At 30.0% G+C, this 228,445-nt stretch carries 193 protein-coding genes and 3 tRNA genes (1 of these 196 only partly in view); 104 read left to right on the top strand and 92 right to left on the bottom strand.

Translation table 11 applies throughout. The features are described from left to right. Positions 1 to 113 precede the first annotated feature (113 nt). Positions 114 to 740 carry a hypothetical protein gene (locus tag DAD81_RS14860; protein WP_157961149.1) on the top strand — a complete coding sequence of 209 codons (627 nt, stop codon included), beginning with the start codon at positions 114 to 116 and terminating at the stop codon, positions 738 to 740. On the opposite strand, the gene DAD81_RS14855 is transcribed toward DAD81_RS14860, so the two are convergent. Next, positions 724 to 1,965: a pyridoxal phosphate-dependent decarboxylase family protein gene (locus DAD81_RS14855; protein ID WP_111709062.1), complete on the bottom strand. Its 1,242-nt coding sequence runs from the start codon at positions 1,963 to 1,965 to the stop codon at positions 724 to 726. The genes DAD81_RS14860 and DAD81_RS14855 overlap by 17 nt on opposite strands. A gap of 171 nt (positions 1,966 to 2,136) precedes the next feature. Between DAD81_RS14855 and uvrC the strand changes: the two genes are divergently transcribed. After that, complete coding sequence (uvrC, locus tag DAD81_RS14850) at positions 2,137 to 3,930, top strand: excinuclease ABC subunit UvrC (RefSeq protein WP_111709061.1); 1,794 nt, start codon at positions 2,137 to 2,139, stop codon at positions 3,928 to 3,930. Then, the gene (locus DAD81_RS14845) at positions 3,927 to 6,143 is read left to right on the top strand and encodes a patatin-like phospholipase family protein (protein ID WP_111709060.1); all 2,217 of its coding nucleotides are present in this window, start codon (positions 3,927 to 3,929) and stop codon (positions 6,141 to 6,143) included. Before uvrC ends, DAD81_RS14845 begins: the two co-directional genes overlap by 4 nt. Before the next feature lie 47 nt (positions 6,144 to 6,190). Here DAD81_RS14845 and DAD81_RS14840 read toward each other — a convergent pair whose 3' ends face one another. Together DAD81_RS14840 and DAD81_RS14835 are read right to left on the bottom strand one after the other, a co-directional pair. Continuing rightward, positions 6,191 to 7,747 (bottom strand): Rne/Rng family ribonuclease, encoded by a 1,557-nt coding sequence (locus DAD81_RS14840; protein ID WP_111709059.1) that lies wholly within the window; start codon positions 7,745 to 7,747, stop codon positions 6,191 to 6,193. A gap of 282 nt (positions 7,748 to 8,029) precedes the next feature. Next, entirely contained in the window at positions 8,030 to 8,320 is a 291-nt protein-coding gene (locus DAD81_RS14835; RefSeq protein WP_111709058.1) for an HU family DNA-binding protein, read from the bottom strand. A gap of 132 nt (positions 8,321 to 8,452) precedes the next feature. Between DAD81_RS14835 and mutY the strand changes: the two genes are divergently transcribed. Genes mutY through DAD81_RS14810 form a run of 5 tightly spaced genes read left to right on the top strand, consistent with a single transcriptional unit; the run spans position 8,453 to position 12,925 of the window. After that, entirely contained in the window at positions 8,453 to 9,493 is a 1,041-nt protein-coding gene (gene mutY, locus DAD81_RS14830) for an A/G-specific adenine glycosylase (protein ID WP_111709057.1), read from the top strand. 34 nt (positions 9,494 to 9,527) lie between these two features. After that, positions 9,528 to 9,968, top strand: coding sequence for a single-stranded DNA-binding protein (locus DAD81_RS14825; protein WP_111709056.1), 441 nt, complete (start codon positions 9,528 to 9,530; stop codon positions 9,966 to 9,968). A 21-nt stretch (positions 9,969 to 9,989) separates the two neighbouring features. Then, positions 9,990 to 11,306 carry a gliding motility-associated protein GldE gene (gldE, locus tag DAD81_RS14820; protein ID WP_179950061.1) on the top strand — a complete coding sequence of 439 codons (1,317 nt, stop codon included), beginning with the start codon at positions 9,990 to 9,992 and terminating at the stop codon, positions 11,304 to 11,306. A gap of 9 nt (positions 11,307 to 11,315) precedes the next feature. After that, on the top strand, positions 11,316 to 11,870 hold the full coding sequence (gene gldD, locus DAD81_RS14815; RefSeq protein ID WP_111709055.1) for a gliding motility lipoprotein GldD: 555 nt from the start codon (positions 11,316 to 11,318) through the stop codon (positions 11,868 to 11,870). Between the two features lie 2 nt (positions 11,871 to 11,872). Then, positions 11,873 to 12,925, top strand: a complete 1,053-nt coding sequence (locus DAD81_RS14810) for a COX15/CtaA family protein (RefSeq protein ID WP_157961148.1) — start codon at positions 11,873 to 11,875, stop codon at positions 12,923 to 12,925. Positions 12,926 to 13,001: 76 nt separating this feature from the next. Here the strand turns inward: DAD81_RS14810 and DAD81_RS14805 are convergent, their stop codons facing one another. Then, positions 13,002 to 13,412 carry a hypothetical protein gene (locus tag DAD81_RS14805; RefSeq protein ID WP_111709053.1) on the bottom strand — a complete coding sequence of 137 codons (411 nt, stop codon included), beginning with the start codon at positions 13,410 to 13,412 and terminating at the stop codon, positions 13,002 to 13,004. Between the two features lie 72 nt (positions 13,413 to 13,484). Beyond that, entirely contained in the window at positions 13,485 to 13,868 is a 384-nt protein-coding gene (locus tag DAD81_RS14800; RefSeq protein WP_111709052.1) for a heavy-metal-associated domain-containing protein, read from the bottom strand. An 88-nt stretch (positions 13,869 to 13,956) separates the two neighbouring features. On the opposite strand from DAD81_RS14800, the gene DAD81_RS14795 reads away from it, so the two are divergent. From DAD81_RS14795 to DAD81_RS14730, 14 genes are all read left to right on the top strand, one after another. Beyond that, positions 13,957 to 14,829 (top strand): DMT family transporter, encoded by an 873-nt coding sequence (locus DAD81_RS14795; RefSeq protein WP_111709051.1) that lies wholly within the window; start codon positions 13,957 to 13,959, stop codon positions 14,827 to 14,829. A 221-nt stretch (positions 14,830 to 15,050) separates the two neighbouring features. Further along, positions 15,051 to 15,695, top strand: coding sequence for a 50S ribosomal protein L21 (gene rplU / locus DAD81_RS14790; protein WP_111709050.1), 645 nt, complete (start codon positions 15,051 to 15,053; stop codon positions 15,693 to 15,695). A 34-nt stretch (positions 15,696 to 15,729) separates the two neighbouring features. Beyond that, positions 15,730 to 15,990, top strand: a complete 261-nt coding sequence (rpmA, locus tag DAD81_RS14785; protein ID WP_111709049.1) for a 50S ribosomal protein L27 — start codon at positions 15,730 to 15,732, stop codon at positions 15,988 to 15,990. Between the two features lie 82 nt (positions 15,991 to 16,072). After that, positions 16,073 to 17,305, top strand: coding sequence for a 3-deoxy-D-manno-octulosonic acid transferase (locus DAD81_RS14780; RefSeq protein ID WP_111709048.1), 1,233 nt, complete (start codon positions 16,073 to 16,075; stop codon positions 17,303 to 17,305). Then, positions 17,302 to 17,937: a Crp/Fnr family transcriptional regulator gene (locus DAD81_RS14775; RefSeq protein ID WP_111709047.1), complete on the top strand. Its 636-nt coding sequence runs from the start codon at positions 17,302 to 17,304 to the stop codon at positions 17,935 to 17,937. Before DAD81_RS14780 ends, DAD81_RS14775 begins: the two co-directional genes overlap by 4 nt. 71 nt (positions 17,938 to 18,008) lie before the next feature. Beyond that, on the top strand, positions 18,009 to 18,566 hold the full coding sequence (locus DAD81_RS14770) for a YeeE/YedE family protein (RefSeq protein ID WP_111709046.1): 558 nt from the start codon (positions 18,009 to 18,011) through the stop codon (positions 18,564 to 18,566). Positions 18,567 to 18,568: 2 nt separating this feature from the next. Beyond that, positions 18,569 to 18,982: a DUF6691 family protein gene (locus DAD81_RS14765; RefSeq protein ID WP_111709081.1), complete on the top strand. Its 414-nt coding sequence runs from the start codon at positions 18,569 to 18,571 to the stop codon at positions 18,980 to 18,982. Positions 18,983 to 18,993: 11 nt separating this feature from the next. Then, positions 18,994 to 19,644, top strand: a complete 651-nt coding sequence (locus DAD81_RS14760; RefSeq protein ID WP_111709045.1) for a Crp/Fnr family transcriptional regulator — start codon at positions 18,994 to 18,996, stop codon at positions 19,642 to 19,644. Next, positions 19,628 to 20,614: a GTP 3',8-cyclase MoaA gene (moaA, locus tag DAD81_RS14755; protein WP_111709044.1), complete on the top strand. Its 987-nt coding sequence runs from the start codon at positions 19,628 to 19,630 to the stop codon at positions 20,612 to 20,614. The genes DAD81_RS14760 and moaA overlap by 17 nt, the downstream gene beginning before the upstream one ends. A gap of 175 nt (positions 20,615 to 20,789) precedes the next feature. Further along, the gene (locus DAD81_RS14750) at positions 20,790 to 21,986 is read left to right on the top strand and encodes a molybdopterin molybdotransferase MoeA (RefSeq protein WP_111709080.1); all 1,197 of its coding nucleotides are present in this window, start codon (positions 20,790 to 20,792) and stop codon (positions 21,984 to 21,986) included. A 90-nt stretch (positions 21,987 to 22,076) separates the two neighbouring features. Then, the gene (moaC, locus tag DAD81_RS14745; protein WP_111709043.1) at positions 22,077 to 22,553 is read left to right on the top strand and encodes a cyclic pyranopterin monophosphate synthase MoaC; all 477 of its coding nucleotides are present in this window, start codon (positions 22,077 to 22,079) and stop codon (positions 22,551 to 22,553) included. Next, positions 22,546 to 23,658, top strand: coding sequence for an NTP transferase domain-containing protein (locus DAD81_RS14740; RefSeq protein ID WP_111709042.1), 1,113 nt, complete (start codon positions 22,546 to 22,548; stop codon positions 23,656 to 23,658). Before moaC ends, DAD81_RS14740 begins: the two co-directional genes overlap by 8 nt. Positions 23,659 to 23,760: 102 nt before the next feature. After that, positions 23,761 to 24,840: a HesA/MoeB/ThiF family protein gene (locus DAD81_RS14735; protein WP_111709041.1), complete on the top strand. Its 1,080-nt coding sequence runs from the start codon at positions 23,761 to 23,763 to the stop codon at positions 24,838 to 24,840. After that, the gene (locus tag DAD81_RS14730; RefSeq protein ID WP_111709040.1) at positions 24,841 to 26,610 is read left to right on the top strand and encodes a MutS-related protein; all 1,770 of its coding nucleotides are present in this window, start codon (positions 24,841 to 24,843) and stop codon (positions 26,608 to 26,610) included. It abuts the gene before it with no gap. A 25-nt stretch (positions 26,611 to 26,635) separates the two neighbouring features. On the opposite strand, the gene DAD81_RS14725 is transcribed toward DAD81_RS14730, so the two are convergent. Beyond that, on the bottom strand, positions 26,636 to 27,061 hold the full coding sequence (locus DAD81_RS14725; protein ID WP_111709039.1) for a molybdenum cofactor biosynthesis protein MoaE: 426 nt from the start codon (positions 27,059 to 27,061) through the stop codon (positions 26,636 to 26,638). A 72-nt stretch (positions 27,062 to 27,133) separates the two neighbouring features. On the opposite strand from DAD81_RS14725, the gene DAD81_RS14720 reads away from it, so the two are divergent. Next, complete coding sequence (locus tag DAD81_RS14720) at positions 27,134 to 27,409, top strand: DUF3817 domain-containing protein (RefSeq protein WP_111709038.1); 276 nt, start codon at positions 27,134 to 27,136, stop codon at positions 27,407 to 27,409. Positions 27,410 to 27,422: 13 nt separating this feature from the next. Here the strand turns inward: DAD81_RS14720 and corA are convergent, their stop codons facing one another. From corA to moaD, 3 genes are all read right to left on the bottom strand, one after another. After that, on the bottom strand, positions 27,423 to 28,478 hold the full coding sequence (gene corA / locus DAD81_RS14715) for a magnesium/cobalt transporter CorA (RefSeq protein WP_157961147.1): 1,056 nt from the start codon (positions 28,476 to 28,478) through the stop codon (positions 27,423 to 27,425). Further along, positions 28,456 to 29,013 carry a mechanosensitive ion channel family protein gene (locus tag DAD81_RS14710; RefSeq protein ID WP_394340170.1) on the bottom strand — a complete coding sequence of 186 codons (558 nt, stop codon included), beginning with the start codon at positions 29,011 to 29,013 and terminating at the stop codon, positions 28,456 to 28,458. Before DAD81_RS14710 ends, corA begins: the two co-directional genes overlap by 23 nt. Before the next feature lie 332 nt (positions 29,014 to 29,345). Beyond that, the gene (gene moaD / locus DAD81_RS14705) at positions 29,346 to 29,588 is read right to left on the bottom strand and encodes a molybdopterin converting factor subunit 1 (protein ID WP_111709036.1); all 243 of its coding nucleotides are present in this window, start codon (positions 29,586 to 29,588) and stop codon (positions 29,346 to 29,348) included. A gap of 141 nt (positions 29,589 to 29,729) precedes the next feature. Here moaD and nrfD point away from each other — a divergent pair, with 141 nt between their 5' ends. From nrfD to DAD81_RS14635, 14 genes are all read left to right on the top strand, one after another. Then, a complete protein-coding gene (gene nrfD, locus DAD81_RS14700) occupies positions 29,730 to 31,346 on the top strand; it encodes an NrfD/PsrC family molybdoenzyme membrane anchor subunit (RefSeq protein ID WP_111709035.1) in 1,617 nt (538 codons plus the stop codon). 86 nt (positions 31,347 to 31,432) lie between these two features. Further along, positions 31,433 to 34,327 carry a molybdopterin-dependent oxidoreductase gene (locus DAD81_RS14695; RefSeq protein ID WP_111709034.1) on the top strand — a complete coding sequence of 965 codons (2,895 nt, stop codon included), beginning with the start codon at positions 31,433 to 31,435 and terminating at the stop codon, positions 34,325 to 34,327. A 313-nt stretch (positions 34,328 to 34,640) separates the two neighbouring features. Continuing rightward, positions 34,641 to 36,944 (top strand): NADP-dependent malic enzyme, encoded by a 2,304-nt coding sequence (locus DAD81_RS14690; RefSeq protein WP_111709033.1) that lies wholly within the window; start codon positions 34,641 to 34,643, stop codon positions 36,942 to 36,944. 14 nt (positions 36,945 to 36,958) lie between these two features. After that, on the top strand, positions 36,959 to 37,543 hold the full coding sequence (ruvA, locus tag DAD81_RS14685; protein ID WP_111709032.1) for a Holliday junction branch migration protein RuvA: 585 nt from the start codon (positions 36,959 to 36,961) through the stop codon (positions 37,541 to 37,543). A gap of 3 nt (positions 37,544 to 37,546) precedes the next feature. Then, a complete protein-coding gene (gene sov / locus DAD81_RS14680; RefSeq protein ID WP_245949294.1) occupies positions 37,547 to 44,593 on the top strand; it encodes a T9SS outer membrane translocon Sov/SprA in 7,047 nt (2,348 codons plus the stop codon). A 26-nt stretch (positions 44,594 to 44,619) separates the two neighbouring features. Next, positions 44,620 to 45,000 (top strand): glycine cleavage system protein GcvH, encoded by a 381-nt coding sequence (gene gcvH / locus DAD81_RS14675; RefSeq protein ID WP_111709031.1) that lies wholly within the window; start codon positions 44,620 to 44,622, stop codon positions 44,998 to 45,000. Further along, positions 44,990 to 45,358, top strand: coding sequence for a VanZ family protein (locus tag DAD81_RS21255; RefSeq protein ID WP_111709030.1), 369 nt, complete (start codon positions 44,990 to 44,992; stop codon positions 45,356 to 45,358). Before gcvH ends, DAD81_RS21255 begins: the two co-directional genes overlap by 11 nt. A gap of 64 nt (positions 45,359 to 45,422) precedes the next feature. Then, positions 45,423 to 46,142, top strand: a complete 720-nt coding sequence (locus tag DAD81_RS14665; RefSeq protein ID WP_111709029.1) for an energy transducer TonB — start codon at positions 45,423 to 45,425, stop codon at positions 46,140 to 46,142. A gap of 117 nt (positions 46,143 to 46,259) precedes the next feature. Beyond that, the gene (locus DAD81_RS14660) at positions 46,260 to 48,260 is read left to right on the top strand and encodes a PKD domain-containing protein (RefSeq protein ID WP_111709028.1); all 2,001 of its coding nucleotides are present in this window, start codon (positions 46,260 to 46,262) and stop codon (positions 48,258 to 48,260) included. Between the two features lie 8 nt (positions 48,261 to 48,268). Next, on the top strand, positions 48,269 to 50,941 hold the full coding sequence (locus tag DAD81_RS14655) for a CHAT domain-containing protein (protein WP_157961146.1): 2,673 nt from the start codon (positions 48,269 to 48,271) through the stop codon (positions 50,939 to 50,941). Positions 50,942 to 51,069: 128 nt separating this feature from the next. Continuing rightward, positions 51,070 to 51,525, top strand: coding sequence for a retropepsin-like aspartic protease (locus DAD81_RS14650; protein WP_111709026.1), 456 nt, complete (start codon positions 51,070 to 51,072; stop codon positions 51,523 to 51,525). Positions 51,526 to 51,618: 93 nt separating this feature from the next. Further along, a complete protein-coding gene (locus DAD81_RS14645) occupies positions 51,619 to 52,182 on the top strand; it encodes an RNA polymerase sigma factor (protein ID WP_111709025.1) in 564 nt (187 codons plus the stop codon). After that, positions 52,169 to 52,936, top strand: coding sequence for a hypothetical protein (locus DAD81_RS14640; RefSeq protein ID WP_111709024.1), 768 nt, complete (start codon positions 52,169 to 52,171; stop codon positions 52,934 to 52,936). The genes DAD81_RS14645 and DAD81_RS14640 overlap by 14 nt, the downstream gene beginning before the upstream one ends. Positions 52,937 to 52,961: 25 nt before the next feature. After that, positions 52,962 to 54,026, top strand: a complete 1,065-nt coding sequence (locus DAD81_RS14635) for a hypothetical protein (RefSeq protein ID WP_111709023.1) — start codon at positions 52,962 to 52,964, stop codon at positions 54,024 to 54,026. Here DAD81_RS14635 and DAD81_RS20905 read toward each other — a convergent pair. From DAD81_RS20905 to DAD81_RS14620, 3 genes are all read right to left on the bottom strand, one after another. Continuing rightward, complete coding sequence (locus DAD81_RS20905; protein ID WP_111709022.1) at positions 54,007 to 54,231, bottom strand: hypothetical protein; 225 nt, start codon at positions 54,229 to 54,231, stop codon at positions 54,007 to 54,009. The genes DAD81_RS14635 and DAD81_RS20905 overlap by 20 nt on opposite strands. A gap of 253 nt (positions 54,232 to 54,484) precedes the next feature. After that, positions 54,485 to 54,910 carry a hypothetical protein gene (locus DAD81_RS14625; RefSeq protein WP_111709021.1) on the bottom strand — a complete coding sequence of 142 codons (426 nt, stop codon included), beginning with the start codon at positions 54,908 to 54,910 and terminating at the stop codon, positions 54,485 to 54,487. 43 nt (positions 54,911 to 54,953) lie between these two features. After that, positions 54,954 to 55,027 (bottom strand) — tRNA-Asn (locus DAD81_RS14620). Positions 55,028 to 55,346: 319 nt separating this feature from the next. Here DAD81_RS14620 and DAD81_RS14615 point away from each other — a divergent pair. From DAD81_RS14615 to DAD81_RS14580, 8 genes are all read left to right on the top strand, one after another. Then, positions 55,347 to 58,076 carry a 2-oxoglutarate dehydrogenase E1 component gene (locus DAD81_RS14615; protein WP_111709020.1) on the top strand — a complete coding sequence of 910 codons (2,730 nt, stop codon included), beginning with the start codon at positions 55,347 to 55,349 and terminating at the stop codon, positions 58,074 to 58,076. 36 nt (positions 58,077 to 58,112) lie between these two features. Next, positions 58,113 to 59,315 (top strand): 2-oxoglutarate dehydrogenase complex dihydrolipoyllysine-residue succinyltransferase, encoded by a 1,203-nt coding sequence (odhB, locus tag DAD81_RS14610; protein WP_111709019.1) that lies wholly within the window; start codon positions 58,113 to 58,115, stop codon positions 59,313 to 59,315. A gap of 204 nt (positions 59,316 to 59,519) precedes the next feature. After that, positions 59,520 to 59,990 (top strand): CYTH domain-containing protein, encoded by a 471-nt coding sequence (locus tag DAD81_RS14605; protein WP_111709018.1) that lies wholly within the window; start codon positions 59,520 to 59,522, stop codon positions 59,988 to 59,990. 33 nt (positions 59,991 to 60,023) lie between these two features. Then, positions 60,024 to 61,841 (top strand): cation:proton antiporter, encoded by a 1,818-nt coding sequence (locus tag DAD81_RS14600; protein WP_111709017.1) that lies wholly within the window; start codon positions 60,024 to 60,026, stop codon positions 61,839 to 61,841. Between the two features lie 26 nt (positions 61,842 to 61,867). Then, a complete protein-coding gene (locus tag DAD81_RS14595; protein ID WP_111709016.1) occupies positions 61,868 to 62,479 on the top strand; it encodes an alpha-ketoglutarate-dependent dioxygenase AlkB family protein in 612 nt (203 codons plus the stop codon). Between the two features lie 85 nt (positions 62,480 to 62,564). Continuing rightward, positions 62,565 to 63,428 carry a UDP-2,3-diacylglucosamine diphosphatase gene (locus tag DAD81_RS14590; RefSeq protein WP_394340169.1) on the top strand — a complete coding sequence of 288 codons (864 nt, stop codon included), beginning with the start codon at positions 62,565 to 62,567 and terminating at the stop codon, positions 63,426 to 63,428. Beyond that, on the top strand, positions 63,425 to 64,435 hold the full coding sequence (locus DAD81_RS14585; protein WP_111709015.1) for a glycosyltransferase family protein: 1,011 nt from the start codon (positions 63,425 to 63,427) through the stop codon (positions 64,433 to 64,435). The genes DAD81_RS14590 and DAD81_RS14585 overlap by 4 nt, the downstream gene beginning before the upstream one ends. Before the next feature lie 86 nt (positions 64,436 to 64,521). Beyond that, entirely contained in the window at positions 64,522 to 65,514 is a 993-nt protein-coding gene (locus tag DAD81_RS14580) for a Gfo/Idh/MocA family protein (protein WP_111709014.1), read from the top strand. 56 nt (positions 65,515 to 65,570) lie between these two features. On the opposite strand, the gene DAD81_RS14575 is transcribed toward DAD81_RS14580, so the two are convergent. From DAD81_RS14575 to DAD81_RS14510, 14 genes are all read right to left on the bottom strand, one after another. Beyond that, positions 65,571 to 65,897 carry a hypothetical protein gene (locus tag DAD81_RS14575; protein ID WP_111709013.1) on the bottom strand — a complete coding sequence of 109 codons (327 nt, stop codon included), beginning with the start codon at positions 65,895 to 65,897 and terminating at the stop codon, positions 65,571 to 65,573. A 6-nt stretch (positions 65,898 to 65,903) separates the two neighbouring features. Continuing rightward, positions 65,904 to 67,331 (bottom strand): NADH-quinone oxidoreductase subunit N, encoded by a 1,428-nt coding sequence (locus DAD81_RS14570; protein WP_111709012.1) that lies wholly within the window; start codon positions 67,329 to 67,331, stop codon positions 65,904 to 65,906. A 20-nt stretch (positions 67,332 to 67,351) separates the two neighbouring features. Then, entirely contained in the window at positions 67,352 to 68,839 is a 1,488-nt protein-coding gene (locus DAD81_RS14565; RefSeq protein ID WP_111709011.1) for a complex I subunit 4 family protein, read from the bottom strand. Positions 68,840 to 68,848: 9 nt separating this feature from the next. After that, positions 68,849 to 70,768: an NADH-quinone oxidoreductase subunit L gene (gene nuoL, locus DAD81_RS14560; protein WP_111709010.1), complete on the bottom strand. Its 1,920-nt coding sequence runs from the start codon at positions 70,766 to 70,768 to the stop codon at positions 68,849 to 68,851. A gap of 12 nt (positions 70,769 to 70,780) precedes the next feature. Beyond that, the gene (gene nuoK / locus DAD81_RS14555; protein WP_111709009.1) at positions 70,781 to 71,098 is read right to left on the bottom strand and encodes an NADH-quinone oxidoreductase subunit NuoK; all 318 of its coding nucleotides are present in this window, start codon (positions 71,096 to 71,098) and stop codon (positions 70,781 to 70,783) included. Next, entirely contained in the window at positions 71,095 to 71,616 is a 522-nt protein-coding gene (locus tag DAD81_RS14550) for an NADH-quinone oxidoreductase subunit J family protein (RefSeq protein ID WP_111709008.1), read from the bottom strand. The genes nuoK and DAD81_RS14550 overlap by 4 nt, the downstream gene beginning before the upstream one ends. Positions 71,617 to 71,620: 4 nt before the next feature. Continuing rightward, on the bottom strand, positions 71,621 to 72,097 hold the full coding sequence (locus DAD81_RS14545) for a 4Fe-4S binding protein (RefSeq protein ID WP_111709007.1): 477 nt from the start codon (positions 72,095 to 72,097) through the stop codon (positions 71,621 to 71,623). Positions 72,098 to 72,100: 3 nt separating this feature from the next. After that, positions 72,101 to 73,165 carry an NADH-quinone oxidoreductase subunit NuoH gene (gene nuoH, locus DAD81_RS14540; RefSeq protein ID WP_111709077.1) on the bottom strand — a complete coding sequence of 355 codons (1,065 nt, stop codon included), beginning with the start codon at positions 73,163 to 73,165 and terminating at the stop codon, positions 72,101 to 72,103. A 10-nt stretch (positions 73,166 to 73,175) separates the two neighbouring features. After that, positions 73,176 to 74,297: an NADH-quinone oxidoreductase subunit D gene (locus DAD81_RS14535; RefSeq protein WP_111709006.1), complete on the bottom strand. Its 1,122-nt coding sequence runs from the start codon at positions 74,295 to 74,297 to the stop codon at positions 73,176 to 73,178. Positions 74,298 to 74,303: 6 nt separating this feature from the next. Next, complete coding sequence (locus DAD81_RS14530) at positions 74,304 to 74,765, bottom strand: NADH-quinone oxidoreductase subunit C (RefSeq protein ID WP_111709005.1); 462 nt, start codon at positions 74,763 to 74,765, stop codon at positions 74,304 to 74,306. Between the two features lie 12 nt (positions 74,766 to 74,777). Continuing rightward, complete coding sequence (locus DAD81_RS14525) at positions 74,778 to 75,374, bottom strand: NADH-quinone oxidoreductase subunit B (RefSeq protein WP_245949292.1); 597 nt, start codon at positions 75,372 to 75,374, stop codon at positions 74,778 to 74,780. Further along, positions 75,365 to 75,715, bottom strand: a complete 351-nt coding sequence (locus DAD81_RS14520; protein ID WP_111709003.1) for an NADH-quinone oxidoreductase subunit A — start codon at positions 75,713 to 75,715, stop codon at positions 75,365 to 75,367. Before DAD81_RS14520 ends, DAD81_RS14525 begins: the two co-directional genes overlap by 10 nt. 143 nt (positions 75,716 to 75,858) lie before the next feature. Beyond that, positions 75,859 to 76,869, bottom strand: a complete 1,011-nt coding sequence (locus DAD81_RS14515; RefSeq protein ID WP_111709002.1) for a 2-oxoacid:ferredoxin oxidoreductase subunit beta — start codon at positions 76,867 to 76,869, stop codon at positions 75,859 to 75,861. Positions 76,870 to 76,871: 2 nt separating this feature from the next. Continuing rightward, positions 76,872 to 78,728: a 2-oxoacid:acceptor oxidoreductase subunit alpha gene (locus DAD81_RS14510; protein WP_111709001.1), complete on the bottom strand. Its 1,857-nt coding sequence runs from the start codon at positions 78,726 to 78,728 to the stop codon at positions 76,872 to 76,874. A gap of 168 nt (positions 78,729 to 78,896) precedes the next feature. On the opposite strand from DAD81_RS14510, the gene DAD81_RS14505 reads away from it, so the two are divergent. After that, positions 78,897 to 79,247 (top strand): 4Fe-4S dicluster domain-containing protein, encoded by a 351-nt coding sequence (locus tag DAD81_RS14505; RefSeq protein WP_111709000.1) that lies wholly within the window; start codon positions 78,897 to 78,899, stop codon positions 79,245 to 79,247. Positions 79,248 to 79,473: 226 nt separating this feature from the next. On the opposite strand, the gene lepA is transcribed toward DAD81_RS14505, so the two are convergent. The 3 genes from lepA to DAD81_RS14490 all read right to left on the bottom strand — a co-directional run bounded on the left by lepA (position 79,474) and on the right by DAD81_RS14490 (position 83,288). Further along, positions 79,474 to 81,270, bottom strand: a complete 1,797-nt coding sequence (lepA, locus tag DAD81_RS14500; RefSeq protein ID WP_111708999.1) for a translation elongation factor 4 — start codon at positions 81,268 to 81,270, stop codon at positions 79,474 to 79,476. A gap of 70 nt (positions 81,271 to 81,340) precedes the next feature. Further along, positions 81,341 to 82,318 carry a Gfo/Idh/MocA family protein gene (locus tag DAD81_RS14495; RefSeq protein WP_111708998.1) on the bottom strand — a complete coding sequence of 326 codons (978 nt, stop codon included), beginning with the start codon at positions 82,316 to 82,318 and terminating at the stop codon, positions 81,341 to 81,343. A gap of 172 nt (positions 82,319 to 82,490) precedes the next feature. Next, positions 82,491 to 83,288 (bottom strand): hypothetical protein, encoded by a 798-nt coding sequence (locus tag DAD81_RS14490; protein WP_157961145.1) that lies wholly within the window; start codon positions 83,286 to 83,288, stop codon positions 82,491 to 82,493. Between the two features lie 225 nt (positions 83,289 to 83,513). Here DAD81_RS14490 and dusB point away from each other — a divergent pair, with 225 nt between their 5' ends. Next, the gene (gene dusB / locus DAD81_RS14485) at positions 83,514 to 84,494 is read left to right on the top strand and encodes a tRNA dihydrouridine synthase DusB (RefSeq protein WP_111708996.1); all 981 of its coding nucleotides are present in this window, start codon (positions 83,514 to 83,516) and stop codon (positions 84,492 to 84,494) included. 9 nt (positions 84,495 to 84,503) lie between these two features. Further along, positions 84,504 to 85,217 (top strand): SdiA-regulated domain-containing protein, encoded by a 714-nt coding sequence (locus DAD81_RS14480; RefSeq protein WP_111708995.1) that lies wholly within the window; start codon positions 84,504 to 84,506, stop codon positions 85,215 to 85,217. 1 nt (position 85,218) lies between these two features. Here DAD81_RS14480 and DAD81_RS14475 read toward each other — a convergent pair whose 3' ends face one another. Both DAD81_RS14475 and rbfA read right to left on the bottom strand, forming a co-directional pair. Continuing rightward, positions 85,219 to 86,421, bottom strand: a complete 1,203-nt coding sequence (locus tag DAD81_RS14475; protein WP_111708994.1) for an ABC transporter permease — start codon at positions 86,419 to 86,421, stop codon at positions 85,219 to 85,221. A gap of 1 nt (position 86,422) precedes the next feature. Beyond that, positions 86,423 to 86,815, bottom strand: a complete 393-nt coding sequence (gene rbfA, locus DAD81_RS14470) for a 30S ribosome-binding factor RbfA (protein ID WP_111708993.1) — start codon at positions 86,813 to 86,815, stop codon at positions 86,423 to 86,425. A gap of 199 nt (positions 86,816 to 87,014) precedes the next feature. Between rbfA and DAD81_RS14465 the strand changes: the two genes are divergently transcribed. Genes DAD81_RS14465 through DAD81_RS14445 form a run of 5 tightly spaced genes read left to right on the top strand, consistent with a single transcriptional unit; the run spans position 87,015 to position 90,175 of the window. Beyond that, complete coding sequence (locus tag DAD81_RS14465) at positions 87,015 to 87,893, top strand: cell division protein FtsX (RefSeq protein ID WP_111708992.1); 879 nt, start codon at positions 87,015 to 87,017, stop codon at positions 87,891 to 87,893. 4 nt (positions 87,894 to 87,897) lie between these two features. Further along, the gene (locus DAD81_RS14460; protein ID WP_111708991.1) at positions 87,898 to 88,143 is read left to right on the top strand and encodes a DUF3098 domain-containing protein; all 246 of its coding nucleotides are present in this window, start codon (positions 87,898 to 87,900) and stop codon (positions 88,141 to 88,143) included. A gap of 3 nt (positions 88,144 to 88,146) precedes the next feature. Then, the gene (locus DAD81_RS14455; protein ID WP_111708990.1) at positions 88,147 to 88,944 is read left to right on the top strand and encodes an undecaprenyl-diphosphate phosphatase; all 798 of its coding nucleotides are present in this window, start codon (positions 88,147 to 88,149) and stop codon (positions 88,942 to 88,944) included. Beyond that, entirely contained in the window at positions 88,944 to 89,627 is a 684-nt protein-coding gene (truB, locus tag DAD81_RS14450; protein ID WP_111708989.1) for a tRNA pseudouridine(55) synthase TruB, read from the top strand. Before DAD81_RS14455 ends, truB begins: the two co-directional genes overlap by 1 nt. An 11-nt stretch (positions 89,628 to 89,638) precedes the next feature. Beyond that, complete coding sequence (locus DAD81_RS14445; RefSeq protein ID WP_111708988.1) at positions 89,639 to 90,175, top strand: hypothetical protein; 537 nt, start codon at positions 89,639 to 89,641, stop codon at positions 90,173 to 90,175. Here the strand turns inward: DAD81_RS14445 and DAD81_RS14440 are convergent. Together DAD81_RS14440 and DAD81_RS14435 are read right to left on the bottom strand one after the other, a co-directional pair. Then, on the bottom strand, positions 90,164 to 90,652 hold the full coding sequence (locus tag DAD81_RS14440; RefSeq protein WP_111708987.1) for an ABC transporter ATPase: 489 nt from the start codon (positions 90,650 to 90,652) through the stop codon (positions 90,164 to 90,166). The two genes, DAD81_RS14445 and DAD81_RS14440, sit on opposite strands and share 12 nt — an antisense overlap. 48 nt (positions 90,653 to 90,700) lie before the next feature. Next, positions 90,701 to 91,297 (bottom strand): thioredoxin family protein, encoded by a 597-nt coding sequence (locus DAD81_RS14435; protein WP_111708986.1) that lies wholly within the window; start codon positions 91,295 to 91,297, stop codon positions 90,701 to 90,703. A 260-nt stretch (positions 91,298 to 91,557) separates the two neighbouring features. Here DAD81_RS14435 and DAD81_RS14430 point away from each other — a divergent pair, with 260 nt between their 5' ends. After that, positions 91,558 to 92,271: a Bax inhibitor-1/YccA family protein gene (locus tag DAD81_RS14430; protein WP_111708985.1), complete on the top strand. Its 714-nt coding sequence runs from the start codon at positions 91,558 to 91,560 to the stop codon at positions 92,269 to 92,271. Positions 92,272 to 92,400: 129 nt separating this feature from the next. Continuing rightward, a complete protein-coding gene (gene meaB / locus DAD81_RS14425; RefSeq protein WP_111708984.1) occupies positions 92,401 to 93,405 on the top strand; it encodes a methylmalonyl Co-A mutase-associated GTPase MeaB in 1,005 nt (334 codons plus the stop codon). A gap of 105 nt (positions 93,406 to 93,510) precedes the next feature. Here meaB and DAD81_RS14420 read toward each other — a convergent pair whose 3' ends face one another. The 16 genes from DAD81_RS14420 to DAD81_RS14360 all read right to left on the bottom strand — a co-directional run bounded on the left by DAD81_RS14420 (position 93,511) and on the right by DAD81_RS14360 (position 112,252). Continuing rightward, the gene (locus tag DAD81_RS14420; protein ID WP_111708983.1) at positions 93,511 to 94,320 is read right to left on the bottom strand and encodes an HAD family hydrolase; all 810 of its coding nucleotides are present in this window, start codon (positions 94,318 to 94,320) and stop codon (positions 93,511 to 93,513) included. A 97-nt stretch (positions 94,321 to 94,417) separates the two neighbouring features. Then, complete coding sequence (locus tag DAD81_RS20900; RefSeq protein ID WP_218939722.1) at positions 94,418 to 95,464, bottom strand: beta-xylosidase family glycoside hydrolase; 1,047 nt, start codon at positions 95,462 to 95,464, stop codon at positions 94,418 to 94,420. Beyond that, positions 95,367 to 96,071 (bottom strand): family 43 glycosylhydrolase, encoded by a 705-nt coding sequence (locus DAD81_RS20895; protein ID WP_218939721.1) that lies wholly within the window; start codon positions 96,069 to 96,071, stop codon positions 95,367 to 95,369. The genes DAD81_RS20900 and DAD81_RS20895 overlap by 98 nt, the downstream gene beginning before the upstream one ends. Positions 96,072 to 96,149: 78 nt before the next feature. Next, the gene (locus DAD81_RS14410) at positions 96,150 to 97,979 is read right to left on the bottom strand and encodes an arylsulfatase (protein ID WP_111708982.1); all 1,830 of its coding nucleotides are present in this window, start codon (positions 97,977 to 97,979) and stop codon (positions 96,150 to 96,152) included. A gap of 51 nt (positions 97,980 to 98,030) precedes the next feature. Then, positions 98,031 to 98,207, bottom strand: coding sequence for a hypothetical protein (locus DAD81_RS20735; RefSeq protein ID WP_157961144.1), 177 nt, complete (start codon positions 98,205 to 98,207; stop codon positions 98,031 to 98,033). Between the two features lie 168 nt (positions 98,208 to 98,375). Then, a complete protein-coding gene (locus DAD81_RS20730) occupies positions 98,376 to 98,552 on the bottom strand; it encodes a hypothetical protein (protein ID WP_157961143.1) in 177 nt (58 codons plus the stop codon). Continuing rightward, positions 98,549 to 100,078, bottom strand: coding sequence for a sulfatase family protein (locus tag DAD81_RS14405; RefSeq protein WP_262511281.1), 1,530 nt, complete (start codon positions 100,076 to 100,078; stop codon positions 98,549 to 98,551). Before DAD81_RS14405 ends, DAD81_RS20730 begins: the two co-directional genes overlap by 4 nt. Positions 100,079 to 100,149: 71 nt before the next feature. Continuing rightward, positions 100,150 to 101,265 carry a sialate O-acetylesterase gene (locus DAD81_RS14400; RefSeq protein WP_262511280.1) on the bottom strand — a complete coding sequence of 372 codons (1,116 nt, stop codon included), beginning with the start codon at positions 101,263 to 101,265 and terminating at the stop codon, positions 100,150 to 100,152. A 313-nt stretch (positions 101,266 to 101,578) separates the two neighbouring features. Beyond that, positions 101,579 to 104,641, bottom strand: coding sequence for a sugar-binding domain-containing protein (locus tag DAD81_RS14395; RefSeq protein WP_111708979.1), 3,063 nt, complete (start codon positions 104,639 to 104,641; stop codon positions 101,579 to 101,581). 265 nt (positions 104,642 to 104,906) lie between these two features. Further along, on the bottom strand, positions 104,907 to 106,433 hold the full coding sequence (locus tag DAD81_RS14390; RefSeq protein ID WP_111708978.1) for an alpha-L-fucosidase: 1,527 nt from the start codon (positions 106,431 to 106,433) through the stop codon (positions 104,907 to 104,909). Positions 106,434 to 106,466: 33 nt separating this feature from the next. Beyond that, positions 106,467 to 107,120 carry an L-rhamnose mutarotase gene (locus DAD81_RS14385; protein WP_111708977.1) on the bottom strand — a complete coding sequence of 218 codons (654 nt, stop codon included), beginning with the start codon at positions 107,118 to 107,120 and terminating at the stop codon, positions 106,467 to 106,469. A 5-nt stretch (positions 107,121 to 107,125) separates the two neighbouring features. Then, positions 107,126 to 108,412, bottom strand: coding sequence for an L-fucose:H+ symporter permease (fucP, locus tag DAD81_RS14380; protein ID WP_111708976.1), 1,287 nt, complete (start codon positions 108,410 to 108,412; stop codon positions 107,126 to 107,128). 20 nt (positions 108,413 to 108,432) lie between these two features. Continuing rightward, on the bottom strand, positions 108,433 to 109,449 hold the full coding sequence (locus DAD81_RS14375; protein ID WP_111708975.1) for a zinc-binding alcohol dehydrogenase family protein: 1,017 nt from the start codon (positions 109,447 to 109,449) through the stop codon (positions 108,433 to 108,435). Between the two features lie 5 nt (positions 109,450 to 109,454). Then, on the bottom strand, positions 109,455 to 110,396 hold the full coding sequence (locus tag DAD81_RS14370; RefSeq protein WP_111708974.1) for an aldo/keto reductase: 942 nt from the start codon (positions 110,394 to 110,396) through the stop codon (positions 109,455 to 109,457). Between the two features lie 10 nt (positions 110,397 to 110,406). Then, on the bottom strand, positions 110,407 to 111,168 hold the full coding sequence (locus tag DAD81_RS14365) for an SDR family NAD(P)-dependent oxidoreductase (protein ID WP_111708973.1): 762 nt from the start codon (positions 111,166 to 111,168) through the stop codon (positions 110,407 to 110,409). A 1-nt stretch (position 111,169) separates the two neighbouring features. Next, positions 111,170 to 112,252: a mandelate racemase/muconate lactonizing enzyme family protein gene (locus DAD81_RS14360; RefSeq protein WP_111708972.1), complete on the bottom strand. Its 1,083-nt coding sequence runs from the start codon at positions 112,250 to 112,252 to the stop codon at positions 111,170 to 111,172. 149 nt (positions 112,253 to 112,401) lie between these two features. On the opposite strand from DAD81_RS14360, the gene DAD81_RS14355 reads away from it, so the two are divergent. After that, on the top strand, positions 112,402 to 113,253 hold the full coding sequence (locus DAD81_RS14355) for an AraC family transcriptional regulator (protein ID WP_111708971.1): 852 nt from the start codon (positions 112,402 to 112,404) through the stop codon (positions 113,251 to 113,253). 13 nt (positions 113,254 to 113,266) lie between these two features. On the opposite strand, the gene DAD81_RS14350 is transcribed toward DAD81_RS14355, so the two are convergent. Both DAD81_RS14350 and DAD81_RS14345 read right to left on the bottom strand, forming a co-directional pair. Then, positions 113,267 to 113,764, bottom strand: a complete 498-nt coding sequence (locus DAD81_RS14350; RefSeq protein WP_111708970.1) for a MaoC family dehydratase — start codon at positions 113,762 to 113,764, stop codon at positions 113,267 to 113,269. A 54-nt stretch (positions 113,765 to 113,818) separates the two neighbouring features. Then, on the bottom strand, positions 113,819 to 115,300 hold the full coding sequence (locus tag DAD81_RS14345) for an alpha-L-fucosidase (RefSeq protein WP_111708969.1): 1,482 nt from the start codon (positions 115,298 to 115,300) through the stop codon (positions 113,819 to 113,821). A 159-nt stretch (positions 115,301 to 115,459) separates the two neighbouring features. On the opposite strand from DAD81_RS14345, the gene DAD81_RS14340 reads away from it, so the two are divergent. Beyond that, positions 115,460 to 116,323, top strand: a complete 864-nt coding sequence (locus tag DAD81_RS14340) for a helix-turn-helix domain-containing protein (protein WP_111708968.1) — start codon at positions 115,460 to 115,462, stop codon at positions 116,321 to 116,323. 57 nt (positions 116,324 to 116,380) lie between these two features. Here DAD81_RS14340 and scpA read toward each other — a convergent pair whose 3' ends face one another. From scpA to DAD81_RS14295, 9 genes are all read right to left on the bottom strand, one after another. Next, positions 116,381 to 118,513 carry a methylmalonyl-CoA mutase gene (scpA, locus tag DAD81_RS14335; protein ID WP_111708967.1) on the bottom strand — a complete coding sequence of 711 codons (2,133 nt, stop codon included), beginning with the start codon at positions 118,511 to 118,513 and terminating at the stop codon, positions 116,381 to 116,383. A 5-nt stretch (positions 118,514 to 118,518) separates the two neighbouring features. Continuing rightward, positions 118,519 to 120,309: a methylmalonyl-CoA mutase family protein gene (locus DAD81_RS14330; protein ID WP_111708966.1), complete on the bottom strand. Its 1,791-nt coding sequence runs from the start codon at positions 120,307 to 120,309 to the stop codon at positions 118,519 to 118,521. A 77-nt stretch (positions 120,310 to 120,386) separates the two neighbouring features. Beyond that, positions 120,387 to 121,676, bottom strand: a complete 1,290-nt coding sequence (locus tag DAD81_RS14325; protein WP_111708965.1) for an acetyl-CoA hydrolase/transferase family protein — start codon at positions 121,674 to 121,676, stop codon at positions 120,387 to 120,389. Positions 121,677 to 121,731: 55 nt separating this feature from the next. After that, a complete protein-coding gene (locus tag DAD81_RS14320; RefSeq protein ID WP_111708964.1) occupies positions 121,732 to 123,057 on the bottom strand; it encodes a sodium ion-translocating decarboxylase subunit beta in 1,326 nt (441 codons plus the stop codon). 10 nt (positions 123,058 to 123,067) lie between these two features. Further along, entirely contained in the window at positions 123,068 to 123,487 is a 420-nt protein-coding gene (locus tag DAD81_RS14315; protein WP_111708963.1) for a biotin/lipoyl-containing protein, read from the bottom strand. Positions 123,488 to 123,490: 3 nt separating this feature from the next. Next, positions 123,491 to 123,850 carry an OadG family protein gene (locus tag DAD81_RS14310; protein ID WP_111708962.1) on the bottom strand — a complete coding sequence of 120 codons (360 nt, stop codon included), beginning with the start codon at positions 123,848 to 123,850 and terminating at the stop codon, positions 123,491 to 123,493. After that, positions 123,850 to 125,409: an acyl-CoA carboxylase subunit beta gene (locus DAD81_RS14305; RefSeq protein WP_111708961.1), complete on the bottom strand. Its 1,560-nt coding sequence runs from the start codon at positions 125,407 to 125,409 to the stop codon at positions 123,850 to 123,852. Before DAD81_RS14305 ends, DAD81_RS14310 begins: the two co-directional genes overlap by 1 nt. A 26-nt stretch (positions 125,410 to 125,435) precedes the next feature. After that, positions 125,436 to 125,840 (bottom strand): methylmalonyl-CoA epimerase, encoded by a 405-nt coding sequence (mce, locus tag DAD81_RS14300; RefSeq protein WP_111708960.1) that lies wholly within the window; start codon positions 125,838 to 125,840, stop codon positions 125,436 to 125,438. A 254-nt stretch (positions 125,841 to 126,094) separates the two neighbouring features. Beyond that, positions 126,095 to 127,051 carry an NAD-dependent epimerase/dehydratase family protein gene (locus DAD81_RS14295; RefSeq protein ID WP_111708959.1) on the bottom strand — a complete coding sequence of 319 codons (957 nt, stop codon included), beginning with the start codon at positions 127,049 to 127,051 and terminating at the stop codon, positions 126,095 to 126,097. Between the two features lie 140 nt (positions 127,052 to 127,191). Between DAD81_RS14295 and DAD81_RS14290 the strand changes: the two genes are divergently transcribed. Then, a complete protein-coding gene (locus tag DAD81_RS14290) occupies positions 127,192 to 127,785 on the top strand; it encodes a hypothetical protein (protein ID WP_111708958.1) in 594 nt (197 codons plus the stop codon). A gap of 45 nt (positions 127,786 to 127,830) precedes the next feature. Here DAD81_RS14290 and DAD81_RS14285 read toward each other — a convergent pair whose 3' ends face one another. The 6 genes from DAD81_RS14285 to DAD81_RS14260 form a co-directional block, all read right to left on the bottom strand. Next, positions 127,831 to 128,190: a toxin-antitoxin system YwqK family antitoxin gene (locus DAD81_RS14285; protein ID WP_111708957.1), complete on the bottom strand. Its 360-nt coding sequence runs from the start codon at positions 128,188 to 128,190 to the stop codon at positions 127,831 to 127,833. 81 nt (positions 128,191 to 128,271) lie between these two features. Beyond that, the gene (locus tag DAD81_RS14280; protein ID WP_111708956.1) at positions 128,272 to 128,745 is read right to left on the bottom strand and encodes a regulatory protein RecX; all 474 of its coding nucleotides are present in this window, start codon (positions 128,743 to 128,745) and stop codon (positions 128,272 to 128,274) included. A 63-nt stretch (positions 128,746 to 128,808) separates the two neighbouring features. After that, on the bottom strand, positions 128,809 to 132,255 hold the full coding sequence (locus DAD81_RS14275) for an efflux RND transporter permease subunit (RefSeq protein WP_111708955.1): 3,447 nt from the start codon (positions 132,253 to 132,255) through the stop codon (positions 128,809 to 128,811). Positions 132,256 to 132,258: 3 nt separating this feature from the next. Next, the gene (locus DAD81_RS14270) at positions 132,259 to 133,437 is read right to left on the bottom strand and encodes an efflux RND transporter periplasmic adaptor subunit (protein WP_111708954.1); all 1,179 of its coding nucleotides are present in this window, start codon (positions 133,435 to 133,437) and stop codon (positions 132,259 to 132,261) included. Positions 133,438 to 133,454: 17 nt separating this feature from the next. Beyond that, positions 133,455 to 134,798 carry a TolC family protein gene (locus tag DAD81_RS14265; protein ID WP_111708953.1) on the bottom strand — a complete coding sequence of 448 codons (1,344 nt, stop codon included), beginning with the start codon at positions 134,796 to 134,798 and terminating at the stop codon, positions 133,455 to 133,457. Positions 134,799 to 134,804: 6 nt separating this feature from the next. Then, on the bottom strand, positions 134,805 to 135,410 hold the full coding sequence (locus DAD81_RS14260; RefSeq protein WP_111708952.1) for a TetR/AcrR family transcriptional regulator: 606 nt from the start codon (positions 135,408 to 135,410) through the stop codon (positions 134,805 to 134,807). 160 nt (positions 135,411 to 135,570) lie between these two features. Here DAD81_RS14260 and DAD81_RS14255 point away from each other — a divergent pair, with 160 nt between their 5' ends. Next, positions 135,571 to 136,542, top strand: a complete 972-nt coding sequence (locus tag DAD81_RS14255; RefSeq protein WP_111708951.1) for a polyprenyl synthetase family protein — start codon at positions 135,571 to 135,573, stop codon at positions 136,540 to 136,542. Beyond that, positions 136,542 to 136,889 carry a hypothetical protein gene (locus tag DAD81_RS14250; protein ID WP_111708950.1) on the top strand — a complete coding sequence of 116 codons (348 nt, stop codon included), beginning with the start codon at positions 136,542 to 136,544 and terminating at the stop codon, positions 136,887 to 136,889. The genes DAD81_RS14255 and DAD81_RS14250 overlap by 1 nt, the downstream gene beginning before the upstream one ends. Here the strand turns inward: DAD81_RS14250 and DAD81_RS14245 are convergent. Continuing rightward, entirely contained in the window at positions 136,873 to 137,391 is a 519-nt protein-coding gene (locus DAD81_RS14245; protein WP_157961142.1) for an alpha-ketoglutarate decarboxylase, read from the bottom strand. The genes DAD81_RS14250 and DAD81_RS14245 overlap by 17 nt on opposite strands. 100 nt (positions 137,392 to 137,491) lie before the next feature. On the opposite strand from DAD81_RS14245, the gene DAD81_RS14240 reads away from it, so the two are divergent. From DAD81_RS14240 to DAD81_RS14190, 11 genes are all read left to right on the top strand, one after another. Continuing rightward, positions 137,492 to 137,565: transfer RNA gene (locus DAD81_RS14240), tRNA-Ile, on the top strand. A gap of 169 nt (positions 137,566 to 137,734) precedes the next feature. Continuing rightward, the gene (locus DAD81_RS14235; RefSeq protein ID WP_111708948.1) at positions 137,735 to 138,622 is read left to right on the top strand and encodes a hypothetical protein; all 888 of its coding nucleotides are present in this window, start codon (positions 137,735 to 137,737) and stop codon (positions 138,620 to 138,622) included. Between the two features lie 25 nt (positions 138,623 to 138,647). Continuing rightward, positions 138,648 to 138,998, top strand: a complete 351-nt coding sequence (locus DAD81_RS14230; RefSeq protein WP_111708947.1) for an STAS-like domain-containing protein — start codon at positions 138,648 to 138,650, stop codon at positions 138,996 to 138,998. Further along, positions 138,985 to 139,527, top strand: a complete 543-nt coding sequence (locus DAD81_RS14225) for a PIN domain-containing protein (RefSeq protein ID WP_111708946.1) — start codon at positions 138,985 to 138,987, stop codon at positions 139,525 to 139,527. Before DAD81_RS14230 ends, DAD81_RS14225 begins: the two co-directional genes overlap by 14 nt. Before the next feature lie 460 nt (positions 139,528 to 139,987). Further along, positions 139,988 to 141,565 (top strand): type I restriction-modification system subunit M, encoded by a 1,578-nt coding sequence (locus DAD81_RS14220; RefSeq protein ID WP_111708945.1) that lies wholly within the window; start codon positions 139,988 to 139,990, stop codon positions 141,563 to 141,565. A gap of 3 nt (positions 141,566 to 141,568) precedes the next feature. Continuing rightward, positions 141,569 to 144,853, top strand: coding sequence for a P-loop NTPase fold protein (locus DAD81_RS14215; protein ID WP_111708944.1), 3,285 nt, complete (start codon positions 141,569 to 141,571; stop codon positions 144,851 to 144,853). A 3-nt stretch (positions 144,854 to 144,856) separates the two neighbouring features. Beyond that, a complete protein-coding gene (locus DAD81_RS14210; protein ID WP_111708943.1) occupies positions 144,857 to 146,038 on the top strand; it encodes a restriction endonuclease subunit S in 1,182 nt (393 codons plus the stop codon). Beyond that, the gene (locus tag DAD81_RS14205) at positions 146,035 to 149,037 is read left to right on the top strand and encodes a type I restriction endonuclease subunit R (protein ID WP_111708942.1); all 3,003 of its coding nucleotides are present in this window, start codon (positions 146,035 to 146,037) and stop codon (positions 149,035 to 149,037) included. Before DAD81_RS14210 ends, DAD81_RS14205 begins: the two co-directional genes overlap by 4 nt. 215 nt (positions 149,038 to 149,252) lie before the next feature. Further along, positions 149,253 to 149,390, top strand: a complete 138-nt coding sequence (locus DAD81_RS20725) for a hypothetical protein (RefSeq protein WP_157961141.1) — start codon at positions 149,253 to 149,255, stop codon at positions 149,388 to 149,390. Between the two features lie 140 nt (positions 149,391 to 149,530). Further along, positions 149,531 to 151,576, top strand: coding sequence for a hypothetical protein (locus tag DAD81_RS14195; RefSeq protein ID WP_157961140.1), 2,046 nt, complete (start codon positions 149,531 to 149,533; stop codon positions 151,574 to 151,576). A 33-nt stretch (positions 151,577 to 151,609) separates the two neighbouring features. Next, entirely contained in the window at positions 151,610 to 152,419 is an 810-nt protein-coding gene (locus DAD81_RS14190) for a trypsin-like serine peptidase (protein WP_111708939.1), read from the top strand. A gap of 10 nt (positions 152,420 to 152,429) precedes the next feature. Here the strand turns inward: DAD81_RS14190 and DAD81_RS14185 are convergent, their stop codons facing one another. From DAD81_RS14185 to DAD81_RS14145, 8 genes are all read right to left on the bottom strand, one after another. After that, positions 152,430 to 152,699 (bottom strand): hypothetical protein, encoded by a 270-nt coding sequence (locus DAD81_RS14185; protein WP_111708938.1) that lies wholly within the window; start codon positions 152,697 to 152,699, stop codon positions 152,430 to 152,432. A gap of 774 nt (positions 152,700 to 153,473) precedes the next feature. After that, on the bottom strand, positions 153,474 to 153,719 hold the full coding sequence (locus tag DAD81_RS14175) for a hypothetical protein (RefSeq protein ID WP_111708936.1): 246 nt from the start codon (positions 153,717 to 153,719) through the stop codon (positions 153,474 to 153,476). A gap of 97 nt (positions 153,720 to 153,816) precedes the next feature. Continuing rightward, positions 153,817 to 155,097: a DUF3987 domain-containing protein gene (locus DAD81_RS14170; protein ID WP_157961139.1), complete on the bottom strand. Its 1,281-nt coding sequence runs from the start codon at positions 155,095 to 155,097 to the stop codon at positions 153,817 to 153,819. Beyond that, the gene (locus DAD81_RS14165; protein WP_111708934.1) at positions 155,084 to 155,395 is read right to left on the bottom strand and encodes a hypothetical protein; all 312 of its coding nucleotides are present in this window, start codon (positions 155,393 to 155,395) and stop codon (positions 155,084 to 155,086) included. The genes DAD81_RS14170 and DAD81_RS14165 overlap by 14 nt, the downstream gene beginning before the upstream one ends. Positions 155,396 to 155,397: 2 nt before the next feature. Continuing rightward, positions 155,398 to 155,682, bottom strand: a complete 285-nt coding sequence (locus tag DAD81_RS14160; RefSeq protein ID WP_111708933.1) for a helix-turn-helix domain-containing protein — start codon at positions 155,680 to 155,682, stop codon at positions 155,398 to 155,400. 88 nt (positions 155,683 to 155,770) lie between these two features. After that, entirely contained in the window at positions 155,771 to 157,084 is a 1,314-nt protein-coding gene (locus tag DAD81_RS14155) for a hypothetical protein (protein ID WP_218939719.1), read from the bottom strand. A gap of 143 nt (positions 157,085 to 157,227) precedes the next feature. After that, positions 157,228 to 158,520 (bottom strand): tyrosine-type recombinase/integrase, encoded by a 1,293-nt coding sequence (locus DAD81_RS14150; RefSeq protein WP_111708931.1) that lies wholly within the window; start codon positions 158,518 to 158,520, stop codon positions 157,228 to 157,230. Positions 158,521 to 158,981: 461 nt separating this feature from the next. Further along, positions 158,982 to 159,566 (bottom strand): riboflavin synthase, encoded by a 585-nt coding sequence (locus tag DAD81_RS14145; RefSeq protein ID WP_111708930.1) that lies wholly within the window; start codon positions 159,564 to 159,566, stop codon positions 158,982 to 158,984. Between the two features lie 60 nt (positions 159,567 to 159,626). On the opposite strand from DAD81_RS14145, the gene pdxA reads away from it, so the two are divergent. The 6 genes from pdxA (at position 159,627) to accC (ending at position 164,591) form a co-directional block, all read left to right on the top strand. Continuing rightward, the gene (pdxA, locus tag DAD81_RS14140; protein ID WP_111708929.1) at positions 159,627 to 160,679 is read left to right on the top strand and encodes a 4-hydroxythreonine-4-phosphate dehydrogenase PdxA; all 1,053 of its coding nucleotides are present in this window, start codon (positions 159,627 to 159,629) and stop codon (positions 160,677 to 160,679) included. A 68-nt stretch (positions 160,680 to 160,747) separates the two neighbouring features. Further along, positions 160,748 to 161,317 (top strand): YceD family protein, encoded by a 570-nt coding sequence (locus tag DAD81_RS14135; RefSeq protein ID WP_111708928.1) that lies wholly within the window; start codon positions 160,748 to 160,750, stop codon positions 161,315 to 161,317. Further along, on the top strand, positions 161,304 to 161,501 hold the full coding sequence (gene rpmF, locus DAD81_RS14130; protein ID WP_111708927.1) for a 50S ribosomal protein L32: 198 nt from the start codon (positions 161,304 to 161,306) through the stop codon (positions 161,499 to 161,501). Before DAD81_RS14135 ends, rpmF begins: the two co-directional genes overlap by 14 nt. A 154-nt stretch (positions 161,502 to 161,655) precedes the next feature. Then, positions 161,656 to 162,651: a beta-ketoacyl-ACP synthase III gene (locus DAD81_RS14125; protein WP_111708926.1), complete on the top strand. Its 996-nt coding sequence runs from the start codon at positions 161,656 to 161,658 to the stop codon at positions 162,649 to 162,651. A gap of 29 nt (positions 162,652 to 162,680) precedes the next feature. Further along, entirely contained in the window at positions 162,681 to 163,157 is a 477-nt protein-coding gene (gene accB, locus DAD81_RS14120) for an acetyl-CoA carboxylase biotin carboxyl carrier protein (RefSeq protein WP_111709076.1), read from the top strand. Between the two features lie 81 nt (positions 163,158 to 163,238). Beyond that, complete coding sequence (gene accC / locus DAD81_RS14115; protein WP_111708925.1) at positions 163,239 to 164,591, top strand: acetyl-CoA carboxylase biotin carboxylase subunit; 1,353 nt, start codon at positions 163,239 to 163,241, stop codon at positions 164,589 to 164,591. Between the two features lie 285 nt (positions 164,592 to 164,876). Here accC and DAD81_RS14110 read toward each other — a convergent pair whose 3' ends face one another. Next, a complete protein-coding gene (locus tag DAD81_RS14110; protein ID WP_111708924.1) occupies positions 164,877 to 165,572 on the bottom strand; it encodes a zinc metallopeptidase in 696 nt (231 codons plus the stop codon). A 78-nt stretch (positions 165,573 to 165,650) separates the two neighbouring features. Here DAD81_RS14110 and DAD81_RS14105 point away from each other — a divergent pair, with 78 nt between their 5' ends. The 6 genes from DAD81_RS14105 to DAD81_RS14080 all read left to right on the top strand — a co-directional run bounded on the left by DAD81_RS14105 (position 165,651) and on the right by DAD81_RS14080 (position 170,068). Then, positions 165,651 to 166,679 (top strand): asparaginase, encoded by a 1,029-nt coding sequence (locus tag DAD81_RS14105; protein WP_111708923.1) that lies wholly within the window; start codon positions 165,651 to 165,653, stop codon positions 166,677 to 166,679. Positions 166,680 to 166,988: 309 nt separating this feature from the next. Next, positions 166,989 to 167,732 (top strand): MotA/TolQ/ExbB proton channel family protein, encoded by a 744-nt coding sequence (locus tag DAD81_RS14100; RefSeq protein ID WP_111708922.1) that lies wholly within the window; start codon positions 166,989 to 166,991, stop codon positions 167,730 to 167,732. Positions 167,733 to 167,740: 8 nt separating this feature from the next. After that, on the top strand, positions 167,741 to 168,202 hold the full coding sequence (locus DAD81_RS14095) for a hypothetical protein (protein ID WP_111708921.1): 462 nt from the start codon (positions 167,741 to 167,743) through the stop codon (positions 168,200 to 168,202). Positions 168,203 to 168,209: 7 nt separating this feature from the next. Continuing rightward, entirely contained in the window at positions 168,210 to 168,827 is a 618-nt protein-coding gene (locus DAD81_RS14090) for a biopolymer transporter ExbD (protein ID WP_111708920.1), read from the top strand. Between the two features lie 8 nt (positions 168,828 to 168,835). Continuing rightward, a complete protein-coding gene (locus DAD81_RS14085) occupies positions 168,836 to 169,312 on the top strand; it encodes an ExbD/TolR family protein (protein WP_111708919.1) in 477 nt (158 codons plus the stop codon). 129 nt (positions 169,313 to 169,441) lie between these two features. Continuing rightward, entirely contained in the window at positions 169,442 to 170,068 is a 627-nt protein-coding gene (locus tag DAD81_RS14080; RefSeq protein WP_157961138.1) for a porin family protein, read from the top strand. Here the strand turns inward: DAD81_RS14080 and DAD81_RS14075 are convergent. The 13 genes from DAD81_RS14075 to DAD81_RS14015 all read right to left on the bottom strand — a co-directional run bounded on the left by DAD81_RS14075 (position 170,056) and on the right by DAD81_RS14015 (position 187,015). Beyond that, positions 170,056 to 170,478 carry a hypothetical protein gene (locus tag DAD81_RS14075; RefSeq protein WP_157961137.1) on the bottom strand — a complete coding sequence of 141 codons (423 nt, stop codon included), beginning with the start codon at positions 170,476 to 170,478 and terminating at the stop codon, positions 170,056 to 170,058. The genes DAD81_RS14080 and DAD81_RS14075 overlap by 13 nt on opposite strands. 198 nt (positions 170,479 to 170,676) lie before the next feature. After that, positions 170,677 to 172,131 carry an RNA polymerase factor sigma-54 gene (rpoN, locus tag DAD81_RS14070; protein WP_111708916.1) on the bottom strand — a complete coding sequence of 485 codons (1,455 nt, stop codon included), beginning with the start codon at positions 172,129 to 172,131 and terminating at the stop codon, positions 170,677 to 170,679. A 76-nt stretch (positions 172,132 to 172,207) separates the two neighbouring features. After that, positions 172,208 to 173,641, bottom strand: coding sequence for an asparagine--tRNA ligase (gene asnS / locus DAD81_RS14065; protein WP_111708915.1), 1,434 nt, complete (start codon positions 173,639 to 173,641; stop codon positions 172,208 to 172,210). Positions 173,642 to 173,741: 100 nt separating this feature from the next. Continuing rightward, on the bottom strand, positions 173,742 to 176,123 hold the full coding sequence (locus DAD81_RS14060) for an efflux RND transporter permease subunit (RefSeq protein WP_111708914.1): 2,382 nt from the start codon (positions 176,121 to 176,123) through the stop codon (positions 173,742 to 173,744). Between the two features lie 53 nt (positions 176,124 to 176,176). Then, a complete protein-coding gene (locus DAD81_RS14055) occupies positions 176,177 to 178,690 on the bottom strand; it encodes a DUF5686 and carboxypeptidase-like regulatory domain-containing protein (RefSeq protein ID WP_111708913.1) in 2,514 nt (837 codons plus the stop codon). An 88-nt stretch (positions 178,691 to 178,778) separates the two neighbouring features. Then, a complete protein-coding gene (gene frr, locus DAD81_RS14050) occupies positions 178,779 to 179,333 on the bottom strand; it encodes a ribosome recycling factor (protein ID WP_111708912.1) in 555 nt (184 codons plus the stop codon). A 24-nt stretch (positions 179,334 to 179,357) separates the two neighbouring features. Next, positions 179,358 to 180,065 carry a UMP kinase gene (gene pyrH / locus DAD81_RS14045; protein ID WP_111708911.1) on the bottom strand — a complete coding sequence of 236 codons (708 nt, stop codon included), beginning with the start codon at positions 180,063 to 180,065 and terminating at the stop codon, positions 179,358 to 179,360. 263 nt (positions 180,066 to 180,328) lie between these two features. Beyond that, positions 180,329 to 181,294 carry a translation elongation factor Ts gene (gene tsf / locus DAD81_RS14040; RefSeq protein WP_111708910.1) on the bottom strand — a complete coding sequence of 322 codons (966 nt, stop codon included), beginning with the start codon at positions 181,292 to 181,294 and terminating at the stop codon, positions 180,329 to 180,331. 47 nt (positions 181,295 to 181,341) lie between these two features. Then, positions 181,342 to 182,100: a 30S ribosomal protein S2 gene (gene rpsB / locus DAD81_RS14035; RefSeq protein ID WP_111708909.1), complete on the bottom strand. Its 759-nt coding sequence runs from the start codon at positions 182,098 to 182,100 to the stop codon at positions 181,342 to 181,344. Between the two features lie 172 nt (positions 182,101 to 182,272). Beyond that, complete coding sequence (gene rpsI / locus DAD81_RS14030) at positions 182,273 to 182,659, bottom strand: 30S ribosomal protein S9 (RefSeq protein ID WP_111708908.1); 387 nt, start codon at positions 182,657 to 182,659, stop codon at positions 182,273 to 182,275. A gap of 2 nt (positions 182,660 to 182,661) precedes the next feature. Next, positions 182,662 to 183,120, bottom strand: a complete 459-nt coding sequence (rplM, locus tag DAD81_RS14025; protein WP_111708907.1) for a 50S ribosomal protein L13 — start codon at positions 183,118 to 183,120, stop codon at positions 182,662 to 182,664. Between the two features lie 208 nt (positions 183,121 to 183,328). Further along, positions 183,329 to 186,154: a DNA polymerase I gene (gene polA, locus DAD81_RS14020; protein WP_111708906.1), complete on the bottom strand. Its 2,826-nt coding sequence runs from the start codon at positions 186,152 to 186,154 to the stop codon at positions 183,329 to 183,331. 156 nt (positions 186,155 to 186,310) lie between these two features. After that, the gene (locus tag DAD81_RS14015) at positions 186,311 to 187,015 is read right to left on the bottom strand and encodes a T9SS type A sorting domain-containing protein (protein WP_111708905.1); all 705 of its coding nucleotides are present in this window, start codon (positions 187,013 to 187,015) and stop codon (positions 186,311 to 186,313) included. A gap of 285 nt (positions 187,016 to 187,300) precedes the next feature. Between DAD81_RS14015 and DAD81_RS14010 the strand changes: the two genes are divergently transcribed. Beyond that, positions 187,301 to 188,788, top strand: a complete 1,488-nt coding sequence (locus DAD81_RS14010; RefSeq protein WP_111708904.1) for a cell wall anchor protein — start codon at positions 187,301 to 187,303, stop codon at positions 188,786 to 188,788. Between the two features lie 126 nt (positions 188,789 to 188,914). Here the strand turns inward: DAD81_RS14010 and DAD81_RS14005 are convergent, their stop codons facing one another. Continuing rightward, complete coding sequence (locus tag DAD81_RS14005) at positions 188,915 to 189,682, bottom strand: hypothetical protein (protein WP_111708903.1); 768 nt, start codon at positions 189,680 to 189,682, stop codon at positions 188,915 to 188,917. A 177-nt stretch (positions 189,683 to 189,859) separates the two neighbouring features. Between DAD81_RS14005 and DAD81_RS14000 the strand changes: the two genes are divergently transcribed. Together DAD81_RS14000 and DAD81_RS13995 are read left to right on the top strand one after the other, a co-directional pair. Then, positions 189,860 to 191,071 (top strand): metallophosphoesterase, encoded by a 1,212-nt coding sequence (locus DAD81_RS14000; protein WP_111708902.1) that lies wholly within the window; start codon positions 189,860 to 189,862, stop codon positions 191,069 to 191,071. 86 nt (positions 191,072 to 191,157) lie between these two features. Beyond that, complete coding sequence (locus tag DAD81_RS13995) at positions 191,158 to 191,454, top strand: thioredoxin family protein (protein WP_111708901.1); 297 nt, start codon at positions 191,158 to 191,160, stop codon at positions 191,452 to 191,454. 6 nt (positions 191,455 to 191,460) lie between these two features. Here DAD81_RS13995 and DAD81_RS13990 read toward each other — a convergent pair whose 3' ends face one another. Then, a complete protein-coding gene (locus DAD81_RS13990) occupies positions 191,461 to 192,090 on the bottom strand; it encodes a polysaccharide deacetylase family protein (RefSeq protein ID WP_111708900.1) in 630 nt (209 codons plus the stop codon). Next, entirely contained in the window at positions 192,090 to 195,191 is a 3,102-nt protein-coding gene (locus DAD81_RS13985) for a glycosyltransferase family 117 protein (protein ID WP_111708899.1), read from the bottom strand. Before DAD81_RS13985 ends, DAD81_RS13990 begins: the two co-directional genes overlap by 1 nt. Positions 195,192 to 195,364: 173 nt before the next feature. Here DAD81_RS13985 and DAD81_RS13980 point away from each other — a divergent pair. The 18 genes from DAD81_RS13980 to DAD81_RS13895 all read left to right on the top strand — a co-directional run. After that, a tRNA-Gln gene (locus DAD81_RS13980) sits at positions 195,365 to 195,435 on the top strand. Between the two features lie 505 nt (positions 195,436 to 195,940). Continuing rightward, a complete protein-coding gene (locus DAD81_RS13975; protein ID WP_111708898.1) occupies positions 195,941 to 200,071 on the top strand; it encodes a hybrid sensor histidine kinase/response regulator transcription factor in 4,131 nt (1,376 codons plus the stop codon). Positions 200,072 to 200,179: 108 nt separating this feature from the next. Further along, positions 200,180 to 203,113, top strand: coding sequence for an outer membrane protein assembly factor BamB family protein (locus DAD81_RS13970; protein ID WP_111708897.1), 2,934 nt, complete (start codon positions 200,180 to 200,182; stop codon positions 203,111 to 203,113). A gap of 223 nt (positions 203,114 to 203,336) precedes the next feature. Next, positions 203,337 to 204,443, top strand: a complete 1,107-nt coding sequence (locus tag DAD81_RS13965) for a T9SS type A sorting domain-containing protein (protein WP_111708896.1) — start codon at positions 203,337 to 203,339, stop codon at positions 204,441 to 204,443. Positions 204,444 to 204,569: 126 nt separating this feature from the next. Beyond that, positions 204,570 to 205,880, top strand: a complete 1,311-nt coding sequence (locus DAD81_RS13960; RefSeq protein ID WP_111708895.1) for a T9SS type A sorting domain-containing protein — start codon at positions 204,570 to 204,572, stop codon at positions 205,878 to 205,880. A gap of 434 nt (positions 205,881 to 206,314) precedes the next feature. After that, positions 206,315 to 209,152 (top strand): PQQ-binding-like beta-propeller repeat protein, encoded by a 2,838-nt coding sequence (locus tag DAD81_RS13955; protein WP_111708894.1) that lies wholly within the window; start codon positions 206,315 to 206,317, stop codon positions 209,150 to 209,152. Positions 209,153 to 209,159: 7 nt separating this feature from the next. After that, positions 209,160 to 211,991, top strand: a complete 2,832-nt coding sequence (locus DAD81_RS13950) for a PQQ-binding-like beta-propeller repeat protein (RefSeq protein ID WP_111708893.1) — start codon at positions 209,160 to 209,162, stop codon at positions 211,989 to 211,991. A 2-nt stretch (positions 211,992 to 211,993) separates the two neighbouring features. Beyond that, positions 211,994 to 213,511 (top strand): T9SS type A sorting domain-containing protein, encoded by a 1,518-nt coding sequence (locus DAD81_RS13945; protein ID WP_111708892.1) that lies wholly within the window; start codon positions 211,994 to 211,996, stop codon positions 213,509 to 213,511. 70 nt (positions 213,512 to 213,581) lie between these two features. Continuing rightward, the gene (locus DAD81_RS13940; protein ID WP_111709075.1) at positions 213,582 to 215,045 is read left to right on the top strand and encodes a sulfatase family protein; all 1,464 of its coding nucleotides are present in this window, start codon (positions 213,582 to 213,584) and stop codon (positions 215,043 to 215,045) included. Between the two features lie 24 nt (positions 215,046 to 215,069). Next, entirely contained in the window at positions 215,070 to 216,890 is a 1,821-nt protein-coding gene (locus DAD81_RS13935; protein ID WP_111708891.1) for an alpha-1,3-galactosidase-related protein, read from the top strand. After that, positions 216,890 to 218,437 carry a sialate O-acetylesterase gene (locus tag DAD81_RS13930; protein WP_111708890.1) on the top strand — a complete coding sequence of 516 codons (1,548 nt, stop codon included), beginning with the start codon at positions 216,890 to 216,892 and terminating at the stop codon, positions 218,435 to 218,437. Before DAD81_RS13935 ends, DAD81_RS13930 begins: the two co-directional genes overlap by 1 nt. A 16-nt stretch (positions 218,438 to 218,453) precedes the next feature. Further along, the gene (locus DAD81_RS13925) at positions 218,454 to 219,836 is read left to right on the top strand and encodes a sialate O-acetylesterase (protein ID WP_111708889.1); all 1,383 of its coding nucleotides are present in this window, start codon (positions 218,454 to 218,456) and stop codon (positions 219,834 to 219,836) included. Between the two features lie 86 nt (positions 219,837 to 219,922). Then, positions 219,923 to 220,909: a ThuA domain-containing protein gene (locus tag DAD81_RS13920; RefSeq protein ID WP_111709074.1), complete on the top strand. Its 987-nt coding sequence runs from the start codon at positions 219,923 to 219,925 to the stop codon at positions 220,907 to 220,909. A gap of 12 nt (positions 220,910 to 220,921) precedes the next feature. Next, on the top strand, positions 220,922 to 221,794 hold the full coding sequence (locus DAD81_RS13915; protein WP_111708888.1) for a 3-keto-disaccharide hydrolase: 873 nt from the start codon (positions 220,922 to 220,924) through the stop codon (positions 221,792 to 221,794). Between the two features lie 171 nt (positions 221,795 to 221,965). Further along, on the top strand, positions 221,966 to 224,251 hold the full coding sequence (locus DAD81_RS13910) for a beta-galactosidase (protein WP_111708887.1): 2,286 nt from the start codon (positions 221,966 to 221,968) through the stop codon (positions 224,249 to 224,251). 80 nt (positions 224,252 to 224,331) lie between these two features. Next, the gene (locus DAD81_RS13905) at positions 224,332 to 225,795 is read left to right on the top strand and encodes a sulfatase (protein WP_245949287.1); all 1,464 of its coding nucleotides are present in this window, start codon (positions 224,332 to 224,334) and stop codon (positions 225,793 to 225,795) included. Between the two features lie 753 nt (positions 225,796 to 226,548). After that, a complete protein-coding gene (locus DAD81_RS13900; RefSeq protein ID WP_111708885.1) occupies positions 226,549 to 228,126 on the top strand; it encodes a sulfatase family protein in 1,578 nt (525 codons plus the stop codon). A gap of 123 nt (positions 228,127 to 228,249) precedes the next feature. Next, positions 228,250 to 228,445, top strand: the start of a protein-coding gene (locus tag DAD81_RS13895; RefSeq protein ID WP_111708884.1) for a glycoside hydrolase 5 family protein. It continues 2,330 nt past the right edge of the window; 196 of the gene's 2,526 nt are visible here — the first part of the coding sequence; it begins with the start codon at positions 228,250 to 228,252; its stop codon lies beyond the right edge, outside the window.

The following is a 228,445-nucleotide window of genomic DNA, read 5'->3' as shown; positions in this document are numbered from 1 at the left end:
AGCATCTACTGTTTTGTGATTTTTCAATACTTCTTTTACGCAACGAAGTTTAAAATCGTAACTATACTTGACTTTTCTACCCATAAATATACTCTCAAATAGTGTCTAACTTTTTGGGGGCAGTTCATTTTTCAGGAGGATTCTTTACAGGATATAATCGAGGACTGGGATTTCAAGCAAATTTAACAGCTCATAAACCTCTAGAATCTTCGAATGTTGATATCCGTTTTGGTATTGGTTATACAAGTTTAAACCCAGGAAATTCATCTGATGCTAGAAGAATATTTATAAATAATGCCACTAATGGAGTTCCTAAAGAAAAAGGAAAATCATTTGATTATAGGATAGATGTTTTGGTGCCTGCTTCAATTTTTAATTTTGAAGAATCGTATTTTATATTTGGACCCAGATATTCAAGTTTTAGGGCAAATTTTAAATATATAGGAGGTAATGAAGATTTTGATGTAACCTCTAAACAATTTGGATTGGGGATTGGTGCGGAGAGTCATTTTAAAATGAATGCTAAATTAGATTTTGTTTTAACAACTGGTTTAGATTATTATTTAAATGCAACATTAAATGGTCATGACACTTCTTATAGTGTGGATAATGATAATGTGAATCCAAGAAATGATAATCAAAATGGAAATGTATCTTTTAATTATAAGGATGCAGATAAAAGTATCAATCAACCTCAATTGATGCCTCGTTTTTTGATTGGGTTTAATTATAAACTCTAACTTTTTTAAGTTCTTTTATAAATTTCTTTAAGTCATCAATTTCTACATGGTCCATAATAATAACTTTATACCATTTATTTATGCCTTCATGATTTTGAGGAACTAAACCATAATTTTCGGCTAGTTTTTCGGTGACAAATTCGGATTTTAGAGTTATAATATTCATAAAAGGGTCTCTAAAAAATTCTATATCTAAAGCTTCTAATTGTTTTTCAAACCATTCTGTTCTTAATAATAGAGTGCTAATTTTTTCAAACCAACCATAATATCCATAGCTAAATAAAATCATCCAAACCGCAATTGCATTTGCTCCAGAGCGACTTCCAACCAAAGTTAAATCCATACCGTCAACATATTGCGCCTCTTTTGTTAATACATTCTCAATTAGTCCTTTTCGGCATAAAAACACACCTGTTCCGTAAGGGGCTTGTAACATCTTATGCGCATCAATAGTAATTGAAGAAACATGTGGGTTTTTAAAATTAATAGTTGATTTTTTATTTGAAATGGGATAAATAAACCCTCCAAAAGCACCATCCACATGAATTTTAAAAGGAACATTGTATTTGGATAAAATTTCAGCATATAAATCTGGATCATCTACAGAACCAAACATAGTGGTTGCCATATTTGAGATTACCATAAAATATTTTTTCCCTTCAGTTATAAGGTTTTTAATAATTTTCTCTAGTTCAGGTTTAATAATTTGTCTTGAATTAAAATCTACCGGTATGCTTACATTGTCTACACTTAATATATTAGATCCTTTATTTACAGAGTAATGAGTGTCTTCAGAAGATAAAATTGCCATTTCTTGCAAAGTAGCACCATATTCTTTTTTGTATAAATTTCTGTAAATCCACAATGCCTGTATATTTGACTCCGTTCCGCCAGTTGCTATATAACCATCGTAACTGTTTTTTTCTGCTTTAAAAATATCCACAGCTAATACTCTAATAACTTCTTTTTCTAACTTTTGAGAGCCTTTAAAAGCAGACTCGCTTTTCCCTAAGGTATGACAGCCAATATTATTTGGATTTGCTATAAAAGATTTTAATAATGGTGAATCATTCAAAAAGGGTCCATTTGTATTAAAAACATTCTCGTCTAAATTAGATACAGGATATCCTAAATATTTACTATTTTGAAAATCTACTGTAGATTTTAAGGCTTTATCTATTCTATTAATAAGTTTTTCTTTAGAATATTTTTTCCAATATTTCATTTTAATAAGGATTGAGAATTATTTTAATTTTATAGCTCATTATTTTTGAGAGCGGCACAAAATTAAAGATATAAACCACGTAACGTTTTATTAATTATAGATTTTTGTGGATAAACTAAAAACTATCTAAAAAGTAGTACTTTTATTCCCTTATTTAGAAAATTATTTTTTTTGGAACTAGAAATTCAAATCAAAACACTGCCAACGCAACCTGGAGTTTATCAATATTTTGATAAAAACGGGACAATCCTGTATATAGGAAAGGCAAAGAACTTAAAAAAAAGAGTAGCTTCTTATTTTAATAAAACGCACGATTATGGTAAAACCAATGTTCTTGTAAAGAAGATTGCAGATATTAAACACATAGTTGTAAATACTGAAACCGATGCGTTATTATTAGAAAATAATTTAATTAAAAAGTATCAGCCAAGGTATAATGTAATGCTTAAGGATGATAAAACCTATCCTTGGATTTGTATTAAAAATGAGCGTTTTCCTAGAATATTCTTAACTAGAAATGTAATTAAAGACGGTTCGGAATATTTTGGGCCATATACTTCTGTTAGAACTGCCAGGGCATTGTTAGATTTGATAAAAGAATTATATCAACTACGTTCTTGCAATTATTTTTTAAGTGAGAATAATATTAATGAGGGAAAGTATAAGGTGTGTCTTGATTTTCATATAGGAAATTGTAAAGGCGCATGTGAAGGACTTGAAAGGGAGGATGATTATAATAATAATATTACAGCAATTAGAAATATTATTAAAGGAAATTTTAAAGAATCAATAAAGTCTTTTCATAATTTAATGATGTGTTTTGCTGATAAAATGGAGTTTGAAGAGGCTCAAAAAATTAAAGAAAAAATAGATTTATTAGCCAATTACCAAGCAAAATCAACAGTTGTAAACCCATCAATTACTAATGTAGATGTGTTTTCTATTATTTCTGATGAAAGTTTTAGCTATGTAAATTTTTTCAAAATATCGAATGGAGCCATAATACAATCACATACAACTGAAATTAAGAAAAAATTAAATGAAACAGATAAGCACCTTTTGGAGCTTTTTATAGTTGAAATTAGACAACGATTTAATTCCCAATCTAATGAAATATATGTTCCATTTAAAGTTGATTTAGGCGAAAAAATAAAGGTAACTGTCCCCAAACTTGGAGATAAAAGAAGAATTGTTGAATTAAGTATTAGAAATGCTAAATATTTTAGACAAGAACAATTTAAACAAATAAAAATTGTTGATCCAGATCGTCATGTAAATCGGTTAATGGCTCAAATGAAAAAAGATTTAAGGTTAAGTGAAGAACCAAGACATGTAGAGTGTTTTGATAATTCAAACATTCAAGGAACACACCCGGTTGCAGCTTGTGTTGTGTTTAAAAATGGAAAGCCCAGTAAAAAAGATTATAGGAATTTTAATATAAAATCTGTAGAAGGTCCAGATGATTTTGCATCTATGGAAGAAGTTGTTTTTAGACGTTATAAGCGCTTATTAGAAGAAGACCTTCCATTACCTCAATTAATTGTTATTGATGGCGGAAAAGGTCAATTATCATCAGCATTAAAGAGTTTAGATGTGTTGGGGTTAAGAAATAAAATTGCAATAATAGGTATCGCTAAAAGATTAGAAGAAATTTATTATCCAGAAGATCCAATACCGTTGTACTTAGATAAAAAGTCTGAAAGTTTAAAAATTATCCAGCAATTAAGAAACGAGGCACATAGATTTGGTATTACGCATCATAGAAATAAAAGAAGTAAAAGCGCATTAGAAAATGAGCTTGAACAAATATCTGGGATAGGTAAGCAAACTGTTGTATCTTTATTAAGGAAATTTAAATCAGCAAAAAGAGTTTCATTAACTCCTTTTAAAGAATTAGAACAAGTTATTGGTTCAAACAGAGCGAAAATAATTTATGACCATTACAAAAATAAAAAAAATCAATGAAAAATAGTTTACTGCTAATTTTTTTACTTTCATTAACAGTTGTTTTTTCTCAAGAGGATATTAGCAAAAAAGACCTAAAGGTTGGAGTGGTTTTAAGTGGAGGAGGAGCAAAAGGGTTTGTGCATATTTCTGTTTTAAGAGAATTAGAAAAAGCAGGAGTTCGTGTAGATTTTATTGGAGGAACAAGTATGGGGGCTATTGTTGGAGCGTTATATGCTTCAGGGTATAATGCGAATCAGTTAGATTCTATTGTTAAAACCATAGATTTTTCAGAAACAATTTCTAACGGTTTGCCACGTAAATTTAAACCATATTATGAAAAAGAAAGTGGGGAGAAATATGCCTTACTTCTTCCTGTAGTAAACCGAAAAGTTGGAATTCCTTCAGCTTTAACTCAGGGGCAAAATGTAATGAATTTATTAACCAGATTAACCCAACATGTTAATAATATTGAAGATTTTAATGAGTTGCCAATTCCATTTTTATGTATTGGAACAGATTTAGAATCTGGAAAACAAAAGGTATTTAGAAAGGGTTTTTTACCTGAAGTTGTAAAAGCAAGTGGATCATTTCCTACGCTATTAGCTCCTGTGGAAATTGATGGTAGACTTTATTCAGATGGAGGAATTGTGAATAATTTTCCTGTAGAAGAAGTTAAAGCAATGGGTGCTGATATTATTATTGGAGTTGATATTCAAGATGGTTTGAAAGATAAATCAGAATTAAATTCTGCCCCAACAATTATTAATCAAATTGTTGGTTTTCAGATGTATAAAACCATAGAGGAGAAAAGAAAAACTGTAGATGTACTTATAAGGCCAAACCTACGGGATTACAATGTAATTTCTTTTAATGATATAGATCAAATCATGAAAATTGGAGATGAAGAAGTAAAAAAATATATTAATAAGTTTAAAGAAATTGCAGCAGAGCAAATAATAAAGCCAAAGAAGAAAATTAATTTTCATAAGGTTCAAAAATTTCACATAAAAAAAATAGAACTTGAAGGAAATGAAAATTATACAAGAGCTTATATTTTAGGTAATTTAAATATAAAAAAAAGAGATACTACAAGTTATAATGCATTAATTTCAAGTGTAAATAATTTATTTGGCACAGGTAATTTTACAAACGTACAATATAAAATTAAAAGTGAAGCTGATGGAGCTACAATTGCTTTAAAAGTAAAAGAAAACCCCATTTTTAACTATTTTCAACTTGGAGCACACTTTGATGATATATATAAAACTGGAATTATTATAAATGGTTTAACCAAACATTTATTGGTTAAGAATGATATATTATCAACCGATTTTATTTTAGGAGACAATATTAGATATAATTTACATTATTTTATAGATAATGGGTTTTATACCAGTTTTGGAATAAAATCTAGATATAATAGTTTTAATACTGATGTGAATTTTGATGAGGGTAACGTAAATAAAATTGATTTGGTTTATGAAGATTTTTCAAATGAAATATATTTCCAAACTGTATTTAATAGAAAATTTGCAATAGGAGTAGGAGGAGAATATAAACATTTAAAAGCTTTAACAGAGACTATTTCATCTATTGAAAACGAGGTTGTTGCCAATGGTGCTAATAAATTATATTTTGATAATTCTGATTATTTAAGTTTAATTGCATATTTAAAAATAGATACTTTTGATAAAAAGTATTTTCAAAAGAAAGGAGTCTTTTTAAATGTAGGCTTAAAATGGTATTTAGCCTCATCTGATTATAACCATAATTTCAATTCATTTTCACAATTAACAGGAAGGTTGGGATTGGCTCATACCTTCTATAATAAATTAACTTTTCATTTTAATTCTGAGGCTGGAATAACAATAGGAGAAAATGAAAATAGGATATTAGATTATAATGTAGGAGGTTATGGTGAAAATTTTATTAATACTTTTATCCCGTTTATTGGATATGAATTTGCAGAATTAAGTGCCAATGCATTTTTAAAATCTGGATTAACAATGAGATATGAGTTTTTACCTAAAAATTACTTTTCAGCAACTGCGAATTTTTCTAGAGTAGATCAAGATTTATTTAATGAAGGAAGAATATTTGAGAATACGTATTCTGGATATATGGTAGGTTATGGGTTAGATACTTTTTTAGGACCTATTGAAATTAATTACAGCTGGTCTCCAGATCATTCCCAAAAGAGTTGGTATTTTAATGTTGGGTATTGGTTTTAAAAAAAAGCCCTGCAAAAAGCAGGACTTTTGTAGATATTGTGTGTGCCTTATTTAATTAATTCACCAGTATTATTGGTGAATTCAAAATTTAAATATTGAAAAGCATCTCTTGGTAAAATTTTAATCCACTTTTTGTGTTTAGTAAACCATCTATGTTGTATTGATGGAATACCTTTTTTTAAGTAAGCAGCAATAAAAGGATGTACATTAAGTATAATCTTTTTATGCCCTTTCAAATTAATAAGTTTTTCTAGTTCAGCTTCAATTTTAGTTATTATAACTATTGGAGCTTCAACTTCAGATTCACCATTCCCACTTGGGTTTGGTTCTTTAGTTTTAATTACTAATTCAGGTCTTACTCTTTGTCTTGTAATTTGTACTAAGCCAAATTTAGTTGGAGGTAATATTTTATGCTTTGTTCTATCAAATGCCATTTCATTTCTTAGATGATCATAAAGTTTTTGTCTATGTTCAGCTGTGTGCATGTCAATAAAATCTACTACAATTATTCCTCCCATATCTCGTAATTGTAATTGTCTAGCAATTTCTGTTGCTGCAATTAAATTTACCTCTAACGCTGTGTCAGCTTGTGACATGGCTTTATTGGAGCGGTTTCCGCTATTTACATCAATTACATGAAGTGCTTCTGTATGCTCAATTACTAAATATGCTCCCTTACTCATTGAAACCGTTTTTCCAAATGATGTTTTTATTTGGCGTTCAATACCAAATTTCTCAAAAATTGGAACTTTAGATTTATATAAGGATACAATAGATTCTTTGTCAGGATCAATTTCTTCAAGATATTCTTTAGTCTCTAAATACATTGTTTCGTCATTTGTAACTATGCTTGTAAAGGAATCATTAAAAATATCTCTTAAAATTGAAGAAGCTCTGTTTAATTCACTTAATACTTTTACTGGGGTTTGTTGTGTCTTAGAATTTCTAATTTTCTTGCACATAACTACCCATCTTTCTAAAGAGTTTTGTAAATCTTTATCTAGTTCCGCTACTTTTTTATTTTCGGCAACGGTTCTAATAATAACTCCAAAACCTTTAGGTTTAATACTTTTTATTAGACGTTTTAATCTTTCTTTTTCGTCTGAATCCATTATTTTTTGAGAAACGGAAACTCTATCGGAAAAAGGAACCAAAACTAAATATCTACCAGCAATTGAAAGTTCGGAACTCATACGAGGACCTTTGGTAGAAATTGGTTCTTTTACAATTTGGACTAATAAGTTTTGACCTGTTTTTAATACATCAGCTATACTTCCATTTTTATCAATGTCTTTTTCTAGTTGAAAGTTTTTTAAAGTGTAATCTTTAATTTTACCTGTGCTTATTCCCTTAATAAATTTGTTTAAAGAGAGTAACTGTGCTCCTAAATCATGATAATGTAGAAAACCGTCTTTTTCGTAACCTACGTTAACAAACGAGGCGTTTAAACCGGATAATACTTTACCTATTTTGGCTAAAAAAACGTCTCCAACTGAAAATTTATTTCCGTTGCTTTCATTATTTAAAGCAGTTAATCTTCCATCTTTTAATAAGGCAAAATCAATATCAGAGGAATTTGATCTTATAATTAATTCTGTTTTCACTCTGAATTGTTTTATGTTCAATATACGTTTATACAACACGTACACTTGAACGATTTATAATAAGTTTTTCAGGAATTTTACCCAACAATATTTGCGATTTCGCAAATATTTATTTCAATGAACTTTGTGTATTCAAAGAAAAAGTAAGCTTAGCTTACTTTTTCTTTTTGTGTCTGTTTGCTCTTGCTCTTTTTTTACGTTTGTGAGTAGAGATTTTAGCTCTTTTTCTTTTTTTACCACTTGGCATAATAAAATGTTGTTATGTTAATAATTTCTTTTGATTTAAGCTACTTCAACGTTGCTTTTAACGCCTTCTACAAATATTTTTGCAGGTTTAAATGCAGGAATGTTGTGTGCAGGTATTTTAATTGTTGTATTTTTTGAAATGTTTCTACCTGTTTTTTCAGCTCTAGTTTTAATGATAAAACTTCCAAAACCTCTTAAGTAAACATTATCTCCTTTTTCTAAAGAATTTTTTACCTCGTCCATAAACGCTTCAACAGTTGCTAAAACATCTGCTTTCTCGATTCCAGATTTATCTGAAATATTCGATACGATTTCTGCTTTCGTCATTTTTAATATAGTTATAAATGTTATTATAAAATTAAGACGGCAAATATAGGATATATAAATCAATATCAAAAAGTTAATTCATTAAAATTTAATCAATTAAAACATGTATTATTGCATTTCTTAAATAAAGTGATGAATTTTTCTAACCGGTTAGTATTGTGGTATTTACAAAATAAAAGAAGTTTGCCATGGAGAACAACTAATAATCCTTATTACATATGGTTGTCAGAAATTATATTACAACAGACAAGAGTAGACCAAGGAACGGCGTATTATTTAAAGTTTGTTAAGCATTTTTCTACCGTTCAATTATTGGCAAATTCTTCCGAAGAACAAGTTTTAAAGCTTTGGCAAGGTTTGGGTTATTACTCCAGAGCACGGAATTTGCATTATTCTGCTAAATATATTGTAGAAGAGTTAGATGGTGTTTTTCCAGACACCTATAATAACCTTATTAAACTTAAAGGTGTAGGTGATTATACAGCCTCAGCAATTGCATCAATTTGTTTTAATGAAGCAACGGCTGTTGTTGATGGGAACGTTTATAGAGTTTTATCGCGTTATTTTGGAATTAGTACACCTATAAATTCAACAAAAGGAATAAAAGAGTTTAAAAGTTTAGCGCAAGAACTAATAAATAGTAAGGATCCGGGAACACACAACCAGGCTATAATGGAGTTTGGAGCTACAATGTGTAAACCCCAAAACCCAGATTGTAATATTTGCCCGCTTAATAATAGTTGTGAGGCATTAAGTAAAGGAATAATTAAAGATTTGCCGGTTAAGGAAAAGAAAATTAAAATTAGAAAGCGATTTTTTAATTATTTGGTAATTCACGCTCCTGATAATTTAACTAAAATGGAGAAGCGTAATAGTGGTATTTGGTTAAACATGTATGAATTTCCTCTTGTAGAATCTGAAAAACCAATAGATGAAAAGGAATTAATCAATACCGAAAGATTTAATGATATTTTTGGAAAAAGTAATGTGAATTTGAAACTTTATAAAAATAACCCAAAGACTCATAAATTATCTCATCAACATATTTATACTAAATTTTGGATTATTAATGTAGATTCAAATATTAAATTTGATCTATCTTGGGATGCTATAAAAAAATTACCTGTACCAGTTTTGATTGATAATTTTTTAAACGATTATAAATTCAACTAATTTTTAGTATTTTTGACTATTAAATTTATAAAAAATGGCTGGAACAGTAAATAAGGTAATTCTAATAGGACATTTAGGTGATGAGTTAAAAATGCATTATTTTGAAGGTGGTAACTCTATTGGGCGTTTTCCTTTGGCTACTAATGAAACTTACACTAATAAACAAACCGGAGAGAAAGTTACAACTACAGAATGGCACAATATTGTAGTAAGAAATAAATTGGCTGAAATTTGTGAAAAATATTTACATAAAGGCGATAAAGTTTATTGTGAAGGGAGAATTAAAACAAGACAGTGGGATGGTGAAGATGGAACAAAAAGATATACTACTGAGATTCATGTTGTGGATATGACTTTTTTATCTACAAAAAGTGAGTTAAATGCTCCGGCTCAAAATACAGCGGTAAAACCTGAAACTCCTAAAAAGGATGTTTCAGTAAACGAGGCTGGTGAAGATGATGATTTACCATTTTAAGTTTAATTAAATTAGAAGTAATTGGATCCTGAACCCACATTTTTATTAATTAATATTTTTAATAGTATAGATTTATGGCTAATAATGAGCATAATCATACTTTTTTTATTGTTAATACTTTCAGCTTTAATTTCTGGAGCAGAAGTTGCTTTTTTTTCACTCTCAAAAGAAAAAATTACCGAAGTAGCGCAGTCTAATTTTGGGAAACATAAAATTGTTGTAGAATTATTACAAGCTCCTCAAAGGCTTTTAGCTACTATATTAATATCAAATAATTTTATAAATATTTTAATTGTTTTAATCTTTGCTTATATAGGAGAACATTTATTTAGTCACATTTCATCAACATTATTAAAATTTTTAATAGAAGTTGTACTTGTTACTTTTTTAATTTTGCTTTTTGGAGAGGTTTTACCAAAGGTATATGCAACAAGAAACTCTTTGAAATTTGCAACATTTATGGCCTTTCCGTTAAAAATATTAGGAAAGCTTTTAATTGTTTTAAGCGCTCCTTTAATGAGTTTAACCAATGTTATTGAGAATAGACTAGGACAGCGACAATCTAGTTTGTCTGTTGAAAAATTGTCTCAAGCTTTAGAATTAACTTCAAATGAAGCTACAACTAAAGATGAGCAAAAGATTTTAGAAGGAATTGTGAATTTTGGAAATACAGAAACAGGTCAGATTATGACTCCAAGAATTGATGTTTTTGCCATTTCTAATATTGAAGAATATGATAAAGTACTTTCAAGAATAATTAATAAAGGGTTTTCAAGAAATCCTGTTTATAGTGAAAATACCGATGATATAATAGGTGTTTTATATGCAAAAGATTTATTGCCTCATTTAAATAAGACCAATTTTAAATGGCAAACGCTTATTAGAGAGCCGTATTTTGTGCCTGAAAATAAAAAATTGGACGATTTACTTAAAGAATTTCAAGAAAAGAAAAATCATTTAGCGATAGTTGTAGATGAGTACGGTGGTACTAGTGGTATAATAACTCTAGAAGATGTTATTGAAGAAATAGTTGGAGATATAAATGATGAATTTGATGAGGATGATATTTCTTACTCTAAATTAGATGCTAATAATTATGTTTTTGAAGGCAAAACAAATCTTAAAGATTTTTATAAAATTATAGAAATTCAGAATTCAGAATTATTTGATAATAATAAAGGCGAATCTGAAACTATTGCGGGTTTTATTTTAGAGATTTGCGGGAAATTTCCAAAGAAAAATGAGCTTATAAAATTTGGAAATTATTCGTTTAAGATTGAATCTATGGATAAAAAAAGAATTAAGCGAATAAAGGTTACAATACACCGAGAATTATAAGATTATAAGATGAAAAATTTAATTGTAATTTTAATTGGAACTTTTTTAATTTATTCTTGTACTAGTGATGCACTCCCTAAGCCCAAACCTTTTTTAAAATTAAAATATCCGGTTTCAACATATTCTAAAATAGATAGTAACTGCCCATATGTTTTTGAACATTCAAGTGAAGCTGAAATAAGTTTTAAGTCTAATTGTTGGGCAATTATTAAATACCCCAAATTAAAGGGAAGTATATATATTACTTATAGAAAAGTTTCTAATAATTTAAATGAAATCTTAAAAGAAGTTGAGAAACTTACATATGAACATACAATAAAAGCTGACGCGATTACTAATGCTCTTCCTTATGAAAATAATGAAAAAAGAGTATTCGCTAAAATATTTAATGTAGAAGGGAATGTGGCCTCTAATGTTCAGTTTGTGGCTACAGATAGTTTAAAGCATGTGTTGGCTGGATCACTTTATTTTTACGCAAAACCAAATTATGATTCAATTCTACCTGCAGTAAAATACATAGAGAAAGATTTAATTCATTTGGTAGAAACTTTAGAATGGAAATAAAAATGAAAACAGATTATAAATATTCAAAACTTATTAGAAACTGGTTAATTCTTGGTTTATTAATGCTAATTGGTCAAGTTGTTTTAGGAGGAATAACAAGGTTAACAGGCTCAGGTCTTTCAATTACTAGGTGGGATGTGATAACAGGTGTAATTCCGCCATTAAGTGCTCAAGAATGGAGTGATGCATTTGATTTATATAAGCAAACGCCTCAATTTCATAAATTAAATTCAGCATTTAATTTAGGGGATTTTAAGTTTATTTATTTTTGGGAGTATTTTCATAGACTTTGGGTAAGATCTTTAGGGTTTATATTTTTAATTCCTTTTATAATATTTCTTTTAAAGAGAAAAATTGATTTTTATTTGGTGAAACGTTTAATAATTGTAGTGCTTTTAACAATTTTAACTGCTTCGGCAGGTTGGATTATGGTACAAAGTGGCTTGGTTAATAGACCATGGGTAAATGCATATAAGCTTACAATTCATTTTATGTTGGCATTACTGGTAGTTGCTGCTATGGTAAAAACGGTTGCCGATGTTTATAATTTTGGAGGAAGTAAATCTTATAAATTAAGAAGTGTTGTTACGTTTATAATTGGTGTAACTTTTATTCAAATGATATTTGCCGGATTAATGTCTGGTATGAAAGCAGGTTTATATTACCCTAGTTGGCCAGATATGAATGGTGAATTAATGCCAGCTGTATTGTTAAATAAAGAGAATTGGACTTGGGCAAATATGGTTAATTATGATAGTTATTTATTTGCTCCAGCATTTATTCAGTTTACGCATCGAATTCTTGCCTATTTATTGGTTTTTTTAACGTTCTATATGTTTTTCGATTTAAGAAAAAAAATAAAAGTTCAGCCAAAAAAATGGCTAAATATGTCTTTGTTTTTAGTAATTGTACAGGTTGTATTGGGGATTTTAACAGTATTAAATGTTGAAGGTAAAATACCCTTATTTTTAGGTGTTAGTCACCAGTTAGTAGGTTTGTTGTACTTTATGAGTTTATTGTTCTTATCTTATAGTTTAAGGAAGAATATTGTATAAATAGTTAAAGATAGAATATTATAAAAAAAAACTCCAATTTTTCAATTGGAGTTTTTTATGTTTTAAAGACTAATTATTAATGTTTTGTAACATCTTTAATAGCGTCAGTACCTTTTTTAACTTCTGTTTTAACTTTATCTGCTCCTTCTTTCATAGCATCAGCACCATCTTTAACTCCTTTTTTAACAGCATCAGTTCCGTCTTTTAATACTTCTCCAGCAGCATCAGCTCCATCTTTTAATGCTTTTTCAGCAGCATTAGCACCTTCTTTTACATTACTAGAAATAGAGTCAATTACTTTTTCAGCACCTTCCTTAACTCCTTCAATAGTTTCTGCTCCTTTTTTAGTAGCTGCTTCAGTTGTGTTTTTAACATTTTCTACTCCGGTAGATACAGCGTCTTTTAATTCTTTCTTTTCAGATTCTTTACAAGAAATAGCGATAATGCTAATTAATGCAATTGCAATTAGTAATTTGATTGTTTTCATATTAGATTGATTTTTATTATTTTAACAAAGAAACAAAAAAATGTTAAATATTTCTTAAAAAAAATCAATTCATTAATTTTCAGGACTTTTAAGTATGATTTTATCTAGTTCAATAGTCTTTGAAACCGAATATAAATCACCACCTGCTATATTTTTAATCTTTTCCGATATGTCATTAGAGCTTAATTTGTTTAAATCAAAAGTAAAAACACCTTTTTTAGATTCAAAATCTACTTTTGTATATGTTACACCATCTACTTTAGAAAGTTTAGATTGAATTAAACGAGCACAACCAATTTCGCAAGTCATACCTTCAATATCAACCTCAATACTTTTTAAGTTTTCAGCTACTTCAGAAGTTGCTGTTGAATTGTTTCCGTTTACATTTGCTTTTTTTGAATCTTTACAAGAAACAAAGGCAATAGAGAAGATTAAAATAAAGAAAATATTTTTCATAAGAGTTTAAATAAATTATACTCAGCGAATTTATAAATAATAAGTTTAATTTCGAATTTTTAACCGATTTTTGCATTTTATTAAGAAAATGGAGCATAAAAATTTACGTTGGGTATTTTTGTTCACCTTAGCTATTATCTGGGGGAGTTCTTTTATTTTAATGAAATATGCTTTGGTGAGTCTGTCGCCTATTCAAGTTGGGGCTATTCGTATACTAATTACAGCAATATTTTTATTGATTATAGGTTTTAAAAAAATATTAACAATAAAACGAAGACATTGGTACTATTTAGCGCTAAATGGATTTATTGGAACTTTTTTTCCTGTTTTTTTGTTTGCCTACGCTATAGATAAAATAGATAGTTCCATTGCTTCAATATTAAATTCTTTTACGCCTCTTAATACTTTAATATTTGGAGCGTTATTTTTTGGGTTTGGTTTTAAAAAACGTCAACTCATAGGTGTTTTTGTGGGGCTTATTGGTACTGTTATGCTTATATTAAAAGGAGCAGAGATAAATCCAAGCCATGATTATTTTTATGCTAGTTTTATAATAATAGCCACCGTAGGTTATGCCTTTAATGTAAATATTTTAAAAAAGTATTTACATGATTTAGATGCTTTAAGTATTACTGTAGGGAATTTTTTATTAATGCTTATTCCAGCATTTTTGGTATTGTGGTTTACAGACTTTTTTATAACATTTAAATCTACACCAGAAAATTTAGAAGGAATTATGTATCTAACCATTCTGGCAATTATTGGAACCGGATTGGCTAAAATTATGTACAATAGGTTAATTCAAATATCTACGCCAATATTCTCGTCTTCAGTAACATATATAATTCCAATTGTGGCAATTACTTGGGGTGTGTTTGATGGTGAAAAAATTACACTGTTGCAAGTTTTATCTGGGTTTGTGATTCTTTTAGGAGTATATATTGTTAATAAAGCTAAATAAATTAAAAGTTTTTATGTTATTTTATTTTGAAATATTTTAAGCACTAATTACCCTAAAATAGTTTAAATTTTTAATACATTATTTAAATTGTAATAGATTAATAATGAGTAATTTCTATTATTGATTTTTGTTTTGTTAAATAGTAAAAAAAACTTTATATTTGCACCCGCCTTAATTGAAAAGGTAATTAATTAATAATAAAGCGAATAAAAACTATACGTATGTATGCAATTGTAGAAATAGCAGGGCAGCAGTTTAAAGTAGCAAAAGACCAAAAGGTTTATGTACACCGTTTACAAGGAGAAGAAGAAGCAAAAGTTTCTTTTGATAAAGTTCTTCTTTTAGATAATGAAGGTACTGTATCTATTGGCGCCCCAGCTATCGAAGGAGCCGAAGTAACGGCAAAAATTTTACGTCACTTACAAGGTGATAAATTAATCGTTTTCAAAAAGAAACGTAGAAAAGGATTCAGAAAAAAGAATGGTCATCGCCAAGCTTTAACTGAAATTCAAATTGAAGGAATTGTTGCAAATGGAGCTAAAAAAGCTACTCCAAAAGCGAAAGCTGTTGAAGAGCCAAAAGCAAAAGCAAAAGCAAAAAAATCTTCTAAAGGAGATGATTTAAAGAAAATTGAAGGAGTTGGACCAAAAGCTGCTGAAGCAATGGTTAACGCAGGGATTGATACTTTTGCAAAAGTAGCAAAAGCTGATCCTAAAAAATTAGCGGAAATCTTAACAGAAGCAAGTTCAAGATTAGCACATTTAGTAACTGATACTTGGCCAAAACAGGCTGATTTAGCTGCTAATGGTAAGTGGGATGAATTAAAAGAATTACAAGATAGATTAGACGGAGGCGTTGAAAAATAAATCTGTAAAGTTTAACTTATAAAAACTTAGTAAAATGGCACATAAAAAAGGAGTAGGTAGTTCGAAGAATGGTAGAGAATCAGAATCGAAACGACTAGGAGTAAAAATATTTGGTGGTCAAGCTGCAATTGCAGGGAACATTATTATCCGTCAAAGAGGAACTCAACACCACCCTGGTGAAAACGTATATATGGGAAAAGATCATACATTACACGCTAAAGTTGATGGTTTGGTAAAATTCCAAAAGAAAAGAAATAATAGATCGTATGTTTCTATTGAGCCTTTCGAAGCTTAAGATATACGCTATTTAAAATTTAAACTCCCTTACTGAAAAGTATGGGAGTTTTTTTATGCTTATTTTGTACATTTGCTTACTTATGTATTACCTATACAATATTGTTGTTTATATAGTTGGTCTTATCCTAAAATTAATTGTTCCTTTTAATAAAAAAATTGAACTTTTTGTAAATGGTAGGAAAGAATCTTTTTTAAAATTATCATCTAAAATATCTAAAAAAGACCAAGTAATTTGGATTCACAGTGCTTCTTTAGGAGAATTTGAGCAAGGACGTCCTATTGTTGAAAAGCTTCGGGAAATTTATCCTTCAAAAAAAATAGTTGTAACTTTTTTTTCTCCTTCAGGCTATGAAATAAGAAAAGATTATAACGGAGCAGATGTTGTTTGTTACCTTCCGCTAGATTCAATTTACAATGCTAAAAAATTTATGAATATTGTGCAGCCAGAATTAGCAATATTTGTTAAATATGAGTTTTGGCCAAATTTTTTAAATGAGTTAAAAAAGAGAGAAGTTAAAACAATATTGGTTTCTGGGATTTTTAGAGAAAGCCAAGCATTTTTTAAATGGTATGGTGGTTGGATGCGGAAATCTTTACAAACTTTTTCACATTTTTTTGTGCAAGAACCTGCCTCAAAAAAACTTTTGAATACAGCCGGATTTAAAAATGTAACAGTTAGTGGAGATACTCGTTTTGATAGAGTTTCAGAAATTTTAAAACAAGATAATAACTTAGCGTATATATCTAAATTTAAAAACAATTGTTATACTCTGGTTGCGGGAAGTACTTGGAAGGAAGATGAAGATTTGTTGGTTAATTACATTAATAATGAAGCTTCAGAAAAAGAAAAATTTATAATTGCTCCACATAATATAAAAACGGAAGATATTACGCATTTAAAAAACTCAATTAAAAAAACTGTTGTACTATTTTCAGAAAAGGATAATTCAGATTTAAAGAATGTTCAAGTTTTTATAGTAGATACAATAGGAATTTTAACAAAAATATACAGTTATGCAGATGTTGCTTATATTGGTGGAGGTTATACAAAATCTGGTGTTCATAATGTTTTAGAACCTGCAACATTTGGTATTCCTATAGTAATTGGACCTAATTATAGTAAATTTAATGAAGTAGTTGAGCTAGTTGATAATGAAGCTTGTTTTGTAGTTGATAATTCTAAAAAAATTACCGTACTTTTAAAAGAGTTTTTTCAGGAAGATGAAAAGAGAAAAAAAGCAGGTAGACGAGCGGGAGATTATGTGAAAAGTAAAATAGGTGCTACCAATACACTACTAAAATATTTAAGATGATTAGAGAAAAACTAGAGGAGTTTTATTCGTTTGTATTTGAAAAGGAATTATTAGATGAAATTGAGCAAGTAGGAGTCTATAAAAAATTAAGAGAAAATGAATTACTGGTTGATTTGGGTGATCAAATGAAAGGGGTTCCTTTGTTATTAGATGGTGCAATAAAAATTGTAAGAGAAGATAAAAAAGGTGAAGAAATACTATTATACTTTTTAGAAAGAGGTGATACTTGTGCCAGTTCTTTTGCTAGTGCAATTTCTAATGGAAAATGTGGTATAAGAGCCATTGCCGAAAAAGAATCAGAAATTATTTTTTTACCAAAAGAGAAATTAGATGATTGGTTGGTAAAATATAAATCTTGGAGAAATTTTGTAATTGATAGTTATAATATTCGTCTTAATGAAATGATGGAGACGATTGACACGTTGGCTTTTATGAAAATGGATGAACGTTTGTATAAATATCTTACAGATAAAGCTCAAATACTGCGAGAAACCACTTTAAAAACTACGCATCAAGACATAGCATATGATATGCATACTTCAAGAGTTGTGATTTCAAGATTGTTAAAGCAACTAGAGAATGAGGGTAAAATTAAGTTGAATAGAAATAGAATTGAAATATTACAATTTTAGAGTTTTGTAACATTGGTTACAGTGAATTTCAATTTAAAGAATACTTTGTAGAATAACTAATAAATTTAATTATGGAATTTATAACTCAACCATGGCCCTGGTATGTTGCCGGTCCTATTATTGCGTTTATCATGTTTTTACTTTATTATTTTGGTGAACGTTTTGGCGTTTCATCCAATTTAGAAACATTTTGTACAATAGGAGGTGCTGGAAAATTTATCGATTATTTTAAAATTGATTGGAAAAAGAATACGTGGAATTTAATATTTGTTTTAGGAGCAATATTGGGCGGTTTTATAGCAACGCATTGGTTGTCTTCAAGCGAAATTGTAGATTTAAATCCTCAAACTGTGCAAGATTTAGCAGCAATTGGAGTTAAAAATGCAGGTGATTCCTATTTGCCTGATGAAATTTTTAGTGTTGATGCAATGTTAAGCTTTAAAGGATTTCTAATACTTATACTTGGTGGAGTACTGGTAGGTTTTGGAGCTAGATGGGCTGGTGGTTGTACTTCTGGTCATGCCATTGTTGGTTTAAGTAATTTAGAGCTTCCTTCTTTAATTTCAGTAATTGGATTTTTTATAGGAGGTCTGATAATGATTTGGTTAATTTTACCTTTAATATTCTAATTATGAAGTATATAAAATTTTTATTTGTAGGGATTATTTTTGGGATAGTAATGACTAAAGCTGAGATAATTTCTTGGTATAGAATTTATGAAATGTTTAAGTTTCAATCATTTCATATGTATGGAGTTATAGGTTCAGCGGTAGTTCTAGGAACGGTTATTATGTTTTTATTTAAAAAAGGAATTGTTAAAACTTTTGACGGGAATCAGATTCTTGTAGCGCCTAAGAAAAAAGGATTTGCTAGAAATTTACTCGGTGGGACTCTTTTCGGTTTAGGTTGGGCATTAGTAGGAGCTTGTCCGGGGCCTATGTTTGTTCTATTAGGAAAGGGCGTAATATCTATATTAGTTGTTGTTTTTGGAGCAACTTTAGGTGCTTTTTTATACGGAGCATTTAAAAATAAATTGCCTCATTAAAAAAGGCTTTTATGATGGTATGTGAAATTGTTCTAAAACTTTTTTCAAATATATTAGAAAAGAAATTAATTGAAGAAATTGGTAGATATGGGATTTTAAAAAATGCTGAACCTGACCAAATATTACTTGAAATAAGAAGAGATGTACAATTTATTCCAATAATCGTTTCTGGAATTGCAAAAGTAATGAGAAGAGACGGTAAAGGAAATGGAATTTTATTGCATTATTTAAAAAAAGCAGAGTTAAGTACCATTGCAATTTCTTATGGTCTTCAAAATAAAAAGAGCGAAATAAGAATTAAGGCAGAAACGAATATTACCTATATTGCAGTTCCTATTAAAATTGTAAGTTTGTGGTTTGATAGTTATGATTTATGGAGAAAATACTATCTGAAAGTAAATCAATTACAAACCTCTTATTTAATTGAAAAGATTAATGATATTGCCTTTGAAGGTTTAGAATTTAGAGTTTTAAAATATATTAAAAATACAAGTTTAATACATAATAGTAAATTAATACCCAGAAAGCACTTTGATATAGCTCGCGATTTAAAAGTTTCAAGAGAGGCAATTTCTAGAACTCTTAAAAATCTCGAAAAAAGTGGAGTAATAACACTTGGTAGAAATAAAATTACCCTAAACAAAAATGGAGTTAACGGATAAGTTTGGTAGAAGAATAAGCTATTTGCGATTAGCAGTTACAGATAGGTGTAACTTGCGCTGCCAATATTGTATGCCTGCTCAGGGAATTAATATTGTTGATAAAAAAGAACTTCTTACATATAAAGAAATGTACCGTTTAACACGTGTGCTTTCTGAATTAGGAGTTAATAAAGTTAGGTTAACTGGTGGAGAGCCATTTGTAAGAAAAGATTTTGTAAAATTTTTAGAATCACTTTCATATAATGATAAATTGGATGAAATTAATATAACTACAAATGGAGCCTTAATTTCAAACCATATAGATAAACTTGAAGAATTAAAGATAAATTCTATTAATTTAAGTATTGATAGTCTTCAAAGAGAAAAATTTGCTCAAATTACAAGAAGAGATGTTTTTGTAAATGTTTATGATACTTTTGAAAAGCTAGATAAGAGTAATCTTAATTTAAAATTAAATGTAGTAATTCAATCTGGATTTAATACCGATGAAATTATTGATTTTATTGAGTTTACAAAGGATAAAAATATTGTAGTTCGTTTTATTGAAGAAATGCCTTTTAATGGAAAAGGACAGCGACAGATAGACGAAGAGTGGAATTATTCTAAAATCATTGATCATATTAAGAATCATTATCAAGAAATAGAAACATTACAATCTAAAAAATCTTCAACTTCAAAAAACTTCAAAATACCAAATTATAAAGGTAGTTTTGGAATAATACCTGCTTTTACAAGAACTATTTGTAATGATTGTAATAGAATTAGAATTACAGCTACAGGAATGTTTAAAAACTGTTTGTTTGATGGAGGCGTGTTTAATGTGAGAGATTTTATAAGAGAAGGAGCAAGTGATGATGATTTAAAAGCATTGTTTATTAAAACGGTTCATAAAAAGCCAGAAAACGGATTTGTTGCTGAAAAAAATAGGGGAAATGATGTTTCAGAAAGCATGTCTACAATAGGAGGGTGAAACCGATTAGCAATTGATAATTAAAAATTATTACCAGAGTCAACGTTCGTTAACCTAATCTTGTTTTAGGTTCTCATTAATAATAGTAGAAGCATTTATAAATGTTGAATATTATTTATCAAAACTATTAAAGTAATTAAAAATGTTATTCTTGCAAAGGCAGGAATCTTATGTTATGAATTTAACAACAGTAAAAGAAGCAGTTTCAATAATTTTAAATAAAACAGAAGATTTTGGGATTGAAGAAGTGAATTTTCTAGAATCTAACGGAAGAGTATTAAAAGAGGTTATAAAAGCAGATAGAGATTTTCCTCCTTTCAACCGAGTTAGTATGGATGGAATAGCCTTTAATTCTGATTCTTTTAATAAAGGCCAGCGATCTTTTAAGATTGAAGGTGTTCAAGGAGCAGGGAGTCCGCAATTAACGTTAAAAGACACTGCTAATTGTATAGAAGCAATGACAGGAGCTGTACTTCCTTTAAATACCAATGCAGTGATTCAATATGAATTACTTACAATTAAAAATGGTGTTGCAACAATAAATTTAGAAGAAGTCAGAGATTTTCAAAATATTCATAAAAAAGGACTAGATAGAAAAGTTAATGATGTTTTAATTGAACAAAATAAAGTAATTTCTTCAGCCGAAATAGGAGTGCTAGCAACAGTAGGAAAATTAATGGTGAAAGTTGCAAAACAACCTAAAGTAATGATAGTTTCAACTGGAAATGAACTGGTTGAGGTTAATGAAATTCCTGAAGAACATCAAATTAGAAGAAGTAATGTTTATACATTGGTTTCTGTATTAAAAAAATTAAATATTAATGCTGAAAGCACTCATATTTTAGACGATAAAAAGGTTTTAAAAGCAAAAATTGAAGGTTTTTTAAAAGAGTTTGATGTTTTAATTTTTAGCGGTGCTGTTTCAAAAGGTAAATTTGATTTTATTCCTGAAGTTTTAGATGAATTAGGAGTTGAGAAGCAATTTCACAAAGTGAAACAACGCCCTGGTAAACCTTTTTGGTTTGGGAAAAAAGGCCATAAAACAGTTTTTGCATTTCCAGGAAATCCAGTTTCAACATATGTTAGTTGTTTAAAATATTTTTATCCTTGGTTTTATAAATCAATGGGTTTAAATGCTGAAAACAATCAACAAGCTATTTTAAATGAAGATTTTATTTTTAAACCAAGTTTAACTTATTTTTTACAAGTAAAATTAATTCAAAAAGAAGGTAAATTATTAGCAACACCTATATCTGGAAAAGGATCTGGAGATTTGGCAAATTTAGTTGATGCTGATGCTTTTTTGGAATTGCCAGATGATAGAACTAATTTTACAAAAGGAGAAATTTTCCCTTTAATAACCTATAGATAATTTATTGGTTATTGAGTGGAGTAGAAGTGATAATAAAAAGATATAATGTGGTTTTAAATCCGGAAAACCACCAAAACTAAATTTTAGATTTTGAAAGAATTCACACATTTAGGAGATAAAGACCAGCCTAAAATGATAAACGTTGGTGACAAAAAAGTCACTAAACGTAAAGCAACAGCAATAGCTTCAATGTTTTTAGGTTCAGAAATAATTTCACATTTTAATAATGAAGATTTGGTAACCAAAAAAGGTCCAGTTTTTCAAACCGCAATTATTGCTGGAATTCAAGCAGTTAAAAAAACTTCAGAATTAATACCAATGTGCCATCCATTACTTATTAATGGAGTTGATATTGATATTGAAATAGTTGATGATACTCATATAGAAATTTTATGTACAGTTTCAATTGAAGGTAAAACAGGCGTTGAAATGGAAGCTTTAACAGGTGCAAATATAGCTGCATTAACAGTGTATGATATGTGTAAATCTATATCACAAAAAATGGTGATTAAAGAAGTTAAATTATTGAAGAAATCAGGAGGCAAAAGCGACATTAAAAATGAGTAAACATCAAAAACACGCAAAATTTAAATTAAAAGATAATGATAATTTTGCACCAAATGAAATTTCATTAGTTGGAACAAATTGTTCTAATATATCAAACTTGGTTACAAAAGTTTCTGAAAAATTAGAGAATTATAAATTGGCTTATTTTGATGCCTCTCATAGCAAAGATGTACAGGACTTAAAGCTTGATACTTTTACGTTTCACCATAAAGGAACCGCTCAAATTTCAATAAATTCAGAAGTTAATAAATTTAATCAACGGATTCAATTTTCTCAATACGATTACGTGTTTATTAATGGAAATCATTATGAAGGAGCAAAACAAATTTTAATATTGGATAATGAAAAAGAAGCTTCAGTTTTAAAACGTTTGGAACAGTTAAATAATATTCAGTTTGTTATAAAATTAAATGAAGAATCTAACTATTTTAACTTTTTAGAAGAACATAATCCGCAAATTAAAAATTTACAATGTTACTATATTTCTGAAGTTGATAAAATTTCAAAACATATAGATAGTTTAATTCAAGAAAAAATAGCACTTGTTCAAGGGCTGGTATTAGCTGGTGGGAAAAGCACAAGAATGGGAACTGACAAAGGTACTCTAGACTTTTTTGGAAAAAACCAGCGTGATGTTACTATTGACTTATTAGAAAATAATAACTTAAAAACATATTTATCAGTTAGAGAAGAACAAGAAGTTTCTATTGAAAATAAAATAACCGATAAGTTTCTTGGATTGGGACCGTTTGGAGCAATTTGTTCAGCATTTTTATTTAATCCTGATGTTGCTTGGCTTGTAATTGCTACAGATTTACCATTTGTGAATAATGAGGTAATTAAAAAGTTGTTGAAACATAGAAACCCTTCAAAAGTAGCAACTACAATTAAAGGGATAGGTAAACAATTTTCAGAACCTTTAATTACAATTTGGGAACCTAAAAGTTATAAGATTCTGTTGAATTATTTAGCGCAGGGATATTCCTGTCCTCGAAAAATATTAATAAATTCTGATGTGGAAATTGTTGAAATAGACGATAGTTTTATTAGAAATATTAATACACCAGAAGAGTTTAAAAAAGCACATAAAGAAATAAACGGTTAATATATTTTATAAAGCAAACATTAATAAAAACAAAAAAATGAAAAAGAACTATTTATTATTTTTGTTCATGTTGATTGGTATATGTTGTAATAATAATAAATAATGAAGATTTCTAAGACTGAATATTTTAAACGTCAAACTACTTTATCTGAAATAGGAGAAGAAGGACAAGAATTACTTCAAAATTCCAAAGTTTTAGTAATTGGTTGTGGGGGATTAGGAAGTCCAGTTGCAGTTTATTTAGCTGCAAGTGGAATTGGGCATTTACATTTAGTTGATTTTGATACTGTTTCAATTTCTAATTTACACCGACAAGTATTTTATAATGTTAAAGCTATAGAAAAACCAAAAGCAGAAACACTTGCAACTGAAATTTCAAAAAAAGCGCCATTCACAAAAGTTACTTTTACAAATAAAGCTGTTGATAAATCATTTATTTTAGATCTAATTTTAGATTTTGATATTGTTGTTGATGGGACGGATAATTTACATATAAAATATTTAATAAATGACGCTTGCGTTCTTGCTAAAAAGCCACTAGTTTACGGGTCTTTGTATAAGTTTGATGGTTATGTAGCTACTTTTAATGTTTTAAATGAAGATGGAACATACTCGTGTAACTTAAGAGATGCTTTTCCGGAAATTGCTATTGATATACCAAACTGTGAAGAAGCAGGAACAATGAATCCTATTGTTGGAATTATTGCTTTGTTACAAGTAAATGAAGTAATAAAAATTGTAACAAATAAGGGGAAGTTGTTGACTAATCAGTTATTAATATATAATGCTTTGGAGAATTCTCAATTTAAAATGAAATTAAAAAAGAATGAGTCTATTAATTTTGTAGAGATTTTTGAAACCAGCAAATATTCAGCTACTTCTTGTGAAACTCAAGAAAACTCATTATTGATTTCTTCAGAAGAATTAAAAGTGAAATTAACGGATGATGATTTAGAAATAATAAGTGTAATTAATAATAAAAATGAAAAATTACCATTTCAAGTTCAGTCTAAAATGCCAATTATTTCATTTAATGTAGAGGCATTTGAGCCAGATTTCGCTAAAAAATATGTAATTGTTTGTAATAAAGGAATTTCAAGTTACAAGGTTACAAAAGTGTTAAAAAGTAAATATCCAGATTTAAAAATATTCAGTTTAGCTGAAGGAATAGAAAAATATTAAATGCAACAACCATTAGAGTTTTATAAGGATCAAATACATACTTTTGAGAAAAAATCAAAAGAATTAAAAAAGAAATTAGCAGTTTCAAGCCTTATTCGTTTAGCAACTTTTATAGCTATAGTTTTAGGGATTTATGTTTTTTTTGGAAATATTCCATTAATAATTTCAATAATTGGAGTTGGAGTAGTGCTATTTATTTACTTGTTAAGTAAACATGGAAAATTGCAATACAATTTAAATTTAAATAAAGCATTAATTTCAATTAATAAAACCGAATTAAAGGCTTTAAATAGAGATTATTTAGATTTAGATGACGGAAGTGAATTTATAAATCCAAAACACCTATATAGCTACGATATAGATTTATTTGGAAGAGGTTCTTTTTATCAATATTGTAACAGAACTAAAACAGTTGAAGGACGAAATGAATTGGTTGCCGAGTTAACGTCAAACAATATAATTGGAATTGAAGATAAACAATCAGGGATAGATGAATTAAGTAAAATACCTATTTGGCGTCAGAATTTTTCTGCAATAGCTACTTTGGTTAAAGTGGAACATCCTGCAACTGAAATTGTGAATTGGATTTGTAATTATAAGCCCGTTTTTAAAGGTTATTTATCTTATTTGCCAAAGGTATTTTCTTTAATATCTATAGGGTTAATTGTGTTATATGGTTTTCAATTAATACCTGAAGTTTTATTATTGTTATGGCTTTTTATAGGTTTGGGGATTTCAGGAATACAATTGAAAAAAGTGAATGAACTTTACCAAAATACAAGTAATGCAAAAGACACATTTAAACAATATTCAAAATTATTAAATGAAATTGAGAATGCCACTTTTACTTCTGAAATTTTAAATAAAAGACAACAAGAAATTAAAACTGAATCTGAAAAGGCTTCTGCTATTTTTCAAAAATATTCAAAGTTGTTAGATGCTTTAGATCAACGAAACAATGTGGTTATTGCAATTTTCGGGAATGGTTTATTTTTAAGAGATTTACAACAATCTTATAAAATAGAAAAGTGGATTGTACAATATAAAGATAATGTTGAACAGTGGTTTAAAGTTATTTCCTTTTTTGATGCTCAAAATTCTTTGGCTAATTTTAAATTTAATCATCCAAACTATGTGTTTCCAAAAATTAACAATAATAAACAGGTTATTAAAGCTGAAAAACTAGGACATATTTTATTGAAAGAAAACAATAGAATTGATAATGATTTTAATATAGAAAATCAGCAGTTTTTTATTATTACTGGAGCAAATATGGCAGGGAAAAGTACTTTTTTAAGAACTGTTTCTTTATCAATTGTTATGGCTAATATGGGATTGCCTGTTTGTGCTAAAAACTTTCAATACAGCCCTATTAAATTAATAACAAGTATGCGAACTTCTGATTCATTAGCAGATGATGAATCTTATTTCTTTTCAGAATTAAAAAGACTGAAGTTTATTGTTGATGAAATAAAAGAGGATAATTATTTTATAATATTGGATGAAATATTAAAAGGTACAAATAGTACTGATAAAGCTATTGGTTCAAAGAAATTTGTACAGAAATTAGTAGCGTCTAATTCAACAGGTATTATTGCAACGCACGATTTGAGTTTGTGTGAAATTGAACATGAACTTCCACAAATTAAAAACTATTATTTTGATGCTGAAATTATAGATGATGAGCTAAATTTTGATTATCAACTAAAAGACGGGATTTGTAAAAATATGAATGCTTCCTTTCTTTTAAAAAAGATGGAAATAGTTTAACTCGAATTATGAAATGAATGCTAGTTTAAGGATGTGCATTCACCCAAACCTCACCATCTTCAAAATGTTCTTTTTTCCAGATTGGCACAGTTTCTTTTAAGGTGTCAATAGCAAATTCACAAGCTTCAAAAGCGGCTTTTCTGTGTGCAGAAGATACAGCAATAATTACAGGGATTTCACCAATTTTAAGTTTGCCAAGTGCGTGGTGAATTGCAATTTTATGAATGTCGAATTTTTCTAAAGCTAGGTTTGCAATTTTTTGCATTTCTTTAATTGCCATTGGCTCATAAGAACTGAAATCTAATAAGGTAACTTCTTTATTTTTAGTGGCATTTCTAACGGTGCCAACAAATAATGCAATTCCTCCACAAGATGCATCTTGCACAAAATTGTAACATTCATTTAAGTTTAATATTTCAGAAGTTACTATTATTGAGGTTCTACTTTTCATTTTTAACTAAATATATACAAATTTAAGAAATCTAAAATGTATTTTCGCGGCAACTACTAAATTATTGAAATAATGAAAAAAACATTTAGAATTGTAAGTATATTAGAAGGAATATCTTATTTATTATTACTTTTTATTGCAACACCTATAAAATATTTGGTTGGAAATGAATTATTTGTTAAAATTCTGGGAATGCCACATGGGCTATTGTTTTTAACGTATGTTGTTTTAGCTATTATATTAAAATACGAGCTAAATTGGAAACCCAAAACCTTCATCATTATTTTGCTAGCATCTGTAATTCCTTTTGGAACATTTTATATAGATAAAAAATACTTGAGAGATTAATTTTTGTAGTTATTTAAAACCAATTTTTTCTTTTAAAGTAAGATATCATTGTACCAAATATTACAATTATTACAGTCCAAACAATGTAGTAACCCCATTTAAATTGTAATTCGGGCATATTTACAAAGTTCATTCCGTAAATTCCAGCAATAAAAGTTAATGGAATAAAAATGGAAGACACCACAGTTAAGGTTTTCATAACTTGGTTCATTCTATGCCCTTGAACAGAGAAAAATAATTGAATACTACTTGCCAATCTGTTTTCAATTTTCTCACAATTATCAATAATAGTTAAGCATAAATCTTTTAATTCAAAAAAGTATTTAATGTGTCTTTTGTCAATTAGGGCAAAATCTTCACGTTCAATTTTTGTAATAAAGTCTTTTATTGGGTTTATTGTTTTTTTAAGATGATGTATTTGGGTTTTAAATATCTCAATTTCCCTTAAAATTTCGGGAGAGGGATCATTATTTATATCAATAAGACTAAATTTTTCAGAATCAGAATCAATAGTTTCAATTGTTTTAAAGTAATTATCTAAAATAGATTCAATAAGTAAATACAATAAATAATCGGCAGTTCTTTCGTGTAAAATTCCTATTTTCTCTCTTAATCTATGTCTAATATGGCTAAAATGATCGGCTTTTCTTTCTTGAAATGAAACTAAATAGTTTTTCCCCAGTATAAAACTAATTTGTTCCGAATTTATTTCATCGGTTTTTGAAGGTAATATAGATTGCATAGAAAAGAACCAATAACTTTCATATTCTTGAAATTTAGGACGTTGGTTTACATCTAAAATATCTTGAATAGCTAAATTATGAACTCCAACTTTTTTACAGATATTTTCAATTGTTTCAACTTCATGAATTCCGTGAACATTTAACCAATATTGTTTATTTTCGTTTGAAAAACTTTTAAAATCATTCGCTTTTAAATTAGGTGTTTCAAGACAATAGTCTTGAGAATATTCAAATAATTGGAGTTCAACTTTTTTTTCATATTGAAAACCAGTAAAAATAAAATTTAAAGGATTTTGGTTTTTTCTATTTAATCTTTTCTTCTTCATTTTTAATATCATTTTTATAAACAATAGTTCGGTAAGGGAAAGGTATTTCAATATTATTTTTATCGAATTCTTCTTTTACCGATTTCAGTAAATCACATTTTATTAAAAATCCTTCATCATTATTTGATGACCAAACGTACGCTTTTAAATCAATTGAAAAATCAGATAATTCAACTACGCGCACAATTACAATTGGTACATTATTTTCTTTTTCTTCTTCACTTCTATTGTCAATTAGAAGTGGGTGTTTAAGTGCTTCTTTTTTTATAATTTCAATAGCTTTATCAATATTGGAATCATAACTTATTGAAAAAATAATATGTTTTTTAATTTTCTCATCTTGAATATTACAATTTATAATAGTTTCTTCACTAATAATACTATTAGGAATTACAATTCTTCTGTTTTCATAATCTTTAATTAATGTGTGGCGTAGCGTAATGTCTTCAACAACTCCTTTTTGCCCATTATTAAACTCAATAATATCAGATATTTTAAATGGTTTAAAAATAAGTATAAAAATACCACTTATAATGTTCGAAAAAGCTTTTTGAGAAGCAAAACCAACAACAACAGCTATAACTCCTGCTCCTGCAAATAGAGCTTTTCCTATTGAATTTAGGTATGGAATTTTGTAAAAAATAAAAATAACTGCTAGCGTAAAAATAATAAAACTAACAGAGTTTTTTAAAAAAGCGAAATTAGTTTTATTATTTTTAAGTTTTCAGAGTATTTTTTTATAATTAGGCCTAATATTTTTTTTAAAATAAAACTTAAAATTACAGCAAAAAGTAATGCTCCAAAAATTAATATAAGGTATTGAATAATTGTTTTATCCATAGTTGTATGAGTTTATTAAACTAAAAATTATCCGCCGCTAACAGGTGGGATTATAGCAATAATATCATTATCTTTTAATAATAAATTATCATTTGCATATTCTTCATTTACGGCAATTGCAAAATCATTTAAGTTATTTAAGTTGGCATAATGAGATTGAAGAAACTTTTTTAAATCTTTAACAGAGGCGTGTTCTTCTAAAGAATAGGTTTTTTTAGTTTCCCCTACCAAATCTGTTGATATTCCAAAAAACAAAACTTGAATTTCCATAGGTTATTTGTTTAGTGTAAAAGTAATTCAATTTTATTTAGATTCATTTTAAATAAATCCTAAAAATTACTTGTGTGATGTTGGTTACAAAGTTAGCTTTTTGATTACCTAACTTTGATAGAACTCAAAATATTTTTCGAAATGAAATACGGTTTTATTATTGATAATCGGAAATGTATTGGTTGCCATGCTTGTACAACAGCTTGTAAATCTGAACATGATGTTCCCGTTGGTGTAAACAGAACATATGTAAAACAAGTTGAAAAAGGAGAGTTTCCCAATACCCGTCGTATATTTTCAGTGATGCGTTGTAATCATTGTACTGATGCTCCTTGTGTGGAGATTTGCCCTGTTGAAGCTTTACATATACGAGAAGATGGTATTGTAGATTTTGACAACAATCGTTGTATTGGATGTAAATCCTGTATGCAAGCCTGTCCTTATGATGCTTTATACATTGATCCTGATAATAATACTGCGGCAAAATGTAATTATTGTGCACATAGAATAGATGTTGGGCGTGAACCAGCCTGTGTAACTGTTTGTCCTGAGCATGCAATTATAGCAGGAGATATGGAGAACCCTGAAACTGAAATTTCTCAATTATTGGCAAGGCAAGCTGTAAAAGTTAGAAAACCAGAAAAAGGAACCAATCCAAACTTATTTTATATTGATGGTGATGATTCTTCATTAATTCCTGAAGCAACGGATAAATCTGGACCTGGTTTATGGAATTCGCAAGCAAGAGGTGTTGGTCATTTTGCAAAAGCAGCTGAAAAAATGATGCATACAAATAATGATATTGATTTATTACAAATGTCAATAGATAATGAAATTGAGGCGGCATATCAACGTAAAGAATCTGAAAACCCAAATTATATAGATGTTTTATCCGGAAAAGCACGTAGAGTTTACGATACGCCAGATAAAGGTATTTTATGGGGTTGGGAAGTTTCTGCATATGTGTTTACAAAAGCAATTGCGGCTGGAGCATTTTTAATTCCGTTTATAGCTATTGTTTTAGGATATGAAGTTTCTTCAACCGCAAAATTATGGTCAGCAGGAATTTCACTAGTAGGTTTAGCTTTAACAGGTTTATTCTTAGTAATGGATTTAGATAGACCAGATCGGTTTTTAAACGTTTTATTGCGTCCACAATGGAATTCTTGGTTAGTTAAAGGAGGTTATACAATTACAATTTTTGGATTATTAGTAACGGTTTGGGCAGCAATGACATTTTTTGAAATTAAAATAGGTGAAACTATATTATTATGGGTAACAGCATTTTTTGCCATTTTATTAGCGGTTTACACAGCATTTTTATTTGCTCAAGCAAAAGGACGTGATTTTTGGCAAAGCCCAACATTACCTCTACATATGTTAGTGCATAGTGTTATGGCTGGAACAGCCATTTTTGTATTAGCTTCTTTAATTTTTGGAACTGAAAATTGGATGAGTATTTTAAAAAACACAATGGTTATTGCATTGGTAGTTAATTTATTCACTTTAATTACAGAATTAACAATTACGCACCCAACTACTTCAGCAAAAAAAGTAGTGGAAATGATTACCAAAGGAAGATATAAAAATATGTTTTGGGTTATTTCTGTTATGGTTGGAAACATTATTCCTTTAGTATTTTTATTAGTAGGAAATTCAATGCCGCTATTAGTAGGGTCTTCAGTAATGGTTTTAATAGGGATAATTGCAACAGAGAAAATTTGGGTAGAAGCACCACAAAGAGTTCCTTTGGCATAAAGTACTGTTATTCTGAACAAAGTGAAGAATCTAAAAAAGATATTTTGTGATGTTCAGTATGATAAAAAAATATAAAAAATTTCAAAATGGGATATAAAAAACCATCATTTATCGAAAATATTGCAGAGAAATTAGGTTTAATTCCAGATCTTCATAAAGAAGGGTATCAAAAATTTGACAGCGATATGCGTCATTTTTCAGATGAAGAGGTGGCCAAAATGTATGAAAACTTTCCTCCACCAGAAAAGTGGGATAATTGGGTGGAATACAACCCGAAAGTTTGGCCTAAAAAGGAAAAGAAAACCTATCAAATAATACCTACAACTTGCTTTAATTGTGAAAGTGCTTGTGGTTTAACAGCTTTTATAGATAAGGAAACTCAAGAAGTTAAAAAATTTGAAGGGAATCCATACCATCCAGGAAGTAGAGGTAGAAATTGCGCAAAAGGTCCTGCTTCAATCAATCAAATTACAGATCCTGATAGAATATTATTTCCTTTAAAACGAAAAGGAAAACGTGGTGATGGGGAATGGGAACGTGTTTCTTGGGATGAAGTTTTAGATACTATTGCAAACAGAATAAGAAAAGCTATTTTAGAAGATAGACACAATGAAATTGCATATCATGTAGGAAGACCAGGGAAAGAAAAATTTATGAACTGGATATTACAAGGTTGGGGAATTGATGGTCATAATTCACATACCAATATTTGTTCTTCTGGAGCTCGTTTTGGTTATAATCTATGGTATGGTTACAACCGGCCATCACCAGATCACGCAGAGGCTAAGTTTATCTTGTTAGTATCTGCACATTTAGAGTCTGGCCATTATTTTAATCCACATGCACAACGTATTATTGAAGGAAAAATGAAAGGAGCCAAATTAGCAACTATGGATCCTCGTTTGTCTAATACAGCAAGTATGTCTGATTATTGGTTGCCTTCATACCCAGGAACTGAAGCTGCGGTTTTATTGGCAATGGCTTTAATAATTTTACAAGAAGGATTGTACAATAGAGATTATTTAGAAAACTGGACTAATTGGCAAGAGTATTTACAAGCAAGACATTCAGATAAAGATATAACTTTTGAGAATTATATTGCTGCGATGATTGATGAATACAAAGAGTTTACACCTGAATATGCGGAAGAAGAATCAGGTGTAAAAGCAGAAATGATCAAAGAAATTGCTGTGAAAATTGGTGAAGCTGGAGAACGATTTGCATCCCATAACTGGCGTGCAGCTGGAGCTTCAAACCTTGGTGGTTGGGCAGTTGCTAGATGTTTACATTTTTTAACTGTACTAACTGGTGCAGTTGGAGCAAAAGGAGGTACATCTCCAAATAGTTGGAATAAATTTAAACCTACACAACCAAATCCGCCAAAACCACAAAAAAAATGGAATGAATTACATTTTCCAAAAGAATATCCATTATCGTTTTTTGAAATGAGTCAATTACTGCCACATTTCTTAAAAGAAGGAAGAGGTAAAATGGATGTTTATTTTTCACGAGTGTTTAATCCAGTTTGGACTTATCCTGATGGATTTACTTGGATGGAAATGTATGCCGATGAATCTAAATTTGGCTTGCATGCTGCATTAACACCAACTTGGAACGAAACTGCTTTTTATGCCGATTTTGTTTTACCAATGGGTTTAGCTTCGGAGAGACATGATTTAAATAGTTATGCTACACATGGAGGAACTTGGGTTGCTTTCCGTCAACCAGTTTTACGCGAAGCAGCTAGAAGAAACGGTAAGCCTGTTAAGTTAACATATGAAACCAATCCAGGAGAAGTATGGGAAGAAGATGAATTTTTTATAGAATTGTCTTGGAGAATAGACCCTGATGGAAGTATGGGAATTCGTAAACATTTTGAATCGCCTTACAGACCAGGAGAAAAAATTACAATAGACGAATATTATCAATACATTTTTGAGCGTGTAAAAGGTTTACCTGAAAAAGCAAAAAAAGAAGGCTTAACAGAATTGCAGTATATGCAAAAATATGGTGCTTTTGAAATTGAAAAAGGAGAATCATATAAAGTAAATGAAAAAGAACTTTCAAAAGAACAATTAGAAGGTTCAAAAGTTGATTCAAAAACCAATGTCATTTCAAAAGAAGGAAAACCAATTGGTGTTATGGTAAAAGGAAAAGCCTGTATAGGGTTTCCTACACCATCTCGAAAAAATGAGTTTTATTCACAAACCATGGTAGATTGGAAATGGCCAGAATATGCAACACCAACGTATATTAAAAGTCATATTCATAATGATAAATTGGATAAATCAAAAGGAGAATATGTATTGGTTCCAACCTTTAGATTGCCAACATTAATTCATACGCGATCAGGAAATGCTAAGTGGTTGGTAGAAATTTCAAATAGAAATCCAATTTGGATGCATCCAAATGATGCTGCCAAATGGGGCTTTAAAACTGGGGATTTAGTGAAAATGAATACTGATATTGGTTATTTTATTGATAAAGTTTGGGTTACACAAAGTATGAAACCAGGTGTTGTGGCTTGTTCGCATCATATTGGGCGTTGGCGAAGACCACAAGATAAAATAGGAAATCGTTGGGCAACAAATACTGTAAAAATTGAAGGAGACGGAAAAGGTGCTTGGAAAATGAATACTATTTCGGGTATAAAACCTTTTGAATCTAGCGATAAGGATTCGAAACGAATTTTTTGGAAAGATGGAGGAGTGCACCAAAATATAACACATGCGGTACATCCAGATCCAATTAGTGGTATGCATTGCTGGCATCAAAAAGTTAGAATTGAAAAACCAAGAAAAGACGAAAATTATGGAGATATATTTGTAGATACAAATAAATCACATAAAATATTTAAGGAATGGTTAGCAATGACACGACCAGCTCCAGGACCAAATGGAGAACGAAGACCTTTATGGTTTGATAGAGCTTTTAGACCAGACGAATCAACTTATTATATTAAAAAAGAAGATGAAAAATAGTTAAAAAGCTTGCTTTCTATTGGTTTTTAGAGGATGTGAATATTTAAATTTAATGAGATAAGAGGTAAAATAAATTGTAAATAATTACTGAATATAATTTAAAGTTGTTTTAACAAAAGTCTGTAGTAAAACACAAAAATATTTGAGATTAAAAAAATACCATTTTTTAATCTCAAATATTTTTTTTTAATAATTAATGAAATTTATAGGTATGTTACAATTATTACATTTTTAAAATTATCTATATAATCAAAAGCATCTTATTTATAAAAAATTAGTAAATTTGGTTTCTTATCTCAAATATTTAGTCCAAATGAGTAAATCAAAAAAGAAAAGTGAAGCTTTACGCTATCACCAATACCCTACGCCGGGTAAAATACAAATTGTTCCAACTAAAAAATATGCAACCCAAAAAGATTTATCACTAGCTTATTCTCCTGGAGTAGCAGAACCTTGTTTAGCTATTGAAGAAAACCCAGAAGATGCATATAAGTATACTGCCAAAGGTAATTTGGTAGCTGTTATTTCTAATGGAACTGCGGTTTTAGGCTTGGGAGATATTGGAGCCTTAGCAGGAAAACCAGTGATGGAAGGAAAAGGATTGCTTTTTAAAATTTTCGCAGATATTGATGTTTTTGATATTGAAGTAGATACTAAGGATGTTGATAAATTTGTTGAAACAGTAAAAAATATTGCCCCAACTTTTGGAGGTATTAATTTAGAAGATATTAAAGCTCCAGAAGCTTTTGAAATTGAAAGAAGATTAAAAGAAGAATTGGATATTCCCGTAATGCATGATGATCAGCATGGAACTGCAATAATTTCAGCTGCAGCATTAAAAAATGCAATTGAAATTGCTGGGAAAAAAATATCAGAAGCCAAAATTGTTGTTAATGGAGCAGGTGCTGCGGCAGTTTCTTGCACGCGTATGTATTTAGCTTTAGGAGCTAAAATTGAAAATATTGTAATGTGCGATAGTAAAGGTGTAATTAGAAAAGACATTGAAAACTTATCGGAACAAAAAGCACAATTTGCAACTAGTAGAGACATTCACACTTTAGAGGAAGCAATGATTGATGCCGATGTTTTTATAGGATTATCAGTGGCTGACGTTTTTACACCAAAAATGTTACTGTCTATGTCTAAAGATCCAATTGTGTTTGCACTGGCAAATCCAAATGCCGAAATTGAATATAATTTAGCAATTTCAACAAGAAAAGATGTTATAATGGGAACAGGAAGATCTGATTATCCAAATCAGGTTAATAATATATTAGGTTTTCCATTTATTTTTAGAGGAGCTTTAGATGTTAGAGCTACTAAAATTAATGAAGAAATGAAAATGGCAGCGGTTCTTGCATTAGCTGAATTAGCTAAAGAATCTGTACCGGAGCAAGTGAATATTACCTATGGTAAGAAAAATATTCAATATGGTAGAGAGTATATTATTCCAAAACCTTTTGATCATAGATTAATTACTGAAATACCTCCAGCTGTTGCTAAGGCTGCAATGGATTCAGGAATTGCTAAAAACCCTATTAAAGATTGGGTAGCATACAAAGAAGAGTTAGCTGAAAGATTAGGAACAGGAAGTAAATTAATGCGTTTATTAACTTCTAGAGCGAAAGCAGATCCTAAAAGTGTTGTTTTTGCAGAAGCAGACCATTTAAATGTGTTGAAAGCAGCGCAAACTGTGTATGATGAAGGGATAGGGAAACCTATTTTACTAGGAGATAAAGAAATTATTAAGGAATTGATGCGAGAATTAAGTTTTGATGCAGATATACCTATAATTGACCCTAAATCTCCAGAGGAAGCAGAAAGAAGAAATAGATTTGCAAAAATTTACTGGGAAAAATGTAAACGTGATGGAATTCGTTTAATAGATGCAAAAAAATGGATGTTTGAGCGAAATTACTTTGCAGCTATGATGGTAAATGAAGGAGAGGCAGATTCATTAGTAACAGGTTATTCAAGAAGTTATCCCGCTGTTGCAAAACCAATGATTGAATTGGTTGGAATGGCTGAAGGTGTTGATAGAGTTGTAGCTACAAGTATTGTAATGACTGAAAGAGGACCTTATTTTTTCTCAGATACAGCATTTAATATTAATCCTAGTAAAGACGAATTGGTTCAAATATCTAGGATGACTGATAAAGTGATGAAGTTATTTGGTATTGATCCAGTTTTAGCGATGTTATCTTACTCAAATTTTGGGTCAGCTAAATCAAAATCAGCAAATAAAGCAGCTGAAGCTATTAAAATACTTCATAGGGATTATCCAGAAGTTAATATTGATGGGGAGATTCAGGCAGATTTTGCACTTAGTCGTACTTTAAGAAAGGAAAATTTCCCTTTTACTAAAATTCGTGATAAAAAAGTTAATGGATTAATTTTTCCAAATTTAAATTCATCTACTATAAGTCATAAATTAATTAAGAGTTTAAATAAAAGTGAAGTAATTGGCCCGATAGCACTTGGACTGAAAAAACCAGTACATATATTGCAATTAGGTTGTAGTGTTGATGAGATAGTAAATATGGTTTGTGTAGCTATGATTGATGCGCAAGAAAATGCTAATAATAATAAAGAATATTTTACTACATTTGGGGGGTAATTTACCCTCAAAAAATGATTACTCACTTAAAAGGAAAACTTGTAGAAAAAAATCCTACCTATGCTGTTGTAGAAGTTAACGGTGTTGGATATTTATTGCATATATCTTTAAATACATTTTCTAAATTATCAGATTCAGAAAATGTATTTTTATATACGCATTTTTATGTAAAGGAAGATTCACACACATTATTTGGTTTTATAGATAAAGTTGAAAGAGAAATATTTAGGTTGTTAATATCTGTTTCAGGTGTAGGACCAAGTATAGCTAGGACAATGCTTTCATCTATGGATACTATTGAAATTCAGCAGGCTATAGCTTCCGGAAATGTAGCTGTGATTCAATCAGTAAAAGGAATAGGAGCAAAAACTGCTCAAAGAGTAATTATAGATTTAAAAGATAAAATATCGAAAACTATTGTTGTAGATGGCGAAATATCAACCTTTCAAAGCAATACGAGTAGAGATGAAGCGTTAACTGCACTAGAAGTATTAGGTTTTAATAAAAAGCTTAGTGAGAAAGTTTTAGATAAAATTTTATTAGAAGATTCAGCCGCTAGTGTTGAGGTTTTAATAAAAAAAGCGCTTAAAAATTTATAAGATTTGAAAAAGGAACCATTTATATTTAATGTATATATTTCATTTTTTTTATTGTTGTTTGTTTGTACAACAGTAAATTCTCAAACTTCACCTATTGGAATTCAGAGTGATTCTTTAAAAGTTGAAAAACAAAAAGATTCAACAAAATTAAAGTATCCATTTAAAAAAGATCAAGAAGGAAGTTTATTTTTATCCGATCCTGCAGAATCAGAAATAATTTATGATACTGAACTAGGTAAGTATATTATTGTAGAGCAAATAGGAAATTATTCTTTAAAGCGTCCTGTTTATATGTCTCAAGAGGAATATAAAAAGTATAAGCTTAAAAAGGACATGTTGCAATACTATAAGGATAAGATTAGTGCAACAAATAGTAAAAAATTAGGAAGTGTTGATGCCCAAAAGAATTTATTACCAACTTATTATGTAGAATCCGATTTTTTTCAATCAATATTTGGAGGGAATACAATAGAAGTAAATCCTCAAGGATCTGTTTTGGTGAAAATGGGAATGTTATATCAAAATGTTGACAATCCTCAATTATCCGAGAGAAATAGAAGTAGTCTTACTTTTGACTTTGATCAAGAAATTAGTGCTAGTATTCAAGCTAAAGTTGGAACACGTTTAAAAGTAGGAGCTCAATATGATACTCAATCTACTTTTAACTTTCAAAACCAAATTAAATTAGAATATTCACCTACGGAAGATGATATTTTACAAAAAATTGAAGTTGGTAATGTAAGTATGCCTTTGAAAAACTCATTAATTGTTGGTGCACAAAGTTTATTTGGTGTTAAAACCCAATTGCAATTTGGAAGAACAACGGTTACGGGAGTATTTGCAGAACAAAAATCTCAAACAAGATCGGTGGCTGCGGAAGGTGGTTCTACAATTCAAGAGTTTGAGTTGCAGGCTACAGATTATGATGCAAACAGACACTTTTTTCTTTCTCAATACTTTAGAGATGCTTATAGTAATGCGTTAAAAGATTATCCATTAATAAATAGCCCAATTAATATTACAAAAATTGAGGTTTGGGTAACAAATAGAAATGCAACAACTGAAGATATTAGAAATATTGTTGCTTTATCAGATATTGGAGAAGGTGATGTAACTAATATTGGTCCCGCCAATGTTACTCCAGTTTCAGGTTTTAAATATCCAGAGAACGAGGCGAATGATTTAAATTCAATACTTGTAGCATCTAATCCGGTAAGAAAAATTTCAACAGTTGGTAATGGGTTATCTCCTTATGCAATGCAACAGGGAAGAGATTATTCTGTTTTAGAAAATGCAATTAAATTGAGACCAGATGAATTTGTACTGCATCCACAATTAGGATATATTTCTTTAAATAGAAGATTAGCAGATTCTGATGTTTTGGCAGTTTCATTTGAATATACTGTTAGTGGAGAATCAAAAATATACCGAGTAGGGGAATTTACAAGTGATGGAATAATTGCACCAGATAATATTGTTGTAAAATTATTGCGTAGTGAGATAATAAGTACAAAAATTCCTATGTGGAATTTAATGATGAAAAATGTATACTCTCTTCAAACGTATAGAATGGAACAAGAAGGGTTTAGATTGGAGCTTTTATATCAAGATGATGCAACAGGAGTTTCAATAAATATGCTTCAAAATGCGCAAACTGCTGGTGTATCAGATAGAACGCTTTTAAATTTGTTAAATATTGATAGATTAGATCAAAGTCAGTTTAGTACTCCTGAAGGTGATGGGTATTTTGATTATGTTGAAGGGTCTACAGTTCTGTCGGAAAAAGGACTTATTATTTTTCCAACCGTTGAACCATTTGGTAGTGATTTAGAAGCAAAATTAACAGACGCAGCTGATAAAACATATATTTTTAATGAATTGTATGAAATTACACAATCTGAAGCTAGAAATAACTATCAAGAAAAAGATAAATATTTAATAAAAGGATATCATAAATCTGAAAGTTCTAGTGGAATTCCATTAGGAGCATTTAACGTTCCGCAAGGATCGGTTCGTGTTACAACAGGTGGTAGAGAATTAGTTGAAGGGGTTGATTATGTTGTAGATTACCAAATGGGTAGAGTGCAAATTGTAAACCCTAGTTTAGAGGCTTCAAATGCTCCTATTAATGTTTCAGTAGAAAATAATGCCGCATTTAATTTACAAACAAAACGTTTTTTTGGAGTAGATATAGAACATAAATTTTCAGATAAATTTATATTGGGTGCCACATTTTTAAATTTAAATGAAAAGCCAATTACTCAAAAAGCATTATTTGGACAAGAACCTATTAATAATACCATTTTTGGACTAAATGCAAATTACGGAACCGAAGTTCCTTTTTTAACAAAGCTTGCAAATAAATTACCAAATATTGATACGGATTATGAGTCAAATTTTTCTATAAGAGGAGATTTTGCATATCTAAAACCAGGTTCACCAAGTAGAATTGAATTAGATGGTGAAGCTACATCATATGTAGATGATTTTGAAGGGTCTCAAATACCATTAGAAATTAAATCTATTCAACAATGGCATATGGCAAGTACTCCTCAATATCAAACACAATTTGATTTAGGGGGAAATGCATCAGATATTTCATATGGTTATAAAAGAGCTAAATTATCTTGGTATATTATAGATCCACTTTTTTATGGAGGGTCTTCATTAAAACCAGGAAATATAGATAATACAGAATTATCTCGTGCAGAAGTTAGAAGAGTGCGTTACGAGGAGCTTTTTCCAGAACAAGATTTAGATTTAACTCAGAGTACTATTGTTAGAACTTTTGATTTAGCATACTTTCCAAATGAAAGAGGAAGTTATAATTATGATAAAAGTAATGTAGATGCAAATGGTAAATTTACAAACCCAGAAGAAAGATGGGGGGGAATTACAAGAGCATTAAATACTACAAACTTTGAGCAATCTAATGTTGAATATATTCAGTTTTGGTTAATGGATCCATATGATAATTATTCAATTACAAATGAAGAAGGATTACCAACAAATGTGAATCCAAATGATCCATCTAACCAAGTTGGAGATTTGTATTTTAATCTTGGTAATATTTCGGAAGATGTTTTAAAAGATGGAAGAAAAATGTATGAAAATGGGTTGCCAGAAGATCCGTTGAGTACAAATAATACAGATGAAACAATTTGGGGTAAAATACCTACAAATCAATCTTTATTATATGCATTTAGTGATGATGATAATGAGCGATTAAATCAAGATATAGGTTTTGATGGTTTAAATGATGAAGAGGAATTAGCTAAGTTTGGTACTAGTTTTGGATCGGATCCAGCAAATGATAATTACCAATATTTTAGATCTTCAGAATATGATAATACAGATGCTTCTATATTAACTAGATATAAGAAATATAATAATACTCAAGGTAATTCACCTACAAACAACTTATCTACTGAGAGTTACCCGACATCGGCAACAACATATCCAGATACGGAAGATATTAATAAGGATCAAACAATGAATTCTGTTGAGAGTTATTACCAATATAAAGTTTCTTTAAATAAGAGTGATTTAGTAGTTGGGAATAACCATATTGTTGATGAAAAAACTGTGAGTGTAACCCTTCAAGATGGTAGTGTTAAACAAACTAGATGGTTGCAATTTAGAATTCAAGTAAGTACACCAGACGAAGTTGTAAATGATATTACTGGTTTTAATTCAATTCGTTTTATGCGAATGTTTTTAACCAAGTTTAAAATGCCAATAGTTTTAAGATTTGGAGAACTTCAACTTGTAAGAGGAGATTGGAGAAGGTTTACAAAAACATTAGATGAAAACATTGTTCCTTCACAAGACTTAACAAAAGATGATTTACAAAATTTTGAAGTAGGAGTTGTTAATATTCAAGAAAATGAGGATAGAAATCCAATTCCATATGTATTGCCTCCAGGAATAACAAGAGAGATATTGAGAGGTAGTACTACTTTGCAACAACAAAATGAACAATCTTTATCATTAAAAGTTACAGATCTTGAGCCTAATGATACAAGGGCAATGTACAAGAATGTAAAAGTAGATTTAAGGATGTACAAACATTTAAAATTGTTTTTACATGCTGAGGGAGTTCAAACAAGACCGCAAATTCAAAATAATGAGTTTAAAGCTATAATTAGAATGGGTAGTGATTTAAATAGTAATTACTATCAAATAGAAAAATTACTTACCATTTCAGATTATGGAGCTTCAGATGAATTAGAAATTTGGCCAGAAGAGAATAATGTTAATGCTTTATTAGAATATTTAGGGGAATTAAAATTATTGAGATTTGAAGAAGGTATTGCTCCAAGTACTATTTACCCTGAAGAAGGGGTTGTTTCTCCAATTGAAGGATTAGAAGGGTATGAAATTAGAGTAAAAGGAAGTCCTAATTTATCCAATATTAAAACAATAATGTTGGGTGTTAAAAACGTATCTAACTCAAGTCAAAGTGCGGAAGTTTGGTTTAATGAAATGCGTGTTGCCGGATTTGATAATGATGGTGGATGGGCAGCAGTTGTTAGTGCAGATGCAAATATTGCAGATTTTGCGGATGTTGCTGTTACTGGAAGAATGGAAACTAAAGGGTTTGGAGGAATAGAACAAAGAGTTAATGAGCGTAGCCAAGAAGATACAAAATTATACGATTTAATAACCAATGTTAATGTTGGAAAGTTATTGCCAAAAACTTGGGGAATATCACTGCCTTTAAATTATAGTGTTTCAGAAGAGGTTAAAGATCCAAAATACGATTCACAATATCAAGATGTATTATATGAAGATACAACTATTGAAAATAGCCCAAATAGAGAAAGTAGTCAAGATTATACAAAACGTAAAAGCATTAGTTTAATTAATGTTCGAAAAGAATTTAATCCAAATTCTGAAAAGAAACAACGTTTTTATAATGTTGAAAATTTATCAGTATCCTATGCTTTTAATGAAACATTTCATAGAGATTACAATGTAGAAAAATATGTTGATCAAAATGTTAGAGCATCGGCCAATTATAATTATAGTTTTGAACCAAAAAGTCTTGAGCCTTTTAAAAATTGGGAAGCGTTAAATAGTAAGTATTTTAAATTTATAAAAGATTTAAATGTTAATTTTATTCCATCAACCGTATCTGTAAATTCTAATATTTTTAGAACATATAATGAGCAATTGTCTAGAAGTTTAATTGAGGGTTTACCTCAATTACCAACTTTAAAACAACGTTATTTTATGTTTGATTGGGATTATAACATTGGATATAATATAACTAAATCATTACAGTTTAATTTTAGAGCAGCAAATAATAATATATATGATGATTTTACTGCAGCTGATGATATTCAAATTTTCGATAATTTTTTCTCTTTAGGAAGGCCAGATCATTATCACCAATCATTAAATGGAACTTATAAATTACCAATAAATAAATTGCCTTTATTAGATTTTATTAATGCAGATTATACATATACAGCAGATTTTGATTGGCAGGCTGCATCACAATCTTATGTAAGTAAGGTTGGTAATGTTATTCAAAATTCTAATACCCATAACTTTGGTACTGATATAGATTTTAATAAGTTTTATAAAAATATTGGTTTAACAAGATTGTTTAGTAGTAAGAAATCTAAATCTAAGAAAGAACCAGAATCAGCTATAAAAAGACCACAGTCTAAGACATCCAAAAAAAGAAGATCTACTGGAGAGAAATTTAAAGATGGTTTTTATAATTTAATAACAGCAGTTAAAAAAGCGAGATTTAATTATTCAGAAAATAATGGAACTTTTTTACCTGGTTATATTCCTGAAATAGGATTTTTGGGGCAGGATAATTATAATGGAGGGGTTGCACCATCATTAGGTTTTGTATTTGGGAGCCAAATAGATATTAGGGAGCGAGCTATGGAAAACGGGTGGTTAATTTCTAGAGGTGAAGATGATCCATATTATAATAAAACTTATAGCCGTACTCATATGAATAAATTTGATATGACTATTAGTGTTGAGCCATTTGAGAATTTTGATATAGAATTGAGAGGAAATAAAACATATACAAAAAACACGTCTCAGCAATTAGATGTTGTAGATAATGTTTTAAGTAACGATTCACCAATTTCAGAGGTTGGAAATTTTATGATTAGCTACAATATGTTAAATACGGCTTTTAGTAATAGCGATGCTAATTTTGAAAAATTTAAAGCAAATAGAGTTATTATCGCTCAACGATTAGCTCAAAAATCTGGACAACCAATAGATGGTTTTGGACAAACAAGCCAGCAAGTTTCATTACCTGCATTTATCGCCGCTTATACAGGTAAAGATGCAGAAAGCGTTAAATTAACAGCTTTTAGAGATGTTCCAATCCCTAGTTGGCAAGTTAATTATAAAGGATTAATGAAGTTAGATTGGTTTAAAGAAAACTTTAGAAGTTTCTCATTGTCTAATAGTTATGATTCTAGATATTCTATCTTAAGTTTTAGTAATAATATGGATTATAATGAAAATGATCCATTTGCTGAAACAGATTTAGTGGGTAATTTTTATAATAAAACCTTGTTTACAAGTGTAGATTTAATTGAAGAGTTTAGTCCGCTTTTAAAAGTTGATATGAAAATGAAAAACTCAATTTCATTTTCTGGACGAATAGATAAGGATAGAAGACTTACTTTAAATTTCAATAATAATACTATAACACAAATGAAAGGAACTGAATATGTGATTGGAATGGGATATAGGATTAAAGACTTGGCAATGAAATTGAGATTTGGAGGGAAATTAACTAAATTAAAAGGAGATTTAGATTTAAGAGCTGATTTATCTTTAAGAGATAATATAACAGTAATAAGAGCTATAGATGAAGATAATAACCAAGTAACAGGAGGTCAAAGATTGTTGTCTTTTAAGTTTTTTGCAGATTATGCAATTAATAAAAATTTAACAGCATCTTTTTACTTCGATCAAAGTTCTTCAAAATATGCAATATCAACAACTTTTCCAAGACAATCAGTTAGTTCTGGGTTAAGCGTAAGATATGTTTTAGGAAATTAACTAAGTATAATAATAAATATAATAAAATGAGTGTTCCAACAGAATTAAAATACACAAAAGACCACGAATGGGTTAGAATAGAAGGAGATGTAGCAACAATTGGTATTACACATTTTGCGCAAAGCGAATTAGGTGATATTGTTTATGTAGATGTTGATACAGTTGATGATTCAGTAGAAAAAGATGAGGTGTTTGGATCCGTAGAAGCGGTTAAAACAGTTTCAGATTTATTTATGCCATTATCAGGCGAGGTAACAACGTTTAATGAAGAACTGGAAGATGAACCAGAAAAAGTAAATTCAGATCCTTATGGAGATGGTTGGATGATTAAAATATCAATCTCAGACGCTTCTCAAATTGATCAATTACTTACTTCAGAACAGTATTCAGAACTAATTGGAGCGTAAGTTTTACTTTTTTGGGGCAATAATCTTAACCTTTTTAATAGGTTGGGGAAGTTTAATTTCTGCTGGTAGTAGTTTACCTGAGCGTATTCATGTTTCAGATAAGTTAATACACTTAACGGCCTATTTTTTACTTAACCTATTTTTTTTGTTAGTTTTTAAGCGTAAAGGTAAAAAACTGAAAGTTACATTGTTAATATCTGGATTGGTATTGTTATATGGCATAATTATTGAAGTCATTCAATATCTATTTACAGTAAATAGACAATTTGATTTAATAGATATATTAGCGAATTTTATTGGTGTTTTTACCGCGTTTTTAATTTTTAATTATATCTTACAAAAAAAAGTTTTTAAATAGAATCATATTATTGCAAAAGTTGTTTTAAAATTATTAAATTAGCAAACTATAAAATATTTTACAGATGCAGATTAAAAAGAATCCAAAAGCAAATCTAGAGAACTACAGCAAAATATTTATGCAACTAGGTTTAGTTTTAGCTTTATTGGTGGTTTATTTAGCCATTGAAAAGAAAACATACGATAGGGTAATTGCCGATCTTGGACCAGTAGTTTTAAATATGGACGATGAAGAACAGACCATTGAGATTGAACAAGTGAAGCCGCCAGAGCCAAAAACTCCACCACCACCAACTCCAGATAAAATTGAAGTTGTTGAAGATGAGGTAGAGGTTGAAGAGACAGTAATTGAATCTACTGAAACTGATGAAAATGAAGCAGTTGAAGTTGAAGAAATTATTGAAGTTGAAGAAGTTGAAGAAGTAATTGAGGATGTACCGTTCGCAATTATTGAGGATGTACCAGTATTTCCAGGTTGTAAAGGAAGTAAAGCACAATTAAGAGCTTGTCTTCAAGAAAAAATAACAAAACACGTTAATAAAAAGTTTAATGCAGATTTAGCATCAGATTTAGGTTTAGCTCCTGGAGTTAAGCGTATTTTTGTAATGTTTAAAATTGATAAATCTGGTAATATTACAGATGTAATGGCTCGTGCACCTCATAAGAGATTGCAAGAAGAAGCAATTAGAGTTGTAAATTTATTGCCAAAAATGATACCAGGGAAACAAAGAGGAAGACCTGTTGGTGTAAAATATAGTTTACCTATTGCTTTTAAAGTTGAATAGATAAAAAATTTGAATAATAAAAAAAAGACTGTTTTTAAAAACGGTCTTTTTTTTTGCTTATTAATCACTTTAACCGATAATGTGGAATGTTTTTTTATATTTGTTAAAAGGTGTTTTATGAAAAGTAGATTGATATTTATAGTTTTAATGTTGTTTTTTTATTCTGCAAATGCACAAACTGTTGAAAATGATACAATAATTAGAACCGCAAAAATTGTGTACAATACTAATGGAAATCAAGTTTTATTTAATGCAGATACACCTATATTAAATCAAATAGCGGGAGCTCCAAAAGCATTTTATACTTATTATTGGGAGTTTGGAGATGGTGATTATAGTTTTTCTAAAGAACCAAAACATTCATATAAAGAAAAAGGTAATTATAAAGTTCAATTATCAATAACAAATAATTATGATGATGGTAAGCCGCCAACTACAAGACCAAAAGAAGTTGCTGTTTTATCTAGTGAAACTACTACAGATTTAAATTCAGGACATAATTTAGTAAGCGCCTTTAATGGATTTAGACTTCAAACCAATAGAGAGCCAGTACCTGATGAAGAAATTCAAATGGTAGTTAGCTATGGCAATGATAAAGATTACGCAACTAAAGGTAAGCTATATCTTTTTTTTAATGAGAAAAAGTATAAAAGTAAAAACTTTGAATTAATTGACGCTAGATTATACAATAACGAGATTGAGGTTGAAGAAGGTATAATAGCTTCTAAATATAATTCAATTTCAAAGGATGAACTTATTCAAACTACCGGTATTTCAACTTTTATGGATGCAAACTTAATAGTTACAGATTCTTTAAAACAAAACTTACCGTTAACATTAGAAGATTCTAAGGCATATTATAACAGTGTAAAAGTTTATGATTTTAACGATATGGAGCCTAATGAAGATCGCAATATGTTTTTTACATTTAAAACTACACCAGAAATGTTAAAAGATACGAGCGCTGTAATTTCAATAAGAAGTGTTTATGTTCCAGAAAGAGGAATGGATGAGCATAAAGTATTAACAAAAGAAATGGAAATTGTAACGTCTCATGATCCTAATAAAATGGCCGTATATGATACTCGTTTAAATTATAGATTGGTTCGGTTTAAAAGGTTAAAATATAAAGTTAGATTTCAAAATAATGGGGAAGGACCAGCGCGTTTAATTAAATTAAATGTGGAAATACCTAAGATGTTGGATAAAACTAGTTTAAAGGTGGTGGATATGTATCCGAAATGTCCAATTTGTCCTGATGAGAAAGAAGTTCGCTATAGTTGTTTGGATACTATTATCTCAAAAGATAAAATATCTTTTCAATTTAAAAACATTTATTTACCAGGTACTGAGCAAAAAGGAGTTCAAGAAAAAGATTCAACCAAGGGTTTTGTGAAATATTCATTAAAATTTGGTAAAAAATTTCATAAAGAATCTTCAAAAAGTAAAACATCTATCATTTTCGATAAAAATGAACCTATTATAACTAACACTTCAACTTCAAGATTTTCTCCAGGAATTTCAATTGGTGTGAAAGCAGGTTATAATAGTTTTCCAAATTTAAACGATTCAAAAAGTTATTTTGTGGGGGCAACTATTTCTCCTTATAAATCTTATAAAAAATATTTACAAGCTGAATTAATGGTTGGTAACCATGAAATAAAGGAAATATCTAGCGCTAATGAGCAGGTTGATGTACTTGAACTCCCTGATGGAACCGGTTTTGACCGAGTTTTAAAAGTGGAAGACAGAAATATAATAACTACAAAAATAAATATTGATGTAGTCCCAGTTTCATTTCGATATAATTTAAACGGAGTAATTGGATTGGGTGTAGGTCCGCAGATATCATTAGATATTTCTAATGAAACTGAATCTGAAATTAAAACAGAATATTACACATTAATTAGTAATAATGAGCAAGGAAAATTAATTGAAGCTGCTTCATCAACAACAACTACATCAGAAAATAATCCTTTATCAGATATTAAATATGGACTTTTTGGTGATATAACAATTGGAGCTTCACGAATTGGACCTAGTATTGGGGCACGTTATATTTACAATTTTAATGAGCCTAATTCACAACTCCATTTTTATGTAATTTGGAAATTATAAGAATTGTTATGCGTAAAAAATGGGTTGTTTTATTACTTCTACTCAACGTTATTTTTAGTGTAGCGCAACAACTCAATAATTCCTTTCAACTTCAAGTTGATAACTTAAAAAGCCAAGACAATTATTCAGAGTATATTTATGCTCATTTAGATGAATTTGTTATTAATCCATCTGTTGAAAACTTAAAAATATTCAAAAATTTAGAGACCGGATTATGGCGAGATGCCAATTCATCTAAAGAATCAGTTGCTAAATTATATTTCTATATTAATTATGCATTTCAGTTAAAGCAATTTGGGTTTATAAATCAATCAATTGATTATTATGAAAAAGCATATTCATTTTATAAAAATAATAATATAAACTATGACATTATTGAATTCTGCTTAAAACCATTGGCAAATAATTATACTCGTTTAGGTGATGTGGAAAGAGCAGAAGATATTTTAAAAGTATCAATTGAAAATTCTATAAAAAACAACAGAAAGGATCAATTAGGGGCGTCTTATTTAAATTTAGCCGCTGCTTATCGTGTTAAAGGGCAATTTAACCAGGCTATTAAGCTTTTAAAGGAGGCTGTATCAGCTATTAACTCAGCTGAGCAAAAGGCTAAAATAAATTCAGATTTAGCTATTAATTACCTTCTTTTAAAGGATTTTGAAAATTGTAAAAAGTATATTTCAATTTCTAATAAAATCAATAAAAATAAAGATGTTTCGGTAACTATTAGAAACGCAAATACTTTAGGTGGGTGTTATTTAAATAAAGGAATATTTGATATTGCGTTATCCGAGTTTGAAGTTGCTTTAGAATATTCAAAAAAGTATTATAGCAGTAATAATCGTGAAATTGCTAAAATATTAAACCAAATAGGAGAAGTTTATAGATTGCAAAATAATTTAGAAAATGCGTTAAGAAATTATCAAAAAGCAATCGAAATATTATTGCCAAATTATAAGCCAAGCACCATTTATGAGAATCCTAAAACAGTTTATTTTTATCCAGAAAACACACTAAAAGTAGCCTTTGATGGTAGAGCAAAAGTATTGGCGAGTTTTGGTGAATTTTCAGAAGCATTACAAAATTATCAGTTGTCTTTTTTAATTGAAGATGAATTGAGAAGTACCTATTTAAATCAAAATTCTAAATTATTACAGCAACAAGAAAATAGAAAAAGGAGTGAAGATTGTATAGAATTATGTTATGCACTTTATAAAGAATCGGGTAATATTAGTTGGGTTGAAAAAGCGTTTTATTTTTCTGAAGAAACAAAATCTAGAGTGCTTTTAGAAAATAAAGAATTGTCTTTAAGTAAATCAGATTTTAGTGGTGATACCTTGTTTGTTAAGGAGAAAATTTTGTTACTGAAAAAAGCGCAATTAAATACTAAAATAGCTCTTGGGCAATTAAAAGGAAATAAAGCCAATATTCAAAACCTTACTACATTAACCGCAGAACGAGAAGCGATTTCCAATAAATTTCAACTTTTACAACAGAAAATAGACTTTAAATATCCAAGTTTAAAATCTGTTAAGAAAAAGGTTTCTTTAAATAAGATACTCAATGAAGTTTTACTAGAAGATCAACTTTTAATGGAGTTTTTTGAAGGGGATACCTATTTTTATATGTTTTCAGTTTCACAAAATAAACAAATTTCAATGTTAAGAATAGAAAAAAGCACTGAATTTGTAAATCAAATAACCAAATTTATAGCACTGTTTTCTGATGAAAGAGGATCTGCTATTCAAAATAACATTAAGGAATATAGGGTGTTGGCACATAAAATTTACACTAAATTATTTCCAAATAAAGTACCGGGAAATATTTTATTAATTCCAGATGGTATTTTTTCTTTTATTCCATTTGATGCTCTTTTAACAGAGAAAAGTGAAATAACTAATTTTGAAAAATTGCCTTATTTCTTAAAAACCTCAAATATTAGTTATGCTTATTCTGCTACAATTCTTTTAAATGATTTAAAATTTAGGTATAACGAACAACAAAAGTTACTTGGGTTTTTCCCTGTTTTTAAAAACAATCATAGAGGTTTGGCCGAGCTGAGTTATACAGAACAAGAAGCTAAAAGTATAGAAAGGGAAATTGATGGTGAGTTTTTACTTTATAAAGATGCTTCAAAAGAATTATTTAACAAGCTCAATAAAGAATATTCTATTTTACATTTGTCAACACATGCAACTGCGGGAGGGTATAACTCACTTCCTTCAATAGAGTTTTATAACAATACTTTATTTTTATCTGAGATTTATGGATATAAATTAAATTTGGATCTGGTAGTTTTAAGTGCATGTGAAACCGGTATAGGAAAGCTAAGAAAAGGCGAAGGAGCTATGAGTTTAGCAAGAGGTTTTTCATTTGCAGGAGTAAAGAATTTAGTTGTTTCACTTTGGAAAGTGAATGATAAATCTACCGAGAAATTGATGTCTGGTTTTTATAAAAATTTAAGAAAAGTTTCAAGTAAAGAAACAGCTTTATACCTTTCTAAATTAGATTATTTAAAAGATAAAAATATTTCAAACTCTAAAAAATCACCTTATTATTGGGCAAGTTTTATTTATATGGGAGAAATCTCTCCAGTTAAAGAATCAAACTATACTTATTACTGGTTATTATTTTTTGTGTTAATAGTTTTTAGTGGTTATTATTTTTTGAAAAAGAAGTAGATTTGACTGAAACTTGATGATATTAAAAGAAATGTTAATCTTATCTCACCCAATGAGATGATTAATAAAGAACAACATGACTGTTGCTTATTAATGTTTAAGTATGATCAAAAATAATAAAAAAACACATGAAATTAAAGAACATTCTTTTAAGAAAGGGTTATGTAAGAATTAAATTAAAAAAAATTAATACCAATCACTTCGAGATTAAATCTATAATTAATGGTGTTAAAGGCAGGTTTATTTTAGATACTGGAGCTTCAAATTCATGTATAGAAATTTCATTACAAGATAAATTTAAAATGGTTAATGTTGAGGATTCTGAGACTAAAGCAGCAGGAGCCGGTGCAATTGGAATGGAAACCAAAATTTCTCACAATAATGAAATTGAGTTGAAAGACTGGAGTTATAATAAATTTAGTTTAGTTTTATTTGATTTAACTCATGTAAATATGGCATTAACCGAGCATAATGCTAAAGCTATAGACGGAATAATTGGTGCAGATATTCTAGAAAAGGGAAAAGCTATAATTGATTATAAGAACAAATGCGTTTATTTAAAAAAGCTTGTTTATAAGTTTTAGACAGTTATTTTATTTCAAAAAAAAATATTCTTCAGGCAACCTTTTGCATGTAATTTGCGTCTTTATAAATATAGAGGTTAAAAAACGTAATTTGTGAAAATCATACATTTTTTTAATAACGAAGAAAAGCTAATTAAAAAGGCAATGCAAAATAAGCGCAGTGCACAAGAACAGCTTTATAATTTGCACGCACCTAAAATGTTGAGTGTATGTCGTTATTACATAAAAGATATTCATTTTGCCGAAGAGGCAATGCTCAACGGCTTTTTAAAAGTATTTTCCAATTTACATAAGTTTGAGTATTCTGGTAGTTTTGAAGGTTGGATTCGGCGAATTATGATACGCGAATCAATTTCCTTTTTAAGAAAACAAAAACACATTGAATTTTCTGTTGAAGAAATAGAACTGAAAGGTGCGTCTATAAATACTGTTTATTCAGATATGAATGTTGAGGAAATTCAGTTTTTAATAGATGCTCTTCCAGATGGCTATAGGATGGTTTTTGTAATGTATGCTATTGAAGGCTATAAGCATAGTGAAATAGGAAAGCTTCTAAATATTTCTGAAGGTACTTCAAAATCACAATTATTTAAGGCGCGTAAAATCCTTCAACAAAAAATTATAAAATTAAATAAGACAAGCAATGGAACCTTATAAATTTGAACAGGACATAAAAAATAAGCTTGAAAAAAGAACTATAAAACCAACTAAAGGTTCATGGGATTCTTTGGCTAATTCTCTTAAATATAAAGAAGATAAGAAAAAAAACAAGTTGTTAATTTTAATGGGTGTTGCAGCAAGTATTGTTGGGGTATTATTTATTGTTTCGTTATTTTTTAATAAAGAGAATGAAAAGATTATGCCTACCGTTGTTACTGTTCCTGCTCATGAAAAGAAAGAATCTACTATTCAAATTAAGGCAGAAAAATTAGTAGTTGAAGAGCAGCATATTGAAGAATTAAAGAGTAATGAAAATAATACTCAAGAAAAATCAGTGTTAAAACCAATTTATAAGGCCGAAATTGAATCTAAAATTGCAGCTGCTGATACCGAAAAACCAATTATAAAAGTTAATGATATCTCTAAAATTGAGGTTAAGGAAGAATTAGAGGTAAGTTCTAATATTGATGATGAAAATCAAGAAATTGAACTTGTAATTAATAAAATTGAAGAATTAAAGACAAATCATTTTTCAGTTTCAACATCAGATGTTGATTTGTTGTTGAAAAATGCTCAGAAAGAATTGGCTTTACAAAAAATTTATAATGAAAATATTAAAATAGTTGATGCTTATAAATTGCTTCAAGACGTTGAGGCAGATTTAGACAAGTCTACAAGAGTTAAATTTTTAGAGACTTTGAAAATGAATTATGAAAGTATGAAAACTGTGATTGCGCAACGAAATAATTAAAATAACAATTTAAAAAACATTCACAATGATTAATATAACACGTTTAATAATACTTATAGTTTTAACTTTAAGTGCACAATTTATAACAGCACAAGAACAAAATAATAGTTTAAGAATTAAAATATTAAATGAACATAAAGAAAGCATAATGAACGAAGAACGTGCTTTTTTAAAAAGTGAGGTTGAAAATATTTTATTGCGTTTACAAAAAGGTGACATTACAGAAGAAAAAGCAACAGAGTTAAAAGAAAGTGCCGCAAAAAAAAGGGCTTTAAATATTGAAAATAGAACAGCTATTATTGAAAATAAAATTGCGCTTTTAGAGCGGAATTATAATGGTTATGATGACAATGAAGGGGAAACTTCTTCTGGTGGTATAAGTATTGGAGGTAATGGCGGTACTCTTATTGGGATTAAAACAAAAGGCAATAATAAACCTAGAAAATATGATAGAAGAACATATAGTGATTTGGTAGTAGCTTTTGGATTAAATAACGCTATTATTGATGGTGAAAAATTAGATGATTCACCTTATAAAATTGGAGGTTCTCGTTTTTTTGAATTAGGTTGGGCTTGGAAAACAAGAGTGTTTGAAAAAACTAATTTTATACGTTTCAAATATGGAGTTTCTGTTCAAATTAATGGATATAAACCTACAGATAATAAGTATTTTGTTAGTGAAAACGAAAAAACTTCATTGGAAGAATTTACATACAATTTAAAAAAATCTAAATTAAGTATAACAAATTTGGTTTTTCCTGTTCATTTTGAATTTGGTCCATCTAAAAAAAACGTAAAAGATAATTATTTTAGATATGATACTTCAAATAAATTTAAGATAGGAGTTGGTGGCTATGCAGGTTTTAATATTGGAACTCGCCAGAAATTAAAATACTCTATTAATGGGGATAAAGTAAAAGATAAGTTAAAAAGAGATTATAATGCTAGTAATTTAGTTTATGGTTTAAGTACATATGTGGCTTTTAAAGATGTTGCTGTTTACGCAAAGTATGATTTGTCTCCTATTTTTAAAGATCAGGAAATTAAGCAGAATAATATTTCATTAGGAATTAGATTTGATATGGATTAATGCTATAAATTAAAGCCGAACATTTAATGTTCGGCTCAGTATTAAAATTAAAATGGCTATTATTTAATTTAAAATTTATGTCTCTTACAAATGCACCGTCAGAAGCATTAATTCTTTGGTATGTTACATCTCCATTTTTATTTGGGCTAGAGTATTCATTTGTAAATGAGTTATTTAGTTTAGTGTAAAATCCTTCTACTAACATTCCAAAACTAGCAGTTTCAAATGATTTGCTATATCTAAAGAAGCTATATAGCTATTGCTGGTTTATTGTTTTAAATTTAAAGCTGTTTTATGTGTAATTTTTCTTTATCCAGAAGATTCAATGTGTAAGTTTTTATTAGAAATACCTAGGGTTATAGTGCTGAAGAATAAGGTGTTAGATAGGTGTAAAATAAATACTTGCCTAAATCAATTTACTCATTTTTTTTTGAAGAGTAAACTTCAAATAAATTAACTTAGATGGTGCTGCTAAACAATTGTTCAAAATCTTCTTGAGTAAAAAAGTGACTTTGTCCTCGAGTTTTATTAGATAAATTATTGTGCTTTATTGATAGTAATTTTTCACCTCGAAGGTGAATATATTTTAACTTAACAATAATGTTATTATTAGTTTTAATAAATACTTGATGGTTATTTTTTTTCTTAAAACCATTTATAATAATATTATAGATAGTTTCTTTATTTGAAAATTGAATAGAGTTTTCAAAAAACAAATTATTAGAATTAATATCTGAATAAATTAAACAAAAATCAGAAGCTGTTTTATTAAGTTTTATAAAATGGTTGTTCTTATATATGTTTCCTATTTCTTGACCAGCTATTTGAAAGGCTGTTAGAAAAATAATGATTAGGGTTATTTTTTTTACTAGAGGTAGAATCATATTTAAATAAAAAAAGAGTTACAATTTTGTAACTCTTTTTTAGCTCCCCCTCTTGGGCTCGAACCAAGGACCCTCTGATTAACAGTCAGATGCTCTAACCAACTGAGCTAAGGAGGAATGCAATTTGCTTTTGCGAGTGCAAATATACAAGCTTTTCTTATTTCTGCAATCTTTTTTGATAAAAAAAATCACTTTTTTTTTATTTAAAATATAAACCCTTGTAAATTAAAATTTTAGGACGTCTAAAAAAATCACTTTTTTTTACATTATTTTGAGTTTTTATGAAAATAGAGTTTTTTAAAAATTACTTTAATATTGTATTGACGTGATTTTTGTTAATAATACAATTATTTTAAAAAACCCTTATTTAAAAGTGTTGTTTAGGTAAAAATTGTATTTTTACGTTCACTAAATAATTAAGAATATTACTAAAATTATGGATAAATTTTCATTTTTAAATGCTATACATACGGAATTCATATCCGATTTATATGATCAGTATTTAATTAACCCTGATGCAGTTGAAGCTAGTTGGAGAAGTTTTTTTCAAGGATATGATTTTGCAAATGAAAAATACTCGCTAGATGATGCTGAAGTTGAAGTTCCTGATAATGTCTTAAAAGAATTTAAAGTAATAGATTTAATAAACGGATATAGAACACGGGGTCATTTATTTACTAAAACAAACCCAGTAAGAACAAGAAGACAATATTCTCCTACCTTAGCCATAGAGAATTTTGGCTTATCACAAAAAGATTTAGAAACAGTTTTTGATGCTGGTAATTTAGTAGGTTGTGGAAAAAATACATTACAAATTATCATTGCCCATTTAGAAACCATTTATTGCGATTCTATTGGTGTGGAGTATATGTATATTCGTAATCCTGAAGAAATAAAATGGTTTCAAAGTCAACTTACTAAAAACTCAAATCATCCTAATTATTCTGAAGAGTCAAAAAAATACATTCTTAAAAAGCTAAATCAAGCTGTAACATTTGAAGGTTTTTTACAAACAAAATATGTAGGTCAAAAAAGGTTTTCTTTAGAAGGAGGAGAAACATTAATACCCGCTATTAGCTCTGTTATTAGAAATGCTGCTGAGATTTATGATGTAGATGAATTTGTGCTAGGAATGGCACATAGAGGAAGATTGAATACGCTAACAAATATTTTTAGAAAACCAATTCGTGACGTTTTTAGCGAATTTGAAGGTAAAGATTTTGAAGATGAAACTATTGATGGTGATGTAAAATACCATTTAGGTTTAACTACTTCAAAAACTCTTAAAAATAATAAGAAGCTAAAAATGAATTTAGTTCCAAATCCATCGCATTTGGAAACAGTTGGGCCAATTGTTGAAGGAATATCAAGAGCCAAAATTGATAGAAAATATAATGGTGATAATTCAAAGTTGTTGCCAATAATTGTTCACGGAGATGCGGCCATTGCTGGTCAAGGAGTAGTATATGAAGTTACTCAAATGAGTCAATTAAATGGGTATACTACTGGAGGAACAATTCATATAGTTGTGAATAACCAAATTGGTTTTACTACAAACTATTTGGATGCTCGTTCAAGTACTTATTGTACTGATGTTGCAAAAGTTACTTTATCGCCAGTACTGCATGTAAATGCAGATGATGTTGAGGCTGTGGTGCACGCTATTGAAATGGCGTTAGATTTTAGAATGAAGTTTAAAAGAGATATTTTTATTGATTTATGTGGTTATAGAAAATATGGTCATAATGAAGGAGATGAACCTCGTTTTACTCAACCAAAATTGTATAAAGCAATTTCAAAGCATCCAAATCCAAGAGATATTTATGCAAAAAGGTTAATTGAAGAAGGAGTTATAGATACTGCTTTTTTAAATAATACTATTTCTGAATTTAAAGACTTACTTGAAGTAGAATATCAGGCTTCTAAAAAAGTAGAAACATCCAAAGTAAGGGAATTCATGAAAGACACTTGGATAGATTTTACAAGAAGAAGATTGGATGATATGCTAATTGCAGATGATACTAGTTTTCCAAAAGCAAAATTAGAAAATATAGCAAAAGTGGTTTCTACAGTTCCTGAAGGAGTTAAATTCCTTAGAAAAGCAGAAAAAATATTGAAAGATAGGAGTAATATGGTTTTTGAAACCGATGCTATTGACTGGGGAATGGGAGAAACGTTAGCTTATGGTAGTTTACTTGAAGAAGGTTTTGATGTTAGAATATCTGGTCAGGATGTTGAAAGAGGTACTTTTAGTCATAGACACGCAATTTTACGTGATGAAATTTCAGAAGAAAGAATTAACTTACTAAACAGATTGGGAGATAAACAAGGGCAAATGTATATTTATAATTCCTTGTTATCAGAATATGGAGTTCTTGGTTTTGATTATGGTTATGCCATGGCAAATCCAAATACATTAACTATTTGGGAAGCTCAATTTGGAGATTTTAGTAATGGAGCTCAAATAATGTTCGATCAATATATATCTGCTGCAGAATCTAAATGGAAATTGCAAAATGGTATTGTAGTTTTATTACCACACGGTTATGAAGGGCAAGGTTCTGAGCATTCTTCGGCGCGTATGGAGCGTTTTTTACAATTATGTGCTATAGATAATATGATTGTTGCAGATTGTACCAATCCAGCTAACTTTTATCATTTATTGCGTCGTCAAATGAAACGTGATTATAGAAAACCTTTAATTGTATTTACTCCAAAAAGTTTATTACGTCATCCATTAGCGGTTTCAAAATTAAATGACTTTGCAAATGGAAGCTTTCAAGAGGTAATAGATGACACTTTAGAGACCGAAAATATAAAGAAGTTAGTGTTTTGTACTGGTAAATTTTATTATGATTTATTGGCAGAAAGAACTAAATTAGAAAGAACTGATGTTGCACTTGTAAGAATTGAACAATTGTTTCCGCTGCATTTAGAGAAACTTCAGAGTATAATAGATCGTTATCCAAATGTTGAAAATTATGTTTGGGCTCAAGAAGAACCTGAAAATATGGGAGCTTGGAGTTATATGCTTCAGAGATTTAGATTGGTAAATTTAGAAGTTGCCTCTCAACCATTTTATGCGGTTCCAGCAGCTGGTTCTTCTGCAAGATTTAAGAGGAGACATCAACGTATTATTGATGGAATATTTAAACTAACTAATTAAAAATTCGTCTAGAAAAGACTTTAAAATATTTACAAAATGATTTTAGAAATGAAAGTTCCCTCACCGGGAGAATCAATTACAGAAGTAGAAATTGCTGCTTGGCTTGTTGAAGATGGAGATTATGTAGAAAAAGATCAACCAATAGCTGAAGTAGATTCAGACAAAGCAACTTTAGAGTTACCTGCTGAAGAAAGTGGTATTATTACCTTTAAAGCAGAAGAAGGAGATGCTGTTGAAGTTGGTGCTGTTGTTTGTTTAATTGATATGGATGCTAAAAAACCTGAAGGTTCAGGTGAGAAAGAAGTTTTAACAGTTGCAACTCCTAAAGTTGAAGAAAAACCAGCTGAAACTAAAACAACCTATGCAAGTGGAAGTGCTTCACCTGCTGCAAAAAAGATTTTAGAAGAAAAAGGTATAAGCGCTTCTGAGATTTCTGGAACAGGAAAAGATGGTAGAGTAACAAAAAACGATGCTGTAAAGGCTGTGCCTAGTATGGGTACTCCTGCAGGAGGTTCTCGTGGTTCTGAAAAATCAAAACTTTCTATGTTGCGTAGAAAAGTAGCTCAACGCCTAGTTTCTGTAAAAAATGAAACAGCAATGCTTACTACTTTTAACGAAGTAGATATGAAACCTATTTTTGATTTACGTAAAGATTTTAAAGAGGATTTTAAAGCTAAACACGGAGTTGGTTTAGGGTTTATGAGTTTTTTCACGTTAGCTGTTGTAAGAGCTTTAAAAATGTATCCTGATGTTAATTCAATGTTAGATGGAGATTATAAAATATCTCATGATTTTCAAGATATTTCAATTGCAGTTTCTGGTCCAAAGGGATTGATGGTTCCTGTAATTAGAAATGCAGAAAATTTATCTTTTAGAGGTGTTGAAAGTGAAGTTAAAAGATTAGCAATTAGAGCTAGAGATGGTCAAATTACAGTTGATGAAATGACTGGAGGAACATTTACAATCACTAATGGTGGTGTATTTGGATCTATGCTATCTACACCAATTATAAACCCTCCTCAAAGTGGTATATTAGGAATGCACAATATTGTAGAAAGACCGGTAGCCATTAATGGTGAAGTGCTTATTAGACCAATTATGTATGTTGCTTTATCTTATGATCATAGAATTATAGATGGAAAAGAATCTGTTGGGTTCTTAGTTGCTGTAAAAGAAGCTCTGGAAAACCCTATTGAAATATTAATGGATAACAATCCTAAAAAAGCATTAGAACTTTAATTTTAAACGGATTTATATAAAATAAAGAAGACTATTGAATTTAATTCAGTGGTCTTCTTTTAGTTTTCATTCTTTTTTTATGATAACATTGAAGAGAATAATTATATTAATTTTTTAATGATTAACTATAAGTAAACTAATTTTTTTAGAGCTTCAAAAGTAATTGAAATTGAGTAAATTTTTAATGTTTGTAAACTGTATTAAATGAATCAAGAAATTGAACGAAAATTTTTAGTTAAAGGAGATTTTAAAAAAGTCTCCATTAAAAGTTATAAAATAGCACAAGGTTTTTTATCAACTGTTCCAGAGCGAACAGTTCGAGTTCGTATTAAAAATGGAAAAGGTTTTATAACGGTAAAAGGAATTGGAAATGCATCAGGAACAACTCGTTTTGAATGGGAAAAAGAGATTGATGTTCTTGAAGCTGAAAGTTTACTAAAAATATGTGAACCTTCAATTATTGAAAAAAATAGATATATTATTCCAACTAACAATAATTTGTTTTTTGAAGTGGATGAATTTTTTGGTGAAAATAAAGGTTTGGTAGTTGCTGAAATTGAATTACCTTCAGAAGATTTTAAATTTGAAAAACCAAAATGGTTAGGCCAGGAAGTAACAGGAAAAAAACAATATTACAATTCTGTTATAGCCAAAAATCCGTTTAATAAGTGGTAAAATATAATTATATTGACATTAAATAAATAAAGAATGGTTGAATTAGCAGGAATAATTGTTTTAGGGATTTTAGCTCAGTGGTTTGCTTGGAAAATTAAAATTCCAGCCATATTACCATTAATCTTAATAGGATTGCTTGTAGGCCCTATATCTACGCTTATTTCAGAAGATGGAACAAAATGGATTGAACCTGTTTGGAACGGAACCGAAGGATTATTTCCGGGAGAACGTCTTTTCAACTTTGTATCGTTAGCAATTAGTATTATTTTATTTGAAGGAGGTTTAACGCTTAAGAAAGATGAAATTCTTAATGTTGGTCCGGCGATAGTAAAGTTAATTTCATTGGGATCGTTAATTACTTTTTTAGGTGCTGGAGTTGCAGCTCATTTTATTTTTGATTTAAGTTGGGCAATTTCATTTTTATTTTCAGCATTAATAATTGTAACTGGTCCAACTGTAATAGCACCTATATTAAGAAATATTCCTCTTAAACAAGATGTATCTGCAGTTTTAAAATGGGAAGGTATTTTAATAGACCCAATAGGAGCACTTGTTGCTGTATTGGTTTATGAATTTATAAGCGTTGAAGCGGGTTATGAATATACAGGAGAAGCTTTAATTGAATTTGGAAAGATTGTTATTATAGGCCTATCAATAGGGTTTACATCTGCTTATGCACTGTTTTATTCCTTAAAATTTAAATTAATTCCTCATTATTTATTAAACGTAATAACACTTGCCGCAGTTTTAATGGTTTTTGTATTGTCAGATTTATTTGCACACGAATCAGGATTACTTGCTGTTGTAGTTATGGGGATGGTAATTGGAAATTTAAAGGTAGATGAACTTAAAGAAATTTTATACTTTAAAGAATCATTAAGCATACTGTTAATTTCAATTTTATTTATTCTGTTGGCTGCAAACATTAATATTGAAGATATGATGTTGCTTTATAGATGGGAAACGCTTTTCTTATTCTTAGTCGTGATTTTAATATTAAGACCACTGTCTGTATTTTTAAGTACCGCTGGGTCAGGGCTAAAATTCAATGAAAAATTATTTATAAGTTGGGTGGGACCAAGAGGTATAGTTGCAGCTGGGATTGCTTCGTTATTTGGTTTAAAGCTAGCAATGAAAGGGGAACCAGGAGCTGAGTATATTACTCCTTTAGTATTTATGATAGTGCTAGGAACTGTATTACTAAATGCAACAACAGCACGTTTATTTGCTAGGGTTGCAGGTGTGTTTTTAAAATCTTCAGATGGTATTATCATGATTGGAGCTTCAAAACTTGCTCGGTTATTAGCTACTTATTTGAAGAAAAATGGAAGAAGAGTAGTGCTAATTGATAGTAATAGCAGACATATTGAAAATGCAGTTTCATTAGGTTTAGAGGCAATTGAAGGAAATGTTTATTCTGATGAATTACTTGAAGATGTTGAGTTAAATGATATAGGGTATTTATTAGCCTTAACAGGAAGCGAATCAATAAATGAATATGCAATAGAGAAATTTACACCAATTTTTGGAGAGCAAGGAGCCTTTAGATTAGTGTCAACCGATGAACTTAAGGAAGGTAATATTCAACCAAATGAAAAACTATTTTCTCATAAAGATGATTATTTAAATTTAAGTGAAGTAGTACGTGATTTTCCTTTAATAAATGAAATAATAGTGTCTTCTCCTGAACATTATTTAAAATTGTTAAATAAAATTAATGAAGAATCACATTCAATACCTGTTTTCTTAAAAGACAATGAAGGTGTAATTCATATTATTTCATCATTAAAAGAATCCTTTAAAATAGAAAAAGGAAATATTCTTGTTTATATTGGTAAAACAATAATTTAAAAATAGGTCCTCAAATTATTATTAAGATGGATTTATTTAATACAAATAGCCTTCAAAATAGGTTGCCTTTTGATGGAGAGTTGATAAATTATGGCTTAGTATTAAGTATAAAAGAATGCAAACACTATTTAGCCCATTTTTTAATTGCAGATTTTTGGAAACAAGACGAACTAATTATTTTTGGAAAACTCATTGTAACTTCTAGAAAAATAGCTTGGTTTGGCGATGATAATTTTGAATATACTTATTCTGGAACAAAGAAAACTGCCTTAAAATGGACTCCAGAATTATTGGTTCTAAAAAAATTGGTTGAAGAAAAAACAGGTGAAAAGTTTAATTCTTGTTTGTTAAATTTATACCACAAAGGAGATGAAGGATTAGGTTGGCATTCAGATGATGAAAAAGAACTTGGTAAAAATCCAGTAATTGCTTCGTTAAGTTTAGGTTCAGCTCGTAAATTTTCTTTAAAACATAATAAAACCAAACAGAAAGTAGATTTGTTTTTAGAAGCTGGCAGTTTAATTGCGATGAAAGGAGCAACTCAAGAAAATTGGATGCATAGCGTACCTAAAAGTAAAAGAATAGTTCATCCAAGAATTAACTTAACATTTAGATATATTCATCATTGCCTATTGTAATTTAATAACTTTTAAATAATAGTTTGTAAACTTATAAGCAACAATTTTGTTGTTAATTGCTAATATTAATAATTTTATAAATATTTTGAAATTTAATAAAGGCAAAAGAAAACTAGATGTAGTTGTTATTTCCGATGTTCACTTGGGAACTTATGGCTGTCACGCAAAAGAATTATTAAAGTATTTAAAAAGTATCAACCCTAAAACCGTTATTCTTAATGGTGATATTGTAGATATTTGGCAATTTAGTAAACGTTATTGGCCAAAATCACATATGAAAGTTATTAAGTATTTAATTCGTTGGGTTTCACAAGGCAAAGAAATTTATTACATAACTGGAAATCATGATGAAATGTTGAGAAAATTTGTAGGTTTTCAGTTAGGATCTTTAGCAATAAAAAACAAAGTAGTTTTAGAGCTCAACGGTAAAAAAGCTTGGTTCTTTCATGGTGATGTTTTTGATGTAACTATGCAACATTCAAAATGGTTAGCGAAATTAGGCGCTGTTGGTTATGACACTCTAATTCTTATAAATAAAGCGGTTAATTATTTTAGTTCTTTAATGGGCAAAGAAAAAATATCATTATCAAAAAAAATAAAAGATAGCGTAAAATCAGCTGTAAAATTTATTAATAATTTTGAAGATACTGCTGTGAAAATTGCAATAGATAATGAGTATGATTATGTGGTTTGTGGTCATATACATCAACCAACGATTAAAAAAATTAAAACAAATAATGGTAGTGTTACTTACTTAAATTCAGGAGATTGGGTTGAAAATTTAACATCGCTAGAATATTCAAAAAAAGAATGGAAACTTTATAAGTATGATGAGAGAGACTATAGAAAGGATGATGTAATTGATATTATTGATAATGATATTTTAGATAAAACATCAAAAGAAATTTTTGGAGAATTGTTAGCCGATTTTAATTTTAAGAGTTTATGAAAATATTATACGCAATACAAGGTACGGGAAATGGGCATTTAAGCAGGGCAAAGGAAGTAATTCCGGCATTATTAAATAGAGCTCAAGTTGATATTTTAATAAGCGGAAATCAAGCTGAAGTTAAATTAGAACAAAAAATAACTTTTGTATACAAAGGTTTGAGTTTTTACTTTGGAAAAAGAGGAGGTATAGATTTTGTTAGAACACTTCAAGAAATTAATTTATTAAGAGTGGTAACAGAGGTTTTAAAAGCTCCTGTAGAAGAATATGATTTGGTGATTAATGATTTTGAACCAATAACTGCTTGGGCTTGTAAATTAAGAGGCGTTAAATGTATTTCATTAAGTCACCAAGCTACTTTATATTCCAACAATGTACCAAAACCGAGTTGCCTAGATGTTATTGGGAAATTTATTATTAAAAATTATGCGAATAGTAATTTTAAATATGGGTTTCATTTTAAAAAATATAATAAGAATGTTTATTCGCCAATAATTAGAAATACAATTAGAGAAATAAAGAGAACAGAAAAAGATCATTATACGGTTTATTTACCTGCTTATTCTGATGAGAAAATTATTGATGTTTTATCTAAAATTAAGGATGTAAAATGGAAGGTTTTTTCAAAAAAAACAACTAAATATTATCAAAAAAAGAATGTTTATGTAAAACCAATTAATAGTAAAAAGTTTGAAAAAAGCATGGCTTCTTGTCAAGGTGTTTTATGTGGAGCTGGTTTTGAAACTCCTTCTGAGGCCATTTATTTAAAGAAAAAATTGATGGTAATTCCTATGAAAAATCAATATGAGCAACATTTTAATGCGGTTGCTTTGGAAGAATTAGGAGTCCCTGTTTTAAAATCATTAAAGAAAAAACACCTTTCAAAAATTGAAAATTGGATTCAGAGTAATAATCGAGTTGAGCTTGATTTTCCGAATGAAACTCAAGAAATAATAGATCATATATTATACGATTATATTGTTGAAGATGAATTTTTATTTATTTAAAAAGGACTGATTTATATTTAGATTATGGCTTCAAAAATTGGAAACTTCGTATTTTTATCTTTTATAACTTTAACATAAGGGTAAATATGAATAGTTCAGAAAAATCATTGAAAGAAATTCGCTGGGGAATTATAGGTTGTGGAAATGTTACTGAAATTAAAAGTGGTCCTGCTTATTATAAAATTGAAGGTTTTTTTTTAGAAGCAGTTATGAGGCGTGATGAGAACAAGGCTAAAGATTATGCGAAAAGACATAATGTTCCAAAGTATTATTCAAATGCAGATGATCTTATAAATAACAATGATGTTGATGCAATTTATATTGCAACTCCACCAGATAGTCATAAATATTACGCTGTAAAAGTTGCTAAAGCTGGTAAACCTTGTTGTATTGAAAAACCTTTGTCACCAAGTTATAAAGAGAGTTTACAGATAGTTGAAGCTTTTAAAAAAATGAATTTACCATTATTTGTAGCTTATTATAGAAGATCCTTGCCAAGGTTTCAACAAGTAAAAAAATGGCTTGATTCTGGAGCTATTGGTGAAGTGAGACATATAAATTGTAAACTTCATATTCCGCCAAAAGAAGTTGATTTATCAAAAGATTACAATTGGAGAACCGATAAGAATATTGCTCCAGGAGGTTATTTTGATGATTTGGCAAGTCATAGTTTAGATTTGTTCACTTATTTTTTAGGAAATATTAAAGAAGCTAAAGGAATAAGTGTAAATCAACAAAAATTATACACGGCTAAAGACGCCGTTACGGCAAGTTGGATTCATAAGAATAATATTACAGGTAGTGGAAGTTGGAATTTTGGAACTTTTAAAAAAGAAGATAAAGTTGAAATTTATGGAGAAAAAGGTCAAATAGAATTCTCTGTTTTTGAAGAAAATCCAATAAAATTAATAAGTGAAAATGAAACTTATGAATTAAATATTGAGCACCCAGAACAGGTTCAATATTTCCATGTAAAAGCTATGAAAGAATGTTTATTGAATAACATTACGCATCCTTCAACAGGTGAAACAGCCTTGCATACAAGTTGGGTTATGGATAATATTTTAGGGAATATTTAGAATTTAATTGGATTGTGATGTTCAACTAAATTTAGCATAACGAAAAAGGATGTAAATTAATTGGCGTAATTCCAATAATGTGGATTAGTGTCATCCGTTTTTTGGTTCCAATAATCTTGCGTTACTTTTCTGCCGTCCAATGTTTTAAGTTTGCGTTCAAAAACCCAGATAGTTGGATTAAAAACCATATCCGTTACTGCAACTGTATACAGTTGAGGTTCTTCTTCCGTTTTTCTTTTTTCCTCTTGAATTATAACTTCTAAACCATTGTGTTCTAATAATGCTTTTAAAAAGTTTTTACGATTTTCATCTATCTTTTTTTCAACAAAAGTAACTCTAGTATCTCCAATACTTCCAAAGGTATGTTTTCCTGCTAATGCCATAATTTCTTAATTAAAAACGCTGCTTAATTCATAAATATAATCATACAGCGGGCTGTATAATCCTAACACTAAAATTCCAATAACGCTTATTAGAAGCCCCAATCTCATATAAATTTTATTATTGAAAAACGGAATAGAGTTTTCGTTTTTTCTAATAAACATTGCTCTAATTACCAATAAATAGTAATACAATGAAATTGTTACGTTTACAACAGCTAAAAATACTAATAAGTAATAACCTTTACTTGCAGCAGCAGTAAATAAGAAAAACTTACCAAAGAAACCGGCAACTGGTGGAATACCAGCTAAAGAAAATAAAGCTAACATCATCACCAAACTTAATTTTGGATTGGTTCTATACAAACCATTATAATCATCCATATTTTCTTTTCCTGTTTTAAGTGAAATTGCCTGAACAACTCCAAAAGCAGCAAGATTAGAAAATATATAAATCAATACAAAATATACAATAGTTGCCACACCTAATTGCGAACCAGTAATTAAACCTAACAAAATAAAACCGGCTTGAGCAATTGATGAAAAAGCTAAAAAACGTTTCATGTTTTTTTGACGTAAAGCAAATAAATTTCCAATAAACATAGTTGTTAAAGCAATTACATATACCATATTTTCCCAAACGTGCATTAATGGTTTAAAAATAGTAAACATTAAAATCATTAAAATAAATACTGCTGCTCCTTTTGAAATAACGGATAAATAGGAGGCAACACTAATGGGTGCGCCTTCATAAACATCGGCAGTCCAAAAGTGAAATGGTACTAATGATATTTTAAATGCCAATCCGGTAAAGAATAGTATAAAACCTAAAATAGTTAAATCATTAGATGAAATTACTTCAATAATATCACTAAAAAATATGGAGCCTGACGTTGCATATAACAATGAAATACCAAATAACGATACTCCGGAAGCTAATGCAGCTGAAAGAATTAATTTGATGCCTGCTTCACTTGAAATTCTTTTAGACACTTCAAATGCAGCTAAAGCGGCAACAGGAAGTGTAGATAATTCTAAACCAATATAAAACATTAAGAAATCACCAGAAGAAATCATAAAATACATTCCCAATAACGATGAGAATAATAAAATAAAGAATTCTGTTCCTCTATTCTGATTTACAATTTTTTCTTGTAGCCAATCAGCAGATTGTAGAAGTAGAATAAAAACTCCAATATTCAATACATTTTTAAAGAAATGAATCATATTGTTAGTTCTAAACATTCCGCCAAACAATGAGCTTTCTTCAATTTGTAAAAATCCAACAGCGGTGTGAATTCCAAATAAAAATATTGCCAAGTGCACAAGACTTCCTTTCTTGTTTTTATGTATGAAAATTTCTCCTATCAACAACAATAGGGTTATTGCTAACAGTAAAATTTCGTGTCTCATTAATAAAAAATTACTAAAATTCATTTAGTTATCTATTTTAAATATTATAATATTCCTTGAATAAACGGTTGTATACTCTCTAAAATCATATCACTTAACCAAAGTGGCGCAACTCCCATTCCTATAATAGGAATTAATAACAATAATATTCCAGTTTTTTCATACCAAGTTACTTTTGGTAAATCTTTAAAATCATCATTTACTAATGGTCCCATCATAATTTTACCAACCAACCTAAGAATATAAACAGCTGTTATTACTATAGATGAAACAGCTAAAACAGTTAAAACTCTATGAAATATATCTGTGTTTTCAAAAGCTCCCACAAAAATATTCATCTCCGCTACAAAACCACTAAAACCGGGTAACCCTAAATAAGCTAAACCAGTAATAACATAAATTGCTCCAATAAAAGGTAATACCTTCATCAATCCACCTAATTTTTTAATATCTCTTGTATGCGTTCTTCCGTAAACCATTCCAATTAGTGCAAAGAACATGGCTGTTAGCAATCCGTGTGATAATGATTGAAGTATTGCTCCGTTCCAAGCAATTTTATTTAGCGTTAATAAAGCAAATAAAACCAACCCTAAGTGACTAACAGATGCATACGCATTTATATATTTTAAATCGGTTTGTCTAATTGCTCCAAAAGCACCATAAACAACACCTATTGCTGCTAAAATAATAAAGAACCAAGACCAATGAACTGCTCCTGCAGGTAATAAAAACATAGCAACTCTAAATACACCATAACCTCCTAATTTCATTAATACACCTGCGTGTAACATTGATACTGCGGTTGGTGCTGAAGCGTGACCATCAGGTGACCAAGTATGAAAAGGGAATAAAGCTCCAAGAACTGCAAAGCCAATAAAAGTTAATGGGAAAAATAATTTTTGAGCTTCAAAAGGAATATTTACTTGAGCAATTTCTAAAATATTGAAAGTTAAAGGACCTCCATCTGCATTTGAGTTGAAGTAAATTCCAAAGATACCAACCATTAATACAGCCGAAGCACCCATTAACATTAAGGTTAATTTCATTGCTGAATATTCTTTTGGGCCACTTCCCCAAATACCTATTAACAAATACATTGGTATTACGGCTATTTCGTAAAACAAGAACATGGTAAACAGGTCTATTGAAATAAAGAATCCATAAACACCTGTTGCTAATACTAAAAGAGATATGAAAAATTCTTTAGGTAAATCTGGTATCTTCCATGATATAAATACACCAGCAAGCACAACAATGGTAGTTAAAGTTATTAATGCAACTGAAATACCATCTACACCTGTGGCGTAGTGAATATTAAAATGCTTAAACCAAACATAGTTTTTTGTAAAAACCATGATGCTATCATTTATAGCTCGTTCTTTAAAATAAGCAAAAACTAAATTAATAGCCATCCCAAGTTGAAATATACTTCCAACCATTGAAACTAAGCGAGCCTGTTTTAACCCTTTTGTAAAAAACAAGGCAATTATTGTTAGTACAGGTACTACAACAAAGAGTGATAAAATATCCATATTAATTTGTTAGTTTGTCCATAAGTAAATAAACACGATTGCAAGTATTACAGTTCCTGCAATAAAAGAGAAAGCATAATCTTGAACTTTACCAGATTGCATTCCTTTTATTCTTTTAGAAATAACGACAGTTTTATTTCCTATACCTTCCATAGTTGCATCAACAATTTTCTTGTCGAATTTTGCAATAGGAGCCGCTATTAGGTTAAATATTATTTTTTTGGTTACAAATAAATAAATCTCATCAAAATAAAACTTATTGTAAGTCCATTTATAAAACACTCCAAATGCGTTTGCAAACTTATCTGCTAAGTCGTTTTCTTTTTTATAAAATATGTATGATAGTACTATTCCTGTTAAACCTACCGCAGTGGCAATAGCAGCTAAAGGATAGTTTAAATGTGCCTCAAAACCTATTCTATCAGGAGCTATAAATTCACTAAAATGAATAAATCCTGAAAAAATGGTTATCAAAGCCAATACAATTAAAGGAATAGTCATAGATAATGGTGATTCATGCGGAGCGTGTTTGTATTGTGTATCTTTTCCCCAGAAAATTCCAAAGTAAATTCTAAACATATAAAACGCGGTTAAACCAGCTACAAATACACCAACAACATATAATAACATATTGTGTTCAAAGGCAGCAACTAAAATTTCATCTTTACTCCAAAAACCCGATAAAGGAAATACTCCAGAAATTGCTAAAGCGGCAATTAAAAAAGTAGCATTGGTAATAGGCATATACTTTCGTAAACCTCCCATATCTTTTAAATAATTGCTATGTACGGCATGAATTACAGAACCTGCACCTAAGAATAATAAAGCTTTAAACATTGCGTGTGTAAACAAATGAAACATAGAAGCCATATAACCAACTCCTTCGTGACCATTATAACCAGAAACTCCTAAAGCCATCATCATATATCCCAATTGTGACATTGTTGAAAATGCTAAAACACGTTTAATATCTGTTTGAGTGATTGCAATTATAGCGGCAAATAATGAAGAAAATCCACCAACGTAAGCTACAATGTTTAGGGCAAAACCATCTTCAACAAAATAATACATTGGAAAAAGTCGAGCAACTAAATAAACCCCAGCCACAACCATTGTTGCTGCGTGGATTAAAGCGGAAACTGGTGTTGGACCTTCCATAGCGTCGGGTAACCAAATATGTAAAGGAAACATAGCTGATTTTCCAGCACCACCAATAAATATTAAGATTAATGCCCAAGTTAAAACTGACAATCCCATAAATGATGTTGATGTCCAATTTAAAATGGCAGCTCCTTCAGGGTTGTTCAGCGTTTCAAAATCGTATGTTCCTGTATAATACCCAATAATTAAAATTCCAATTAAGAAACCTAAATCTGCAAAACGAGTTACAATAAATGCTTTTTTTCCTGCGGAAACAGCTGATGGTATGGTGTAATAATATCCAATTAATAAATAAGATGAAACACCTACCAACTCCCAAAAAATATAAATTTGGAAAAGATTTGTTGCTAAAACTAATCCAAACATAGAAAATGAGAATAGCGATAAAAAAGAGAAAAATCGTGTAAAACCATCATCACCTTTCATATAGCCTATACTATAAATATGCACCATTAATGATACTATTGAAACTACAATTAGCATCATTACAGATATTGGGTCAATTAAAACACCCATGTCTATATGTAGGTTATCAGTAAAGTTCATCCAAGTTGTTTTTTGAACAATTGCTTGGTAAACACCATTTATTTTACCGTGTACAAAAAAGTATTGGTAAGCCGTATAAAATGATAATAATGTAGAGGTTGATAAACCTACAACACCAATAAGCCCAGAAACGGCTGGTTTAATTTTTTGACTAAAAATTCCTAAGAGTAAAAATACTGCTAGAGGAATTAGTGGGATTAATATTGTATAAGTTATATCCATATTTCTTAACTATTAATACTTCATAATTTCAGTGTCCTTAACTTCTACAGAAGCAATTTGTCTGTAAAGGTTAATAATAATTGCAACGGCTAGAGCAGTTTCTGCAGCGGCTACAGCAATTATAAAAATGGAGAAAACAACTCCTTGTAACATGTCTGGATATAAATACTTGTTGATGACTACAAAATTTATAATTGATGCATTTAATATTAATTCAATAGACATTAATATTGAAATCAAATTTTTTCGGGTTAAAAAACCGTACACACCAATAAAAAATAGGATAGAGGTAACGGTTAGTATTTCGTAAATGCTAATTCCGGCTATCATTTTGATTCGTTTTTATCGGTTAATTTTTTTCCTTTGGCAATTACAATTGCACCAATCATTGAAGCTAATAACAAAATACTAATTACTTCAAAAGGTAAAATAAAACCACCCGCTTCGTAACTCAATAATTTAAGTCCTATTTGTTCGGTTGTTGTTGAATTAAAGTTTTCAACAACGTTAAATTGATGAGAATATATAGTTGTTAAAAATACTCCAAGTCCTATAGCACAAGCTAAACCTGTAATTATTTTTTTGGAAAGTTTTGCAACCTCTAATTCCATCTCTATATGATGAATAAGAACAACAGAAAATATGATTAAAACTATAATTCCACCGGCATATACCGTTAATTGAATGGCAGCTAAAAAATTATAATCTATTAAAAAGTAAATCCCTGCAATACCGCACAGTGTAAATAATAAATAAATAACCGAGCGCAACATTTTTTTGCTAGTAACAGAAGCAATTGCCGAAACAATTATAATGGCTGCTAAAATGTAAAATATATATCTTTCCATACGTTTAGTCTTCTACTCCAGGCATTATTTTAGAACCTGGTTGATTTAAAACTTTAGTTAAAGCTGATCTGTCGTAAACTGAATTTTCATAATTCTGAGCCCATAAAATAGCATCCGTTGGACAAGCCTCAATACATAAACCACACATTGTACACATACCTAAATGGTAAATATGTTGGTCTATCATTTTTTTCTTTTTCCCTGTTTCAGGATCCACTTGTCTGTCCCAAATAATTTCAATAGAACCATTTGGACAAGCAATTTCACATTTCTGACAACCGGTACAACTATGTTCATTATTTTCATCGTGAGGCATTACTACTTCCCCTCGAAAACGATCAAACATTTTTAAGGTTTCACGGTTATCTGGATATTGCTGAGTAATGGTGTTGTTTTTATTATTTAAAAAAACCTTACCAGTAACACTCATACCGGCAAGTAGTGTTTTTATTCCTTTATATATGTCTCCAAAATAACTCATAATCTATAATTGAATTGTTAAACCTAACCAAACAATTAATGCCATAAGCACTATATTTAGTAAGTTAAGTGGTAACAAATACTTCCACTCTAATGTTAATAATTGGTCAACTCTTAATCTTGGGAATGTCCATCTAAACCACATCATTAAAAATACCAAGACAAAAGTTTTTCCTAAAAACCAGAAAATACCTAACCAAGGGATTGATTCTGTTATTCCGAAAGGAGAAAGCCATCCACCGAAAAATATAGTTGCAGCAATTGCAGCAATAATGAACATATTTATAAATTCAGCTAAAAAGAAATAAGCGAATTTCATTCCTGAATATTCAGTATGAAAACCAGCTCCTAATTCACTTTCAGCTTCAACCATATCAAAAGGAGCTCTGTTAGTTTCTGCAGTTCCGGCAATCATATAAATCATAAATGCAATAATTGCAGGAAAATGACCTTGTATAATTAACCAACCATTTTTTTGAACTTCAATTATTTCTGAAAGTTGTAAAGTTCCTGTTAATAATACCATTGTTACTAATGATAAGCCTACAGAAAGTTCATAACTTATAGTTTGGACTCCACTACGCATAGCGCCAATTAAAGCAAATTTATTGTTACTTGCCCAACCTCCTAATAAAATTCCAATTACACCAATAGATGAAATTGCAATTAAAAAGAAGATTCCAATATTTATATCAAAAGCTTGAAATTCTTGAGTAAAAGGAAAAACAGCCAAAGCCATTAATGATGAAATAATTACAAAATAAGGAGCTAAGTTGTATAAAAATTTATCTGCTTTTACGGTTCCTGTTAATTCTTTTGAAACCAATTTTAAAGCATCAGCCATAGTTTGTAACAATCCCCAAGGTCCAACTCGGTTTGGTCCAATTCTTAATTGAAACCAAGCAGCTACTTTTCTTTCAAGTAATACTAAATACAAACCTGCAACAGCAAAAATTGCCAGATATATTAATGCAATTGTTACCATTGCTCCAATATTAGCTGCTCCTTCAGACATATATTCTGAAAGAAATTTGTAGATAGTTGTTGTAATACTTAATGTTATATTCATTGTATTAATTTTATCTGTCAATATCTGGAATTACCAAATCTAATGTTGCCATAGATGCTACTAAATCTCCAATTTTACCTCCAACAGCAATATGATTTAACAACGATAAGTTTGAAAAACCAGGAGAACGAAACTTTAACCTATAAGGGTTTTTTGTTCCAGTACTGTTTATAAAAACGCCTAATTCACCTCTTGCTGTTTCAACTTTTTGATAAAATTCACCTTTAGGTAATTTAATTACCGCATTTGTAGCAACTTTGTGTTCTCCTTCAGGAATGTTATCAATTAGCTGTTCTATAATTGAAAGAGACTCCCACATTTCTTGAATTCTAATTTCGTAACGAGCTAAACTATCTCCTTCAGTTTTTAATGCTTCATTAAATGTTACTTTATCCAAAGCACTATATGAATGATATTTTCTAACATCGCAAGAATAACCAGAACCACGAGCAACAGGGCCTGAAGCACCAAAAGAAATGGCATCTTCCTTAGATAAAATTCCAACACCTTTCATTCTCTTCTGAAAAATCACGTTTCCAGTTAATAATTTATCGTATTCAGGGATTTTAGTTTTAAAATGTGCAACAAAATCCTTGGTTCTTTTCACAAAATTTGGATGAATATCAAACATTAAACCACCTGGTATATTGTAGTTCATTGTTAATCGAGCACCACAAGTTTCTTCAAAAATGTCGTTAATCATTTCACGATCTCTAAAACCGTAAAAATAAGTTGTTAATGCACCAATGTCCATTCCCATAACTCCCCACCATAAACAATGAGATGCAATTCTTGTTAATTCACCAATAATAGTTCTAACAAATTTTACACGCTCAGGAACTTCTAATTGTAAAGCGTTTTCAACCGTTAAGCAAACTGCTTCGTTATTAATATGAGACGATAAATAATCCATTCTATCTGTTAAATGAACAATTTGTTGATAGCTATCTCGCTCGCACATTTTTTCAATAGAACGATGAATGTAGCCTAAATCTGGCTCCACTTTTTTAATTATTTCACCATCTATGGTTAATAATAAACGCAAAACACCATGAGTTGCAGGGTGTTGAGGTCCCATATTTATAAAATAATCTTCAGATTTTAAGTTGCTGTTTGCAATATTTGTATCCATTATTATTTATTTAATAACCATATTAATTTCATCTACATAATCTTTTCGAAGAGGAAAACCTTCCCATTCATCCGTTAAAAACAAGCGTTTTAAATTTGGATGGTTATTGAATTTTATTCCGAAGAAATCAAATACTTCACGTTCGTGAAAATCTGCAGTTTTCCAAATATTTGAAACGGTATCAAAAGTTGGATTTTCTCTGTCTTCAGTTTGTACTTTAACAACAATAATATGCCTATGTGTTGTAGATTCTAAATGATAAATTACACCTAATTCTTTACCCCAATCCATACCAGTCACACAAAATAAATAATCGAAACTTGTTTCAGTGTTACTTTTTAATTGCGACATTAATTGGTGTAATTGTTCAGGTTTTACTGAAATATTTAAAAACTGAGAGCCTTCTTCAGTAAATTCCAATTCAGGAATCCAACTGTTTATTAAATTTTGTAATGCTTCGTTCGTCATATAAATTCAGTATTATTTACCTTCATCAAATCCATCAATAGGATTTTCTTTATGTTTTAAACTTTCTGTTCTAATTTTGTCTTGAAGCATTAACATTCCTTCCAACAAAGCTTCAGGACGTGGTGGGCAACCAGGTACGTATACATCTACGGGAATTACATGATCTGCTCCTTTAACAACAGAATACGTGTTATAAAAAAATGGTCCTCCCGAAATAGCACAAGCTCCCATTGCAATTACATACTTTGGTTCGGCCATTTGGTCGTACAACCTTCTTAATACTGGCGCCATTTTATTTACAATGGTTCCTGCAATAATAATTAAATCAGCTTGACGAGGTGAAGGGCGTGCTACTTCAAATCCAAATCTTGAATAATCGTGTTTTGCAGCTCCCGTTTGCATCATTTCAATAGCACAGCAACTTGTACCAAAATACAGCGACCATAATGAATTTGACCTTCCCCAATTAATTATTTGATCCAATGAAGTAACAATTACATTTGCTCCATTTCCTGCTGGAATTACTTTACCTGGAAAATCTTTTGGAATTACTGGAGTTCTCCCGTCATCTCCCAATTCACTTATAAATCGTTTTTTATCTACTCCCATTTTAATGCTCCTTTTTTCCACGCATACAACAAACCTAACCCTAATATTAAAAGAAATACCAATATTTCAATAAAAGCAACCGTTCCAAGATCCTTAAAAACAACTGCCCAAGGAATTAAAAAAGCAACTTCAACATCAAATATTAAAAATAGAATAGCAAATAAATAATAGCCAACTTTAAATTGTACCCAAGTAGGTCCAATAGTTTTCATACCACTTTCGTAAGGTTCTCTTTTTTGAGGGTTGTCTGACTTATGCGAAATTAAATTCGATAAAAAATTTGCACCAGCAACAAGAACAATGCCAGCTAACAGAAATACAATAATTGCCTCTGAGCCCATTAATATGCGTTTTTTTTATTAGTCTACAAAAGTAGTAGATTAATTGATTAAATTAAAATATTATTTATATTTATTTTAAATAAGCCAAAAGTACGAATTTACTTTTGGCTTAAAAAGTTTAATGTAATTTGTTAAATAGTATTTTATTCAACCTCATAAGTTTCTCCAGAAAAGAAAAGGTCGTCAGTTTTTTTGAATTTTGAATTTGCTTTTACCTCAACTGTTAAGGCATCAACACGCTCTTCAAGCGTAATATCATCAAAGCTTCGGATAATTCCGGTTGCAATCGGATTTTGTAAACGAACTAGCATTTGATGTAATGTTGGGTCTTGTTCTTTAGCGTTATGTACTAACAAATCTTCTTGCGTTATTCCATTTTCACCAATAGTTACAACTTCTAATTTTAAACCATTAAGTACAATTCCTTTATCTCGGTTTTTACCAAAAATCATTGGTTTACCCTGTTCTAAATAAATTTGTTTGTCTTCTTTAACCTCTTTATCTGTAACATTTTTAAAACATCCATCATTAAAAATTACACAATTTTGTAATATCTCAATTAAAGATGTTCCATTGAATTTATGAGATTCAATAAAAATTTTAGACATATCTTTTGGATTGTTTCCTCCAATTCTTGCAAAAAATCTTGCTTGCGCTCCAAGGGCTAATTCGCCTGGTTGAAATGGCGGTTGTGTATTTCCATAAGGAGAAGATTTTGTTTTTTGACCTACTAATGAAGTAGGGGAGAATTGACCTTTAGTTAAACCATATATTTCATTATTAAACAAAACAATGTTTAAATTAATGTTTCTTCTAAGTAAATGAATAAAGTGATTTCCTCCAATTGCCATAGCATCACCATCACCAGTAATAATCCAAACACTAAGATCTGGATTGGCTAATTTAACTCCTGAAGCAATTCCAGGTGCTCTACCATGAATACTATGCATTCCATAAGTATTCATATAATATGGAAAACGAGATGAACATCCAATTCCAGATATAAAAACAACGTTTTCTCTTTTAACATTCATTTCTGGAAGTGCTTTTTGCATTGAACGTAAAATAACGTAATCATCACAACCAGGACACCATCTTACTTCTTGATCGCTGGCGAAATCTTTAAATGTGTATTTTTTTTCAGCTGTTTCCATAATTATTGTACTAGTTGTTTAAATTTTTCAATTAGCTCTGTATTTCCAAAAGGTAATCCTTGTATTTTGTTGAATTGTAAAAACTCAATTCCATTAAAATGACCGCTTAAAATTTTTGAAAACTGACCATTATTTAGTTCACAAACTACTATTTTTTTAAATTTTGATAATAGTTGTTTTGTGTTTTTAGGAAGTGGGTTAATAAAATTAAAATGTGCAAAACCTATTTTTGTATAACCTTCTGAGTTTATTTGTTTAACTGCAGAATGAAGTGATCCGTAAGTTCCTCCCCATCCAATAACTAATAAATCTCCTGTTTCTGCAAATTCAGGTTTAATATCAGGAATATAATTTTGAACTCTTTTTACCTTTTCAGCTCTAATTTTAGTCATATATTCATGGTTGTCTGGTATGTAAGAAACATTCCCCGTAACTCGATCTTTTTCCAAACCTCCAACTCTATGTTCTAACCCTGGAGTACCCGGAATAGCCCAGTTTCTGGCTAATGTATCTGGATTTCTATCATAAGGATGCCAATTTTCTTTTATTTCAGTAACCTTATTATTTTTAATTTCGGGCATTTCTGAAACAGATTTAATTTTCCAAGGAGCAGAGCCATTTGCAATATAACCATCCGTTAATAAAATTACCGGAGTCATATGTTCTATGGCTAATTTTGCTGCCTGATAAGCATAATCAAAACAATCTGCAGGCGTACTTGAAGCAATAACAATTACCGGACTTTCACCGTTTCTACCATACATAGCTTGTAATAAATCTGATTGTTCTGTTTTTGTAGGTAATCCTGTTGAAGGCCCACCGCGTTGAACATTAACCAAAACAAGCGGTAATTCAATCATCATAGCCAAACCTAATGCTTCACCTTTTAAAGCTAAACCAGGCCCAGATGTTGTGGTTATTGCTAAATTTCCAGCAAAAGAGGCGCCAATTGCAGAGCAAATTCCAGCAATTTCATCTTCAGCCTGAAAAGCTTTCACTCCAAAATGTTTATGTTTTACTAATTCATGTAAAATATCTGTAGCTGGTGTAATAGGATATGAACCCAAAAATAAATTTAAGCCTGATTTTTCTGCAGCAGCTAAAAACCCCCAAGCTGTTGCCGTGTTACCCATAATAATTCTATAAGTACCAGGAGACATTTTAGCAGGTGAGATGGTATAAGAATTTGGAATTAACTCTAAAGTGTTTGCATAGTTAAAGCCTGCTTTTAACACTCTTGTATTTGCTTCTATAATACTTGGTTTTGATTTGAATTTTTTATTGAAAAATTCTTCAGTATGTTCTGTTGATCTGTCATACATCCAATAAACCATCCCTAAAGCAAACATGTTTTTACTTCTGGTTATTGATTTGTTGTCGAGTCCTTCAACACCTTTTAAAGATTCTTTGGTTAAAGAAGTCATAGAAACTTGAATAACACGATAATTCTCTAAACTATCATCTTCTAAAGGATTTGTTGCATACTGCGCTTTTTCAAGGTTTTTTTTAGTGAAAGAGTCCGTATCTACAATAATTGTATTTCCAGGCTTAACAGCATGTAAATTTGTTTTTAATCCTGCAGGATTCATTGCCACTAATAAATCCACTTCATCACCAGGAGTGCTTATTTCAACACTTCCAATGTGTACTTGAAATCCGGAGACTCCATATAAACTTCCTTGCGGTGCCCTTATTTCAGAAGGGTAATTAGGAAAAGTTGCTATATCATTTCCAAACATTGCAGACGTGTCTGAAAATTGTGTTCCTGTTAATTGCATTCCATCCCCTGAATCACCAACAAAACGGATAATGACCGCTTCCAGTACTTCAGGTTGATCCTTTGTTTTAGCTGTAATCATAATTTATGCTAATTAGAAAATTTTATTTAAATTTATAGAAATTTTTCCACACTGTGTTGACTATCTCAAATTTATAGATACTTTTTAAATCTATAAATGACTTTTATCACACTAAATTGTGAAAAAATCTATAAATTTGTATTTAGTATTAAATTAAAATAAGATAATATGGCTATTAAAATAACAGATGAATGTATTAATTGTGATGCATGTATTTCTGAATGTCCAAACAATGCAATATACGAACCAGATACTGAATGGGCGTATGCAGATGAAACTGAATTAAGTGGTACTGTAACATTACCAGGTGGTGGAGAAGTTGATGCAGATGAAATGCATGAACCGAAATCAGATGAGTTTTATTTTATTGTTACTGATAAGTGTACTGAATGTAAAGGTTTCCACGATGAGCCTCAATGTGCTTCTGTTTGTCCAGTTGATTGTTGTGTTCCTGATGAAGATCACGTAGAAACTGAAGAGCAATTATTAGCAAAGAAAACTTGGATGCACGGAGAGTAATTCTCTAGTCGTTTTCAAAAACAAAAAGCCCTTAAACTTAAGTTTAAGGGCTTTTTGTTTTTAGTTTAAGTTGTAATTAATGATTTAGATATTATTTTCTTTGATCATTTTCTTTTAAAACAGTGAAATTTTAGACAAAAAATATAAATTCTAATTTAATAGCAAAAAAAAATAGCCTTTGATTATATCAAAGGCTATTGTATATTATTTTAAAAAAAGTTAAAACTTAATCATTCAATTTTAAAACTGCCATAAATGCTTCTTGTGGAATTTCTACATTTCCAACCTGGCGCATACGTTTTTTACCTTTCTTTTGTTTTTCTAATAATTTACGTTTTCTAGAAATATCACCACCATAACATTTAGCGGTAACATCTTTTCTAAGTGCTTTAATTGTTTCACGAGAAATAATTTTTGCACCAATTGCCGCTTGAATAGGAATGTCGAATTGTTGACGAGGTATTAATTGACGTAGTTTTTCACACATTTTTTTACCAATATTATACGCGTTGTCTGCGTGAATTAATGCTGAAAGTGCATCTACCGATTGTCCGTTTAATAAAATATCAACTTTAACTAGTTTTGAAGCCTTTAATCCTGTTGGGTGATAATCAAAAGAAGCGTATCCTTTTGAAACTGTTTTTAAACGATCATAAAAATCGAAAACTATTTCAGCTAATGGCATTTCAAAAGATAATTCAACTCTTTCTGGAGTTAAATAATTTTGATTTACTATTTGTCCACGTTTTTCAATACACAAACTCATTACCGGTCCAACAAAATCAGATTTGGTAATTATGGTTGCTTTTATAAATGGTTCTTCAACTCTGTTTAATTTTGATGGTTCAGGTAAATCCGATGGATTGTTTACTAATAATATTTCATCGGGATTTTTATTTGTAAATGCGTGGTAAGATACGTTAGGAACCGTAGTAATTACAGTCATATCAAACTCACGTTCTAAACGTTCTTGAATTATTTCCAAATGCAACATTCCTAAGAATCCACATCTAAATCCAAAACCTAAAGCAGCTGAACTTTCTGGTATAAATACCAAAGAAGCATCATTTAACTGCAGCTTTTCCATAGAATTACGTAATTCTTCATAATCTTCAGTATCTACAGGGTAAATACCTGCAAAAACCATTGGTTTTACATCTTCAAAACCATCAATTATATTTTGGGTTGGATTTACAGCATCTGTAATGGTATCTCCTACTTTTATTTCACTTGCTGCTTTTACACCTGTAATTAAATATCCAACATCACCAGCTTTTATACTTGGCTTAGGTACTTGATTTAATTTTAAAGTTCCAACTTCATCGGCGATATATTCTTTCTCCGTTGCCATAAATTTTACTCGTTGGCCCTTTTTAATTTCACCGTTTAAAACTCTAAAATAAGTTTCAACTCCACGGTATGAATTATAAACAGAATCAAAAATTAATGCCTGTAAAGGTTCTTCAACACTTCCTGTTGGAGCCGGAACTTTTTCAATAATAGCTTTTAAAATATTTTCAACTCCAAATCCAGTTTTTCCACTTGCGTGAATTACTTCATCAGGATCACAGCCTAATAAATCTACTATATCATCTGTAACTTCTTCAGGATTTGCACCTGGTAAATCAACTTTATTTAAGACTGGAATAATTTCCAAATCATTTTCTAATGCTAAGTATAAATTAGAAATAGTTTGTGCTTGAATACTTTGTGCAGCATCTACAATTAATAAAGCACCTTCACAAGCAGCTATGGAACGCGAAACTTCATATGAAAAATCTACGTGACCAGGAGTGTCAATTAAGTTTAATACATATTTTTCACCTTCATATATGTAATCCATTTGAATAGCGTGACTTTTTATGGTAATACCACGTTCACGCTCTAAATCCATACTATCTAACAACTGAGCTTGTTCTTGACGAGCAGTTGTTGTTCCTGTAAAACTTAACAACCTATCGGCCAAAGTACTTTTACCGTGATCAATATGAGCAATAATGCAAAAATTTCTAATGTTTTTCATACTTCGTATTCCTTTCAACTTGGTTTTGCGCAAAGATAACTAATTAATTGTTTCAAAATTGAAAATAAAATTAGTCGTGATTTGGGAAAATAATACCGGCTTTATTTCTAACACGGTCTAAAGTTCTTATCAAATCTAAACTTAATTTATGGCTTAGAATAGGGCTTTCAATCAATTTTTTATCTAGGCATTCCATCACATGAATCGCCTCATATTGATATCCCATATTTGGGCCTGGTTCAAAGTTGATTTCTTTAGTATTTCCATCTTTTATCAAGATGATTTTGTCTTTTGAAAAACGATCAAATTTAATAATCCCATTTTCAAAACATAACTCAGATTCATTTTTGTAACTAGAATCTATACTTGAAGTTAACACGGCTGTTGCTCCGTTTTTATAACCAAATAACATAGAAATACTTTCCTCAGAGCCAGTTGGGCTAAAATGGGGTAACGCCATAATATCATCTGGTACTCCTAAAAATACAAGTGCAGTAAATATTGAATAAATACCAATATCTAATAAAGAACCACCTCCTAAATCCACATTATAAAGTCTTCCATCTGGGTTAAACTCAGCATTGAACATAAAATCTGATTTCACAAATTTTAATTTCCCTAAGTTTTCTTTGGCAATTATTTCCTGAACTTTTTTAAGTTTAGGTCTAAAAAGAACCCAAAAAGCTTCCATTAAAAAGGTGTTATTTTCTTTTGAAACTTTTATCATTTGCTGAACTTCTTTAGTATTAATTGCAAATGGTTTTTCACATAAAACAGCTTTTTTATTAGTTAAACATAAAATGGAATGTTTAAAATGAAAATTGTGAGGAGTAGCAATATAGACAGCATCAACATTGGGATCGTTTATCATTTCTGGGTATGATCCATATGCTTTTTTAAAACCAAATTCATTGGCGAAATTTTCAGCTTTTTCTAAACTTCTTGATGCAGTAGCGTATAAATTAGCATTTGGTAATAATTTTAATTCTGTAGTAAACTTTTTTGCAATATTTCCGCAGCCTAAAATGGCCCAATTGTAAGTTTTCATATATGTATTCTTATTAATTCAAAAATACAAGATTTAATGGGTTATTGCTAATTATTAAAAGAGAAACAATACTTATGTAAAATATTTTTTAATTAATGAAAAATCAATTTATTAATTGCGTTTTTTATAAAATAGCTTTAAAAAATAAGCAATCAGTTAGGTGTCTTTTTTATTAATTTAAAATTTCAGGTCTATATAATTCTATTAATTCTTTAGCTAAATCTGTGTGATTTACAATGTTGAAACCTAAATTTTGATCATAAAGTAAAATGTAGTCTATGCTACATCCTTGAGCTCTGCCAGAAATTGTAAGTGTATAGGTCTTTCCTTCTTTTAAATTGTAAACTACTTTAGCAAGTTTTTTAACACCGTTTACATGGCCTTCTAAGTTATGAAGAGAACCCCATTTGCGTACGCCTCTTCCCCAAAATTTATGGTTTGTTTTTAAATCTTCGGTAGGGTATATGCAAGCAGAAGTAAAATCTCCTGCTAATTTAATCCAAATATCATTTCTTTTGTCTCCTGCTTCACCATCTAATAATGGTTGGTACATGCGCATTACAATTCTGAATTTTGCTGTTTTTGGAGCTGTAAATGTGTAAGTTAGGGGAGATTTTGCATTTCCGCCGTTTAAATTGTTTCCTGTAAATTCTAAATAGGTTTTGTTAATAGCTTCAATATCTTCACTTTTATAATATTTTGAATCTTCAGGAGTTCTTTTAACCCATAAACCTAAATCTGATTTTGTGATTTCTGGCTCAAAAACAATAAAATCAGGACCATATTTTATGCCTTCAACAATTGTTACAGAGCTAACATTCTCTTCTTCTGTTTCTTCTACCTCTTCTAATACTTCTTCTGGTTGTTCGTTAATTATTTCAGGTTGTTCATCAATATCAGAGTCAGAATCCGAACAAGATATCATAATTGTAAATGTTGCGACAACTATTAAAAAGTTAGAAAGTTTCATAGAAAGGGGCTGTTTTGGTTTTAATAACCAAAACTAATAAAAATAATTAGCTAATTGAGGTTAGGTTTTATATTATTCTAAAAAGATATTTTAGGTGTTTAAATCTAATTTTAAGTTAATATTTATATAAAAAAGATTGGTTTTGTAGGTTTCTGTAAATTGGGTTAAATTTCATTAACAATATACTATTCAAAAATATTATTAAATTTGCCCAAAAATTTAGATTTGGTAAAAATAGGAGATATAGAGTTGAATGATTTTCCATTGTTGTTAGCTCCAATGGAAGATGTGAGTGATCCACCATTTAGGGCATTGTGCAAAGAGCAAGGTGCGGATGTGGTGTATACCGAATTTATTTCAAGTGAAGGCTTAATTAGAGATGCAGCTAAAAGTAGAAAAAAATTGGACATTTATGAAAAAGAACGTCCAGTTGGTATTCAAATTTTTGGAGCTAATTTAGAATCAATGCTTCGTACGGTTGAGATTGTTGAACAATCAAACCCTGATATTATTGATATAAATTTTGGTTGTCCTGTGAAAAAGGTAGTGAGCAAAGGTGCTGGAGCTGGTATTTTAAAAGATATAGATTTAATGGTTGAGCTAACCGAAGCTATGGTGAAACACACCAATTTACCAATTACGGTGAAAACGCGTTTGGGTTGGGATGATGCTTCTATAAAAATTGTTGAGGTTGCTGAGCGTTTGCAGGATGTTGGTTGTAAAGCTATTTCTATCCATGGGCGTACTAGAGCTCAAATGTATAAAGGAAGTGCAAATTGGGCGCCAATTGCCGAGGTGAAAAATAATAGTAGAATGCATATTCCTGTTTTTGGAAATGGTGATGTGAATACGCCAGAAAAAGCAGTAGAAATGCGTGATAAGTTTGGTTTAGATGGTGCAATGATTGGACGTGCGAGTATTGGAAACCCTTGGTTTTTTAAACAAGTAAAACACTTTATTGAAACGGGTGAACATTTACCTGAAATTACCATTGCTGATAGAGTTGAAATGGCAAAACGCCATTTACAAATGGAAATTGACTGGAAAGAAAGTGAAATTGTTGGGGTTATGGAAACTAGAAGACATTACACTAATTATTTTAAAGGAATTCCTCATTTTAAGGAATATCGTTTAAAAATGGTAACTTCAGATGTTGCTCAAGATGTATTTAATGTTTTTGAAGAAGTACTTCAAAAATTTTCTTAAATTTTTTATATGAAAAATCTTTTATTATTATTCTTTTTAACTTTAAGTTTTTATTCTTGTAAAGTAGTTCCTCAAAAAAAATTAATTGCTTTAAATATTGTGAAGTTAAATATCCAAGAGCCTTCGGGATTAACGTTTTATGAAAATCATCTCTATATACCAAGTGATTATAATGGAGTAGTTTATAAAACGTCTTTGAATGGAAAGGTTATTGAGAAAATCCCTACGGATTTTACAGATTTAGAAGGTGTTGCGGTTAATGAAAAGGGTGATATATTTGTTTTAAATGAGAAAAAAAGAACCTTTATTAAAATAAAGCCAAACGGAGAAACAGATAAGAAATACAAGATAAAAGGAAATCAAAAAAAGAATAATAGTGGGCTAGAAGGTGTTTGTTATTTTGAAAAAGAAGATTGTTTTTTTATTGTAAATGAGAGTTCACCAAGAGAAGTTTTAAAAGTTTCAACAAAAGGAAAAGAAAAGGATTCTTTTAAGATTGATTTTGCAAATGATTTATCGGGAATTTGTTTTGATGTTGAAACCAATAATTTATGGTTGGTAAGTGATGAATCACAAAAAATTTATGAAATTTCAATAAATGGAGAATTAATTAATACTTTCCCAATTCCGGTTCATAAAGCTGAAGGAATTGTTATTCATAACAATAAGATATATATTGTAAGTGATTCAGAAAATAAACTTTACATTTTTAAAAAACCTTAAGTTATTCTACTAGTTTTTTTGAAATTCTACTACTCGCAATTTTAGAGGAAATAAACCCAAGTACCAAAATTGTTACAATAACTGTAAATAAATTTTGAAACGTGAATTTAATGGGATAAGCCAAGTGTTGGGTTATCATAAATAAGCTATATTCTTTTTGTAATATAACCAAAATAACTCCCAATGAAAGGCCTATTATTAGGCCAAAAAAAGATAATAAAAAGCCTTGTAAAATAAATACACGTTTAATATCTTTTATAGTTGCGCCTAAATTATATAAAGTTTTTAAGTTGTCTTTTTTATCCAATATCATCATAATTATTGCTCCAATTACATTGAATAGGGCAATAATTAAAATAAGTGTAAAAATTAAATAAGATGCTAAATTTTCAGTGTTTAACATTTTATAAAAAAGCTCATTTAACTGTTCTCTGGTTTCAATATTAAAATCTGGTCCAAGTTTGTTTTTTAAATCAGTAATAACATCTTCTCTGTCATCAAGATTTACTACTTTTAATTCAATTGCTGAAATTTGTTCTTGTTTATAATTTAATAAATTTTGCGCTAATTTAAGAGGTACAAACGTAAATTTCCTGTCAATATCTTCGGTTATAGAAAATACTCCAATTGGCTGAGTTTCAATTTGATTGAAAGCATTTTTTGGATTTATTGCATATCCCTTTCCAGGTTTTGGAACATAAATTTTTAAAGGTTCTAAGAAATCAAATACACCTACGGATAAGATGTTTGAAATTCCGTTCCCTATAACTACTCCTGCAGGTATTTTTTTATCTAACCAAGTACCGATAAATATTGTAGAATCTATGCTGTTAACTTTGGTAAAATTGGTGTCAACGCCCTTAATATATGCAATATGGGTTTTTTTGTTGAATTCAAAAAAAGCACGTTCTTCAATTACTTTAGTATAAGAAGCAATACCTTTTTGTTCGTTTAAATAGGAACTAATTTTATTATTAAATATAAAAGATTTTCCCTTTACAGAAGTAATTTTAACATCAGGATCAGAGGTGTTTAAAAATCCGGTACTAAATTCTCGTAAACCAGAAAAACCAGATAATACAATAAACAAAGCTAAGGTTCCAATAATTACTCCAATAGCAGCAATAATTGTAATAATGTTTATGGTGTTGTTACTGCTTTTTGAGAATAAATATCGTTTAGCTATGTATAAGGAAAAATTCAACTTATCGTTTTTGACGTTTGTCTAAAATATCAGGATTTTTAATTGGGTTTCCTTTTTTGCCTTGTAAAGCCTTGTCAATATCTTCAATATAATCTAAACTATCATCAATATAAAAAGACAATTCTGGCATACGTCTCAATTGATCTCTTGTACGTTTTGCCATTTCATAACGAATAGAAGAAGTGTTTTCTTTAACTCCTTTTAAAATAATTTCTCGTTTTAGTTGTGGGAAAACGCTAATATATACTTTTGCCTGTCCTAAATCAGAGGTAACATTTACTTTGGTAACAGAGATAATAACTCCTTTCATACCATCACGAGCTGCATTTTGCAGTACATCTGCTAAGTCTTTTTGTAAAACTCCTGCTATTTTCTTTTGTCTGTTCGTTTCCATGGTGCAAAGATAGTGGTTATAATTTTCAAATTTTTAGACTTTAATATTTTTATAGAAAAAATTACGTTAAATAGAAACTTTAACAAGTATTTTAGATCATTATTTTATTAATTTTGAGTGATTTAATTTTTAAAAAAATTATAAAATAAAAAACGGACTACAATTTGTATATTGCAAATTATTATAAAACACCTCATAATTGAATAATTCATTTGATAAATATCAGAAAAGAAGATTACGGTCTTCATACTTTTCAGTAATAATAAGTATTGGATTGGTGTTGTTTTTAGTTGGGTTTTTAGGTCTTATTTTGTTGAAAACTAATAGTATAACAAAGCATTTTAAAGAAAAAGTTGCGATTACCATTTTCTTAACGGATAATGCAAAATCAAATGATGTTGAAATATTTAAAGCTGAATTAAAAAAAGCAGAATATTCAAAAGAAGTTGTATATATTTCAAAAAAAGATGCCGCTAAAAAGTATTCGGAAGAAATTGGCGAAGATTTTGTTAATTTTTTAGGGAGTAATCCTTTAAAAAACGCAATTGATGTTAGTTTAAAATCTGATTTTGTAACTCCTGAACAAATGGCTTCTATTGAAAAGCAATTGTTGAATAGAAGTATTGTTGCAGAGGTAGTTTATGATAAATCTTTAATAGAATTGCTGACCAAAAATATTAATAGAATTAGTTTTTGGATGTTGTTATTTAGCGCATTATTTACACTTATTGCAGTGGTTTTAATTAATAGTTCTATTCGGCTTTCAGTGTATTCAAAAAGATTTACAATTAAAACTATGCAAATGGTTGGTGCAACAAAAGGATTTATACGTAAACCGTTTATTTGGAAAAGTATCAAGTTAGGGGTTTTAGGTGCTATAGTTGCTATTTTAGCCTTATTAGGCTTTATATTATATGTGAATAAAATGGTTCCAGAAATAGAATTACTTGCAGACTATAAAGTACTAGGTATTTTATTTGCATTTATAATACTTATGGGTATACTAATTACTTGGATTAGTACGTTTTTTGCTACACAGCGTTTTCTAAATTTAAGAACAGACGAACTTTATTACTAAAATAATGAATAATAAAAAAGAAGAATATAAAAGCGAATTTCTTTTCGGAAAAAAGAATTATACATTAATGCTAGTAGGTATTGGAATTATTGCTTTAGGGTTTATTTTAATGGCCGGAGGCGGAAGTGATAATCCTGAAGTTTTTAATGAAGATATTTATAATTTTAGAAGAATAAGATTAGCACCAACACTTGTACTAATTGGGTTGGCAATTGAAATTTATGCTATAATGGCTAAAAATTCAAAATAAATAATGAATTATATTGAAGCCATAATCTTAGGGATTATTCAAGGGTTAACCGAGTTTTTACCCGTTTCATCTAGTGGGCATTTGGAAATAGCAAAAGCACTTTTTGGAAATGATACTTTACCAAGTGAAAGTTTAACTTTTACCGTAGTTTTACACTTTGCAACAGCGCTAAGTACTTTAGTTGTTTTTAGAAATGAAGTGGTTCAAATATTTAAAGGGTTATTTCAATTTAAATGGAATGAAGAATTTCAATTTTCATTAAAAATAATTATTTCAATGATTCCAGCTGTATTTGCTGGTCTTTACTTTGAAGATCAATTTGAAGCTTTTTTTGGAGGTCAAATTTTATTAGTTGGGTTTATGCTTATCATAACATCATTATTACTATTGTTTGCTGATAAGGCTAAAAATACTACAAAAGATGTATCGTTTTTTAATGCTGCTGTAATTGGTGTTTCTCAAGCCTTAGCTATTTTACCTGGTATTTCTAGATCTGGAGCAACTATATCATCATCCGTTTTATTGGGAATTGATAGAGTGAAAGCAGCTCGATTTTCTTTTTTAATGGTAGTTCCTTTAATTTTTGGAAAAATTGGAAAAGATGTTATGTCTGGGTCAATTAATTTTGAAAGTAGTCAAATCGGTTACTTAACCATAGGTTTTATAACTTCATTTGTTGCAGGATTATTTGCTTGTAAATGGATGATTGCAATAGTTAAGAAAAGTAAATTATCTTATTTTTCTTTGTATTGTTTTATAGTTGGAGTAATAGCAATATCAATAACTCTTTATAACAAATAATGACTTTAGAAGATTATAAAAACGGTCAGGTTTTACTAATTGATAAGCCACTTAATTGGACTTCTTTTCAGGTAGTTAATAAACTGCGTTGGAATATTAAACAAAAGTTTAAAATTAAAAATATAAAAGTTGGCCATGCAGGAACTTTAGATCCACTTGCCACAGGATTATTAATAATTTGTACGGGGAAATTCACAAAAAAAATTGATATTTATCAAGGTCAGATTAAAGAGTATACTGGTGAAATTACTTTAGGAGCAACTACACCAAGTTATGATTTAGAAACAGAAATAAATGAAACTTTTTCAACTGATCATATTTCTGAAGATTTAATAAGAGAAACAACTAAACAATTTGTTGGTGAAATTGATCAAAAACCACCAATATTTTCTGCTATTAAAAAAGAAGGAAAACGCTTGTACGAATTAGCAAGAGCTGGTGAAACTACTGAAATTAAATCTAGAAAGATCACTATTTCTGAATTTGAAATTACCGCAATAAATTTACCGAAAGTAGAATTTAGAGTTGTCTGTAGCAAGGGAACTTATATAAGATCTTTAGCATATGATTTTGGATTGGCTTTAAATTCGGGAGGTCATTTGTCTGCACTTAGAAGAACTAAAATTGGAGATTTTAAAGTGGAAAACGGTACAACTATTGATGAGTTTATAGCTAACGTGTAGTTATAAATTTTATGAAGAGATATATTCTAATTATTTCACTTTTTTTCTGTTTAATTTCATATTCACAAAATAATTTTAATTATTATTTCACTATTAATACAACTTTTACAACCAATGAAAGTTTTGGTGAATACGATGAGTATTATGATGAGGTTGATTGGTCTTTATTAGCTCCAAGAGCCATTATCTTACGCAACGGAATTGATGTAAATGTAACTAGTTTTTTAACTGCCGGAATTAATTTAGGTTTTGACTGGCATCCAGATTTAGAGGTATTAGCAATTCCTTATTATTTAAATTCTAAAATTGCTATTTTTCAAATGGATGACGATAAGTTTTATTTTACTGCAGGAGTTGGTAAATTATTAAAAATTAGCAGAGCCTTTGACCGAGGTAAATATTATACAGCAGGAATTGGATACTATATTTCAACAATGAAAAATTATAGTGTTATTATTAATATGGACTTTCACCAAAAGAAAATAGCCAATTTTAAAAATGGAAAATTAAACAGTTTATCCTTTGGTTTGGGAATGTCATTTTTGTAGAAAACGTCCTAACCAACTATCCATAATATTTATTTCCCAATCATTAGATAATTCGCCTTTGGTAGTTATCATGTTGTTAAAAACGGTGGTTTTTGGTGAAACACCTTTGCTTTTCATCATTTTTTTAAATTCAACTACATCTTTATACTGCACAAATTCACCTTGTTTATAACAAACATTAATTCTGTCTAACAACACAACTTCATATTTTTTCTCAAGTTTAAGAATAAAAGCAGCTAATTTATCATGAGATTCTAGGCTTAAACTAATTTGAGAATCATCAACAGTTACAATAATAAATCTATCGTATTTAAACTTATAAGCACAGTTTAAAGATTGCCCATTATGTGTCCATTTATTTAAAAAATCTTCAATAGCTTCCTTTATTTCAGGAATTTCTTGCGCATAAAATTTTCTATTTGATGGGAAAATCCACAATTTCCCCCATTTAGGAATATCCTTGTAATCTACGATCATTACTTATTGTTTAAGTGACAAAGGTATTTAAATAAATTGAGCTAAAGCTTAAGTAGTTTTTAATAATTCAAGGATATCATTTTGAGTGTTATTTCCTTTGTCTTTATTATACCAAATTTGTAAATCTTTTTTGAATTCAGCATTAAGCCCTCCATTTTTTTCTTTAAAGTCATTTACCATTTTAGTGGCAATAGAAGGTCTTGGTCCCCAAGAATCGATTACGTTTTTATTTTCATCAAGAACTATTAGTTTAGGAATTGCTTTGCCTCCATTAGTTAAAAATTTATTTATTAAATCATCATTTTCATCTCTTAATACAATTTTTAAATCAATTTTAGTTGAATTTTTAGATATGTGATTTATCATTGGTAATATTTGAGCAGCGTCTCCACACCAACCTTCTGCAATTGTTAAGAGGGTAACATTTTTATCTAAATTATTAATAAATTTTTCTGTTTCTTCATTCAACTTCAGCTTTTTATCAAGCCTATCCATTCTTTTATCATTAAGTGTGCTGTAATTAAGCATATCATCATTTTGAATATTTCCTGTAGACTTACCTTCAGATAATAAATGCTTTACCAAGTTTCTATATTCTGTATATGTTATCGCTTTGTTAATGCTGTTTTCAATTAAATTGTCCATCATATTTAAATTTTAATATAGCTTTTGACGAGTGCTAAGAATAATTCTTACAAGCATAACCTAGCAAATTTTATTTTCTGAAAGTTAAAATTAATATTGGAGAGTTTAATTACTTTTTTAAATATGAATAAATTTAGATTTTTAATGGTATTTTCAGTGTTTAGAACGAATTAAAAAATTAAAATAGAAAGATTATTAAATAAATACTTTACTTATTGATTTAGAGTTTTAATTTTGTAAATAAATTTTAAAAACACCTCATGGAAAATCATTTATCAAATACAAATTTTAGCCAGAAAGAATTAGATGTTAGTCATAGTATTTCAGTATACTTAACTAAGGTTTATAATTGGATGGCAATTGCCTTGCTAATAACTGGTGTAGCTGCTTATTTTGTATCAGGTTCGGAACAATTAATTCAATTAATATTCGGAAATAAAATTTTATTTTACGGCCTTTTATTAGGTGAAATAGGGTTGGTTATGTACATTTCTGCAAGGATAAATAAACTAACTACAAGTACAGCAATTGCATTATATATTCTTTATGCCGCTTTAAATGGATTAACAATGTCGTTTGTATTTATGGTTTATACATCAGCATCAATAACTTCAACATTTATAATTACGGCAGGTACATTTGGTGCAATGAGTTTGTTTGGATATTACACAAAAAGAGACCTTACAAAATTAGGAAACATTGCTATAATGGCTTTAATAGGAATAATAATAGCTTCAGTAGTAAATATGTTTATGCAAAGCACAATGATGTATTGGATAATTACTTATTTAGGTGTTTTAATTTTTGTAGGTCTAGTTGCTTACGATACTCAAAAATTAAAAAGAATTGCTATTAATGGTTTTCAAAATGAAGATAGTATGGAGAAAAGTGCCATTTTAGGTGCCTTATCTCTTTATCTTGATTTTATTAATCTATTCTTGTTCTTATTAAGAATATTTGGTAGCAGAAAATAATTCTACATTAATTTTATTGTTAAACAAACTAGTTAAAATTTAAAGCTTTTTGTAAAGATGTGTATCTTTGTTGAAGGTAAATAGTATAGAATAAGTTAATGTATAATTAGCTATTACACTTTAGATTTAATGAAAAATTACAAGCCAAAAGGAAGGTTAACACCTGCTGCATATATTAAAGGAGTTTTAAATGGAGATAGAGTTCTTTTATCAAGAGCAATTACTATTGTTGAAAGTAATTTAGAAAGCGATAAGGTTCTTGCAAAAGAAATAATTCAAGAAATTTTACCGTATTCAGGTAAATCTATTAGAATTGGAATCACAGGAGTACCAGGAGTTGGTAAAAGTACTTTTATTGAAGCTTTTGGTAAACATTTAGTAAGCAAAGGTAAAAGAGTAGCTATTTTATCTATTGATCCAAGTAGCCAACGTTCTAAAGGAAGTATTTTAGGTGATAAAACCAGAATGGAAGAATTGGCAAATATGCAGGAAGCTTATATTCGTCCATCTGCATCTGGAGATACACTAGGTGGTGTTGCCAATAAAACGGGCGAAACAATGCTGCTTTGTGAAGCTAACGGCTATGATGTTATATTAATAGAAACAGTTGGAGTAGGGCAGTCAGAAACAGCTGTACACGGTATGACGGATTTCTTTTTGTTATTAATGCTTTCAGGAGCAGGTGATGAACTACAAGGAATTAAGAAAGGTATTATGGAAATGGCCGATATGGTTGTTATAAATAAAGCTGATGGTGATAATGTTCGTATGAGTGAAATGGCTCGTTTACAATATCAAAATGCATTGCATATATTTCCCTTGTCTGAATCTGGTTGGAGCCCGGTAGTGAGTACGGCTTCAGCAATAAAAGGTATTGGGATTGATAATGTTTGGGATGAAGTTGAAAACTTTAAAGAGTTGGTTGATGAAAATGGCTATTTTGTAAAGAATAGAAATCATCAACAAATAGATTGGATGTACAACAATATTAATGAAGAGTTGAAAAACTTGTTTTATGGCTCTAAAGAGATTTCAAGCCAATTAAAAGTACTTGAAAAAGATATTGTTTCTGCAAAGATTTCACCTGTTAAAGCAGCTCAAAATATTCTTGAGGAGTTTAAAAAAACTTTTTAATCTAAGGATTTTTTTGTCATTCTGAACTTGATTCAGAGTCTCATCCAGTTTATGCGATGCTGAATCAAGTTTAGCATGACAGCTTAAAATAGGAAATAGAATGTTTTATTTTCTAGAATTTATAACCTGTTCAAGTATGAATTCAACACCTTGCTCATCATTATTTTTTGTTTGAAATTTTGCAGCCGTTTTAACATTAGTGTGAGCATTTTCCATAGCATAACTAAAATCTGCAAGCTCAATCATTTTTAAATCGTTGTTGTAATCTCCAAAAACCATAGTTTCTTCTTTAGAAATATTTAAATCGTTTTGAAAAATATTTAAAGCGTAACCTTTATTTGCATTAGAATGAGAAATATCTAACCAATTTTCTCCTGAAACTATAACTTGTAAGTCGTTTTCAAAATGTTTAACAGCAGGATAAATATGAGTTTCAGAACATTTAAAATGAAAAGCAGCTATTTTAAAGAATGTATCGTTTTTAACCTTGGTTAAATCATTTACTATTGTGTATTCAGAATAGTAATTTTTAAACATATTAATGAATTTCTCATCTTTGGTTTCAATATAAGCACATTTTTTTCCACATAAAACAATATAAACATTCTCTAGTTCTCGTAAAGAATTAATGCTTTTTAGAATATATTCTGACGGTAAACTTAAAGTAAACAATTCTTGATCTCCAAGCATTGCAAAAGCACCATTTTCAGCAATAATTGTTATTTCATTTTGAATACTTTTATCAAACCGGTCAACTATACTAAAATACTGTCTGCCACTTGCGGCAATAAACTTAATGTCAAGTTTTTTTAATTCATTGTAAATATTCAAGAATTTAGAACTCACTTCACTTTTAGAGTTTAGTAAAGTTCCATCCATATCTGTTACTACTAATTTTACTTTTGAAAAATCCATATATTAATTTGAAGCAGTAAAAATAGTGTTCTTTAGTTTATTTGTTGTTAAGAATACAACAATTTGTGTTTTGAAGATAAAAATCTGATTAATAATTCTACTTTAAATTTTTATACTCAAACCAATTAAATAAAGCCTTCTTTTTGCTTTTTTCACCCAATGATGTAGCGTACATTCCCACATAGGTTCCATTAAATCCCCAAGCAATTTCATCTCCAAAGTTAGATAAGTCTTGTGTATTTCCAATTTGCTGTAGGCTATTCTTTTCTGCACCAAAATAGAATTTTGCATTGATGCCTTTGCCTACAATTTTTAAAATTACTTCCTTCTCTTTATAGGGCTTTCTTGCAACTATTTCACTAATTCCTTTTTCAGCATTCACTTTTGTTGCAATTGTTTTTATCAAGACCACATTATTCTTTTCTTTAAGTAATTGATAGTGAATTGAAGATTTACGATACATTACTAAACCTGCTTTTTCATTTTCTTTTTTTGAAGAGAACTCCATTTTCGTTGTCACTTCAAAATTATGAGATTTAACCCTTTTAGCTAGGTATGATGGATTTTTCCACTCATTTACAGTTTGTGGACGTAGGTTGATTTCCATTTTACCATTTACTTGTTTAAACCAAGGAGTTTTATAATTTCTAAGACAATTCCACTCTAAATCTATGTTTTCAGAATCAAATTCATCTATAGTTTTAAGTTGAGGTACAGGAGTCCAAGGTAAATTAGGTCTTTTTTGTTCAATTTGAAGCAACCCTTTTCCAGGATTGTAAATTGGAGTGATACCACTTTCTTGTTTTGTCATTTCCACCTTAGCCAAAAATGTTTCACGTGCCAAAATTGAATACCCATCAACTGGTCGTTTTGCTAACATAACCGACCACCAATCTCCATTTTGAGTTTGAACTAAATCTGCATGTCCGGTTTGAATAATTGGATACGTATAACCTAAATGACGATGGGTCATTATTGGATTTGCATGATTCGGAATATAAGGTCCCCAAAGGTTTTTACTATTAAAAATGGTTACAGCATGAAATTCACTCGTTCCTCCTTCTCCAATCAACAACACATACTCTCCATCTATTTTTATACAAATGTGGTCCTTCAGCCCAACGAGCATTTGATGCATGACCATAAGTTAATTGTTTTGGCTCCCCTAATAAAATTCCTTTATTAGGATTAATTTCCTGCATCCAAATTCCATTTTTACCTGGCCATTCTCTATTTGTTCCGTCAATAATACCTGCTCCAGTATAATAACATTTACCATCTTCATCCCAAAAGAGAGAAGGGTCAATTCCAGGAGCATCTTTTATCCACATTAGGTCACTCCAAGGTCCCACAGGATTTTTTGCAGTAATTATAAAATTACCTTTTTGTCCTACCATAGTTGTAATAATGTAAAATGTTCCTTTATGGTATCGAATGCTTGGAGCAAATATTCCATTGGAATTTTTTAGACCATCTTTATACATTATTTGATTAGAACGATGTAAACCGTGCCCAATTTTTTCCCAATTCACTAAATCTTTACTTTTATGAATAGGCAATCCTGGATACCATTCAAAGCTAGAATTCACCATATAATACGTATCTCCAACACGACAAATGGATGGGTCGGGATAGAAACCTGGTAGAATTGGGTTTTTAAATGTTTCGGGAGCCGATTGTCCGAAATTGTTTGAAACAAATAGCAAGCAACTCAGCAATAAAAAAGTTAATTTTATTCGTAATGTCTTCATTCTCTATTTCTTAATTATTTTAAACTAATTCTATAAACGTGAGGTTTTAAAATAGCTTTAATATATCATTAAATATATTTAAGTTTTTGTTTTGCTAACGTAAATGTAATATGCCCCTTGTTCGTTTCCATCAATATCAATCAACCATGCCTTTACGTTAGTTGGTCCTGCTGGCAATTGCACGTTAAATACCGCACTATTATCTATGTCTTTAATTTTTATTTCCAGTTTTTTCTCTCCAATTTCCAAACGTACTTTAACTGCTGGAATTGCTATTCCTTTTTTTCTTATCACTGGTTTCCCTCGACTAAAAATGTCACCACTATTTTTTGCGGAAAGTGCCGCTGAAATAGGATGGTCAATTTCTTTTGGCCATCGCCTTACATCAAATTGATATTCCCCTTCAGAAGCAATTTCAATAGGCCATAGTCCATTATTTTTAACTGCACTTAAAACATGTGATTGATCCCATGTTGGAATATTTGGATCATCAAGAATCCAGGCATCACATGTTAACCATGTTTCCTCATCATACCCGGAACCAATTATTGGACGAGGGTATGGATTATTTGCAATCTGTATTTCTTCCCAAAAAGCGTCATATTTTTTTGATAATTCTTGGACGATTTCTGGATACTGATCAGCTAGGTTGTTTTCTTGCTCTGGATCCGTTTTAATGTTATAAAGTTCATTCTTGCCTAAAAGTCGCCAACCTTCTGTATAAACAAGACTATTTTTCCATTTAATGTAATTTTCACTTGTATTCTGTGAATGTTGAAATAACACACGTTTTTCCCACTCAGGTTTTTCTTTTTTGATTAAAGGAACTAAACTTCTTCCATCAAATTTAAGATGTCCTTGATCAGGTGTTTTTAAATCACATAAATCAATTAAAGTAGGTAGAATATCAATATGTGATGTGAGTTGGTCAATATCCATTGGTTCATTCATTTTTCCGGCGGGCCAATGTATAAATAAGGGAACTCTATGTCCTCCCTCATAAAGCCAACCCTTTTTTCCTTTCATTCCTGCATTATAAATGACATCACCTGCAACAGTTCCATTATCGGTTAAAAATAAAATGATCGTATTTTCATCTAATTTATTGGTACTTAAAAATTCCTTGAGTTTACCAAAGTTTTTATCAAACTGAGAAATTGTAGATAAAAAATCCATTTCAGATTCCCAATTAGGGTTTTTTCTGTCTATATTTTTATAGGTTTTACTCCATTCATTTTGAATGTTCCAAGGTGCATGAGGGATATTAGTTGCTAAGTATACAAAAAAAGATTCATCTTTATTTTTGGATATAAAATTTAGTGCTTCATTAAAAAAAATATCATTCCCAAAACCTTCTAATTTCTCCCATTTTCCATTACGAATATAGGTGTCATTCATTTTGTCATTATCCCAATAATCACTTGCTGTTCCCGTTCCTCCATCACCATGACCAACCCATTGTTCAAAGCCTCTATCAATAGGACGATAAGGATAGTTTCTCCCTAAATGCCACTTTCCAAAAAGACCAGTATGGTAACCGGAAGCCTTAAAAAACTCGGCCATTGTAGTCTCTTCCCTATTTAAGTGATTACGAGAATATACTGTTGAACGAACATGAGTCCGATCTGACATGCGACCTGTCATTAACGCGGCTCTTGTGGGTGCACAAAAAGCATTTACATGAAAATCTGTGAACCGGATACTTTCAGAATAGAAATCATCCAAGTTTGGAGTTTTAATAATTGGATTACCATGACAAGCCAAGTCTCCATAACCTTGATCATCTGTCATTATTAAAATAACGTTTGGTTTTTTTTCTAACCTAGATTCTGAATGAGTACATGATTGAGTTAATACTAATAATCCTATAATGATTGTAAGTTGTTGTGTTGGAGTCAATTGTTTCATACATTTTATTTTGTTGAAATACTTATATATTAAAAAGGTTACAACTAATTTTTAAAAAAACATTATTGGTGTTTTTGAATTATATATGCCATCATCAAACATCATTTTATCATTTTTTATCCATATAATAGAAGTTTCTTGTAAGTGATTTTTTCTTATTTTAAACCATCCATCAAATCTAAAATTAACTTTTTCATCTAAAATAGAATGTTCATAATTGTTTATCATTATTTTAATTTTTATCAAAATTAATTTGCCTACGCCCTAAAAAAGAACTTTAAATAACTACCCATAACAAAAATAAATTATTCAGTTACTTTGTTTACAACTTGTTTTTTAAAAAAAAAAGATAATATTATAAATATTATTTGTTCCATTTTTATAAATTTAAATTTGTTATACGTAACAGTCGCCATCAACAATTACAATCGGTAACCTCTCATCTGGGGTTCTTGTAGATATTTTTACATTATCTAATTTCAACCCTCTTACATGACGGGCATAAATACCACGGGCAGGAACAACAATACTATCCCTATTATAGGTGTAAATTCCAGCCCACCAACCATTCAATTATTCCAATATTTATTTACAATTTTCTGAGTCTCAGGATATTTATTATCCGTTTCATTCAACTCTATCCTTTGTTTTTTTAACTCTTCCTTAAGTTGAGTTATGATACCTTGGTACTCAGGGTCATAGTATCTGTTGTTTAATTCTTCTGGGTCATTTTTGAGATTATAAAACTCCCATGCTGGAGGCGTTTGAGATTGCACCCTTAAACTATCTTTCGAAGTTTTTCCCCAATAATGATTTTTAAATTCTGTTGAAGGCAGATAGTGCTTACCATAGTAAAAAATCAATTTGTAATCTTTAGTTCGAATACCAAAATGCGCTGGAACCCAATGATGGATCATATGCATCCAATAACGGTAGTAGGTTGCTATTCTCCAGTCTTTTTCTTCTTTACTTTTAAGGGTGTTTATAAAGCTTCGCCCTTGCATATAACTAGGTGTTTTACCTCCTGCTAACTCAATTATAGTTGGCGCGTAATCTGTATTATTAATTAAAAGATCCGAGACCAAACCTGGCTTAATCATTTTAGGATAATGCATGATGTATGGCATTCTCATGGCTTCATCATACATCCATCGTTTATCTTGCAAATCATGCTCACCTAACATCATCCCCTGATCTCCTGTATATATAATTATCGTATTATCCCAGAGACCTTCCGACTTCAAATATTCAAATAATCGTCCTAAATTGTCATCAACTCCTTTTACACAGCGAAGGTATCTTTTCATATAGGTTTGATAACCAAGATGAGCAGATTCCTTACCACTGAGTGTGTCTTTATGGAATAGTTTATTGTAATTTCTATCTTTATGGCGATCAGAAATGGATGTGCCTATATAATTTATGAGTGAATCATTCTTCCCTCTGGTGGCTTCTGACCCCCAATTTGGCTGATAATATAAACTAGCCGGTTCCGGAATTTCCGTTTCAGCTAAAAAGTCCTCATATCTTGGTGCATACTCAAACATATCATGAGGTGCTTTGTAATGATGCATCAGAAAAAACGGTTTTGATTTGTCTAAATTTTTGAGGTAATTAATGGTTAAATCTGTAATAACATCTGTTGAATGACCTTCCGATTTTACAATGTTATTGGGCCATTTTCCTTGCCCTTTTTCATGGAAATTTGGATTAAAATATTCTCCCTGTCCAGGTAAAATCTTATAGTAATCAAAAGCTACTGGCTCATTGTGTAAATGCCATTTTCCAATAATAGCAGTAGTGTACCCTAATTTTTTCAACTCTATTGGAAGATACTGTTTGGCAGTATCCAATGAGATATCTAAATCCAATACACCATTGGTTTGTGAGTATTGACCAGTAATAATGGAGGCTCGACTCGGTGTGCAAATGGAATTGTTACAATATGCATTTTCAAATCGGATACCTTCCTGTGCCAATTTATCAATATTAGGGGTTAATCCCAAATTAGCCAATCTACTACCATATGCGCCAATTGCTTGTGCCGCATGGTCATCAGACATGATAAAAATGATATTTGGCTGTTTGTTTTGTGCCATTATATTCAGGCACAAAAGAAAAATAGATAGTGTTACTAAATTATATTTCATGTGTTTTCAACTTTTATTTATTATTTATATAAAATTTCATCAGGCCAATCATCAGTTCTAAATGATCCAACCGGAAGTCCAGCTCCACTGAAAAGAGTTGTTTCACCACAGTCGTCAAACAAATAACTCGCTGCAATAGGTTTTTTTACTTTTTCGCTCCAAACTATAACTTTTGAAGTATTCCATTTAATATGAGCCTTTGCATTGTAAAAGATCCTGTCAGATCCTGCCACCTGAAACCCAGTAAGTTCTTTGTCAAACGTACTTAACCCTCCCGCATCAGCTTCAAAATCCAGCAGGAGTCGACCTTCTGCATCTTCAGTCATTGATTTATAGCGAGGACTTTGATATCCAATATTCTCAATTCCATAATCCTTTGAAAATGCCCAATAAGCCAAACGTTTGCCAATAGTTTGTTTTTCTCGTGGGTGAATTTGCCAGCATTCGCCAATATCATGAATAACCACCATACCTGTGTGTTTTGTCACGTCCATTGTTTTTTCCTGTGCCTCGAGAAGAAAGGCTGTGTTTACATCTGAACGATCTTTCGGTGAAACCTGAACATAATAGAATGGAATATCTCCATCTCCCCATTGGTTTCTCCATGTATTAATCATCTTTGGAAATAATTCTGCGTATTCAAAAGGGTGTTCCCAATTTGATTCGCCTTGGTACCACAACATCCCTTTTACCTTCAAACCCAAAAACGGATGAATCATGGAGTTCCAAAGTACTGATGGCTGTCGAAATCTTAGCGTGTCAGAATTGGTATGGTATGAATATTCAGGATACGACTCTAGGCTCTCTTTGTCCATCCAAGATTCAATTGGTGTTCCGCCCCAACCAGACAAAACAATACCTACAGGAACATCTAGAACGCGCTCTAATTTTTCAGCAAAAAAATAACCTACAGCACTAAAGTTAGGCGTATTCTTAACATTCGCCACTTCCCATGAACCACCAATATTATCATTTGGTTTATTAGCTGTTACCAAATCTGATGTCCACATACGAATACGCCTATTATTTGAATGCAAGATAGCATCGTTGCTCCCTGATAGGGGCTGATTAAATCCACCCTTAACTAGCATGGTCATGTTAGATTGCCCACTTGCAAACCAAACTTCGCCCAACATCACATTTTTAATGGTCGCAGTGCTTGACCCTTGTATTATAATTTCATGTTCTTTGTTGTCAGCTACTGGAGTAATTAGCTTTATCAGCCATTTACCATTTTTGCTAGTTTTAGTATTTCCTTCTTCTCCCCACGAAGTTTTTATAGTAATATTTGTTTTGGACTTATCCATGCCCCAAATAGAAATAGTATCGTTTTGTTGCAATACCATATTATCGCTAAAAAAATGCGGGAGGCTAGTTTGTGCTGATAATTGAATTACACAAAGGAGCATCATTATTCCCGTAACATTAATAATTTTTTTCATATTTTTTCTATTTCGTATGACCAGATTTTAAAATATTAAAAAAAAGCAAATCGTTAAAAGCATTTTCAGCGTCAATGTTGTATGAAGGATGAAGTATAATTTTTCCTTTACCATAACTAATTTCTCCCATCAATACTAAAAGCTTATCTGGTCTTGCAAGCCAAGCACCGTAAGCTTTTTGCGGATAATTAGTTTCAAAAGGGTAGAATCCTTTTGGATTACCCGGAACCTCCCAACCATTTGTACCTATTGTGCTTTTTGAAGGTATGACCTGATCACCAATAAAATGATCGATATATCCCCAACCATTTCCATGCCAATAGGCTATTTGGGTACCTCCCCATTGGTTTACTGGAGTTTTTAAGATTTTTAATTGGTATAGTTTTTCAGCCCATTGTTCATCAAACTTAATAAGTAGTGTTGCTCCTTTAGAAGTTTTTTCCAAAAGTCTTTTCATATTTTCATTTTCGGGAATGTCTCCGGCAATTAGCACTGAATTATTCTCAGAAGTTTGAACACCTTCTGATTTCGTAACTATTCCTGCATCTTTTACTGCTTTTTCAGCTGCAGGCCAGTTTAGAACTTCTATATGTAAATCAGTAAGATCTTCGTTAAAGCTAGCTCTGTTTTTTAGCAAAACCTGTTCAGTTCCAAACGCTACTACTTGATCATTCTTTAAAACAGTTCCTTGTATAGTTAAATAACCGGCTTTCAATTCTTTATCAACTTGAACCGATAGTGTTTCCATTATAGTTTGGGCATAAGTATCTCCACTTTTGATTTGAATAATTGTATCTAATAAAGATGTTCTAAATTGCCCGCTACCATCTTTCAACTTCAAATTAAACTCGTATTCCCCCGATTCAAGTTTACTTTCGTTAATCAGGTGAACTCCAAATTGCATAGTATCTCCTGGATTAAAATACTTACCATTCTTTCTAAAAATAGCAACTTGTAAAGGACGATTCCAGTACTTATAATCTTCTGCAGGTCCTTTTAAATTTCGACCTTCATCAACAATAGCAGAATACCATTCCATTACTTTACCATGTTCGGAAGGTAGTTTACTGGCTCCGCCGCTCCATCCGTTTATGGCAAATCCATCCTCAGCATTATTGCTCATAATCGTTTGGTCCAAGCGGCCATTTATGTACATAAGACCCCTGCCAGCTTGTAAACTAACATCCGAAGGAGTTAATATATTTTTACTACCTGTTTCTGATAAATTATTCTGATGAAAATAGGTTTCTATTTTTGTAGCCAAAACGGAACTTGTTGAAATGTTATAACCTTTTCTGTTTAGTGGAAGTTCTTTGGCTTGTTCTTTTAATCTAACCCAATTATCAGGACCTGTATAGCAACGTACTTCTCCCCAATAAATAATATTTTCATGATGCGAAGGGTCAATTCTACCAAAAATACCATTTTTAGCTCTATCGTTAGCACTCTGATGTGACAGGAGTTCTACTTCTAAAAAACGTGAATCTGATCCAACAGTATGGTCGTCCATATAATCCAACCTGAACTTCTTATCATAAGGGCGAAGATGAGGAACTTGACCAGATGGTCCGCCAGGAACACCCCCAGATTGATTTACAATAAGTTTAGAGTTATCGATATCATGCATGTCAAGCATCGTATTTTTTCTCAATAAATCGAAAATATCACGCTCATTGGCAAGAATATATCCTACTACTGAAGGATGATTTCGTTCGCGCTTCGCCATTCGAAGACACCTATATCTCATAATTTCACCCTCGAAGGTTTTAATGCAAACACCTCCAATTTCGTTATACAACTTAATCCTTTGATCAAAACCACCTGGCTCTTCCAAAATTACTAAGCCAAGCTCATCAGCATTTTTAAACAACAAAGGGTCTCCCATATTTCTATGACAGTTTATGCCGTTGTGCCCTATAGCTTTGGCATTTTCTACACTTTTTTTGGCCATTGTATCGGTGGGATAATAACCATGGTGTGCATAATATCCCCAATCTATAGCCGATGAATGTCTGAATCGCTTTCCATTCAAATAATAATTTTCTTCATTGTTTTCATTGGCTTTTACCTCAAAAACCCTAAAACCAAAGGTTTGATTCATTGTATCACTGTAATTATCAGCTTCTATCGAGAGCTTGCAAGTGTACAATTCAGGATTGGTAACACTCCACATTTCAGCATCAGGGACTTGTATTTTTTTTGTAAAAAAAGTCTTATTATATTCTTCTATAACTACTGGATAGACAGCAGTAAAAATAGTTTTTCCATCGCGTTTAGATTGAATAGCAATTTTTAGTTTAGACGCTATGCTTTTATTTGTATGATTGTTTAATTCTGCAATTATCTCAATGTTATTTGCTTTTGCTGGCAACTCATTCTTAACAAAAATATCTTCAATAAAAACTTTATCAGAAACTAACAGTTTCACATCGCCTCCTATTCCTCCAAAATCGTGCTGTGGAGGAAAATTGTATTTACCCCATTTCACTAACGGAAAATCATTCCATCCTCTTTGTCCTCCTGGATTTGTAATACGAAAAGCTATGCTGTTTTCCTTACCTGGTACTAAAAATTTTGTGATGTCACAACTGTAAGGTGTATTAGCGATGATATCGTAGCCCGCCAATTTTTCATTTACATAAATCTCAATTCGTGTATTTTTCTTTCCAACGGAAAGACGAACAATTTTCTTTTTCCAATTTTTAGGTACATGAACACGTGTTGTAAACCAACTTACTCCATGATAACTCCATTCAGGATTACCGTTACTAAAAAGTTCTTCAACTACAACTGGTAGCTGGGTAACAACTCCTTTTTTATAAACACTTTCCCAACCACAAGAAGGAGCTTTAACTCCAATGGTTTCAATAGCTACTTCATAGGGTAAATAGAGGGTGTCGTTTTGCCATTCCGCCTCTTTATCCAGCCAAACCAACCATTCTTGTGAATTTCCAATATTGAGTTCTCTACCACTATTTATTGATTTTGTAGTTTGAGAATAAATTGGAGAGTAAAGAAAAACTAAACTCAAAATTAAAAGAATTACTAATTTATGGAATGTGATTTTCATAAATATCAATTTATATTATTGGTGATTTTATATGATTGTAAAAAGTTAATTTGCCCCATTTCTAAATATTTTTTTTGGATAGAATTTTCTGAACTTTCACACTGGAATTTAGTCATTAATTCAGGAGCTTCTTCTAAAAGAGACGTCCAAAAAAACCTTTTGAAGTTGCCCAGTTTTGTTTTTAATTGTCCTTCTTCTGTTGAGTAAATTTCAGTCTGTTCAAATTCATAAATACTTTCTAAAGATTTAGGATGGAGTTAACCCTTTAATTGATTTTAAAAGTCCAAGTATAATCAAGCGCAACATCTGCTGGCTTTTCAATTGTTAGTTTTTCATCAGTTTGGTGGAACTTCAGTTCTCCTTTATAGCCTAATAATTCAATTGACTTAATTTTAATATTTGAAGTATTCAAATAATTGATTAAAATCTCGCCGTTGGTTGGCGGTACTAATACAAAAGCGTAAATATTTCCATTGTTTTGTGTAAACCGAATATCTTCTGATGTAAATTTTTTGTCTTTACTTTCAGCCAAATGTCCTTGAGCTGCTTTTGTTGGTCCTTCACCAAACACTTCCCAATAGGTTGAGCCATAAATAGCTTCTCCATTAATTTTTAGCCACTTCCCTATTTCAAGCAATGTTTTTTGTTGATCTTCAGGGATAGTTCCGTCGTATTTAGGACCAATATTCAACAATAAACAGCCATTTTTACTTACAATATCTACCAAGTCAGCAATTAATTCTTCAGCAGATTTTGGAATCCAGTTTTTTGAATAAAACCACGAATTTTTTCCTATGGAAGTATCTGTTTGCCAATATTCTTTTCTAATTTTATCTGATTTACTTCTTTCCAAATCGAACATATGTGTTCCTTCTGGATACGATTCAAAATTGAAGTTTTTAGTTTGCAACACAACATCTTTTCCTCTGCGTTTCCCTGAATTATAATAATAAGCCGCTAACTTTTTATGATACGGAACAAACTCAGGTCTGTCTAAATAAAAATCGAACCATAAAATATCTGGCTGGTAGTTGTCTATTATTTCTTTTGTTCTAGGCCACCACGTTTTTGCTAGCCATTCTGAACTTACAGAATCTCCCATTTGGTGAGGAGGCGCATATAAATCGGCATATTTAGGATTTCCTGTATCAAAATAATCTTGTTGGTTGTAAAAATTATAGTTAAAAGCCAAGTGAGAACTCGCTCCGCTAATTAAACCTTGCTTTTTAATTTCATTAGTTAAATCCTTAAAAATATCTCTTTTTGGTTCCATTGCAACTGAATTATAGGGAGTAATACTAGATCCGTACAATGCAAAACCATCATGGTGTTCTGCAACAGGAATAACATATTGAGCACCAGCCTCTTTAAACAAACTTACCCATTCTTTTGGATTGAATTTTTCCATAGTAAATTTTGGAATCAAATCTTTATATCCAAATTCTTTTTGATCGCCAAATTTTTCTTTATGATAAGCAAAAGCTGGGTGCGGTTTTTCATTGATTACTTCTCCTGTTTGCGGATTTATAATTCCATTATCCAAATACATCCAACGAGGATACCAATCTGTGTACAATTCAGCAACTGAGTTAGGTCCCCAATGAATAAAAATTCCAAATTTTACATCTTTCATCCATTGCGGAATCTTGTATTGCTCAAGGCTTTCCCAGTTTTCTTCATAGGTGATTTTATTTTCAACCTTGCTTTCAACTTTTTCAGGTTTAGTAACCTTACAAGCAACTATTGAAGTAAAAAGTAAAAGAATTATTAATTTATGGAATGTGATTTTCATAAGTTTCAATTTTATATTATACGTGATTTTCTATCATTGTGAAAAGCTAATTTTTTCCATATCTAACCATTTTTCTTGGATAGAACTTTCTGCATTTGTACGCTGAAATTTCGCCACGTACTCTTGCCATTCATTTTCACGTGGAAGTTTCTGCCATAAAGGGCCTACTTTTTCTAAATTAAAATCTAGTTTGGTGTCCATTATCAAAAAGGCTTGGTTATTATTTAAATATATTTCCATATCCTTAACACCTACCTGTTTCATATTTGCTGTTATTTCTGGCCAAGCGAACCCTATACTATGTATTTTCTTGTATTCGGTTATTAATTCGGGATCCTCTTTTAATAATAATGTCCAAACAAACCTTTTGTTCTCACTTAGCATTATTTTCAACTGTCCTTCTTTTTTAGCGTAAACTTCTTTTTGTTTAAATTCATAAATTCGTTCTAAAGGTTCTAATTGAACTTGGCCAATTCTAAACATTTTTTTTATATCAAAAAAGTTTATGTTTGGAAGTACATCTACAATAAAAAAATATTGATTTTCCTTTTGATATCCTTCCAAATTAAGAATTCCTAAAGTACCTAACGTTACTGCATCATTCGTTAAAAAGGGATGTATGGTATCTTTGGAATTGGTATCTACGAAAAATGTAAAACGCCTAAATTGATTTACTAAATATTTCATAAAATCTAATTTGAAACTTTAGCGATTTCTTTAATATTAACTTTATGACCTTTAATAGCAAAAAACAATAAGTACACATAACAAATTAGTGGAATAATGAACGAATAACGAATGTTAGAAACATCAGAAATATAACCCATTAATGGAGGAACAATAGCACCACCAACAATACCCAACAGAAATACTGATGAGCCTGTTTTTGTATATCCACCTAAATCTTTCATACTCAAACTAAAAATAATTGGATATACTATTGAAGTAAACAAACCCACAGAAGCTAAGCATCCTAAAGAGAGATAGCCGCTTGTTGTCATAGCAATAGATACCATAATAAAAGCACCAATACTACAGAAAGCTAAAACTCGTGCTGGTTTAAATATATTTAAAATATAAACTCCTGCCAATCGACCAGCCAATACTAATGCCATAAATATGGTAATAAATATCGCCGAATTCTGCTCGGTTAAGTCTGGGATATTCAACCATTTTGCATAACGAATGATAAAACTAACAATACCAACTTCGGCACCTACATAAAAGAATTCTGCGCCTACTCCATAAAGCGTATGCTTGAACTTTAAAATATCTTTAAGTGGCTTTTTTTCTGAGGAATCACCGTCGCCATCTTTAATTTCAGGTAAGTGAACAAAAAGTACAACAATTGCTATTAAGGCAAGAATACCACCTAATATTAAATAAGGAGCTTTAACCAAATCTGCTTCACCTGTTAAAAAAGTTTGTAATTCTTCATTCGAAAAAGCATCAATGGTTGTTTGTTCAATATCTACTTCGTGCAACAAGAGTTTTGCGGCAAGAAAGGGCGCAATAGTTGCACCTACCGAACCTATTGCAGCAGATAAACTAAGTCTACTTGAAGCGCCATCAGGATCTCCCAATTTTGTAATGTATGGAGATGCAGTTACTTCTAAAATAGCAAAACCTGCCGCCATTATAAATAATGCGGCTAAAAAGAAAGAATAGATTCTAGTTTCTGCAGCTGGAAAAAATAAAAATGCTCCTAATGCTGCTACTACCAGCCCTGTAATTATACCAGTACGATATCCTTTTTTTTGAATGTACCATCCTGCCGGAAGGGCTATAATAAAATAAGCTCCAAAAAAAGCAGATTGGACTAATGAAGACTCAAAATCTGTTAATTCACATGCTCGCTTCAAATGTGGAATTAATACATCGTTAATATTCCTACTCAAATTCCAAAAAAACATCAACAACATGATGATGATTAATGGAACTAAATATTTTGAAGTTGTTATACTTTTTGATGTGGACATAGTTAGATTTTGATTTGTTATTAAAATTCAATTATAGCTTTAATTAAATCTTTATGAGTATAAAGTTTTTCAAATTCTGTAGGAACATCATTAAAACTCATTCGATGTGTAATAAAAGATGTTGCGTCAATTTTACCTGACTCAATTAATCTTATAATTCTTGCAAAATCTTCACCCATTGCTGCTCTACTGGATTTAAGTGTTAGTTCTTTTTTATGAAACGAAGGGTCGTGAAAAACTACATCTCCCATAAAAAGACCAATAAATACAATTGTTCCACCCGCAGCTGCATATTTAAAGGTATTCATCATAGAAGTTGAATTACCAGTTGCATCTAATATTACAGTAGGTAAGTCTCCGTTTAAAAGAGTTGTTAATTCTTCCTCAACATTTCCTAAAGCATTAATAGTGTCTTTTACTTTAGTAATTTCTTGACATCTTTTTAGTTTAGCATTATCAATATCCATTGCGATTACTCTCGCTCCCTTTAATTGTGCAAATTGAATGGTACCTAAACCAATTGGTCCTACTCCAATTACTAAAACAATATCTTTTTCGTTAATATTTGCTCTGTCAACAGCATGACATCCTATAGCTAAAGGTTCTATCATTGCCAATTGATCATCTGTTAAAGAATTTGTTACGTGTAAAAATTTAGCTGGATACTCAAAATATTCTTGCATTCCGCCATCTACATGTACACCTAAAACTTGTAAGTGTTCTCCACAATTAGTTTTACCTCTTTTTACAGCTTGTCCAACAATATCATTGTAATATGGCTCTACAGAACATTTATCCCCAACTGCAACATTAGTAACATCATTTGCTACTGCCACTACTTCAACGGCCAATTCATGTCCTAAAATTCGAGGATAGCTAAAAAATGGTTGTTGCCCCTTAAATGCGTGTAAATCGGTTCCACAAACTCCAATTTTATTTACTTTTAAAAGTGCATTTCCAGATGATAATTTATTAGTAGGTTTTTCAATGTTTAATTGTTCCCAAATACCAGGTTCTTTTAATCTTATTATCTTCATTTTGTTTATTTATTTAGAATACAATTCGTTACTTCATTAAATATTTCTTCTGATAATTTTCCTGCAGTCCAGTCGTCAATAGTTGCTTTAATTTGTTCTGGTGTTCTTGCACCCATTACTACTCTGTCAGCTTCTTTTATTGAAAATAAATAACGTTGAGAAAGGGTAGCCAATGACATTCCGTATTTATCTGCAACAGTTTTTACACGAAAAGCATTCTCTAAATCTTGTTGTGTTATCCACTCTCCATCAACACCTTCATTTTTATACGTGTCAAAGCGATTTCCTAATAAAGAAAAATGTAAAGCAGAAGCCGCATAATATGCTATACCTTCTTTTTGATATTTCTGAATTTCACCATTAAAAGCCGATAAATTACATGCATCCATATGTAAAAAACCAGAAACTACATCAAAATTTTCTTTGGTGATAAATGGCTCAAATTCAAGAGAAGGATTTCCTCCAACACCAATTGAGTTAACTAATCCTTCCGATTTAAAATTTTGTAAAGTATTTAATATTTCGTTTATTTTTTCAATAGGCACCAATTGAGGTTCATGTAAAAACAATAAGTCTATTTTATCTATACCTAAAGTTTGAAGGCTATTATCAAGACTTCGCTTCAAACCATCTGAACTATAATCTAGTTTTGTTTCAAAAGCATCTTTTCCTTTTAAACGTCCAATTTTTGTGCTTATAAAAGGTTTTTTTCCTTTCCATTCTGCTAAAGCCATTCCTACATAATATTCTGCATTGGCATAAGATGGAGCAGTGTCTAAGGCTTCTATTCCATTTTCAAAAGCATAAATTAAAGCATCTATGGAATCTCTTTGTTCTACTTTTCCCCAAACGCCACCTAAACCAGAAGTACCGTAAACCAATCGGCTCTCGTTATTAAAAGCAGAACTTTTAGTGTAATCACCAGTTATATATGTTGGTTTTTTCATTGTTTTTTATTTAGAAATTTACGGTTGCACCACCATCAACAGGTAATACAACTCCTGTAATATATTTTGCAGCTTCAGAACTTAAAAATACTGCCGCATTACCAATATCACTTGTTTGTCCAAAATGATCCATAGCAATTCTATTAGTAATTTGTTGTTTTCTTTGCGGGTCGTTATTTATTGCATTTAAAAACATATTAGATTCTATCCAACCAGGAGCAATTGCATTTACACGAACATTACTAGTTGAATACTCTGTGACTAATGCATTTACCAATCCCGTTAAAGCAGTTTTAGACGTTCCGTAAGCAACAACTTTATCAATACCAAATATACCAGCCATAGAACCAATCATTATTATTGACCCTTTTTTTCTTTGAAGCATATATTTTGCACATTCTCTCGTTAAAGCAAACACACTAATTACATTGGTTTGTAAGATTTTTTCAAAATCTTCATCGGATGTTTCTTGAGCCATTCCTTTATAATGGATTCCAGCATTGTTTATTAATACCTCAATAGGTCCAATATTAGTTTCAATATCCTTTACTAAGTTTGGAATTTCCTTTTTGTTGGTAATGTCATTTACTCTGTAATGAACATTATCTCCTAATTCAGCAACTGCATCTTTTAGTACTTGTTTTCTACGACCAGTTATAACTACAGTAGCTCCAGCTTCATGATATGCTTTTGCAATACCAAGTCCTATTCCTGTTCCTCCTCCAGTAATTAAAGCAATTTTATTTTCTAATGAAAAAACTTCTAATCCCATATTATTTTATTTCAGTTAAATAATCATCTATAAAGTTAAATCCCCAACCTGGTAAATTATGTGGTTTTGCATAACCATTTTCTATTACCATTGGGTTATCAATTAATGGATCCACCCAATCAAAAGATTCTGCACCAACACCATTTGGAATTGTGCACAATAAAGGCACATCGTAATCTTTGTAATAATGAGGTAATACTGGCAAGTGAAAACTATGCGCCAAGGCTGCGCTTTCTCTCCAAGCTTCTACACCTCCAATTCTTAAAATATCTGGTTGCCAAATATCCAAGGCATTTCTTGTAACTAATTCTCGAAGCGGTAAAGAATCAAATTCTCTTTCTCCCATTGCTAAAGATATACCTGTTTGATTTTTTAAAACTTGATAAGCTAGAAAATCTTGATGATTTACAGGCTCTTCAAACCAATTGATATTTAAATCTTTAGCTCCGTTTGCTAGTTTAATAGCTGATGGTAAATTCATTCCTTGATTGGCATCCATCATAATATCTATATCGTTTCCTACAGCTTCTCTAACTTTTCTTAAACGTTCTAAATCTGTACTAACTTTTGGTGAGCCAACTTTAATTTTTACAGCTTTAAATCCTCTATTGGCATAATCTGTAACTTCTTCAATTAGTTCATCTATACTATATGATATCCAACCTCCACTACCGTAAATATTTACTTTCTCTTTAGTGGCTCCTAATAATTTGTAAATAGGTTGATTTTGAGCTTTGCCCCAAGCATCCCACATTGCAATATTAATAGCTGCTTGTGCCCAGCTTAATAAACCTTGATTTCCAAAATATTCAAATAAATCATCTAATTTCTTACTCAACAAACCAGTTTCATAGGCTTTATATCCTTTTACAACAGGAATTAAATCTTTTAAAGCTCCAATTATTGCATTGGGTGAATATTGAAATGATAATAGGTATGATTCACCTATAATTCCATTTTCAAGTTGAATTCTTAAAACAATAAAAGAAATTTCAGTGAGTGTATGAGTGGCATCCGAAATTGGTTTTTTTAAAGGTGTAGATGCTTTAAAAATTTTAAGGTCTCTTATTTCTAAATTTTTCATTTTAAATTAGGTATTTATTGATGCAAATATCATTAATTTGTTTGTTGAATTAATATAGAATATTACACTAACTATGTACTATATTGATTAATATTGATTTTGCTTTTAAATTTACATCAATAGTTTGCATTTTTTAGTATTTTTATTTTATGAAGGCTCAATTAAAACAAGTTACTACATCACCAAATAATTCATTTAAAGTTAAACTATTTGAGGAGAAAGAATTTAAGGCAGAATGGCATTTTCATCCACAATATGAACTTACCTTTATGATACAAAGTACAGGGATTAGATATGTTGGAGACTCAATGCATCAATTTAATAGAGGTGATTTAGTTTTAGTTGGTAAAAATGTGCCACATTCTTGGAAAACTATTGACACAAAAAACGAACAAGTTAAGTGTGTTATTATTCAATGGGATGACTCATTATTTAATAATTGGATTGATAAGCCTGAATTTACAAGTATAAAAAAAATGCTTTTAAAATCGAGTTATGGAATTTCATTCGATATAAAAACTGCTCTTTCTCTTGAAAACTCATTTAGTGCTATTTATAGCCAAACCCCATTTGAACGCATTTTAACTTTTTTAAACATCTTAAATGTTTTAGCTACCAATGCAACTATTGAATTGTTAGCAGGTCCAAGTTTTGGTAAAGATCTTTCTTTAAAAGAAAGTACTAGAGTTAATGTGATTAACAGCTATATTAAAGATAATTATCAAAATGAACCTACTCTAACTGAATTATCAAATAAGTTATCTTTAAGTAAAGAAGCTTTTTGTAGATTTTTTAAAAAAACTTTTGATAAAACGTATTCAAATTATGTTAACGAATATAAAATTACAATTGCAAGTAAAATGTTAATAGAGACTGATTTATCAGTATCCCAAGTAGGGTATGAGTCCGGTTTTAATAATTTGTCTTTTTTTTATAGACAATTCAAAAAGTATAAACAAGTATCACCTAAAACTTACAGACAATTATATCAGAGGATTTAATGTTTTTAACTATTTATACATTTTTTACTTCTCTATATTTTACTGTTTGTAAATGCTCACAATACAATACCAATTCTCCTGGTTGTTTATAAACTTCATAGCTTACTGTTATTAAACCCATTTTTTCGTATTTAGGTTTTTTATGTAAATGAGTACGGACGGTATATATGGTATCACCAATAAATACAGGTTTAATAAATCGTAATTTGTCGTAGCCGTAACTAAAAGTGTTGACATTATTATTTGCCATTAAGCCCAAACCTAGACTGAACACCATGGCTCCTGCAACTAATCTTTTACCAAAAAGTCCTTCGTTTTCTGCAAATACTTGATCCCCAACATATGGATGCATATCTAATACCAATCCATTAAACATCATAGCTTCTCCTTCTGATATTGTTCTACTTATTGATCGGTCTTTTTGACCTACTTTAAAATCTTCATACATCCATGTTTCTGTGTTGTATAATGGAATGTCTTTATGCTGTGATAGAGGTGTTTTTTCTGGCATATCTATTAATTTTAAATGTTTTTTTTATTAATATATTTTTGTTAGAATCACTAATTAATTTATTCTAAAAACAAAGGCGTGTTCACATGGTTTTTTAGCTGGTAATTGAATTTCCAATGCATTTTCAGTTTGTATCCATTTCAATTTTGAATCATGACCAATTAATTCAATTTTTTCTATTTTACCATTGTAACTTGTAGAACTCAATGATCTAATAGGAAGAACTCCAGATTCAGGCCAACCTAATGCAATTGCATATAATTGTCCATCACGAGTGGTAAAACGGATATCTTCATCACCAAAACCATCAAATTGCATATCAGCTAAATGTCCTGTTTTTGTTTCTGTAGGACCTTCACCGTAAATAAGCCAAGGGCGACTTTCATAAATAGCCTCTCCATTCAGTTTTAACCATTTACCCATTTCTCTTAAATGTTGTTTTTGGTCTTCAGGAATAGTTCCGTTTGGATGTGGAGCAACATTTAGTAAAAGGTTACCGTTTTTACTAACAATATCTACCAAATCGTCAATCAAATTGTTGGTTGGGTAGCATTTTAAATCCTTGTGCCAAATCCATAACTTTTTGGATATTGAATTGTCAGTTAACCAAGGTTCTGGATATATTTTTGGCATACGATTGCGCTCCAAATCAACAGTTCCTGTTCCAAGTGGAAAGTCAGGGCGTTTAAACGTTAATACAAATTCTTGATTATTTTTTGCTGCATGATTGTACGCATAAGCCATCATCTCCTGACGTACTTTTTCCGATAGTATTTGTACTCGATTATCAAACCAAAGTAAGTCGGGTGAGTAACCGTCAACTACTTCTTTCACTTTTTCTAGCCAAACACGTTCAAATTGGTCACTTGGCATTGGATTTACTTTGTAATAACCTTTGGTGTCTTTTGTTCTCCAAGCTGTTTCTGGTACTTTTTCACCATATAAAGAAGCATTCTTAGGGTTGGCACAATCGGTGCTTTCATTCCAAGTTGGGAACCATCCCCATAACCACGAGTGGTGTAGGCTTACGACATATTTTAAGCCCCGTTTACGAATGGCCTTTTCCATCTCGGCAACCACATCTCGTTTTGGCCCCATATCAACGGCATTCCAAGGATTTACTTTTGAATCCCACATAGAAAAACCATCAGCGTGTTCTCCTGCAGGGCCAGCAAAACGAGCACCTGCTTCTACAAATAAATCTGCCCATTCATCGGCGTTAAATTTAGGAGCAGTAAATAGAGGCACTAAATCCTTATAACCAAACTTGTCTTGATCTCCATAGATTTCTTTATGAGAAAGGTAGTTAGGGTGTTCTTTATTGTACATATAATGTCCGTACCAATCAGAAGGACATTCAGGAACAGAATAAACACCCCAGTGTGTGTATATTCCAAACTTGGCATCCTGAAACCACTCGGGGCATTCATATTGTGAAAGTGATTCCCAATTGGCCTCATATTTATCTTGTCCAAAAATAAATTGACAGCTAATAAATAAAGTAACTATAATTAATGTTTTCTTTAATAAATTCATGTTCAAAGTTTTATAATACTCATTAACAAAGGTAAATATTATAAGGAATACCAAATTGAACAAATACTTTCAATAATTTAACAAAACCGACTTCGTGTTGTGTTTTAATTTTAACTTTTTTTGAAGATATTCGTATAATAATATAGTCATATAGTAAAAATGGATAATATTGGTCTTTTACAAAAACTATCATTTAATGTGTCTTTTGTTGAACATTGTCGACTTGGTAGAGAGTGGGATTATTCAAATATCACAAGCCCATTCACAAGATTATACCTCATTACAGATGGGGAAGCGTATATCTATTTGAGGGATCAGAAAATTAAGCTTCGAAAAGGTTACCTATACTTAATTCCAAGTTTTGAGCAATGCAGCTATCAGTGTAATGATTTTATGGAGCAATATTATTCAACATTTACCATTCAGCTTCCAAATAAATTAAGCATTTACCAATTGTATTACTTCAATATTGAAATTAAAGCGAGCTCATTTCATTACGAATTGTTTGAAAGATTGTGTGGAGCAAATCCTAATATGAGTCTACCGTCAGGTGATCCTTTAATTTACCAGAAAATGAACTTGAATGCACTTAAGAATAAGCAAAGTGGAGCAAAAGAGAATTTGGTTTCAAGTGGAATAATTAGCTTATTACTTTCTGAGTTCATAAACTCGACTAAAATGGAATTGAAAACTGAACCAATGAATAGAATCCCAGAATCTATCTTGTTTATTCATCAAAATCTTAGCAATCGCCTTACGGTATCTGATTTGTCAGCAAAATATTCGATGTCATCAGATCATTTTACTCGAAAATTTAAGGAGTTAACAAAGCAAAACCCCATTGACTATATCAATAGACAACGAATTGAAAAAGCACTCTTATTACTGAATACAACATCATATTCGTGCAAAGAAATTGGATACCAATGTGGTTTCAATAGTAACACCTATTTCTGTAAAATATTTAAGAAATATGTTAAGTTTTCACCCAATGATTACAGAATGAGTTTAGATAAATTATAAACGCAATAAAGCCCAACAGTTTAATGTTGGGCTTTTAATATAGTTGAAATTTAAAGCTTACTCTTGCTCTAAATATTTTTCCATAATTGTAATCGCTGATTCTGAAATAACAGTACCAGGACCAAATACAGCAGCTACTTTTCTTTCGAATAAGTAATCATAATCTTGCGCTGGAATAACTCCACCTGCAAATACCATAATATCAGGTCTTCCTAAACGAGCTAATTCTTCAATTAATTGAGGAATTAATGTTTTGTGACCAGCAGCTAAACTTGATGCACCTACAAAGTGAACATCGTTTTCAATAGCTTGTTTTGCAACCTCTTCAGGAGTTTGGAATAATGATCCCATATCTACATCAAAACCTAAATCAGCGAAACTAGATGCAACAACTTTTGCACCTCTATCGTGACCATCTTGACCCATTTTTGCAATCATTACTCTTGGTCTTCTACCTTCAATTTCAGCAAACTTATCTGCTAATTTTTGCGCTTTTGCAAACGTACTATCGTTATTTACTTCTTTACCGTACACACCACTTATTAATTTAGTTTCAGCTTTATGTCTTCCAAAATGAATTTCTAAAGCATCAGAAATTTCACCTAAAGTAGCAAAATTTTCAGCAGCTTCAACAGCTAATTCTAATAAGTTACCTTCTCCAGTTCCAGCACATTTTTCTAATGCAGCTAAATTGGCAGCAACAACTTCTGAATTACGATCAGCTTTCATTTTGTTTAAACGCTCAATTTGAGAGTCTCTTACAACTGTATTGTCAACATCTAAGATTTCAATGTTAGTTTTTTCAGTAGTTTTGAATTTATTTACTCCAACTAAAATATCTTGACAAGAATCTAAACGAGCTTGTTTACGAGCAGAAGCTTCTTCAATACGTAATTTTGGAACTCCAGTTTCAATAGCTTTAGCCATTCCACCTAATTCTTCAACTTCTTCAATTAATTTCCAAGCTTTCTTCGCTATTTCTTGAGTTAAGTACTCAACATAGTAAGAACCAGCCCAAGGATCAACTGCTTTAGTCATTTGCGTTTCATCTTGAATAAAGATTTGCGTGTTACGTGCAATTCTTGCAGAGAAATCTGTTGGTAAAGCAATAGCTTCATCCAATGCATTTGTATGTAAAGATTGAGTTCCTCCTAACGTAGCAGCCATTGCTTCAATACAAGTACGAGATACGTTATTGAAAGGATCTTGCTCACTTAAACTCCATCCTGAAGTTTGACTATGCGTACGCAATGCCATTGACTTTGGATTTGTTGGGTTGAAAGACTTAATGATTTTTGCCCAAAGCATACGTGCAGCACGCATTTTTGCAATTTCCATAAAGTGATTCATTCCTACAGCCCAGAAGAACGATAAACGAGGAGCAAACTCATCAATTTTTAAACCAGATTTTAATCCAGTTCTAATGTACTCCATACCATCTGCTAATGTGTAAGCCAATTCAATATCTGCAGTTGCACCAGCTTCTTGCATATGGTAACCACTAATTGAGATTGAGTTAAACTTAGGCATATTTTTAGTGGTGTAATCAAAAATATCACCAATAATTTTCATTGAAGGTAATGGTGGGTAAATGTATGTATTACGAACCATAAATTCCTTTAAAATATCATTCTGAATAGTTCCAGAAAGTTTATCTAAAGAAACACCTTGTTTTCTTGCAGCAGCAATATAAAAGGCCATAATTGGTAATACAGCACCATTCATTGTCATAGAAACTGACATTTTATCTAATGGAATTTGATCGAACAAAATTTCCATATCTAAAATAGAATCTATAGCAACACCGGCTTTACCAACATCACCTGTTACACGTGGGTGATCTGAATCATATCCACGGTGTGTAGCTAAATCAAAAGCAACTGAAAGTCCTTTTTGACCTGCAGCTAAATTTCTTCTGTAAAAAGCATTTGACTCTTCCGCAGTAGAAAAACCTGCATATTGACGTATAGTCCAAGGACGCATTGCGTACATTGCACTATAAGGTCCTCTTAAAAAAGGAGGCATACCAGCAGCGTAACCTAAATGCTCAGCTTCTGAAATATCTTCTTTTGCAAATTGTTTTTTTACTGGGATTCCTTCAGGAGTATTCCAAACGTCTTGATTCTCTGAAGTTGCAGCTGTTTGTTGTACAGCTGAATTTAATTTAATATCTGAAAAATCTGGTTTCATACTTCTTAAGATTTTAATGTTTTTTGAACTTTATTCTGAATTTTAGAAAGTGTTACAAGAACATCTGATCTCATATTAACAACACCATCTAAACCAGCTTCAGTTAATTCATCCATATTTTTAGGAGCACCAGCTAATAATAATACTTTATCAGTTGCAATAGCTCTAAATGCTTTTATAAATGCAATAGCACTTTCATCGTAATCTTGATCTGAACTACAGATAACAACAACGTGAGAGTCTGATTTTGCACTTTTAGTAGCAGCTGCTTCAGCACTTTCAAAACTTTCTTCTTGGTGAACGTCAAAACCGCTTACACCAATAAAGTCATAAGCAAAAGCTGCTCTAGCTTTACGCATATTTAAGTTTCCAAAACTAGCTAATTGTACAATTGGACGTACGTTAGTATCAGCTACTAATTCTTCAGTTTTTCTTCTTAAAGCTTCAATTTCTAGAGATGCTCTTCTTGGAGTTAATACTTTAGAATTGTCAGCTCCTCCTTCTGAAAGAATATCAACAGCAACAGTTTCCATTAAGTTAGGGTATTTGTTAACACCTACTAATGGAGTTCTGCGTTGGCTAATTAATTTTAATTTTTGTAAACGAATGTCAGCAATTTGTTGTTGAATTGTTTCGTTTTCAAAAGCAGCATAAAAACCACCATCAGCTTCAATAGCTTGGAATAATACTAATGCTTTTTCAGCTATTTTTGAAGAAACTTCTTCTATATAGTAAGATCCATCAACTGGATTTGAAACTTTGCCAAAGTAAGATTCTTCTCTTAAAATTGTAGTAATATTACCAGCAATTCTACTTGAGAAATCTGAAGGGTTTTTAAATTCTTTATCGTAAGCATCAATTAAAATACCATCAACATTTCCTAAAATAGCTGACATTGCTTCAGTAGTACAACGTAATAAATTAGTTTCTGCATCTGTAACAGATTTACTCCAGATAGAAGTTTTTGCTGTAATAGTGTTTGATACTTCAGTAACTCCATATTTAGCCGCAATTTCAGCTAATAAACTGTTGAATGCTCTAAACTTCCCAATTTCAACAAAGTATTCTAAACCAATTGCTAGTTTAAAGTTTAAGTTGTTAAATATTGTTTGAGCTTCAACACCTTTTTCTGAAAGTTTTTCAATTAAGAAAACTAAAGAGTTTAAAGTGTAAGCAATTTCTTGAACTTGGTTTGCACCTGAATCTAAATATTCAGTTCCTGAAACTGTGATTGCTTTGAAATTTGGAAAATTAGCGGTTAGTTTAACTAATTCTGCAGCAACTTCAATTTGACTAGCGTCAAAAGAACCTGTAGTTACATAATTAGAAATAATTCCTGTATTAATGTAACCTTTTAAATTACTATCTTTTGCAAAAGCAACCAAATCTGTAGCAAAAGCGACAGCATTAGCTTTTATTTCAAAAGAAACAGTTGTAGTGTTTAAATCAATTCCATTTAAAAGAGTTGCAACAGATACATTTTCTTTTAGTTGAAAAATAACTCCGTTCATTCCTTCTTCAACAGCTTTAACAGCTAGTTTGTTACCGCTTTCAGCAGTTGTAACTGCAATACTACGGTAATTCACTAATGATTGAGAATTTTCTCCTGTGTTTTTAAGCTGTGTAATTTTATTTTCAATATTATAACAAGGTTGAATATTGATACCAGTTAGGTTTTTCCAAACAAGTTTTTTATCAAAATCAGCTCCTTTTAAATCTGCGGTCACTCTTTCCATCCACTGCTCTGTTGATACAGGAGGGAATTCAGAAAAAAGTGCTTTATTTTTATCGCTCATTATGTGTGAATTTATTTAATATTAGAAAGTTAAAGTTCTTAAAATTACAAATTTTAGGAACTTTAACTTCAATAAATTTATTTTGTCATTAAACTGCTACCAAATCTTTCGAAAATAGCTTTGTCTAATTCTTCTCTTGAATCTGGGTGTGCAATATCTCTTAAAGCAATTGCTCTTTGTTTTAAGTTTCTACCAAATAATTCGGCAACACCATATTCAGTTGCTACAAAACGAGCGTGAGCACGTGTAGTTACAACTCCAGCTCCAGGTTTTAAGGAAGAAACTATTTTAGAAACACCTTTAGCAGTTGTTGAAGTAATAGCACAAATTGGTTTTCCTCCTGTTGATAAAGCTGCACCACGCATAAAGTCCATTTGTCCACCAACACCAGAGAACATTCTTGTTCCTATAGAATCAGCACAAATTTGCCCAGTTAAATCAACTTCAATAGCTGAATTAATAGCAGTTACAGATGGGTTTTGACGAATTACAGACGTATCATTAACATAAGCAATATCTCTCATTTCAATTTCAGGATTGTCATCCATAAAATCGTATAAACGACGCGTACCCATAGCAAAACCAGAAACGATTTTGTAAGGATTTGTTTTTTTCTTTGAACCGTTAACAATTCCCTTTTCTACTAAATCAACAATTCCTTCAGCAAACATTTCTGTATGAACACCTAAGTTTTTGTGATTATGTAGGAAGGTAAGTACCGCATTTGGAATACCACCAATACCCATTTGAAGCGTTGCTCCATCATCAATAATTTCAGCAATATTTTTACCAATAGCACTTTCTGTTGCTGAAGGTTCTACAAATTTCATTTCGTAGATCTCTTCCTCTATTTCAACGCAAGCATCAAAGTTATTAATGTTAATTTGAGCATCTCCAAAAGTACGAGGCATTAATGGGTTAATTTGTGCAATTACCTTTTTACCTTGCTCAATACCTGCAAGAACGATATCTACAGAAACACCTAATGAACAAAACCCGTGCTTATCTGGAGGAGATACATTTACCAATACAACATCTAAGTCCATATATCCTTCGCGGAATAAACTTGGAATGTCACTTAAGAAAATTGGAATATAATCTGCAGTATCACCTATGTTTTTTCTAATGTTTCCTCCAATAAAAAATGCATTGGTATGAAAACTTTCTCTTAAAGCAGGATCTGTATAACCATGTTCACCTTCTGTGTGTAAGTGTACAATTTCTACAGCTTTTAATTCTGAAGCTCTTGCTACCATAGCTTTAATTAAAGCTTGTGGAGTTGCAGAACCACCTTGAATTAATACTCTATCTCCTGACTTTATTAACTTAACAGCATTTTCAGCTGTCATTGAATTTGGTATTTTCATTATGTTTATTATTTAATATGAGTTGTTTAAACAACTGTTTTAATAATATTTTTTACTAGCCTAAGAAACTTAATATAATACCCGCTGCAATTGCAGAACCGATAACTCCAGAAACATTAGGAGCCATTGCGTGCATTAATAAATAGTTACTTGGGTCTGATTTTAATCCTTCAGTATGAACAACTCTCGCACTATCAGGAACTGCAGATACACCTGCCGCACCAATAAGTGGATTAATTTTATTATCTCCTTTTAAGAATAGATTCATAAATTTAGCAAAAAGTAATCCTCCACAAGTTGCAATTACAAACGATATTGCTCCAAGTCCAAATATTAACATAGAATCTTTAGTTATAAAAATATCAGCTTGTGTAGAAGCTCCTACTGTTACACCTAATAAGATAGTTACAATGTCAATTAATTTAGTTCTTGCAGTATCTGCTAATCTTTCTGTTCTTCCAGATTCTTTTAATAAGTTTCCGAAGAATAACATACCTAATAATGGTAATGCACTAGGAGAGATAAACAATGTTAAAATTAAAGCTACAACTGGGAAAATCATTTTTTCCTTTTGAGAAACCGCTCTTGGTGGTTTCATTTTAATTTTTCTATCCTCTTTTGAAATTAATAATCTCATTAATGGAGGTTGAATTACAGGAACTAAAGCCATATAAGAATATGCCGCAATAGCAATTGGACCAATTAAGTTTTTAACAGTTGTTCCATCAGCTAATATATTAACACCATTGGCTAATTTAGATGAAAGGAAAATTGCAGTAGGACCATCGGCACCACCAATAATTCCAATTGCACCAGCTTCAGGTAAGTTAAACCCTAAATAAAGAGCTCCCATAAAAGTTGCAAAAACACCAATTTGTGCTGCAGCTCCTAATAGCATTAGTTTTGGATTTGCAATTAAAGATGAGAAATCTGTCATTGCGCCAATTCCTAAGAAAATTAGAGGAGGATATACCCCTTTTACTACTCCAAAATACAGATAATTTAATACCGATCCTGTTTCGTAAATTCCAGTTTGGTTTCCTGCTACAAAAGGTATATTTCCAAGGATTACACCTGTTCCAATTGGGATTAATAATAGAGGCTCATAATCATATTTTATACCTAAAAATATAAATATGATCCCTATAACAATCATAGTAGCATGACCAGATGTTACATTAGCAAAACCAGTATAATTATAAAATTGTTTAATTCCTTTAAAAGCTCCGTCATAAGAATGAGATTCAACTGTTTTTTCAACTTGTTCAGTTTTAACAGAATCGTCTAAATTATTTGAGCTTGTATTTGTGCCCAATCCAAGTGCTGGTCTAATAAAGATCAACAATGATAAAACACAAAATATTATTATTACTTTTTTCATGTTTAAAGTTTTATTCTAGTTCTATCATTAATTCGTCTTGTAACACTTGTTGTCCAACACTAATTTTCATATCAGTAATTGTACCCGCTTTTTCACAAACAATATTATTTTCCATTTTCATTGCTTCTAAAACTAACATTCTATCACCAACTTTAAGAGTGTCACCAACTTTTACATCAATAGATAATACAATTCCTGGAATAGGTGCAACAATTCTAGTTTTTTGAGACTTAGGATTAACTTTTAATGGTTCTGCAGGTCTTTGTGATGCAGCTCTAACTAGAGTAGGAGTCTTCGTTTTTTGAATCTCCTCTTTCATTTTTACAGCATAAGAAGTACCATTAACTTCTAAGTTAATAATATTGTCTTCGTGTGATTTTATATTAACGGTATACCCGTTTTCGTTTACTTTAAATTTGTAGCTTTTCATTTGTTATAATCTATTTTGAGTTCCATAAATTTTAGAACTCCAAGGTGAATATGGTTTTTTAACTTGTTTAATTGTTAAAATTGCGCTTTCGAAGTCATGTTGTTCATTCATATACATATGAATACCAGCACCAATGGCTGCAGCAATTTCTCCTGTAAAGTCGTGATCTGCTTCAACTTTAATTTCGCTAATCTTTTTGTCTTTTCTTTTAGTGATTATTTTATACACATAAAGTAAAACAGGTAATCCAAAATTAAAGAACAACGCCAAAATTACTAATGCGCCAAAAACAATTAATAATCCGGTGATCAAAATAACGTATCCTTCGCTAATTTGATCAGTAACTAGTGGTAGTATAGTCATTATAGTGGAATGTTTGAATGTTTTTTAGGTGGGTTTACTTCTTTTTTGTTTTGAAGTAATTCTAAAGATCTAATAATTCTGAAACGAGTGTTTCTTGGTTCAATTACATCATCAATGAAACCGTATTTTGCAGCTTCGTATGGATTTGCAAACTTTTTAGTGTACTCATCCTCTTTTTTCTGAATGTATTCTTGTTTTTCATCAGCATCTTCAATTTTTCTAATATTAGATCCTTCTAAAACTTCAACAGCCCCTTTAGCTCCCATTACAGCAATTTCTGCAGTTGGCCAAGCGTAGTTAACATCACCACGTAATTGTTTACAACTCATTACATCATGAGCTCCACCGTATGATTTACGTAAAGTAATAGTTACTTTAGGTACAGTAGCTTCACCGTAAGCAAATAATAATTTTGCTCCGTGTAAAATAATTCCTCCATATTCTTGACCTGTTCCAGGTAAGAATCCTGGTACATCAACTAAAGTTACAAGTGGAATGTTGAAACAATCACAAAAACGTACAAAACGTGCTGCTTTTCTTGAAGCTTCAATATCTAATACACCTGCGTAATATTTTGGTTGATTGGCAACAATACCTACTGGATGACCATTAAATCTAGCAAAACCTACACAAATATTACGAGCATAACTTCTATGTACTTCAGTAAATTCACCGTTATCAGCAAGAATTGATATTACATCAACAATATCATAAGGTTGATTTGGATTTTCAGGAATTATTTCATTTAATGCATCTTCTAATCTATCAATAGGGTCATTACAAGTAATTACTGGTGGTTCCTCTAAATTATTAGAAGGTAAGTAACTTAATATTTTACGAACTAACAATAAATTTTCTTCATCACTATCAGCTAAGAAGTGAGATACACCTGATCTTGTTGAGTGAATTTTTGCACCACCTAACTCTTCAGTTGTAACAACTTCACCAGTTACTGTTTGTACAACTTTTGGTCCTGTAACAAACATATAACTTGTTTTGTCTGTCATAATTGTAAAATCTGTAAGGGCAGGAGAATAAACTGCACCACCAGCACAAGGGCCTAAAATTGAAGAAATTTGAGGGATTACACCAGAAGCCATAATGTTTCTTTGAAAAATTTCAGCATAACCAGCTAAAGATCTTACACCTTCTTGAATACGTGCTCCACCTGAATCGTTTAATCCAATAACTGGAACTCCAATTTTCATTGCCATATCCATTACTTTACATATTTTTAATGCATAAGTTTCAGATAAAGAACCTCCAAAAACAGTGAAATCTTGTGCGAACACATAAACAATTCTTCCATCAATTGTACCGTGACCAGTAACAACACCATCTGAAAGATAAATTTGTTTATCTAAGCCAAAAGATTTAGTTCTATGTGTTACAAACATATCAAATTCTTCAAAACTATCTTCGTCTAAAAGAATGTCAATTCGTTCACGAGCTGTTAATTTTCCTTTAGCGTGCTGTGAATCGATGCGTTTCTCACCTCCACCTAATTTCGCTTTAGCTCTTTTTTCAATGAGCTCATTAATTTTTTCTTGGTTTGCCATTTTTATATATGTGTTTTTCTTGTCAATTATTCTTTTGAACAAAGTTCAGTAAGTACTCCTTGTGTTGATTTTGGGTGAAGGAAACCAATATTTAATCCTTCTGCACCTTTACGAGAAACTTTATCAACTAATTGTACTCCTCTTTCTTCAGCTTGTTTTAAAGCTTCTGAAGAATTAGGTACAGCAAAAGCTATATGATGTATTCCTTGTCCTTTTCTTTCAATATATTTTCCGATAGGTCCATCAGGAGAAGTGCTTTCTAATAATTCAATTTTAGTTTGACCCACCATAAAAAATGCGGTTTTAACTTTTTGATCAGCTACTTCTTCAATTGAATAACATTTTAAACCTAAAACACCTTCGTAGTATTTTATAGACTCATCTAAATTGTTAACTGCTATCCCAATATGTTCAATATGTGAAATATTCATAATTATATATTTTGTTTGTTATTTTTGTTTAATGATTAATTTTCCCCTACAAAATTAGAGGAACTCTTAATTTTAAGATATGATGGATGTCATAAAACCTCGAAATCTACTAAAACGTTTTAGTAGATTTCGAGGTTTGAAAATCAATTACCTATAATTGTTATTATTGCTATTTATTTAGTTTGAATAAATATTTTAAGAGAATTAACTACACCCTGTTTTAGTTGATGAAGTTTAAAAGAAAGTATTAATATTTAAACAATTTCGTATTTTAAATATAAATTGTTTAACATTTCTTCAGACATTTTTTTGATGTCAAATTTGTAATTCCAGCCCCAATCACCTCTAGATCTAGAATCATCGATGCTTTTAGGCCAGCTGTCAGCTATTTTTTGTCTAAAATCTGGGTTGTACAAAATTTCAAATTCAGGAACAATTTTCTTTATTTCCTCAGATAAATCTTTTGGTGTAAAGCTAAATGCAGCTAAGTTATATGATGAACGGATTTTAATTTGTGAACTAGGAGCCTGCATTATTTTTAATGTAGCGTCTATTGCATCGTTCATATACATCATTGGTAATTTTGTGTCTTCTTTTAAAAAACACGTGTATTTTCCTGAAATTAATGCCTTATGGAAAATTTCAACAGCATAATCAGTAGTTCCTCCTCCGGGTTTTGTTTTCCAACTAATTATACCAGGATAACGAACACTTCTAACATCTACACCAAATTTATTATGATAGTATTCACACCAACGTTCACCAGCTAATTTGCTTATTCCATAAACTGTAGATGGCTCCATAACGGTTTCTTGTGGAGTGTTTTCTTTTGGTGTTGTTGAGCCAAAAACGGCTATAGAACTTGGCCAAAATAGTTTTTTAATTTTTCCTTCTTTAGCTAAATTTAAAACGTTAAACAAAGAATTCATATTCAATTGCCAAGCTTTATCTGGGAATTTTTCTCCGGTTGCTGAAAGCATAGCAGCCATTAAATAAACATCGGTAATATTATAATTTTCAACTATGTTAGCAATGGAATCATAGTCCATTGCATTTACAATTTCAAAAGGGCCCGATTTCATAAGTTCCTTATTACCAGTTCTTATATCTGAGGCAATTACATTTTTATTGCCGTAAATATCTCGTAGTTTTAAGGTTAGTTCAGATCCAATTTGCCCACAAGCTCCAATTATTAAAACGCGTTTATTCATTTAATTTAAAATCATATTTGACATATTCAAATATACAGAATTAAAATACTCAATCTATTGTGGGATGTTTTTTATGAAAATAATAATTTTTATTTAAAACAGTTATTTTATTAGTATTTTTGGGCTCAATAACATTTACAATGAAGCATTTATATTCTATTTTATTATTAATTATATTTCTTACAATTTCTTGTGGAGAACATAGAAATGTTGAAAAAGTTGCAGATAATGTTGATACTTTAAAAGTTGATACTGATAGGATTATAAATAATGTTAGTGAAACATTAATTCCTAATGCAAAAAAAACTTTATTTAGTTGGAAGGAGTATAAAGATGTGGACGAATTTATGTTGAAATATTACAATGTATCTAATCTTGAAGCGCTTAATAATGCAAAGGAACTTTCTGAATTAGTGAAATTAATGAAAGATTCTATAAGAATTGAAAAGTTAGAACAAAAGAATGTTGTTGCAAGGTTTAATGTTTTGCATAATGAAACATTAAGATTGGCTGATATGGCAAATATCCCTTCAATTTCTAAGGAAGAAGTTAAAGAAGAAGTAAAAAAAATTATTGATTTATTTTCAGCTGTAAATTCTAAAATAAACACAATTTATAAGGCGGAAGATATTCAAAACGCGTTGGAAGTAGATACAGAAATTCCTCTTGAGCTTGAAAAATTAGATCGTGAGAGATTTAAGAAAAGACCTAAAAAGTATAAACCAATAAAATAACTGATTAAAAAATAAGATTCAGTTTTTGTATTGAAAATGGAAAAATTATTCATTAATTTTTGGCTTTTCAAGGTCAGTTATTTCTTCAATATTTATAACTTTATTATTTTTATACGTGATTTTTATTGTTTTATTTTTACTCCAATAAGTCCAAATTCCTTCTTTAACTCCATAATTATAAGTAGCATTACATTTTTTTGTACCATCCATATTGTAACTTTTCCAGGAGGCATGTAATTTCCCGTCTTTTGTATAAAATCCATGTTGCATTACATTGCCATTATCATAGTAAAGTATAATTTCTTGCAAATCACCTTTTTTTGTTTTTTTTGGAAGTTTTGTGTTTTGTGAATACGAAAATGAACTAAAAATTAAAAATACAAAACAGAGTAGCAATTTTTTCATTAGAAAATATATTTAATGTTGTTTAAAAATTAAATATATAATTTTTCTGAATGAAAATTTATGACTGAAATCAGTTAATTTTTATAACGTCATTTTTTTTACTAGGTCAAAAACAAGATAGGATTCATATCCTTTTGAAATTAAAAAAGAAGCAAGTTTTGAGTTTTTTTTAAATTTATTTGGCTCTTTTATCAGTTTTATTTTTTTTTCAGCTATTGATTCTAAAGCGGCTAAATAATCTTCTTCATTTATTTCTGATATACCAGATTTAATATTGTAAGATGAAATTTCTTTAAATTTTAATTGATTGATTATCTTAATTTTACCCCATTTTTTTATATTGAACTTTCCTCTTACAAAGGATTTTGCGTAACGTTCTTCATTTAAAAAATTGTGTTGAAGTAGGTGTAAAACAATGTGATCCCTAGCTTCAGGAATCATATTTATATCACGTAGTTTTTGTTCAACTTCTTTATGACAGCGTTCTTGGTAAGCGCAAAAATATTCTAATGCTTTTGTTGCTTCGCTAACAGTATATGTTTTTTGCTGTTTCATTAGTGTAAAAATAAAAAAAAGCCTCTGTAAAAGAGACTTTTTTTTATCAAACATTTTTAATGACTATTGTCTGTTTCGTTTAATTCTATATTTTAATTTATTTACAAGGTAAAATGATACAGGTACAATTACCAATGTTAAGAAAGTTGCAAATGTTAATCCAAATATTACTGTCCAAGCTAATGGCCCCCAGAATATTACGTTATCACCACCAACATATATTTTTGGGTCAAATTCACTAAATAGCGAAAAGAAATCAATATTTAAACCAATTGCTAAAGGAACAAGTCCTAAAACTGTTGTAATTGCGGTTAATAATACCGGCCGTAAACGAGATTTACCACCTTCAACAATTAAATTAAAAATTATTTCATTACGCAATTGATAGCTTGCAGGTAATCCCATTGAATCTTTCTTTCTAGTCATCAATAGCTCTGTATAATCAAGTAATACCACACCGTTGTTTACAACAATTCCGGCAAGAGAAATAATACCTACCATTGTCATCATAATAACAAAATTCATACTAAAAATTACCAATCCAAACAATACTCCAATAAAACTTAAGAAAATTGCCATCATAATAATTAATGGTTTAGAGATAGAGTTAAATTGAAAAATTAATAACAGTAAAATTAAACCAAGTCCAGTCATTAAGGCTCCCATTAAGAAGGTCATATTGTCTTCTTGTTCTTCCATTTGACCCGTAAATTTGTATTTCACATTATTAGGCATATCATAACCTTTTAATTCTGCTTTTACGTGACCTACAACTTCATTAGCATTGTAACCCGCTAATACTCCTGAATACAATAAAACAACACGTTCTAAATCTCGGTGTTTAATAGCACTAAATGAGTTGCTGTTTTTTTCTGAAACTAAAGCAGCTACAGGAATTTCTTTTATTTGACCATTTGCAGGATCTCTAAAAGTTATTTTTTGGTTGAATAAAGAACTTTTATTATACCTATTTTCATCATTAAAACGAACATTAATGTCGTAATCTTCACCACCTTCTTTATAAACACTTGCTTTTTCACCAAATAAAGCTCTACGCATTTGCATACCAACTTGACTTGCAGAAATGCCAAGTTCACCTGCTTTTTTTCTATCTACATTAACTTGTATGCCTGGCTTGTCTTTATTAACGTCAATTTTTAATTCTTCAACACCCGAAATTCCTTTTTGGTTTAAAAACGTTCTCATTTGATCTGCTGTAGCAATCAAATCTTTGTAATTTTCACCTAAAATTTCAATATTTACAGGATATCCTACTGGAGGTCCATTTGCATCTTTTTCAACAGAAACTAATACTCCAGGATAACCTTTTACGGCCGCTTGTACTTCTTTACGTAATTCTTCACTATCTTTTCCTCTTCTGTATTTAAACTCACGTAGAGCGACTGTAATTTTACCTTTATGCGGCATTTCAGCACTAGAACCACCATCAGTTTGAGGATTACCAGCTCCTTCACCTACTTGTGAAACCGTAGAATCTACCATATAATTGTAACCGTCAGTATCTACATAGTTTTCTATAACTTTATATACGTCTTGTTCAATTTTTCTAGTTATTTCATTGGTTTTAGCAATGTCTGTTCCTTCTGGATATTCAATATAAACTATAATTTGATTAGGTTTATTATCCGGAAAAAATTCAACTTTTGGTTGTGCAATTCCAACTACTACAAATGAGATAAGTAATAATGCGATAGTACCAAATAAAAATATATATGGCATAAATCCTGTTAAGGCAAATTTTAAAAACTTTCTATAAAAAATCTCTAATTTTCTTAAAACTACATTTTGAAAATAATCTGCCACTTTACTCAAGGCATATTTGTATACCCAAAGCATTATGCTCATAAATATCATTAATGTACCCAAGGCTTTTATAGCTCCTCCTGCAATAAATATTATTAAACCTACAACAAATAAAATTCCACTGTATAATATTAATTGTTTTACATTTATTTCATCTTTTTCACCTTGATCAACCTTCATAAAGTTAGAGGTTAACGTTGAATTGAAGAATACAGCAACAAATAATGAAGAACCTAAAACTATAGAAAGTGTAATTGGTAAAATCATCATAAATTGACCCATTACTCCAGGCCAAAAACCTAATGGTAAGAAAGCTGCAACCGTGGTTGCTGTAGAAATAATAATTGGGAAAGCAATTTCTCCAATACCTTTTTTAGCGGCTTCAGTTCGGCTCATGCCTTCTTCATCCATTAAACGGTAAACGTTTTCTACAACTACAATACCATTATCTACTAACATCCCCAGCCCCATAACTAAACCAAAAAGTACCATTGTATTTAGGGTATAACCTAATAGGTTTAAGATCATAAATGACATAAACATGGACATTGGTATTGCAAAACCAACAAATAATGCGTTTCTAAAACCTAAAAAGAAAGTTAATACACCAACTACAAGTAGAATACCAAAAATAATGTTATTCACTAGGTCATTAACTTGGTTTATAGTCATGTCAGATTGGTCATTGGCAACTTCAATTTTAACATCTGGTGGAAAAATATTGTCTTTTTTAACGCTGGTAATTAACTCGTCAATTTGCTCCGCAGCACGAATCATATTTTTTCCAGAACGTTTCTTTACTTCTAACATTACTACATTATCACCATATGAACGTGCATAGGTGGTTTTTTCTTCTTCTTTAAAAGAAACTTTAGCGATGTCTTTTAAATAGGTAGCTCCATTTTCTGATTTTACTACAAAATTTTCAAGCTCTATTGGCTTTTCAATTTCTCCAATAACTCTTATGTTTCTTCTTTGTCCACTTGAAATTAGATTACCTGCTGAAATGGTTACATTTCCGCCGGCAATTGCGTTTATAACATCGTCAAAACTAATTTTTGCAGCAGTCATTTTATAAATGTCTACAGCAATTTCCACTTCTTTTTCTTGTGCACCTCTAATATCAACTTGTTTAATTTGAGGAAATGCTTCAATCTCTTTTTCTAAATACTCTCCATATTCTTTTAATTTTTGAACTGGATAATCACCAGAAATATTAATGTTAGAAATTGGAGTTTCTTCAGCAATGTTTAAGTCAAAAACATTCGGTTCAATTTTAGCATTGTTATAGGTAGGCCAATCTTCACCAGCTTTTACACCATCTACTTCATCTTTTATTTTTTGTAAAGCTTGTTCAACGGTAATACTCTCATCAAATTCAACAGTAATAATTGAATAATCCTCTTGTGACGTAGAAGTTACTTCAACTACATTAGAAACATTTTTTACTTCTTCTTCTAGAGGGTCGGTTATTAAACGTTCAATATCTTCAGCGGTATTCCCTGGGTATACGGAACTTATGTATACTTTGGTTTCTTTAATTTCAGGAAAACTCTCACGAGGCATACTATAGTAGGCCGACAGACCAACAAATAAAAATATAGCTACAATTACGTAGATAGTTGTTTTATTGTCTATAGCCCACGAGGATAAACCAAATTCCTTCTCAGTTTTATTCTTAGCCATTTGTTATTTTATATTAATTATTTGTCCGTCTTTAACTGATCTTGCTCCTTCAATAATTAAATTATCGTTAGTTGTAAGTCCGTTTGTAATTTCAATAAAACCATCTTGTGATTTTGCTGTTTTAACAATAACTCTTCTCGCTTTTGTTTTTCCATCTTCTTTTGTAGCTACATATACGTAATGATCGCCGGAAGCATTTTCAGAAATTACACTTTGTGGAACCAAAATTGCTTTTTCATTATTGTAATCGTTAATACTTACTTTAGAAGTTAAATTTGGCTTTATCATTCCGTTTTTGTTTGGAACAGCTATTTCAATTGTAAAAGATCGGTTGTTAGGATTTATAAAGTTGCTTACTTGGCGAATTTTACTTTCAAAAGTTTCTCCTAACATTGGTAAATAAACTTGTGAAAAAGTTCCTTTTTTAACTGAAGTAATATATTTTTCTGGAACTTCAGCTTCAACATACATACTATTTAAGTTTACAATTCTAAATAAAGGAGTTCCTCCAGCTACAACAGAACCTTGGTCTGTAATAACAGCATCAATAGTTCCTGAAAAAGGTGCGCGAACGGTTGTTTTTGCTAATTGTGATTTTAGTTGATCTACCGAGTTTTGAGTTGATTTAGCGCTAGTTTCTGCTTGTAAGTATTGAATTTCGGAACCGATTTTTTGTTCCCATAATTTCTTTTGACGTTCAAAAGTAGTTTTTGCTAAATCTGCTTGTGCTTGCAATTGTGCAACTTGTTGGCTTAATCCTCCATCATCTACTTTTGCCAAAATCTGTCCTTTAGAAACTTGTTGTCCTTCTTTAACAAAAATTTTACTTAGTGTCCCGCCATATTCTGAAAGAATTACTACATTTTGTTTTGTTTTTACATTACCTTGAAATTCTACAAAATGTTTAAAATAAGATTCTTTTATTTTTACAGCTGTAACATCGTAAGCCTTAGTAATTGTATCTAATTTAGATAATGCAGCGTTAATTCTGTCTAATTGATTTCTTAAGTCTGAATAATTTGCAGTTACTTTTTCTTTAGCAGATTTTAAGGCTCCTAAATCTTTTTTCTCAATTAATTTTTCAATTTTATTGGCGTTAATTGCTTGTGAATTTTCACCTCCTCCACAACTGCTAATAAGTGCAGCGATAGTTATAAGTAATATGTTTAATTTAGTGTTCATTTTTTAGCTATTGGATGTTAGTTTATTGGCTTGTTTAATGCGTTATCTAAGGTTGCTTTACTTGTTATTACATTTAGCATAACTTGTAAATAATTTTGTTGCATACTGTATAGTTGTCGTTGAGCTTCAGCAAGTTGAAAACTACTAGATATACCTTCAAAAAATTTTATTTGTTGTTTGTTTTCAATACGCTCAGCCAATGCCAAGTTTTGTTTTGATGTATTTAACTCCTCTATATTAAAGTTGTATTCTGTTTTTGCAGAAGCAATTTTTAATAATAAATTTTGTTCAGTTTGAATTAAATCTGTTTTAGATTTATCTAGTTCAATTTTTGCTTGTTGAGTTACAGCACTTCTGCTTAAACTACTAAAAATAGGAACATTTAAACTAACACCTAATAATGAAGAATTGAACCATTTTTGTTCTTTTTTTAGAAATTCAAAACCTGTATTTCCAAAACCAGAGTAACCAAAATTAATATATGAGCTTAATGTTGGTAGGGCTTTGCTTTGTTCTAGTTTAACTAAAAGTTCATTTGAATGTTTAGTGTTTTTTGCAATTTTATAATCTATATGGTCTTCAATATTAAAAGGTTGAGGTTCAAAATTAAGTTCGGTAGATTTTAGAGCTAAATCATTTAGTTTTTCTGATAAAATAACAGTCGTTTTAATATCAATACCTAAAGTTATATTTAGCATTTGATAAGCAATTTTAGTTAATTTTTTAGTTTTAGATAAATTACTTTTTACAGAAGCTAAGGTAATTTGAAGCTGTTCAACATCCTCTTCTTCATTAAAACCATTTTTATACATTTCAGTGGTTTCATTTAATGTTTTTTGAAGCGAGGCCAGATTTTGTTCTAAAATTTGAACACTTTCTTCACTTATTAAAACATTTCCGTAAGCGTTAATTACTGATTCTCTTATACTTAATTCAGTTTTTTCTTTAGCGTTTTCTGATATTTGTAAATATACTTTAGCAGCTTGAAGTCCAACAATATAGGAACCGTCAAAAATTAATTGGTTTAAAGTTGCTGTGGCTGTCATACTTTGTTTAGTGTTAAAACTTACTTCAGCAAATTTGCCCGCTTCTCCTCCAAAAAGTTCAGCAGGGATTAATGAAACCTGTTGTTTAATCCAGTTTTGATAATCCACTTTAGCGCTAATTTGGGGCAAACCGATTGTTGTGGTTTCCCATTTTTTCTTTTTTGCAATATCTATATCTCTGCTTGAATTAATAGCTGAATAGCTATTTTTTAAAGCATAATCTATTGCTTGTTCAAGTGATAAAGAAATGCTTTCTTGTGCATTTATCACCATACTTAAAAGTAGAGCAAAGGTTAGTATTAGTTTTCTTTTCATTTTGTGTTATTGATTTAGTTTAGCTAATTGTTTATCTAATTCTTTAATTCCTTTTGGAGTTGCAATGGCTCTTGTATGGTATTCTAGAGCATTTATTTCTAGTTTACTAAGTGAATTGTTTTTATATGTAAATAATTCATCATCATGGACACTAAATATGAGTGCAAAATAAAACCTTGATAAAACAGATTTATTAATATTTGTGCGATACAGTCCTTCTTTAATTCCATTATTAAGGTTTTCAATTAAACAATTTTGGAATTCTTTAAATTCTTTGCCAATTACCTTATTATATGTTTTTGGATAGTACCTTTTTAGTTGATACATTGGAGATTCATCAGATGTTTGTAATAAATCTTTAAATATTTTTTTTACTTCAAAGTTTTCTTCTATTGCATTATAACCAGAAGAGCAGATACCATTAATTTTGTTTAGGCATCTTTCATGAAAGCATAAAGTTGCTTGATCCACTAAATCTTCTTTGTTTTTAAAATACTTGTAAAGTGTTTTTTTAGACATTCCCAAATCATTGGCAATATCATCCATAGTTACACTTTTATAGCCAAATTTTAAAAAAATGTCAGCTGTTTTATCTAATATTGATTGCTTCATATAAATTGATTTTAAATAAAATCGAGCGCAAATATATAAAAGGAAACTTTAGAAACAAAAAAAGTTTCCACAGTTTTGATAATAAAATAATATTCAAAAATTTATTTGAAATGAGTTCTATAATTTCTAATCATGTATTTTTACAGAAATTATTATTAGAATGAATATAGTTGATGCCTACAAAAAAGATTTTCTTGAATATTTAAATGATAAAATTTTCATTTCAGACCCTGTAAATCTATACGAGCCAATACATTATATTTTGCAAATAGGAGGTAAGCGCTTAAGACCAATATTAACATTAATGACCTGCGAAATTAGTGGAGGTAAGGTAAAAGAAGCATATGATGCTGCTTTGGCAATTGAACTATTTCATAACTTCACATTAATACATGACGATATTATGGATAGTGCACCAATTAGACGTGGGGCAGAAACTGTACATAAAAAATGGGATATTAATACCGGAATTTTATCTGGTGATGCAATGATGATTTTGGCTTCACAGTGTTTTGAAACTTATGAACCAAATAAATTTAAACAATTGATTACATTGTTTAATAAAACGGCATTAGAAGTTTGTGAAGGACAGCAATTAGATGTTGATTTTGAAATTAGAAATGATGTGTCCATTAATGAATATATTAAGATGATAACCTATAAAACATCTGTTTTAGTAGCTGCAGCTATGAAAATGGGTGCAATAATAGCCAACGCGGATGATAATTTTACTAAAAAAATATATCAGTTTGGTTTAAATTTAGGGGTAGCATTTCAATTACAAGATGATTATTTAGATACTTACGGTGATGAAAGTACTTTTGGAAAACAAATAGGAGGTGATATTTTAGAGAATAAAAAAACATTTTTATACTTAAAAGCTATTGAAGTTTGCGATAAAGCAGACAAGGATAAATTGTTAAATTTGTATAGTTTTAAAAGTTCATCTGAAGAAAAAATTAAAGAAGTGGTGAAGCTTTTTAATAAAAATAATATTTCTGAAATCACAAAAAAGGAAATTAAAACTTATACCAATAAAGCATTTGAGATACTTGCAGACTTATCTATTTCTGAAGATAAAAAGGAATTACTTAAAGACTTTGGAATTAATTTAATGAACCGCACTATTTAATGGTACTTCCAAATAATATGTTTGAATTGTTTAATCAAATAAATAGTGACAATTTATTTGAAAAATTAATAGCACAATTAAATAAAGACTTTTATTTGGCAAATATTGATGAGAAGTTTGATGAATTTATAGAATTAAATGATTTAAAAAGTGAGCTGAATATTATTGTTTCAACTCTTTTTAATACTAGTTATGATGATTATTTAAACCTTTTATATAGGGTTGATGTTTCAGAGAAAGATCTGTTAAAAATAAAAGAGAATGATGTTGCAACTCAAATTGAGCAGGTTACTTTTTTAATTTTAAAACGTGAATATCAAAAAGTATGGTTTAAAAGTAATACCTAAATACGGGATTTAAAGCCGATGAGTAAATAAGGTTTTCCTCTTCATTAAACAATACATCATAACGTAAGCCCATTGCAAAATTACCGGTTACATATTCAGCTCCAAAATAAAGAGCGGGTTGCCATCTATTAGTTTTATTTTTAAAAGCGTATTTAGAATTGATATTTAAATTCTCATATTCACTAGAAAACTGTAAATTATAAAATGGTTTGTAAAATGCGAGTAAACTTCCACCTAACATATTAGTTGTTGATTGCTCGTTAGATTTGTTTTTAACATAAACATATGTAAAACTTAAACCAGCACTAAACTCATTAGAAAAATCATATAAAGCAGTTGGAGAAATAGAAAATGTAGAGTAGGAATTGCCAAAGCCAACGTTAAAACCGCCTCCAAATCTAACATTATCTAACAAACTTGGCGTATTTAAACCTGTAATCTGACTAGATAAGTTAAAATTTATAAAAATTAATAAACCAAGTAATAGTAAGGTTTTGTGCATGTTATCTGTTTTTAACAAAGTTAATTTATTTTTTAGAATTATTTTTCTAAATAAATATTGTGCAGAATAGAAATAAGTATTATTTTCGCACCCAGTTTCAGGTCCCATAGCTCAGCTGGTTAGAGCATCTGACTCATAATCAGAGGGTCCTTGGTTCGAGCCCAAGTGGGACCACTTTTAAAACTCATGAAGTCTTGTAATCTACTGATTACAAGACTTTTATTTTTTAGACTATTTTATTTGTGACGATATTTGTGACTGTATTGATTTGTTTTTTTAAAAAAATGGATAAAAAAATGTTGGAATTATAAAAAATAAATAAATTTACACTTTAAAATTACTAATGAAAAAGGTATATATTCCCTCAAAGATAACATCTGGAATGCAGGGGTATGAGTTGTTATTGAGGTTTCAAGATGATTTAAAAGGTTTTTCCGACGCAGAAATTCAAATTAGTTTTTTATATGTAATTTGGTTTGAAGCTAATTTAGTAGCTGTGTTGGGTGCTATTATTGAGGATTTGGAATGGAAGAGAAATGATGTAAGTATAGTGGAGGTTGACAATTACTCCGTAATTAATAATGTTTTATATCGAAATGGATTTTTCCCACGTCATGGTCTTAATATTCATGGTATTAGTGGGGGTAATACTCAAATATCATATAAAATGTTTAGGAAAAGTGAACCTCACTTGTATAATGATTATATACAAGCGGAGTTGTTAGATAACTCTGCTTTTCCAATGCATAGTAGACGGTTGGGAGGTGAAATTAAACGAAATATTTTTGAGCTGTTCGAGAATGCAAGAACTCATGGAGAATGTAGTTATATACATACTTGTGGGCAGTTTTATCCAATTAAGAAGAAGTTAAATATTACGATTGTGGATACAGGAACAACAATTATTAAGAATGTTAGAAAGCATTTAAAAATTGATTTAGAAGCCTGTGAGTGTATAGATTGGGCTATGGAGATGAATAATACAACAAAGGAAGGTAATACACCAGGGGGCTTAGGTCTAGGTTTGTTGTTTCAATTTATACGTTTAAATCAAGGTAAAATTCAGGTCGTGTCGTCAAATGGATATTGGGAATTGATTGGGGGAAAGAAAAGAAAAATGAATTTAGATTTTTATTTCTCAGGTACAATCGCTAATTTAGAGTTTAATTTAAGTCAGGATGAATTGTATCAATTCGCCGATGAAGTAGTAGATCTAGATAATATTTTTTAATTTTGCATATTATAAATTTAAGTTCATGATGATAGATATTAAGGATTTTATAAATTCTGGGTTCGCAGTTAGTACTGATGACGGGGATAAAATTTTTCATATGTTAAATGAATCCTTTTCTAAAGAAGAAGAAGTTACGTTGAATTTTCAAGGGGTAACTTTAATGACTACGGCATTTTTGAATGCTGCAATTGGTCAACTTTATGGTAATAATGAGTATTCTAGTGATTTTTTGAATAAGAATATTACTCTAAAAAATGTGCAGGATCAAGATGTACATTTATTCTCATTAGTTGTAAAGAGAGCGAAAGAATATTTTGCTGATAAAGAAGGATTCGAAAAAAACTCAAACGACTCGATATATGGCAGTAATTGATGTCGATGGATTTCCAATAAAATTTAGAGATGAGTTTTTCTTTGATACAAATATTTGGTTACTAATTTTTGGAACGGTTGCAGGCTATCAAAAAAAGGATCAAAGATTGTATTCTAACTTGTTAGCGGATATTATATCTAGAGATAATGCAATTTATATAACATCTATGGTTATTTCTGAATTTGCAAATGTTCTTTTAAGGATCGATTTTAATCAATGGATTGATGCTACAGGGAACTATGGTAAAGATTTTAAAAGGGATTATGTTGGAAGTGAAAGTTATATTAGTATGGTTACCTCTATTAAAGATTCTATTAATAAAATATTATCACTTTCTGTTTTAATTAGAAAGCCAGATGATTTCAATTCGATTGATATTAATAATGTGTTTGTTTATTTCGATTTAGTGGATTTTAACGATGCTTATATAGCTGAAGTGTCAAAAACGAATGGATATAAGGTGGTGACAAACGATACTGATTTTAAATCATTAAAAGGGGAGATAGATGTTGTTACTTCAAGGGTTTAATGAAAGATTTATCGTTGCCGATTAAATGTTCAATATTAATAATTTATTATTATAACTACGAGTGCTTTTGTTTTCTTTAATTTTTGTTTCAGTCCCATTATCAAATTAATCAACAACAAACGAAGTTAAACTTCAAACATAAAGTATTCTAATAAGTTATTGTGTTAACCTTTTTTGGCTAGAGCTTTACCACATTAATATTGTAGATATCGCAAATCACATCTTACTTTAAAAGTGTTGCTATTTAGAGTAATAACAAACTTGTATTCTTCTTACTAATTTCCATACATAATTTGTATTTTTATAAATTAAAAAAATTGTGAGGTTACCAAATTTATAGAGGCATTGCCATAATTGCTAAAGTACAAGTGTGCTTTTGGTTGTAAGAAACAGTAATACAGGTGTTCTAGTTCTGGTATAGAAGATGTTCTCACATCAATAAAATAGAATTATAAAATACATGGCAAAAGCAGATATCGATTTTGAAAAAGAACTATGGGATGCAGCGAACGAATTAAGAGGTGCTGTATCTGAAAATAATTATAAAAACTACATATTACCCTTAGTGTTCTTAAAGCACCTAAGTGAGCGTTATGACATTATTCATGACGAATTAGAAGATCTTATAAAAGATCCAAAGTCAGACTATTATACTACAGACGATGAAGAGATAAAATATGTATTGGAAGATAAAGATGAATACCGTTCTCGGAATACCTTTGTAATTCCTGAAAAAGCATCTTGGAAATACTTTAAAGACAATGCAGAGCAAAACGATATAAAGGTAATTATAGATGATGCTTTTGACGTAATACAAGATTTACTTACAGATTATAACTCACAGCTTAACAATTTACTGCCACGTATTTTTGTTCGTAGTGAATTATCTGCAAAGCAAACAGGAGGTATTATTAACTTACTGTCGCATCCAAAATTTTCGGAAAAGGAAAATCCTGAAAGTGATATTCTAGGTCGTATTTATGAATACTACATTGGTCGTTTTGCAATGGCTGAAGGGTCTGGTGCTGGACAATTCTTTACACCAGGAAGTATTGTAAGGTTGTTGGTTGAATTATTAGAGCCTTATAAAGGAAGGATCTTTGATCCTGCTTGTGGTAGTGGGGGTATGTTTGTGCAAAGTTTGAAATTTATCAATGAGCACGGTGGTAACAAAAGTGATATTTCTATTTACGGACAAGAAATGACAGCTCAAACTTTGCGTTTGTGCCTAATGAACCTATTGTTACGTGATTTATCTTTTGATATCAAACTAGGAAACTCCTTGTTGGATGATAAATTTCCAAAATTAAAAGCAGATTACATTATTGCCAATCCACCGTTTAACGTGAGTAACTGGCACCCGGAAGATTTACCTGATGGTGATCCTCGTTTATTTGGTCCAAAAGAAGAATTTACTACAGATGGAAGCGCCAATTATATGTGGATGCAAACCTTTTGGAGCCATTTAAGTGATACCGGAACAGCCGGAATTGTAATGGCAAATGGAGCGATGACCTCGAATACGAAAGGTGAGAAAAATGTACGCCAACATATGGTTGATAATAGTATGATAGATGCTATTGTTCGCTTACCAGACAAACTGTTTTTAACAACGGGTATTCCTGCCTGTTTGTTTATTCTCAGTAAAAACAGAGATGGAAAAGACGGTACTCACAGAGAACGCAATAATGAAATATTATTTTTAGATGCTTCTAAAATGGGAACTATGGCAAGCCGTAAGTTACGTGTGTTTGCAGATGACGATGTTAGAAAGATTGCTACAACTTATCACAACTGGAGAGTCATTGGAGATATTTACGAAGACATAGATGGTTTTTGCAAAGCAGCAACTATTGAAGATGTGCAAAAACAAGACTACAAACTAACACCAGGTATTTATGTAGGTACTGAAGCCGAAGAAGATGATGGTATTCCGTTTGAAGAAAAAATGGAAACTTTAAAAGCTCAATTACACACACAATTTATTAAAGGGAATGAGTTGCAGGAACAAATATTAAGGAATTTTAATAAATTCTAGATTATGATAGAAGATGAATATAAACATATCACAACTGAAATAGGAGTCTCTCCAATCAGTTTTAATTTAGCTATAGTTCCCATAAATTCAAGAGGTTCTTTAGGAGAATTGAACCTTTCAGTTATTAAAACATATGGTTATAGCACTTCAGATATTGATGAAATTGATATTTCTAATGGGTATTATGTATTAGACACTAAAAGAAATAAACCTATTATTTTTATTGTTACTGTTGGAAAAGGGAATCCTGGAATTAGCCTTAAAAACAATCTTACAAAAGCACTAGAAGAGAATAAAAAGTTATTGAAATCTAAAAAGGTCTGGGTGCCATTAATGGCAACTGGTGCTGGCGGTATGGAATTTGTAGATAGTTATGATACTACAATCGGAGTATTAAAGCAATTCCCACAAATTAATTTTACAATTTCGATACCCAATGATAAAAGAGGAAATGAGTTTATAAATAATTTTAAGACTTATAATTTAAGATCTAAAGAAGGTGATGAATTAACTTCAAATTCTATTGAAGGGAGTATTAGAGGAAAATCAACTGTCACAGGAGCATTAACAAATAAAAAAACTAATTCAAAAGATGATTTTGAACAGAATAAAATAAATACAGCCGAATTAGAATACTTAAATTTAGTTAATGTTAATTACTTTTTAGCGGGTCATATTTGGGGAGATAATAATCAAATGCCACGTTTCATTAAGGATAATGTATGGGAAAATGGACATGATAATATTGACACAGATTTAGTTAACACAGCAAAAAAAGGTGATGTTATCTTCTTAAAATCATCCTTCGCAAAAAAAAACGTCGGAATTTTAAGGATTAAATCAGTTGGGGTTATTACTTCTAACAAAGAAGATGGGCATAATTTAGATGTTAACTGGTATAAGTTCAAAAACCAGATAGATATTGAAGGCTTAAGCAAATATAGAAGCACATTTGCTAGAATTATGAAAGATGATCTTTCTGAAATATTAGGAAATGTAGTAAAAAAAATTCCAGATTTTAAGAATGTATATTACAGTTTAACTCAAAAAACTAAATCGGAAAAACCTCTACAAAAAGAAACAGAACCGACTGTAAATATCACTACTATAGCAGGATTAATAAGTGATGCAGATTCTGGAAAAGATTACTTAGATATTTCAAAAGACGTTAATGCATTTGCAAAAGTAATGTCTGCAAAAAGTTTTAGTCCACCTTTAGCAATTGCTCTTTTAGGAAAATGGGGGTCTGGAAAAAGCTTTTTTATGAGAAAGTTAAAGGAGCGTATACAAAACCTTTCAAAAAGTAATAATACTCAAAATGCTTATTGTAATGGTATTGCTCATGTTCATTTTAATGCTTGGTCTTATATGGATTCAAATTTGTGGGCTGGAATTATAACTAAGATTTTTGAAGGTTTACAAGAGTACATTACTAACGATTCTTTAGCTAGCATCAATAAAAAAGAAATTGAAAAAGCCCTAACAAAAAAACTCAACATAGCTCATGATGAAATAACCGATTTAGAACATCAAAAACAGAGCGTAGATAAGAAAATTAAAACTTTAGAATCTCAAAAAGGTAAAGCAGAAGGAGTTCTTAAAGGAAAGATCGATGAGATTAAAAGCAAATCAATAAAAACAGTTTTAAATAAATTAGATGAATCTTTTAAAATTTCAGAAAAAGTATCAAGTGCATTATCTTCAAATGATTCCTTTAACAAGTCTGCTGATAATTTCAGTGAAATAGTGCCACGTGAATATTGGCAAAATCCAACAGAGTTATATAAAAAAACAAAATCTAAATACACATTTGTAAGAACCTTTTTTAAAGGCGCTAATTGGAAAAAAAGTATAGCATGGTTTTGCATTATCCTTATATTAGTTATTTCAATGAAAACCATAGTGTTTCTTGGAGCCAAATTTATAGGAATAATAGATTTTACATTTCCCAGTAAAGCATGGTATTATATATCTTTAAGTGGGGCTTTTATTTACAGAAACTATAAAACATTCAAACATTTACAACCGCTAATCTCCTCATTCTGGAAAATTAAGGAAGATTACGAGCTACAAAAAAAAGACGCTATTTTCAAAGTTAATCAAGCTGAAAAAGCTCTGAAATTTGAAATAGCAAACTATAAAACCGAAATACAGACTATTAATGAGCAAATTAATCAAGCTAAACAGTCTAAGTTAGAAATAGAATATAGACTAGAAAATACCTTAACAACAGAAGCGCTTTTTAATTTTATTGAAAAACGCTCAGTTAGTGACGATTATAAAAAACACTTAGGAATTGTTTCAATTATTCGTAAAGATTTTGAAATTTTAAGCGAACTATTTAGCGGTCATCATGATGAATTAAACAATTCTAAAGAATCAGAAGAATTTAAAAAGAAATTTAACAAGCCTTTAGAACGTATTATATTATACATAGACGATTTAGATCGCTGTTCAGATGAGCGTGTTGTACAAGTTCTTGAAGCTGTTAATTTACTAATGGCTTATCCATTATTTGTAGTTGTGGTTGGTGTCGACCCTCGATGGGTAAAAAATGCTTTAATAAAAAAGCATCAATTGCAGTTTAGTAATAATGGAGATAGGAATGACAACATGGAAATGATTGAACCATCTGCATACTTGGAAAAGATATTCCAGGTTCCATTTCAATTAAAATCTGCTACCGATGATAGTGTAAAACACATGCTTAAAACCTTGGCAGAATCGCGACCAGAATCAGAAATAGTTGACGAAAATTTTATATATGATGAAGAAGGAGAGCCTGGGGGTTATTATGATGCTGAAGACGAAGAGTTAAAAGAGGGTTTTGATAGACAAGCACATATCATTTCGATTGAGGAAACAATAGAGTCACTTAAATTTTCTGATAAAGAAATTCAATTGCTTCAAAGCATGTCTGAGATTTTAGGGGCAAACCCAAGAGCATTAAAACGGTTTGTTAATATTTACAGAGTGATTAAAGCACATGAAGATTTTAACTATACTAATGAATCTGAAGAAGGTGAGCTTTTATCTGTTATGTTTTTAATAGCATTGCCTCTTGGTAAATATAAAAAGTTAGCAAGTTCGTTTCAACGGTTTATAAAAAACTCCCAAAATGATGAAAGTAACTTACTCTCTTTTACTGCAGAAAAGAATTTAGATGAGTTAAGATTTGAGTTAATAAATGTCCTACAAGGCAGTAATATAGAATTTATGAAGCAAACGAAAGATGCGTTTAGAAAGCACAATACCTTTATAAACCGTTTTACTTTTAATAATATATAATCTATGCCACAAAACTGGAAAACATATAAACTCTCAGAAGTTGCCAAAATTAAATATGGTAAAGATCATAAGAAGTTAGAAGAAGGTACATTTCCATGCTATGGTACTGGAGGAATAATGCGATATGTTGATAAATGTTTGCACAATGAAGAGTCTGTTTTAATTCCAAGAAAGGGTTCGTTAAACAATATTTATTATGTTGATAGACCTTTTTGGACCGTGGATACCCTATTTTGGACTCAAGTAAACACTGAATTAATATTTCCTAAGTACCTATATTACAATTTAAAAACAGTTGATTTCGCATCTAAAGATGTTGGCTCAGCAGTTCCTAGTTTGACAACTAGTTTATTAAACAGTTTTGAAATAACTGTGCCACCCCTCCAAGAACAAAAAGCCATCGCATCCATACTTTCTGCACTTGACGACAAAATAGAACTCAACCTGCAAATGAACAAAACCTTGGAGGATATGGCTATGGCATTATACAAACATTGGTTTGTAGATTTCGGTCCGTTCCAAAATGGAGAGTTTGTAGATTCTGAGTTGGGTATGATACCGAAGGGTTGGGATGTGAAGAACGTTGAAGACGAATTTAATATCTCGATAGGAAGAACACCACCAAGGAAAGAAAAGAAATGGTTTTCAACTGTTTCTGGAGTCAAATGGATATCCATAAGAGATATGGGGAATGCGAACACTTATATATTTAACGTATCCGAGTATTTAACAGAAGAAGCTGTGAAAAGCAAGAATGTGCCTTTAGTTCCTGCGAATACGGTAATTCTTAGTTTTAAGTTGACAGTTGGAAGGGTGTCTATTACAACAGAAAATATGGTGTCAAATGAGGCAATTGCTCATTTTGTAAAAAGTAAAAAGACGACCATTACTAGTGAGTATTTGTATCTAGCCTTGAAGTCTTTTGATTACAACTCACTTGCTAGCACATCCTCTATTGCAACTGCAGTAAACTCCAAAACTGTAAAGGGGATGAAAATAATTGTCCCTGTCTCATCTAGTGTGCAGCCTTTTCAACATGAAATAAATGCATTATTTGAGATGATAAAAAATATTTCAATAGAAACAGAAACCCTCACCACTTTACGAGACACCCTATTACCAAAACTCATCAGTGGAGAAGTTCGGGTTAAAGACATAGAACAAACCATAGCTCAAATGTTATGACCAACTTAATAGAAATAACGGTTCAAAATGCTGCAATAGAAATGTTGGAGGCTTTAGGGTACAACCACATAGAAGGAAATGCACTAAAAAGAGACCTTAAAAAGGTAGTGTTGGAAGAAGAATTACGCTCTTTTTTACAAACTACATACAAAGGAGTTCCACCAACTGCAATAAATGAGGCTATGGCTTTATTTACACAGCACGCAGGAATGGATGTAGACCATCGTAACCGAGATTTCCACCGCAAATTAACACAAGGAGTAGATATAAGTTGGAAAGATGCCCAAGGGAATGAACAAGCCAAACACGTATATCCAATCAATTATAAAGAGCCCCATAAAAATACCTTTGTGGTTTCCGATGAGGTTACCATTATAGGCAAAAACACACGAAGAACAGATTTGCTCATCTACATCAATGGCTTACCGGTCATTGTTTTTGAGTTTAAAAATATGTTCGATAAAGAAGTAGGCGTAGACAATGCACACCGTCAAATAGGACATTATATTTTAGATATTCCACAACTGTTCGATTACAATGCACTTACCGTAATTTCTGATGGAAGGGAAACATATCACGGTATGTATAATTCCTCATTAGAATGGTTTGCACCTTGGAAAAGTTTAAAAGGCGACGATATAGAGCAGGACGAAGCTTTTCAGTTAGAAACCTTGTTAAATGGTTTGTTTCCAAAAGAGACACTGCTTAATTATATACAAAACTTTATTTTTCACGAAGACCATAACGGGAAAATTATTAAAAAAGCAGCCAAGTACCATCAGTACTGGGGAGTTACCAAAGCTGTAAAAAGCGCTGTTAAAAACATAAAACCAAAAGGCGATGGACGTTTAGGGGTAATTTGGCATACACAAGGTTCAGGTAAGAGCATTTCTATGGCAATCTTAACAGGTATTTTACGTCAGTTACCGGAAATGAAGAATCCTACCATTGTTATTCAGGTAGACCGTTCCGATTTAGACCAACAACTATATGAAAACTTTGTGCTATGCAAAGATTTGGTGGGCGATGTACAACACGCTGATACTACTGATGAATTGAGACAATTACTAAGCGCAGATGGTGGAGGTGTTATTTTTACCACTATAGAAAAATTTAGGTTAAAAGATTTAGAGCACGGAAAAGAAATTCAACATCCGGTGTTGTCAGAGCGTTACAACTTAATAGTAATGGCTGATGAAGCGCACAGAACCCAATACGGTTTTAATGATGGTGGTTTTGCACAAAACATAAGAAGAGCAGTACCAAATGCTTCATTTATCGGCTTTACAGGAACACCTGTAGATGGCAAAGATGCAGATACCGAGTTGGTTTTTGGTCCCACAATTCACACATACGATATAAAACAAGCAGTTGAAGATGGTGCCACGGTACCAATTTATTATGAGCCTAAAATGGTTCCTTTAAATATCAAGGCTGAATATACGCAAGATTTAGAAGAGGTTGCTGAAGGAGAAGAAGACAGTACCAATGCAGTTTGGGCAGCTATTGAAGATGCTGCAGGAGCAGAAGACAGAGTAAAAAGAGTTGCAACCGATATTTTAACACACTTTAATGCACGAATAAAAACCTTGGATGGCAAGGCAATGATTGTGTGTATGAGTAGAAGAAATTGCGTAAAAATGTACGATGCCATTACAGCGTTAGAAGGTTGCCCGGAAATTGCTGTTATTATGACAAGTAATATCAGTAAAGACCCTAAGGAATGGAATCCACATGTAAGAACAAAGGATGCTATGGAAGCTGTGAAAAAGCGTTTCCGGACACCCGAAGATCCTCTAAAAATTGTGATTGTTCGTGATATGTGGCTTACAGGTTTTGATGCTCCTTGCGCACATACTATGTATGTAGATAAGATAATGAAAGGGCATAATTTAATGCAAGCCATTGCTAGAGTAAATAGAATTTTTGAAGACAAACCAAATGGTTTAGTAGTAGATTTTATTGGTATATCAGGATTCTTAGCGACTGCTACAAAAAAATATACAAGTGGTGGTGGAAAAGGAAAACCTACCATAAATATTGATACTGCTGTTGAGTTGTGTTTAGCGCAATTTGAGAAAGTAATGGACTTAATGGATAATTTCAGTATTGAAACCATTAATAATATGTCCGCTATGGATAAACTGAAATGGTCTAATGGATTGGTTGATAAATTATTACAATCAGACCCAGTTACAGATGAGTTTTTACACGAAGAAAGAAAGCTAACAGAACTTGTCGCAATGACCAATTCTGATAAACGAATTTGGGAAATACAGGAAGAAGTTGGAGTGATACAGAAAATACGACAAGTCATTCGAAAAATTAAAGTACCTCCAGGGGCACAGCGCACCAAAAATGACAGAATAAAAGACTTGATAAGTAAGTCTATTGAATCACAAGAAATTGTGGATTTAGCAGCAATGTATGATTTAGAGAGAATAGATATATCTATTATAGATGACCGTTTTCAAGCCATTGTAAAAGAAAAAGGAAGCGAGAATATCAAAGTTGAATTACTTAGAAGGATCATCAACGATGAGATAAAAGTTCGAATGAATAAAAACATTCGCAAGATGACAAGTTTAAAAGAAGAGCTTGATAAGGTATTGGGTAAATATCACAAAAACAGTCTGGATTCCATAGCTGCTATAAAACACTTGTTAGACATTGCAACTGAGTTTAAAAATGATGATAAACGAACTAAGGAATTAGGCCTAACAGAAGATGAGTTAGCATTCTATGACTTACTTTCAGCTAATGAAAAACTACTTAATCAAAAAGGACCTTTGCAAGATTTAGTACATAAAGTAGTGGGTTCAGTAAAGAAAAATCTACAACTTGATTGGAGAAAGAAAGAAGATGCTCGTGCAGCTATCCGTTTAGCAGTAAAAAAAGAACTTAAAGGAAAGGTTCCATTTTCTGCTTTGGATAAATTATTGAAAGAAGTTATAGAACAAGCAGAAGGGCAATATAGTGATTGGCCAATGGTGGGGTAAAAATAGATATCATAATTAAACTTGTTGCAACAAAATTCATTTTTAAAGTTGTAATAATCCTACATTACTTTTTAAAACGGAGTGTGTATCTTCTATTAAGTGCTTTTATTAAAAATTTAAAAGCTCTCAAAAAAGGAGAGCTTAAAAAAAATTGCTATGAAAAAGATTACAGAGACTTACTCTGCAATAATTTCAAATATAATTTATTAGACTATATGGAATTTCCAATTGGAGGTAAAGTATTGTTAATTAAAAACGATACTGTAAAAGTTGGTTTAATCAAATATCTATTAAATAAAAGTATTCCAATTTATTTGGCAGAATTTTATAGTCATGTTTCAAGTAAAATATAAATATTTAAAATCTATAAACGATAGATTATCAGTTGTTTAAATTTTTTTTGTATATTTAGTTCATTATTTAAACGCATTATTATCTTTTATTTAATTGAAAGTGATTGTTGTTAAATAATAACTAACCAAAAAAATTTACTATGAAAACCTTCACTAATGTATTGCTGTACTTTTCATTTATTATTTTAATTAATCTAAATTCTTACTCACAAAATGCATATTTGGAATCTATGATTATTGAGGATTATGGAGTTCACGAAATTCAAGATGTTATTATTAGTACCGAAAGTGTAAATAATAAGTATCCTATAGATGTTAAAACTAAAAACGCTCTAAATAATTTCAGATTTTTTCTTGACAATCCTTTTAATAAAGATTTAGAGCAAATTAATGTGAAAGAATTAATGAAAATAATTAAGGATATCAGAGCTGTAAATATTGAGACTACCAAAATTGCTCCTATTTATCTTGATTCACTAATTTTAGATGAGGTTCTTGTGGTTGGATCTAACAATCATGATCTGATCAGTAATTCTACAGCAAGTTCTGGAAAATCATTACCAACCGAAATTATTGATGCAATGTCTCGATTTTTAGTTGAAAGGACAAAACAAGAATTAACATTGACATTTTTTGATAATTTTAGGAGTAAACTAAGTGATACATTATATTTTCCTATAAAATTAAACAACAACACAATAAATATTAATATTCAAGCCAAAACATTGTTGCCAAATACATTTTTATTAATTGATAACAGGCAATTTTTTGACGTTCCGTCTTTAGGTCAAACTTGGATTACCGCATTTAAAAAGGATCTTAATAATTTACCAAAAACATCTGCTAACATAATTAAAGAGAATAAAGAGTTTAGAAACTCTGATATAGGAAAATATTTCTTACTTACTTATGAGATTATTGACAAAGTTGAAAAAGGTTATCATCCTATTGAAATTCTGGAAGATATAAATTATTCCAATTTAGATTATGATATAAATAATTTTGACACATACTTTGGTTTATTTAGTCTAGTAGCAAAAAACTGTACTAAAGTTGATGAATTTGAGAATAAGAAAGATTGGATTAATATGTCAGATATTTTGGAATATGATTATGAATATAATGCAAAATATTTTTTAGGACTTATATATCAACAAGGAGTGAATAGCAAATTGTTTGAAAATATCAAAGTAAAGAATAATAATACCGTAATTACATTAAAAGAATTAATAACAAAAGATAATTATTACATATTATATAATGGAGTGAAAAAAATTGTATCCGAATTAAATAATGTTAAAAACACTCTAGAAATAACCAAGAAAACAGAAGGTGAGGATAGCTTAAAGATCTATTTTTCTTATTTAAATTCTGTTTTGAAAGCCTTAAATAATTCTATAGAAATTTCATTTAAACTTTATAATGATGAGGACTATTATGGTTCTAATTTGTATAAAAAATATTTACCTATTTCAAAAGATATTGAAATATTTTTTGGAAGTATTGGAAGTGAAAATTATGGAGAAAGTTTATTATCAACTATAAGTTTTTTGAAACATGTATCGGATGTAGATAGTGATAATGAGCTAATAAATTCTTTGATTTATTATGGTAATTTTTTAGTTGATGTTATTAATGCTTCTGAGAATAAAAATGTAGATATAAAAGAAATTATAAATAATTATGCTTTGCCTGTTGGTTCTTATCGAATAAAAAGACGGTTCGATTATTCTATAGATGTTAGTGCTTATCCTGGATTATATTTTGGATATGAACACTCCAATAGTGAAAGTGGAAATTTTGGAATAACCGCACCAATTGGATTTTCTGTTTCAACCCGTAATAAGAAATTAACCCCAGAAGCTGAATTATCTTCATCAAGTTCTTTGTTTTTTTCAATAATAGATATCGGAGCGCCTTTTAGTTATAGGTTTAAAAATGATTCCGCAGAAGGCCTTCCAGAAAATATAACATGGAAACAAATATTTTCACCAGGTTTTTATTTTATTTATGGATTTAAGAATGCACCATTGGCACTTTCTTTAGGTTGCCAATTCACACCATTATTGAGAGAAATTGAAATTAACAATGTTCTAGATGAAAAAAGTGTATTAAGAACAAGCCTTGCCTTAATGGTAGATATACCCTTATTTAATCTATCTAAAACTAATAAAAAGAATAAATAATAATATATATGTCTAATAAAAAAATATTTTATTATGGTATTTGCTCAAACATCAAATTCAAACTTCAACAAGATTGTGATTATTTTTTTATTGGCTCTTTGTATAAGTGGAAAAAGTAATTCTCAGACCTTATTTATTGATCAAATTTCTAAAGAAGAAATTGAATTAAATGGCTTTAATTCAATTTCATACCAAGATGTAAGACGATTCCCATTTACTGGTAGTATTAAAAACTCAACAGCATTTTTTATTTCAAGAAATTTCTTGCTTACTTCGGCTCATAACGTAACAAAGTTGCCGTTTCATTCTGTTAAAAAGCTAACGTTATTCCCGTCAAGAATTGGAAGCGATAAATTATTAGATTCAGTATTTATCAAAATTAGATATCGAAAAAATATTAAATACCCAAAGAAGTATTTTTTTTATTTTCCTTGGACGAGAAAAGATAATGACATAGCTTTAATTTATATTCCAGATGAAATTTTAAATAAGAATAAAAAATTAAATTCACTTCGATATTTAAAACTACTTAAGGATAGTAGTAAAAAATTAGTTAAAGGGGATACTATTTTTTGTGCGGGATATCCAGCCGAAGAACCTTATGGAGGTAAGTATTTAATGACTTTAGATACCTCGATAGTTATAAAAGTTGGTAAGGGGTATTTTACACATAGCCTTAAAACATTGAAAGGTAATAGTGGGTCTCCAATTATGGTAAAAAGGAATGGTGAGTTTTATGTAGTTGGGGTCAATTCAATCAATGGTGTGGGAACTTATTTAAATAATGAAAAGTTGAGAATGATTGAAGAATGGAAATTAAAACTTGAGTTAAGAAATAATTAGAGATATTTTTTTAAGATGAAAAGTATTCATAAATCAGCCATATGATTATTACAATCACTACAATTATTGATATAATGCATCGGTTAAGTCTAATTTCTTGCTTTTTTCTTTCTACTTTTTCTCTTTCTTCTTCAGGTAAATCTCTATGCCTTGCTTCTTCTCCTTGCTTTTGAAAATAAGTTAAAATAGTAATAATAAAAGCAATGAACGCAATTGGTATTCCAAATGATTTACCCATTGAAATTGATTTAGCAATAGCTTCGACTAATGTTTCAATCATTTTTTTTAAAAGATAGTTAAATTATTTTATTGTTAAAAGCCGTAGCGACAAGAGTTATTGTTTTCATTAAAATAAATGCAGTCTGCAACAAAAGTAACAGCTTGCAACACCTTAAAGGAATACTATCTTTTGAAGCTTAACTTATTGTTATTTAGCGCTTTAATTTTAACAGTTGCAGGCTGCAACAAAACTTGCAACAAACGTTGCAACAAACGTTGCAACAAACGTTGCAACAAACGTTGCAACAAAACATGCACTCAAAGTTAGTTCCTTAAAATTTAAAAGCTCTCATAAAAATGAGAGCTTAAAAAAAATTGCTATGAAAAAGATTACAGAGACTTGCTCTGCAATAATTTTAAATATAGGAAATAAATTATTAAATCTTTATAAAATTCCAACTTAGATATACAATAAGACCTTTATAATATCGGGGTTTGTAGTGTATATCTAGTGATTGCTATCCAGTTGCAATCAGTTTTAATCTTTCAGAATTATTATTTCAGATTTAAAAGAAGGAGTATTATATATTTTATTTAGTAGTTTTAAAAGATATATTTTATAATTAGGGATATCTAAATTTGAAGTAGGATTGAAATCATATATTGTTGCAACATTTGTTGCTGTACATTAAAATAGCTATAATTGAAAATTTAAAAAGCTCTCGAAGAATGAGAGCTTTTAAAAAAAATTGCTATGAAAAAGATAGTAGAAATATTTCTACTAGGAGTTAAATTTAAACAAAAAAATTATATTACATAGTTTAATTTTTTAATATTAGTTTATAACTTCTATTTCAACGCTGGTTTTATTTGTAGTTAACTTCTCTGAAAGGTATTTTACCATATATTCCTTGTAATTTTTTTCATTTAAATGTTTTGTTGGTAGGTATTCATATATTTTATAAGAAATATCAATTCTTTTTAAATAATGAGAATGGATAGGGAATTTTCTTTGATTTTCAAGAGGTATTTCAATAGGTATTTCAGTGAATCTAGTTATTTTAAATTTTATTTTTTCCATATGTTATGATTGTAATGTTGTGTCATTATTGTCAGTTTTAACAGTATTTATTCAATTTTCTTTTGAAACTGACAAAACTGACAAGATTGACCGAGTATTAAATTATTAATTGTTTTGAATATAAACCTTGCTTTTCTTTTTTGAAAAGAGTTCTATTTTTTAAAAAACGAAAGAGTGCACGTTCATTTATTTTATAAAAAGCAGCTTGTTTTAAAGCTTGAACTGTTGTGAAATTGGAATCTAAACTATTATATAATTCTTTCTTATTAATTGTTAGTTCTTCTAAAGGGTTAATGTTGTTTATTTTATTATTTATAATAATAGCATTAACGGTATAGTATTCAATTAGTTTAATAGCATTTTCAACTGCGAATAATTCAATTTTATTATTTGATTTATTATTTAATGCCCAATGCATTAACTGAATGATTAACGAAAATCTAGCAACATAAACCTCGTATTTAGCTAATATTCCTGTTTTTATTGGGTCATTAAAACAGTCACGGCGTGATTGGTTTTGCCATTTTATGAGAAGCTCATTTGCTTCTGGTGAGAAACAAATTATATTTGAATTAAAATTGTTAAATTCTAGAGAAAATAATCTTTGAATTAAAAAGTTATAATATTCTATTGATTCTTTATTAATATTTTCATTATTCCAAAGTACTGGTTTAGGATTTTGATTGAATGCAAATAGAAATCTATCTATAAACCCATTGTCACCTCTATTGTTTTTTGTTAATTCAGATAATAACTTTGTTTGTACTGTCCCAATAATATTTACATAAGTATTGTCTAATCTAATGGGTTCGTCACTTTTCCTATCTACTGAAATAGATCCTCCGTTCCAAAAACTTAGGTATGTTTCTTGTTCGCTAGAACTGTTGTATCTGCCAAAGTTTTTTATCCAACCAAAGAGTTCATCAGAAAGTATTGAAACACCTCTTGAATTGTTAGAATGAATTTTAATTAATGATTCTGGAGTGAAATCTTTTACAATTTGTTTTTTCCAAAATGGTTTTAAACTTATTTTCTTTTCATCATCATTTAAAGAATCATACTCTTCTATTTCTTTTTTATAGTTGAGATAACTTTCTTTTTCTTTTTTTTCAATTGGAGCGTAAGCAAGGCTTAATGGGTGTGATTTTACTTCTCCAGCGTTACCTACAATTACCATATATAAGTTAGCTTTTGTGTAAAAGCCTTCTTTAATTTTAACCTTATAGGTATTTCCAATAGCTACAGAACAAGCTGATAAAATAGAGCTTCCTAAAAAATCAATAGGAAAGTTTAATGTTTTCTCTGCTTGTTCTAAGAATATCATTATCTCGGTAGGGAAAACTTCATAAGGGAATGGGTTCGAGTTATTTGCTACCATGTACAATTGGTGTGAAAAAATCATTATTAATTAAACCATCAAGATGTAAATCCACATGAAATACTTTTAAGAATTTATCGGTGCGCAATTGATAATCTATTTGGTTTTGAATAATTTGATAAGGAAATCTCGGGTCTGCTTTTACTGAATTTCTAATATGTTTTAATTCATTAATATAATTAGTGTACTGCCTTTTAGTGTTTTGATCAAGAATGAATGTAATATCTTGATTTAAGTTTAGTAAAAGTTGATCAATTAAGGCTAAAGAGTTTTTCTTAATATTTGTATGGTCTTTCATAACTACTCGTTTATTTTAATTAAACTTTTTTCAACCTCATTACGTTGAAATCTTATACGATTTCCAATACGAAATGGATTTAGAATACCTTTTCTACTCCAATCATCAACTGTAACAGTAGATATTGATAATATTGTAGCAACTTCTTTTTTAGTTAACCAAGTAGTAGGTTCTTTTGGTTGGAATTTAGTTTCAAATTCTTTTAGTTTAACTTCTAAACCTTGTAGGATGTTGTGAACTAATTCATCTTTTGAAATGTTGTGTACTAATGTTGCATCTTCCTTCATAATTTATGTTTTAAAATTGATGATGCAAAAGTGATAAATACTTTGTTCGGGAAAAAAGAGACTTTGTTCGGAGTTTATGAGTATAGAGTTATTCCTTTGTTTTATTTTGTTCTTTTAAGCAAGAATTAATAAAATCTTTGACATTTTCTGTGTGTCTCGATCCATCTGAAAGTTTAGATTTATCTGGAATAGATATATCAAATTCATTTTCTAAATATATTATATAGTCTTTTTTTGTTACTCCATATTTGAATATTTCATCGAAAAAAGAAAAGGGTTTATTAAATATAGCATCACAGATAGGCTGAAAACCTCTCTTTTTTGCTTTACCATTATTGTTGAGGACATTTGTGTAATCTAGTGTTTTGTAAAAAATATTTTGTGAATCAATTGTTTTGAAAATTTTATCATGAAATATTTTGTTATCTATTTGGTTATCTGCAGAATTATCAATTTTATTTTTTAATTCGGATTCTAAGAAATTAAGAGCTTTAAAGCAATCTGTTATATGTAAAACTCCTCGAAACTCTCTGTAATTAAAGATGTCAAAGACGTCACAATCGGGCTTTTTGTTTACTGGGATTATGTCGAACTCTTGTATTGGTTCAAATTCAGTATATGCTAATTCCTCATAATTATATGTATATCCATCACATAAATAGTCCATCATTAAATCATCATTTTGTCCGAGATTACGTTTAAATAATTTAATGAAATCGTTGTCAAATGTTTTTCCATCTTCATTGTAAATATTTTTTTTATTAAAGTCATTGAAATAGTCTAAATAGTATTGGTTTTTTTGTAGTTTTTCAGAATATTTTCGATGTTCTGTTTTTATAATATTTATTCTGTCATCTTCACCCAAAGCAAAGTTTAATGAAATTTTTAATCTAGATATATCTTGTGACTCTTCCTCCATCTCATCATAAATTCTAATGTTTTCTAAATAATAATCATAGACGAGATCTACTATTTTGGGGTTGAATATATAATTTGAGTAATTAATATAATCTTCAGCTTCTTTTATAGTCATCCCCTTTTTTTGCATAAAAGTGATATCATCCCAATTTAGAAATGCTGTTAACATTAAATGTTCATCAATTTTATCATCAATTAAGATGTCCTCAAACTTGAATGGGTAACGATATGAAGGTATCTTGTCTTTAGAATATATATTTGCTTTGTACTTGTCGTAATACGTTTCTAAACTATCTAAATATTCTCTAGAGAAACCTGTGAAGCCAATTCCTTTGGAAAATATTATAGCGTTTTTAGAGAAATTTGAAAAGTCTTTTTCATTTAAACTTTTTATGAATTTTCGGATAAAGATTAATAAATCTTTATCCGAGAGACTTGTTATATATTCTCTTGAATAAGAGATTAGATTATCATCACATAGCATTAGAATGTAATCTAAAGAGAAATCTATTATTTTTTGATCATTTAAATTATTTAAAAATTTTTTTGTAAGAATAATGAATTGATTGGAATGTTTGACAGAATACACTTTTAATTATGATTACAGGGTTAATATTTTATTAAGTTTTAAGTTAAATTTAATTTTGGATTAAAAAATGGATTTTCAGCAATTTTTATTGCCCTTTCATCTGCTGTTATCTTTATATAATTAAGAAAGGTTTTTTCTGAAGTATGTCCACTTATAGCCATTATATCTAAGGTAGACATTCCTGCAATATAGGCATTGGTGCAAAATGAACGTCTAGCTGTATGATTCTTAATTAATTTATATTTCGGTACCATTTTCGTAATGTTTTCACCTCCCTTAATGGTGTTAATGGTTGTAATTTCTTTTATTTTAGCTTTTCTGCCAATAATTCTTAATTCATCATTAATATCTTGAGGTTTCATTGTTTGTGGCGGGTTACCTTTATGTTTTTTTAATATTTTTTCAACTTGAGGATGAATAGGTATCGGTAAATAATTTCCAGTCTTTTGAACAATTAACCCAAACATTCTTTTTCCTTGAATTATTTTAATGTTTTCTTTTGTGAGATTATTAAAATCTGATACACGTAAACCTGTATAGGCTCCGATTATAAATAAATCTCTTGCGTTACTAGTTTTTGGAAGTTCAGTTAAATCTAATTTAATAATTTTTAAAAGTTCATTTTCATTTAAATAAATCTGTTCAGAAGGAGCTGTAGGTTTAATGAATTTTTTATTTTGGAAACTCAAATTATTGTTATACCCCTCATCAGTTGCGGCTCGTAGAAAAGCTTTTAGTATTTTAATGTATTTACCAATAGTATTAACTGAAAAACTATGCTTATCTTCTAAATATTCAATAAATGAATAGTAAAATTCTAAAGTTATAGATTCAAATGTTATTCTGTATTTGTATAAATTTTCAAAATCTTCAATTAACTTTTTTGCTAGTTTATAATCTAATATAGTTCTTTTGGATAATTTTTTACCTGTACTATTGTTTATTCTGTTGTCTGCTTGATCAATAAAAATATCAACAAATTTATAGAAAGTCATTTCTTCATTAGTTGGAGCTTCAATCCTACCAAAATAAATTCCAATATCTTGTTTTAAAAGTTCTTTTTGTTCATTTAAATTATTGGTAGTATAAATAGCTAATTGATCTAAGACAAATTTCTTGAAATTTAATAGATCTCTATTTAATTTATCTTTAGTAGAATAAAGATCAGTTACATTTCTAATTTTTTGTTTTTTTTGATCCCAGTACTTTGGCAATACTTTTGTGTTTGTAGATCCTCTTAGTCTTGTGTTTCCCGAAATATGAACATCGTAATTAACAGATACGGGTGTTAATGATTTAGTGTTTCTAAGCAGTAATTTTATTGAAGCCATAAAGTATAATTATAAACCAAGACAAATATATAAAATATAAATATTGTGACGCTTATTGTGACGAAAAAGTTTGTGTATAGCCTATATCAGCTTATGTTAATTTTTAATTAAAACATTCAACAATCCTTTATATAATAAGGTTGTAGGGTGTTATGTGGGGTAAGTAGCTGTTATTGTATATAGGTCCAAGTGGGACCACTTTTATGAAACGTAAAGCCTTACAAATATAATGTTTGTAAGGCTTTCTTATTTAAGGGATGTGTTAATTTCTTTATTATTAATTAAATAGTTAAATAAACAGTCTAAAATTGAAGAGTATTTCTCGCTATCCTATGTGTTATATTTAAATAACAACTTATAGACTGAACAAAACGATTTATTTGAAATAAATTAATGTTGTTATCTCAATATTTTTTAATTCAAAAGCTTTAGTGAAGTTGTTTTTCAGCAAAAAACAACTCTTATTTTTCTAATAGCCTTGCAACGTATTTACCAATAACATCAAACTCTAAATTTACTACAGATCCATTTTTAAAAGTATGAAAATTAGTATGTTCATATGTATATGGAATAATAGCGACAGAAAAACTATTCTTTTTTGAGTTTACAACCGTTAAACTTGTTCCGTTAATAGTAATAGAACCTTTTTCAATTGTAACGTTATTTAATGAGCTATCATAATCAAAACTAAAAACCCAACTACCATCTTCTTCAATAACTTCTGTACATACAGCCGTTTGATCTACATGGCCTTGAACAATATGCCCATCTAAACGATCTCCTAAAATCATAGCGCGTTCTAAATTAATTTTGTCATTAATTTTAAGATGTTTTAAATTTGTTTTATCAAGAGTTTCTTTAATTGCTGTTACCGTATATATGTTATCTGTTATATCAACTGCTGTTAAACAAACTCCATTATGAGCAACACTTTGATCAATTTTTAGTTCAGAAGTAAAATCACATTCTATACTTATGTGCAAATTTTCACCTTCTTTAACAATATTTCTTACTAAACCTAAACTTTCTATTATACCTGTAAACATAGTTTGTTAATTTATTTCATTACTTTTGTAAGCTCAAAATTAAGCATTATAACCGTATTTATGGACGAATTTGAAAAAATAAAATTAGGAATTTCTATAGGAGATTTTAATGGAATTGGAATAGAAATTATTTTGAAAACCTTTTCAGATAAGCGGATGTTAGATTTTTGTACACCTGTAATTTTTGGAAGTACAAAATTAATTTCATCTTATAAAAAAAGAGTTAATGTTAATGTTCCTGTAAATGGTATTAAAAGTTTAGATAGCATTATTCAAGGGAAAATAAATGTTTTAAACCTTTGGAGAGATGATGTAAATCTTGAATTAGGAAAAGCAACCTCAGAAGCTGGTAAATTAGCGTTTGAATCTTTAGAGGCAGCAACAAATGCTTTAGCAAATAATGAAATTGATGTATTGGTAACAGCTCCAATAAATAAAGATAATATTCAGTCTGAAGAATTTCATTTTCCGGGACATACTGAATATTTAGAATCTAAATTAGAAGGTGAAAGCCTAATGATTTTAATGACAAATTCTTTAAGAATTGGTTTAATTACGGGACATATACCAGTTTCTAAAATATCTGAAACTGTTACTCCTGAATTAATTAAAAAGAAAGTCGAGATTTTATACAATACTCTTATAGCTGATTTTGCAATTTCTAAACCAAAGATTGCAATTTTAGGTTTAAATCCACATTGTGGAGATAATGGTGTTATAGGAAATGAAGATGATGAAATAATAAGACCAACTATTGCCGAAATTCAAAGCGAAGGGAAACTTATTTATGGTCCTTATGCCGCTGATAGCTTTTTTGGGTCAGAAAATTATAAGAATTTTGATGGAGTTCTTGCCATGTATCACGATCAAGGATTAGGCCCTTTTAAATCCTTATCTTTTGGAGAAGGAGTTAATTACACTGCGGGATTAAGTAAAATTAGAACCTCGCCAGATCACGGAACAGCCTATGAGTTAGCAGGGCAGAGCAAGGCAAATATCAACTCATTTAAAGAAGCTGTTTTCGCAGCTATTAAGGTGTTTAAAACAAGAAAAGAGTATAAAAGTTTGACGGAAAACGTTTTAAAAACAAAACAAACAAAAGAAAAAGTATAAAAAATCATTTTTTTTTACTCTTTTATATTATAATTTATATCTTTGCACGCTCAAATTGTAGTTCTATTATGAAAGATTTAAAAGATTTTGATATTTCTTTTATCGGTTTAAGAGAGGGGAATTATCAGTTTGATTATAAAATAGAGAAAGAGTTCTTTGATTTTTTTAAGTATGAAGAGTTTTACAATTCAAATGTAAATGTGAATGTTTCTTTTTTAAAGAAGCCTACACTGTTTGAATTAAATTTTACTTTTTCTGGTTGGGTTGAAGTTACCTGTGATGTAACAAACGAGTTATTTCACCAGCCAATAGAAACAAGTTTTTATTTAGTTGTGAAATTTGGAGAAGAATATAATGATGATAATGAGGAATTATTAATACTACCTCATTCAGAATTTAAACTTAACATTGCTCAATATATTTATGAAGCAATTGTTTTGAGTGTTCCAATAAAAAGAATACATCCGGGAGTTGAGGATGGAACTTTAAAATCGGACATGTTAGAAAAATTAAAAGAATTTGAAATTAAAGATAAAGATGAGAATTTGGAGGTTGATGACTCAAAAGAAATTGACCCAAGATGGAATAAACTTAAGAATATACTAATAGAAAAAAATAATAGTAATGGCACATCCTAAAAGAAAAATATCGAAAACTAGAAGAGATAAAAGAAGAACTCATTACAAGGCTGTAACTCCTCAAGTTGCAGTTGATCCTACAACAGGAGAGGCTCATTTATATCACAGAGCTCATTGGCATGAAGGGAAACTTTATTACAGAGGTCAGATTGTAATTGATTCTGAAGAAGTAGTTCAAGCTTAATAGTTATTGATTAAAAGAAGTTAAAAAACTCTCATTTTGAGGGTTTTTTTTTGTTTATTAGAGTGGAATTCGTTTATTTATGATGTTTTTCAACATAAAAGTAAATTTATTTTCATTACTTTGAACGTTCTTTTTTTATTAAAAGATATAATATATGACAAAAATAACTGCAGCAATTACAGCCATGGGTAAATACCTGCCCGAAGACATTTTAACAAATAAAATGTTAGAGGAGATGGTAGATACTAATGATGAGTGGATTACTTCACGAACGGGTATAAAAGAAAGAAGAATCTTAAAGGGAGAGGGATTAGGAACTTCATATATGGCTATTAAAGCCGCCGAAGAGCTAATTGAAAAGAAGAACCTAGATCCAGCTGAAATTGAACTCGTTATAGTTGCAACAGCAACTCCAGATATGCAAGCCGCTGCAACAGCTGCTTATGTTGCTTCAGAAATTGGAGCAGTTAATGCGTTTGGGTTTGATATGGATGCTGCTTGTTCTAGTTTTTTGTTCGGTATGTCAGTAGCCGCTAAATATATAGAATCAGGAAGTTATAAAAAAGTGTTATTAATTGGAGCAGATAAATGTTCTTCAATTATTGATTATACAGATAGAGCTACTTGTATTATTTTTGGTGATGGGGCAGGAGCTGCATTGTTTGAGCCAGACGAAGAAGGATTTGGTGTTCAAGATGAATATTTAAGAAGTGATGGTACAGGAAGAGAATTCTTAAGAGCAAAAAGAGGTGGGTCTTCTTACCCGTGGGATAAAGATACTTTTGATAAAAAAGAACACTATATATTTCAAGAAGGTAAAACGGTATTTAAAAATGCAGTTTTCAATATGGCTGATGTAGCTGAAAAAATATTGACAAGAAATAACTTAACCAATGAAGATGTTACTTGGTTGGCAGCACACCAAGCAAATAAGAGAATTATCGAAGCAACTGCCAATAGAATTAAACTAGATAGTTCAAAAGTAATGATGAATATTCAGAATTACGGAAATACTACTTCTGCAACTTTACCACTACTTATTGCAGATTATGAAAAGCAATTAAAAAAAGGAGATAAAATAATTTTCGCAGCATTTGGAGGTGGATTCACCTGGGGGTCAATCTATCTTAAATGGGCTTATAATTCTTAAATTAAATTAATAACTAAAACTTAATGAATATGGAATTAAAAGATATTCAAAATTTAATAAAGTTTGTTGCCAAATCGGGAGCAAGTGAAGTTAAGTTAGAAATGGAGGACATTAAAATTACAATTAAAACAGGTTCAGAAAAAACTGAAACTACAATTGTACAGCAAGCTCCAATGGGAATGCAGCAAATGCCAATGGCAGCCGCACCAGCCGCACCAGTAGAAGTTAGTTCAACGGAAGATGCAGTTTCAGAAGTTGAATCAAAATATATTGAAATTACATCACCAATTATTGGGACTTTTTATAGAAAACCATCACCAGATAAACCTGTTTTTGTTGAAGTAGGTGATTCTGTAAGCCCAGATACTGTTGTTTGTATGGTTGAGGCTATGAAGTTATTTAACGAAATTGAAGCGGAAGTTTCAGGTAAAATTGTTAAAGTTCTTTTAGAAGATGGTACACCGGTTGAATTTGGACAGCCTCTATATTTAGTAGATCCATCATAATATAAATCACAATTTTTAATTCTCAAAATCCAAAAATGTTTTTGGAATTTGTTTTTTTAATATTGAAAATTAGAAGAATTTATGTTTAAAAAAATTTTAATAGCGAATAGAGGTGAAATTGCTTTAAGAGTTATAAGAACTTGTAAAGAAATTGGAGTTAAAACAGTGGCAGTTTATTCTACCGCTGATGCTGAAAGTTTACATGTAAGATTTGCAGATGAAGCTGTTTGTATAGGACCACCACCAAGTAGTGAGTCTTATTTAAAAATGCAATCAATTTTAGCAGCTGCCGAAATTACAAATGCAGATGCAATACATCCAGGTTATGGATTTTTAGCTGAAAATGCTAAATTTTCTAAACTTTGTGAAGAACACGGAATCAAATTTATTGGAGCTACAGCTGATATGATTAGCCAGATGGGAGATAAAGCTTCCGCTAGAGCTACAATGAAAGCTGCGGGAGTACCAACTATTCCTGGATCTGATGGAATTTTAGAAACTTTTGAAGAAGCAGAAGCTTTAGCAGATGAAATGGGTTTTCCTGTTATGTTAAAAGCAACTGCCGGAGGTGGAGGTAAAGGAATGAGAGCCGTTTGGAAAAAAGAAAACTTAAGAGAACTTTGGGACGCTGCTCGTCAAGAAGCTTTTGCTTGTTTTGCTAATGATGGAATGTATATGGAGAAGTTAATTGAAGAGCCTCGCCATATTGAAATTCAAGTTATTGGAGATTCATTTGGAAAAGCATGTCATTTATCAGAAAGAGATTGTTCTATTCAACGTCGTCATCAAAAATTAACAGAAGAGTCACCATCACCATTTATGACTGCCCAGTTAAGAAATAAAATGGGAGATGCAGCTGTAAAGGCAACTGAGTCTATAAAATATGAAGGAGCCGGTACAATAGAATTTTTGGTAGATAAGCACAGAAATTTCTATTTTATGGAAATGAATACTCGTATTCAGGTAGAACATCCAATTACAGAACAGGTAATAGATTATGATTTAATATATGAACAAATTAAAGTTGCTGCGGGAATTCCAATTTCAGGAAAAAATTATATTCCTAAATTGCATTCAATTGAATGTAGAATAAATGCTGAAGATCCTTATAATGATTTTAGACCAAATCCTGGTAAAATAGAAACATTACATATTCCAGGAGGTCACGGAGTAAGAGTTGATACTCATGTATATGCAGGGTATACTATACCACCAAATTACGATTCTATGATTGCTAAATTAATTACTACTGCTCAAACAAGAGAAGAAGCAATTAGTAAAATGAGGAGAGCTTTGGATGAATTTGTAATTGAAGGTGTTAAAACTACAATTCCTTTTCATAGACAATTAATGAGAGATGAAGGGTATTTATCAGGAAATTATACTACTAAATTCATGGAGGATTTTGTAATTGCTCCATTAGAAGAAGATTAGTTTCTCTAATAAACGTATAAAAAAAAGGATATGAGTTTTCATATCCTTTTTTTTATACGTTTATTTTAAATATTCTTCATTAATTAAAAGAATTAAAGAAATTCTAAAGGTTATATAAAATCATTATACATTAAATTATTGGTCTGTTTTAAATAAGTATTATGCAAAGACAATAAATGTTTAATAAGAATCTTTAACTAAGATATTCAATGTATAAAAGGTTTTTTCATGCCGAAATTTTTATATGATTAGATCAGAAATTAGTAGATTAATTAAAATTTAAGACTAGTCTCTTGATCCTAAAAGTCTTAATCCCCAATAAAATAACATTGCTAAAGAGCCTATTGCAGCTACTAAATATGTTCTAGCAGCCCATTTAAGCGCGTCTTGAGCACCATCTTGTTCCGAATTAGTTAACATATTATTTGTTTTTAACCAAGCTAACGCTCTATTGCTTGCATCATATTCTACGGGTAAAGTTATAAAGCTAAATAATGTGGCTAGCCCCATCATAATTAAACCCGCTATTGCAACATAAAAACCTAAACCGGAAGATTGTGCAGCTCCTAAAGCAAGACCTCCAATTACTAACCAAATTGAAAATTTTGAAGAGATATTTACAACTGGAACTAATTGAGAACGCATGGTTAACCATTTGTATGCATTTGCGTGTTGAACGGCATGGCCAACCTCATGAGATGCAACTGCGGCTGCAGAAGCATTTCTTTCATTGTAAACAGATTCACTTAAATTAACCGTTTTATTGGTAGGATTGTAATGGTCTGTTAATTTACCTGGAGTTGAGATAACAGAAACATCATTTATACCATTATCGTGAAGCATTTTTTCTGCAATTTCACGACCACTTAAGCCATTTTTTAAATGAATTTGTGAATATTTTTTAAACTTCTTTTTTAATTGTTGGCTTACTAACCAGCTTACAAGCGATATAAGACCAATTATAATATAATAACCTATCATGTTTTTATTTTTTAGTTAATATGTATTAATTTGATAAATTTACAACATAAATTATTCCAATTTAATTAATAAGACAAAATGACAAAAATCCCTAAAATTCTTTTGATCTATACTGGAGGTACAATAGGTATGGTAAAAGACTTTACAACTGGAGCTCTAAAGGCATTTAATTTTGATAATTTATTAAAACAAATACCGGAGATTAATTTTTTAAATTGTAAAATTGAAAGTGTTTCATTAGAAAAACCTATTGATTCTTCAAATATGAATCCACAGCATTGGGTATCTATTTGTGAAATAATTGAGGATAATTATCAGGATTTTAATGGTTTTGTGGTTTTACATGGCTCCGATACCATGTCTTACACTTCTTCAGCTATTAGTTTTATGTTAGAAAATTTGTCGAAACCAGTAATTTTTACGGGTTCTCAATTGCCTATTGGAGATTTAAGAACAGATGCAAAGGAAAATTTAATAACATCAATAGAAATAGCTTCATCTCAAGAAGGTGGATTACCCGTTATATCCGAAGTTTGTTTGTATTTTGAATATAAATTATATAGAGCAAATAGAACAACAAAAGTTAATTCGGAACATTTTGAAGCTTTTTCGTCTCCAAACTTAATGCCTTTGGCTGAAAGTGGAGTTTATTTAAAATTTAATAGAGAGTTACTTAAAAAGACAATAACAGTTAAACAATTAGTAGTTAGAAAAAACTTAAATAATGATATTGTAATTTTGAAAATTTTCCCTGGAATTCAGAAAAGAATGGTAGAAAGTATTTTGTCAATTAAGAATTTAAAAGGAGTAATTATGGAAACTTATGGCTCTGGAAATGCTTTAACTGAAAGTTGGTTCTTAGAACTTTTAGAAAAATATTTAAATGAAGGATTGAAAATTGTTAATGTTACACAATGTAATAGTGGTGCGGTTATTATGGGGCATTATGAGACAAGTGAAAGACTAAGAGATATGGGAATAATTAGTGGAAAAGACATAACAACAGAGTCCGCTTTAGCGAAATTAATGTACTTATTAGGTCAAGATATTCCGAAATTGAGATTTAAAGAATTATTTGAAACTTCATTGAGAGGAGAAATCAGTTAATAATTAAAATTCGAGTCTCCATTTATTAAAAATTTTGCAATCAATTTTTGGATTTATCATTAATTTTGTAATAAAAATTACAATTACTCAATTTATTTTTAGTTTTATTGAAAACCTAAAGCTAAAAAAAAAATAATTTAAAGTGGCTTTAAAATTTTCAAAATTCAACATTTTTTTGTTACTTGCCATTCGCAAAAGCTGTGATTGATGAGATTTTTTTGATGAATAAATTTACTCTTGTTAAATTTCTTTTGCTTTTGAAAAATTAAGTATATTTAAACCATAAAATTAATAATTAACTATTACACGATGAAAAGAGTATTTACTATCCTTGCAATTACAGGATTATTGTTATTTGGAGCAGCTCCTAAAGCTATTGCACAAGATTCAGCAAAAACAGAACAAGTTGCTGATGCGGAATCGAAAACATTTCACCAAGAATTGAAACAACGTTTTATTGAAGGTGGACCATTTTTTATGGGAATTGTATTAGTAGCCTTAATTTTAGGGTTGGCAATTGCAATTGAAAGAATTATTTATCTTAATATGGCCACTACAAACACTAAGAAATTAGTGAATAAAGTAGATGAAGCTTTAGCTTCTGGAGGTGTAGAAGCAGCAAAAGAGGTTTGTAGAAATACAAAAGGACCTGTAGCTTCAATATTTTATCAAGGTTTAGATAGAATGGACGAAGGTGTAGACGCAGCTGAAAAAGCAGTTGTTGGTTACGGTGGAGTTCAAATGGGATTGTTAGAAAAGAACATTTCTTGGTTATCTTTATTTATTGCTTTAGCACCAATGCTTGGTTTCATGGGAACTGTAATTGGTATGATTAGTGCATTTGACTCTATTCAAGCAGCGGGTGATATTTCTCCAACAGTAGTTGCTGGGGGTATTAAAGTAGCCTTATTAACAACAGTATTTGGTTTGGTTGTTGCAATTATTCTTCAAATTTTTTATAATTACATTATCTCTAAAGTAGATAGTATTGTAAATAATATGGAAGACGCATCAATTTCACTTGTTGACCTTTTGGTTAGACACAAAAAATAAGAGTTATTATGAATAAGAAATTATCAAAAATCTTAACCTTGGTAACAGGTTTAATTGGATTAGTAGCTTTCTACTTTTTCATTAGAATTGTTATGATAGGTGATGATACAATAGAAACAGATGCCGATGTACAAGCGAGCATTGTTTCACCGTTTATTAGCTTTGCAAAATTTATTTTAATTGCCACAGGTATTCTTACTGTAGTATTTTCATTTGTAAATTTAGTAAAGAATCCACAAGGACTTAAAAGAACATTAATAGGACTTGGAGCTTTAGCTGTATTTCTTGTAATTGCTTATGCTGTTTCACCTGATGGAGCTGTATTAGATGTTAGTGGTAGAGTTTTACCAGATGGAGAAGCAGGTAGTATTTCAAAATGGGTAAGTACAGGAATAAACTTTAGTTTTATCTTAGGAGCTATTGGTTTAGTGTTTTTCCTATTAGATTTTGTTAAAGGATTAGTAAAATAATAGAACTATGGCAAGAAGAGAAAATTCAGAAATAAATGCTGGTTCTATGGCAGACATTGCGTTCTTGCTTTTAATATTTTTCTTAGTAACAACTACTATGGATGTAGATTCTGGTATTTCTAGAAAATTACCTGAGAAATCTGAGGATACTCCAGAAGTAACTATTAAAGAAAAGAATGTTTTAGATATTACTGTTAACAGAAATAATCAAATTCTTATTGAAGGTACTGACTTTATTCAAGTTTCAGATTTAAGAAAAATAGCAATGGATTTTATTGACAATGGTGGTGGTCTTTCTGCCCCAAAAGGAGATAAACCAGGAGAGGCATGTGATTATTGTCAGGGAGCAAAAGATCCAGCATCATCGGATCATCCATCTAAAGCAATTATTTCTTTACAAAGTGATAGAGGTACTAGTTATGGTATGTATGTATCAATTCAAAATGAAATTGAAGCAGCATATAATGATTTAAGAAACCGTTTAGCTTTGCAGAAATATAAGGTGTCTTATAAGGAGATGTTAAAAGAGTACAACGATAATGGAGGTGAGAAATTAAAAGCGAAAATAGATTTATTGAAAGATAGCTATCCGCAGATAATCTCTGAACCAGAACCAATTAAATAATATCAGATATGAGTAAGTTTAAAAAGAAGAAAAAAGGTTTACCTGCAATTTCTACGGCATCTTTACCTGATATTGTATTTATGTTGTTATTCTTTTTTATGGTATCAACTACTATGAGAGAGACAGATTTATTAATAAAGAAACCTACATTACCTGTTGCTAGTGAAGTAAAGAAATTAGAGCACAAAAGTTTGGTAAGTACTATTTATGTTGGTAAATCTAAAGATAAAAGAATATCTGGTGATAAAATTCAGGTTAATGATAAAATCATTGATGTAAAAGATGTTCCTAGTTTTATTTTTGCTGAAAGAGCTATAAGAAAAGAAGAGGAAGTTAAATTTATGACTACTTCTATTAAAGCTGATAAAGAAGCAAACGTAGGTACTATTTTAGATATTAAAGAGCAATTAAGAGATATAAATGCTTTAAAAGTTAGTTTTTCTACTTCAAAAGGAAGTGACTTAAGTACTAATTTTAAGAAATAAAAATTAGTTAAATAATTTTAGATAAAAGGCAATCAGTAATGATTGCCTTTTTTGTGTTTAAGACTTATCTTTGTATTTATGATAAAAAATATAATTCTTGTAATAGTGTTTCTCTTTAATTTGACCTTAATGAATGGTCAAGTGAGTAAGGACAGCCTAGATAATGCTTATTTAGAAGATCAAATATATTTAACCTTAACTTATAATAATATGTTAGATAAATCTCTTAGTCTTTCTCAAAATGGCTTTTCTGGAGGTTTTTCTGCTGGTTTTATAAGAGATATTCCTTTTAATGAAAAAAGATCAAAAGGGATTGCTTTAGGAATTGGTTATAGTTATGATGTTTATATTCAAAACTTGAAAATTTCAAAAAATAATTTCAATACAAATTTTGAGTTTGTTACCGATTATAAAACAAATTCTTTAAGATTACATTCAATAGATATTCCTTTTGAATTTAGATTTAGAAATTCGACAATTAACAAATATAAATTTTTTAGAGTTTATGCAGGTGTAAAAGCATCTTACATATTCTCATCTAAATCTGTTTATTCAGATTCAGTTGAGAAATTAAAAATTAAAAATATTGATGAAATTAATGAATGGAAGTATGGAGTAACTTTATCAGCAGGATATAGTACTTGGAATTTGTTTATTTATTATGGGTTAAATCCAATATTTAATGATGTAGTTGTGTCTAATGAATCTATAGATGCTAAAGATTTAAAAGTAGGATTAATCTTTTACATTATGTAATAAAAAACTCCGTAAACTAGAAATTGAGTAAGAAGACCTGTAACAAATCCTAAAAAAACTTCATTTATATTGTGAGCCTTTAATCTTAGTCTAGCCGAAGCAATAATACCACTAAGAATAAAAAATCCAATTAAAAATCCTAATATGTTTATTTTATATTCAAAACTAAAATAAACTAAAAAACCGATTAAACCTCCTATTGCTGCAGTATGTAAACTAATTTTTTGTTTAGAAAACAAAAAGATATAAGAAGCAATAAATCCTATTCCATACCCAAAATAAAGTAGAGATAACAAATTAACAACTCTTGTTTTTAGCAGCCAATTAGCAATTATAAAAGATATAGCAATAAATAGTAATGTTGGAAATTTACGTTCTTCAATGGTTACTAAATGATGGCTATTTATCATTTTAAAGCGTTTTAAAAGAAATAAAAATACAAGTGGGAATATATAAGTTCCAATAAGAATAACTGTTAAAATAATATGCTCTTGGGGTTTATAAATGTGTTTAGGTACAAACAAAAAGTATAAAACTGTCCCAATTATTGGGAAATTTATTGGATGAAAAAAAGTAGAGATAAATTTTGAAAATTTCATAGCTGTCTTCTAAATCTCTTTTCTTAATCTAGCAACAGGAATATCTAATTGTTCTCTATATTTTGCTACAGTTCTTCTAGCAATAGGATACCCTTTTTCCTTTAGAATAATTGACAGTTTATCATCCGTTAAAGGTTTCTTTTTACTTTCTTCTTTAACCACAGTTGCTAATATATTTTTTATTTCACGAGTTGAAACATCTTCTCCTTGATCGTTTTTCATAGATTCAGAGAAAAATTCTTTAATAAGCATAGTACCATAAGGCGTATTAACATACTTACTATTTGCAACTCTTGATACTGTAGAAACATCCATATTTATAACATCTGCAATATCCTTAAGTATCATAGGTTTTAACTTCCTTTCATCACCCGTTAAGAAGTATTCTTTTTGATGATTCATAATGGCATTCATATTTAACAACAACGTTTGTTGGCGTTGTTTTATGGCATCAATAAACCATTTTGCAGAATCAAGCTTTTGTTTAATAAATTGAACAGCTTCTTTTTGAGATTTAGTTTTTTCTTTAGAATCTTTATAACCCAACATTAAATCATTGTATTCTTTGGAAACATGAAGTTCAGGAGCATTTCTAGAATTTAAAGTTAGCTCTAATTCTCCTTCAACAATTCGTATATTAAAATCAGGTACAATTTGTTCTGCTATTTTATTGTTTCCAACATATGAACCTCCCGGTTTTGGATTCAATTTTTCTATTTGTGAAATTGCTTCTTTTAATTGTTCTTCAGAAATATGAAATTTTTGTAATAATTTTTTATAATGTTTTTTTGCAAAATGTTCAAAAGAATTAACTAAGATATCAATAGCTAAAATTCTACTTGGTTTTTCTTTTTTTCTTTTTAATTGAAGAATTAGGCACTCTTTTAAATTTCGTGCTCCTACTCCTGCAGGATCTAATTGTTGCACAAGATTAAGTAGTCGCTCCAATTCTTCAATTGTAGTAAATATGTTTTGTGTAAATGCTAAATCATCTAAAACATCAAGTAAATCTCTTCTTATATAACCGCTGTCATCAATGCTTCCTATTAAAAAATCAGTAATAATTTCTTCATCCTCGGTAAGCCTAAAGGTATTCATCTGGCTTTTTAAATGCTGTGTAAATGAAGTTCCAGACGCATAAGGAATATGTTTTTCTTCATCATCTGAAGAATAATTATTGGCATGTGTTTTATAATTAGGAATTTCATCGTCACTTAGATATTCATCAATATTTATATCTTCTGCACTAATACTATCGTTCCCGTCATCATCATATTCATCATTTTGAGTGTTTTCAAATTCATCAATATTTTCTTTGCCGCTATCCAAAGCTGGGTTTTCCTCTAATTCTTGTTTTAATTTTTGTTCAAATGCTTGTGTAGGCAATTGAATCAATTTCATTAATTGAATTTGCTGAGGAGATAATTTTTGTAATAATTTAAACTGTAAGCTCTGTTTAAGCATAAATATATGTTGTTGCTTTTTTTATAAAAATACAAAAAACAAATTATAATGAAAACGACTCTTGTTTGTGTTACTTTTAAAAGTCTGCATTTTGCGGTGTTCTTGGAAATGGAATTACATCTCTTATGTTTCCCATACCGGTAACAAATTGAACTAAACGCTCAAATCCTAAGCCAAAACCACTATGCTCAGCTGTACCAAATTTTCTAGTATCTAAATACCACCAAAGCTCTTTTTCATCAATATTTAAGTCGCTTATTTTTTGTTTTAAGACGTCTAAACGCTCTTCACGTTGGCTACCACCAACAATTTCTCCAATTCCAGGGAATAAAACGTCCATTGCTCTTACTGTTTTTCCGTCTTCATTTAAACGCATATAAAAAGCTTTAATATTTGCTGGATAATCAAATAATATTACTGGACATTTAAAGTGTTTTTCAACTAAATAACGCTCATGTTCACTTTGTAAATCTGCGCCCCATTCATTAATAATGTATTGAAATTTTTTCTTTTTGTTAGGTTTGCAGTTTCTTAAAATATCTATTGCTTCAGTATAACTTACTCGTTTAAAATTGTTTTCAGCAACAAATTTTAATTTTTCAATTAAAGACATGTCATTGCGTTCAATTGCCGGTTTTGTTTTGTCTTCTTGTGTTAGTCTATTATCTAAAAAAGCTAAATCATCTGGATAATTTTCTACAACATATGAAATTACAGATTTAATAAAATCTTCTGCCAAATCCATATTATCATCTAAATTATTAAATGCAACTTCTGGTTCAATCATCCAAAATTCTGCTAAATGGCGTGTTGTATTTGAATTTTCGGCTCTAAAAGTTGGCCCAAATGTATATACTTTCCCTAAGGCCATAGCATAAGTTTCAGCTTCTAATTGACCTGAAACCGTTAAGTTTGTTTCTTTTCCAAAAAAGTCTTTGCTATAATCAACTTTTCCATCTTCATTTAAGGGTGTATTTTCTAAGCCTAAAGTAGAAACTTGAAACATTTCACCTGCACCTTCAGCATCAGAACCAGTTATAATTGGAGCGTGGAAATTGTAAAATCCATTTTCTGTAAAATATTTATGAACTGCAAATGATAATGCAGATCTTAATCTCATTACTGCGCTAAATGTTGAAGTTCTAATTCTTAGATGAGCATTTTCACGTAAAAATTCGAAACTATGTTTTTTTGGTTGAATTGGATATTCATCTGGATTGGATGTCCCTAATACTTCAATTTTTGAAACTTGTATTTCAACTGATTGCCCTTTTCCTAGGCTCTCTGTTAGTGTTCCTGTAATAGAAATTGCAGCACCTGTTGTAACCTGTTTAAGGATACTCTCGTCTGTTTTTTCAAAATCAACAACACATTGAATATTATTTATTGTAGACCCATCATTTAAAGCAATAAATCTATTTGCTCTAAAAGTTCTAACCCATCCTTTTAAATTTACTTCTTGTAAGTAATTTTTTGAACTTAAAAGTTCCGCTACATTATTTCTAATCATATCTGAAATTTAGGAATAACAAATATACATTAACTAATGAAAGTTGGAAAGGAAAGTTACCAATGAAAAGTAAAAATTTTAATAGAGAATTTTAACGTTTTTATACATCTTCATTTTCATCTTCCGAAGGTAAAATATCTAAAATAGGTTCTTTAAAAACTTTTTTATTGGCAATACTTTTTTCTAAAGAAAGCAATAATGACGGTAAAAGGATTAAATTGGAAATCATTGCAAATAATAAAGTGATTGAAACTAAACCTCCTAATGCAATTGTTCCTCCAAAACTTGAAACAGTGAATACTAAAAAACCAAAGAACAACACTATTGAAGTGTAAAACATACTAACTCCTGTCTCTCTTAAGGCAGCATAAACGGATTCTTTAATTCTCCAATTATTTACTTTTAATTCTTGTCTGTATTTTGCTAAGAAATGAATTGTATCATCTACCGAAATACCAAAAGCAATACTAAAAACTAATATAGTTGATGGTTTAATAGGTACTCCTAAATATCCCATAAGTCCTGCAGTTATTAATAATGGAAAAATGTTAGGTAGAAGTGAAATTAAAATCATTCTAAACGATCTAAACATAAATGCCATAAATACTGCAATTAAAATAATTGCCAACGACAGTGATATTACCAAATTGTTTATTAAAAATGTGGTTCCTTTTAAAAACACAAGTGCTCCACCTGTCATAGAAACGGTATAATCTTTTTTAGGAAATTCTTTATCTATTTTTTGCTGTAAGCGATCTTCAATTTTTGCCATTTTATCAGTACCAATATCTTTCATGAAAGTGGTAATTCTAGCATATCTTCCTGTTGAATCTACATAACTTTTTAACATGTCTGAATCTGAATTTCCACTGGAATTTTTCATATAAGAAAGTATCCAGTTCTTTTCCTGATTGTTAGGGAGTTGGTAATATTCAGGTTTGCCGCTATAAAAAGCTTGTTTTGAATATTTAACTATGTTTAAAACGGAAATAGATTTTGATAATTGAGGAATTTCATCAATAGTTTCGTTCAACTCATCCATACGTTTTAGTGTGGAAAGTTTCATTACGCCTTTTTCTTTTTTGGTGTCAATTAAAATTTCTAACGGCATAATTCCCCCAAACTCTTCTTCAAAAAACACTATATCTTTAAAAAATTGTTTGCCCTTTGGCATGTCTTCAATTAAACTACCAGAAACTTTTATCATATAAACTCCAATCATACTAATAATAATAATTGTAGTAGTAGTAATATAAACAGCAATTCTGTGGTTTCTAACAATAGATTCCATCCATTTAACTATTGCATCAATCCATTTACGTTCTAAATGTTTTAAATGCTTTTCTTTAGGTAAAGGCAAAAAACTATACAATATTGGTATAATTAGTAATGCAAGTACAAAAATGGCTAGAATATTTATAGAAGCTATTGTTCCAAATTCTCTAAGTAACTGACTTTTTGTAAAAATGAAGGTTGCAAATCCAGAGGCAGTAGTAACATTTGTCATTAACGTTGCATTACCAATTTTTGATATTACACGTTGTAATGATTTTGCTTGGTTTCCATGTTTTTTTACTTCTTGCTGGTATTTATTAATTAAAAATATAGCATTAGGAACACCTATTACAATTATTAAAGGAGGTATTAAAGCCATTAATACAGTTATTTCATATTGAAATAAACCAATAAAACCAAAAGCCCAAATTACTCCAATACTAACAACAAGTAACGTAATAAATGTAGCTCTAAAAGAACGGAAAAAGAAAAAGAAAATAATTGCGGTAACTGCAAGGGCAAGACCAACAAACATACCTATTTCATCAATTATATTTTGGGCATTCATAGTACGTATATATGGCATACCAGATATGCGAACATCTATGTTGTTGTCTTTTTCAAATTGTTCTATGGTTGGATTTAACGAATCAAAAATAAAATCTTTTCTGGCTGCAGTGTTAACAATATCTTTATGCATATAAACCACAGTTCTAATTGTTCCTGTTTTTTTATTGAAAAGAAAATTATCAAAAAAGGGTAGGTTCTCAAAAAGGTCTTCTTTAATTTTTAAAACTTCCTGGTTTGTAGTTGGGATTTTGTCATATAATGGTTCAACAACAAATTTTTGTTCAGCAGAATTTTTTTTCAATTTTTGAATATCACCAATGGCAACCGTAAAATCTACTTCATTAAATGCATTAAGTTTTTTAGATAACTCATTCCAAGCATTAAATTTATCTGCCGTAAAAATTGTTGAATCTTGAACAGCTAAAATTATTAAATTTCCTTCTTCTCCAAAAAGTTTAAGAAACTTATCATAATTAATGTTTACTTCATGGTTTTCGGGAAGCAGATTTGCTTCTGTGTATGAAAAACGCATGTTTTCCATTTGTGTAGATAAAAAATACGTGAAAGCGGCTATTATAATTAATATAACAAATCTCCCTTTTAAAATTAATCTTGAAACCTGATTCCAAAAACCCATAAAAAAATTTTTGCAAAGGTAATAAAATAGTTTAGCTTTTAATTAGATGATTATTAAAAACCAAGTCTTAATTTATAGGTTAATTTTAAAGCTAAATTATCGCTCCATTCTTCATTTTTATAAGCACCATATCTGTAAAATGCGCTTAAACCAAATCCTTTAAGTAAACTATTAAATTCTAAACCACTTTCTAAATATCCTTTATTTAAGGATTTAAATTGCAAACCAAAATGATATTGTGGGTTTTGTATTGATCCAATAGCAGCTCTAGATACCAAAGTAAGTTGTGGTTTAAATTTAGTGCTTATGTTAAAGGCTTTTAAATGATGTTTTATATGTACAGATGCAAATTTATCAGAAATAAACTCGTTATAGCCCATTGTTTCAAAACTGTTTTTACCCGCAAAAGTTATACGTTTTGCCCACGGACTTTTAAATGTATAATTAGGTGTTGAGTTAAATAAATGTGAAATTGGAGCTTCTCCCCATACAATACCACCTTCTGCTAGAATTGTAGTTTGGGCTTTTCTTAATCTATTTATTTTATGAAAAACTCTGATGTTTAATTGAGTAAACTCAAAATCACTTTCAAATAAGTCTTCAAAACTTTTAGTTATTTGAAAAGTGAATTGTGGATATCTATTTTTAATTGTTAATTTTCCCAAAGGCGAATTCATATATTCACTTTTTGGGTTGTATTGAAATCCAATAGTGGCAGTTGATAATGTATATTCAATAATATTTTTTGTTGGAGAGATGAAGTTATAATCAAAAACTGGTAAATAATCTCCTGTACTGAATTGAAATTTAGTTTCTAAATTTGGTTGAAAATCATGTTTTAAAAATCCGCTAATAGTTTTATAGTTGTAGAATTTATCAATGTTTAAATTTCTAGGATTAATTGGGGAAAAGGAATTATTTTCTTTTATAAAATTAAGGGCAGCTGCTTCTTTTAAATCATTTGTGAATTTAGCTCCTAACCAAGTGTTAGAATTTTTGTTTAAACGAGTTGATGCTCCAAAACTATATTTAAAGTCCTTATCTTTAGTTCCATAAGCAACATAAGATTCTATTTTAAACGTGTTAGAAAAATTACTATTAGTTTCCCCTCCAAAACCTAACCGTAATCCTTCATAATTATTTAGGTTTAAAATCTTACCTAAATTTAGGTTTATAAATTTAGTAGGGTAGTAGCCTTTTAAAATATTTCTAGCTATATTTATTTTTTTACCAACACCTTCTTTTTTTGCTAAACTATCTAAAAAGGTATAAGTTGTTTCTCCTCTTTTAGAAAGGGAATCGGTTCTATATGAATTCCAAAATAATTCTGATTTTTTGTTGGCATCATCCATAAAATCAATTGTAGCGGATGAGTTTTTTACAACAACAGGTGTGTTTATTAAAATGTTGGAATTACTGGATTTTGATATAAAATAGGTAATATCACTTTCATCTTTTTCTTTGGTGTTAATAATTGAATCCTTTCTCTTGTCCTTAGATACTTTTACGGCACCTCCAAATAAAGCAATTCTTTCATCATTTTCACCCTTTTTTAAAACAACATTCATATCCTTTGGGAACCAAATATTAAAACTTTTATTAAAGCTATAGTTTTGTGTTGCCTTTACATTTACCATACCTTTTAATTCAGCAATAGCTTTTGTAATTGCAAATTGTTTAGAATCTATGTATAAAACACCTTCAATGCCAAGAAATTTTTTCTTATGTTTTGGTTTAAAATGAATTAAAATGGATTTATTAACACCGTTAAATACAGTGTCTAAAATTTTGTAATTATATAATTTAAGAGCATTATTTGCTATAGGGTTAGTGTATTTTGTACCTGCTAAGGTGTATACTTCATTATAAAATGAAAGGTCTTGAAACGTTATGGCTAAAAGTTCATAAATTGGTTGTTTTAACCCGGCCATTCTAGAGGCAAGAACCAATTCTTTTTCCTTTTTTCCTTTTTGAAATCTATATTCTGAAATTTTTTCTGAAATAAAAAGATGTTGTTTTATAATATCCTTCTTAAATTTAAAATTAGAAGAGTCAAGTTTTTCAAATTCTTTAATTCCGTTTTTTGAAACAATAAAAACAGAATCTATTTTACCGTCAATAGAATCTGGGTTTGCAGTTACTAAAATCTTATTGTAAGTGTTAAATTTAAAACTGTTTAAAGATTTTTCTATGTCATTCTTAGGCTTGTTTTTTATAACATTTCTAATAATATTTAGCGCAGGGTTTTCTTTAGCTGTAATTAAAATTTCATTTAAACTTTCAACAGTAGTATTTAATTCTACTTTAAGATATTTATTATCTGAGTTTACTGAAACAGAAAAGGTTTCATACCCTATATATGATATTTTTAGAGTGTTAAATGGATTTTTTGTTTTGATTAAAAAGGTTCCGTCAGCATTAGTTAATGTTACAAAACCTGTATTTGTAACTATTGAAGCAAATGGAAGTGGGCTTTTTGTTTCACCATCAATTACAACACCCTGAATTTGTTTTTGAGAAAATGCTATTAAGGGAATAATAAAAATGATAAAAAGTACCCTTCTCATTTTGTAATTTTTGTGATGTGAACAAATATAGTTTATTAAAAAAGCACTCGATTGAGTGCTTTTTGCTTTTATGATAAATTTAAGATAGTTAAACTTTCATTATTTCTGCATCTTTTACTTTATAACAACTATCTATTTCAATGCTATATTTATCAGTTAATTTTTGAATATCAACTTCGGCATTAGCTTTCATATCTTCAGAAGCATCGGTTTTTTTAATTTCATTCATTGCTTCTCTACGATCATTTCTAACACTCACTTTTGCAATTTCAGCTTCAGCCTTTGCTTGTTTCGAAAGATCTTTACGTCTATCTTCAGTTAAAATAGGGACATTAATAATAACAATTTCACCATTATTCATAGGGTTAAATCCTAGGTTAGCTATCATAATTGCTTTTTCAATTTCATGAAGCATGTTTTTTTCCCATGGCTGTACAGTTATTGTATGAGCATCCATAGTTCCAACATTGGCAACTTGACTTAATGGAACTTGTGAGCCGTAATAATCTACAGTAACACTTCCTAACATAGATGGACTTGCTTTTCCAGCTCTAATGTTTCTAAATTGCTTTTCTAAATGCTCAATAGCATTTTGCATTGATTCTTTTGTGCTATCTATTATGAAGCTTAATTCTTCATTCATGTTTGAAAAAATTATATTAATTATCTATTTATCAACTTTGGTACCAATAGTTTCACCAGAAACTACTTTTTCAAGATTTCCTTTGGTATTCATATCGAATACAATAATAGGTAAATTATTTTCTTGACTCAAGGCAAAAGCAGTCATATCCATAACTTTTAAGCCTTTATTCATTACATCTTTATACGAAATATTTTCAAATTTAATGGCGTTTTTATCTTTCTCAGGGTCAACATTGTAAATTCCATCTACACGAGTTCCTTTTAAAATAACTTCAGCATCAACTTCAATAGCTCTTAAAACCGCCGCTGTATCAGTTGTAAAGTAAGGGTTTCCTGTTCCGGCTCCAAAAATTACAACTCTACCTTTTTCTAAATGTCTTACAGCTCTACGTTTAATAAATGGTTCGGCTACTTGTTGCATCTTAATTGCAGTTAGCAATCGTGTATTAATACCTTCTTCTTCAAGTGCACTTTGTAGTGCTAAGCTATTAATTACAGTAGCTAACATACCCATATAGTCGCCTTGAACTCTATCCATACCATTACTAGCTGCTGCAACACCTCTAAAAATGTTCCCTCCACCAATAACAATTGCAACTTCAACGCCTTTATCAACAACTTTTTTTATTTCAATAGCGTATTCTTTTAGTCTTTTAGGGTCAATTCCGTATTGGCGTTCGCCCATTAGTGCTTCACCGCTTAATTTTAGTAAAATTCGTTTATAAGTCATAATTCATTTGAAAGTTATGCAAATATATGAAATAGTAGGATAAAATTTATTTAATATTTAAAATGTAATTTCAAATACTCATATTCTCTTTAAGTAATACTTCAGTTTAATTTATAAGAAAATTTAAATTATTGTTACTACGTAACTTTTTGAAAATGTTCTTTTATAATTATTTTACTGGTTAAAGTAAAAATTGAAACATTTTATCAAAAAAAAAGCCTCGCAATTTGCGAGGCTTTTAATATATAATTTCAAGTACTTTATTAAGCTAAAGAAACTCTTTTAAATCCTGTTACAGAAACACCAATAGTGCTTACGTACTCAGCAACGGTTTTTTTCTCGTCTTTAATAAAGTTTTGATCTAGTAAACATTGTTCTTGATCTAAAGTAGTATTATCAGAAATAAATCTTTCTAATTTACCAGGAAGAATTCTATCCCAAATTGCTTCTGGTTTCCCTTCAGCTTTAAGTTCTTCTTGTAATTTTACTTTAGTAGCTTCAATTACTTCATCAGATAATTGAGATCTAGAAATAAATGTAGGAATATTTTTTAATGTTTTTCCTAATCTTCCTAATTCAATATTATCTTTTTCAATAACAGCAATTCTAGCTTCAGTTTCTGAAGCAACAAATTCAGGATCAAAATCTTTGTAAGATAATATAGAAGCTCCCATTGCAGCAGCTTGCATTGATACATCTTTAGCAACTACATCAGCACCATCAACGTTATCAGATAAAGCAGCAACAGCAGCAATTTTGTTTCCAGCGTGAATGTAAGAACCTACAAAACCACCTTCAACAACTTCAAAACCACCAATTTCTAATTTTTCACCAATTACACCAGTTTGCTCAATTAATTTTTCAGCAACTGTCATTCCTCCAAAATCAGCAGCTAAAAACTCTTCTTTTGAATTAGTGTTAAGTGCAATAGTAGCAAATTCGTGAGCCAAAGCAACAAAAGCATCATTTTTAGCAACAAAATCAGTTTCACAGTTTAATGAAATGATTGCGCCTTTAGTGTTATCAGCATTTACTTTAGCTATAACAGCACCTTCTGAAGAATCTCTATCAGCTCTTTTTGCAGCAACTTTTTGTCCTTTTTTACGTAAAATTTCAATTGCTTTGTCAAAATCTCCTTCTGCTTCAACAAGTGCATTTTTACAGTCCATCATACCAGCTCCGGTAGATTTTCTTAATTTATTTACTTCTTGGGCCGTAATTTTTGCCATTTTATAAATCTTTTTTGTTGAACTAGGGTTCAACTATTTTACAATAATTATTTTTTTACTTCAGTTTTTACTTCAGTTTTCGCTTCAGCTTTTGCTTCTGCAACTTTGTCTTTACCAGCTTTTCTTTCAGCTAAACCTTCAGCAACACCATCAATAATAAAACCTAATACTTTTTCAATAGATTTAGAAGCATCATCATTTGCAGGTACAACATAATCAATTCCTCTTGGATCAGAGTTTGTATCGATCATTGCAAAAATTGGAATGTTTAATTTTTTAGCTTCAGCAATAGCAATATGTTCTTTTTTTACATCAACAACAAAAATTGCTCCTGGTAAACGTGTCATATCAGTAATAGAACCTAAATTCTTTTCAAGTTTTTCACGTTGACGGTTAATTTGTAATTTTTCTCTTTTTGAAAGTGCATCAAAAGAACCATCTTGTTTCATTCTATCAATAGTAGCCATTTTTTTAACAGCTTTTCTAATAGTAATAAAGTTTGTTAACATTCCGCCAGGCCATCTTTCAGTAATGAAAGGCATGTTAACACTTTTAGATTTGTCAGAAATAATTTCTTTTGCTTGTTTTTTTGTAGCTACAAAAAGGATTTTTCTACCAGAAATTGCTATTTTCTTTAAAGCTTCAGCAGCTTCTTCAATTTTAGCAGAAGTTTTGTAAAGGTCAATGATATGAACACCATTACGTTCTCCATAAATGTAAGGAGCCATGTTTGGATCCCATTTTCTAGTAAGGTGACCAAAGTGTACACCTGCATCTAATAATTCTTTAATTTCAATATTTGCCATTTGTATTTAGTTTACGTTCCGTTGAGACTTAGCAATAGGGAAGTAGCGATAAAACGATCTTCCCTATTTGGATGCTAAACTTTGTACAGTCATTGACTGATCAACGACAACTTTATTTTTAATTTCAATGAACCACCAAGTAAATTGGTGTACCAATAATTGTATAAAACGATTAACGTTTTGAGAATTGGAATTTTTTTCTTGCTTTCTTTTGACCGAATTTCTTACGTTCAACCATTCTTGGATCTCTTGTAAGTAATCCTTCTGGTTTTAAAATAGTTCTGTGTTCAGGGTCTATTTCAATAAGAACTCTTGAGATAGCTAAACGAATAGCTTCTGCTTGACCAGTAATACCACCTCCAAATACATTTACTTTAATGTCAAATGCTTCTGCATTATCAGTTAAATTTAATGCTTGCATAATTTTATATTGCAAATGTGGTGTAGTAAAGTAATCTTTATATTCTTTTTTGTTTACGGTAATGTTTCCTTTTCCGTCAGAAACATAAACACGAGCAACAGCTGTTTTTCTTCTACCTATTTTGTGAATTGTATCCATAATTATCTAAGGTCGGTGTTTACGTTAATTAATTTAGGTGATTGGGCAGTTTGTTTATGTTCTGCTCCTGCATAAACATATAAGTTTCTGAACAAAGCACTCCCTAAAATGTTTTTAGGTAACATACCTTTAACTGCTTTTTCAATAAGACGTGTTGGGTCTTTTTCAAACATTTCTGTTGCAGTTAATGATCTTTGACCACCTGGATATCCTGTGTGACGAATGTAAGATTTGTCAGTCCACTTTTTACCAGTTAATTTTATTTTCTCTGCGTTGATAACCACTACATTGTCTCCACAATCTACGTGAGGAGTGTAATTTGGCTTGTATTTACCTCTAATTAGCATTGCTACTTTAGAAGCTAGACGACCCAACGTTTGGCCGTCTGCATCAACTAATACCCACTCTTTAGTAACGGTATTTTTGTTAGCTGACACTGTTTTGTAACTTAATTTACTCACAATTAAATTCTTTGTTATAGTTAAACATTTATTTTATCCCTCTAAAAAGGGAGTGCAAATGTACAATTATTATTTATATAATAAACAGTAAGTTACAGTTATTTATAATTGAATTTAATAGAGACGTTTTATGTTATATGCTTAGTATAATATATTACTTAAAGTAATGATTAAAAATGGATTAACTTAAATTTTGAAATATTTAGTATTAATGTGCTTCCAACCAATTTTTTCCTTCACCTAAATCTACAGTTAATGGAACCGAAAGTTTAAAGGCATTTTCCATTTTTTCTTTTATAATTTGTTTTAATTCGGAAGCTTCATCTTTATGTAAATCAAAAACCAATTCATCATGTACTTGCAGTAACATTTTGGTTTTATAATTTCCTTCAGTTAAAAATTTGTGAATATTAATCATTGCGATTTTTATAATATCAGCTGCACTTCCTTGAATTGGTGCGTTTACAGCATTTCTTTCGTCACCAGCTCTAACAATTGCATTGTGAGAATTGATGTTTTTTAAATTTCGTCTTCTTTTTAAAACAGTTTCTACATAACCATTATCTCGGGCAATATTTACCTGATTAGATATGTATTCGCTTAATTTTGGAAATGTTTTGTAATAATTGTCAATTAATTCCTTTGCTTCTTTTCTTGATTTATTTAATTGTTGCGCTAATGTAAACGCTCCTTGGCCATAAATAATACCAAAGTTTACAGCTTTAGCTTCGCCACGTTGAGTTCTGGTTACTTCACTAAGTTCAATTCCAAATATTTTTGCTGCTGTGGCCGCGTGTATATCTTCTCCATTTTTAAATGATTGAATCATACTTTCATCTTCACTTAAGGCTGCAATTATTCTAAGTTCAATTTGCGAGTAATCTGCTGCTATTAAAGTGTAATTATTATCTCTTGGAACAAATGCTTTTCTAACCTGTCTGCCTCGTTCTGTTCTAATAGGGATATTTTGAAGGTTGGGATTGTTAGAGCTTAACCTTCCTGTTGAAGCTACTGCTTGGCTATAAGTTGTATGCACTCTACCTGTTGTTTTGTTTACCTCTTTTGGTAATGCATCAATATAGGTGTTTTTTAATTTTACCAAACCTCTCCATTCTAAAATTTCTTGAACAATAGTATGTTTTGAAGCTAATTTAGATAGGATTTCTTCTCCTGTTGCATATTGGCCCGTTTTTGTTTTTTTAGGTTTTTCAACAAGTTTTAAATGGTCAAAAAGTACGTCGCCTAATTGTTTTGGAGATGCTAAATTAAATTCTATTCCTGCTTCAGCATAAATTGTACTTTCTAATTTGTTAATGTCTTCTGTTAATTTTTCTGATAATGAATTTAAAAATGATTCATCTAATTTAATTCCTTCTAATTCCATTGATGCTAAAACCCTTAATACAGGAATTTCAATGTCATTATATAAACTAGTAAGATTTAATTTTTCCAAATCATTTTCAAAAAGTTCTTTTAATTGAAAAGTAATATCTGAGATTTCAACCGCATATTGTGTTTGTTTTTCAAGAGTAATATCTTGAATTAAAAGTTGATTTTTACCATTTTTACCAATAAGGTCAGTTAATTGTTTTGGTTGGTAATTTAAATAAGTTTCAGAAAGTACATTTAAATCATGACGCATATCGGGTTGTATTAGGTAATGAGCCAATTGCGTATCAAATAATTTTCCTTTTAATTGTATATTGTTTTTGTGTAAAACTTTAATTGCATATTTTAAATCTTGACCTATTTTTTCAATTTTTTCATTTTCGAAAAAATCTTTAAGTAGGTTTAAATTATCATTTTCTTCATTGCTGAAAATTGGAATATAATGTCCTTTTCCTTTTTCATATGAAAATGAAATTCCAATAATTTGAGACTCAAAACTATTGTTACCAATAGTTTCAATATGAAATGCAACTGAAGTTTTTTCTTGTAGCTTTTTTAAAAATAGTTTTTTTGACAGTGAAGTATTCACATATTGATAAAAATGACTGGTATTATCATTTGAAAGATATCCCGAGGGTGTTTCAGTAGTTTCTTCGTTTGGTGTTGAAAATAAATCGAATTGTTGAGTTGGTGTAGCAGTTGAGTTTTGAGTAGTTGGTTCTGCTATTTTCTCTATTACTTCTTGTCCGTAAGCTGGAAAAGATTTAAATATTGATGGTAATCTTTCAGCAATTCTTCTGAACTCTAATTCCTTAAATATTTCATTGGTTTTTTCGGTATTTGGATGATTTAATAAATAATCATCTTCATGAAATTGAACAGGGCAATCTAATATTATTGTTGCCAATTCTTTAGAAAGTAAACCAAGTTCTTTGTTGGCTTCAACTTTTTCTTTCATTTTACCTTTTAGCTCATGAGTGTTTGCTAATAGGTTTTCCATACTTCCATATTGTTTTAGAAACTTTTTAGCAGTTTTGTCTCCAACACCAGGAAGTCCGGGTATATTATCAACAGCATCCCCCATCATTCCTAAATAGTCAATAACTTGTTCAGGTCTTTCAACCTCAAATCTTTTTTGAACTTCAGGAATTCCCCAAATTTCAATACCATTTCCCATTCGGGCTGGTTTATACATAAAAATATTTTCCGATACCAATTGCGCAAAATCCTTATCTGGAGTAACCATATATGTTTCAAAACCTGCTTTTTCTGCTTGTTTAGACAGGGTTCCAATTAAATCATCTGCTTCAAAACCTTCTTTTTCAATAATTGGAATATGCATAGCTTCCAAAATTTTATGAATGTAAGGAACTGCAATTTTTATGGCTTCGGGAGTTTCTTGTCGGTTAGATTTGTATTCGGGAAAAGCTTCATTTCTACTGTGTGAACCACCTTTATCGAAAGCAACCGCTAAATGATCAGGTTTTTCTCGTTTAATTACTTCTAATAAGGAATTTGTAAATCCTAAAATAGCGGAAGTATCCATTCCTTTTGAGTTAATTCGAGGGTTTTTAATAAGTGCGTAATAACCACGAAATATTAAGGCGAAGGCATCTAATAAGAAAAGGCGTTTTTTTGAAGACATTGCTAGTTAAATTGAAATTTTTAATTTGAGTAAAAGTAATAAAATCAATTTTAACAATGCATTAAAGCATGTCTTTTACAAATTTATATATAAAATAAATTTATGGAATTATAAAGTAATATTTTTAAGTTGTGGGTAATCGTATTTTTATAAATATTAAATTTTTACAATTTGGTAAGAATTTAAAGCGCTAGTTGAAAGGTCTTTTATTATAAAAAAATATGAACCTCTTGCTAGTTGAGAAATATCTATTGATTTTTCTTGTGTTTGTAAAATCATTTGTCCAATAGTATCATAAACCTTAATTTCAATATCTAGTTTTGTATTTATATTAACCATAGAGACTGCAGGGTTAGGGTAAACTTGCAAATCTAATGTAGCAAAATCTTTAATAGCTAATGTAGCGCTAGGAGAACTTGCAGTTACAGTTGAGAAATTCACAAGAGATCCAAATGTAAAAGCTAGTGTGTTATCCGTAGTGTTAAGTGTACCTGAATATGGATTCCAAGCACCTAAATCGTTTTTAACTTGTAGAACAAGGTCGCCTTCTGTTAGGCCATTTAATTCTGTATCTTCATAAAATAACACAAGTTCTCCTTTAAAACCTGATATAAAATTATCAAAGGTAAAAACCCTTTCAATAGTTTCAGCTGATAAAGCTGTGGATGTTTTTGTAATTGCGTTTACTCCATTAATTGTAAGATCTTCTGTAGGGGTTAATCCTAAGCCGTTTACATAGAAGGTTGTTCCGTTTTTTATTGTGATAGATTCAGAGCTTGCAATGCTTAAATCTTGCCCATAGCAAAAAGATGTAAGTATAAAAGCAACAAAAAAGATTGAGTTTTTTATTTGGGGAGTCATATTATTTGGGGTTTAAATTTTATTATAATTATAAGGGGTACATACAAATTATAAAAGTTCAAAGGTATGAAAACAATTTGAATATACGATTTCATAATTGTTTGTGACTCAAATATTTATGAAATATGCAAAATATATATGTTAGATTATATAATTTTTGAGAATTCCTAAAAAATAGTGGTTTTTATATTTAAATATTGCTTTAATAAAAAATAATGTATTATGTTTAGCGCAAATCAACCCTAGTAAAACCCTGAAATTTAATTAATTAAAACAAAAAGACTTATGAAATCAAAAAAAATATTATCAATAGCTATGCTATTGGTGTTTTTTAACTTGAGTATATTTTCTCAAGTAGGAATAGGAACTACAAGCCCCCATGGATCCTCTGTTTTAGATTTGACCTCAACTACACAAGGTGTTTTAACACCAAGAATGACAAGTACTCAACGAACAGGTATTTCTAGTCCAGCAAAAGGTTTGCTTGTTTTTGATACTATTGAGGATTCATTTTATTACTTTAATGGTAGTGTATGGGTGAAATTAGAAGGAGCTATTCAAAGAGATAATTATAAACTAGTTAAAAGTGTTGCGGATTTGGCTGATGAGTTATCAAATGGAGGTGATTCTAAATATCTACTATCAGATAGTTTTACTTATGAAATTAATGGTGATATTACTTTTGATAAACCTATAGAATTAAATGGTGCTAATATTATTGGTAGAGATACGGGAGAAGATATTTTGAGAAATGGGTCAGGATCAACTTTTTTTATTGGTGCAAAAGGAGCACGTTTTAAAGATCTTGTGATTGAAGGTGGAGGTGAGCAAGTTTTTAATATTACAGGTGGTGCTGGAGCTGGCAGTGTTGCAGCATATAGCGTTCTAGTAAAAAATGCTTCTTCGCTTGGAATAATTTCTGATTTGTTTTCAGTCTTTTTTGAAGTATTACAAGTTACAAGTAGTAATAATGGTTTTGATGTTTCTAATATTACTTCTTTTTTTATGGATAAAATATTTTGGACAGGTAGTAATTCAGGAACTTTTTTAAAGCTATCTGGAACGTTTGGAAATTTACAAATTGCTAATGGAAGGGTAGTTGCTGATACTGGAGAAACAGGGGTGGATGTGAGTGCAAACCCAACAATTACAGTTTCTGCATCCTTGTCTGAAGTTAGCTTTTCAGGTGTTGGTACTAGAGTTGCGGGGTATGCACCCGAAATTTATGCTGGATATAAATTTAATGATAAATGGGAGGTTGAGTGCCCGGGAATACTTACAGAAAAAGACGATGTTGCAATTGGTGATATTAATTTAAACGGGTCTGTTGGTTCTGGAACTCCAACAACATTTTCAATTAATGATACAGGGACTAGTAGTCGTACAAAATTGTCAGGTAATACAAATTCAACTAATTTGTTTAGATTTTCAGCAGTGGGAGAAAATAGACTTGTTTATAATGGTGAAAAAAAGAGGTATTTCAATATTAATACAAGTTTGTCATTTCAGGGTAATTTACTTGATGATTTATTTATATTTTATATAGCAAAAGGAAATAATGGAGATACAAATGCAACCGTAGTTGAAAGTACCCGAGTGTATAGAGAGGTCGGAGCAAATTTTGATGTAGGAGCTTTAGCTATTGTTGGTTCTGTAGAGCTAGAAGAAGGTGATTTTATTGAAGTGTGGGTTGAAAAATATAGAGATGGAGACGGAAATGGTGGTACTAACGGAAGAGTATTGACAGTTTCACTTAATTTGGTAATAAATTAATAAAAAATGCCTCGATTTTTCGAGGTATTTTTTATTTTAATAGGGAAATATTTCTATTTTAAAATCTTGATGATTGGAATTTTTTGTTAAAACAAATAGTCTTTTACTAGTTTAAAAATCTTTATACTATTTATTGGGTTCTATACATAAGGTTCTAGATTGCTCAACAGTTAAACTATTTGATGTATTTGCAACACTCCATTTAGCTGTTATAGTTGTGTCTTCCTCTAATTTAGTATTTATAGGGTTTACTAAAGTACTTCCACCTACAGGTTTTTCTCCTGCTACTTCTAAAAATGAATTTATTTGTATTGATCCGTTAGTTCCTATGCTTCGGCAAGTTGCTATTATTGTAAGTACAAAAGGAGTATTAGAAGAGATACCTTTAAGGTCTTCTGTTTCTAAGGTATGTATTGTTGTACCTGCATATTTAACGCGAAAGGTTAAATTACCATTATTGCTTTTCTGTTCAATAATTCCTCTTATTACTGTCTCTTCTGATTTTCCAACTTCAAGATAATTAGGACCATGCTGAACAATTGCAAGTGGAGGGGAGGTTTCAGAGGTGGTATTTATTAAATCTGTAGTTTCTATTCTAACATCTTCACTCATAGCAATACCTCTACGTTTTAAAAATTGAGAGAATTGAAGAGAGTGACCAACATACTCCATAGTACCTTCTTCAATTGTTGTTAGTGGGCTTACTTGTGTTGTGAATTTTAAGGGGGCCGTTCCTGTAGTTGTTGTGCCTGCTTTTAAATGTAGTACAGCAGTTGGAGATGTTTCTCCAATACCAACTTGTGAAAATGCACTAAAAGTGGTTAAAAATAAAAAAGAATACACTAAAATGAGTGAAGAGGGGTGATAATTTTTTTTAATAACGGTTAATTTCATGATAATTTTTTTAGGGGTTAAGTATTTATTAATTCGCAAACATACAATTTAAAATATGATAAATGTTAGCAAATAGATTTTTCACAAAGTTAAATTGCTAAGTAACAAGTGTTAAATACCTCATAATTTTAAAATACAATTCTATAAGAATCATAAAATAAAGTTAGATTTGTTTTTATGGTTAGATGGTTCATTTTTATAGTAATTGTACTTTTTATAGATTTTTATGCTTTTCAAAGTATAAAAACAATTACAAGAAATAAAATTGTGTTTATTAGTTATTGGTTAGTTTCTATAGTAGTAATAGCTAATGTAATTTATAGTATTAATTCTATTGGAGAATCCAAAGGGTTAAGCCAGCAAGTAATGCTTGCGTTTGGGTTATTAATTTTAGTGTTAACACCAAAAATAGTTGCACTTTTAGTATTATTTGGTGAAGATATTTTTAGAGTTTTTAAAACCGGATTTAATTATTTTGGAATCTCTAAAACATCTGAATTTTTTCCTGAAAGAAGATCGTTTGTAAGCAAACTAGCTTTAGGTTTGGCGGCAATACCATTCAGTTCTGTTTTATATGGAATGGTAAAAGGAAAATACAATTACCAAGTAATTAAACATACGCTATACTTTAATGATTTGCCAACAGCTTTTGATGGTTATAAATTAACGCACCTTTCAGACATACATAGTGGTAGTTTTGATGATGAGGCTAAAATAAGTCTTGGTATAGATTTAATTAATGAGCAAGAATCTGATGTGATTTTATTTACAGGGGATATTGTAAATAATACTGCCGATGAAATGGTTCCTTGGATTCCTCTTTTTAGTAAACTTAAATCAAAAGATGGGAAGTTTTCAGTTTTAGGAAATCACGATTATGGAGAATATGTTAGTTGGAAAACCATAGAAGAAAAGGAACAAAATTTTAAATTAATAAAGGATATTCACCCAAAAATAGGTTTTAATTTATTATTAAATGATAGCATTTATTTAGAAAAAGGGGCAGATAAAATTGCATTAATAGGTGTTGAAAATTGGGGTACACGATTTAAAAAAGCAGGAGATTTACAATTAGCTTCATCAAAAATAGATAAAAATGATTTTAAAATTTTAATGAGCCACGACCCTTCTCATTGGGAGCAGGAGGTTAAAAACCACTCAAATAATTACCACTTAACTTTAAGTGGGCATACGCACGGAATGCAGTTTGGAATAGAAATTCCAGGGATAAAATGGAGTCCTGTACAATATATTTATAAATATTGGGCAGGAATTTACAATGAGTTTGGGCGGTATATAAATGTGAACCGAGGTTTTGGTTTTTTAGCTTTTCCAGGAAGGGTAGGAATTTGGCCTGAAATTACAGTAATTACTTTGAAAAAGAAGTAATTATAGTTTTTTAAATTAAAATGTTACATTTGTATATAAGCAACTTTAGTTATTTTGAAGCTGAAGAGAAAAAAAATTAAAAATTCATGACAAAATTTGGAGAATTAATTGGCTCTGAGATTCCTGTTTTAATCGATTTTTATACAGAGTGGGAAGACGGTACAGATAGTTTACATTCTATATTGCGTGATGTTGCTGCAGCATTAGGAGATAGTGCTAAAGTGATTAAGATTGATATTGAAAAGAATGAAATGTTGGCAAATGCATTACGAATCAAGGGAAATCCAACATTTATTATCTATAAGGATGGTGAAATGAAATGGAGGCAGTCTGGAGAGCAAGATGCTAATTCACTAATTAGTTTAGTGCAACAATACGTTTAAAAAAGGTTAATTTATACTTTTAAAACTGTAGCCCTTGGCTGTGTAATATTCTAATATTTTAGGCAACGTATATTGTAAATTGGTGCTTGCTTTTATACTATCATGAAAAACAACAATACTTCCGTTTTTTGTGTTTTTAACAACGTTTTCCAAACATTTTTTAGGAGTTATAGTTTGGTCAAAATCTGCGCTTAATACATCCCACATAATTATCTTATAATCTTGTTTCCTAATGTTTCTTGCTTGTTTTAGAGTTAATTTACCATAAGGAGGTCTAAACAGATTTGAACTATTGTGAGATAAAGTTGTATCCGCTTTTTGAAAATTAGTTAAATACTCTTTTTTTGAATTTTTAAAGCCATTTAAATGATTATTGGTATGGTTTCCAATAGCATGTTTGTTTTCAGTTAATCTTTTAAAGATTTCAGGATGGTTCACTACATTTTTACCAATACAGAAAAAGGTTGCTTTTGCATTAAACTTGTTGAGCTCATTTAATGTCCAATCTGTAATTTCAGGAGTTGGACCATCATCAAAAGTTAGGTATATTGTTTTTTCTTTTTTATTAAAACTCCAAAACCATTTATTGAAAATGATTTTAACAAGTTTTGGAGTTTTAATAAAGTAAGGTTTCATTATTGAGCTGTTTCTTTATTAGGCATTAAAAAGTCGAATAGTTTTAAAAATACAACATATTCATCTTTAATTTTATTACCATATTCTTCATCGTCCTCAAATTTAACTGAAGATCTGACCAATTGATCATACATTAAAAATGTTCTCTCAATTTCATCAAATACAGTATCAATATTATTTTCATCATATTGGCTGTAATATGTTAATCTTTCTTGAAAAATTATTTTTAATTCAGCAACTAATTTTCTTGCTTTTTCCGGCTTATTTAAACCGTAGTATAAGTCTATATAAGAAATTAACATGCTATAGTGTCCAAATTTATTAACGGGCATTTTTTCTAGAGATATATCAAGAATTTCTTCAGCTTTGTCAAACTTTTTCTCTTTCATTAACTCTCTTGCTAAACGTTCCATATTGTTCCTGTAGGTCACTGAGTTTTTTCGGGTTTCAACATCTAAATAGATGTTGTCATCTGTAATATTTCGCCAATCCCAATTTTTAACATTTTCATACATAATGTCTGTGTTAATTCTACCCATTTCAAAAAAGTTACCTTTATTTGGAGTATGAATTGGAACCAATTTATAGGTCATTGCATCTAATTGTAGATAATCTTTTAGCCAAATATATTCTTCATCTGCTTGAGCTCCACCTGTAAAATAGATTGGTTGCTTCCAGTTATTATTTGCTAAAATATCTAGCATTAAAATTCTATTTTTTGTTAATGCTCCTTCAAATTTAATATCAATATAAGGAACAATTAAATCTGCATCTTTTTGGGCTACAATACCATTTTTTAAAACAGTTTCTTTGTTTACCGGAATTCTAATTTTATTTGCAGGGAGCACTTTTTCTTTAATTCCATCATCATCTAAATCATAATAAGTGATGTCTTTATCGCTTGCAACCCATTTCATGAAATAATCAATACTAACAACAGAATCTTTTAATTGAGGGAATAATTCTGGAAAATAATAAGCCACATCTAAAGTTCCCCATTTATATTTGTCATGAGTTAATTGAGAAGGGATAGGATCAGCCTTATAGGTTTTCCGTTTCATTTGGTCTATATACCAATCGGTTTGAAATAAACTAGTATTTACAAGCTTCATATCAGTTCGGTAATTTTCAACCTCTTGCATATACCATAAAGGAAAAGTATCGTTATCACCAATGGTAAATAATATTGCGTTCTCATCACAAGAATCTAAATAAGCTTTTGCATTTAAATGAGATGTATATCTATTAGATCTGTCATGGTCATCCCAATTTTGTGACGCCATTAAAGTAGGAACGGCTAACAATGAAATAACTGAAACAGCTATTGCAACCGTGTTTTTATTGGCAAATTCTTTTAGTTTTTCAAATATAGCTAATACTCCAAACCCTATCCAAATTGCAAAAATATAGAAGGAGCCTACTACTGCATAATCTCGTTCACGTGGTTCAAATGGTTTTGGATTTGTGTAAAAAATAATGGCTAAACCTGTAAAAGCAAAGAATAATAGTAATACGTAAAAGTCATTTTTATCTTTTTTAAGATGAAAAAAGAACCCAATAAGACCTAGTATTAATGGAAGGAAATAATAAGTATTTCTTCCTTTATTATTTTTAACTTCAGAAGGTAATTTAGATTGCGGACCTAAATGTATTTCATCAATAAAGTTAATTCCACTTATCCAATTTCCATTTTGTAAATCTAACTGACCTTGTTCATCATTTTGTCTTCCTACAAAATTCCATAAAAAATATCTTCCATACATATACCCAAATTGAAAATCAAGCATAAATTTGATGTTTTCAATAAATGTTGGTCTTCTTTTACTGTTTTGAGGAATTCCGGCAATAGCTTTGTAATTTTTAACTACTGAAGCGCTAGGGTTTACCATTCTAGGAATAAAACCTTTGTGTTTGTCACTGTAATTTGGAAGTGCATCTTTGTAATGATTAACAATAACATACTTACCTAGTTTTTCGTTTTTTTCGTACTTCGGTTTGTCGTCTTTTGTTGGGTTGTTTTCATCAATATCTCTATTAAAAACAACTGAGTAATAGGTGTCGTAAAATACGTTTGCATCACCATATTGTTCACGATCATAGTAGGCTAATAATTCTCGCGCACTTGACGGATTATTTTCATTTATGGTAGTATCTGCATTTGCTCTAATAGGCAACATTAGCCAAGATGAAAAACCTATCATTATAAATAATATAGATAGAATTAATGTATTAGCTTCTACTTTATTTTTTTTGTGGGTATAATTTAATCCAAAATAAAAAACAGCAATTAACAATATTCCTGCAATAATAGTTCCAGAATTAAAGGGCAATCCTATTGAATTTACAAAGAACAATTCTAAGGCGCTAAAGTATTTTAAAGTATAAGGAAATAGCATTTTAAATACAAAAACAAGGACTAAAATTGAAGCAATATTTGCTAAAATAAATTGTTTTGGATTTAAGTTTTTATATTTTTTATAGATGTATAAAAATACAATTGAAGGAATTACTAAAAGAGAGAGTATGTGAACACCAAAGGATAAACCAACTACAAAACTTATTAATAATAACCATTTATCGCCATTTGGTTTTCCTATTTGAGCTTCCCATCGTAAGCCTAGCCAAAATAATAGAGCCATTAAAAAAGAAGACATTGCGTATACTTCACCTTCAACTGCACTAAACCAAAAACTATCTGAAAATGTGTAACTTAATGCTCCTACTACACCACTTCCTAAAACAGCAATAGATGAACTTGACGAAATTTCGTTAGACTTATTCACTAATTTTCTCCCAAGAATTGTAATTGTCCAGAACATAAATAAAATGGTAAAAGCACTTGCTAAAGCAGACATAAAGTTTACCATTTTTGCTATTTCGGTTACTTCACTTGTAAACATGGCAAAAAATGCACCTAACATTTGAAATAGAGGAGCTCCTGGTGGGTGCCCTACCTCTAATTTTACTGCAGTAGAAATATATTCTCCACAATCCCAATAACTAACTGTTGGTTCTAAAGTAAGGGTGTAGGTTATTAATGCAATAGCAAATGTACCCCATCCAAGAATGGTGTTCCATTTAGTAAAATTGAATGAATTCATATGGTTTATTTTGTACGTGGCGAATTTAATAAAATTAAACGTAATTATTGAAAATAAGCTTTGTACTATTAGTTAATAATGTACTAAAACTCTATGTTTTAAAAAAAAGTTGAAAAAAAAGTTGAAATTTATTTGCAGAATTCAAACTTTCCACTAAATTTGCACCCGCAAAATGACCTATGGTGTAATGGTAGCACTCCGGTTTTTGGTATCGTCAGTCAAGGTTCGAGTCCTTGTAGGTCAACTGCTATATTCCACAATTCTTTTCTTAAGGATTGTGGTTTTTTTATGTCTTAAATTTAAATATATTTTAAGTTTAGATATTTCTATTCATATGTGAATAAAATAAATCAGAAGATTAATTGAAACTGTTTTTTGAAATAAAAAAACCCACATCGTTGAGAGGTGGGTAAATTGCTATGAAAAAGATTGTGGGAAAAATAACCCACAACTAGGGTCAAAGATACTAGATTATTTAATTAAAAATAAATATTTCTTTTAATAATTTTCAAGGTCCTATTTTTTTTTAGTTAAATTTAATAGTTTCATATTTTATTTAAATTTGATTCTATTTTATTAATGGGTAATTTAATAGAGCTATTATTATGTATTGCTTTAAAGACCTAGTATTCTTCACTATATTTAATATAAGTGACCCTAAATATTAACTTTAAATTAATTACTTTTGTTTCTCTCAGTATTTTATTCAATTTCAGCAAAATTATGTTGTTTTAAGGTTAAGTTTATTTATGTTAAAATTAGCATTTAAGTTATTTTTCATACTAGTGTTTTCAGTCTCTAGCTTGTTTTCTCAAGAAAAAGAATTGAAGTATTCAAATCAACTTTCTATTTATGAAGGTTTAGCTCATAATGGGGTTACTTCAATTTTAGAAGATTCAAAAGGTTATTTGTGGTTTGGAACATATGATGGGTTAAACAAATATGATGGTTATACTCTTAAGACTTATAAAAATACAATTGATGAAAAAATACTGGTTAGTAATAGAGTTAGAGCAATAAATGAGGATACTAAAGGTAACTTATGGATTGGTACAGATCGTGGAATTACTATTTACGATTACAAAACTGAGAAATTCAAAAATATATATTCAAATAATTTATTAAATAAGGGTGTAAATGGACCAATAATTAGAAAAATAATTATTGATGAGCATAATGAATTAATTTTATGTGCAACAGAAGATAATGGGGTAATGGTTTTTGATGAAAATTATTCTTTTATTAAGAGTTATACAACATCTGATAAGGCAAATAAGAGAAAGTTTTATAATGGAATTAAACTAGATAATGAAAAATATCTATTTTCTACACAAAGAGGATTAGAATTATTCAATATAAATACTAAGAAATTTCAAAAAATTCTTCACAATAAATTAGATGTTACAGTTCCAACCAATAATATAATTCGCGCAAATAAAAATACAATTCTAGTTACTTTAGAAAAAGGTATTGGAATAATTGTTTATAAACCAAGCGATGATACTTTTAGACTAAAAAATATTGACTTAAAAGAATTTAAATTCACAAGTGCTTCTATTGATAAATTAAATAATCTTTGGCTAGGAACCAACGATGAAGGGGTTATAAAAATAAATAATGTTCAATCTTTTATTAATGGAAGAAATTATGAAAAATCTAGGTTCATATTAAAATCGGGGTTAACAAGAATAAGTTCAATAAATTCTAGAACAAATAGTGGTTGTTGGGTAACCACTTTTAATAAGGGTGTTTTTCAATTTGATGTTGAAGAGAGTGGATTTAAGAGTTATAATACAAGTATGGGGTATAGTGATGCCATACAGTCTAATAATGTTTTAAGTATATCACCAATAGATAAGAATCGATTCTATGTAACGGCAAGTCATGGAGGAATTGGATTATTTAATATTTCAAAAAATAAGTTTGAGCCTCTAGATTTTAAAATACCAAAAGAACATAATAAAAACGTAAATAATGCTTTTGTTGATTCAAGGAAAAATTTATGGGTTAAAATTTCTGGGTTTGGTTTGTGTAGAATAAAGCATGAAAGTAATAAAATAGAAAAGATTACCGATAATTTTCCTGAAAAATTTAGTGATATTCAACCAAGAACTATTGCCCAAGATAAATATGGAAATATATGGACCGGTAGCATATCTGATATTCATAGAATATCTTTAAATAAAAAAGGAGATGTTCAGAAAATTGAATCTTTTAATGAAAAGCATCCGTTTTTTAAAACTAATAAATTGTCTCTTGTAAGATATGTTTATGCAGATCCTTTATATGATTTTATTTGGATTGGAGATGATTCTGACGGCTTGTATAGGATGGATATTGGTGATGGAAATACTAAATTTGAGAATATAGAAGTTAAACAATATGTAAATGATATAAATAATAAAAAATCATTGTCAAGTAACTTCGTAACCTCAATTATTAGACTACCAAATAAAGAATTATGGTTAGGAACTGAAGGAGGTGGAATTTGTAAAGTTTTAAATGGCGAAACAGAACCAGAGTTTATGCCGTTAACAGAAAAAAATGGTTTATCAAATAACACTGTAAAAAATATACTATACGATCAAGAGAATAATTTATGGGTAGCTACTAATATTGGTTTAAATTTAGTAAATATTAAAGATTTTAGTATAAGAAGGTTTACAAAAGAAGATGGATTGCCTTTTGAAGATTTTTCATATGCGGCAAATTCAGTTGGAAAAAAATCAATGGTTTTTTCTGGTCTAGATGGGTTTTGTTATTTTCAACCAGGAGAAATTTCAAACAAAGAAGCTTTACCTAGGTTAGAGTTTGGAGCATTTAAATTGTTTAATAATGTAATTTCACCTGGAGATACTGTAAACAATAGGGTGCTTTTAAATACAAGTTTAGCTGAAATTGATAATATTGAATTGAAACATAATGAAAATGTATTCTCGGTAGATTTGATTTCCCTTCATTTTTCAAACCCAAAAAATCACAATTTAAAATATAGGTTAGAGCCAATAAATGAAGAATGGATTGAGGTTCCTTCTAATCAAAATACAGTTCATTATAATGGTTTGCCAGCTGGAAAATATGAGCTAAACGTTATGGCTTCAGATGCTGCAGGAAACTGGACACCACCTAAAAAACTTAAAATAACTATTGCTCCTCCATTCTGGAAAACAGGGTTGGCATACTTTTTATATTTTTCATTATTAGCCTTATTAATTTTCATTGCAGTATATGTTATTTTAAAAATTCAAACTTTAAATCATAGGGTTGAAATTGAACAATTAGAAATTGATACGGTAAAGGATTTGAATAAAGCAAAACTTCGATTTTTTTCAAATATTTCTCATGAAATTAAAACGCCATTAACTTTAATTTCTGGTCCTATTTCAATACTAGTAGATAGGTTTAAAAGTAATAGTGATGTAAGCTCAAAACTATCAATTGTTCAAAGACAGGCTAAGAAAATATCGCAATTGGTTGATCAAGTTCATGATTTTCAACGAGCAGATGCCAATTTATTAAAAATGCATTTTTCAAGTTTTAATTTCAATAATTTTATTGAGGAACTTACTTCAGATTTTAAGTTTATGGCTGAAATTGATAAAAAAGAATTTGAAGTAGTAAAAGGAAAATCAAAAATATTTGTATCTGCAGATAAAGATAAATTAGAGAAAATAATTAATAATTTATTGAACAATGCTTTTAAATATACAAAGGCAGGTGATAAAATTCTGCTTCATTTTGAGCGAAATAATAATAATTTAATAATTCATATTAAAGATACAGGTAGAGGTATAGATACAGATGATTTAGAGCATATTTTTGAGAGATTTTATCAATCTCAAAAAAAACATAGTGCATATACCGGCGGATCTGGAATTGGATTGGCGTTTTCTAAAAGATTGGTAGATATGCATTATGGATATATAAATGCAACTAGTAAATTAAATGAAGGAAGTGAGTTTACTGTTGTCTTACCAATAGTAAAAAATTTAATTCTTGAAGATGAAGATGAGGCTGAATTAAAAATATTAACTGCAGAAAAAACATATACACCTAATATTGAAAAAGAGTTTGATAATGATGTAAATATTTCCGGTCTGGATGTGGATAAAGAATTTTTAAATGCTAAAATTTTCTTTGCAGAAGATAATTACGAAATGAGAAATTTTGTTTGTAGTATTCTATCTAACTTTTTTGAAGTAAAATCTTTTGAAAATGGAAAAGAATGTTTAAATGCTTTAGAAAATGAGTGGCCAGATATTATAATTAGTGATGTTTTAATGCCAGAATTAAATGGGTTTGATCTATGTAAACAAATTAAATCAGATATTAAAACAAGTCATATTCCAGTAATTCTATTAACAGCAAGTACATCAATTGAAGATGAGTTATTTGGGTTAAAATATGGTGCAGATTCCTATATAAAGAAACCATTTAATATACAGTATTTAGTTACTAAAACAGAAGCGCTTTTAAAGAGTAGAAAAACACTTAGACAAAGGTTTAAAATTGAATTACCATTATCTTTTGAAAATAATAAAGAAAGCTCTAAAGACGCAAGTTTTTTAGAAAAGCTGTATAATTTAATGGATAAAAACTTGGATAATCAAGAGTTAGATTTAAATAGTTTTGCAAAAGAATTATACCTTAATAGAACTCATTTTTATAAAAAGGTGAAGGCATTAACAGATCAAACTCCATTTGAACTGCTGAAAGCATTTAGGTTAAAAAAAGCAGCTGAATTTTTACGTTATAAGAAATTATCTGTAAATGAAGTTTATATAATGACAGGCTTTAAAAGCCGTACTCATTTTAGTAAATTATTTAAAGAAACCTATAATATTTCTCCGGGGAAATATGCTTCACATGTTGAAGATTAATTGAAGCAGAAGTTAAATAATTTACCCTAAGAAACATTAAATACATTAGTAGCTACAAAGTTTTACCTTTTAGTAATAATTTTACGCTTTAAATAAAATGTATTATAGATGGGGGGTTTCCGTGTAAAAATATTATTAATTTTTGTGTTTTTATTTGCTTTGCTTAGTGTAGATGCTCAAAATACAAATCTTCTAAATCAGGATTATTTTGGTTTTGAAAAAGGAACAGAAAGTTGGAAAACGGATAACTCTAAAAATTGGGAATTCAATGCTTCAAAAAAAGCTTCAGGAGATTATAGTTTAAAATTTTCTTCATTAACTGAAGTTAATCCATTAATAAGTTTCGATACCAAAAAAACCATTTTAAAAGTACGCGTAGCAAAAAGTAAGAAGAACAATTATATTGTTGCTTCTAGTTATGAAGGTACTTTATTGGCTGTACGTTTTGATGGGAAAATTGTTTGGGAAAATGAATTATCTGGATTTATGAATCATGATATATGGTGTGAAGATATTACAGGCGATGATATAGATGAAATTTTTGCAGCAAATGCAGATGGAACTTTATATTGCCTTAATAGTAAAGGAGAACAATTATGGGAATTTAAGCCTTCAATTGCTCCGATGAATGCAGTTTGCGTGGTACGTAAAGATAACACACCTTATGTTGTTTGTGGTGGGTATGATTTAAACTATTATTACCTATCATCCACTGGAGATTTGGTTAAAACTATTGCCTCTTCAACATATTCCATAGAAACTGCTTTTGGGGATCATAAACCAGCTAATAATATACATTCAATCAATTTTTTAAGGAAAGTTAAAAAAGCAGATGGAAGTGATATGCTCGCTGTGTTGGGGACTAATAATAGTATGCAGGTTAAAGGGAGTATGTATTTGTTTAATGTTTTAGCAAATTTACCAAGTAGTTCAACTAAATTAAAAAACAATAAACCTACAGGAGAATTAAGAGTTTTTGACACCAATAATGATGGCGTAGATGAAATTTTTATGGGAACTAGTAGTCATTTAAACGATGCTAGTTTTGTTGAGTTTAATACAAACAATCAAGAGCAAATAAAATTTGAACTGAAGACATTAAGACCAAAAACGGATAAAACGCCTTATAGAGTTGCTCAGGCAGATGCTTTTAAAGTGGGTGATTCATATAATTATTTTGTATTAATGGGTACAAGTGCAGTTATTATTTCCTCAGATAGAAATGTTAATAATGCGGAGGTTTTAACTGCTAATTATGCATTTAATGATATGTGGATTGATCATTCTTCTGAAAAAATAATTTTAGCAAGTGCACAATCTGGTGGAAGTGCTATTCATATTTTAAATACAAAGATTGATGGATGGAAAAACTCATTTTTAAATATTGAACCAGTTGGAAAAATTGCTTCGATATTAGAAAATACTCAGAAAATTAGAAATAATTTAGAAAATTTTGAAAAGCCTAGTTGGGAAAATTCAGAACCAGTTATTTTAATGACAGAAAGCATTACTTCAGAAGTGGCATCAATTGTAGATGATATAAAAACGAATTATACATCGCCGTTATTTTTAAAATCGACATTTATGCCCAAAGTAGAAAATTGGGATAGAAGTGGATTGGCAAATGAGGTTTATAAAAATAAGCGTGATGGAAGAAAAAAATATGAGCTAACAAGTCAAGAAGTTCAAGATATATTAATACCAACTTTTAAAAATGAACCAGGTATATCCTATTGGGGTGGTCACGGAAATGATCCTTATATGATTAATACACCTACGCTTAAAAAAATAATTGACGTAGCTAAAACTGAAGGTAAATATAATATAATGATTTATCCTGAGCTAGAATCTTATTCCGATGATTTTGCTTGGGTGTTAAATGATCATTTTTATCCTTTAGCAGAATATTCAAAAGGAAGTAAAAATAAAATTTATGTTAGAACAAAACATACTTTTTGGCAGTCTCATGTGCATATGCCGCTATGGTCAAAATTAGTTTCTGGAGAATATGCAGATGTTTTTGTGCCTTCAATGGAGGAAACATCTGGTAAAACCATGGATTTTAGTGTTGCTGGGAGAATGGGTGTTTGGATAAGTGGTTCGGTTAATAATTGGGGAGCAAGAAGTGTTCCAGACAATCCAAGTTTTGATAGATTGAGACAGTTTTCAAATCAGAAATTACCAAATCATTTTTTACGTCAAATGGTTTATAATATTGCTTCTGGAGCTACATATATTAATAATTTTGCTGTAGATCAAGGGTATATGAGTTTATTGTGGGAACTGATTGCAAAGGGAGCGTTGTATGTTCCACAACGAGATGAAATATTAAGTATTTCACCAGTTCATTTAAGTATGTTGGAGCCAGATGCAGATTATGCGTTGGATGGAAGCGGTGTAAAATGGACATCTTATTATGATGAAAATTTTGAGTTAAATACACCAAGAGTTTTTAGTAGAATGAATGGAACTTGGCCTGGTTCTCCTGTAACGGAATGGGATTTCTCTAAATATGCTTCAGGAGCAAAAGATAGAAGACAACATTTTTTGCCAACATATAAAAACGGATTGGTCTTAATTACACCTCCAAGTGAAGTAATAGGAAAAGAATCACCTAGAGGAAAGTTAACTGATCACTTGCATCCGTTTTATGCGGATAAAATGAAGGAATATTTTACGGATGGGAAATATTATTTCTCGGCTTCTTCTGGTGGAACTCAATACAACGCAGATACATATTATAAAACAATAAAATCGGATATTGAAAACAGCTCCTCTAAATTGCCAATAACAGTTTCTGGTGATGTTTCTTGGGTGGTGGCGCAAACTTCACCAACGCATTTGAGATTAACCATAATAGATAACGGATATTTAAATCCAGATGATAGAATTGCATTTGTAAGTTTTAATAATATAGTTCCTAAAAAAATAGTGGATGTTTTGGATGGAAAAGAGTTTAAAACATCAAATTCTATGTTAAATGTTGAAATACCTTGCGGAATGTTTCGCTTTATAGATATAGAATTAACAAGCCCGTTTTAGATTTATAAAAAATAAATGTGTGCTAAATATTATAAATATAAAAGGTTTGTGATTCTTAACAAGGGTTAAGAAGTCCATGTTACAGATACTTAAAAGTGCACATTATTATTAAAAAAGACACACTTCTACTTCTATTAGTTCCAGGTTGCGGAGCAAAGCCGAAGTATAAATTGGTACAACAACTAAATGATAAAAAAAGACAATACAATTAATAATATTGAAAATGAATTTTAAAAAACAACAACTTAGTTTTTTTACTTTCTTTGTAGGGTTTCTGTTAATTTCAGCTCAGTTGTATTCTCAAAAATACAATCAGATTACCTATAAAATTATTGGAGGCGAATCAGTAGAAGATGCGAAACTTAATTTGCAAGAAGGATCTTACCAAATGTCTTTAAAAGTTTGGGTTGAACCTAATGCTTATATTGAAGGAATAAAAACAACTATAAAGCCTATTGGGAAATCTTTAGTTTGGGAATTTGAAGATATTGAAATCGGTAAATGGGTTACTTTAACAAACGAATTTTCTATTGATAATTCAGTTGAAGGAGGATTATTAATAATTCAATTAATAGAGGATACAATTTTTGGAGTTGGAGAAGGAAATTTTTATATAGATGATATAGCTATAGTATTGAAGGCTAATGAAGTTTTTGATGATAAATTCACCATACAAACAACAGGAGAAACTTGTGCAGATAAAAATAATGGTACCATTGAAATTGATGCAGGTTCAACAGAAAACTATGCAATTACATTAAATGGTATTCATAAAAGTACTTTTTCTGATAAAACCATTCTCGAAAATATAAATCCAGGTGAATACGTACTTTGTATCTTTTTAGCCGAAAAAAACTTTGAAAGATGTTTTAATGTAAAAATTGAAGAAGGAAATACAATTTCTGGAAAGGCCTCAATAAAAGCTAATAAAGCAAGTGTTCAGATAGAAAAGGGGACACCGCCTTTTAATGTGAAAATTAATGGTGAAACTGTTTTAGAAACACAGTTTTATAATTTTGAAATTAACGTTCTTCCTGGTGATTTATTAGAGGTATCAACAACCATTAATTGTGAAGGTGTTTTTGCGAAAAATGTGGATATGTTAAATGACATTTTAGTGTATCCAAATCCAGTTTCAAGTCTTCTTTATATAAAAACGCCAATAAATAGTACTGTTTTAATGCACAATAGTTTAGGCTCTTTAGTTAAGAGAATAGAAAAATCAAATGGTTTTGTAATTATTGATACTAGCAATTTATCTAAAGGATTGTATACCGTGAATATTATTAATAATGAGAATTCATTTAAAAGAAAAATTATAATAAGATAGTATTTAGTAACTTAAGTGTTTTCAGGTATATATAGAGAGATTATGGCTTGTTGCTTTACAAATTTTTCTATTTTTGTAAAGTTCCCACATTAATAAAATGTCCCCGTTTTTTTAATTATACATAATATGGATATAAAATTACGTAATTTTTTTTTATTGCTTTTTATAGTTGTAGGGTTGCATATTCACTTAAATGCGCAAACGACATTTACAAATGCAGATATTAGTAATAGTAATTGGGATACACCAGGTAATTGGTCTGCAGGAATTCCGGATGCAAACGATTTGGTAACTCTTGAGGCAAGTCCAATTCTAAATGTTCCAGGCGTAGCTTCAGGTATAGTTTTGGGTGTTGGTGGTGATCATTCAATAACAGGTGTGATGGGTACTACTTTAACATTAAAATGTTTGGATCAAGAATATGTTATTTTAAATCAACAAAATGCAGTTTTAAATTTTAATTGTGATCTAGAAATTGATACAAATCCTTCTGGTAATACTACTGCAGTTATAGAAACAACAGCTGGTCATATCAATAATAAAATTATTTTTTCAGCCAATAAAACCTTAACAATAATAAATAAAACATTAAGAATTGACAATGAATCTAATAATGTGATGGAATTTAATGGTATAATTGAAGGAGCTGGAAACATTTTTATTCATAAACAAACTAATTCTAATATAGTATTTGGAAGTGGATCTGATTTAACTAATCATTCAGGGGACGTTTCATCTGGAAGTATTTATGATGTGTTAATTAACTCTATAAATTTATTTAGAGATGTTAATACAGAATTATTATTAAGAAACAACGGAGGTTCAGTAACCATAAATGGAGCGAATTCAATTGAAGGCCAAATCACAGCAACAGCAGATGAAGATGGTAGCGACTTAACAATAAATATTAATGCAAACCAAGATAATATTAAAGGTTTTAATTTTAAACAAGATAATAATACCTTAACCTTAAATATTAAGAATACAGTTTTAAACGTAACTGCAGGGGATATAACTACTGAAGGAGCATATACTTTGGTAAAACTTAATATTGTAGGTTTCAAGGAAGATGTGCTAAAATTTACCACAACACTTACTCCAACACAATTAAGTTATATTACTCATGATGGTGCTCCAGGAGCATTAGCGCAAAGGACTACAGGAGAAATTGTTTATGCAGCTACATTAGGTGTTGAAGATTATCAACAATTAGAAGGTGTAAATATTTACCCAAATCCAGCTAGTGCTGAATTAAGTATAGACTGTCCTTACGGAAGTGAAATTGGCGTTTATAATCTAAAGGGTGTTGAAGTAAAGAACATTAAAAATGCAAATAAAAGCTATAGAATGCCAGTTGAAGAATTGTCTAGTGGATTGTACATTGTAAAAGTACAATCTGAAGGAAGGTTTTATAGTAAGAAAATACAAATAAAATAAGAATTTATTTTTTTTATTAAGAATACAAAAAAAGGCTGTCTATTTTAATTAGGTGGTCTTTTTTACGCATAGGTACAAAATATGTATTAAGGGGTACACATTCATTTAGAGATTGTTATACTTTTAAACTTTGTAAAAATAAGATGTTTTTAAGTTTTAGAATATGTATTTAATACAGTTAAAGATTCATGTTATTTTGTTTGATTAATATGTTATAAAAAGGAAGTTTGCGCTTCCTTTTTTTATACCCATACATACATTAAAAAGATTAACAGATACAAAACATTTTACTAGTAGTTGTTATTTTAACATCTATATGAAGAAGTCTATTTTTATACTGAAGTTTCAATCTTAAATTATAATAAAAATTTAAGAGCTGATTTTCATGTTGAAATTAATTCTTTAAAAGAGGTTAATTATAAAGAAGATATAAAATGAAGTTGAATAAAATATCACAATTTTTAATAGTTTTATTTCTATTAATTACAAATTTGTTTCAAGCTAATTTAAATGCTCAAAACGCAAAGTCTGTTTCTAATAATGGGTTTTTGAGTTTTGATACAGGTTATACAATTTCAAAAATTAGAACAGCCCAAAATAAGGCTACTTCATATATAGTTGCATCTAGCTACGAAGGAACAATTATAGGAGTTTCTTATAGTGGAAAAGTATTTTGGAAAAATGAGCTATCAGGTTTTATGAACCACGATTTATGGTGTGAAGATATTACGGGTAACGGTATTGATGAAATTTTAGTTGCAAATGCAAACGGAACGTTATATTGTTTAAATAATAAAGGTGAATTATTATGGGAATTCAAGCAGAATAATGCTCCAATGTATTCTGTTTGTACCATAAAAAAAGATGATAAAAACTATGTAGTTTGTGGAGGTTATGATAAAAGCATCTATTATTTGTCTTCAGAAGGAAAGTTAGTTAAAGAAATTTCTTCATATAATTATTCAGTCGAAAATCCTTGGCAACCTTATCCAAAAGCTATTCCAGATAGTACGTGTCATATTGCTAATTTTATTAGAAAAGTAAAAAAAGCAGATGGAAAAGAAGTGTTGGCTGTGCATGGTGTTATTCATACAATGGCAATTCAAGCTAGAGGTTCTGTTTATCTATTCAATCCGTTAGAAGAGAAGCCTTATAAAACTATTATCTTAGAAGGGGTAAGGCCTTTAGGAGAGTTACGTAGCGTAGATTCAGACGGTGATGGGAATGAAGAGCTTATTGTAGGAAGTACAGGAATGATTCAAACTGCTAGTTTATTAAAAGTTGATATAAATAGTGATATTCAAAGTCAATATCATATTAATGCTATAAAAAATGGAATTGATAAATTTGGGTATCGCATTGCTCAACCAGAATTAATTTCTGATAATGGAGTGCCTAAATATTTTGTTTTATTTGGTGCTAGAATTTTATTGGTACCATTAGATTTTAGTATAAACAAGACCCAGGTTTTAGTAAATAAATATTCTTTTAATGATATGTGGAAGGATACTAAAACTGGTAATATTATACTAGCAAGTGCTCAGAGTGGAGGTAGTTGTATTTCTATAATTAATACTGAGAATAAGCATTGGAAAACAGCTTATGAGAATTTTAATCCTAAAGGAAAAATAGCTAAGATTTTAAAGAACTCTGTATCTCTTAGAGAGAGTTTAAAAATTTTTAAAGCTCCAAAAAGAGAGCGAACTCCTTTGCCAGTATATTTAATGTCTGAATCTATTCCAAGTACTGTTAAAGATTTGGTTGAAGATATTAAAACCAATTATTCGAGCCCAGTATTTTTAAATGGAGCAAATTCAGATAAAGAAAAATGGGATCGTTCAGGTATTTTAAACCAACGTTATAGAGAGCGAAGAGATGGTAGAATGAAATATATTTTAAGTCAGGATGAAATACTTGAAAAAGTACTTCCAAAATATGAGAACGCTCCAGGAATATCTTATTGGGGTGGTCATGGAAATGATCCATATATGTACCAGTTAAGTACAAATAAAAAAATATTGGATGGTGCAAACGGTAAAAAAACAGTGCAGATTTTCCCTGAATTGGAAGATCATTCAGACAACTTTGCCTATGTAATGGAAGATTATTTTTATCCGTTAGCTAAACACGCGAGTGATAAAAATGGTCAAATTTATGTACGTACCAAACATTCATTCTGGCAAGCGAATGTATATTTACCAATGTGGTCTCGATTATTGTCTGGTGAGTTTTCTAGTGTTTTTGTTCCTTCAATGGAAGAAACAACCGATAAATCTATGGAGTTAAGTTTAGCTTCTCGATTAGGAATTTGGACAAGTGGAGCTACTGATAGTTGGGGTTCGCGTTGTGCAAGAGACAACCCTAGTTTAGATAGGTTAAGACAACATTCACATCAAATGTTACCAAACCATTTTTTAAGAACAATGGTATATCAAATTTCACAAGGCGCTCAGTATTTACACAATTTTCCAGTAGATCAGGAATATATGAGTATGTTGTGGGAGTTAATTGCTAAGGGAGCTTTGTATGTTCCAAAGCGTGAAGAAATAGTTAGTTTTTCACCAGTGCATTTAAGTATGCTTCCTCCAAATGAACAATTTTTAGAAGAAAGTAGCAATACAAAATGGACTACTTTTTACAATCAGGAATTTGAAGAAAATAATCATTTTGTGTTTAGTCATTTAAATGGTTCTTGGCCTGGTGCCCCAGTTACGGATTGGGATTTTTCAAAATACGCAGCAGGTGTAAAAGATAGAAGAGTGAATTTTTTGCCTTCCTATGAAAATGGATTGGTATTAATTACACCTCCTCAAAACGGGGTTTTTGCAGATAAAGCTGCTCCAAGAGGCAAACTTACAGATCATTTACATCCCATTTATAAAAATATAATGAAGGAGTTTTTAACCGATGGGAAAGATTATTTTTCAAAAGACGGTAAACAACAATTTTTGGCAAATTCTTATTATAAAACGGTTGAAAAAAGTATTAAAGAAAGTGCTAAATTGCTGCCTATAACTGTTAAAGGTAACGTTGCTTGGGTTGTAGCGCAAACGTCACCAAAACATTTAAGATTAACCATTGTAGATAACGGATATTTAAATCCAAATGATAGAAAGGCGGTTGTAACCTTTAATACAATTAATTCTAAAAACGTGGTTGATATTTTAAATGGCGAGAATTTTGAAACTAATAAAACAAAACAAATTACCATAAATATTCCTTGTGGAATGTTCAAATTTATAGATATAGAATTAGAAAAACCTCTTCAATAATTAACATATGAGAAAAAATTTTTACGCAGTTATATTAGTGTTGTTTACATCAATAATTCATGCAAATACAATTAGCTTTAATAGTGAAATAAAAGGAGATCCAGCAATTGTAAGCATAGAAACAGGATTAACAATTTTAAAAGTAAGAGCAGCTCAAAATAAAGGAAAATCATATATAGTTGCTTCAAGTTTTGAAGGAACAGTTTTAGGCGTAGATTATAAGGGTGAAGTTCTATGGAAGAATGAGTTGTCGGGTTTTATGAATCACGATATTTGGTGTAAAGATATTACAGGTAATGGTAAGGATGAAATTTTAGTAGCCAATGCTAACGGTACTATTTATTGTTTAGATTCTAATGGAAAAACCTTGTGGAGTTTCAAAAAAAATGATGCTCCAATGTATGCTGTTTATGGAATTTCAAAAGGAAAAGAAACCTATGTGGTAGCTGGAGGTTTTGATAAAAGTATTTATTATCTGTCTTCAAAAGGAAAAATGATAAAGGAAATAAAATCTAAAACATTTTCTATTGAAAAACCTTGGAGTAAGTATAAAAAGGAAATGCCAGAAAGTAATGTTTCAACGTCTAATTTTATAAGATCTATTAAAAAATCTGATGGAACCGAGGTTTTGGTTGTTTTAGGTACAAATAACCATATGAATGTGCCTGGGACATTGTACTTTTTCAATGTTTTTGAAGATTTACCATTTAAAAAAGTAAAGATTGAAGCAACAAAAGAACTGAAAAAGAAAATTAGAATTAGACCTTTGGGCGATTTTAAAGTTGCAGATGTTGATAATGATGGTAATGAAGAAATAATTTTAGGGGCTTCTGCTCACGCTAATGATTTGTTGGTTTCAACATATAATTTAACTCAAGATAAATTTAGTTTTAACCAAATTACAAAAGTAAAGTTTGGATATGATATAGCGCATAATGCAATTATTAATCAAAATGGTAAAAACACTTATTTAACAAGAGCAGGAAGTCAAATTCATTTGTATACTGCAAATTCAACACAAAAAGAAGTTGAGCGATTAATGAGTACCTATTCTTATAACGATATGGTTAAAGATGAAATAACAGGTCGTATAATTTTAGCTAGTTCACAAAGTGGAGGAAGCTGTATTCATATTATAAATACGGATAACAAAAACTGGAAAAAGGAATTTGAAAATTTAAAGCCAAAAGGTAAAATTGCTGAAATTATTTCCAATACAAATTCAGTTAGAGAAAATTTAAAAAAGTTTAAAAAGCCATCAACTCAAAATAACTCACAACCTGTTTATTTAATGACAGAAAGTGTGCCAAATAGTGAATTGGCATTAAAAAATGAAATAGATAGAAAGTATAAAAATCCTATTTTTTTAAACTCAATATTTTTAAGAAATGTAGAGAAATTTGATCGATCATCTTTAGCAAATGAAAAATACAGAAAAGCCAGAGATAGAAGAAAAAAATATACTCTAACGCAAAACGAAGCTATTGAAACTATTACAAAAGAATATGAAAATGAGCCTGGAATTGCTTATTGGGCGGGACACGGAAACGACCCGTTTATGTTTAGCTTAAACACTACTAAAAAAGTTATTGATGAGGCAAAAGGTAAAAAAACAGTATTAATTTATCCAGAGGTTGAAGATCATCATAAAGAAAATTTAGACTTTTTAGTGAATGATTTATTGTATCCGTTAGCTAAATATGCGCAAGGTAAAAATACAAATGTGTTTCTACGTTCTAAAAATGTGTTTTGGTTAGGTTCAAACTATCTAGAATCTTGGTCAGGTTTAATGTCAGGTCAATTTGCCGATGTTTTTGTGCCTTCAATGGAAGAAACAACGGATAAATCTATGGAATTAAGTTTTGCAGGTCGTATGGGAATGTGGACTAGTGGAGCAGTAAATGGTTGGGGAACCAGATCGGTGCCCGATAATACTTCATTTGATAGATCAAGGCAATTAGGTTACCAAAGATTGCCAAATCACTTTTTGCGTATGTTAATATTTCATACTTCAAATGGAGCGCAATTCATTAATAATTTTCCTGTTAATCAAGAATATATGAGTGTTTATTGGGAGTTGATTGCTAAAGGAGCTTTATACGTTCCAAAACGTAATGAAATAGTAAGTATATCTCCGGTTCATTTAGGTATGAAAGATCCAGATCATCACTTTTTAAATGATGGTGCAAATGTTAAATGGACAGTTTTTTATAATGAGGAATTTGAAAATAACAATCCATTTGTAATGAGTAGATTAAATGGGACTTGGCCTGGTGCACCAGTTACTGAATGGGATTTTTCGAGATATGCTGCGGGAGTTAAAGAAAGAAGATTGAACTTTTTAGCGCCTTACCAAAACGGATTGGTTTTAATTACACCACCTCAAAATGGTGTATTTGCTAAAAATGATGTTCCAAGAGGAAAATTAGTAAATCATTTACATCCATTATATAAAGATATAGCGAAAGAATATATTACCGATGGTCGTAATTATTTTTCAGCAGATGGAAAACAAACATTTAAAGCCGATGAATATTATAAAGTAGTTGAAAAAGATATTAAGGAATCAGCAAAAAAATTACCAATTACGGTTTCAGGTGATGTTGCTTGGGTTGTTGCGCAAACCTCACCAAAAAATTTACGATTAACAATTATTGATAATGGTTATGTAAATCCTAAAAAGAGTAAGGCATTTGTTAAATTCAATACAATAAAACCTATTAAAATAAAAGATGTTTTAAGTGGCGAAGAATTTCAACAAACAAATGCATCAACTACTATAAATATTCCTTTAGGAGGTTTTAGATTTATTGATGTTGAGTTAAAAGAGAAATTATAAAAATGAATAAGTTTAGTATTTTAGTATTTACATTGTTTACTTTAAGTATTTCTGCACAAATAGATAATGAGGCTAATTTTTATACAGTCGTGGGAAATGCAGATTATAATTTAACTCTTGTATCAGATAATAATTTTGCGACAGATGATAGTGATGATTTACAGGATGATATTGATGAAATTGAAACCAATGGAGGAGGAGTTTTAACTATACCAGCAGGTAATTATTCTTTTGGTAATGTAAATCTAAAATCTAATGTTCATATAGAAATTAATGAGAATGCCGTAATTCGTCCTTTTTATGAAATTCCAGCAAGTGGGAAGCTTAAAAATTATGCGATTTTTAAGTTGGGTTCAAATACAAACCCTATTGAAAATGTTAGTATTATTAATCCTAGTGGATTAAAATTTCAAGTAGATTTAACACACAATATTAATCCAAATGTTGCTGTTGTAAATTGTATTAAGGTTACCAATTTTTTAGTGGCAAATTTTAATGTTGAAGATAGTTATACTAAATTTTCATCAGTCACAATGGGCGGTGATTTTTACAATAATGTTTATGCTTTTCCTACAAATGGTATTGTAAAAGACTTTAATATAAATAATGCTCATTATGGATATGGAACTGTTCAAACACAATCTGCTAAAAATATATTATTTAAAAATTTATCTGGTACAGGAGGAGCAACTTTACGTTTAGAAACAGGAGCTACAGCCTTAAATGATTTACAAGTTGTTGGGGAGCCAAGAGTTGGAGGTTTAGATGAAATTGTGGCTCGAAATATTTCTAATACTAATGGAAATAGCGCTGTAATGATTTCGCCACACGCTATACACAATGGTACAGTAGATGTTGAAGGTGTAACTATGGTAAGTAGTGGTTTTGCTGTTAGAGTTGAAGGTGGATTTATTTCTAATGATTATGACCAAACAATTGGTTTAACAGATGGAACTTTTGAAAGTGTGCGTATAAAAGATGTTACGGCTACTTATGGAGTTATAGCTGAATTAAAAACTAAACATTATAAATATTACCCACCAGAAATTACAGGTTCAACTACGGAGGCTTCGTATCTTGAGGCTGGAGAAAAAAGAGTGTATATAGGTGAATCTGTTGCGGCTGTTTTAGCAGAAACAGATTATGCTTGTACCAATGGAATACAAACGGTGGTTATTGAAGCGCCTATAGTTGCAAATGGTTTTGATTATCAAGAGCCAGTTATTCCTGAAGAATATGTTAATTTAAATTGCTCAACACTGGGTATAGGTGATTCGGTTGAAGAAGGATTTTTCGAATTGTTTCCAAATCCAACTTCTGAAGTTTTAAGAATTAAATCTTTAAGACCTTTAGAAGCAGTTATAGTTTTTAATGCTTCAGGCGGTATTATGCTGAATAAAATAGATAAACTAGGTGAATTTGAAGGTAATATTGATGTTTCTAACCTATCAAAAGGGGTGTACTTTGTGCAAGTGTTTGTAGGTCGTAATTTTTTCACTAAAAAAATTCTAATTAAATAATATTTAGCCAAAGGTTTATTTAATTTTGAATAGAAATATAGATAAATTAATAATGAAAATAAATATAAAAATGTTAAAAATAATACAAACTTTATTTGTTGTTGCAGTACTATTACTCACCAGTTGTGCGGAAAAATCTGCTCCAAAAGAAGAAAATCTAAAACAAGATAAACCAAACATAATTCTTTTTGTGGCAGATGATCACGGTACTGATGCTTTAGGATGTTATGGTAATAATATTATAAAGACCCCAAATCTTGATGAGCTTGCAGCTGAAGGTACATTATTTACAAATGCATATTGTACTAGTGCCAGTTGTGCAGCAAGTAGGTCCGTAATTCTTTCAGGAAAATTTGGACACGCCACAGGTTCTTATGGTCACGTGCATGATTATCATCATTTTAGTACGTTTGATAATGTAAAATCATTACCTGTTTTGTTAGAAGCAGACGGCTATGAAACTGCAAGAATTGGTAAATATCACGTTGCTCCAGAATCGGTTTATCATTTTAATACAGTTTTAAAAGCAGATCCTAGAAATACGGTTGAAATGGCTGGAAAATGTGGAAATGTTTTAAATTCAGACAAACCATTCTTTTTATATTTCTGTACAGATGATCCTCATAGAGGGCATCCTTTTACTCCAGAAAAATGGGACTTACCAAATAGCTTTGGAAACAAAGTTGAAGGGTATGAAGGAGTTGAAACTGTAGTATATGACCCTAAAGATGTGTTGGTGCCAAGTTTTTTGCCAGACACCAAACAAAGTAGAGAGGAAATTGCACAATATTATCAAAGTATTTCAAGAATTGATCAAGGTTTTGGGAAGCTAATGAAAATGTTACAGGAAACAGGAAAAGCGGATAACACTATTGTGATGTATATTTCAGATAATGGAATGGCGTTTCCAGGAGCAAAAACTACCGTTAATGAACCAGGTATAAAACTACCTTGTATCATAAAAGATCCTACAAATTCAGCAAAAGGGAACGTAAATAATGCTATGATTTCTTGGGTTGATTTAACGCCAACTATTTTAGATATGGCAAAGGTTAATTATGAACCAAAAGATTTTCATGGTAAATCTTTTAAAACTATTATTCCTGAACAAAATCCTAAAGGGTGGAATGAAATTTATGCTTCACATACTTTTCACGAAATTACTATGTATTACCCAATGCGAGTTGTAAGAAAAGATAATTACAAATTAATTTGGAACATTGCTTGGCGTTTAGAATATCCATTTGCATCAGATTTATGGGCGTCTTCAACTTGGCAAAGTATTTATAGAAATAACAATGAATATTATGGACCTAAAAAAGTGGATGATTATTTATTTAGACCAGAATTTGAATTGTATGATTTAGCTAAAGATCCAAATGAATTAAATAATTTGGCAAATCAAAAAGAATTTGGAGAAAAGTTAGAAACAATGAAAATTAAATTAAAAGATTTTCAAATTAAAACGCGTGATCCTTGGCAAATTATGTGGAGCCACGATTCCTCTATGCAAGGAACAGGTGTAAACTTATAAAAAATATAAATTAAAATTTTTAAAATGAAAAATAAACTTATTACTATAATTTCAATACTTTTTTTAAGCATTTCTTTTCAAACTTTTGCTACTGAAATTATTCGCATAAATCACGTACCTGGAGATATGACTTTAACGGTTCGAAATGCAATTGAGAACGCAAAAGATAAAGATATTAAACTTATTTTCGAAAAGGAAAACTATATATTTCATACAGATTATGCTATAGGAAAATATTTATATATAACAAATCATGGAAATGGGTTTAAAAAAATTATTTTCAATTTTGAAGGTTTTAATTCTGTTGAAATAGAGGGAAATGGAGCTGAATTTATTTTTAGAGGTCAGGCGGCGCCAATGGTGTTTGAGGGATGTAAAAAAATATCAGTTAAAAATTTAACTATAGATTGGGATATCCCATTCAGTTTTCAAGGAGATGTAATTGCTGTAAATAAGGCTGAAGGTTATTACGATTTAAAACCATATACTGACGGTTTTTCTTGGAAATTATCTAAAGGACGTATTTTATTTCCAGGAATCAATCATTTCGATTTTGAATCTTTAGGAAGTACGTTATCACATAATAAAGAAACAAAAGCAGTTGATTACGGCGCATTTGATATGTCTTTACGTCCAAATTATGTAGAGAAATTAAAGAATGGAAATTTACGTTTTTATGATGAGAACATGAAAAAATTTCCAAGAGTTGGTTCTGTTTTACAATCTAAAGGAGATAAAAAGAATAATCGTTATGCACCTGCTTTTTTAGTTAGAAATTCTAAAAATATTATATTTGATAAGGTAGTTATTCATCATGCATTAGGAATGGGGTTTTTGTTTGAACGTTCTGAAGATATTAAGATTTTAAATAGTGGTATTTATATTCGTGAAGGTTCAGATAGAGTTATTTCTATTATTGCCGATGCTACTCATTTTGCAAATTGTAAAGGGAATATTTTAATAGAAAATTGTAGGTTAGAAGGGATGTATGACGATGGTACAAATGTACACGGAACTTATGTTGAAGTAGAAAAGGTATTAAATGCAAATACAGTGCGTGTTGCTTTAAAACACGATCAACAAATGGGTTTCCAATTTGCAGGAAAAGGAGATGAAATTTGGTTTATTAAAAATCCAAACCCTAAAAGAGATGGAGTAAACACTGTAAAATCAGTAAAAGTTATAAATGATTATTATTCAGATATTACATTTAAAAAGAATGTGCCAACAGATTTAAAACCGGGAGATATTTTAGAAAATAAAACTTGGAACCCTGTATTTACAATGCGTGGAAATACTATTCGTGATCACAGAGCTAGAAATATTATTATAAAAACACCAAAGAAAATTATTATTGAAAATAATGATTTATCATCAATGATGTCATCAATAATGTTACGTGGAGAAACATTTTATTGGTTTGAATCTGGAAATGTTGAAGATGTAATAATTCGAAATAATCGCTTTGTACATTGTGCTTATGGAGGAGCAGAACACGCCGTTTTAAAAGTGTCACCTCGTTTGGGAAAGACATTCAACCAAACTGCAACATATGATCGTAATATTCTATTTGAGAACAATACAATTGAAACGTTTGATAATAGAATTATTTGGGCAGATAGAGTTGACGGTTTAATTATAAGAGGAAATAAAATTAAACAAACAACAACTGAAAAACAGCAATATCCTAATGCTTTTATGTTTGATTTAGAAAATTGTGATAATGTTGAAATAAGTAAAAATACATACAACGGAACTTGTTCAAATGTTTTAAAAGCAGATAAAGCTTCAAGAAAAAATTTAAAACTTAAAAAGAATAAAGGATTTAAGCCAAAACTTAAATAATGAAAATCACAAAGTTTATAGTTTTAATTGTTGTCTTGTTTTTGGTTGGATGTAAATCAAAACTTCAAAAAGCAATTCATTTAAATTCAAAAGTTCAAATAGTTTTATTGGCGGGTCAATCAAATATGGCTGGAGCAGGAAATTATGATAAATTAGATGAAAGACTTGTTAAAAGGATTGAAAAAGTTTCTAATAGAGTTTCGTTAAGTTTTAACGGAGCTCCAGCAAAGCCTTTATCGTTTTATAGCAATAAACCATCAGAAAAATATAATTTTACAAAACGCTTTGGGCCAGAACTATTATTAGGTTTAACCTTAGCCGAAAAGAATCCTTCAAATGAATATTTGTTGATAAAAAGATCCCAGGGAGGAACTGCTTTATATGGCGCCTGGAATCCGAAATGGTCAGCTGAAAAAGCAAAAGAGATTGAAAAAGGGGACAAAAAACAAAATCTGAAACTTTATAGCTTACATGTAGAAGATATTTGTAATAATATTGATAGTTTAAACTCAAATCATAAGGAATATAAGATTTTTGGTTTGGCTTGGATGCAAGGTGAAAATGATGCACTATTAGAAGCTTCTGCAAAAAGTTATCGTAATAATTTAAAGAGTTTAATAAAGGCTTATAGAACAGAATTTAATGTTCCTGAATTGCCTTTTGTTGTTGGCCAAATAAATTCGAGATATGGGATTGAAGGCGGTGCTGAAATAGTGAGAAAAGGTATGGCTAATGCTGTTTATCAGGATTATTATGCAGCACTTATAAAAACTTCAACGGATACTTCTTGGGTAGATTTTCCAAAACATTCAGATAATGTTCATTATAATACTGAAGGTCAAAAACGATTGGGAGTTGCTTTCGCAAATTCATTTTTTGAAATTCAGAAGAAATTAGATGTTAAGTTATTTCAAGGCTTAAAGTCATTAAAGCCAGGCTCAATAACAAGAGTAAAGGCGCTGGGTGAAACCAATATGATTTACAATGTTTATACTCCAACTACTTATACAAAATCAAAATTATCACCAATAATTATTGCTTTTAGTCCAGCAGGAAATGGAACAGGAATTTTAAATCAAATGAAAGAAAGTGCTGAGAAATTTGGTTGGATTTTGGTAGGATGTGATAAACTTAAAAATGGAATGAAAGATGTTGCGTTGGAGGAAAAAATGGAAGATGAAGTTATGAATGATATTTTAAAGAATATCCCACATGATTCCAATAGGATTTATTTAGCAGGTTTTTCTGGTGGTGCTATGAGAGCTTATGGATTGGCAACTCGGAGACCTGAAAAGTATGCAGGGATTGTTGCATATGGAGGCTGGTTAGGAGGAAAAGACTATCGGGATAAACAGTATCAAGAAGGGATGTTTGTAGCTATAATTAATGGAGAAAAAGATAAGGGAGCAAATAATTGGAAAGATATTGATACAAAAACACTTTTGAAAAACAACTGTATAGTAAAGCATTTTTCTCACTCTGGCGGTCATAAAATTGCGCCGAGCAAAATTACTTCTGAAGTTTTAAGTTGGTTTAATAACAAATAAAAATTCATTTATCATTATGAGAGTATGTCATCTTTTAATAGCTATGTTAATTGCTGAATTAGCAATAGCGCAGGTAACACCAAATTCATTATTTCAAAATAATATGGTACTGCAACGGAATCAGCCAATTGCAGTTTTTGGTAAGGCAGTGTCAGAAAAAACAGTTGAAATTGTTTTTAAGGAAAAATTATATACAGCTAAAGTTAAAGATGGATATTGGAAGGTATTTTTAGATAAATCGGAAGCAGGAGGTCCGTTTAGGTTGATAATTAAAGGGCAAAACGAAATTGTTATTGAAAATATTTTAGTTGGTGAAGTTTGGTTATGTTCTGGACAATCTAATATGGAAATGCCCGTAAAAGGAAATAAAGGACAGCCAATAAATGGTAGTAACTTAGCTATTTTGAAAAGTGAAAATTCACAAATTCGATTTTTTGAAGTGGGAAAAGAAACAGCTTTGAGACCTTTAGAATCTTGTAAAGGTGAATGGAGTTTGGCAACACCATCAACAGTTAAAAATTTTAGTGCTACAGCTTATTTTTATGGAAGACTATTACAAGAAACATTAGGTGTGCCGATTGGATTGATTTCTAGTAGTTGGGGAGGAACTCCAGCAGAAGCTTGGACACCAAAAGAAGTTTTAGAAACAGAATTAAAAGAGTTTACTCATTGGAAAACAGACACTTCAATTCCTCAGAAATTGCCTTCACAATTGTACAATGCTATGATTCATCCATTGGAACCATACACAATTAAAGGAGTTATTTGGTATCAGGGTGAGGCTAATAAAACATATCATCAATCATATACTAAGTTATTTTCATCTAGGATAAATAGTTGGAGAACTAATTGGAATCAAGGAGATTTTCCATTTTATTTTGTGCAAATTGCTCCATTAGCTTGGGGTGGTGTTGATCAAGCCTTTTTACGTGAAAAACAGTTAAAAACAATGTTAACCGTACCAAATACTGGAATGGCCGTTACATTAGATATTGGAGAGGAATTTTGTATCCATCCTGCTGAAAAACAAAAAGTAGGAGAACGTTTGGGGTTATGGGCTTTGGCAAAGGATTATGGTTTTAAAGATATTCAATTTAGTGGGCCTGTTTATAAATCTATAAAAGTTAATAAGGATAAAGTGACTGTTGAGTTTGATTATGCCCCAAATGGCATTGTGAATTTTGGAAAAGAAATGTCTGGTTTCCAAGTTGCAGGAGCAAATAAAATTTTTCATACAGCCGAGGCTAAAATAACTAAAGGTAAATTGGAAGTATGGAGTAAAAATGTGCCAAACCCTATTGCAGTGCGTTACGGTTGGGATGCTTGGATTAACGGCTCTTTATTTAACACTGCAGGTTTGCCAGCATCGTCTTTTAGAACAGATAATTGGGGAAATTAGTTTTCCTAATTAAGAAATATTAAGTTTTGAAGTAGCAAGTATAATTAAAGTGTTTTATCTTGCGGTAACAAAATTTTAAAATGAATATGTTTTTATTAAAAAAAATAAATAGAGCTACTGTGATATTATTTTTGTCAGTAGCTTTTTTAGGTTGTAATAATTCGAAAAGCACCACTTCGGTAAAAGAAAAAATAAAAGTTTTAATTATTGATGGTCAGAATAACCACGATGTTTGGCCAAAATCAACAATAATGATGAAACAATATTTAGAAGAAACGGGAATGTTTACTGTTGATGTTGCTCGTTCTAATTTTATTTGGAAATCAAAAAGAGAAGCGGCATTTTTACCTTTAGCAGGTGTTGGAGAAAAAGAGGCTGTAGATAAAGCTAAAACAGATCCTAATTTTAAACCAGATTTTGAGAAATATGCAGTTGTAGTTTCTAATTTTGGATGGAGAGCAGCTAATTGGCCAAAAGAAACTGAATTAGCATTTGAAAAATATATTCAAAATGGAGGTGGTTTTGTCTCGGTTCATGCAGCAGATAATTGTTTTCCAGCTTGGGAAGAATATAATAAAATGACAGGACTTGGTGGTTGGGACAGAAGTGAAAAGCACGGCCCATATGTTTATTATACCGAAAATGGTAAAAGGGTGATTGATAATTCACCAGGGAAATGTGGCTCACATGGTCAAAAAGTAGAGTTTCCTTTAACATTAAGAGAACCACACCCAATTACTAAAGGAATGCCAAAAGTATGGTTAACATCAAAAGATGAGTGTTATGCAAAATTACGTGGCCCGGCAGAAAATATGACAATTCTTGCAACAGGGAAAGATCCTTCAGTTAAATCTGATAGAAACGAACCTATATTAATGGTTTTAGATTACGGAAAGGGACACGTATTTCATACAACTTTAGGGCACGATGATTATTCTTTTGAGGGGGTAGGTTTTATAACAACATTTAAAAGAGGGGTTGAGTGGGTTGCCACAGGAAAAGTTACCTTACCTATCCCTAATGATTTCCCTACAGAGGAAAAAGCTATGGGTAGAAAATTTGAACTTAAATAATAAATTTGAACAATGAAAAATAGTTACTTAAAAATAGGAATAGTTGCTTTTTGCCTTGCAATTAGTTTACCTATGCTTTCACAAACAAAATCAAAGGTTCCTACAAAAAGAAAATCTTCAAAAAATTGGAAACCTCTTTTAGATAAAGAATTATCTAATTGGGATGTTTGGACTGGTGTTCCAGATAAAACGGTTAAAAATTTTCCTGCTGGTTATGTAATTCCTAAAGATGGAAAACCAGTTGAAGCTATTGGTTTAAGTAATGAAATGGGAGTTTATAAAGTTACTTTAGATGAAAAAGGAGCACCTGTTTTAAATATTTCAGGAGAAGTGTACGCTGGGTTAACTTCAAAAAAAGAATATGGAAACTATCATTTAACAATGTTATTTAAATGGGGAGAAAAAAAGTGGGCACCTCGTTTAGAAGCAAAAAGGGATAACGGTTTATTATACCATTGCTATGGAGATCACGGAGCATTTTGGAATGTTTGGAAACGTTGTTTAGAATTGCAAATTCAAGAAGGTGATATGGGAGATTTATATTGTTTGGCAGGAACGAAATCTAATGTTACAGCAGATAAAACTAATCATTGGGATCCAAAAGGAACTAAAATCTCAAAAACTGCAAAAAGATCTGTCGACGCAGAAAGCCCAAAAGGGGAATGGACTCGTATTGATTTATATGTGATTGAAGATAGTGCAGTTCACGTTATAAATGGTAAAGTAGTTTTAGCTTTAAAAGATGCACGTACTCACGAAGGTAAAAAACTAGATTCTGGTCAAATTCAAATTCAATCTGAAGGAGCGGCATGTTATGCTAAAGGAATATATATTAGACCAATTAAAAAATTTCCTAAGAAAATAAAAAAGGCTGCAGGATTTTAAATAATTAAGCCAAATAGTATTGAGAAATACATTCAAATGAGGTAAACGCTAAGTTTACCTCATTTTTTGTTTTGAAATAAACTACAAGATACATTTTATGAACTTGTAATAACATACATTTTCATGTTTAATTGTTAATTTGATTATTGATAAATAGACTTCGATATAATTATGATATTATTTAAAACGTTTAAAAGAGGATTTGTAATAGCTTTTTTATTTGCATCAGTAATTGCAAGTGCGCAATCATTAGACGAGCAAGCAAAAACAAAAATAACTGAACTTGAAAAACTTATTGAAAAGGCTGAGAAAAAAGGAATTGATGTTTTAAAAGAAAAAACAACAATTAGAACTGCTGAAATGTTTTTAGAATTTGCAACTTGGGATGAAAAAAATTTAGATGTTAATGAAGATTATTTTAAAAAGGTAAAAAGATACCAAAAAGAAGCTAAAGAGATGGCTGGAAATTTAGCCAATTTTGAACGTAATGATGTAATTCTTATGCTTAATGAAGCTACAGATTATCTAAAATTACTGTTGAGTAAAAAAGTATTTAGAAAATCTGCACCTCATGTAGATTGGACAAAAGTTAAAGTAGAAGGGGATCAACTTACATATAAAAACAAACCAGTTTTCTTGGCAGATTATACTTGGAAACCAAATAGTAAAAAATTAACTGAGTATCATGGAAATCAAGATGGTTTCTTTCTAACCCCTTCTTTTGTTGTAAAAGAAGATGGAACTATCAATCCTAAAAGAATGAAAGAGCTAACCTCTAAGCCAGATGGTTCTTTGGGTTTCATTTTTATGAATCATAAAGGTGTTCCAAAATGGTCTAAAGAAAAATATGGTCCAAATTTTAGTATGAGAGAAGATACATATACGGCATATGATATTGATAATCCTGGAGCAAGAGATGTTCAACAAAAGTTATTAAGTGGAGTTGTTCCTCATATGGCTGGTAAAAATTATTCTCAATTAGGGTATATGTTGTGTAACGAGCCACATTTCTATACCCAAAAAACTGGTGAAAAATTGGCTTGGGCATCTGGACCAGTTTCTAAATATACAATTGAGAAATTTAGAGTTTGGCTAAAAAACAAGCATAGTTCTATTGGCGAGTTAAATAACTTATGGGAAACAAGTTTTGCAAGTTTTGATAATGTATCTATTGAAATTCCAATAGATACAAGTTTACGTGGAACTCCAAAATGGTTCGATTGGACTTTATTTAATATGTATCGAGTTACGGAGTGGTATAAGTTTTTAAAATCTGAAATTGTAAAGTACGATCCAGAAGCTAAAGTTCATTTAAAAATAATGCCAAATCTTTGGACCGAAAATCAACGTGTTCACGGTATAGATTTAGAAACACTTACAGAAATGTGTGGTATTATTGGGAACGATTCTGGAGCAGAACATACAAGAATGTGGGGGCCAAAATATGAATGGGAAGAGCATTACGGTTTTGAATGGAGAGAGTTATGTATGGGATACGATTTTATGAAATCGGTAAGCCCAAATAAAATAAATTTTAATTCAGAATTACATTACCTATCAACAGGAAGATCAAGAAACTTAGATTTACAGCCAGCATATGCTAGAGCAACATTTTGGTTGGCTCATACATATGGTATGACTGCGAGTCAGATTTGGTTTTGGCCTAGAAAAGAAGATGGTTCTGTACCTAAAAAAGCAGGTAAGGGTTATGCAGGTTCAAACAATCAACAACCTAGAGTTACAAATGAAGTTGCAACTACTATTATTGATTTAAATACTTATTCTGAAGAAATTATGGCAATGCAGCGCCAAAGAAAACCGTTGCGAATTTTTTATTCAAAAACTTCAGCAATAAATAAAGAAAAACATATGGATGATATCTATCATTTGTATGAGGCTTTAAATTTTGAAGGAACTCCGTTAGGTTTTGTTTCAAAAGATATTATTAATAAGCAAGATAATAATAAGTGGGATGCCGTATTGGTTTACAAAACACCGTTTGTAACAACTTCAGAATTAAAAGCGGTTCAAAATTATTTAGATAATGGCGGAACTGTAATTATTGATGAAATAAGTTTAAAGAAAAGCGAATATGGAAAACCGTTGGTTGAGTTAAATGGAAGTAAAGGTAAATTGATAAAATTAAATAGTGTTTCTGAAATAAAAACGAAAGCACTTTCAATTTTGAAAGATAAAAATTCACTGCCAGAAATCACTATTTCTGAAACTAATGAGTTAGGCGTAAAAGTGTGTACTTGGAAAGCTGTAAAAAATAGCAAAGGAAACTACGTGATTTCTGCGGTTAACTTAGGTAAAAAGGAAACAACGTTAAAAATTGAATTAAACAATACAAGTAAAATAATTTGTAAAGATTTAATAAAAGGAATAGAGGTAAGTTCAAACCCAACATTAAAACCTAATGAGGTGTTTTTTGTTGAAGTAACTCAATTAAGATAAATATGAATTTGAATCAATTTAAGTTAGTAAGTTTTGTGTTAATTCTGTCAATTTTTTCGTCTTGTAAAAGTTCAGAGGAAGTGAAAAAGGAGAAAGCTAGAAAACCAAATATTGTTTTCATTTTAGTTGATGATTTAGGATATGCAGATGTTGGTTTTAATGGGTCAAAGTTTTTTGAAACACCAAATTTAGATGCTTTATCTAAAAAAAGTTTAGTGTTAAATAATGCGTATATGTATCCAACTTGTTCGCCTTCTAGAACAGCAATATTTACAGGGAAACAATCTTTTAGAACTGGAGTTTATACGGTGCCTGTTTTAGAAAAAGGTACAGATAAAGAAAATATATTTTCGCGTTGGACGGTTGGGAAAGAACATCCTATTTATGCAGAGCCTTTGGCTGAAGCTGGTTACAAATCTATTCATTTAGGTAAATGGCATATAGTTGGACCAAATCCAAAAGAGGAATTGAAAATGCATTTTCCTATTAAGCAGAAATTAACGCAGCCAGATCCCGGAGTTTATGATTGGGCAGAGGTTCATAAATTACCAGAAGTTCAACAATATTATCCTAAAGGAAGAGGTTTTATAAAAAATGTTGGTGGAACTTATAGGGGAGATCCAGCGCTTGAAGTAAATGGTTATAAAAGTGTTTCAGGAGGATATTGGGCGCCATTTAGCAATCCATTTATTGAAAAAAAACCAAATGATAATTGGTTAACAGATAGATTAACTGATGATGCTATTGAGTTTATAGGAGAACATAAAGATGGACCGTTTTTAATTAACTTAAACTTTTATGCAGTTCATCGTCCAATAAGAGCAAGAAGTGAAGAGTTACTTCAAAAGTACTTAACAAAACCTGTAGATTCTGTTACGGGACAAGGAATTGCTGCAAATGAAAAAATAAAAGAAAAAATGGCTGGTTATGCTTCTATGGTAGAATCTGTTGATGATAATATTGGCCGTGTAGTTGATTATTTAAATAAAAATGGACTTCGTGAAAATACATTAATTATTGTTACTTCAGATAATGGCCAGAATGGAAATACAAGTTCTAATAAGTTATTGAGAGATTCAAAAGGATATATTTATGAAGGAGGAATAAAAGTGCCAATGTTAATTAACTGGCCAAATAAAGTTACACCAAGACGAAGTGATGTAGCTGTTACATGCTTAGATATTTTTCCTACATTAATGGATGTTGCTGGAATAAAAGATTATAATGGGATTTTAGATGGAAATTCTGTAACTGAAATTTTTGAGAAAGATAGTAAGTTGTTTATTGAAAGACCATTGTTTTGGCAAATAAATAGCCAATGGAAACACGGAACTTGTTCTGTAATTAGAAAAGGAAATTATAAATTAATTCAGTTTTTAGCTACAGGTAAATTAGAACTTTATAATTTAGTGAATGATGTAACTGAAAGTGATAATATCGCTAAAAAAGAAGAGGAAATCACAAAAAAGATGTTGGCAGAATTGGTTCAATGGAGAAAAGCTAACAAAGTACCATTACCTCCAAATTCAGTATTAGAGATTTAAACTGTTAAGAGATTTTTTTATTTAATAAAAAATGTGTTATAGGTTAATGTTTAGATATTATTGGTGAAAGAGATAAAAATAGATATAGATTGTCTTATTCTTTAGAGATTACAGTTTTAAAATTAATTTCTTAGGTGAGGGATTTGTAATTAGTGAGATAAGTATATTTTTAAGCTGGGAGAATGTTTCTTTCAGTAGAAAAGTTAGTTTATTCATTATTACTAACAGCTACATTTCATTTACTCCAATTCACATAATTTTTAGTTTAAAAGGGCATTTTTGTATAAAATTATTTTAGAAAAACTTAAAAAGATGAGAAGTAATAATATCTTAAGAAATGAAGATTATAGATATTGTTTTTACAGAAGTTTTTGGATAATTGTATGATTATAGAGTTAATCCGTTGGAATGGTACAATATAATCGAACAATAAAAAATGAAGAAGTTTTAAAAAAAATTAAAGAACAACTAAAAGCCCTAGTAAATTGATAGAAATTAAAAAGATGTTACTAATTTTATTTCAAGTTTTAGGGATGTTAAAATTATCATCATAAGGCGTAGCTGTTTCTGGAATTAATTTTCGGTTTATTTAAAATTTAGAACTGGTTAGTATTGTTGAATGTTCTAAATTTTATATTAAGAAGAAAGTTGTTTTGGAGTGCTTTTAGTCAAATGATGTAAATATATATTGGATTTATTTATGGTAAATAAATTGTTAGGAATCAAAGAGTTTAAGTTTAATAATTATAATAAATGAAGTTTAAATTAAAAGTTACAAGCATTGTTTTAGTATTTTTTTCAAGTTTTTTTAATGTAAAAATTCAAGCACAAAATTCAAATAATATAAGGCCTAATATTTTATTTTGTATTGCCGATGATGCTTCAATGAAAAGTTTTGGTGCATATGGAGATACTTTTATAAACACGCCTTCAATAGATGAATTAGCTAAAGAAGGTTTAGTTTTTACAAATGCCTATAACTGTAATCCTAAATGTGCGCCTGCAAGAGCTTGTATAGTGACCGGGAAATACAGTTGGCAACTAAAAGCAGCAACAAATCACAATCCAAAATTTCCTTCTGAATTTAAGTTTTACCCACACTTATTAATGCAAAAAGGGTATCATGTTGGTTTTTCAGGTAAAGGTTGGGGCCCAGGAATATATGAAGGGAAATACAATCCCGCAGGACCAGAGTATAATACCATTAAATTACATCCGCCACATAAAGGAATAAGTAATATTGATTACGCTTCAAATTTTGAATTATTTTTAAAAGAGGATAAAGAGAATACTCCTTTTTGTTTTTGGTTAGGAACTAAAGAGCCACATCGTTTTTATGAATTAGACTCATGGAAAAAGGAACATAAAAAGTTAAAAGATGTTAAAGTACCTCCTTTTTATCCAGATAATGTAACGGTTAGAGGTGATATTTTAGATTATGCTGTGGAAGTTGAATGGTTTGATTCTCATGTTGGAAAAGCTATTAAAATTTTAGAAGAAAAAGGCTTGTTAGAAAATACCATGATTGTAATTACTTCTGATCACGGAATGCCTTTTCCACGAGTAAAGGGACAAATTTATGAAGAAGGTTTTCATGTGCCTATGATTGTTTATTGGAAAGGAAAAATACAATCTGGTCGCGTTGTTGAAGATTTTATTAGTTTTCCAGACCTTGCTCCAACATTTATGGAATTAGCTGGTTTAAAACCTCACGAACAAATGACAGGGAACAGTTTTAAAGACTTATTGTTTTCAAATAAATCAGGTCAAATAGATGAAAAAAGAGACCATGTACTGTTAGGTAGAGAAAGACATGATGTAGGGCGTTCCAATCAAGATGGTACAGATTTGTCCTACCCAGTTCGTGCTATTAGAACAAGTAAATATTTGTATGTTCATAATATAAAACCAGAAAGATGGCCAGTTGGGAACCCAGAATTTGGCTTTTTAAACTGTGATGCATCACCTACTAAAAAATATTTAACTGATTTAAAACCTGAAAATGCAGAATATCAATATTTTATAATGAGTTTTGGGAAAAGACAAGAAGATGAATTGTACAATATTGAAGATGACCCACATTGTATGGTGAATTTAGCGTACTCACCAATTTTTATAGGAATAAGTGAAAAAATGAGAGCTCAGATGGAAGCCGAATTAACATTGCAAGGGGATCCTCGTACATTAGGAAATGGAGCTATTTTTGATAAATATCCATATTATGGTAAAGGCCTTGATTATAAAACAGGAAAAAGGTTGCCAGCTCCAAAATTTAATAAGGGAAAAGATTTGATTATAAAAAAAGGGAAAGGTAATCAGGTCAAAAATTAGAAAAGACCATAAAAAAAAGGGATGTATAGAACCTTGTCTAATCCAAAATGAGTATGTGGTTTGTTTGTCTTTTTAGATGTTGAATAGAAGAAGCACTATAATATTAGATTAATGTAGTCACTTATGAGAAAAATAGTTTTAATTCTTTTTGCTTTTATTTTTTCAATGGAATCATTTGGTCAGTCTTCAACCTATATAGATGATAATGGAATTATGCGTTGGTCAAAGAACAAAGAAGAGGTTTGTGTTTTTGGAACTAATTATTCGGTGCCTTTTGCCTATTGGAATCAACGTGCTCCTTTAATTGGTGATAACCATA

Source organism: Lutibacter citreus (genome assembly GCF_003260195.1).
GTDB classification, from domain to species: Bacteria; Bacteroidota; Bacteroidia; order Flavobacteriales; family Flavobacteriaceae; genus Lutibacter; species Lutibacter citreus.
This window is presented reverse-complemented; position numbering and strand designations above follow the sequence as displayed.

Bases quoted from the DNA above. Each gene is read 5' to 3' on its own strand.
- nuoH (WP_111709077.1), bottom strand. From the start codon at position 73,165: ATGAATATAACATTAAGTATTACAACAACTATCTACAAATTTCTTTCA.
- rplU (WP_111709050.1), top strand. From the start codon at position 15,051: ATGTATGCAATTGTAGAAATAGCAGGGCAGCAGTTTAAAGTAGCAAAA.
- DAD81_RS14690 (WP_111709033.1), top strand. From the start codon at position 34,641: ATGAGTAAATCAAAAAAGAAAAGTGAAGCTTTACGCTATCACCAATAC.
- DAD81_RS14405 (WP_262511281.1), bottom strand. From the start codon at position 100,078: ATGGCACAAAACAAACAGCCAAATATCATTTTTATCATGTCTGATGAC.
- DAD81_RS14195 (WP_157961140.1), top strand. From the start codon at position 149,531: ATGAAAACCTTCACTAATGTATTGCTGTACTTTTCATTTATTATTTTA.
- DAD81_RS14760 (WP_111709045.1), top strand. From the start codon at position 18,994: ATGATGGTATGTGAAATTGTTCTAAAACTTTTTTCAAATATATTAGAA.
- DAD81_RS14780 (WP_111709048.1), top strand. From the start codon at position 16,073: ATGTATTACCTATACAATATTGTTGTTTATATAGTTGGTCTTATCCTA.
- DAD81_RS14410 (WP_111708982.1), bottom strand. From the start codon at position 97,979: ATGAAACAATTGACTCCAACACAACAACTTACAATCATTATAGGATTA.
- DAD81_RS14550 (WP_111709008.1), bottom strand. From the start codon at position 71,616: ATGGAAAGATATATATTTTACATTTTAGCAGCCATTATAATTGTTTCG.
- DAD81_RS14290 (WP_111708958.1), top strand. From the start codon at position 127,192: ATGAAGCATTTATATTCTATTTTATTATTAATTATATTTCTTACAATT.
- DAD81_RS14260 (WP_111708952.1), bottom strand. From the start codon at position 135,410: ATGAAGCAATCAATATTAGATAAAACAGCTGACATTTTTTTAAAATTT.
- DAD81_RS14655 (WP_157961146.1), top strand. From the start codon at position 48,269: ATGCGTAAAAAATGGGTTGTTTTATTACTTCTACTCAACGTTATTTTT.
- DAD81_RS14305 (WP_111708961.1), bottom strand. From the start codon at position 125,409: ATGGCAAACCAAGAAAAAATTAATGAGCTCATTGAAAAAAGAGCTAAA.
- DAD81_RS14190 (WP_111708939.1), top strand. From the start codon at position 151,610: ATGGTATTTGCTCAAACATCAAATTCAAACTTCAACAAGATTGTGATT.
- DAD81_RS14370 (WP_111708974.1), bottom strand. From the start codon at position 110,396: ATGAAAAAACCAACATATATAACTGGTGATTACACTAAAAGTTCTGCT.
- DAD81_RS14740 (WP_111709042.1), top strand. From the start codon at position 22,546: ATGAGTAAACATCAAAAACACGCAAAATTTAAATTAAAAGATAATGAT.
- mutY (WP_111709057.1), top strand. From the start codon at position 8,453: ATGAATTTTTCTAACCGGTTAGTATTGTGGTATTTACAAAATAAAAGA.
- mce (WP_111708960.1), bottom strand. From the start codon at position 125,840: ATGAATATTTCACATATTGAACATATTGGGATAGCAGTTAACAATTTA.
- DAD81_RS14085 (WP_111708919.1), top strand. From the start codon at position 168,836: ATGAGTAAGTTTAAAAAGAAGAAAAAAGGTTTACCTGCAATTTCTACG.
- DAD81_RS14000 (WP_111708902.1), top strand. From the start codon at position 189,860: ATGGTTAGATGGTTCATTTTTATAGTAATTGTACTTTTTATAGATTTT.
- fucP (WP_111708976.1), bottom strand. From the start codon at position 108,412: ATGTCCACATCAAAAAGTATAACAACTTCAAAATATTTAGTTCCATTA.
- DAD81_RS14125 (WP_111708926.1), top strand. From the start codon at position 161,656: ATGACAAAAATAACTGCAGCAATTACAGCCATGGGTAAATACCTGCCC.
- DAD81_RS14385 (WP_111708977.1), bottom strand. From the start codon at position 107,120: ATGAAATATTTAGTAAATCAATTTAGGCGTTTTACATTTTTCGTAGAT.
- DAD81_RS14440 (WP_111708987.1), bottom strand. From the start codon at position 90,652: ATGATCGTAGATTACAAGGATATTCCTAAATGGGGGAAATTGTGGATT.
- DAD81_RS14625 (WP_111709021.1), bottom strand. From the start codon at position 54,910: ATGATTCTACCTCTAGTAAAAAAAATAACCCTAATCATTATTTTTCTA.
- DAD81_RS14600 (WP_111709017.1), top strand. From the start codon at position 60,024: ATGGTTGAATTAGCAGGAATAATTGTTTTAGGGATTTTAGCTCAGTGG.
- DAD81_RS14175 (WP_111708936.1), bottom strand. From the start codon at position 153,719: ATGGAAAAAATAAAATTTAAAATAACTAGATTCACTGAAATACCTATT.
- DAD81_RS14250 (WP_111708950.1), top strand. From the start codon at position 136,542: ATGGTACTTCCAAATAATATGTTTGAATTGTTTAATCAAATAAATAGT.
- DAD81_RS14575 (WP_111709013.1), bottom strand. From the start codon at position 65,897: ATGGCATTAGCAGGAAAACATACCTTTGGAAGTATTGGAGATACTAGA.
- DAD81_RS14210 (WP_111708943.1), top strand. From the start codon at position 144,857: ATGCCACAAAACTGGAAAACATATAAACTCTCAGAAGTTGCCAAAATT.
- DAD81_RS13970 (WP_111708897.1), top strand. From the start codon at position 200,180: ATGGGGGGTTTCCGTGTAAAAATATTATTAATTTTTGTGTTTTTATTT.
- DAD81_RS13950 (WP_111708893.1), top strand. From the start codon at position 209,160: ATGAGAAAAAATTTTTACGCAGTTATATTAGTGTTGTTTACATCAATA.
- DAD81_RS14015 (WP_111708905.1), bottom strand. From the start codon at position 187,015: ATGACTCCCCAAATAAAAAACTCAATCTTTTTTGTTGCTTTTATACTT.
- DAD81_RS14135 (WP_111708928.1), top strand. From the start codon at position 160,748: ATGAAAGATTTAAAAGATTTTGATATTTCTTTTATCGGTTTAAGAGAG.
- rbfA (WP_111708993.1), bottom strand. From the start codon at position 86,815: ATGGAAACGAACAGACAAAAGAAAATAGCAGGAGTTTTACAAAAAGAC.
- meaB (WP_111708984.1), top strand. From the start codon at position 92,401: ATGAAAAATTACAAGCCAAAAGGAAGGTTAACACCTGCTGCATATATT.
- DAD81_RS14090 (WP_111708920.1), top strand. From the start codon at position 168,210: ATGGCAAGAAGAGAAAATTCAGAAATAAATGCTGGTTCTATGGCAGAC.
- DAD81_RS14080 (WP_157961138.1), top strand. From the start codon at position 169,442: ATGAATGGTCAAGTGAGTAAGGACAGCCTAGATAATGCTTATTTAGAA.
- rpoN (WP_111708916.1), bottom strand. From the start codon at position 172,131: ATGCTTAAACAGAGCTTACAGTTTAAATTATTACAAAAATTATCTCCT.
- DAD81_RS14735 (WP_111709041.1), top strand. From the start codon at position 23,761: ATGAAGATTTCTAAGACTGAATATTTTAAACGTCAAACTACTTTATCT.
- gldD (WP_111709055.1), top strand. From the start codon at position 11,316: ATGAAAAATTTAATTGTAATTTTAATTGGAACTTTTTTAATTTATTCT.
- DAD81_RS14325 (WP_111708965.1), bottom strand. From the start codon at position 121,676: ATGAAAATACCAAATTCAATGACAGCTGAAAATGCTGTTAAGTTAATA.
- DAD81_RS14810 (WP_157961148.1), top strand. From the start codon at position 11,873: ATGAAAACAGATTATAAATATTCAAAACTTATTAGAAACTGGTTAATT.
- DAD81_RS14660 (WP_111709028.1), top strand. From the start codon at position 46,260: ATGAAAAGTAGATTGATATTTATAGTTTTAATGTTGTTTTTTTATTCT.
- DAD81_RS14105 (WP_111708923.1), top strand. From the start codon at position 165,651: ATGACAAAAATCCCTAAAATTCTTTTGATCTATACTGGAGGTACAATA.
- pdxA (WP_111708929.1), top strand. From the start codon at position 159,627: ATGGACGAATTTGAAAAAATAAAATTAGGAATTTCTATAGGAGATTTT.
- DAD81_RS13975 (WP_111708898.1), top strand. From the start codon at position 195,941: ATGTTAAAATTAGCATTTAAGTTATTTTTCATACTAGTGTTTTCAGTC.
- DAD81_RS14155 (WP_218939719.1), bottom strand. From the start codon at position 157,084: ATGCTATGTGATGATAATCTAATCTCTTATTCAAGAGAATATATAACA.
- DAD81_RS20900 (WP_218939722.1), bottom strand. From the start codon at position 95,464: ATGGTCATGCATCAAATGCTCGTTGGGCTGAAGGACCACATTTGTATA.
- DAD81_RS20905 (WP_111709022.1), bottom strand. From the start codon at position 54,231: ATGTTAGTAGAAGGATTTTACACTAAACTAAATAACTCATTTACAAAT.
- polA (WP_111708906.1), bottom strand. From the start codon at position 186,154: ATGTCTTCAAAAAAACGCCTTTTCTTATTAGATGCCTTCGCCTTAATA.
- DAD81_RS14365 (WP_111708973.1), bottom strand. From the start codon at position 111,168: ATGGGATTAGAAGTTTTTTCATTAGAAAATAAAATTGCTTTAATTACT.
- DAD81_RS14375 (WP_111708975.1), bottom strand. From the start codon at position 109,449: ATGAAGATAATAAGATTAAAAGAACCTGGTATTTGGGAACAATTAAAC.
- DAD81_RS14280 (WP_111708956.1), bottom strand. From the start codon at position 128,745: ATGAAACAGCAAAAAACATATACTGTTAGCGAAGCAACAAAAGCATTA.
- DAD81_RS14570 (WP_111709012.1), bottom strand. From the start codon at position 67,331: ATGAATTTTAGTAATTTTTTATTAATGAGACACGAAATTTTACTGTTA.
- DAD81_RS14650 (WP_111709026.1), top strand. From the start codon at position 51,070: ATGAAATTAAAGAACATTCTTTTAAGAAAGGGTTATGTAAGAATTAAA.
- rpsI (WP_111708908.1), bottom strand. From the start codon at position 182,659: ATGGATACAATTCACAAAATAGGTAGAAGAAAAACAGCTGTTGCTCGT.
- DAD81_RS14215 (WP_111708944.1), top strand. From the start codon at position 141,569: ATGATAGAAGATGAATATAAACATATCACAACTGAAATAGGAGTCTCT.
- DAD81_RS14775 (WP_111709047.1), top strand. From the start codon at position 17,302: ATGATTAGAGAAAAACTAGAGGAGTTTTATTCGTTTGTATTTGAAAAG.
- DAD81_RS14225 (WP_111708946.1), top strand. From the start codon at position 138,985: ATGGCAGTAATTGATGTCGATGGATTTCCAATAAAATTTAGAGATGAG.
- DAD81_RS14545 (WP_111709007.1), bottom strand. From the start codon at position 72,097: ATGAGTTATTTTGGAGACATATATAAAGGAATAAAAACACTACTTGCC.
- truB (WP_111708989.1), top strand. From the start codon at position 88,944: ATGACTTTAGAAGATTATAAAAACGGTCAGGTTTTACTAATTGATAAG.
- DAD81_RS14420 (WP_111708983.1), bottom strand. From the start codon at position 94,320: ATGGATTTTTCAAAAGTAAAATTAGTAGTAACAGATATGGATGGAACT.
- DAD81_RS14170 (WP_157961139.1), bottom strand. From the start codon at position 155,097: ATGGTAGCAAATAACTCGAACCCATTCCCTTATGAAGTTTTCCCTACC.
- DAD81_RS14100 (WP_111708922.1), top strand. From the start codon at position 166,989: ATGAAAAGAGTATTTACTATCCTTGCAATTACAGGATTATTGTTATTT.
- DAD81_RS14310 (WP_111708962.1), bottom strand. From the start codon at position 123,850: ATGACTATACTACCACTAGTTACTGATCAAATTAGCGAAGGATACGTT.
- DAD81_RS14635 (WP_111709023.1), top strand. From the start codon at position 52,962: ATGATTAATATAACACGTTTAATAATACTTATAGTTTTAACTTTAAGT.
- DAD81_RS14695 (WP_111709034.1), top strand. From the start codon at position 31,433: ATGGGATATAAAAAACCATCATTTATCGAAAATATTGCAGAGAAATTA.
- DAD81_RS14515 (WP_111709002.1), bottom strand. From the start codon at position 76,869: ATGGAAACAGCTGAAAAAAAATACACATTTAAAGATTTCGCCAGCGAT.
- DAD81_RS14730 (WP_111709040.1), top strand. From the start codon at position 24,841: ATGCAACAACCATTAGAGTTTTATAAGGATCAAATACATACTTTTGAG.
- DAD81_RS14330 (WP_111708966.1), bottom strand. From the start codon at position 120,309: ATGAGCGATAAAAATAAAGCACTTTTTTCTGAATTCCCTCCTGTATCA.
- DAD81_RS14435 (WP_111708986.1), bottom strand. From the start codon at position 91,297: ATGGACAATTTAATTGAAAACAGCATTAACAAAGCGATAACATATACA.
- DAD81_RS14510 (WP_111709001.1), bottom strand. From the start codon at position 78,728: ATGATTACAGCTAAAACAAAGGATCAACCTGAAGTACTGGAAGCGGTC.
- rpmA (WP_111709049.1), top strand. From the start codon at position 15,730: ATGGCACATAAAAAAGGAGTAGGTAGTTCGAAGAATGGTAGAGAATCA.
- asnS (WP_111708915.1), bottom strand. From the start codon at position 173,641: ATGATTAGAAATAATGTAGCGGAACTTTTAAGTTCAAAAAATTACTTA.
- DAD81_RS14770 (WP_111709046.1), top strand. From the start codon at position 18,009: ATGGAATTTATAACTCAACCATGGCCCTGGTATGTTGCCGGTCCTATT.
- accB (WP_111709076.1), top strand. From the start codon at position 162,681: ATGGAATTAAAAGATATTCAAAATTTAATAAAGTTTGTTGCCAAATCG.
- DAD81_RS14565 (WP_111709011.1), bottom strand. From the start codon at position 68,839: ATGGATATTTTATCACTCTTTGTTGTAGTACCTGTACTAACAATAATT.
- DAD81_RS14160 (WP_111708933.1), bottom strand. From the start codon at position 155,682: ATGAAGGAAGATGCAACATTAGTACACAACATTTCAAAAGATGAATTA.
- DAD81_RS13935 (WP_111708891.1), top strand. From the start codon at position 215,070: ATGAAAAATAAACTTATTACTATAATTTCAATACTTTTTTTAAGCATT.
- DAD81_RS14800 (WP_111709052.1), bottom strand. From the start codon at position 13,868: ATGAAAAATATTTTCTTTATTTTAATCTTCTCTATTGCCTTTGTTTCT.
- DAD81_RS14110 (WP_111708924.1), bottom strand. From the start codon at position 165,572: ATGATAGGTTATTATATTATAATTGGTCTTATATCGCTTGTAAGCTGG.
- DAD81_RS13925 (WP_111708889.1), top strand. From the start codon at position 218,454: ATGAGAGTATGTCATCTTTTAATAGCTATGTTAATTGCTGAATTAGCA.
- frr (WP_111708912.1), bottom strand. From the start codon at position 179,333: ATGAATGAAGAATTAAGCTTCATAATAGATAGCACAAAAGAATCAATG.
- corA (WP_157961147.1), bottom strand. From the start codon at position 28,478: ATGAAGAAGAAAAGATTAAATAGAAAAAACCAAAATCCTTTAAATTTT.
- DAD81_RS14265 (WP_111708953.1), bottom strand. From the start codon at position 134,798: ATGAAAAGAAAACTAATACTAACCTTTGCTCTACTTTTAAGTATGGTG.
- DAD81_RS14010 (WP_111708904.1), top strand. From the start codon at position 187,301: ATGAAATCAAAAAAAATATTATCAATAGCTATGCTATTGGTGTTTTTT.
- lepA (WP_111708999.1), bottom strand. From the start codon at position 81,270: ATGAAAAACATTAGAAATTTTTGCATTATTGCTCATATTGATCACGGT.
- DAD81_RS14640 (WP_111709024.1), top strand. From the start codon at position 52,169: ATGGAACCTTATAAATTTGAACAGGACATAAAAAATAAGCTTGAAAAA.
- nrfD (WP_111709035.1), top strand. From the start codon at position 29,730: ATGAAATACGGTTTTATTATTGATAATCGGAAATGTATTGGTTGCCAT.
- DAD81_RS13960 (WP_111708895.1), top strand. From the start codon at position 204,570: ATGGATATAAAATTACGTAATTTTTTTTTATTGCTTTTTATAGTTGTA.
- pyrH (WP_111708911.1), bottom strand. From the start codon at position 180,065: ATGACTTATAAACGAATTTTACTAAAATTAAGCGGTGAAGCACTAATG.
- DAD81_RS14150 (WP_111708931.1), bottom strand. From the start codon at position 158,520: ATGGCTTCAATAAAATTACTGCTTAGAAACACTAAATCATTAACACCC.
- DAD81_RS14795 (WP_111709051.1), top strand. From the start codon at position 13,957: ATGGAGCATAAAAATTTACGTTGGGTATTTTTGTTCACCTTAGCTATT.
- nuoK (WP_111709009.1), bottom strand. From the start codon at position 71,098: ATGATAGCCGGAATTAGCATTTACGAAATACTAACCGTTACCTCTATC.
- DAD81_RS13940 (WP_111709075.1), top strand. From the start codon at position 213,582: ATGTTAAAAATAATACAAACTTTATTTGTTGTTGCAGTACTATTACTC.
- accC (WP_111708925.1), top strand. From the start codon at position 163,239: ATGTTTAAAAAAATTTTAATAGCGAATAGAGGTGAAATTGCTTTAAGA.
- DAD81_RS14360 (WP_111708972.1), bottom strand. From the start codon at position 112,252: ATGAAAAATTTAGAAATAAGAGACCTTAAAATTTTTAAAGCATCTACA.
- DAD81_RS13930 (WP_111708890.1), top strand. From the start codon at position 216,890: ATGAAAATCACAAAGTTTATAGTTTTAATTGTTGTCTTGTTTTTGGTT.
- DAD81_RS14075 (WP_157961137.1), bottom strand. From the start codon at position 170,478: ATGATAAATAGCCATCATTTAGTAACCATTGAAGAACGTAAATTTCCA.
- DAD81_RS14525 (WP_245949292.1), bottom strand. From the start codon at position 75,374: ATGGGAGTAGATAAAAAACGATTTATAAGTGAATTGGGAGATGACGGG.
- DAD81_RS14345 (WP_111708969.1), bottom strand. From the start codon at position 115,300: ATGAATTTATTAAAGAAAACATTAATTATAGTTACTTTATTTATTAGC.
- rpmF (WP_111708927.1), top strand. From the start codon at position 161,304: ATGGCACATCCTAAAAGAAAAATATCGAAAACTAGAAGAGATAAAAGA.
- DAD81_RS14060 (WP_111708914.1), bottom strand. From the start codon at position 176,123: ATGGGTTTTTGGAATCAGGTTTCAAGATTAATTTTAAAAGGGAGATTT.
- DAD81_RS14165 (WP_111708934.1), bottom strand. From the start codon at position 155,395: ATGAAAGACCATACAAATATTAAGAAAAACTCTTTAGCCTTAATTGAT.
- DAD81_RS14725 (WP_111709039.1), bottom strand. From the start codon at position 27,061: ATGAAAAGTAGAACCTCAATAATAGTAACTTCTGAAATATTAAACTTA.
- DAD81_RS14455 (WP_111708990.1), top strand. From the start codon at position 88,147: ATGAATTATATTGAAGCCATAATCTTAGGGATTATTCAAGGGTTAACC.
- DAD81_RS14400 (WP_262511280.1), bottom strand. From the start codon at position 101,265: ATGTTGGGCGAAGTTTGGTTTGCAAGTGGGCAATCTAACATGACCATG.
- DAD81_RS14445 (WP_111708988.1), top strand. From the start codon at position 89,639: ATGAAGAGATATATTCTAATTATTTCACTTTTTTTCTGTTTAATTTCA.
- gcvH (WP_111709031.1), top strand. From the start codon at position 44,620: ATGAGTGTTCCAACAGAATTAAAATACACAAAAGACCACGAATGGGTT.
- DAD81_RS14750 (WP_111709080.1), top strand. From the start codon at position 20,790: ATGAATTTAACAACAGTAAAAGAAGCAGTTTCAATAATTTTAAATAAA.
- DAD81_RS14055 (WP_111708913.1), bottom strand. From the start codon at position 178,690: ATGAGAAGGGTACTTTTTATCATTTTTATTATTCCCTTAATAGCATTT.
- DAD81_RS13900 (WP_111708885.1), top strand. From the start codon at position 226,549: ATGAAGTTTAAATTAAAAGTTACAAGCATTGTTTTAGTATTTTTTTCA.
- rpsB (WP_111708909.1), bottom strand. From the start codon at position 182,100: ATGGCAAATATTGAAATTAAAGAATTATTAGATGCAGGTGTACACTTT.
- DAD81_RS14185 (WP_111708938.1), bottom strand. From the start codon at position 152,699: ATGATTGAAACATTAGTCGAAGCTATTGCTAAATCAATTTCAATGGGT.
- DAD81_RS14585 (WP_111709015.1), top strand. From the start codon at position 63,425: ATGAAAATATTATACGCAATACAAGGTACGGGAAATGGGCATTTAAGC.
- DAD81_RS14580 (WP_111709014.1), top strand. From the start codon at position 64,522: ATGAATAGTTCAGAAAAATCATTGAAAGAAATTCGCTGGGGAATTATA.
- DAD81_RS14285 (WP_111708957.1), bottom strand. From the start codon at position 128,190: ATGAAAAAATTGCTACTCTGTTTTGTATTTTTAATTTTTAGTTCATTT.
- DAD81_RS14595 (WP_111709016.1), top strand. From the start codon at position 61,868: ATGGATTTATTTAATACAAATAGCCTTCAAAATAGGTTGCCTTTTGAT.
- DAD81_RS14315 (WP_111708963.1), bottom strand. From the start codon at position 123,487: ATGAAAAGCTACAAATTTAAAGTAAACGAAAACGGGTATACCGTTAAT.
- DAD81_RS14490 (WP_157961145.1), bottom strand. From the start codon at position 83,288: ATGAAACTTTCTAACTTTTTAATAGTTGTCGCAACATTTACAATTATG.
- DAD81_RS13965 (WP_111708896.1), top strand. From the start codon at position 203,337: ATGAATTTTAAAAAACAACAACTTAGTTTTTTTACTTTCTTTGTAGGG.
- DAD81_RS14720 (WP_111709038.1), top strand. From the start codon at position 27,134: ATGAAAAAAACATTTAGAATTGTAAGTATATTAGAAGGAATATCTTAT.
- DAD81_RS14230 (WP_111708947.1), top strand. From the start codon at position 138,648: ATGATGATAGATATTAAGGATTTTATAAATTCTGGGTTCGCAGTTAGT.
- DAD81_RS13995 (WP_111708901.1), top strand. From the start codon at position 191,158: ATGACAAAATTTGGAGAATTAATTGGCTCTGAGATTCCTGTTTTAATC.
- DAD81_RS14235 (WP_111708948.1), top strand. From the start codon at position 137,735: ATGAAAAAGGTATATATTCCCTCAAAGATAACATCTGGAATGCAGGGG.
- DAD81_RS14765 (WP_111709081.1), top strand. From the start codon at position 18,569: ATGAAGTATATAAAATTTTTATTTGTAGGGATTATTTTTGGGATAGTA.
- moaA (WP_111709044.1), top strand. From the start codon at position 19,628: ATGGAGTTAACGGATAAGTTTGGTAGAAGAATAAGCTATTTGCGATTA.
- DAD81_RS14535 (WP_111709006.1), bottom strand. From the start codon at position 74,297: ATGGATACAAATATTGCAAACAGCAACTTAAAATCTGAAGATTATTTT.
- moaD (WP_111709036.1), bottom strand. From the start codon at position 29,588: ATGGAAATTCAAGTTTTGTTTTTTGGAATATCAACAGATTTGGTAGGG.
- DAD81_RS20725 (WP_157961141.1), top strand. From the start codon at position 149,253: ATGGAATTTCCAATTGGAGGTAAAGTATTGTTAATTAAAAACGATACT.
- DAD81_RS14205 (WP_111708942.1), top strand. From the start codon at position 146,035: ATGACCAACTTAATAGAAATAACGGTTCAAAATGCTGCAATAGAAATG.
- tsf (WP_111708910.1), bottom strand. From the start codon at position 181,294: ATGGCAAAAATTACGGCCCAAGAAGTAAATAAATTAAGAAAATCTACC.
- DAD81_RS13985 (WP_111708899.1), bottom strand. From the start codon at position 195,191: ATGAATTCATTCAATTTTACTAAATGGAACACCATTCTTGGATGGGGT.
- DAD81_RS14220 (WP_111708945.1), top strand. From the start codon at position 139,988: ATGGCAAAAGCAGATATCGATTTTGAAAAAGAACTATGGGATGCAGCG.
- DAD81_RS14340 (WP_111708968.1), top strand. From the start codon at position 115,460: ATGGATAATATTGGTCTTTTACAAAAACTATCATTTAATGTGTCTTTT.
- DAD81_RS14460 (WP_111708991.1), top strand. From the start codon at position 87,898: ATGAATAATAAAAAAGAAGAATATAAAAGCGAATTTCTTTTCGGAAAA.
- DAD81_RS13920 (WP_111709074.1), top strand. From the start codon at position 219,923: ATGTTTTTATTAAAAAAAATAAATAGAGCTACTGTGATATTATTTTTG.
- DAD81_RS14615 (WP_111709020.1), top strand. From the start codon at position 55,347: ATGGATAAATTTTCATTTTTAAATGCTATACATACGGAATTCATATCC.
- DAD81_RS20735 (WP_157961144.1), bottom strand. From the start codon at position 98,207: ATGATAAACAATTATGAACATTCTATTTTAGATGAAAAAGTTAATTTT.
- DAD81_RS14245 (WP_157961142.1), bottom strand. From the start codon at position 137,391: ATGCACAAAACCTTACTATTACTTGGTTTATTAATTTTTATAAATTTT.
- DAD81_RS14480 (WP_111708995.1), top strand. From the start codon at position 84,504: ATGAAAAATCTTTTATTATTATTCTTTTTAACTTTAAGTTTTTATTCT.
- DAD81_RS14855 (WP_111709062.1), bottom strand. From the start codon at position 1,965: ATGAAATATTGGAAAAAATATTCTAAAGAAAAACTTATTAATAGAATA.
- nuoL (WP_111709010.1), bottom strand. From the start codon at position 70,768: ATGGATATAACTTATACAATATTAATCCCACTAATTCCTCTAGCAGTA.
- DAD81_RS14605 (WP_111709018.1), top strand. From the start codon at position 59,520: ATGAATCAAGAAATTGAACGAAAATTTTTAGTTAAAGGAGATTTTAAA.
- DAD81_RS14145 (WP_111708930.1), bottom strand. From the start codon at position 159,566: ATGTTTACAGGTATAATAGAAAGTTTAGGTTTAGTAAGAAATATTGTT.
- DAD81_RS14355 (WP_111708971.1), top strand. From the start codon at position 112,402: ATGAAGGCTCAATTAAAACAAGTTACTACATCACCAAATAATTCATTT.
- DAD81_RS13910 (WP_111708887.1), top strand. From the start codon at position 221,966: ATGATATTATTTAAAACGTTTAAAAGAGGATTTGTAATAGCTTTTTTA.
- DAD81_RS14095 (WP_111708921.1), top strand. From the start codon at position 167,741: ATGAATAAGAAATTATCAAAAATCTTAACCTTGGTAACAGGTTTAATT.
- DAD81_RS14430 (WP_111708985.1), top strand. From the start codon at position 91,558: ATGGAAAATCATTTATCAAATACAAATTTTAGCCAGAAAGAATTAGAT.
- DAD81_RS14275 (WP_111708955.1), bottom strand. From the start codon at position 132,255: ATGGCTAAGAATAAAACTGAGAAGGAATTTGGTTTATCCTCGTGGGCT.
- ruvA (WP_111709032.1), top strand. From the start codon at position 36,959: ATGATTACTCACTTAAAAGGAAAACTTGTAGAAAAAAATCCTACCTAT.
- DAD81_RS14350 (WP_111708970.1), bottom strand. From the start codon at position 113,764: ATGCCAGAAAAAACACCTCTATCACAGCATAAAGACATTCCATTATAC.
- DAD81_RS14390 (WP_111708978.1), bottom strand. From the start codon at position 106,433: ATGAAAATCACATTCCATAAATTAATAATTCTTTTACTTTTTACTTCA.
- DAD81_RS14270 (WP_111708954.1), bottom strand. From the start codon at position 133,437: ATGAACACTAAATTAAACATATTACTTATAACTATCGCTGCACTTATT.
- DAD81_RS14005 (WP_111708903.1), bottom strand. From the start codon at position 189,682: ATGAAATTAACCGTTATTAAAAAAAATTATCACCCCTCTTCACTCATT.
- DAD81_RS20895 (WP_218939721.1), bottom strand. From the start codon at position 96,071: ATGAAGACATTACGAATAAAATTAACTTTTTTATTGCTGAGTTGCTTG.
- DAD81_RS13915 (WP_111708888.1), top strand. From the start codon at position 220,922: ATGAAAAATAGTTACTTAAAAATAGGAATAGTTGCTTTTTGCCTTGCA.
- DAD81_RS14320 (WP_111708964.1), bottom strand. From the start codon at position 123,057: ATGAAAAAAGTAATAATAATATTTTGTGTTTTATCATTGTTGATCTTT.
- DAD81_RS14295 (WP_111708959.1), bottom strand. From the start codon at position 127,051: ATGAATAAACGCGTTTTAATAATTGGAGCTTGTGGGCAAATTGGATCT.
- DAD81_RS14505 (WP_111709000.1), top strand. From the start codon at position 78,897: ATGGCTATTAAAATAACAGATGAATGTATTAATTGTGATGCATGTATT.
- DAD81_RS14665 (WP_111709029.1), top strand. From the start codon at position 45,423: ATGCAGATTAAAAAGAATCCAAAAGCAAATCTAGAGAACTACAGCAAA.
- DAD81_RS14395 (WP_111708979.1), bottom strand. From the start codon at position 104,641: ATGAAAATCACATTCCATAAATTAGTAATTCTTTTAATTTTGAGTTTA.
- DAD81_RS14520 (WP_111709003.1), bottom strand. From the start codon at position 75,715: ATGGGCTCAGAGGCAATTATTGTATTTCTGTTAGCTGGCATTGTTCTT.
- DAD81_RS14805 (WP_111709053.1), bottom strand. From the start codon at position 13,412: ATGAAAACAATCAAATTACTAATTGCAATTGCATTAATTAGCATTATC.
- DAD81_RS14495 (WP_111708998.1), bottom strand. From the start codon at position 82,318: ATGAAAACTTACAATTGGGCCATTTTAGGCTGCGGAAATATTGCAAAA.
- DAD81_RS13945 (WP_111708892.1), top strand. From the start codon at position 211,994: ATGAATAAGTTTAGTATTTTAGTATTTACATTGTTTACTTTAAGTATT.
- DAD81_RS13990 (WP_111708900.1), bottom strand. From the start codon at position 192,090: ATGAAACCTTACTTTATTAAAACTCCAAAACTTGTTAAAATCATTTTC.
- scpA (WP_111708967.1), bottom strand. From the start codon at position 118,513: ATGAAACCAGATTTTTCAGATATTAAATTAAATTCAGCTGTACAACAA.
- DAD81_RS14835 (WP_111709058.1), bottom strand. From the start codon at position 8,320: ATGACGAAAGCAGAAATCGTATCGAATATTTCAGATAAATCTGGAATC.
- DAD81_RS14825 (WP_111709056.1), top strand. From the start codon at position 9,528: ATGGCTGGAACAGTAAATAAGGTAATTCTAATAGGACATTTAGGTGAT.
- DAD81_RS13955 (WP_111708894.1), top strand. From the start codon at position 206,315: ATGAAGTTGAATAAAATATCACAATTTTTAATAGTTTTATTTCTATTA.
- odhB (WP_111709019.1), top strand. From the start codon at position 58,113: ATGATTTTAGAAATGAAAGTTCCCTCACCGGGAGAATCAATTACAGAA.
- DAD81_RS14255 (WP_111708951.1), top strand. From the start codon at position 135,571: ATGAATATAGTTGATGCCTACAAAAAAGATTTTCTTGAATATTTAAAT.
- DAD81_RS14845 (WP_111709060.1), top strand. From the start codon at position 3,927: ATGAAAAATAGTTTACTGCTAATTTTTTTACTTTCATTAACAGTTGTT.
- DAD81_RS14530 (WP_111709005.1), bottom strand. From the start codon at position 74,765: ATGACGAACGAAGCATTACAAAATTTAATAAACAGTTGGATTCCTGAA.